Raw genomic sequence first — 230686 nt, 5'->3', positions numbered from 1 at the left:
CTGGCTGGGTTTTTTGTCCCGCAGTGGCTACAATAAACTGGCTCAACGGCGGTTGTGGGCGTGGGCTTAGGTAAACCGAACATCTGGGCGTTACTTTTGCCAGGGGCTACCATTGGATAACAGTTTTCGTCTCTGGTGACATGAACATTAACGATTACCGGGCCGTTGTGCGCCAGCATTTCTGCGATCTGATCGGATAATTGAGCGCGATCGCTAATCACCATCCCCTTGATCCCGTAAGCTTTGGCCAAAAATTCAATATCTGGCATTCCTACTTCCATATTTGAGCAGGAATAACGCTCACCATAAAAGGCTTGTTGCCACTGACGCACCATTCCCTGCCAGCCATTATTTAAAATCACAGTTTTGACATTTATGCCATATTGTGCAAGGGTTCCCAATTCCTGTAAACACATTTGGAAACTGGCATCACCACTGATACAAATCACTTCTTCGTCAGGGAATGCAACTTTTACACCCATAGCCGCAGGGACACCAAAACCCATTGTTCCTAAACCGGCGCTAGAAATCCAACGTCTGGGGCCATTTTTGAGGAATTGTGCTGCCCACATTTGATGTTGTCCCACATCTGTCGTGTAGAAAGCATGGGGGGCTTGACTACCAATTTCGACAATCACCTCTTGGGGGGAAATGCTGTCAGGATAATGAGGTACAACCAAAGGATAATCTTGTTTCCAACGGTTAATTACATTTAACCATTCCTGATTTTGATGAGGTGGAATTTTGTTAGTTGAGTTTTGACATCGGCGTAACAAATCCGTGAGAACGTGCTTAACATCACCAACAATAGGCACTTCAGGTACACGGTTTTTACCTACTTCAGCCGGGTCAATGTCGATGTGAATAACCTTCGCATGGGAGGCAAATTCATCTAACTTACCTGTTACCCGGTCATCAAATCTAGCACCGACACAAATCAGCAAATCGCAATCTGTCACCGCAAAGTTAGCGTAAGCGGTTCCGTGCATTCCCAACATTCCCAAGGAGAGAGGATGATGTTCATCAAATGCACCGATACCCATCAAAGTGGTAGTGACGGGGATATTAAATAATTCTGCCAGTTGTTTGACTTCTTCGTGGGCATTAGATGCGATCGCACCGCCACCAACATACAACAACGGACGGCGACTTTCTCTAATCAACTGAATCGCCCCGTTAATTTGGCGGGGATTGCCCTTCACCGTGGGACGATAGCCAGGTAACTTCACCGTACCTGGTTCTACCGGCACATAATCAAATTCTTCTAAAGCCACATCCTTGGGGACATCGATCAAAACAGGCCCCGGTCTACCAGTACTGGCAATGTGGAAAGCTTCTGCCACAATTCGCGCCATATCTTTGGGGTCACGCACCACATAAGAATGCTTGACAATAGGCAAAGTAATCCCGTAGATATCTGTTTCTTGGAAAGCATCTGTACCAATGGAAGCCCTGGGGACTTGTCCTGTCACCACAATCATGGGAATAGAATCCATGTAGGCTGTAGCAATACCTGTGACTAGGTTTGTTGCTCCTGGGCCAGAAGTACCAAAACATATCCCCACCTTACCAGTAGCACGGGCGTAACCATCAGCGGCATGGGAAGCGCCTTGTTCGTGTCTAACGAGGATATGTTTAACTCGGCCAGTTTCTTCTACTTTATACAGGTCATCATAAATCGGTAAAATTGCTCCACCGGGATAACCAAAAATATACTCAACACCATGACGGACAAGACTATCTAACAAAGCAAAACCGCCAGATGCCCGTTTTGGGGTGACAACTGACGAATTAGAGATAGGGGATTGCTTGTGATTTTCCGATTGTGGGAGACTGATTTGAGAAGGCGATCGCACGGTTAACCTCAAAATATAGCTAAAATTAACGCTTAAATTCTGTATTTAAAATTTCATTCTAATTTAAAAATTCCAGAAAATGCTGAGATAATCTCCATCTATGAGCATAAGACTGGATTATGATTCTACAATCTTTAAATCACATCTTGCAAGACTCGGCGAGTATTTTTCCAAGCCCAAACACCAATCAGCGCTACTACAAAACTCATGATCATTAGCACGACTCGCAGTCCTAAGATATCAGTTAATGGGCGAGCGATCGCTAAAGGTAGGGAAAGCGCAATATTCACAACATGGTTTTGAAAGCCAAAAACCTTACCGTGCATAGTCGGTGGCGTTTGCTGTTGAATCAAAGTTTGCATCGGTACGCCAATTAAAGAAGCACCTATACCCAACAATGCACAAAGTCCCAGTGCGAGGATGAGACTGTGGGTAAAAGTAACCACCCCTAAAACCAAAGCCATCATCAAAAATCCAATTAGGGGTAGAGGTTTGTGATGTAACTTATCACTCCAATGACCCAAAATACCTGCTCCTATGACCATCCCGACTCCAGCAGCAGCCAAGAAGAAACCAAACTGTTTTTCCTTTAAGCCAAAGTCTGCGGCTAATCTAATCGTTAGCACTGTTAACGCTGCAAACACGCAATACAAAGTCATTAATTGCAGCATCGCATTCAAAACTAGACGGTTTTTCTTGATGTAGCGCAAACTATCTGTAAATTCATTCCAAACATGAGTTCCCGTCGAATTCGCCTCAATTGGTTGATGTTCTTTAAAATTGATAGGCTGCATAATTGCCGCAGATAGTAAATATAATGCCCCAACGACAATTTCCTGACCAAAATCTTTTCCTAGATAGCTTTTAGCCAAACTCAATATTGGTTCACCTATCGCAAACCCAACAATTAAAGCACCCATCATAGTAGTGCTAAATAGGGCATTGGCAGCCATTAAATTCTCTCGTTCTACCAACTGAGGAATTGCAGCTTGCTCCGCTGGGGCAAAAAACTGTGTCACACAAGAAATGGCAAAAGTGAGAATTAACAAAATCAGAAATTCTCTGGGCAAAAAGGGAATCAATAATGTTAAAAACCCCCGCACCACATCCGAACCAACCATCACCAACTTTTTCGGTAAGCGGTCAACAAGGATACCACCAGCAGAACCAAATAAAATTGCTGGAATTGTAAATGCCACCATCAAAGTTGAGTACATCGAGTTTTCCGCTAACCCCGGTGGCGGTGGGTAGTTCTCCAGCAAGGCAATCATCAAGACAAAAAATACCTTATCTGCCAACTGGGAAACTAGTTGTCCAATCCACAGGAGCATAAAACCCCTGTTTTTTAACAGTGTGCCAAAGCCGTGATTAACAGCAGTAGGTTCAGTGGGAAACATTAACTATGTGTAGGAATATGAACTATGGTAGATGAAGCAAAGGGCAGCAGGATCAGCAAAAATATTGATTTATCTCTATTGTCCTGACTAATTCTCACTCCTGGTTGCTAACTTTGTTGTCCGGATTGTTTTTTTCATAACGTTTTAGCAACAAATGCAAAAATTCAGCAGCATTGAGGTAATTTTGGGGTAAAGACAAACCTATTGACTGGTCTACCCATTTGCCTTGTACTGTTTGAGGGGAGTGCCACATTGATAAATGGTTAACTGGTGGTTCAGCGTAGAAATTATCTTCCCCACCACCTAAAATAGCAGAACTCCAATGGGTGAAGTAATCATGACTCATCCGATGAATTGGGAAATTACCCCATAGTGGCATTCCCCATCCATCTATGGCAATAAAGGCTTTGACTATACCGCCCAACATTTGCCACTTTGTCGCAGCAATAATGGCACCAACGACTCCCGCACTATAGCTGATGAATATCACAGGGCAGTCTAACTGATCATGCCAGCACTGACTTGCACTCCGCGCTCCGTAGGCATCGCTCAAAAACTGTAAAATATGAAATGCTGATAAGGCTAAAATACCCTGCCCAGGATAAACCAGTATATCTAATTTATTTTCTTTGATTGCTATATCCGTTGTTGAATTTGATAGCCCTGTAATAAAGTTTGCGGTTAATTCTGGTTCATGAATCCCAGGGCAAATAATAATTATACTCATTTAATTTTCATTTTAATAGAACTTACTTCAGCTTCACACTATTTCTTGTAGGGTGCATCAGACCCGATAATTCGCTAACAATCAACCTACTAAACCTGAGTTCACCTGAGTTCGGTGTTAGGAGTTTCTGCTATGCCTACGGCACGGCTTCGCCGAACGGAGTTATGATTTTTAAGAGCGAGAGAATAAGGGTTTGAAACTCCTACTGGAGGCTAGTTTTCCACAAACTATCTTATGTCGAACTCAGGTTACATTGAATGAAGAATAGAGAGAAGTGAGATTTTATCAAAATCATCAAAGTTGACTAAAAAAGCCTTTATTCTCCTGACTTGGAGTATTCTCTATCCTGAATACTTACAAACTAACATTCTTTAAAAGCCAAAAATTGAGCATCATTTATTCTTCCTGCTTGGTGCAGAGTGGTGACAATTTCTGAAATAGTTAAAACAGAATGAGCGCAATAACCATTTTGGCTTAACCTATCTTTTACCCCTTGTTCATGGTCAATAAATACAACAATATCATTAATCTTTAATCCCGCAGATCTTAACTTTTCCGCACCTTCCATCACGCTTTTACCACTGATGAGAATATCATCAACTACCGCAACCGTTTCACCAGGATAGAAATTACCTTCAATCACCTTCCTTGTTCCATGTGCTTTTACCTCTTTTCGGGGAAAAATCATCGGACAATGAAGACGCAAAGATAAACCAGTTGCTGTCGGTAAAGAACCATAAGGAATCCCAGCCAATCTATCAAAAGTAAGATTTTTTAAAATTTCCTCATAAGCACTAAGCACTTGATTAAAAACTTGAGGATTAGAAATAATTTTCCGTAAATCAATATAATAAGGAAAAGTCGCTCCTGATGCCTGAACAAATTCCCCAAACATAATACAGCCAATATCATAAAGTTGTAAAATCAAATCTTGATGTGGCTGTTTATCTTTTACCGAAACATCAGGCAACCACACCTCACAAGTAGAAGCATCATGGATAATTTCACTTCTAAATTGATTAATTTCCGTGCGTAATAATTGAATTTGTTGAGATAAATCAGATTGACCCAACATATCCTGAGGAACCGGAATTAGTAAACCATCACCATTACCATTTAACCCTGCGGCTAAGATATTTTTTAAATTACCTTCCTCAGCCCAAATACTACGTGCCATAATAATTCTTTCGGGAGCGATTAACCGAATAGATTTGAGAATATCAGCATCTGTGGTTCCTACCTCCAAGCCTAATTGTTCTGGTGTTCCCCAGGTTTTTGATTCCTGAACTATCTGCAAATAAAAGGGTGATTTTTGATGAGGAAATTGCTGTAAAATTGCTGCACCTGGGTTAGAAGTACAACATAAAATAAACACCGCTTGATCAGGGTAAACTAAAAATGGTGCTACATGATCCTGTCCAGTATAGGGACTAAGAGTAATAGCATCTACCAACCATTCTGTAAATACAGTTCTGGCAAAAATACTACTAGTATTTAAATCACTGTGTTTAGCATCTAAAATAATAGGAATGTGCGTAGGGATAGATGCCAAAGTTTTGAATAAAAGTTCTAAACCGGGAACACCCAAAGCTTCATAAAATCCCAAAGTTGGTTTATAAGCACAGACAAAATCAGCCGTTTCGGCAATTATAAATTGCAACCAATTTGCCAAACCTGCAATAACATCTGATGATTGATAACGCGCAGGGATCATTTCTGGATTTGGATCAAGTCCTACAAATAGTAAGCTTTGATTTTGGGAAATATTCGTATTTAATTTATCAAAAAAGTTCATGTTTATTTAAATTTCCAAATAAAATGCTATGTAATTAAACTTTGTACCTCATGTATCTATAATCCTGCAAACCATTCATAACCTTGATCTTCCCAGTAACCTTTAAAAGCTGATAAATAGCGAGTCAGTGTAATTCGCGTTACCCATTTACTCTGTTTATAGCCTAGTTTAATTGGGGAAGCTAGACGTAAAGGTGCGCCATTTTCTACAGGCAACTTTTCACCATTTTTTTGATAAGCTAACAAAGTTTGAGGGTGTGTAGCTGAAGCTATATCCCAACTTTCATAATAACCATCTGCTGATTCAAAAAAAGCATACTTAACATTTGCCTGGGGTTTGGCTATGGCAATAATATCACGTAAGCGTATACCTCCCCATTGTACGATCGCAGCCCACCCTTCTACACAAACATGACGAATAATCATGGAGGTGAGAGGTAAAGCCTGAATTTCCGCCATACTCAGGCTGAGGGGATTATTGACATCACCGTCAATAATTAAACGAAATTTGTCTTGATCAATAATTGGTGTATTGCGGAAACTATTAATTATTAAAGCTTCTGGTTCAATAAGACTAGCAGAAAATTCTGGTACAAGTTTTTGGGGCTGAAAAATGAATTCTTCAACCTTCTGGTTCAGAGGTTCAGAAAGCTTACCAACTAAATCTTCAAATGCAGGTGTACCACAACCACCAAGAAACAAGCCCGTGCTAGAAATTCCAGAAATTTGTAAGAATTTTCGCCGTGTTAACTGAGGTTGAATTAGATGGATTAAGTCTTTATTTTTATCAACATTCATGGCTTTATTACCAATAAAATAATTTACCAAAACATAGATTCAGTCAGCTTTTCTCCTCCTGCCTTCCGTCCTAAATGCCAATGGATAATTACAAATATTATCACCAATGGCACAGATGCAAAATGAACAATTCTTAATGCTTGCCAATCGCCAAACATATCGACTATCCAAGGAAATTGAGCAGGTTTATACATCCCAATTCCTGTTAGTATTGCTAGTAATAATATGGGAATAATGGCTGTATAGGCGATACGATGCCAAGCATAAATGAGACGTTGAGGATTTTGAGTTTTTTGTAATGCTTTGATGTCATTAACTCCCACAAAGCGATGTCGCCAACGCCGAGTCATAAAAATGTAAATTCCATAACCTAAAAGATTGAGAGAAAATAGCCACATAGCAGCAAAATGCCAGTGTCTACCTCCTGCCAACCAAGCACCTAAAGTAAAAAGTGGTGGAATATGTAAACCTGCACGTCCACCAAAAACGGGGTTAGCATTATAAATTTGTAGTCCACTAGTCAGCATGAGAAAAAGACTAATGATATTCAGAGAGTGAAATATCTTAGCAGCTATAGCTTGGGTTGGTAACTGGCGAGGTTTGGTAGGATTATTCATATAATTCGTTTAATTTGTTTGTTGTTATAGCAATCGTATTTGACTTGAGAAATTATCAGTGATAGCATAGCGTGACGTAAGTGATGGAAAGGAACAGGTAACAGGAATAGAAGTTTTCATGAATCATTAAGGACTGCTATCGTTTACTTCTGTGAGAACTAATTAATACTGGTTCAATGACAACTAGGATAACTTAACCCCGAATTTTGAGAAGTGACATTAGGTGTTTCTGCTGTGAGAATTACCTTCCCATCACCATTAATTATCCATCCTTGTGCCTGCTGAATTACTAGATTTTTAAGATTTCTGTGTTCATTCTTCATAACAACTGGTGTTATTTCTTGTTGGCTGGTTTCCTGAACAGAAACGACATCTACCAAATCTACTAACGGTGTTGTCCCCGCCAATAAATCATTAGGATTAGATGGTAATCCACCCCGACCCACAATGGTAAATCTATTTTTTCGACGTGCTATTTTTGCATTACCTGTACACCCTTGAACTAACTGATTAGCCGTATCCACTAAAGTGCTAGGTAATGTCACTAAGCCTCTGGATGGATCAACGTCTAAACGATTAATTGTCACTTGACCACTTAATCCAAATTGTGAAGAAGCAGTAATATCACTTTTTAGGGTTAATTGAGGACGAAATTCTAGTCCAAATATGTCATTAGTCGTAATGTTGATTTTTCCTCCATTTCCTTGAAAAGCATTAGCAGTAATATCACTATTTTCATTAGGAAAAGCTACAATAAAGGGAGAATTGATATTGATATTTCCACCATTTCCTCCTGCACCATCTGTACCAGCAGTAGCAGTTAAGCGGCTGTTATTTCGTAGCAATAATAAATCTTGAATATTGAGATTTATTTCTCCACCTTGGTTACTGGCAGTTTCAGCAGTGATGAAAGCTTTATTATCTAAACTCAGAGTGCCTGCTTGCAGTGAAATATCTCCACCTTTCCCACTACCTTGACTATTTACTCCTATCCCTGCACCATTTTTGATGATGAAGGTTTTGGGGTCAATATCAATACTACCACTATCACCTGTTGAACCTGTTTCTGTGTTAGCAAATAGTCCGCTGTTTCTACCATCTAAGGTGATATCATCTTGAACTTTGAAGATGATATTTCCAGCTTTGGCACTACCTGATGTGGTGGTGAGGATTTGTCCCCCATTGGTAGTTGTAAAGGTATTAGTGTTAACGTTGATATTACCACCCTTGCCACTACCAGAAGTAGAAGCTGATATTTTTACACCATCAGTAATATTTAAATTTTGAGTGGTAATTTGAATATTGCCAGCATCACCTATACCTGAAGTTTCAACTGCTAATTTGCCTTTACCTGCAATATTAATATTTTCCGGTGCTGTGATAATTAAATCACCACCTTTACCACTGGCAGCAGTGGAAGCAGAAATAATTGAGTTAGGAAAAAGAGTAATGTCTAAATCTGGCTGATTTTGGTAAGGATTTAGTTTTAATGTACCTGCGGGTGCTTGTCCTTGAGTTTCGGCAAAAACGCCGACGATGCCCGCTAGGTCTATTTTAGAGGCATTTAAAGTGATGCTACCACCACCTTCGGAATTGGTGGCTGTTGCAGTGGCTGTGGCGGTGATGCGGGCGGTATCGGATACGGTGAGGCTGGGAGTATTAACGATGATGTTTCCGGCTTTACCTGCACCGCTGGCTTCAACGGAAAGAATGGGGGCAAAGTCTTGAACACCAATTCCTAAATTAACAGCTTTTTCTGCATTAATGGTGATTGTACCGCCATCACCTGTGCCTGTAGTGGTAGCAAAGATTTTCCCTCCATTGGCTACTGTTAAGGTAGGAGTATCGAGGGTGATGTCTCCGGCTTTTCCGTCTGCTGTGGTGGAAGCGGAGATCTCTGAGGCTTTTGTGAGGGTTAAATCCTCAGCATCAATTTGAATATTGCCGGCATTTCCTATGCTGCTGGTGTTGCTGACAATTTTACTATTGTTGAAGGTGACAATACCAGGACTGCTGATATTTACATTTCCTGCGGGATTGTTGCCTTTGGTGTCACTTTCAATGCGAGTATTATTGAAGGATAGATTGCCCGTGCTGGAAATATCCACATTTCCTGATTGACCTACTCCACCTACATCCAGGATTATTTCTTCTCGAAAAATCTTGATTGTCAACTGTTTGCTGGTGATGATGGCAGTTTTAGTTAATGATAAATCGCTAAAACCATTAATTTTAACATCTCCAGATTTGTCAGAAGAAGACAGCGTTAAAATTTCTAAATCTGTAATCTTATTTCTAGCTGCTAAGGTAACGTTACCACCCTGTCCTGAATTTCCGGTTTCGGAAACAGAAAAGGAAGAAAACACTGGGAATTCATTGTTATCATCTTTGATTCCCTTGATATCGCCACCAGCATTTAAAGTTATCCCCCCGCCATTTCCTCCTGTTCCTGAATCTGAATATGAGTAGGAGTCTAGGGATTGAGTGGAGATATCGCCACCAGCATTTAAAGTTATCCCCCCGGCATTTCCTCCTGTTCCTGAAACTGAAGATGAGGAGGAGTCTAGGGATTGAGTGGAGATATCCTCACCAGCTATAAGAGTCATCCCCCCGCCATTTCCTGCTGTTCCTGAAAATGAAGATGAGTAGGAGTCTATGTATTGAGTAGAGATATGCCCACCAGCATTTAAAGTTATCTCCCCGCCATTTCCTCCTGTTCCTGATTCTGAATATGAGGAGGAGTCTAGTTTTGCTGTAGTGATATTACCTTGTGTGGTAGTGAGAGAAATTGCTCCCCCTTCTCCTACGTTTCCTGAAAATGAAGATGAGTAGGAGTCTATGTATCCTGTAGTGATATTACCTTGTGTGGTAGTGAGGGAAATTGCTCCCCCTTCTCCTGCGTTTCCTGAAAGTGAAAATGAAGAGGAGTCTAGGTATCCTGTAGTGATATTACCTTGTGTGGTAGTGAGGGAAATTGCTTCCCCTTCTCCTGCGTTTCCTGAAAGTGAAAATGAAGAGGAGTCTAGGTATCCTGTAGTGATATTACCTTGTGTGGTAGTGAGGGAAATTGCTCCCCCTTCTCCTGCGTTTCCTGAAGATGAAAGTGAGGAGGAGTCCAGGTATCCTGTAGTGATATTACCTTGTGTGGTAGTGAGGGAAATTGCTCCTCCTTCTCCTGCGTTTCCTGAAGATGAAAGTGAGGAGGAGTCCAGGTATCCTGTAGTGATATTACCTTGTGTGCTGGTGAGGTAAATTCCTCCCCCATTTCCCAAAATAGAGGAAGAGTTAATATTACCCGTAGTAATGTTATGGTTAGCATTCAGGTTAATCAACCCAGCATTAACGCTACTAGATGAATTGATATGACCTATAGAAATTTTACCTCCAGCCTTGAGATTAACATTTCCTCCAGCACCAAGACTACGAGAGGTAGTGATGATTAACTGTGTACCAGTTGCTATTTCCCAAGGGGCAGTGTCTCCAGCTTTATATACATTCATTACAGTATTACCCGGATTGTTATCTTCATAACTATATATAGTTAAATTCCAAGTACCATTGGGGTTGCGCCGATTCAGAATAGCCAATGGCTCATCAGGTTGGAAAATGCCGTTAAAGGGAGTAGAACCTGATGAAATAGGAGTAGAAGCACTATCAGTAAGTAGAGTATCTTGAAAATTGGCTAGATTATTTCCTGTGGAATTAATCAAATTTACATATATTTCTGTGGGTGACGATAAATAAACATTTGAATTACTGAGAACATTACTAGCTGAAAGTCTGACTTTAACTTCTGTGATGGGGTCAGTAAGATTGCTAGTAAAGGTAAAGAAGCCTTGGTCTGTATCTGTAAATGTTCCACCTTCATCAATGTCTATGATGCTGGTTTGATAAGTATTATAAGTAGTATCAAGTATCCCTGTAATAATATCTCCATTCTCACTGGTGATATTAATATCTCCACCTTTGGTACTAATATCCTTGATGTTAATATTGTCTTTGGCTTGCAAATTTACTAATAATCCTGGTGCTGTAGTGGTAATATTTCCTATACCTGCAATCTGTTTTCCTGCCGTTAATGATAAGGTGGGATTTATTGAAGAATTGGCTGTATTATTATCAGCAATTGAAATATTGCCATAGTTAATATTTTGATTAGCTGTTAATGTAGCTGCTTGTGCAGTTAATTCATTAACTTTGATATCTCCTGTTGTAGATGTTAGTTCTATCTTGCCATGAGGTGCAGATAAAATCCCACTACTATTAATCTTGCTGCTAAAAAATGTTAAATCTTTACCTGTTATTAAATTTCCTTGATTTTCTATCTTTGCTTGTTGATTTTTAATAGCATTAACAAATAACGCACTTGGTTGTACAGTCAATAAATTACTTTTAGCTGGTGCTGTAGAACTAAATGAACCATTGTCACCTAACTTAATCTCATCCACAGTTGTGGCAGTAAAAGAACCACGAATATCTAAAACTGCATTTTTACCAAAAAATATTCCATTGGGATTGATTAAAAATAAATTTGCTGTTCCATCTACTCCTAATTTTCCTAAAATATTAGAAGAATTAACACCAGTTACACGAGTTAATATATTCTCAATTCCTACAGGGTTGGCAAAATAAACACTTTTACCTAGTTCAATATTGAATTTTTCAAAACTATGAAATAAATTTGACCCTCTAGTAGCACCACCATTGATCAGGTCTTTGATTTCGTCAACTTTGTTAACAATCGAGTTTTCTGAACCTAATGTGTGATCTGGTTTTAATTGGGCGAATACTCTTATGTTTGTAGATATTAATATTTCTCCTATTACCAATAAACTCGTGATTCCTAATTGATAAAATTGTTGTGTCCATTGAGGTTTCATTATATGAAAGCCTTATATAGAGATTTGATTTGCTTAGGTAAGAAACAGGGATTAGGGAAAGGGGAACAGTAAATAAGAGGAACAAAGCACAAATATTTATGCTGAGTTTTTAATCCCAGGCTATGCGAATAGATATTAGCTATTGGCTCTAATTGATTAAGAAACAGCTTTAAAAATTATACCAGCTTCTGCTGGAGATTTGAATATTGAATACCAATTGAAGATAAATTTACCAATAATGGCAGGTTGATTTAAAAGTCTGCCATAGATATCAATGCTATATACCACTGCCAACGTAGATAGTTAGTTATCGCATTGATTGTGAATATTTAAGAATTAACTTTGAATAGATTTTACAATTTAATAATTTGCTTTACAATTTTAGACATCACTAACTAATTTTCAGATTCAGATTTAGAGGAATAGGAAGAAAATTGACAACAAGAAATAACAGGCATTTGAACCAGCTTCTCTAACTGAACTGAATTTAAAATTTCTACCCATTCTGACTGTGCTTGGGAATTACGACCACGCAAATTATCCAAAATAATCAGAGTTTCATTCCAAATTCCATATTCCGTATATAATCGCGCCTGTTCTATAGAATCTTCTTTTACCTGCTGTATTTTAGCCTTTTGTTCCGAACTAAGAGGAATGACTTTAATCCAACCATTAATGTTTTTATCTAAGTCTCTATCGTCCGGATTACAAATTATCAGCATTTGCCAGCGATAACGATTATTTACTTCTAAATTGATAGTTTCAGGGATACTAACTTTAATAATTCCCGGAGTATTCACCAATGGAAAGGATGTCTGATAAACAACTTTTTCTTCTGGCTGACTTTGTGAATCAAAAAGTAAAAATATACCTTGTTTATTAATAGATTTAGGAACATAGATATAAACTATCGGATGAGAAGAGACTGTTGTCAATACATTATTACTAGGTGTCACAGCAGTCAGCCCAGTAGTATCTTTATTAAGATTTGGATCAGTACAAGCTCCCCGCGCACCTGCACCTGTAGTCCGTGAAGGCGCTCCCAAATCTTCTGCTGGTGGAAACTTGATGCTTACTTGTAACCCTTTCTGTAACTGGGCGCTACTTTTAGTGGGCAAGCTAGAAATCATCAAGACTGCTGTTAAAATAGCTAAAGTACAGGTTTTTACAGAAAAAAAGAGAATTTTTAGATTCATAAAAACTAGATTTGATTTTATTAATACAGATTTTAAAATGCTCAAAAACTTTTTTGATGCCAACAAGATAGACGTAGAATTTCTACTCCTTATCTCTTGATGTTTCTGTAATTTATTCTACAAAGGCTCAATAGGCTTTTCCAGAAACATGAAAATAATTAGTAATACCGCTACGCGCAAGCAAGCTACATAATGAAGTTTTGTAACTAAGATTTAACACAAAACTGGCAGCTTTTAAAAACTGCCAGGATTAGTTAAATATAAATTAAATTAATATTGTGTGAGGTAATTATACCAATCTTCCAAACCCACACCAGTAGTAGCGGAAAGCTGGAAAATCTGCATTTGCGGATTTACCTGTTTTGCATATTCAATGCAGCGTTGTACATCAAAATTTACATAAGGCAACAAATCAATTTTCGTGAGAATCATGACTTCACTAGCGCGGAACATATGGGGATATTTAATTGGTTTATCCTCACCTTCCGTCACCGATAAAATTACAACCTTAGCCTGTTCTCCTAAATCAAATAAAGCCGGACAAACCAAATTTCCGACATTTTCAATCATCACTACAGAGTCTAATGGTGGATTGAGTTGTTGCAAACCCCTGTCTATCATTGATGCATCTAAATGACAGCCTGTTCCTGTGTTGATTTGCACAACTTTACAGCCTGTTGATTTGATTTTTTCAGCATCATTTGTTGTTTCTTGGTCGCCTTCAATGACACTAATGGTTAATTTATCTTTTAAATCATTAATGGTGCGAGTTAATAAAGTAGTTTTTCCCGCACCTGGAGAACTCATTAAATTTAAAGCGAGAATATTTCTACCTTTAAACCAACCGCGATTTTGGGCAGCTAATAAGTTATTTTTACCTAAAATTTCTTGTTCTAAAGATATTGTTGTATTATGAACTTGGGCATGAATATTTGCAGGTTGTTCATGGTGATGTGTATGAGTTATTACAGTTCCATCTGCTAGGGTATGGGTATGATGTTCAGGTTCTAAATTAGTAATTTTTGCTTCTTGGTCATCAGAACAGCCACAAGTTACACACATAATTCTTCCACTTCAATTTCTTTAATTTTTAATTCTTCACCATTTATTATCTCTATTTGTAGACTACCACATTCACAGATTCCAAATGGTTTATCTACATAAAAAGTTTTACCGCATTGGCGACATTTAGCTGTACCCGGTATTTCTAATATTTCTAATATTGCACCTTCTACTATTGTATCTTTAGCACAAATATCAAAACAAAATTTAATCGCATCTGGCATGATTGCGGAGAGTTGACCAATTTCTAATAATACTCTTTGGACTTTTTTACCTTGGGCGTTTTCTCTAACTATGGCGATGATGTTTTGAGTTATTCCTAGTTCGTGCATAGGTTTATGATTTTATCTCTTGCAGAGACGCAGAGGGCGCAGAGAAAATAAAAATGAGCTATTTTTAACAGATTCTTGGGAGTTGGTCGCCTACTAGCATATCAACTATTCTTTCTGCACCAAAGGCGGTTTTTAATAGAACTATTCCGGGTGGTGTGGGGATAATTTCACCAATTATAGCTGCTTGTTTTCCGGCTGGGTGTGTTTTCATTGTTGATAAAATTGTGTCTGCTTTTTCTTGGGGTACTACTATTACTAGTTTTCCTTCGTTGGCTAAATATAAGGGATCTAAACCAAGTATTTCACACACTCCATTTACTTCTTCCCTAATGGGTATGGAGTTTTCATTCAGGCGAATTCCGACGTTTGCTGTGAGGGCAAATTCATTTAATACTGTGGCTAAACCTCCTCTGGTCGCATCTCTCATGGCGTGAATATTTGGGCAAATGTTGAGAATAGTGGCGACTAAATCATGTAATGGTTGACAGTCACTTTTTATATCACAATCTAATGCTAATTCTCCTCTAGCAATTAAAATTGCTGTGCCATGATTTCCTATTTCACCGTTAACAATAACGATATCTCCTGGTTGAATATTGCGGGCAGAAATATCAATACCTGTGGGAATGATACCAATTCCGGTGGTGTTAATAAATAGTTTATCGGCACAACCACGATTAACAACTTTTGTGTCACCTGTGACTATTTGTACTCCTGCTTTTTGCGCTGCTGTTTGCATACTAGTAGCTACACGACGCAATGTTTCTACTGGTAAACCTTCTTCTAATATGACGCTACAGGTAAGATATAAAGGTTTTGCCCCACTTACGGCTAAATCATTAATAGTGCCATTGATTGCTAATTCTCCTATGTCAGAACCAGGAAAAAATAAGGGATCTACAACATAAGAGTCTGTAGTAAATGCCAGTCTATCTCCATGTTGTAAAAGATTGGCTAAATTAAAGGTAGCTTGGTCTTCTAATTGGGAAAGAATGGGATTATTAAAGCTTTTAACAAAAATATCATCTATTAAATCACGCATGGCTTTACCACCACTACCATGTGCGAGATTAATATGAGTATCTCTGACTTTAGCTTGACGACGGCGAACTTGTTCAATTTTTTGAAAGAGTGGATTTTGAGATTCTTGATTATTGTAAATTTCCATATTTAACTTAATTTTTAATGGCGACTCAAAAATATTTTTGAGTACTTTAATTTTTTTTGTCTTTAGTTTTAGTTATTGATTGGTGCGTTACGCTACCGCTAACGCACCCTACAAATTATCTACAAATTATCTACCTGTTTCTTCGTGTCTACCAATGTGTTTATCTGAATGCAAAACTCCACCAACTGCCCAATTATCTCGTTCAAATTCATCAATATGAATAGTTATCCATTCAGGTTTAGTTCCTAAGGCAGAAACTAAAGCATCAGTCACAGCTTGGACTAATTTCCGCTTCTTTTCTATCGAGTGACCTTTACCAATTTGGACAGTAACAAATGGCATATAAACTTTCCTCGAATGTTACAAATTATCTAGCCCAGAGGAACACCACAAGTGGGGAGAGGTTCTTGAGTGAAGTTAACTTTTGTTTTTCTAGCAATGGTAGAAAGTCGCCCATATTTATAGTATGCTGCACAAGCACCTTCTGAAGAAACCATGCAGGTTCCAATTGGTGTTTCGGGTGTGCAAGCTGTTCCGAATACTTTACATTGCCAAGGTTTTAAAACTCCTTTGAGAATTTCTCCACATTGACAAGCTTTATGGTCTGCTATTTTTAAGTTGGGAATGGTAAATTTAATTTCAGCATCAAATTGGGAGTATTCATCTTTAATTTTAAAACCAGAATTGGGTATTTCACCTAAGCCTCTCCATTCAAAGGTTTCGCGGACGGCAAAAACTTGATTCATGGCTTGTAATGCGTTTTGGTTTCCGGCTGGTTCTACTAAGCGATTATATTGATTTTCAACTTGACAACGATTTTCTGAGATCTGTTTTAATAGCATCCAAATTGATTGGAATATATCTAATGGTTCAAAACCAGATATGACGATTGGTTTATGATATTTTTGGGAGATAAATTCATAAGGTTCAGTACCTATTACCATACTGACATGACCAGGTCCGACAAAACCATCAAGTTGTAAGTCGGGGTTATCTAATAATGCTTGCAGGGCTGGGATAACGAGAACATGATTGGAAAACATACTAAAATTAGTTATGTTTTCGGCTGCTGCTTGGAGAATGGTGAAAGCAGTACTTGGTGCGGTGGTTTCAAAGCCTAAGCCGAAGAAGACTATCTCTTTATTTGGGTTTTCTTGGGCGATTTTGAGGCTGTCTAGGGGGGAGTACACCATGCGGATGTCGGCACCCTGTGCTTTGGCTTGTAGCAGGCTGGTGGTTGAACCAGGAACGCGCATGGCATCGCCAAAGGTTGTGAAAATAATGTGAGGATTTTGGCTAAGTGCGATCGCATCATCTATTCTACCTTTAGGCATAACGCAGACTGGACACCCAGGCCCATGAATGAGTTCGATGTTATTGGGTAATATTTCTTCTATTCCGTATTTAAAAATAGAATGGGTATGTCCACCACATACTTCCATTATTTTGATGTGTTTATCTATTTTTTGACTGAGTTTGACTATTTCTTGTTGTAAGGCTTGGGCTTTTTCTGGGTTGCGAAATTCATCTACATATTTCATATTTTTATTTCTCCCGCAAAGTAAGAGAAGATTTTAAGTATAAGATTGAGCTATTTCTTGCAATAATTGTAATGTTTCTGCGGCTTCTTGTTCATTGATTCGGTTCATAGCAAAACCAACGTGAACTAATACCCAATCTCCTATACAAGCTTCTGGTGGGTGTTGTTCGTCTACGATACAAGCTATGTTTATTTGGCGTTTTACTCCTCCGATATTGACTATGGCTAGTTTATGTTCGGGGTTGCTTATTTCTGTTATTTGTCCGGGTATTCCTAAACACATTTTGATTTTCCTTGTTTGAAGATTTATCTCACGCAGAGGCGCAGAAACAACAGAGGTTTTTATGTTACTTGTTTTAAGTATTTAGCAGCAGCTATAACAGCTTGTCCTAGTGATAATCCGCCGTCATTTGCAGGTACTATGCTATGAGTGAGGACGTTTATTTCTAATTTTTCTAATTGCATTTTTACCTGTTTTAATAAAATTCGATTTTGAAATACTCCCCCTGTTAATGCTACTTGGTTAAATTCATGTTCTTGTCTAATTTTTTTAACTATTGTTACCACTGAAATAGCTAAACTTTGATGAAATTTAGCGGCTATTTCTGATGAGGAGATGTGCTGGTTTATATCATTGAGTATTTCTCGCCATGTTGAAGATGTATCTATATAATAGATATTATCTGATTTTTCAAATTTAAAGGTATAGTTTAGAGTTTCTTCATCATTGTTTAATATGTTAACATCAGCTATTGCTTCCATTTCTATGGCTGCTTGTCCTTCATAGCTAGATTCTGCTCGACAAATACCTACTGCGGCTGCAACTGCGTCGAATAGTCTCCCTACTGATGATGTCAAAGGTGAGTTAATACCTTTTTCTATAATTTGGTTAAGTAGTTTAGGGTTTTTATTTTCTAGAAATTTTATTATTTCTAAATTCCCATATTTTTGTTTTATTTCTTCCCAAGTAAGTGCTGATATCAATTGGCTATAAGTGTTACGCCAAGGTTGATAAATTGCTTGTTTTCCACCAATCATTGCTACTGATTTAAATGTGGCTAGGCGTTCAAATTGGCGATAATCTGCTAATAAAAATTCTCCTCCCCAAAGTGTAGCATCTTCACCATACCCTAAGCCATCAAATGCTATTCCTAAAACTGGTTTTGAATCTAAAGGAATATTATTTTCTGCCATACAAGCTGCTATATGGGCATGATGATGTTGAATTTGATCTAGTGGGATTTGGTTAGTTGTTGCTAGTTCTTGACCTAATTTTGCAGATAGGTATTCTGGATGTTTATCAATAGCAATTATTTCTGGTTTATGTGCAAATAAGTTTAAATATAAATTCAATGTTTCTTGATAAGCATTAAAAGCAGCAGCGTTTTCTAAATCACCTAAATGCTGTGAAAGTATGGCTTCATTTGATCGCAATAAGCAAAAGGTATTTTTCAACTCGCTACCCATTGCTAAAATTGGTGGTACTTTCTCAAATCCCGGTGGTAAAATAATTGCTGCTGGTGCATATCCCCTCGCACGTCTTAGGGTTTGGATTTTATTATCAATAACTCTCACAACAGAATCATCGACTCTGTTAACAATATCTCGATTATGTAAAATAAAATAATCAGCTATTTTAGATAATTTATCTTTTGCATCTTCATTATTTATACATTGCGGTTCATCAGAAATATTTCCACTAGTTAAGACTATTGGTACTTTCATTCTTCTGAGAATTAAATGATGCAAAGGAGTATAAGGCAGCATAAACCCAAGCTGATTTTGTCCTGGTGCTATAGAAAATGGTAACTTTTGATCATCTTTAATATTTAGTAAAACAATAGGTGCAGATGGACTTGTTAATAATTCTTGTTCTAAATCATTAATATAACAATATTCGGAAATAATATTAATATCTCTCGCCATTAAAGCAAAAGGTTTATGATAACGTTGCTTACGGTTTCTAAGTTTTATAACTGCATTTTCTAAAGTTGCATCACAAGCTACATGAAACCCACCTAAACCCTTAATAGCGACAATTTCACCCTTTTGTAATAAAGTGCAAACAGCATCTACATCATCTAACATAGAGAACATATCAGAAATGATAGGTTTCCCGTCAGCCCTTTCTAACCATGCACGAGGTCCACAAACATGACAGGCTATAGGTTGGGCATGAAAACGACGATTTTCCACATTTTGATATTCTTTTTCACACTCTCCACACATCGGAAACTTCACCATACTAGTGTTATTTCTATCGTAAGGAATAGCGCGAATAATACTCAACCGAGGACCACAATGGGTACAATTTGTAAAAGGATAACGGAAATAACGACTAAAAGGATCAAAAATCTCCTTTTGACATTGAAAACAAGTTGCAGCGTCAGGAGAAATTTCAGTTTTCACCAAACTATTAACACTACCAGAAATCACAAAGTCGTCAAAATGAAATTCACCTAAATAAGGACTTCTAATCACCTTCTTAATTCTTGCCAAAGGAGGACATTCTTGATATAGCTTTTCCAGAAATTCCGTTATTTCTTCCTCACTACCAGAAACACGAATTAAAACACCTTCACCATCATTACAAACATCACCCTTTAACCCACAAACCTTAGCCAAACGATAAACCGTAGGACGAAAACCCACACCTTGCACAGTACCACAAACTCTAATTTCCTCAATAGGCATCTTTCTTCCTTTGCGCCTTTGCGCCTTTGCGTGAGATAATCAAAACCTCCAAATCAAAACGCGATTATTCCCAGAATCAGAAATTACCGCCATTTCACCACAAACTTTAATTCCATAACACCAATTTAAACTTTGTCTTGTGGGTAGTCCAAAATTACGATTTTCGCTTTTACTAATAAAACTATCTTGTCCAATCACCAAATCAGCAACAGCACCCTGTAATAATAAAATAGATTCTAGTTTCTTCCATCCTAGCAAACGAGAATTAGCCGTATCTGCAACTATTAACCAATCTCCTGCTACATCTACCCCATAGGGCATACTTAAACTACTACCACTAGGGAAATATACCCCTTGATTCAACTCCACAGAATTGAAATTTTTTTGTCCTAAAACCACCGCACAAGGGGCATTATTTTCTGTTGGTATTCCTTCCCAAATCATCACCCGGTTATTACCTGCATCAGTGACAACTAAATTATCTTCCCAAAGGGTGATATCATGACACCAGCGCATACTAGAAGCAGTGGGAGAACCACCCCCATTTTCATTGCGAGATATCATGTCTGGTTGCCCCAAAACTATATCCGCAGGTTGACCATTTTCTGTAGGTAAATTATTCCAAATTAATAAACGTCGATTTCCGGTATCGGCTACAAATAGCTGACCTTGGTGATAGAAAACTCCGTAAGGCCAATGTAAAGTATTACCCCCAGGTTGTTGACTTCCTCGGTTGGGTTCGTTATCAATAAAATTAGCTTGTCCTAATACTAAATCTGCGGGAACATTACTATCTTCTGGGATATTATGCCAAATTAAAATACGATGGTTCCAAGCATCTGCAACGGCTAAACCATTACCACATTTACAAAGTATTGTCGGAACACTAAAAGTTGCTTTTCCTGGTATACCTTTGGCGTTTTGTCCTTCATGATAAAAGTCAGGTTGTCCTATTACCCAGTCAGCAGGTTGATGATCTTGCGTGGGTAAATTTTGCCAACCTAATAAACGATGATGTCCTGTATCTGAAACCCATAAGGGACCAGTTGGTGATAATAAACAAGCTGCACGGGGTCCAAACATTGTTGTTGGAGTAGGTGCAAGAGGAATTACTAATTGTTCTGCTGTGGTGATGTTTCCTAAAATTACTTCTGCATTTTGGAGTGAAATTGGGGATTTGAAGTCATTAATAATCATTTTAAAAAAGATAGGACTATTTAACACAATACGGTTTAGTATCAAGACATTGTTGGGTTGCGGTGTCACTTAACCCAACCTACAATTTTTCTATTCCCTGAACTGTATTGTTATTTAATACAGAAATAAAAATTTATTTTTGGTGTGAGTTTGGTACTTTGATATAAACTTTATCACCTTTAATTTTTACTGGATATGAATGGAGAGAGATGTCAGGTGTAGTTAAACATTTTCCTGTTTTTAAATCATATTGAAATTCATGTGCTGAACAGGTGATAATCCCTTTTTCTACCTTTCCTTTATCTAAGGGATAACCTAAGTGACTACAAGAGTTACGATAACAAGTAATATTTTCACCTTGACGATTTAAAATTACATCTTGATTAGCAATACGAACTGAGAAAACACTGGATTTATTAATTTGATCTATAGTTGCAACTCTCACCCAATAAGAATCTGTAGGTAAGGGAAATGGACTATTGAAATTACTTTCAGTTACATTAGGACTACTAGTAACAGCAATTACTTTTGTAATTTCTGGACAATGCTTTTTAATTGCTTGTTCTACTCCTTGGGTTAAGGTTAAGGTTGAAGATGGGCAACTACTACAATTACCAATTAACTTAACTTCAACGGTATCTGGTGGTTTTATTGCTACTAATTCTACATCCCCTTCATGGCTTTTTAAACCTGGACGTACTTCTGCAAGGGCTGTTTCAATTCGTTCTACAAGTGGAGGTTTTACTAATTCGTGATATAGCAAAACTGCATATACAATTTCATCAGATACGGCATCGCGTAAACCTGAGATATTATTTTGTTTTAGGCTTTTGATTAAATTTGTTAAAGCTGCTTTATGTAAGGCTTCAATTGCTCTTTGAAGTCCTACTGCTACGCATCTTTTACTTTCGTCCCATTCGGCAATAATAGCCTCAAAGCGGTTAATGTCTTCTACTAGTTCTTCAAGTTTATTCATTGGTTATTTTTATTTAGAGTTGAAGAGTAATAATATTCAATTTGCGTAATTAACGACTAAGAATGTAAAAAATTATGGAATAACCCCTCTCCAAACCTCTCCTCCACAGGGAGAGAGGCTTTGAAATGAAATATAATCTTTATATTATTCAATCCCACAGATAAATAAATCTGTAGGGATTGATAGTTTTGAAGTTGGCATTTTTAATTTCCTACAGGAAAGACTTATTTCATTTTGAAGTCTTTGAGAAGGAAGGGGGTAATTATACCTGTGATTAAGCTAGATACAGTTATAGGTATACATAGAGGAATTTCTGCTTGTGCTAATAGGACTAATATTAGTGTACCTATGGTACTAGCAATTGTAATTTGACCTAGGAAATTTACAGGGTCACGTAATAGTTTACCTTTGAAAAATAGTTTTATGGAAAACCAGCTAAGTTCTAACATAAATTCTCCTAATAATTAGCTAAGAAATTCAGGACTAATAATCCTAAAATGAGGACAGGAATCACGCCAGCAGGTGCAAATAAACTGCCAATAGTAGCAGCAAATTTATATCCTAAATCTTTGCCAGCTAAAATCATGCCGCCAATAGCACCACCAATCATGGAGATGATGACAGCAATGATTAACCAAGCGAATGCGGTAGTCAGATTGATATCTGTATTTAAACTATGTAAAAAGTCTCTGAGGGCTAAATTGTTGATCATGTCTGTCATGTTTGCTATCCTTTTAGTTTACAAGTGTGGCTTGTATTTCTGATGCTATTTCTTGTAGGGTTGTAGCAATTATTTCTGCTTGTTCTAGCTGTTGATGTTCTGTAAATATTTGCCAAGCTTGTTGATAATAGTTTTGTGCTTGTAAGAGGTTTTGCTGATTACCTAATTCTGGCTTTTCCGGGTTGTCGGGTAAGTTGAAGAGAGCATTAGCTTTGTTGGAAATTGTGTTAGCATATTCTACGGGTGTATCTTTGAAGTTACGCACTTTCAAGGCTTCGTTGTAAGCGGAAATAGCCCGCAAGTTGTTTTCTACAGGATGAGAACTCACTAAATATTGCAAAGCATTACCTAAGTTGTTTTGCAACATTGCATATTCCCTGGGGTGGTCAATGAGGTTAATATGCTTGAGGGCGACTTCAAAGGACTGGACAGCAAGACCTTGACGCAGATATTCCCGTTCTGATGCCATTGGCATAGAAAGATATGCGATCGCTATATTGTTATATAAAATCGCGTATTCTTGTGGGTATTCTTGCCACGTAAACACCCGCAAAGCCTCATGATAAGCTTGGATGCTGTCGGTTATCCGTGCTAAATTATAGGGAACTAGGGACTGTAAAACTAACCCCAAATTCATCTGCACTTCTGCCACTTCCACCGGCGCAGCTAACTGTTGTAAAATGGGCAAAGCCTCCTCATAGCCTATTTTCGCCTGTTGTAGCAGTTCAGTTCCCGTATCAGGAATCATCTGTAGAGTCCCCGACATTCCCACTTGGGCGCGGGCTTTAAGCAGCGGATAGTTGTCACCACACATATCATAGGCACGATAAAACAAACCCACTGCATTTCGCAAGTCTTGGGCAGTTTTCGGCTTTTTTTGGAAGCCTTGCGCCATTTCAATCAGCATTTGAATTTTTTCTTCTTCTGTAGCTGATTCCGAAGCAATGGCTATAATAGCCGCTTTGACGGCTGAATCTGTAATACTAGGGTTCATAATCGGCGTACTTTAGCCAGTTGGGGAATTGAGTCATCAACGCCCACACACATAGATGCGGGGCTATAAACTAAGCCGATTTACGCAGGTTTTGAGTCAACAGATTCCCCAATTTCAGACCATTTTCACGAATTAGAAAGGTGGAAAACAGAGAAGCTTAAATTTCAATTAACGAGTATTTTTACCCAAAAATATCAAAGTATGCTTCCTTATTTACCCGAATCAATCTTCATCACTATAAAGTACTCTATTGATAAAATTCTAGAGGGAAATTACCAAGATTAATATGAGTTTTAATTAATTTAAAGTTTCCCTAACTGTTTTTGGTATCACTAGTTTACCAATTAGGGATGAATTGGATATTTTGTAGACTTAATTATATATAATTTCCTTGATTATATCATCAAACGACAACTATTATCCCTATAAATTATTTAATTTATTGCATAAGTTCCTCAAAAAATCTGTTTTTTATATCCAATTACTTAAAAAAATAACAATCATTTTATTTTCTAGTAAAATAAATTTTTATTTAAGCATATTGAATTTAATCAAAAAATCTCTAAAATGAAAGTTATCAATACTTATAAGCAAGTCCAACTCTACAAATCTCTTCACAAAAGAAGTTGATGCAGATGAAAAAACTGTACATCCTGAACTTCTTTAATTTCTTGAACTGTTCATGGTAAACAATAGTAAAATACATAGCCAATGACTAACGTACTCTGGCTGCAAGGTGGTGCTTGTTCAGGTAACACCATGTCATTTCTCAATGCTGAAGAACCAACAGTTTGTGATTTAATTGCTGACTTTGGGATTAATATTCTTTGGCATCCTTCTTTGGGAGTGGAACTAGGCACAAACTTACAAACCCTGCTTTGGGAATGTGTTTTAGGTAAAACTCCTCTGGATATTTTGGTATTTGAAGGTAGCGTAGTTAATGCACCTAATGGAACAGGTGAATGGAATAGATTTGCAGACCGTCCCATGAAAGATTGGTTAACAGATTTAGCCCAAACTGCTAAATTTATTGTTGCCGTGGGAGACTGTGCAACTTGGGGTGGAATTCCAGCCATGTCACCCAACCCCAGCGACTCTAAAGGACTACAATTTCTCAAACGTGAAGAAGGGGGTTTTTTAGGTAAAGATTTCGTCAGCCAAGCCGGTTTACCTGTGATTAATATTCCTGGTTGTCCAGCACATCCTGATTGGATAACGCAGATATTAGTAGCGATCGCCACAGGTCGCATTTCTGATATAGTTCTCGATGAACTTCACCGTCCCCAAACCTTCTTCAACACCTTTACCCAAACAGGTTGTACCCGTAACATCCACTTTGCTTACAAAGCCACAACCGCCGAATTTGGACAACGTAAAGGCTGCTTATTCTACGACTTAGGTTGTCGTGGCCCCATGACTCACTCCTCCTGTAACCGCATTCTCTGGAACCGCGTCTCCTCCAAAACCCGCGCCGGAATGCCCTGTTTAGGTTGCACAGAACCCGAATTTCCATTTTTTGACCTCAAACCCGGAACTGTCTTCAAAACTCAAACCGTCATGGGAGTCCCCAAAGAAATACCCCCCGGAGTCAACCATAAAGATTACGCAGTCCTCACCGTGGTTGCAAAAAATGCAGCCCCAAAATGGGCAGACGAAGACTTTTTTACTGTTTAGGTAATGGGACTGGAAGATAAATTTCTTTACCTGTTCCCTATTCTCTATTCCCTATTCCCTATTCCCTATTATTATGCCAATTCAAACCTTAGATATTTCCCCCGTCGGTAGAGTCGAGGGGGATTTAGATGTCCGTGTCGAAATTGATAATGGATATGTCACAAACGCTTGGACTCACGCTGAACTTTTTCGCGGCTTTGAAATTATTTTACGCGGAAAAGATCCCCAAGCTGGATTAATTGTTACACCCCGAATTTGTGGGATTTGTGGTGGTTCTCACCTCAGTTCTGCATCTTGGGCATTAGATACAGCTTGGGGAACAGAAGTTCCTCGTAATGCAATTTTGGCGAGAAACTTAGGTCAAATTGTCGAAACAATTCAAAGCATTCCTCGCTATTTTTACGGTTTGTTTGCCATTGATTTAACTAATAAAAATTATCGCCGTAGTCATTTCTATGATGAAGCTTGTCGGCGCTTTGCTGCTTTCACAGGTAAATCCTATGAAATCGGGATTACAATTTCTGCTAAACCTGTCGAAATCTACGCTTTATTAGGAGGACAATGGCCGCACAGCAGTTATATGGAAATAAATTGGGGAATTGCTTATATAGTAGGGATTTGCAAGGATAGGTTGAATGATTCCCTGGCTTTTCCTTAAATTAGGCAGTAAATCCATTTATTTTTCTATGCTAACAGTTATTTGGTTTTCTCAAGCGTTACCTAATTTTTCCCTAAATCTAGATTAGCGATGCCTTCAGCGATTCCTAGGTCGCGCTTCTCTACGAGACGCTACGCGAACGCGATCGCATAACTATGGTAAATTTTTAGTACGCGAATAATCCAATCTACCCTATTATGAATTTCAAACGATGGCAGGAACTCAAGCAAATCCTCACTGAAGAAAAAGATTTGTCTAACATCTGGACATATTACATGGATCATTTTGCGGATCATCCCAAATTCATCAACTTGGGTGAACGTGTCCAGAATCAATATATCGACGCAGTTGTCAAAAAAACCTGTCAACAACTATTTGGTCAAAACGTCAAAATTACCAATTCTCTCCTCATCTATATTCCCCGACATCAATTTTTCCATGGCCCATTCCAAGCAAGCCGACGAATTGGTGGTGTGATTTTCTTTGAAGATATCAAAGTCGGTTTAATGGCTGTTTCCGCACAGTTTCCCCCAACTAGTGAGGTGAAATATTCCCGGTTTACCGAAGTCATGGATCTATCACCACCAACAGGTCATGATTTAAATTGAAGGGATAAAGTGTATTTTTATTTGCTATGTTTATAGATAAATATCCTTAGGTATCGAGTTAAAGCTATGGCGAGAGAAAAAGGGTGATCCACAAACTGAGGGTATTGAGCAATTAGAATCCTATTTAGGGCGTTTGGGATTAGATTTTTGTGGTTATTTGTGTTTGACAGGTTTTTGTTATGTGTTTCAGAAAAAACGAATATTCATCAACTTCAACTGTTCAAAAGTTATTGATGTCCTTTTTGAAGAAATAGAAATTGTAAGTGTTAAATCTTTAGGGATTGTAAGATTATCAGCATAAGCCGTACCGTATAATAAGATATCTTGGCTAATCTTACTACCAATGTAGAAAGACTCTGAACAAATATGTCTGCCAGGTTGCATATCTCCAAAATCAATTTTAATTATCTTCCTTTCAAAAGTATTTTCAATACTGACATCTCCAGGATTTTTATGAATGGATCGAATACCTTTTAAAAATGCAGCGTTTGCAAATCTTTTTTTGCTGGGTCGTGGTGGCAAATCAGATTCTTCAAAGGCTACGATTTCATCCTGGTTGGGAACTGTCAGCTCAACGCGCACATTTTTGGCAACAACCTTGCCAGCGTTTTTAACAGCTAATCGCACAGGTTGACAAAGCCGACGAATATACTCATGGTCAGCTAGTTCGCGATAAAAATTGGAATTAACCTGATCGAGTATGTGAGATTGCCAGACTTCATTCCTGGGACTAGGCAAATCAGGAATTGAATACTTCGATGGCATTTCGTAATACTCAGATTTCCAATCAAGTGAATAACCTATAGGCATTCCAGTTTCTATACCGCAGAACTGAACAGAGAGTAAAGCATCTTCATGAGATGATCCTATTCTCATTGTTGCGATCTCATCAGGCAATGCAGGCTTTGTAGGATCAGTAGAACTTCCCCTGCGAACATAAACCTCATTTTTTTAAGCTTTCCGTAATCACGCTTCAAATAGATAGGTCTTATTTGTTCTTCAATATTTATGATACCAATTTGCTTCCCTTCAAAACAGAATGCTTCATATTGAAAATTAACTGGATAATTAGTTAAGTTGTTGACAAACTGTTGAAGTGCATGATCTTGTAAATGGTCATTCGGAGAAATGCCTATTATTTTTCCACGACCACCTCGAATATCTTCTACTCCTATAAGGATGTATGCAGTAGTTCTACGCCAAGCGTTGGCAAAACCTAAAATGTCTTTAAGTAACTCTGACTTTTCTTCATCGGTTACTTTTGAAAACAAATACTGCTCTTTCTTAAAGTCAAGAGTGTTTCCTTCTTCTTCGTACAAAAGCTGTTCAAATTGATCTTGATTCATAGCTTACGACTAGTTAATGGCCATTGCTTCATATTTTCGCTTATCGAATAATTCTGTGATGGGTCGTTTTAGTCCGCCTAACTATTTATTGTATTTTATTAGACGAAACATTCCGTCTATCACACCAACAGAGCAAATAAAGCGTTACAGATACTTTAGTCATAATATTAAGAACTTTTCAGTATATCGTTAATATCCACCTATTATACGGAATTGTTCTGGATAACTACCCAAATATGTATGGATAGCAATAAATTTTCTGGACATCATCCTTTTCCGGGTATATAGACGGAATGATTCGGTATATCTACCCGATGTCTAAACAAACAAAAATCCCCAATTAGCCCTTCCTGCCATCCTCAACTGCAAAATCGTCTAAACTTAAAGTGTCCGCTAACTGCCAAAATCTCATGTCTCGCTGGTTTAATATCGCAGGTCCTTGTAAAGAAGATATCCACTATATGCTCTCTCCAACAATACGATTACCAGATTTGGAGGAGCTAATTCAACAACAAAGCTATTTTGTCCTTCATGCACCACGACAAACGGGGAAAACAACAGCAATGTTAGCCCTAGCGCAGCAACTTACCGCCACAGGAAATTATGCAGCAGTGATGGTATCAGCAGAAGTAGGAAGTGCATTTAATCATGATCCCAATGCAGCAGAATTAGCGATTTTGGGAACTTGGTATGATACAATAGATATTCGTTTACCTAAAGAATTACAACCACCTGTTAAACAATGGCAACAGGAAGAACCAGGAAACAGAATTAAGGCTTTTTTACAAAATTGGGCAAAAGTTTCACCCCGACCTTTAGTATTATTTATAGATGAAATTGATTCTTTACAAGACCAAACTCTAATTTCTGTACTCAGACAATTAAGAGATGGTTTTCCCAATCGTCCAGAAAATTTTCCTTCATCGTTAGGATTAATTGGTTTACGAGATGTGCGAGATTATAAAATAGCATCAGGTGGTAGTGATAGATTAAATACATCTAGTCCTTTTAATATTAAAGTTAGTTCTATTACTCTGCGAAATTTTAATATTGCAGAAGTAGGAGAATTATATCAACAACATACAGCAGCAACAGGACAAATTTTCACACTAGAAGCTATAGAAACAGCATTTGATTTAACTCAAGGACAACCTTGGTTAGTGAATGCTTTGGCTAAAGAAGTTGTCGAAAAAATGGTTAAAGATAGAAAACTTGCGATTACAAAAGAACATATTTTAAAAGCCAAAGAAATATTAATTACCCGTCAAGATACTCATTTAGATAGTTTAGCTGAAAGGTTACGAGAACCAAGAATTAAAGCTATTATTGAACCAATGTTGGCAGGTTTGGAATTAGGAAATATACCTAATGATGATATTCAATTTGTGATTGATTTAGGATTATGTAAAATGCACCCCTACGGAGGTTTAACCATTGCTAATCCCATTTATCGGGAAGTTTTACCCAGGGTGTTAACCGTGACACCAATGGCTTCTTTACCAATGATTGCACCGACTTGGTTAACTGCGGAAGGTGAATTAAATATAGATGCTTTATTAACTGCATTTCTCAAGTTTTGGAGACAGCATGGAGAACCGTTATTAGGTAGCACTGGCTATCATGAAATTGCACCGCATATCGTATTAATGGCTTTTTTACATCGTGTTGTTAACGGTGGGGGAATTTTAGAAAGGGAATATGCAATTGGTAGCGACAGAATGGATTTATGTCTGCGTTACAAAGGTGTCACGTTAGGTATTGAGTTAAAGGTGTGGAGAGATAAAAAGCGTGATCCGCAAACTGAGGGGATTGAACAGTTAGAATCTTATTTAGGGCGTTTGGGGTTAGATTTTGGTTGGTTGTTTGTGTTTGATAGGCGTAAAAATGCCCTACCAATGGAAGAACGGTTATCAACTGAGGTTGTGGTGACGGAAAATCAACGTCGGATTACTGTAATTCGGGCTTGAGTATTATATTTTTCTCACATAAAGGCACAGAGAGGAGAACGCAAAGAGGGAATTTTAGCGAACTGCTTGCAGCAGCGTCTGCGCTATCGCATTTCTCAAAGATGTTTAATAACCATTAGCTGGCTGTTGTGTTATTTTGCAACCATTCTACAAATTCCTCACGTTCTAGCTTACTTGATGCGATCGCCAACACTACACGCTCTTGTTCATCTACAGAGGCGTTAATTTCTACCCCATTCAGCACCAGAAAAGTCTCAGTTGCTGCATGGCCTGTACGTTTGTTTCCGTCTACAAATGGATGATTCATGATAATCGAAAACCCTAATGCGGCTGCTTTTTCCAGCAAGCTTGGGTACAGGTCTTCTTTGTCAAACGTCATTCGAGGCTGTGCGATCGCCGACTCCAGTAAGCCTATATCCCGGATACCCGATGTTCCACCAGATTGGTTAATAATTCTGCGATGCAGTTCCAACACCTCAATCAATGTCAAATAACGCATTAGGCTAAACGCTTGTATAATTCGGCATTTTTATTTAGTACATAATCGGCTGCATCAATAAACTCACTTGTTTGCGAATTTAGCCAATCCTCAAAGCTTGACTTTAACAGGATTTCAAGGGGAATTTCATGAGCTTTTGCTAATTCCTGTAGCTTTTGGAATTGGCTGTCTGAAAGGTCAATGGTGATAGAAGCCATAGCGATCATTTTCCTAAAATTTCTAGGTAAAGTTTAACATTCACATTAACTCAGGTAGTAATAACGTCACTTTTCTCAAAGAGATTAAACAGTAGGTTCATATTTATAACTTATTTCAAGAGCATTGCAAAAGCTATTTAGTTGATGAAGCAAAGCATTATAGTAAACGTAAGCATCCTCTCGTTTATCTTGGAGATCAGCATATAAAGTTAACTCTGGTTCTGGTGCTAAGTGATCTTTGGGGATATCTAAACCTGCTTCAGTTAAGCGTATTGCGGCAATTGCAATTAATAATGCTCCAATTGTATTAGATTCACCATTGTAAAGATCATTCAGTCCAGGTAATATTGTTTCTGCACCTGGTAACTCATTGAGATTCATGATTGATTTTCCTCCAGGTTATTTTCACAACGTTCAATAAATTTCTCGACTCTGCTTTTAAGGATATCAGGGTTTAGAGAGGGAAATCTGATTAGTTCAGGTGCTTCCATTAATGCACCCTACAGGATAGGCGATCGCACTGTTATATAAAGCATTATAACTAATTAGTCATAGTAAAATGCATTACCCATGAAAAAACGCTGATCTCTCTAGATTGTAATAACGGAAAATCAACGTAATACTGTGGTTATGGCATAATGTGAGAGCCTAGAAATGTATGCTAAAGAGGCTCGGAAAACTGAGTAATCTTCTGTTTATATATCCAGAAAAGAGTTCCCAAATACTGCCATCAAAACACCAGCTAAACCATAAGTACCTGACAGTTTTATAGCTTGGTTCAGAGGTTGAGTAACGATTGGCGACAAAAATTATCCTAGAATTTCCATTACCTTGCGATTGTTAGCCATTGCCTTGATGCTTGAGAAAAGGTACTAAGTGCATCATAAAATCTCGCTTACCTATTGGCGCTCCTGCCATCCGTAGAATATTGTACGCCGTTGTGATATGAAAATAAAAGTTAGGCATGAGAAAATCATCTACATAGGAAAGTCCAGATAATTCTATGTATAGCCCTTCTCCAAGATCCATCCGATGGAGTTCTGACAACTTAGAATCAGCAACATTGATACTTGCTAACAACTCCTTAGTTGATGAAATATGACCACGCGCTTCAGCTAAAGATGCAATATTTGGATTCAAGTTGTTTGCTGGTTGTCCTAAACACCACAAGGCAAAATTACGGGGTTGATTGCAAACAAAAGCTATTTGTGTGCTAAAAGGCAACATATCAGGTGCAATGCGACGTTGCAATATAGACTCTACATCATCAGCAAAATGAATCTCTGCTACTTCTAATAGATGACTCAAGGTATCCAGCCGAGAACTGAAGATATTTTGTAATTCTATGATTTTCTGATTTTGCATACAATTTTATTAAGACGAATTAATCATATACAGTATAACTAACTATTGCTGATCATCACCTTTTCCTTCCTGCTATTCCCAACCCGAAAATCATCTACAATCAAAATGTCCACTAAATAATAAAACTATGATATCTCGCTGGTTTAATATTGCAGGGCCTTGTAAAGAAGATATCCACTATATGCTCTCTCCAACAATACGATTACCAGATTTGGAGGAGCTAATTCAACAACAGAGTTATTTTGTCCTTTATGCACCGCGACAAACAACGAGTTAAAAATATTATTGAACCGATTTTAGCAGGGCAAACATTGCCCGATACTCTAGCAGATGATCGCCAATATTTAATTGATTTAGGATTATTGCGACGTGATCCGGCGGGAGGATTGGTTATTTCTAACCCGATTTATCGTGAAGTTATTCCCTGTGTTTTAGTACAAGGAACTCAGGATAGTTTACCTCTGATTAGTCCGAGTTGGTTGACTGCAAATGGTGAATTAAATATTGATGCTTTACTGGCAGCATTTCTCAAATTTTGGCGACAACATGGAGAACCATTATTAAGTAGTGCTGCTTACCATGAAATTGCCCCTCATATTGTATTAATGGCTTTTTTACATCGTGTGGTTAATGGTGGGGGAATTTTAGAAAGGGAATATGCAATTGGTAGCGATCGCATGGATTTATGTCTGCGTTACAAAGGTGTCACGTTAGGTATTGAGTTAAAGGTGTGGAGAGATAAAAAGCGTGACCCCCAAACTGAGGGGATTGAACAGTTAGAATCTTATTTAGGGCGTTTGGGGTTAGATTTTGGTTGGTTATTTGTGTTTGATAGGCGGAAAAATGCCTTACCAATGGAAGAACGGTTATCAACTGAGGTTGTGGTGACGGAAAATCAACGTCGGATTACTGTGATTCGGGCTTAAGTATTTTGAATGATTGATTTTTGTGGATATTGAGCGATCTGCTTGCAGCAGCGCTTCGCTATCGCCCTCAATACCAAAATATCTCAATATTGTCTGCTCCAATAGACATCTTCGGGAATGAATATAGACATGGAACGTCTCTACAAGGGTTTCAAGTCACGCACATTTAATTCTCACCAGATGTCTAATGAGGTAAAAATTTATCTGCGTACCCTGCGGGAAGCAAGCTATATCTGCGTCCATCTGCGGTTAATTCTGTTTTTATAGAAGTATTGATTTATTTGAAAATTGAGCAATTAGCGATCGCACTAGCATCTCGTAGAGAAGCGCGACCTAGGAATCGCATTTCTCAAAGATGTTTAACAACCCGATTCACCTACCCAAGTAACTTCTCGTGGCTAGTACAGTCGAATTTCCCTTTTCTGATGATGAAGCATTATCCACAATTCCTATCATTCTGAGTTATGGTTTTTTCAAACGCTCCGGCACTATATCAATCTCCGTTACCGAATAAGGTTTACCATTTAAGCACTTACGGAATTCATCCCTCACTTTTAGCCCACTATGCCACATGGTCTTAGCAACAGACTTACCATCTATTTTTACATCAAAGTTCTGGACATCTTCTATCCCCGCTAAAGCTGCATCAATTGTCGGTACAGCAAAAGCAATCACCCCAAATGGCATATCTGGCATTGTGTAATTGAATGCCTTGACAGTAGCAGGGGGGTCATTGTTTTGAATCAAAGTAACCGTGATTGTTTGTATCGTTTTAGGTCTAGGAATACTTTCGGTTGCAAATGTCAGGAGAGCAAACTTTTCGTTGCCACTTGGCCCTAACAAATTGATCATGACTGGGGCATCTTTAGCTTCTGGATCCATTGATGCCTTGAAAAAGGATGCAACACAAGAGCCACCTAGTTTTATCCCCTCTAACCTTGAAGTAGGAAAAAGCTTCCAACTCCCCGATAGATATTTCAGATACTTTGGATCTTGCAATAAATTAGCTTGTTGTTGCAAATTGATCATGGCAGAAGCGGCTTGAAACTGTAGAGCCGCAAACTTAGGGTCATAATAACTAGAACGAGAATTATCACTCCCTCTATCTTCTGGCTCCTCTTGATAATTCGGGTCTCTGTCACAAAGGAGAACAGATGCCACACCATACCCACCTTGGGTTTCCCCAACCACTATCTCTCCAGGACCAGCGCCACCGCAAGCATATTCAGCTTTTGCTTTCGGCGCAAGGAAAGTCATAATGAAAACAATAGAAAAACTAACTGGTAAACCTTTGCAGAACAAGTCTTTAGATAAATTCATCTTTGAAATTTCAAGCTGAGGTTAATGTGAATTTTTTAAGCCGTTGCCGTTACCAAGAATTCAATCTGCATAACGGTTAAATTGAGCGGCTAGGCTGTAGCCTAGCTTACCGCAAGTATCGCTCTCAACTTAAAACTAAAATATCATATTTGTCCGCTCCAATGTTTTTTTATAGCCCTTCTAAATGGGGCTGGAAGTCTAGTCTGGTGGTAAACTTATTTTGCCATTATTATAGTTATCCCACAATTCAAATCCCATTTTGAATCTTTGTTGAGATGTATCCATATATGCTTGAACTTCAGACTTCAACAACTTTTTCATCACAGGTTGCTTTGATAACTTTAACAGTTCCTTTAATTCATCTTCCGAAAAATCGGCTTCCAGTTTTGCTGCATAGGCATCTTGGAAGTGTCTCCACCCAATTTCTCGGACAAACATCTTCCTAAACCTTGTATAAAGCTTAAAATCGTCGCCGTTACCAATTAGCGTGCCTATCAAGTGGTCGAAGTGGGTATCGTATCTTTTTGCGATTCCTGTCTCTAGTAGTACCTGGGTTGCTAATTTATACTTGGAGGTTTCTCTGGCAAATGTTTTGGATTGGTATTCAACTAAAGGGGGTTGTTGAGAATACGCTACATATACCGTGAAGAAGGTCAAGCAGACAACCAGTAACAATCCGAGCAACCTTGAAAATTGTAACTTTACTTTTAACATGGGAATTTAAGTACCTAAAGTTCGATATACAATTACACGAACAATCTAATCCAAATTGCGGCTCAATTCTGCTGTTATATTAGTTCTATGTAAATGAAACCGACCACTTTTGGTTGCCTAATAGTCAAACCGATACGTATAAAAGTTAATTAAACACCTGAAACCTCTCAATATTTTCAGCATTATTACTTAGTGATACAATGAGCATGACTTTAATTTGCTGAAAATAATCTTCAATTAACAAAATCAATCTCCTCTATAGACTCTTTCATTTGTTGTAAATGTGTCAACATTCGAGATTCGCAAATCCATTCATCAAAATCAAAATTATGGGATAATTCATCATTATTAAAGCGGTTTATAAATTCCTTTAAGGAAGCACAAGAAGATGGAAATTGAGCGATCGCAACGCACTACCCAGAAATCGCACTTTTCAAACACCCTCTAACGATAAGGTTAGATGGCTAATATTTATAACTTAGTTCAAGTGCATTGCAAAAGCTATTTAGTTGATTAAGCAAAGCATTATAGTAAACGTAAGCATCGTCTCTTTGATCTTGGAGATTAGCATATAAAGTTAACTCTGGTTCTGGGGCTAAGTGATATTTGGGAATATCTAAATCTGCTTCAGTTAATCGTGTTGAGGCGATCGCAATTAATAATGCTCCAATTGTATTAGATTCACTATTGTGAAGATCATTCAGTCCAGGTAATATTATTTCTGCACCTGGTAACTCATTGAGATTCATGATTGATTTTCCTTCAGGTTATTTTCACAACGTTCAATAAATTTCTCGATTCTACTTCTAAGAATATCCAGGTTAAGAGATGGGAATTTAAACTAGAACTCCTGTCATTTCCCTACATATCGCTTATGATAAATCTATTATTGTATATCTCAAAGTTTAAAATATGTCACTCGCTTGATTCAGGATCACCAAGAGGCATCTACTGATGGCTAGTACAGTGGAATTTCCCTTTAATGATGATGAAGCATTACCCACAATTCCTATCATTCTGAGTTATGCAAACTCTTCTGTTTCTGCAAATGCCCTGCTGGATACTGGGTCTACTGTCAATGTCTTACCTTATGATATTGGGTTACAATTAGGCGCAATTTGGGATCAACAAACTGTCCGCTTGCCATTAGCTGGAAATCTTGCAAAGGTTGAAGCACGGGGGTTATTTGTGCAAGTTCAAATTGGGAATCTTGAACCCGTTCGTCTAGCATTTGCCTGGGTAGAAGCCTCTCATGTACCCTTGATACTTGGGCAAACGAACTTTTTTCGAGAATTTGATGTTTGTTTTGAGCGAACTGCTTGCAGCAGCGCTTGCGTGATCGCACTAAGCGACCAGAAGGCTAACGGCCTTGAATTGAGGGGTGGCTAGTAAAGTAAGCAAAACAGACCGCGTGTGCCGTCCATCTGCTCCAATGAGGTGTTAGACGCTTGTATAGCCTTTTTAGACAGGAACATACACTACTTCCACAAAGTCTTTTCATGTCTATCACATAAACTTGATGGATAATCTAAAGTCGTTACAAATTTACGAATTTCATTAAAATCGTCCCAACCAATCAATTCTATATAGGTGCGACCAGAAGCAATTAAGTTTCCCTCATTATCGTAAATTTCAATCCATCCATCATCACCATCAGTTAAAACACAGATAGCATAGCTAAAGTCATTTCCGAATGGAACTTTACACAGCCTTGTCCAGCCTTCAAGCTCATCAAAAAAGTACTCATAAGCTAATTTGACGGGCGATGGGGTTTCATTTAGGATTTCAGGATGTCGGTGAACATCAAGATCAAATTCCGCAAGAACCGTCCCTTCAGAATCCTCTCCATCTAAATAATTTTGATATCTGTTTTGATAATAGTTTAGATATAAATCTGAATATTGCTGTTTTATTGAAACTTCTTTCTGCATAAAAATCATTTGTAAATTCAAGTTATAGATGATCAAGTTTATTGGCTGGAGGTCTAACTATTTATTATACGGAAAGTTTCCGTCTATTACGCCAAACAATCCAGTGCGTTACACTCTACAGTATTGGCGATCGCATTTACAATTGAGTTGTTAAGTAATATTATGACTTCTTCATCAGCTTGATTATTATATCTTTTTTTATTTCAATTAATTTTTTAATGAAGTTTTCATAACTTTCTTCAGGGTAATCGGGATTAGGAGATGTTTTATACTCGGTTTCACCAAACATCCTTTTTCGATCCTGCCTTGAGAATATTAGTAACGCACCGAAGATCGGCGATCGCACTACAAGATGGGCGATCGCATTAATCGTAGTTAAAGAATCACAAGATAATGGATTTTAAGCGATGGCACTAACCCAATATTAGCGATAGCTTCGCTCGCCGTAGGCATCGAAGTTAATCGAGATTAAGGAAGCACAAGAAAATTTGCCCCGAAGATGGTGTTACACTGAGAAAGAGTGCAAAAAACATCGCATTTAAGGGTAGTTTATCCAAGACTAAAATAAAATCAACATTTTTTAGGAGGTGCTATTTCTGAATGATTTTTTACCAGATGATTTAGACATTGCCGAAATTCATCAAGCAATTGGTAATCTTGTCATTCGATTTCCATTACTTCATTGCCAAGAATGTGCCAAGACACTCAAACAGTGGCTAAAACAACGTAAAATTCCTGGTAAACTTTGGCGACTTTCGACCATATACGACAATGAAGACTTTATTTTGAGTAATCGCCTAGAAAAACAAGGTTGCTTTGAAACTATTACGGAAAATGGCGTTCATTACGGTGTTGAAGTTTTTGGCAAAATTTTCGACAATCTTTCCCCGCAAGGACTATACCCAGATGACTGGATTAAAGATTTTACTTCTCTATCTAATGAGTTTAAAATAGAAGTGATAGAAGAATTTTGAAAATTTTTAATGGAGTTAAACTCAATGAGTGCATTATTTAATTTACTCGAAAAAATTAAAACCAAACCAGGCTTATATTTGGGAACGGCATATATCAGTAATTTACGAATGTTTATTTTGGGATATCGCTTTTCTCGCTCTGAATTAGGTATTACTAATACAGAAGCTGAAAGTGATTTTTATAAAAACTTTCAACCTTGGCTGCAAAACCGCTTATCTATTCATACTGTTAACGCTTGGGATAAAATTATTTTACTCACCTGTATTGATGAAAAGTCTGCATTTGATTACTTTTTTCAATTACTAGATGAATTTATTCAAAGAGACAAAAGCCAGGATATTGAACCAATTCTGGCTGAACCATCCTCTCAAAATTCTCAAAAAGCTGCCTGAACAATAACACTGAATCTTAGAGTGCTGGTTGTTTCTGTCGCAATTATTTTTTCAAATGCGATAGCGAAGCGCAACCTAGTAATCGCTTTTCTCAAAGATGTTTAACGGTTCGGGTCAGCGGACACAAGTAAGTTTGGCAACTCAATCAACAGAACTGAACCGTTCCGCTGCAACCGAATTGTTAGCAGTCTTTTTCTCAAACTTTTTGACTGCCTCCTCATATGCCTCCTCAATTAAAGGGAAGATATCCTTAAACTTGTCTCGGCTAGGGGAAAGTATTTGTACCCAAGACATCCAAGCGTAAATTGGATGCGGCATAAGTTCATCTAACTTTGTAAAGTCGTGACCCGTTGTAACAATACCACCCCTGCTAGGGCGTGCTGGTTTCTGACCAAACAAGCGAACGTAGGTTTTGGGATGAAGACCAATAGCAACTCTAAATACACCTTCTCGATCAAGATTTGAGGCTTTGTCGTTTTCGCCATTATGTTGTTTGATCGTGCAAAAATAAACACCATTGGGCAATACGCGACCAGGATTGTAGAACAGTGAAGTTTCGCCCCAACTGGCTTTTGGGATTACACCTGGGAGATTACTGTATATGTACTGGATAATTTCTTCTGGTATCAGAATAGCAACCTCCATTCGGATTATATGGAAAACTTCTTTTTTATGTCCTTATTCGGCTATTATACCGAATTTTTCCGTATAAACACCATGAATTATACCCAAATTCTTAACCATGATGATAAACCTGTTCCCAGTCCTCTGAATTTTGAGTAACCGAGAATTTCAACTTTTCCACCTCCAACCTTAACCTTTCATTCTCCATCCTTAGTGCCAATATTTCATTCTTCTGCAACTCAATTAACGACTTTTGACTAATTACCTCACCGAAGGCTTTTTTACGATTTTCAATCCCAAACCATCTTTGATAAGTCTTTGTATGTTCATCAACAGTATGACCTAAATTATCTGCTGCGGCTTTAATTGGTATTCCCTGAAGATGCGCTCGAATTGCACAACCATGCCGTAAATCATAAGGTTGAAACTCAATTCCCACCTTTCTAAACCATCTGGATATATCTCTTCGCATCCAATTAATATTTTGTACAGATGCAATTTTTGCCACCTTTTGTTCTAAAATATTTAATGGTTTGGGATTTTTTAAATCAAATAAATCTATCCATTCCGGTACAAAAGGAATAACTTCTCTATATCCAGTCTTAGTATTTTTATTCACTTTCCAAGTATGATCTATATTTTGGGGAGACATCCACCAATTAATATCCGGTTCTACAAATAGTTCCCTTGGTCTTAACCCATAAGTCGCTAACATTCCATATACCCAACGCCACATTTCCCAGGTGTCTATTTCATCGCTAATGTTTGTATTTTTGCGGTTGAGGGCGAATTTTTCAAAGAGGTGAAAAGCAGATATTATTTTTTCATCTTCAGGAATTTCTCGATGGGCAGGGGTGACATGATCTCGTTTGACATCGATTTGAAATCCTAAATTAAAGGTTTTAATCAAAACAGAAGTTATCGCAATTAGTTCATTTTTTTTATTACCCTGAAATGAATTAATAATTTCTTCAAAATTTTCTTTTGTGGCTAAATGGGTGAGAGTCAAGTTTCTTTTAATTACAGATATATAGTTAGCAAAAGTATTTTGACTGGTTATAGTTTTCTGACGGGTTTGATAATATTTTTCCTCGAAGGTATCTAATAATTCCCCAATTGTTTTGATTTCTTGCTTCTCTCTCGATTTAATTCCTAAATACTTCTCATTCCACTGGAAGGTATGACGAGCAATTAATTTCCCCAACTCATAACTTTCTTCAATAGCTGTTTTTAATCCCTCTAAATTTGCAGGTATCCCTAGAGATAAATCATACTGCTTTTTTGTTTTACCTAAGCTGCAATCCCCTGGTTTTAACGGTAAAGTAGCTCGTAATTGCAGAGAATTTCCAGTTTGTTTAATGGTAACTCTTATTCTCTCTCTTTTTAAATTAGTATTAGCTTCGACTAACTTCTGTTCAAAAACTGCTTGATACTGTAATTCTGTTGCTTTTATTTTCGCCATTGTTCCTCTATAGCTGCCGTCTGTGGTGTTCTGCGGCTCGAAATCTGCAAACATATCTGCAAACCAGTCGCTTGAGTCTGCATTGTCATATTCCTGTGTAGATGTAGCATAAGTCTCTTCGCAATTACCCTGATTTTGCTGACTCATTCCCTAAATATTCCCTTATTTATCAAAGCTAAAATGGTGAAAATAAAATGTTCTTATTGAGCAAAATTACCTTAAAAATAAGTTACTCAGGAACATTTTCAGGATATCACCAGCTGCCATTGCAGTTATATGGTGCCTGGTGGTGTGATGTGCGCCCCTACTTTAACTGACATTACCCGCGCTTGGGCAATTCTGGAATATTTCCGCACTAATTGGTTAGAACCAGTGTGGTTAGGTTGTTCTTTGGAAAGATATGAAGAAATTCAATCTTATGAAGACTTCCAAAAATGGTTAAATGCTGATGTTAAACATCGAGAATCTGATTTAGGTTTATACTGGCGCATGGGTTTAGATATCGGTTTAGATCGATATGGTGCTGGTGTGGGTAAATATGTGACTTGGGGTTATATTCCCCATGAGGATAAATACAATAAACCCACGATTGAGGGACGTAACGCTGCTGTGATTATGAAAAGTGGTGTTTACGATAGCTTCACTGATACTCATACCTTGATGGATCAAGCTTTTGCCCGTGAGAATTTAACCCATTCTTGGTATGATGAAGGTACTGAAGATTGGCATCCGAGCGATCGCACTACAAACCCTATCGCTAACAATAATAAAGACTTTGGCGGTGCATATTCCTGGTCTAGCGCAGTCCTTCACCAAGATTTAGGACGTTTAGAAGCCGGCCCCCTAGCACGTCAATTAGTCGCAGGTGGTAGACACGGAGAATCTTGGCAACATTATGACCCCTTCATTCTCGACACCTTCAAAAAAATGGGTGGCGCAAATGTTCATGTTAGACAACTAGCACGAGTTCACGAATTAGTCAAGTTGTATCGCCAAGCTGAACGCTGTTTAAGAGAGTTCAAATTAAATGACCCCTGGTATATCAAACCTGAAGAAAAAGATGGTAAAGGCTGGGGTGCAACGGAAGCAGCTAGAGGTGCATTATGTCACTGGGTAGAGATTGAAAAAGGCAAAATTAAACAATATCAAGTTATTGCCCCCGGTACTTGGAATATTGGCCCCCGTGACGGTGCAGGACAACGGGGCCCCATTGAAGAAGCCTTAGTAGGAACACCTATTCAAGACCCAACAGACCCTGTAGAAGTAGGTCACGTAGCCCGTTCTTTTGATTCTTGTTTGGTGTGTACTGTTCACGCCCATGATGCGAAAACAGGTGAAGAATTGGCACGTTTTAGAACGGCTTAATTTATGGTTTCGCACCAACATTTGTAGAGTGGGCATTGCCCACTTTACCTCTCACGTCTCGTAACAATAGCGATCGCGCCCTTTGTTTTTAGCATTGTACAGTGCTTTATCGGCTGAAGCGATGAGTGTATTTGGTTTGATATCGCAAGTGGGGATGACAGAAGTAATGCCCAAACTAACCGTGACGATATTCTTGATATCAGACTTTGCATGGGGAATAGCCTGATTATGAATTGCTTTTTGAATACTTTCTGCTACTTTAATCGCTCCTGCTAAGTCAGTATTGCAGAGGAGTAACGAAAATTCTTCTCCTCCGTAACGCGCCAGAAGATCAGTAGGACGATGAACTATTATCTGGACTGTTTGCAGGGTAAGCTCATCTAATTTGGTATAGTATGAACTTGACAAAATGACTAAGATAAGCATAAGCAAAGGGATAAAAAATACACTTGACAGCAGAGCAAAAGACATGGGATGAAAGCAATGCAATCGCTCTGAAAACACCGGGAAAGAAACTTTATGTCGGCAGGATTTGAAACTAAATCAAGTGATTCCAAGAAGAGAAATTGCCGTCAGTCAAAGCCAGTACAGGTGGCATCCATAGAAGCAATTCAAAAGAGTTTAGTCGAGAATTTTGGAGACATCAAAGACCCAAGAGTAGAGCGAACAAAGAAACATCAACTTACAGATATCCTGGTGATTGCAATTCTGGCAGTGATAGGAGGAGCGCAAGGATGGGAAGACATAGAGAACTACGGCATCAGCAAGCAGGAGTGGTTGGAAGAGTTTTTAGAACTACCAAATGGCATCCCCTCAGATGACACATTCCGAAGGGTATTTGAGTTCATTAACCCTGAAGAATTAAATCGTTGTTTCAGCAGATGGATAGAAAGCCTAGTCACAAACATGGGAGGAGAGATAATTCCCATAGATGGGAAGACCATTAGGGGTTCTTACAACCGAAATCAAGGGAAATCAGCACTGCACGTTGTTAGTGCCTGGGCAAGTGAACAGAATTTGGTCTTGGCACAGATGAAAGTGGAAGATAAATCCAATGAGATTACAGCAATTCCGGCATTATTAGAATTATTGGATATGACAGGAGCTATTATCACTATTGATGCAATGGGGACTCAAACTGAGATTGCCAAAAAGATTATTGATAAAAAAGCAGATTATGTTTTAGCACTCAAGGCAAATCATCCAACTCTCTATAATCAGGTAAAACAATGGTTTGAAACATCATCTACACAGGATTTTCAAGGCATTGATGTCAGTTACGATCACCGCATTGAGAAAGGACATCACCGCACGGAAATCCGTCAAGTTTGGTCTGTTCCTATTTCGGCTGTTGGTGAACTTTACCAACCCAAAATCTGGGCTGGACTTCAAACTGTAGTCATGGTTGTTCGGGAGCGTCGTCTTTGGAATAAAACTACTCGTGAAGTTCAATTTTATCTCTCTTCTTTACCCAGTGATGCTCAACTTTTAGGTCGGGCTATCCGTAAACACTGGGGGATTGAAAACCAAGCTCATTGGACTCTTGATTGCACTTTTGCTGAGGATTCCTGCCGTATTCGCTCTTTCCATAGTCCCCGTAATTTTGCTCTTTTACGGCGCATTGCTCTCAATGCTCTCAATCGCGAACAAACTTACAAACGTAGTCTCCGCCAAAAAATGAAACGCACTGGTATGGACAACAATTACATGATTCAAGTTCTCAGTTGTTGTTTTCTTGACTCTACATTAGATTCCTCACATCCCTTATGTCAAGCCTAATTGAGATGCTCTTACCCTGGGACTGTTTGCGCTATCCTAATTAGACAATCATCGCCTCCAAGATGACCATAATAATCGTTGTAAAGTTTGAATTTATCAACATCGAATAAAATTAATGATAGAGGCTGTTGTTCTCGTGCAAGGCGATTCCATTCTGCTTGTAGTCGTCCATCGAAACAGCGACGGTTAGCCACCTGAGTCAAACCATCTAGATTTACAAGTTGTTCTAGTTTCTGATTTGCATCTTCTGCTTTTTCTTTAGCAATTAGTAACTCTGCTGTTCTCTCTTGTACACGTTGTTCCAAAGTTTTCAAAGATGTTTGTAATTGAAGCGCCATATTATTAAACGATTTTGCCAACTGACCTATTTCATCTTTGGAGTTTATTTTGGCACGGATATCTAAATTACCTGCGGTAAATTGGGAAACTATATTGGTAAGATAAATTATTGGCTTTGTTAGTAGTTGCCCAATAGCAAAAGCAATGATTGTCACTACTGAAGCGATAATTGCAAAGAGAAACATTGCATCATGTATTTGCTTTTCTACAGGTGCTAGGGCAACACTAAGGGGTTGTGCGAACAACACAGACCAAGGTTTATATTTTAAATGAGAGATGGCAATCAGATTTATCTGATTACCTGTTGATGACAAAGATGAAATTAAATACGACTGTTTATTATCTAATGCTTGCTTCAGTTTTGTCTCATTAGTCGCCAGTTCTTGAATAGGAGCATTAGGCAAACTACCTTCTTTTTGCAGTTTATTGACAACAGCCAAAGGCAGAGGCACAATTGATTTAAACAGTAGTTCTGGTGCTGTACTATGTGCTATATAAATATTATTTTCATCTAAAAGAATAGCAAAAGATTTTGCCCCAGCCCTTTCAGTTTCTCTAGTTACTAACTGCTGGACAACAGTAGCATTGTAGTCAACTCGCAACACTCCCAATATATCGCCCTTGGCATTCCGAACCGGACTACTAAAAAAGAGAGTAACAAGATTAGGAATTTTTGGTGATCGCTTCAAACCAGAAACATAGGATAACGTAGTTTCCAGTGGTTTTTTAAAATAATCTATGGCTGATTCATCTTTGACAATGCTCGATGTATCTGTATCCAATACATTTTTCCCGTTTAAATCGAGCAAAGAGTATGAGAGAATGTTGAGCATATCTTTGCGACTAAGACGGCTTAATGTTTCTGTTGCCAATTGCATTTCGGGGCTATCATTTCGCTGTTGTGGAGTGAGGCTGAGGTAGCGTGCCAAACCTGGTAAAATCGCCTCTACGCGCACAGCATTGAGATTTCCATCAATAAAGGCATCTATTCTATTAGCAGTTTCCATAGCTGCTACAGATAAAGCCTGTTTTGCATTTTCAGTAAGTGCATTTTCTGTTGTCTGTTTGTTGACAAATGCCAATAACAGCAACGGCATCAAAGCCACAATTAGAAACGAGGCGATCAACTTTCTACGAATTCCACCCAAAAAAGTCTGCTGCATAACTTTATACTAGGGTTTGCTGTAAAGCCCTGCGGGCATAGCTTCGCTTACCGCGTAGCGTGCCGTTAGGCATAAAAGTCTTTCCGTTAGGGCTAGAAGTCAGGAGTCAGGAGGAAGAATTAGAAGAAGAGAAGAATAGTCTTGAATCAGATCCAGTGATAGGTTTTTGGTAGTTTCAACGCTTATTCCTTGCACCTGATTCACTTTTTTATCCTTCAAATTCTTGATATATCTAAGTTTTAGGTTTATTAAACAAGCTTTATCCTAGAAGGGAGGTTTCAAGAAAGAAGAATTGAACAAACTTCTTAACTCAGGAAGGCGTGTTATGTTTCCAGCGCGAATAAAAAAGTCTGCATATATCTTGGCAGTTTTGTAGATGGAGTTAGAGTTGGTAGATTGAAATAACTTTTGATTTTCTGCTAAATTAGTGAAGTTTACTCCCTCCACAGAGAGTTTATTGCTAGGAATTTTTAACACTTTGCTGATGATAGCGTTTCCTTCCTGAATATTTGCTTGCCAGTAGTTTACTGCTTGCAACCATCCTCGCACAAATGCACGAACATCTTCGGGGCGATCGCGGATTATCTCTTTGCGAAAGACAATCAGATCTAAAATCAAGCCAGGGGTTTGTTTGCTGGTAAATAAAATCTTTCCCCCTGATTTCATAGCTTCAGAAAGATGGGGTTCCCAAGTGTGTCCGGCTTGAATAACATTATTTTTTAGACGTTGAGGAATTTCTGAAGCCTCTAATTTAACCAAGTTTACATCATCGCTGGTTAAGTTAGCTTGTTTCAACATCTCAGTCACGAAAACTTCGCTAAAACCGCCTAGATTTGCACCCAGCTTTTTACCTTTCAAGTCAGCAACGGTTTTAATTTCTGATTGGGCGACTACTACATCTGCTCCTGTTGATTCATTTACAACCATCACGCCTTGTATATCTGGATTTGTGGCACTCAAGATGATAAAACTTCCCAAGGAAGATATAACACCATCATACTTACCCGCACTGAAATTTGCTGCTTCTAATCGGATGTATCGTGTAGGAATTATTTCCACATCTACCCCTTGGGCTTTGAAGAATCCTTTTTGTTGAGCAATGATGGCTGGATACTCCCCAACAAAATATCCAGATGGTATTTTCAAGGGAGGGTGCTTTAATTTGGTTGGTGTCGAAGCATGACAAGCAAATAGCAAACAGATACTAATAAAACAAATACTAAGGTATTTGAGTAGTTTTAACATAGAATATTTGATATTTTTTAATTAGGGTGTGCTGATAGGGTAGCGTGGCGCAAGCCATAAAAGTCATGCCAAGGCAAGAGAAGGATGGAGTAAGACAACTCCACAAAAAACATGATCAATAGACATCTTCGAGAATTAAATGTGCGTAGTTTGAAATCTTTGTAGAGACGTTTCATGGAACGTCTCTAATTTTTCACCAGATGTCTAATCTGAATTTTCCCCATCTCTGCGTCCGAGTTCATAAATTCCTGCACCCATACAGGCAAGTATGCCGGTGCTAATTCCCCAGCTATCGCCTAAACTGATTTCTAGACCCCAGTTACATAAAGCACCAAAGATGAAAAAAGGCATAATGCTAAACAGTGAGGCGTAAAAAGCATTTTGCGATTCTCTGGCTTTACGTGTCTTTTCAAATTCTGTTTGACTAGTATAAAGGGAACGCTCGGCAAAGTTAAACCATCTGTTTAATTGCTCTGTTACCCATTCCCTAGTTGATGCCAAAGCCAGATATAGAGCCAAAGACCATAAACAAGCTCCTGCGATCGCAATTTTATCCAACTCAAACCGGAAAGGCAATATATCAAACATGGCACGGCTTATTTCTGCAATGTCTCATTTTAGCTTTTATTCGCTGCTAAATCGACCCTATTAAGAAAATGTTCATTTCCAGACAAGAATAATTTTGTCTGAATTGCCGATTTTGCATATTTACATAGTCTTATTTTATATTTATACTCAGACAATAAAACCAAATTTTCTCAAAGTGAGCAAATATATTTGTCCATCAACCCTAAAACAGATTTTTTTGGCATTCTAGCTAATTACGAGTATGTTATAGATCCAGAAAAATTAGAAATTGTCAAGATTCACATTAAAAAATTTGCTGAATATTTACCTAATATAATGATGCTCAATAGGCTTGAGCAAGCTTTAAACTCAGGACAAAAAATTTCTGGAGCAGATGCTAGTTTTTATTTTCATGAACTTAAAGAAGCTGAATTAATGAAAGAAGGTTATGATTATTATAAAGCACATCCTAGGGCTATAGATTATTATGGTGTATCACCATACAGTTTATATCATCCAGAAATAATAAAGGCTTGCCCAGACGATTTTAACAGAAATTGGCGAAAAGCTTGGGAGATGGACTAATGAGCAAAGTATTGGATTTAGGTTTTTCAGGAAAAGCTCGTATTTGGAGGAATGAAGGATTTTATTTTCCTGGTTATTCACAGAGTCCTGTTTTTTATCCTGTATTAGAAGACAGGATAGAAGTTATAGATGAAAATGCCAACATTAGTTCATTCTCTGCAACAGAAGTCATGATTGAGATAATAGTACCTTTAGGGGCTAGGTTTTTATATGGTTGTTTAGGTGCTATGTTTTCTCCTAATGATTCGGGTAAGTTAGTGTTAAAAGTTGCTGTTTCAACTGATGTTGAACGAGAAGTTAAATCTTCCCTTGCATCATCATTAGATACAGTGAGAGTTGGGATACCAGAAGAATATGCAAATAGTGTCTTGGAAGGATCAAAATCAAAACTCCAAGAACCTGGAATTAGCAAAATATTTGGTTCGGGCGAAATTGCTTTTAAATGGGGTACGTTTGGAGAAATCGGATCTTCCAGAGCATTTTTTCGTGATCTTGCCTATACAATTATTGAAGTTATGGTGCGAGATAAAGTTACAGCTAATTATAATATCAATCCACCATTTAAAAAGGTTCTGGAACAGTCTTTTTAAATTATCTACTAATCAGAAATATCAATGATCTATCAAAATAGATCATTGACTTCTTAACTATTTTCTAACGAGATACAGCTAACTTTTGATCTATCACCTGAACCTGTGTATTTTCTTCTACAATCTGGCGGAATAAATCCCCATCAATTGTTTCCTGTTCCGCTAATAAATCAACTAAACGCTCTAAAATTGAGCGATTTTCTTGTAACAATTCTTTCGCTTTGATATAGCCACTATTAACAATTTCCCGGACTTGAGCATCAATTTTAGCGGCAATTTCTTCAGAATATTCTGATTTATTCCCCCAGTCTCGTCCCAAAAATACTTCCTGATTTGGACTTTCCAAGGACAATGGACCCAAGTCAGACATTCCAAACCGTGTTACCATTTGTCGTGCCATACTTGTGACTTGTTGTAAGTCATTTCCTGCACCTGTTGTCACTTCAGCTTTACCAAAAACAATTTCCTCCGCAGCCCGACCGCCTAAAGCAGCTATAATCCTCGCTAGGATTTGGGAACGGGAAATTAAACCTTGTTCTTCATTGGGCGTAAACCAAGTTAAACCTAATGCTTGTCCTCTGGGGATGAGGGTAACTTTTTGTACTGGGTCATGGTCTTTAATTAAAGTACCTACTAAGGCGTGTCCAACTTCATGGTAAGCAATTAAACGCTTGTTTTTGCTATCTACTAAAGCTGCACCTTCCATTCCGGCGACAACTCTATCTACTGCATCATCTATTTCTGAGATAGTAATGGCTTCTTTGCGTCTTCTGGCTGTGAGAATTGCGGCTTCATTGAGGAGGTTAGCTAAATCTGCGCCGGTGAATCCAGGAGTGCGACGTGCGATCGCATCTAAGGATACGCTAGGATCTAATTTCTTGTTCTTAGCATGGACTTGCAATATCTCCAAACGTCCTTTAATGTCAGGAGCATCAACAGTTATTTGTCTATCAAAACGACCGGGACGTAATAACGCCGAATCCAATACATCAGGACGGTTGGTAGCAGCAATAATAATGATGCCTGTATTCCCCTCAAAACCATCCATTTCGGTTAATAGTTGGTTTAAAGTTTGTTCTCTCTCATCGTTACCACCACCAATACCTGCACCTCGTTGACGACCTACAGCGTCGATTTCATCAATAAAGATGATACAAGGAGCGTTATCTTTAGCTTTCTTGAACAAGTCGCGGACACGGGAAGCACCCACACCCACAAACATTTCTACAAACTCAGAACCGGAAATACTAAAGAATGGTACACCCGCTTCACCTGCGATCGCTTTTGCTAGTAAAGTTTTACCAGTACCAGGAGGGCCAATTAACAACACACCCTTGGGAATCCGAGCGCCAACAGCAGTAAATCTTTCTGGCTGTTTGAGGAAAGTCACAACCTCTTGCAGTTCTTCTTTCGCTTCTTCCACACCAGCCACTTCATCAAATTTTACCCCAGTTTTCGCTTCCATTTGGAAACGAGCGCGGGATTTACCGAAATTCATCGCTTGGTTAGAAGCATTAGAAGAACGACGCAGGAACAACAGCATTAAAGCTACCAGTGGTAAAATCCACATCAGATTGATCAACAACCCCACAGCAGCCCTACTATTAGCGGAGGAAACCTCACCAAAATCAACATTTTTTTCTTTGAGTTTATTAATTAACTCAGAGTTTTGATCTAAAAGTCGTACCGGTATCGGTGGTGCATCTGGTTTTTGATCTGCCAGATAAACTCTAGCTATTTGCTCAGTTTCATCCAATTCTACTTTTCTAACTTGCCCTTGCTCAGTTTTTTGCAGCAATTCTCCATAAGTTAAGGAATTACGCTCTACTTTTTGTGCCAAAACGGGATTCATCGCCAAAACTCCTGGCATCATAATCATAGTAGCTGCTAAAGCCCCAGTCCAAATACTGCGCTTTGTGGGTCGCTGTTTCCTCAATGTCTTTTTCCCAAAATTTGTCATAATATTTACCCTTTTATTTTTTGGCATAAGCTGATATCTAGTTTTATGCCTATTCTTCTAGCGGAAATTGCAATAACTGGAAATTACGGTTTTATTATCTAGTTTAACTTCCAGACAAAAACATTCCCAGGTTTTTACTACTGATGTTATGCCAATACTGCAAACTAGAGACTTCCAAATAAAAAAAATCCTCAATTTGTAGACTGGGTTACGCTGCGCTAACCCACCATTATCCCCTAAATTTATTTTTTGGTGTTCCCCTATGAACTTGATTTGGGTAAAGGTCAAAGGTTTTTTCCTTCCCTGCAAAACCCGACTATTGGATCTACCCCGTGTCCTGACATCAGTTCCAATTATAGATTTTTATCTGAAATATAGGGATATTAAGGATTTCCCTAGCCTGCGATAGGTATTAACATAAATTTTTCCCGGCAATTAAAATTTGACATATTACGCAATCAATCGCTACTATAATCATAGTCGTAATGAGTCCGACTTTTAAGAATTCTGGTTTTAGTGGGTGAACTATGGTAAAAATTGTTGGTATTGGTGGTAGTTTAAGACCCGGATCTTATACCCAATTAGGCTTACAAGTAGCAGCACAACGAGTAGCAGCTTTAGGTGCAGAAGTAGAAATTCTTGATTTAAAGCAAATGAACTTACCTTTTTGCACCGGTGCCAAAGAGTATCCAGATTACCCAGACGTGCAGAAACTACGCGATACCGTTTTTAATGCTGATGGTTTAATCTTGGCAACACCAGAATATCATGGCAGTGTGAGTGGCGTTATTAAAAATACTTTGGATTTAATGACTTTTGATCAGCTATCTGGTAAGGTAGCTGGTTTGATTAGTATCTTGGGTGGACAAGTAAACAGCAACGCTTTAAACGACCTCAGAATCATCCTCCGCTGGGTTCACTGTCAATCAATTCTTGAGCAGATAGCTATTGGTCAAGCTTGGGGTGCATTTAGTCCAGAGGGTAAAGTATTGGATGAAAAATTATCTCAACGTTTTGATCAATTTGCTCAAAGTTTAGTTGAAAATACTCGTAAATTGCGGGGAGTTAATTAAAAACGGCAGCGATTAGACATCAACCGAATTTAATAGAACTTATGCACGAAGTAATCAAAAACCTGATTCTTTCGTAGGGGTAATTCATGAATTACCCCTACTTTCGTGATGTTTTGCGTAAGTCCTGTTTAAATATGCATTTTCTATAATCCTCGTAGAGATGTTCTATGGAATATCTCTACGGTATTTATCTAGCGCAACTCTACACAGAATTGGTATAAATCAACCTAAAAAAACAAAATCCACCTACACATAAAAGTGTCAGGTGGAATTGTTCTTTTCTTTAAATGGAGCTTATGGGAGTCGAACCCATGTCCAAATTGGGTATTAACCCACCGCTCGTTCACAGGTTTAGCCTTTCTGACCCTCAAGGCGGGAATCGTTCATTATCCCGAACGTAGGATGCTCTGATTTAATCTTAGCCTTCAAGCCAACCAGAGAACGCTTGTTGGAGCATCCGTTGGGGGTTAGGTCTTTAATCCTTAACGGAGTCAAATTAAAGACGCTCGAACCTAAAAGAGGTTTCTTAGGCAGCTACTAGAGCTTCCCGACGAGCAAATTTTACGATATTGTTCGCATTTACTTTTTTTTCGAGTCATTGATTTCCGAGAGATAACTCGCTCTCGACCTGAATCACAGAGAAGCTTTCGCCAACCTGTCGAAACCGTTAAAGCCCCATGTGCTTCACACTCTTATTATAGTACGCAATTTTGCAAGTTGACAAATAAATTCAAGGTAGAGAGAAATATTTTATCGCTAAGTGCGATCGCTTTGCTGACCTTGGATATCGCCATGACTAGCCAAATTTTGATTCAATCAGAATAAATTGTCCATTTATCAGGTATTATTTGGCATACTTATGAGAGTTTGCTAAATAAAATTAGTTCGCGCTGATTATCAGATGATGAACTACAGAAATTAAATTCTATTCAAATTGAGTCCAAGCTTTAACGCCTTCAATTAAAATACCAGCAGGAGCAAATATTACCTTTACTGTTTCAATACCGACTGCTGTTGCAACTCTACGCAAACGTATTTTTAGATTTGGATAATTTTTTATCGCTTGTTCAATCACTTGTTTATCTTTAAGCACCGGATGATTATCAACGGCTTGATTGACAATTAACTCGGCTTGCATTGGTGTTGGTTTATTTTGTTCAATTTGCTCAAGTAATTTTTGAATTACTGTTTCTACTTCAGCGATATTTTGTGCTGATGAGTAATTGTTTTGAGTGCCAATACTATAGCCTTCAACATTTCCTGCAACACTGCTATCAGTAATAGGTGCATTAAAATTCATTTGTACTTTAGGAGTTTCTGACATAATTTTAAGAGTTTGATTGAGTGTGTTTATAGAATTAGTTAACAAATCGGTGTTATTTTCCTGTTCACGTGGGGGAGAAGTTGCGACTATATAATTATGGCTCTTCAGTAGTTGCTATGCTAAACTAATAATATAGATGCCAATTAAGTAAACATCTAACTCGGAAATTGTCAAAGTTTCTAAACCCATAACTAGAACGTTTGATCAGCTTAAGTTTGTTATTAATTCCTTCTACAGTACCACTAGTTGTTCGGTTATCAAAGTAAGCAATAATTTCATCAAACCAACGAATAATAGTATTGTTACTATTTGGGAAATATTTTTTAGCTTTTGATAGCCACATACCCAGTTTAAAGACTCCCGTATACCAATCACGAGTATTATTAAAAATCGTTCTAATTTTCTCTTTCAGTTCATGCATTACTTTCAATACAGGGGATACATTTTGAACTTGAATAAGTTTGTGTAATTGCTCCTCATTTAAATTCTCTTCATTCTTAAGTAAGGGATATTTACTATTTTTCAGACCTGATAATATTTGTTCATATTTAGATTTTTCTTCTGCTGAATTTGCTTTTTTAATTAACTCTTCTACGCTGCGTTTTTCTTTTTTTCTTTGTGTATCTAGTTCTTTATTTATCTGTGCCATTACATGAAATCTATCTGCTACTACCTGGGCATTTGGCATTAATTCTATGACTAAATTTTTATAGCCTTGCCACAAATCTATACTGACTTCTTCTATTTGTTCTAAAACCTCAAATCCCCATTCCATAAGAGTTTTCTTGATTATTTCTTGCGTACGTCCATTTAATATAGTAATTAGTTGAGATGTATCTAAATCTATTAAGACTGCACAGTAATTACCTTTGCCTTTAATCAGAGCTATTTCATCAAGTCCAAGTCTTTTTAAGTTCAGAGGTTTTAAATTGGGTAATGTTTCGGATGCATCTTTTAGCATCCGTTCTATTTCTTCCGTTGTCACTATACCTTTTGACGCTACACTATGAATATCATTCTCTAAAACTTCTTGTATTGTCTTATGTGCCAGTCGCTTTGTAAAAGTCCTTTTTTTCTGACAAAATCTAGGTCTTCGCTAAACGGTTTTTTACATACAGCACATTTGAACTGTCGTCTATTAATTTCTAAAAATACTGGCTTTTCTCCAAAAGGTAAGTCTTTAATAATGTGGTGATGGTTTTGATGTAATTTATGGCTTTTTGTGCCACAGTTGGGGCAAGTACCATATGACTTTTTTGATTCGGTTTGTAAAATCATTCCAATCCCACTATGAAGACGATGTGATATGACTTTTACATCATCTAAATCAAGAAGCTCTGTGAGAATTTTAATATCTCTTTTGCCAGTCATAACTCTAACTTTATCTAAAAATACGGTTAATTGTATTTATACTTAACAATATATATTGTTCATATGTCAATACCTGTAAGACTTTTAGTCAGTTTTTAATATGTTTTTTAATAGTATTTTATGCCTACTGCTAATAATTTGGCATAATAGGTAATGAAGAGCCATAACTATAATACTTACAACTTTCTTGAATAGAGGAAATTACATACAGTACATCATGAAGTATATAACTTTCGCAAGTGGATAATAAAGACTCATTTAGAAGAGGTAATGCAGCACCACCAACTTTTTCTAAAGCCTCAGAAGCCATCCACCGCATTTCTTCATCCCACTCATTCCTCAATGCTTCAATCAGAGAAGAAACTTTAGCATCACTGCCAAGTTTTCCTAATGCTAAAATAATCTCCCAACCAACAGAATTACCTTCGTCTGATAAAGCTTTTTGTAACGCAGGAATTGCTTCCTTACTACCAATATTACCTAATGCCTCAGCAGCAGAATCACGCATACAGGGTTCGTCATTTAATATTTGAATTAAAGCGGGAACTGCTGTCTTAGTGCCTATTTTTCCTAATGCCTGAGCAGCTATTTTACGAATATATGATAAAGATTTATCTTCTAAGACTCGCAATAAATCAGGAACTGCTTCCTCAGTACCAATTTTGCCTAATACCTCTGGAAAAATATGTACAAAGTCTACATCACAAGCTTGTAGTAATGTTAGTAAAGCAGGAATAGCTATAGCTGCTTTGCTACCTATTTCGCCCAAAGCTTTAGCAGCATAGTAACTAACCTCAGATTCTTCATGTTCTAATAGTTTGATTAGAGGATAAATAGCTGCCTCACTACCAAGTTTTCCTAAACTATCGCAAGCTAACATAATACTTACAATATCTTCGCTTTCTAAAGCTTTAAGCAGATGAAGAATTTCTGCTTCACTACAAGGTTCTTTTAATGCCTCAGCAGAAATTGCTGCATTATTGCCAATCTTATTTAATGCTTTTTCTGCTCTGTATTTAATAGAAAAGTTTTTATTATTATTCGATAAAATCTCAATGAGAACAGGAATAACAGCTTGAGTACCAATATTACCCAGTGCCTCAATTGCAATTGTACGAATATAGTTGTGTTCTTCTTCTTCAATTCTTAAATTGTATAGCTCAGAACTAGGATCTTCTTCGTACTCAATGTAATTATAAACTGACGTATCATATTTAGTTTTCGCAATTTTTATGAGATCAGGAAGTGCGGCATCGCTGTCTATCTTACTTAATGCAACAGCAGCAGTACCACGAATAGAAAATAAATTATTTTCTAATCTCGGAATTAAAGTCAAATATCTAGATGCACTATTAGATCGTGTTATTCCTAAAAGTTGTGTTTTAAGGATGATAGGAATTTCTAATTGAGCGACTAAATTAACCGTTTGTTCCTGGACATCGAGCTTAACTGATCCTGCAAACTTCGCACCCAAATGTAAATCAACATCTAAGGCTAAACTGACTATTTCGACTGCCTTTTTTTCTTTTACTTCAGGCAAGGCCAACATTAACGATAAAGGTTCTGTCCACTTAAAATAATTTAGATAATAATACTTCAACTTCTCAGGACTAATGTTATCAAGCTGTCTCAACAAACACTCTGCGGCGTAATATTCCTGAATTAATTGATGTCTAAATTCTATTTGGTCATTACTATCAACTTGGATTAAATGATGATTAAGTAAATCATTGAGCCAAGAAAAAGCACATTCTCGTGGTTGATCAAATTTCTTGGCTGATAGAAACTCAGTCAAAAGGTCTTCAGCGTCATTTTTAGAAATATTTCGCCTAATCTCAGTTGAGTTTTTTCCATCTATCATCTCAAATGCTAAATGCTGTAATAGCAAAGACCATCTACTACGAGACTCTTTACTAACAGGGACATCTTCTTTGATTTTGTTGTCATAGATTTTAGTAAATTTCTGAAATGTTTCTCCCAGATTAGAGGGTATGTTGTCAGTTTCATCAAAAACGCTACATAGCATCCACAGCAACAGGGGAGTTTGTGCAAAAGTTCGCAACTTTTCACCTAAACGCTGCAACATTGCATCACCTTTATCTTCCAAATAGGCACGGACAAACTGCTGCATTTGCCCTTCTGTCAAAGGTTGCATTTCTAGCTTTTTCTCAATCCCTAAATCACCCCCCATTCCTAAATCTCGTGTGGTGAAAATCATGGGTGTGTTGGCGTAATTCTGGCGAAAGGTATTTAAATCTTGTCTTGCTGTTGCATTGTGTAATTCGTTTACTCCATCAAATAAAAGTAAAAATTGTTTTTCATATAGCAGCGTGTTAATTTCTGCTATTTCTAGAAGTAAATTATGCCGTTGTAAAAATTGCTGAATTAAATTTAGTACAGAAGTTTTATATTGGCGTAACTCTACCAATATAGGAATCTGACCTAACCCACCGATTCCCTTCCCGACATGGGAATAGGGAGAATGAGCGGTTTGGGATAGAGGTTTGGCTTGTTGTGCTTCTTCCCATAAGAGTTTTTCTAGTGCTGTAGATTTACCGGAACCTGGTTTTCCAACGAGCAAAACATGGTTAGTTGCGTATTTTCTCAACCCTGTTAAAACATCCAACCGTTCAATTTTTACTCTGTCTGGTGTTTCCCTTTCCCGTTGTGGTGGTTGTATCGTTTCCACCATCAACCCTAAATTAAGATGTCTTCGGGATTTATTGGCTGTAATTTGTTGATGGTCTAAGGCTTCGACAGGTGTATAAAAGTCCTGCCAATCGCTATATGTGTCATTTTCATAAATAGATTCCAGGTATCTTTGAAAATCAATGCCCATACATCGACGATAGGAAGGTAGGTGCTGTTTCCTATCTTACTCGATAAAATATCTCTGGATTGTGATCACCTACATAACTGATCTCTTAGAACTTAAGCAAGATTGAACTAAAAACCTGATTCTTGGGTAGGGTTAATTCATGAATTACCCCTGCTTCCGTTCTGTTTTGCGTCAGTCCTGTCTCTATGCAATGCCGATAATTATCCAATTTATATGAATAAATTGATTTTCCTCGATCCTAATATTTTAGGAATGATAACATTAGAAATTGATCTGAACAATGGAGGAGACAATAAAAATTAATGCTGATGTCATTTATAATAGAATAATAGCCTAAGTAGTAGAGGTGGAACTATGACTATTGAACAAGCAGTTTTAGAAAACCTGCGAGAGTTACCAACCGATAAACAACAAGAAGTTTTAGATTTTATTCAATTTCTCAAACATAAATTATCAGCAAAAAAATCAAATGTTAAACCTAATAGTGAAAATTTCTGGGAAATGACCTTGCGATTTCGGGAACGTATGGAAAGAGAAGGTATAGAATTTACAGATGAGGATTTTGCAAATCTTAGAGATCGCAGTCCAGGACGGGAGGTAGAACTGTGAGTTTTCGTTTTCTTTTAGACACTAATATTATTTCGGAAATTAATAAAAAAATCCCAAATAAATTAGTCGTTGATAAAATGAATCAGTACCAAGGTAAAGTAGCTACTGCTTCGGTAGTTATTCATGAATTATTATTTGGCTGTTTACGTTTACCTCCTGACTCTGCAAGGAGACGTTTTTTAGAAGATTATATCGAGGAAATACCTACTAAAATGCCAGTGTTGGATTATGATCTCAATGCTGCAAAATGGCACGCACAGGAAATAGCTAGATTATCAAAAATTGGTAAAACGCCTGCTTTTATTGATGGACAAATTGCAAGTATTGCTTTCTGCAATGACTTGATTTTAGTAACAAATAATGTGGCAGATTTTCATTATTTTGAGGATCTGGTAATTGAGAATTGGTTTATTATAAGTTAATTGAGTTGAGGTAAATTATGATAAAATTAAATAATATTTACATTCATAAATTGTTCCATAATTATTAAATTTGTTGTTAAAAATAGAGCATAAATTTAAATTTAATAATTATTAATAACTGATAATAATTGATGATTGACTATGGTTCATTTAACAATTACCCATAACCAATCACCTATTACCAAATTAAGTTAGTGCCTCTGCACCACCCACAACTTCTAGGAGTTCTTGGGTAATTGCGGCTTGACGGGCTTTATTGTAAGACAATGACAAGCTTTTGATCAACTCACCGGCGTTTTCGCTGGCGTTACTCATAGCTGTCATCCGTGCTGCTAATTCACTAGCTGCTGATTCTTGGAGCGATCGCAATAACTGATTACTCAGATACAATGGCAACAAAGAATCAAGAATTTGTACAGGGTCTTGCTCGAAAATCATATCACGAGGCAAAACACGGGCTTGGCTGACCACTTTCTCCCGTTCTACTTGGAATTGACCACCACGGCTAGTTAAGCGGAAGATTTCGTCATCTGCTGCTTCTAAACCTTGGGTATCAAAAGGAAGTAAGGTTTGCACGACGGGACGAGAGCTAACCAAAGATACAAATTTGGTATAAACTAGCTCAATTCGGTCTACTTTTTCTGACAGAAACAAAGAAAGTAGTTCGTCAGCAATATTAGTAGCTTCTGCTGCGGTGGGAATTTGTTCCAAACCGCTGTAGGTAGCATCAATAGGCTGATTGCGACGTTGGAAGTATTGAGTGGCTTTGCGTCCAACAGTTACAAATCTGTAGTCTACACCTTCTGCCTTCAGTTCCTTGGCGCGATTTTCTGCTCTGCGGATAACATTACTATTGTAACCACCGCACAAACCACGGTCGCCAGTAATAACCAACAAACCTACTGATTTAACTTCGCGTTTTTTCAGTAGTGGTAGATCTACATCTTCAAACCGTAGACGGGTTTGTAAGCCAAATAAGACTTGTGCCAAGCGGTCAGCAAAGGGACGGGTAGCAATTACCTGTTCTTGGGCGCGACGTACTCTAGCCGCAGCCACCAGCCGCATGGCTTCTGTGATTTTTTTGGTGTTTTTGACCGACTGAATGCGATCGCGTATTGCTTTGAGATTAGCCATAATCCGATTTTAGATTTTAGATTTTAGATTTTAGATTTGGAATTTCGGATTTTAGATTAGACTCATCTGCAAATAAATACCAAAGCCGTTGATCATGAACGGCTGATATCTAAATCTTTGGACAAATCTATTTAATCCAAAATCCAAAATCCAAAATCCAAAATTGTTACGCTGCTTGGAAGGTCTTCTTGAACTCGGTTAACGCTGCCTTCAAGGCTGTTTCTTCTTCGTCACCTAGGGCTTTCTTGCTTTGTACTGCTTGGAAATATGCAGTGTTCACTGTCTTCAAGTAATCCCGTAAACCTTTAGCAAAAACGGTGACTTTGTTAGCATCAATGTCATCCAAATAACCGTTAATACCAGCATACAGAATTGCTACTTGTTCAGCTACTGACAGTGGGTCGTTTTGGGGTTGCTTGAGGAGTTCTCGTAAGCGGACACCGCGTGCTAATTGATCTTGGGTGGCTTTATCTAAGTCAGAAGCAAATTGTGCGAAAGCTTGCAAGTCATCAAACTGCGCTAATTCCAACTTAATCTTACCGGCAACTTTTTTCATTGCCTTGGTTTGTGCCGCAGAACCTACACGGGATACTGAAATACCGGGGTTTACAGCGGGACGGATACCAGAGTTGAACAAGTCAGAAGACAAGAAAATCTGACCGTCTGTGATAGAAATTACATTGGTAGGAATATATGCAGATACGTCACCTGCTTGGGTTTCGATAATTGGTAAAGCGGTCATGCTACCTTTACCCAATTCATCGCTCAATTTAGCGGCACGTTCTAACAAACGGGAGTGGATGTAGAATACGTCTCCGGGATATGCTTCCCGTCCTGGTGGACGACGTAGTAGCAAGGACATTTGGCGATAAGCCTGGGCTTGCTTAGAAAGGTCATCGTAAATTACTAAAGTCGCTTTGCCTTTGTACATAAAGTACTCAGCAATTGTCGCGCCGGTGTAGGGAGCAAGGTATTGTAAGGTGGCTGGGTCACTGGCGTTAGCGGCTACAACTACGGTGTAGTCCATTGCGCCTTTTTGTTGTAATGTTTGAACTACGTTAGCAACGGTGGAAGCTTTTTGACCGATGGCAACATAAACGCAAACTACATCTTCACCTTTTTGGTTGATGATGGTGTCAATAGCGATCGCAGTTTTACCAGTTTGACGGTCACCAATGATCAATTCCCGTTGACCACGGCCGACGGGAATCATCGAGTCAATCGCAGTGATACCAGTTTGCATCGGTTCGTGTACAGACCGACGGGCAATAATCCCAGGTGCTGGGGATTCAATCAAACGGGTTTCGGTAGTTTTTAAATCGCCTTTACCATCAATGGGGCGACCCAAAGCATCGACAACGCGACCAACTAAGGCTTCACCTACAGGTACTTGAGCAATTCTACCAGTAGCAGTTACAGAGCTACCTTCTTGAATTTCCCGGCCTTCACCCATTAATACCGCACCAACGTTATCTTCTTCTAAGTTTTGGGCGATACCAATTGTGCCATCTTCAAATTCTAATAATTCCCCAGCCATAGCTTTTTCCAAGCCATAGATGCGGGCAATACCGTCACCAACTTGGAGAACAGTACCAACGTTAGCAACTTTAACCTCTTGGTCGTATTGCTCGATTTGTTGTTGGATAATGTTACTGATTTCGTCAGGTCTAATGGAAATGCTCATTATGTCTGTGCTTTTAGTTTTCTTTCGAGACGGAAGAAGTTAATGGTGATTGGGTATTCGATTTTGGATTTTGGATTTCGGATTTTGGATTGTATTCAATCAACTCCAATCTAAAATCTAAAATCTAAAATTTTCCTTCCCATTACCCATTACCCATTGTTTAAGCTTAGGGAAAGGCGACGTAGTTGACCGCGCAAACTAGCGTCAATTACCTGAGAACCCACTTTGATAATCACACCACCAATCAACTCGTTGTCTATCTTGGTTTCCAGTTCTACCTGGCGAGCATTGGTGATAGCGATTACTTTTTCTGTAATTGCTTGCTGTTGAGCTTCTGTCAAAGCTACCGCAGAAGTAACTTCTGCTAATACAGTTTGATTTAGCTGGCGCAACAGTACCAAATACTGCTGCAAAATTGCTTCCAAGCAAGAAATACGTCGTCTGTCAACTAACAGCAACAAAAAATTACGTAGGTAAGGGCTAACGCCTTCCCCAAGTACTTGTTTGAGCAGATTCTTCTTGTTTTCAGCCTGAGTAAAGGGGTTGCTCAAATAGCTCTCTAGCTCTTTGCTGCTTGCCAATAAGCCGAGGAAAGTACGCGCATCTGTACCAAAATCTTCTGTTAAGTTTTTGGATTGCGCTAGCGACAACAGTGCCTGGGCGTAAGGCTGGGCTATTTCGGCTGTTGCGGCATTACTTTTCATAGATTTCCTCCCAATTGTGCGATGCTGCGTTCAATTAAAACTTGTTGAGCATCGTCAGCAATTCCGCTCTTTAGTTGGGCTTCGACTTTTTGCAGTGCTTGAGCAACTACTTTTTGACGTAATTGAGCGATCGCTCTATCTAGTTCTGCACTCAAGTCAGCTGCTCCTGCTTCCTGCATACGGTCAATATCTATAGCAGCTTGTGCCAAGATAGCTTCTTTAGCAGCTTGGGCATTTTCTTGGGCTGATTTTTTAATTCTTTCAGCTTCTGCGGTAGCTCGATCTAGGTTTTGCTGCGCCTCTTTAAGTTTTTCGGCTGCATCCTTAGCTCTTTGCTCTGCACTCTTAATGGCTGTTTCAATATTGTCTCGACGGGTTTTGAGGATATTACCTACAACTTTGCGCCCGAAGACAAACAGCACAGTAATAATAATGGCCAGGTTAATCAGGTTAGTGTCTAAAATATTTGTGTTTAGACTAAACCCTCCTTCTGCCAATTCACCTCCGACGGCACCAGATTCGGCCATCAACAGTAAAAAAGTCCCCATGATTTTCTATCCACAACTGCGCTGCCAAAAATTTTTGTCAGTTGTCAGTTGTCAGTTGTCTTACTTAACGACTAATGACTAATGACTAATGACCAATAACTATTTTGTGAGTTAGCGCTGGTTAACTAAATCGGCTCCTAAAAGCTTTTCTAGCATTTGGCGACTGAGAGCATCAACTTGTGTTTCCAAGGAAGCTAAAGCTTGTTGTTTTTGCTGCTCAATTTCTCCAGCGGCTTGTTCTCTTTGTGCCTGGGCTTCCTGTTGCGCTGCGGCCATTTTCTGACCAGCGATTTTTTGAGCTTCGGCTTGAGCTTCAGCAACTATTGTTTGTGCTTGCCGTCTAGCTCCTGCTAGATCCTGCTCATATTGCTGTGCCAATTTTTCTGTTTTCGACAAACGTTCTTGGGCTTCTAATTGATTGCTACGGATGTATTCATTCCGTCCATCAATGGCATTGCCCAAGGGCTTGTAAAGAGTTGCGTTCAATATTAGGGCTAAGATTAGAAACTGGATTGCCATCAAAGGCAGGGTAGCATCTAGATCAAACAAACCCCCTTCTTTGGCAACTTCTTCTACAGCCAATAAGGTGATCCAGTGTGTCATGTTTGCTTATTCCTATCTACTATTTTAGTGCTGAGTCCTGAGTACTGAGTACTGAGTCCTGAGTTACTAGTTTTGAGTTATCTTTGTTAAACTCCCAACTCTTAACTTGTTCTTACTCAGCACTCGTTACTCAGCACTCATGACTGATTATGCGAAGGGGTTAGCAAACAGTAGTACTAGAGCAACTACTAGACCATAGATGGTTAACGCTTCCATGAATGCCAAGCTCAACAGCAATGTGCCGCGAATTTTGCCTTCAGCTTCTGGCTGACGAGCAATACCTTCAACAGCTTGTCCTGCTGCGTTACCTTGACCAATACCAGGGCCGATTGCAGCCAAACCAACAGCAAGAGCAGCAGCTAAAACGGAAGCAGCAGAAACTAATGGATCCATGATATTTTTCCTTTCTTTACTGAGTCGAATGGGTCTTGTAGTTGTCGTTTGTCAGTTTCGGGTTGACTGTTGACCGATTACTGTTCACTGTTGACTATTTTCTGTCAACTGTCACTAGTTTTCTGTCAACTGCCACCTGAATATGACTATTTTCTGAAGGACTTCAATGATGTCCTTCATGCTCTTCACCACCATGATGATCTTCCATCGCTTCACCGATGTAAGCAGCAGCTAAGGTGGCAAAAATTAGTGCTTGAATGGCGCTGGTAAATAGTCCCAAGGCCATTACTGGTAAAGGTACGAACAAGGGTACTAGCAGCACTAGCACTCCTACCACCAGTTCATCAGCTAAAATGTTACCGAATAAACGGAAGCTTAGGGACAGGGGTTTGGTGAAATCTTCAATAATTTTGAATGGCAACATAAACGAAACTGGTTGCACGTAGTTGCCGAAATACCCTAAACCCTTTTTGCTGAACCCAGCATAAAAATACGCTAAGGATGTCAACAAAGCTAAGGCAACCGTTGTGTTGATGTCGCTTGTTGGTGCGGTTAGTTCACCTTCTGGCAGGTGAATTAGCTTAAAAGGAACTAGCGCCCCTGACCAATTTGACACAAAAATGAACAAAAACAAAGTGCCGACAAATGGCACCCAAGGGCGATATTCTTTTTCGCCAATCTGGTTTTTAGCCAAATCTCGAATGAATTCCAGGGCATACTCCATCAGGTTCTGTAGCCCACTGGGAATTCTTTTGATGTTACTGCTTGCCAAGACGGAAACCAGTACTAGCACACCAATAACAAACCATGAAGTGAGAAACACCTGTCCATGTAGCTTTAAGTTACCTATTTGCCAGTACAGATGTTTTCCCACTTCCAATTCGGCAAGTGGAACAGAGTAGAAATTCAGAAAATTCAGCATTTTCTTTCCAATTCAATCATTTCTCCAATATTACCTGGAGAGGAGGAGCCTTGTTAAGGTTGCCGCAGTTTTGGTAATTCAGCGCAGTCTTGGGGTTTCCCCCAGGAGCTACTGCCAACCCAGAGGGTAATTCAGCGCGGTCTTGGGGGGTTTTCCCCAGGATCTGCTGCCAACCCAGAGGGTGAGTCAGAGATAAACGCCACCCTAACTACGTAGATGATGAGCGTGGCTTTGTAGGTGAGAAATCCCAAAAATATGGGCAGTATTTGCAGTTGATCCAACCGCGAGGCTAGTAGAATCATTCCTACTAATAAAGCTAACCGAGTTTTACTCAGTGATTGTTTCTCTCTGCCCAAACGCTCAACATCTTTTGCCAACATCCTCAAGTAAAGCACACCTGCACACGCTCCTAATAAATAATTCAGGGCGATGTTTAGTGAATAGGCAATCCATACAGATATGAAAATAACCCCTGTCAGAACAAGTGTGATTACTAACAACTCTTGATAGAGTTGATAGAAGTCTTGCATGGAAGAGTCTACTGGTTCTGTGTTTTCAAAACCAGGTTGAGCATCTTGTTGGGTTGTCGGAGTCGGTGCAATTGATTCTTCTGACAAGCTCACAGGACTTGAAACCAGTAAAGCGGAATATGATGACTGCACATTCAGTCAGCTGAATCATATCACGATCCGGTAACAATACTTTAGGAAAAAACAATTAACTTCTTGGCATTGGTCATTGGCAACAGAATTACTTATTACTGATTTCTTTCATGAAGCGGGGGTTAGTAAGAGTAGTTGTTGTTTGATGAGATGTCTGACTCCGTTTAAGTCTAGCTCGATTTGGGCTAAAATGTCAGCCACTGTGGCATGACTATCACATTTTTGCATAAACTCAAACTCGGCTGGTGACAAGTTAACAATTTGGTAATCGTAATTAAATAAACATTGATTAGGAAAACCATCTATGCAAGGGTTAAGTTCGGGGATAGCTGCTAGTAGTATGTTATCTGCTGACCAGTCGATTTTGCTTAGGGGGGGACGACTGAGAAAAAATTCGTAATGGGTGACTTCTGGGTTTAGTAATTCTATCAGGCGATAACGTTCTCTTTGGCTCAATTTTTCTGCTCGTTCAATTAACTCTGGTGCTTTTTCTAGAAGCTTTTCTAATTGCCAAAATCCAGGATTAGAGAAACCAACAAACTCTAATCCGGAAGCATCAATTAATTCAAATAGTGTATCAATGTTGTAATCAGTTTCCTGGGGATGTACATACATATCCGCAAAACATTCATCCCGCTGATTTTCCATTGCCCAACGTTCTTTTTCGCGTTTGACAATTCTATTATTTTCTGGTAAGGAGGCAAATATTTGTCTTCCAACTTGAACCCCATCGCGGTAGTCGCCTTTTTTGTTACCTTGGAGGAGTGCGATCGCTTTTTGCATGAGTTGAATTTCCCAGCGTCCCAACTCCCCATACACAAAAATGTGCATCAAACCACCGGGTGCGAGTTTTTTCGCTAAAGCTTGGATACCACGAATCGGATCTGGTAGATGATGCAATACACCCACACTATTAATTAAATCAAACTCTCCTGGTAACTGTTCCACATCATACAAACTCAGGTGATGAAACTCTACACGGTCAGCACCAGAACTTTGACAGCGTTTTTTTGCAACTTCTAAAGTTCCCGCACTTAAATCAATTCCCACTACCTGCGCTTGGGGGTTGAGATGTACTAAATATTCCGTCCCCACACCAGAACCACAACCAGCATCTAAGATGCGGATATCTTGCTTTTGTGGTTTTCTTCCCGTGCAGAAGTTGTAAGCAGCTAACCAATTCCAACGCCAATTATAACCAGGGGGTGGTTCATCGAGTATCGGTTCTGGAGGGAATGGATAGGTATCGTAGAGTTTCGCAACAGCAGCACTTACGGTTTGGGAGTCGGACATGATCAGGAATAACGCAGCATTTCTGAGTTTAGCGGATGGCGGGTATTAGGGCAAAGATTGATTAGAGAAATTCTCTACATTCGTAAGGGTTTAGCAATGCTAGACCCTGTTTATAGATATAGCTATTGATTACGTAATAATACTACTGTTAAGCTATGTATTAACAAATAAAATCTAATTTATACATTTTGCATCTCAATGTGATTAACCAGGAGTATTTAAATACCAGTAGGTTTACCTGGATTCGTGGAAAACCCTGAAAATCGTTGTCCAGTAATACTCTTGCTTGATACGTCTGGCTCAATGTCAGGAAAATATCACAGAATAAAAAATTACTGGGAGTTAGCTTAACGCACTTTGTTTCAACCCATGACAGAATAATCCTAAGTGATTTTAATGAAATTATTCCAAAACAAAGGTATATTTTTATGAGTAAGCGCGTGTTTGATTGATTAGATAACTCGTTTAGTAGTATACTGTCAGAGGTGGGGTAAATAGTAAATATGTAAATAAAAGCAATAGGGTTGAAAGTATGATCGGAATCAGTTTAAATTTGCTTTAATTCCGTGTTTGTATAACAATACCTATGCAAATTTTCTAAATATAGGTCTGAAACCCAATAAATTTGTAGATTGTTTGTTGTGGTTTTCTGAATCAGGATTACCAGAATTTAAGGATGTACAGGATTAGAATTTGTAGATTTTCCGTGAATATTTAATGATTATAAATTATGATTTAGAGAAAAATATATTTTCTATTATTTACAAAAACCTATATTTTATAAAAAACATCCTGTTAATCCTCTAATCCTGGATATCCTGATATGGCTTGCGCCACGCTACGCTATCAGACAAATAATGAAATTTATTCCCTGGCTTCCTCAATTCATGGTATTTTTACCCTGATTATAGTCTTCTATATTTTTTATAATCTGGCTAAAAATATCCTACATCATGACTAATAATGATATTGTCCGTCAACTACATGATATAGCCGAACAATTTCATATTTTTGAATGTGTTCCTTGTGCTATAGCTTTGCGTCAATTCCTAATTAATCAGAAAATACCTGGTAGAGAAATTAATTTGTTTACAGGGAGTACAGAAGACCCCTTTTGTAATATCTACCATGAAATGGTACAACAAAACATCTCCATTAACGGTAGACATTATGCTATTGCAGTAGAAATTGATGGACAAGAACTAATTTTTGACAACATTCATCCCGAAGGAATTTCTAGGGTAAACTGGATAAATAACTTATATTGCGTTATACAAGATTTAGGTGGAGAATTTCAAATTACTGAAACAGAATTTTAACCAGAGGAATATTATGTTAGATTTATACGATTTAATCCGCAATATCCAAAAACGTCCAGCTATGTATTTAGGAAAATCAACCATCGCTAACCTTCGCACCTTTATCGCTGGTTACAGTTTTGCACGTCGTCAAATGGAAATACCTCAAACTTCTCAAGAACAAGAATTTTCAAATTTTCAAACTTGGATACAACAAAAATATAATGTTGCTTATAATCAAACGTGGGATCAGATAATTTTATTTTTTTCTAAAGATGAAAATACTGCTTTTGATGAATTTTTCAAATTATTTGATGAATTTACACAAACAAATTCTATTTCTAAAAAGCAAGAGAATATCAAAGTAAGTTCAGCCAGTATAGTGTAATCGTTATACTTTTGAAAAATAAGTATACAACAATGAATCCAAATAATTTATTGGCAACTTTGCAAGAAACTCGTTTAATGCAAACAGAAGAACAAGTTAAAAATTTTGAAAATGCTTTAACTGAAATAGCTGATAATCCCGATCATGATAATTTATCTGCCTATCATCTAATTTTAGATGATCAATGTCAACAGCCAGAAGTGATGTTTAGCTTAATTCATTTTCTGGAATCTTTTGATATAGAAAAACAAATTACAGCATTTATTCATGTTGTCCCTCAATTAATGATAACAGCACCAGAATGGACGAGAATTATTCATAACCGGATTTTAAAGGATGTATTAGCGTGTCAAGCTTATCAAAAACTGTTACATTCAGCTAATTTAAAAACTCCCCATTTTCTCTATCATCTTTTGGAAGAAAGTATTGTGAATAAACTCAAAATTAAAGAAAGTTCATTGACGATGATAAAATAAAGAATATTCCTACATATTTTTAACTATAAACCAAGTGATAAAATCACTTTTCTCTTAATAAAGCTACAAAACCAGCTTGAACAAAATGGATATCAGCCGTTACTGCATAAATCAACCTCTGTTCCTGCATCACAACAAATGAAATACAATCTGTTAAACCCCAATTTTTATCTTGACGACTGTGATAAAGTTCCAGCGCACGCATAAGAAGCGATGAATCTACACTGACAACCTTAATATTATCTGTTTGATAACACTTATTAATAAACTGAACTGATGCTGTGCGGTTTACTGCACTTAAAGCATTACCAACTTCTATTAAAATGGCTTCCGTTACCCATACTTCAGCAGCATTTTTCACTCTTGGTAATAATGCTTTAGCTTGTGTATGGTATTGATCATTTTTGTTTAGTAGAGCCTGAATAAATACCGTATCTAAAAATAGTCTTTCTTGATTCATTCTATGATCTCATTGTCATGTTTAGAAGTACCATATAAATAGTAATCATGTTGAATTGACCAATCACTTGGTGCTTCAATAGTTCCTGTTAATGCCTCTAGCACATCCCAAGCATTACCTTCAGCTTCTATATCTTCTAGTGCTTCACTAAAAAGAGAATTATTCTTGTGCATTCCCCCAAATTTCATCCACGGATGTTCTGTTTTTTGTGCTTCAATTTCTAAAGTTACTATTTCTGGTTTTCTGGCTTGAAAAAGTTGAATAAGATTATTTAATGCTTCTTCTTTATTTGCACCAAAACCTTGACATTCTGGTAAACTTAACAGTGTAGCTTTAACAGTTCCATCTTCTTGATTTTCAATCAACACATCATAAGTTAACTTGGGTGCAATTGTGGAAAGAGCATTTTTAACAGCTAAAATCATGATATTTTTACTTTTCTAACTCCAAGTTAATTATAACATTAATCACAAACTAGGTAATCAATTCTACTATTTTAAATACAACTATAAAAGCGATACCTTTCCTGCGGAACACTACGTGAACGGTCAGCTTTGCTATCGCACTTTCATACTTTGCATAAGTTTGTTTTTTCTACTTTTGATCGTATTTAATTATACAGTAAATAAGATTTAGATTCCTTCTAAAAAAGTTGGGAATTTGAGCATTAATTTGTATTTATACGAATTTTGCTATTGCAGCTACTATTGAGTCGCATACAAACTCATGTATACTCGCTGATCAAGTGAGCTAAGTATTAAAAAATATTAAAATTTAATACTTTCACTACAAAATATGCTGGGAATTATGTAGAGTCCTGATACAAAAAATCAACATTTTACAGATCGTCCAGAGTATGTACTTATTCCGACAGGCAGATTTAGATTACAGATTCGACATACTTCTTAATAAAGCAACAGCGTAAACGCAAAACGTTCTAATCTAAAAATTGACTGGGTTAATTTACTGGCAGTTTTGTAGGCAGTACTCTCAAAGCATAAATACGCAAGAGCGTCAAGCCTCAAAGCAACCCAGACTTAACACATAGACTTATTGATAGGAGTTTTAGAAATCCAATGAGTGTTAAGGCAAGTGGTGGAAGCTCCGTTGCGCGTCCGCAACTATATCAAACCTTACCAGTAGCTACCATTTCCCAAGCGGAACAACAAGACCGCTTTTTGGGAAAAGGGGAACTAAGTGAACTGGGAAGCTATTTTGCATCTGGTGCAAAGCGTTTAGAAATTGCCCAGATTCTCACAGAAAATTCTGAGATTATTGTATCTCGTGCTGCTAACCGGATTTTTGTCGGTGGCTCGCCAATGGCTTTTTTAGAAAAGCCCCAAGAGCGAGAAATGGCAATGGCTGGTGGTGGTAGTAATGTCCAAGAGGGCATGATGCTAGGAACTGTCACCTACGTTGAAAGTCGTGGTGGGTTTCTAGAAAACTTGCGCTCAATTTTTAACACATCTGCTGGGGGACCTGTACCAGCAGGCTTTAGACCAATTAACGTTGCTCGTTACGGCCCTGGCAACATGGGCAAGAGCTTACGGGATTTATCCTGGTTCTTGCGTTATGCTACCTATGCAATCGTCGCTGGCGACCCCAATATCATCTCTGTAAACACCAGAGGGTTGCGGGAAATTATTGAAAATGCCTGTTCTGGTGAAGCAACCATAGTCGCTTTGCAGGAAATTAAAGCAGGTTCCCTGTCTTACTTCCGCAAAGATCCTGTAGCGACAGAGATTGTGACTCAGTACATGGATGTGTTGCTGACAGAATTCCAAGCACCCACACCTTCAACAAAAGTCCGTCAACGTCCTTCGGTTGACCAACAAGGTTTACAACTGCCGCAAATTTATTTTAATGCAGCAGAACGTCGTCCTAAGTACGTCATGAAGCCTGGTTTGTCTTCTAGCGAAAAGGTAGAAGTCATCAAAGCAGCATACCGTCAAATTTTTGAGCGCGATATTACCCGTGCTTATAGTTTGTCGATATCTGATTTGGAATCTAAGGTCAAAAATGGCGATATCTCCATGAAGGAGTTTGTTCGTCGTTTAGCCAAATCTCCCCTTTACCAAAAACAGTTTTATCAGCCTTTTATTAACAGCCGGGTGATTGAATTAGCTTTCCGTCACATTTTAGGACGGGGGCCAAGTAGCCGGGAAGAAGTACAAAAATACTTTTCCATTGTTTCCAAAGGTGGTCTACCAGCTTTAGTAAATGCCTTGGTAGATTCTGAAGAATACAGCGATTACTTTGGTGAAGAAACAGTCCCCTACATTCGGGGTCTGGGTCAAGAAGCTCAAGAGTGTCGTAACTGGGGACCACAGCAAGACCTGTTTAACTACAGTGCGCCTTTCCGTAAAGTTCCTCAATTCATCACTACCTTTGCTGCTTACGAACAGCCTTTACCTGACCAACATCCCTATGGTTCTGGTAATGACCCCTTGGAAATTCAGTTTGGGGCAATTTTCCCGAAAGAAACTCGCAACCCCAGCAGCAGTCCTGCGCCTTTTGGTAAGGATACCCGCCGGATTTTGATTCACCAAGGCCCTGGTATTAATAACCAACTTAGCAATCCTAAAGCACGGGGTGTAGCTCCTAGTTCTTTGGGCGCTAAGGTGTTCAAATTAGACCAGCTTCCTGGAACTATTGGCAAAAAAGCTGCTAAGGGTGCAAGTGTTAAGTTCTCTGAAAGTTCTACCCAGGCGGTAATTAAAGCTACTTATCTACAAGTTTTTGGTCGTGATGTTTACGAAGGTCAACGCCTAAAAGTTGCAGAAATTAAGCTGGAAAATGGCGACATCACTGTCCGCGAGTTTGTGCGGATGTTGGCTAAGTCGGATTTATTCCGCAAGATGTACTGGACTTCGCTTTATGTTTGTAAAGCGGTTGAGTATATTCACCGCCGCTTGCTGGGTCGTCCTACCTACGGTCGTCAAGAAAACAACAAGTATTTTGACATCTGCGCCAAGAAGGGTTTCTATGCCTTGGTAGATGCCATTATTGATACCGTTGAATATAGTGAAGCTTTCGGTGAAGATACAGTTCCTTACGAACGTTATCTAACTCCTGCGGGTGTGTCTTTGCGTCAATTGCGCGTGGGTACAATTCGTGAAGATTTGGCGAATGTTGAGAAGGAAGTAACTCCTCGTTTTGTGGAATTGGGTGAAGTCACAGAAATGCGGACTGAGCCAGATATTGAGTTCCGCATGAACCAAGGTGTTAGCAAGCAACGTGAGCAAACGAAGGTCTTCAAGCTGACAGCGGTTAAGAATGACAAGGTTGCTGCTGAAACTCTGATTAGCGGTGCTTACCGTCAGATTTTTGAACGCGATATTGCTCCTTACATTTCTAAGAACGAATTTACGGTTTTAGAAAGTAAGTTGGTAAACGGTGAAATTAGCGTTAAGGAATTTATTCAAGGCTTGGGTTATTCTAACCTGTACCTGAAAGAGTTCTACACACCTTACCCCAACACGAAAGTAATTGAGTTGGGTACTAAGCATTTCTTGGGTCGCGCCCCTATTGATCAGGCAGAAATCCGTAAATATAACCAGATTTTAGCTACTCAAGGTATTCGTGCCTTTATTAGCGAGATGGTGGATAGTGCGGAGTATCGGCAGGTGTTTGGTGAGGATACTGTTCCTTATCGTCGTTTCCCAACGTTACCAGCGGCTAACTTCCCCAATACTGAGAAGCTTTACAACCAGTTAACCAAGCAAAATGATGATTTGGTTGTACCTAGCTTTGAAACTGTGAAGCCTCGGATTAAGACTGAGAATACGCCAATGTTAGCGAATGCGATCGCAGATTTGGCGGCTCAATCTAAACAAATAGACAAGAGTAAGCCCTTGTTTATTGAGTTGGGTCGTTCTTACAATGATGGTCGTGGTCAGTCTGTGGAAGTAGGTGTGGGTACAAGTCGCCGCAAACCAGCCCGCATTTACCGCGCTACCACTGGTACAAATTCCCCAGAAACCAATCAGGTCATTAATGCTATCTACTGCCAGGTCATGGACGTATTTAGCGGTCAAGTTCCTGATTATTTCCGTCGCAGTGAATTAGATAGCAAACTGCGTAACGGTGAAATTACCGTGCGTGAGTTTGTTCTCGAACTTGCTAGTTCAGAAATCTATCGCAAGCGGTTCTACACACCCTATCCCAACACCAAGGTGATTGAATTCCTATTCCGTCACCTATTGGGTCGCGCACCAGCTACACAAGGCGAAATCCGTCAGTACAATAAATTGCTGGCTGATAGCGGTTTAAGGGCTGCTGTAGAAGCAATGGTGAATAGCCCTGAGTATGCTCGGTACTTTGGTGAAGATGTTGTACCTTACAACCGTTACCCATCTTTACCAGCAGGTAACTACTTGGGTAGTGTACAGGCAGAAACTGACTTGGTGAAACAATCCTGGTCTAGTCTGTCTCCTGCTGTTTTAACAGGCCGTCCTAGTAATCGGTAGGTAATTGGTAATAGGTGATGGGTAATAGGTAATGGGAAAAATTAAATTTCCGCCTTTTGCCCTTTGCTTATTACCTTTTACCTATTTTCAGATCCTCTGAGAAAGAGCAAATCTGAAAATTAATATTACAAAGTGTTAAGAGCAGTAATAAATGCTCAACATAATGCCGGACAATGTTTTCCGGAAGGTAACTTAGTTTTCCGTCTTAATTTAATTGCATTCAGTCCATCTGACTAGCAATGTGTTTGAGATGGCAAGCTATTATCGACCAACTGAAGTCGTACCTGCTTTTAAGACACACGGTAAATACTCGCTAGAGGTGGAACCTACCTAAAAGGTCGGTCAAGTCATCGGACTCCCCATCAAGCAAGAATATCTGTTTCTTTAGAGCCTGGCGCTGTCAACAGTTTAATAAATTTTGGTTTCATTAGTTTTGGAGGAATCCATTAATGAGTATCGTCACGAAGTCCATCGTGAATGCTGATGCAGAAGCTCGCTACCTCAGCCCCGGTGAATTAGATCGCATCAAAAGCTTTGTTGCTGGTGGTGCAAGCCGTCTTCGCATCGCTCAAGTATTGACCGAAAACCGCGAACGCATCGTTAAGCAAGCTGGCGACCAACTGTTCCAAAAACGTCCTGATGTTGTTTCCCCCGGTGGTAACGCTTACGGTCAAGAAATGACAGCTACTTGCCTGCGTGACCTTGACTACTACTTGCGTCTTGTTACCTACGGAATCGTTTCTGGTGATGTTACCCCCATCGAAGAAATCGGTATCGTTGGTGTACGTGAAATGTACAAATCTTTGGGTACTCCCATTGATGCTGTTGCTGGTGGCGTTGCCGCTATGAAGAACGTTGCTGCTACCTTGTTGTCTGCTGAAGACGCTGGTGAAGCTGGTTCTTACTTCGACTACGTTGTTGGTGCAATGCAGTAGGTTGAAGCTGTTTACCTGCTGAAACTGAAATATTGCAATTTAGAAATAAGGAAATAACAACAATGCAAGACGCAATTACCTCTGTAATTAATTCTTCTGACGTTCAAGGTAAATACCTTGACACCGCTGCTCTAGAAAAGCTAAAAGGCTACTTCGCTACTGGTGAACTGCGCGTTCGTGCAGCTACAACCATCAGCGCTAATGCTGCTGCGATCGTAAAAGAAGCTGTAGCTAAGTCCTTGTTGTACTCTGATATCACCCGTCCCGGTGGTAATATGTACACCACCCGTCGTTACGCTGCTTGTATCCGTGACTTGGATTACTACTTGCGTTACTCTACCTACGCTATGTTGGCTGGAGATCCTTCCATCCTTGACGAGCGTGTATTGAATGGTTTAAAAGAAACCTACAATTCCTTGGGTGTACCCGTAGGCGCTACCGTTCAAGCTATCCAAGCAATGAAGGAAGTAACCGCTAGTTTGGTTGGTCCTGACGCTGGTAAAGAAATGGGCGTTTACTTCGACTATATCTCCTCTGGCTTGAGCTAGGAGTTAGGTTTGCACTTAATAATTTAGGTGCGGCTTTATTAAGGTCTGGAAATCAATTGTGAGTGCTAGAAAGTTCTATTGCTTATTAATTGTGAGTATTAACTGTCTGGTATTGACGTTTGATTTCCAGCCTTGGAAAGAATAATTAAGATTTGCACTCCAAATTTTGAGATAAAAAGTTTCTGCAAACGATACAGGAGATTTGAAAAATATGGCACGTTTATTTAAAATTACCGCTTGTGTTCCTAGCCTAACTCGTACTCGCACCCAACGCGAATTACAAAATACTTACTTCACTAAGCTAGTTCCTTATGAAAATTGGTTCCGTGAACAACAACGGATTCAAAAAATGGGTGGCAAAATTGTTAAGGTAGAATTGGCAACTGGTAAGCAAGGTACTAATGCTGGTTTATCTTAATTCCTATAAATCAGAGATTATTTTAGTAGATTTCTAAGGGGTCAGTTATGACCTTTTTTTTTGATTAATTTTTAGTTTTAAGACGTTGCATGATGGCGGTATGAATATGTTTCGCGCATTCGCAGCCATGCGTTCCCAAAGGGTAGGCGCAAAGTTTGAGAGTTTGAATTTTCTAATTTCATACTTCAATTCAGCAACACCTATTTTAATTATTATTATGTCACGCACTCAGTTTTTATCTGATAACATTTGGGCTATGCATATGTTCTATGTAAAACTTTAGTTGGTCTAAATTATTATGTTGATATAAGTAATTTAATACCGCAAGTAAAGCAGCATAATTACCTTCTTTTTCATATATAGATGCCTCATAGGTTGCTTTTTTAATAGTGTCTATCTGTTGCCAAGATGGAGGAAGTTCGGGAGATTTTAGTTGATTAAGAACGGGAATTTTTACTTTTGCACGGAAAGTCTCACTAAACCATCTGTGAACTGTAGAAATTGTGATTGCTTTTCTAGAATCAGCAGCATCAACTAATTCATAATTTGTTCTACCTTTCGGATACCATAGCGATACGTACATTCCATCCTGCACAAGAGCATCAATTAGAGGCTTAAAGTCCAAATCGCCTGTTAGTAAGGTTGCTTCATGCATATTTTGCCTAAAGGAATGCGTTAACATATCTACCGCGATCATAATATCAACTTGTTTTTGTTCCTGTCCTCTTTTTTTATCTCTAAATCGAGCAGTTCCTTCATAAACATGAAATCTATCCAATGACTTCAGGTGGTTAAATAGCTCAATTTTGGGTTGAACTCGATTGTTGTAATTCTCTTGATTCTCCTCTGGTTTTTGGGCAGGTAAACAATCGTAGTAGAAAATTTTATGAAAACCTTTTCCTAATTGGTGGTAGTCTATTTCGAGCTTAATTCCTCCAAAAAGCTGTTTTGATAGTGTTTCTAGAAGTGAGTCTAAGCAACCACCATCAATAAATAAGTATCTAATTTTTTCAAGACCGGAAGATGCTGAATATAGAGGCATAGGGACTTCCAAATAAAAAATATCCCATCGTTTTGATGGCAGGGGAGCAAGGAGCGGAAAACTTGTTTTGATTACAGAAATTGTATATTTTATTTTCTGGAGTTCCCATAATCAAATAAAGATTGTATCGGGTTCAATTTTTACGTACCAGAAATCTTCTGAAAAATATGGAATTGGTGAATTAATGCGCGGGGTTTTGCGACTGATTAACACCAAATCAGCAAAAGATATGCAGGAGGCGAGTAGAGTTTTTAAGCAACTGGGTTTATTAATTATGCCAGTTTTTACAGTCAGTTATACTTAAATAACAAGCTATTTAGCATTTAAACTTTGTAAATCAAAACTATTACTATAAACTCATACATTGTGAGCGATCGCTTACATATCTCAATATCCTTAGACAAAATACTCATATATAATAGTTACATCCAAAATATTAACATCGGTAAATTTATCTTGCTAAAGCCTTGACAACAATCACCTATTCCCAATAAATTTAACAACCTAACTTAACAACGACTATCTTTTTTCGTTAGTATTAATACTCCGCGCTGACTCATCTAACTGCTATGCTCAATCCCAATCTGGATGAAATCCAGTTGACTAAAGACGATTACGAACGCTACTCTCGCCACTTAATCTTGCCAGAAGTGGGGGTAGAGGGGCAAAAACGCCTCAAGGCGGCTAGTGTATTATGTATCGGTACGGGTGGACTAGGTTCACCGCTGCTGTTATATCTGGCCGCAGCAGGTATTGGCCGCATTGGTATTGTTGATTTCGATATTGTTGATACTTCTAACCTACAACGCCAAGTCATTCACGGTACATCCTGGGTAGGTAAACCCAAAATCGAATCAGCAAAAAACCGTATTCATGAAATCAACCCCCATTGTCAAGTTGATTTATATGAGACTCGCTTGAGTTCAGAAAATGCCCTTGATATCATTAAGCCTTACGATATCGTAGTGGATGGAACTGATAACTTCCCCACCCGGTATTTAGTTAATGACGCTTGCGTATTGTTGGATAAACCTAACGTTTACGGGTCAATTTTCCGCTTTGAAGGACAAGCAACCGTATTTAATTACCAAGGTGGCCCCAACTATCGTGACTTGTATCCAGAACCACCACCACCAGGAATGGTTCCCTCTTGTGCAGAAGGTGGTGTGTTGGGAATTTTGCCGGGAATGATTGGTATTATTCAAGCTACGGAAACCGTCAAAATTATTCTTGGTAATGGTAACACTCTCAGTGGTAGGTTGGTGCTTTATAATGCCTTGGATATGAAATTCCGGGAATTGAAACTGCGTCCTAACCCCATTCGTCCGGTAATTGAAAAGTTAATAGACTACGAACAATTCTGTGGTATTCCCCAAGCGCAAGCAGAAGAAGCGAAACAGCAGATGGAAATGCAAGAAATGACTGTTCAGGAATTGAAGGCGTTACTAGATAGCGGTGCGAAAGATTTTGTCCTGCTAGATGTCCGTAACCCTCATGAGTATGAAATTGCCAAAATTCCCGGTTCGGTTTTGATACCCTTACCAGATATTGAAAACGGTGAAGGTGTGGCTAAGGTGAAAGAAATTCTTAACGGACACCGCTTAATTGCTCATTGTAAAATGGGCGGACGTTCGGCTAAAGCCCTGGGTATTCTCAAAGAAGCAGGTATTGCGGGAACGAATGTTAAAGGTGGCATTAATGCTTGGAGTCAAGAAATAGATTCTTCGGTTCCTCAGTATTAAATAACAGAGAATAGGGAACAGGGAAATAAGACTTACGCACTATACAAATTTTACCTAATATTGTGTGAGGCAAATTGCCTAGTTCCAGGCTTTGGGAATCGCCTATTAGTGCGGTGCGTCAGATAGAGAATATCTGTTGTGTCTTAAATTATTAGGTCTGACGCACCCTACAAGAGATGAAATCCATAACCCATATTTGATAGATTTTGTCAATGCGTAAGTACTAGGAAAGATAAAATACTGTCACCTGTCACCTCTTCTCCCCTATATCAAAATTATGAATACGTCGAAATCTCCACCAAGTGTCTTATGGGTACAAGTTTGGGCTTTGGCAGGTTTGCAGGGAGCTATTACTTTAGCTTGGTTGGTATATAATGCCTATTTACCTAAACTTTTGATTCAGTTTGGGTTTCCCGCGTCTCTAGCAGTTGGGATATTAGTTGTAGAAAATGCCTTGGCTGTGGTGATGGAACCAATGATGGGGGGACTTTCAGATCAAGCTAAAGTCAAAATAGGAAGTCGTTTTCCTTTTATTGCTGTTGGTGTGATTTTAGCATCGGCTTTGTTGATTGCTATACCATGTATTGTGACTTTTGTACCACCAACTGAGGTGATACGCGGTATTTTACCTTTGGCTTTGATAGCTTGGGCTTTAGCAATGACGGTTTTTCGTTCTCCTGCTATTTCTTTGTTGGGAAGATATGCAGTTCCATCTGAGTTACCTTTAGCTGTCAGTTTTGTGACTCTAGTGGGGGGGATAGTTGGGGCTTTTAGGGGAATTGCGAATAACTTTATTCTCAGTCTCAGCCCGATTTTTGCTTTTACGATCGCATCTTTTGTTCTCCTAGCTGCGGCTTTCGCCTTACGCTTTTTCAACCCCCCAGAAATTCCAGTAAGTCAACAAAACGCTGAAATATCAATCATCCCGCTGCAAAAATTAGGCTTAATTCTAGGAACCGGTTTTAGTGTGGCGTGGGGTTCTCGCTTACTTATGGATGCTTTAGGCAAAGTTCTCAAATCCCAATTCAACACCAATGATATTAGTTTATTCATGTTGTGGATTGGATTAGCGATCGCATTTGTGGCTTTACCTGCGGGATTCTTGGCTACTAAAATTGGTAATATTCAAGCAATGCTCTCTGGTATTGTGGCGACTGTTGTAGCAATGCTAGGATTAATATATATGGGCGCACAGATTCCCATTATACTTTTTATAGTATCTGGATTTAGTTTAATTGTCAATGGCGCAATTCCTTTTATTTTAGAGCTAGTGCCGCAGCGTTGGGCTGGGTTAGGAATTGGTATATATTTTGGTGGGTTTTCTTTGGCGATGAGTATATTTGGGTTTATATTTGCCCCAGGGATTACGCCTGTAATAGCTGCAATTACTGGTGCATTGGCGTTCTTAGTAGCTGGTGCGTGTATCTTTTTAACGCAGAAAGAATAACGTTTTTTCACAATTGTAGAGTGCCAAGACCTAATCGGATCGCGATCGCGTTAGGATGTTCTCAGCCTTTTGGCATTAAAAGTACTATTCCCACATTTTTCGGTTAAGATAGTATATCTGTTCTACTTAAACTCCCACCGCAAGAATTCTTAAATTCTATATTTAGAGGCTCTAATGGCAACCAACACCAATACCAACACCGATACTTCTGGCAAGCAAAAAGCGCTGACGATGGTACTCAACCAAATTGAGCGCAGCTTTGGGAAAGGGGCAATCATGCGCCTGGGTGATGCTACCCGGATGCGTGTGGAGACTATTTCTACCGGGGCGCTGACTTTGGATTTAGCCTTAGGTGGTGGTTTACCCAAAGGACGGGTAATTGAGATTTATGGGCCGGAAAGTTCTGGTAAAACTACAGTAGCACTCCATGCGATCGCAGAAGTGCAAAAAGAAGGCGGTATCGCTGCCTTTGTTGATGCCGAACACGCCCTAGACCCCACCTACGCCGCCGCATTAGGCGTAGATATTAATAATTTACTCGTTTCCCAACCTGATACAGGTGAAGCCGGTTTAGAAATTGTTGATCAACTAGTGCGTTCAGCCGCAGTTGATATTGTCGTTGTTGACTCCGTAGCCGCATTAGTCCCCCGCGCTGAAATAGAAGGCGATATGGGCGATATCCACGTTGGTTTACAAGCTCGTTTGATGAGCCAAGCTTTACGGAAAATTACCGGAAATATTGGTAAATCAGGTTGCACAGTCATTTTTATCAACCAGTTACGGCAAAAAATTGGTGTTACTTACGGTAGCCCAGAAACCACAACTGGCGGTAACGCCCTGAAATTTTACGCCTCGGTCCGGTTAGATATTCGCCGTATTCAAACCTTGAAAAAAGGTACGGATGAATTTGGTAATCGCGTTAAAGTTAAAGTTGCTAAAAACAAAGTAGCACCACCTTTTAGAATCGCCGAATTTGACATTATTTTTGGCAAGGGAGTTTCTACATTAGGTTGCTTAGTTGACTTAGCAGAAGAAACTGGCATTTTATTACGTAAAGGTGCTTGGTACAGCTACAATGGCGACAATATTTCCCAAGGTCGAGACAACGCTATCAAGTATCTAGAAGAAAAGCAGGAATTTGCTGAGAAAATTAAAGAACTGGTGCTAGAAAAACTAGATAAAGGGGCTATAGTTTCCGCTAACTCTGCTGTTTCTAAATTACATGGAGATGAACAAGAAGACGAAGATGAAGAAATCGAATTAGAAGAATAAAAACCTGAAACTTAAAAGAAGTAGGGGTGTATTGCAATATGCCCCTACCCAGGATTACTTAGGGCTTGCTGTAAAGCCCTACTTACCTGGCAATAAAGCTGTGTGCATCTAGCTTTTAATAAATGTCCATTCCAGTACATTGATAGGAGCTTCCTGAAGTGCTTGAGTCAGTTCGGTGTTGCTTTCAAATTTTGCCTGGAATAATTCACAGGCTTCGATGTTGACTGTAAATTGTTCTTCCTCAAACGGCCAAGGTTTGACAGTAACCAATTGATCACGGCGTTGCATGATGTCATATCGCTGACCTGAAGGACCCTTACTGATTTCTAAAAATCGCTCATCGGCAGGTAGTTCCTGTTGACAGAGGATGAGAGAAAGGCGATCGCACCATTGCATAAAAGCATAAGCTGCATCAACTTCCGATTTTTCAATCCCCAGTTCCTCTCGCCAACGTTGCTGATTTTGAAGTTGCTCATCCAGAAATCTGTCTATTTTTGCAGACTGACCTCGCTGTGGCTCATGTAACCGGCTGATGTGCATGGAAATTAATAGAGCTACCCAGCGTCCCCGATAGAGGGCATTCTTGGCCAGATCAGCCAATTTCTGGAAACCAATCTTTGCATCATCATTTGAATGAAGGGTAAAGTCCCGTGGCGCACCTGCTTCAGTCAGATTTTCCTCTTCCCACTCTTTTTCTAGGTCATCGTGATGGGAAATTGCAGCTAGGGTTTCATAAAACCGGACTGGAGCATCTTGTCGTCGCCATTGTCCTGCTAATTGAGCCGCTAGTAAAGCATGAGCGCGGTGATAAATTATTTTCCAACCCTTTTGTGTAGCGTTGACAATCACAAATCAATCTCCTGACTCTAAGTTTTGATTGGGTTTCATTGATTGCAGGATCAATTTTTTTATGGAGCTAATTTATCAATTCAGAAATTTATTTTGAGTTAACCTGCTTTTTTTAGTGTGTATTGAAAGTCATGATTTCATATCTGGCTGGCGATACATTCTGTGTTCTACTATTGGTTATTTGTTCACTAGCAGGAGAAGGGTAAAAATCAGCTTATTTTTAGGTTTTTGCGACTTTTTCAGCAAACCCTAATGAATAGGGTTGGAGTTAGAACTATATTGAACTCAACAGTTAAGGAATCAGGGCTTACACAAGATGTGGCTGAAAACCTTATTATCACGTAGCGGTAATTCATGAATTACCGCTACTTTCGTTCTGTTTTGCGTCAGGGATTGTAGAGACATTCCGCCGGAACGTCTCTACAATGATTTTCGGAGATGTCTATTGCATTTTCGCTTTATGCCGAAATAGGCATTCGCAAATTGACGTTCACTGCTTGCAACTCTTTCGCTTTCTCCTCTGGTAAAGCGTCGTTAGCAAACATCCCGGCGGCAAGTTCTGTTCCTGCCAAATACTTCAAGCGATCGCTCGTGCGGTATGGTGGATAAAACTGGGCGTGTAAATGTGCTTCTGGATGAGGTAGACCATCCGTTGGTGCTTGAAACCACGACATTAAGTAAGGGAAAGGACGATTCCACAAACCATCATATTTGAGAGTGACGGTTTTTAAGGCTTTAGCAATTCCCCAACGTTGCTCTAAATTTAAATCAGAGAAAGTGGCCACTGGTTGTTTTGGTGCTACCCAAACTTCATAGGGGTAACGCGCACAGACAGGGACGAATGCGATCGCATCCTCATCTTCATAAATTATCCGTTGCTTGTCAGCAATTTCTTTCTTGATCAAATCCGCTAACAACCCACGTTGATGTTCCTGATAATACCGCTGCTGTTGTTCTAACATTCGGGCTGGCACAGGTGGAACAAACGGATAGGCGTAAATTTGCCCGTGGGGATGGTGCAAAGTCACACCAACTTCCACACCTTTATTCTCAAACGGTAGTACATATTGAATTTGGGGATTTTTACCTAAAACTTCTGTGCGATCGCTCCAAACTTGCAAAATTAAATCCAAATGTTCCAATGTCAAGGATGATAGCGAAGCACGGGTATCTTGAGTAAACACTACCACCTCACACGCGCCATTTGCAGGTACAGTTTCCACAATGCAATCAGGTGGATTTTTTGCCGTCGTTATCATCGAGGGAAACCGGTTCTCAAATACTGCCACATCATACTTACCGACTGGTATTTCAGTGGGGAAATTAGGGTTGCGGCTAGGGGCTAGGGGGTTATATTCTGGGGGTGGTAAAAAAGTCCGCCCTTGACGATGACTAGCATAAGCCACCCATTCACCCCGCAGGGGATGCCAACGCAAGTGAGGATTTGCCCGCACTGGCTCATCACTGGGGCTAGTGGGTATAATTTTATCAGAAATGGGCCAACGACTATACAAAGTCATCTGCCGTCCATCTGGCTTTAACAGGCTGTGGGAGTACATAATCCTTGTCCTGAAAGAGTAGCAGCACGGATCGCCGCAATGGGAAATTTGGGAGTGCGATCGCCGTACAATAAACCGTTAGCTTCTTGGAATGTATCTGTGAATTGGGTGTAACAAAAACCACTGAACATTTCGATATTATTCACAGTTTCGAGTAGGGCAGTGTACTTGATTTCCAGATCGGAGATATTCCAGCAACGCTCATATCCCCAAGCTTTATCTGCTTCAGGCTCAGTAGCAGGTGCATAAGCGATGCCACCAAACTCTGTCAGCATAATTGGTTGTCCTTGGTGCGGATAGTTGTCCAAGGTGAGGATACGTCCACCAGGACGCTTACGCTCAAACAAATCTGATAATTTCACTTCTGGGCCATAGCGATGAACCAATTGCTGGGGCTGAGTGTCGTAGTCATGAATAGCGAGAATATCTGTATCTGTACTTTCCCAGCCATCATTACCAATCACCGGACGAGAAGGATCAAGGGTTTTGGTCAAATAATACATTGCCAAAACATAGTTTCTATGGGCAGCAGTTTCAACTAAATTCGGGACTCCCCAGGATTCATTAAACGGAACCCAGGCGACAATACAGGGATGGTTAATATCACGGTTGATTACCTCAGTCCACTCATGGGTCATCCGTTCTACGGCTTTATGGCTAAAGCGATAGGCACTGGGCATCTCTTCCCATACTAGCAAGCCTAAGACATCTGCCCAATATAAAAATCGGGGATCTTCAATTTTTTGGTGTTTGCGAACTCCATTAAAACCCATTGCTTTGGCTAGTTCCACATCACGCCGCAAAGCATCATCATCCGGTGCGGTCATCAAGGACTCAGGCCAATAACCTTGGTCGAGAACTAGGCGTAAATAATAGGGACGACCATTAAGCATAAAGCGATCGCGCTGAATACTCACCGTCCGCAATGCAGTATAGGATTTTACCTCATCTAGGACGTGGTTGTTATATACCAACTGAATTTCTGCATCAATCAAAGTTGGTCTTTCTGGACTCCAGAGTAACTCATTGCGGTAGTCATCAATACCAGGATCAGCCAAGGTAATCCGCCGACGAACTTCCCCATCGAACACTTCGTAGGTATCATTTGCGAGTACCCTATTGCCAACGCTCAATTTCACCTTCATTTGAATACCGGAAACAGGTACATCTCCTGCCAGCGCCGCAAAACAGCCGATTTCCCACCGCTCAAAGTCAGGAGTCCAGCGAATGTGATCTATATATGTTGTCCCTACACGTCAACCCACACAGTCTGCCAAATACCAGTAGTGCGTGGATACCAAATACTGTGGGGTTCTAATTGCCAATCTTGCTTACCACGAGGTTTTGCTAAGTCGTGAGGATCATCTTGCGCCCATACTGTCACCTTGGTTGTGTCACTTTTATTCAAAACGTGAGTAATATCAATGCTGAAAGGGGTATGGCCGCCTTCATGTTCAGCCAGATATTGGTCGTTTACCCAAACCCGCGCCCGATAATCTACAGCCCCAAAATGCAGTAGTAATCTACCTTCTCCAGGAGGGGTGTCAAATTCTCGCTCATACCAACAATTGGGATGAAATCCTGTATCACCAATCCCACTTTTGATAGATTCAGGAGCGAATGGGACTTCTATATGATGAGTCCATTGACTAAGGTCGCTGGGTTGAGCGCATTTTCCTTCATCATCAAATGCGAACTTCCATTGCCCATCCAGACTTTGACAATGCGATCGCTGTAATAGCGGACGGGGGTGTATCACGTCTGTAAAACTGAAAATTTGCTTATTCTCAACCCCAGAGGTGAATTTAACTTCAGGATTGCCGATAGTTAGCGCTTTCATCTAAAACCTCTTCTCTAACTGCAAAAGAACAAAGTATTTTCGTATTTTTGGTTGAAAACAACCTAGTACCGCTGCGCGGAAGTCAAAAGTCAAAAATAATATTGACGGATTCAGCACTTACTCAATTGGCTTGCTTTGTAGGGTGCGTCAGATTCGATAATTCATCAATAATCAACAGAAATTTGACATCTGACTCACCTGACGAGTGAACCCGTCATTTTCCGGTTGACAGAGTACTAGTTTAAGAATTTAGAAAGCATAAGGCAGAAGTCAGAAGGCTTTAATATTCATCTAATCTACTGTTTGTAGGTTGCTAATCGTGTAGTTATTTCTGTGTTCTGTATTTAGTCTATTTACAGGAATTCTGGACTGAATTATCCTTTCTAGCCTCAATGCAGTATTGTTTACTCCCATGAGATTAACTCTAACTGGCAAGTTTAAATAGCCTCCATCACTCTTAGTGTTGGCAGTCTTAGAATATTTTATTTATTGACATCCTGGTTCGTGACATTATGGCACAAATAAACTAAATATTTATCCAGTCCCATGAAAATTTTAGTTGAAATTTTGGCTACTAATTATAGAGTATATTCAAAACCTAAGTATTATTAGATATGCTTTTATTTCAAAATTGTATTATATTAAACTCGTTCAAAAATTAATGTGATAGTTATTGCTAACTAGCAATTTTGAGTAAAGTAGCCAAAAATGATTTAATTCTCCTTTTTTAACCTAAAGCTATTAATTAGCTGTTCATAAATTCGGCTATTAAGGTTTTATTAATCAGGATGCAAGATAATAGCCTACCTAGCTTGTAGTCTGGGCTAACCCAACAGTTTGATTACCAAGTATATTGTGGTAGTAATAGATGAAATACAAACTTGAATGATGAAACTTTTGTAGTGCAGGCATCTTGCCCGCTAGGTTATGTACATCCTGACAACGAAATTCGCTGCAACAAATGTTAATGCGTAAAAACAATTATTTAGCACTGGATGGATGAATACCAGTATTATTATTTCAGTCATTTTTATTACCACCTAAGAGCGTGTTTTAAAAGTTTTTTGTTGTGACTTTAGGCACTTTAAAATTCCCCCTAAAAGAGGCGACTGTGTACACACAAGTGATCTGATTACCCAAAACAAGCCTTGGCGATTATAAATCACAGTGCGATCGCTTTTAGGACTGCATCGAGGTTCACCAAACAAGACAAGCCAATCAAGACCAATGGTAGTGATGGGACTAACTGGTGAGGAAAAAGTTGTCTTGCGATCGCATTGTGATTGGCAACGGTTTCTAAACAACCGATTGATGTATGGTGAATTCTATGATTGGCATACTTTAGAAGGCCCCTGTTGTGAAGGCCCGACTTGGAAACCACAGACGATGAAACTGTGAATTTACGAGATTTTACTAGGTTGCATTGTCCCGTAACCCAACCTACGTTAAAATTCTCTGAAAAATTACTGAAATCGCCATAAAACAAGTATTCTGGTCAGTAGGGATATTACGCAACTATCAGCATAATCATACTACTGACACCATGACTATAAATATAAAGGATTTTTATAAAGCCACTAACCCTGCTCGCACTCTGAAAGCGCAGAATGTAGAAGATCAAAAATGTTATATCGACTTTTCTGAAGTGCGTGGTGAGGATATTATTAGCACTCTTAAAGATAGTATTACAGTGTGGAATCCAGATGATCCCACCTGTAACTTATTTACTGGACATATAGGTTGCGGAAAATCCACAGAATTATTACGTTTACAGGTGGAATTAGAAGCCGCAGATTTTCATGTTATTTATTTTGAATCTAGCGAAGACTTAGAGATCACAGATGTAGATATTTCTGATGTGTTTCTGGCTATTGCTAGTCGCATTAGTAAAAGTCTGGAGAAAATTGTCTTAGAAGAACCGAAAAAATTTCAAGAATTACTCCAAGGTGCATGGAATATCTTAAACTCTGAAGTTACAGGTTTTAAAGGTAAAATTGCTGGTCAAGATATTGGTTATACTGTTGACGGACAAAAATTATCTTTGTCTTTGGGTATTGCAGAAATCACCACAAAAATGAAAAGTGATTCCACATTAAGAACCAAAATAAATCAGTATTTGGGACCACAGAAAAGCAACTTATTACAAGCAATTAATCAAGAACTTTTACAACCAGCCATTGCAAAACTCAAACAACAGGGTAAAAATGGTTTAGTTGTCATAGTTGATAACCTAGACCGCATAGATAACAGCGTGAAAGCGTGGGGTCGTACACAACAAGAATATCTATTTGTAGACCAAGGGGAATATCTCACCCAACTTAATTGTCATGTCATTTATACCATGCCTTTGGCTTTGAAATTTTCCAATGAATATGGAACATTAACCCAACGATTTCCAGAAGAACCGAAAATATTACCAATGGTTCCTGTGAGGTGTTCAGATGGTAGAGTTCATGAACAGGGATTAGAACTCATGCAACAAATGATTTTAGCTAGAGCTTTTCCTAATTTATCACCAGAAGACCGCTTAAATAAGATTACTGAAATTTTTGACAGCCCAGCAACTTTAAACCGCTTGTGTCAGGTTAGCGGTGGTCATGTGCGCGATATTTTGCGGTTATTAAATCCTTGGATTATGAAAGATAAAAAATTTCCTCTCCAGGGTAATACTTTAGAGCAGATTATTCGTGAACGACGCAATGAAATGTCTTTACCTATTTCTGCTGGAGAATGGGAATTATTACGTCATGTCAAAGAAAATAAGCACGTTAGTGATGATCAAGGATATCAGAAATTAATCCGCAGTAGATTTGTATTTGAATATCGAGATAAGGGTGAATTATGGTTTGATGTCAATCCGATTTTAGCAGAATCGGAGAAATTGTCTGAATCAGGATACCCAGGATTTAAGGATTAACAGGATGTTTTAAGGATTATTCTCGTTCCCATACTCTGTATGGGAATGGATTTTAGAAGGCTCTGCCTTCTCTATTAAAGCAGAGACAGAGCCTCTGTAATGGCATTCCCGGCCGGAGACTGGGAACGAGATAACGAGATAAAACCCAACATCATTATTGTCTGATAGTAAACCAATATGACAAACTCACAACAATTAGAAGATTTAGCATGGTCTTTAGAAGCTTCCCAGGGAGAATTTAAGCTGATTTTAGCTAAGTGTAATTATCTCAACTTACAAAATCAACTGATTCAAGAATTACAGAGAATCTGTGAATTTAAAATTAGCATTTTACGGCTACAAACATCAGAAAGGACATTATATAATGCGATTAAAGAAGAATTTAACGATGAAATTCAAGCCTTAATGATTGTTGGTTGGGAATCATTGCCGAATTTATCAAAAATGTTCAGTTCAGCTAATCAAATCCGGGAAGAATTTAGAAATAATTGTAAATATCCGGTAGTGTTATGGATTAATGATGCAATATATCAACAAGTCATGGAATCTGCACCTGATTTAGAAAGTTGGGGAATTACTATAAATTTTTCTCTTCCTTTTGATGAATTAATTAATTTACTTAAATCAATAATAGATAAAATATTAAATGCTGATTTGAATATAGATTTACCAGAAGTTGAATTAGCATGGCAAGATTTACAGAAATATGGGCAAGATTTAGAACCAGATTTTCAAGCCAACTGTTGTTTTCTGCGTGGCTTTATTGAATATAACAAGAATCAACTGGATACAGCTATTAATTACTATCAACGCAGTTTAGATTTTTGGCAAACAACCGATAATTTAGAAATTCAAGGTAAAATACTTTATAATTTGACAATTTGTAATTATGAAAATTCAAAAATTAACCCCGCATTCAGGGAAGGAGGAAAGATTAGAGATTATATTCAAAGAACATTAGAAATATTTAAAAATGCTCAAAGATTGGATTTAATTGCTAATTCTTTAACAAAATTTGGGTTGATTTTGGAAGATTTACAAGCATGGCAACTATTACAAAAGTTAGCTACACAAGCGTTAGAAGTACATAAAACAGAAAATAACTTATTAAAAATAGCTGAAGATTATATATTTTTAGCAACAGCTAATTCTGCACAATCTAATTTTTCAGAAACAGCAAAGATTGCTAATCAAGGATTAGATGTTTTAGTAGTGGTAAATCATGAATTACCCCTATACAATAATCAATTAGAATATGAACTAGATTTTTATCGTCAAAGTCTACTTTTAATTTTAGCACAAGCTCAAGAAAAATTACAACAATATGACGAAGCAATTAGAAATTTAAACTTGGCTAAAGATATCGGTGTTATTAATAATCAACCAAAATTGTATGTTAAGATTCTCAATCTTTTACAACAGCTATTATTTCAAAAAACAGAATATCTGGAAGCTTTTAATACCAAATTAGAATCTCGTTCTATTGAACAACAATTTGGTTTACGAGCATTTATTGGTGCAGGTTGGTTAAAACCAGCAAAAAATACATCTTTTGTGAATAAAGAAAATATTTCCCCAGAAATTGAAGCATCTGGACGGAAAATAGATGTAGATAAATTACTAGAAAGCATTGGTAGAACTGATAAAAAAATCATTGTTATTCATGGACAGTCGGGAGTTGGTAAAAGTTCTCTAGTGAATGCTGGGTTAATTCCCGCATTGCAAAATAAAGCTATAGGGTTTAAAGATAATTTACCTGTAACTATTAGAGTTTATAATAGTTGGTTTACAGAGTTACAAAAAGAACTTTTAAATGTATTACCAAAAAGATTTAAACCAGAAGATTTGAAATTAGATTCTCAGGACGAGTTTATTTCACAACTGGTAGAAATGGAAAAAAATAACCTGAGAATACTGTTAATCTTTGACCAGTTTGAAGAATTTTTCTTTGTTTATCCTGAAGATATAGCTAGAACAGAATTTTTTCGGTTTTTAGGGAAATGTTTAAATGATAAAAATAGTGGATCTTTGCGAGTAATTTTATCTTTGCGGGTAGATTATTTACATCTTTTATTAGAATGTGATGAAATTCCCGATATGAATATTATTGGTGATGGTATTCTCAGTAAGAATGTGCTGTATAAATTGGGGAATTTAACTCCAGAAAATGCTAAAACTACAATTGAGAGTTTAACTAAAAAAACAACTTTTCAGTTAGAACCGGATTTAATTAACCGACTGGTAGAAGATTTATCACAAGAACTTGGTTCAGTTCGTCCCATTGAATTACAAATTGTGGGGGCGCAATTAGCAACAGAAAAAATTACAACATTAGTAGCATATCAAGAATGTGGTAACAAACAACAATTAGTTAAACGTTATTTAGGAGAAATAGTTAAAGCTTGCGGTGATAAAAATCAAGAACTTGCCGAATTATTACTTTATTTTCTCACGGACGACCAAGGAACAAGACCGTTAAAAACTAAGGCAGAATTAGAAAGAGATTTAAACTCATTATTAGAACAAGATCAAACTGAAGCTGGGAATAATTTAGATTTAGTCTTAGAGATAGTTGTTAAATCTGGTTTGGTGGTGTTGTTACCAGAAAATCCTAAACGTTATCAATTAGTTCATGATTATTTGGCTTTGTTTATTCACCAGCAACAAAAACCAAAGCTAATGGCGGAACTGGAAAAAGAACGCAAGCAACGTCAGTTAAAAGAAGCAGAATTAAAACAATCAGAAGAAGCTAAGAATATTTTAGCGGTGGCAAATAAAAAAGCTAAACAAAGAATTAGTATTAGTTCAGGAGTAATGGCTATCTCCCTAGTATTAGGAGGAATTGCGGCTGTACTGGCTATGCAAGCATATCGCCTGAGTTACGAAGCCCAAGCAGGTTCAAGGTTAGAAAGGCAGGGAATTACAGCTTGGCAACAGTTTGAAACATACGAAATAGAATCATTATTATCAGCAATGGCAGCAGGACAAGAAGTTAAAGAATTAGTTAAAGATGGCCGCCCCCTAGAAGAATATCCTGCCGCTAGTCCCCAATTTGCATTACAAACAATTCTGGATAATATTCACGAAAAAAATCAACTCAAAGGGCATACCAGTGAAGTCAGAAACGCCAGTTTTAGCCCGGACGGGAAAACCATAGTCACCGCATCTTTAGACAACACCGCCAGGGTGTGGGATGTGTCTGGTAAACAATTGGCCGAACTCAAAGGGCATACCGGTTATGTCTACAACGCCAGTTTTAGCCCGGACGGGAAAACCATAATCACCGCATCTAATGACAACACCGCCAGGGTGTGGGATGTGTCTGGTAAACTATTGGCCGAACTCAAAGGAGTCAACAACGCCAGTTTTAGCCCGGACGGAAAAACCATAGTCACCACATCTGATGACAAGACCGCCAGGGTGTGGGATGTGTCTGGTAAACTATTGGCCGAACTCAAAGGGCATACCAGTAGAGTCATCAACGCCAGTTTTAGCCCGGACGGAAAAACCATAGTCACCGCATCTTTTGACAAGACCGCCAGGGTGTGGGATGTGTCTGGTAAACTATTGGCCGAACTCAAAGGGCATACCAGTAGAGTCAACAACGCCAGTTTTAGCCCGGACGGAAAAACCATAGTCACTGCATCTTTTGACAAGACTGCCAGGGTGTGGGATGTGTCTGGTAAACAATGGGTTGAACTCAAAGGGCATACCAGTAGAGTCATCAACGCCAGTTTTAGCCCGGACGGAAAAACCATAGTCACCGCATCTTTTGACAAGACCGCCAGAGTGTGGGATGTGTCTGGTAAACAATGGGTTGAACTCAAAGGGCATACCAGTTATCTCATCAACGCCAGTTTTAGCCCGGACGGAAAAACCATAGTCACCGCATCTTTTGACAAGACTGCCAGGGTGTGGGATGTGTCTGGTAAACTATTGGCCGAACTCAAAGGGCATACTGATACAGTCAACAACGCCAGTTTTAGCCCGGACGGAAAAACCATAGTCACCGCATCTTTTGACAAGACCGCCAGGGTGTGGGATGTGTCTGGTAAACAATGGGTTGAACTCAAAGGGCATACTGATACAGTCAACAACGCCAGTTTTAGCCCGGACGGAAAAACCATAGTCACTGCATCTTTTGACAAGACCGCCAGGGTGTGGGATGTGTCTGGTAAACTATTGGCCGAACTCAAAGGAGTCAACAACGCCAATTTTAGCCCGGACGGAAAAACCATAGTCACCGCATCTTGGGACAACACCGCCAGGGTGTGGGATGTGTCTGGTAAACTATTGGCCGAACTCAAAGGGCATACCAGTAGAGTCATCAACGCCAGTTTTAGCCCGGACGGAAAAACCATAGTCACCGCATCTTTTGACAAGACCGCCAGGGTGTGGGATGTGTCTGGTAAACTATTGGCCGAACTCAAAGGGCATACCAGGGAAGTCATCAACGCCAGTTTTAGCCCGGACGGAAAAACCATAGTCACCGCATCTTGGGACAACACCGCCAGGGTGTGGGATGTGTCTGGTAAACTATTGGCCGAACTTAAAGTGCATACCGATTATTTCATCGACGCCGTTTTTAGCCCGGACGGAAAAACCATAATCACCGCATCTGATGACAACCCCGCCAGGGTGTGGGATGTGTCTGGTAAACTATTGGCCGAACTTAAAAGAGTCAACAACGCCGGTTTTAGCCCGGACGGAAAAACTATAGTCACCGCATCTGATGACAAGACCGCCAGGGTGTGGGATGTGTCTGGTAAACAAATAGCCGAACTCAAAGGGCATACTGGTACAGTCTGGAACGCCAGTTTTAGCCCGGACGGTAAAACCATAGTCACCGCATCTTGGGACAACACCGCCAGGGTGTGGGATGTGTCTGGTAAACAAATAGCCGAACTCAAAGGGCATACTGGTACAGTCTGGAACGCCAGTTTTAGCCCGGACGGTAAAACCATAGTCACCGCATCTGATGACAACACCGCCAGGGTGTGGCGGGCTGATAGGCTGGATGAATTGTTATCTCGTGGCTGTCAGTGGTTGGATAATTATCTCGTTATTAATCCCAAGGAATTGGAAAAACTGCAAGTATGCCAAAACCAATCTAATCTGGTAGCAGCCGCACCTTTTTTAGTCCAGGTGGGAGAAGAGGAAGCCAGAAATGGGAATATTGATAATGCGGTAGCAACTTTCCAAACTGCTTGGAAATGGAATCCGAGTTTAACATTTGACCTCCAGACAAAAGCACAGGAGTTGGCAAATAAAGGTAAGGCTAAACGCTTAATTACCGAGGGAGAAAGTATTGTGCAGAAAGGGGAAGTTAAGAAGGCATTAGAAAATTATGCTGAAGCACAAAAAATATATCCTCCATTAGAAATTACTGCATCTTCTTGGAATACACTTTGTTGGCAAGGTAGCTTACATAAAAAAGCTGCTGATGTGATATTTGCCTGTGAAAAGGCTGTTAATTTATCACCCAATTATGGTGATTATCGTGATAGTCGTGGTTTAGCTAGGGCGTTGACTGGTGATTATAAAGGGGCTATTGAGGATTTTGAGGCATATATTAAATGGACTGGTAATAAAAATAATAAAGCGCAACGACAAGGCTGGGTGAAGGATTTGAAAGCTGGGAAAAATCCCTTTACTGATGAGGTGTTGGAGAAGTTAAGGAATTAGTCTGAATCAGGATTTACAGGATTTTAGGATTTACAGGATTTTTATTTTATTAATTTTATATTTGCCATTCTTCGCAATATCGAGAAATCGCACTTTCTAGACCAGGCATTATCTCACCTCGACTACTACCAAGAACGCTATAAGTTGGACGAGGAGCAGCTAAATTAAGTAGTCGTGTAGGTAAAGCAATTAAATTTTTCACACTCACACCCGCTTGTTTTGCTGCTAACCGTGCTAAGTTTGCCCAGGAAATTTCACATTTATTAGCTAAATGCCACAACCCAGTTTCATCATCTATTAACAAATCAAGACTGGCATGAACTAAATCAGGTACATAGGTAGGGGAAACTATAATATCTGCTGCTGCTAAAAACTCCTCTCCAGTACTGAGTTGACGTAGAGCAATAGTCACAAAGTTATACTCATCCCAAGGACTAAAAAACCCACATTCCGCAGATGTGACTTAGATTATTGATATTTTTGAAAAATTCCAGCCAGGAAAATTTTATCTGCCTAATTTTTCTGGTTGAGTTTAACTTTGTTTGCCAAAAAATAGAGCATATTAAGTAACTTCATTTTATGAGGTTTTAAAATATCTTCTCTCTCTATATTAAATTAGTAATTTCGGGTAAAATAAACATGACAATTACAGCCAAGAATATTTACATCTTCGCTAAAAATTTATATTTACTAATTTTACCCTTGAACTATCTGCATCTTTTTCGGTCAAATAAACCACATCAAGTAATTAGATAATATTTACTACAACTCTTTCCTAAGTATCTAACAATCTTTTCACGTTCCTCTGTTAAATTGCTCATTTGTTTCTGTCCATTTATAATTACCAAATGTACAGCCTGAAACATCTGAAATACCCACCTCATTGTCGGTTTATTTGTGATTTTATTAACTTGATTTCTAATCCCATCATCGAATTTAGCTAATTCTTGTCTTAACTTTCTTTGTGCGAGGTTATAGACCAACAAACACAATCCCATTATCATTGCTATTGCTTCTACTCTTTCCGGGGTTTTGACAAATACACTTGATGTAAAAAACAACGGGTCTTTTAAAAATCTAAATCCTCTCTCGTTGGATTGTTGGGCTTTATATTCCTCTAATACCTGCTCATCACTCAATTCATTGTTATCTAAGATATTCGTTGCTAATATAAATCTACCTGCCTTAATTTTTTCAGCTTCTATTACTTCTTCTCTTATTTCTATTTGACCTTTAACTTGATATTTTATTTGACTTGGTTCGGTCAATTTACTTGGTCTACCTGCTGTTTTATATTCTGGTTTCTCTATGTACTCAATTTCTTTTATTTGGTGATATTTCCAGGATTTTGATAACTTTTCTATTGCTATTTTAGCATCTGGCTGACAAGCAAACTCTTGCCTGGATAGTTTACTAAGTAAGGCTTTTGCTTTTGATTCCTGTTTTTTTACTTGTTTTTCTACTTGTTGGATACTTGATTTTTTTCTTATTTCACTTTCGACGATTACCCATCTTTGTTTTATCCCTCCATATTCTGATTCTTTAGCTGCTATTTTATACCCTGATATTTGACTATCTTTCCATTCCAATTCTTTTATGCCTACGATTTTATTTTTTGCTTCTTTGATACTTAATGGTACTCTTGTTATCCATTTTATTTCTCTCATTGCTGCTAAGTTTTCTGCTGTATATAAGGCACTATATGCTACACATATTCCCTCAAATGTCCATTGTTTTTTAAATTCTTTTAATCTTTCTACAAATACACTTTTATCATCTACATTTCCTGAATCTACTTTTAAATATAAGGAGATGTCTCCATCTCCTGTTACTATCATGTCTATGATAAATTGTTTGAGGTCTGGTCTTTTATCTCTTGAGTATCTATGCACTATTTCTATTGCTTTCATCTCTGCTTCTATCTCTAATTTATTTTCTCCTGTTTCTTGCTTTGTTTCGTCTATTTCTTCGATTTCTTTTTTGTACTCTCCTTCTACACTCATTGATGTTCCATCTAAATGAATACTCTTGCTTTCTACTTGGAATTTATGGGCTGATTTTATGGCTACTGCTGTAAATATTTTTGTTGTTCCTATTTGATGATATTTGTCTAGTTCTCTTCCTAGTTTATCGTCATTTAAATGCTCTGGCAATACTCCTTCTCCTATTAAATGTTCTGTTGCTTTTCCTACAAAAAATTCCCCAAATAGATATAATGGGGCGCTTAAAAAGCCTAATCCATTTAAGATCATTGCTTTTACTACTTGTCCTGGTGTGAGAATTTCTTTTGTTTTTATTCCCACCATTTTATTCACTTCTTCTACCAATTCCATCTCGTCTATTATTCCCGCTACTATTCCTAAATGGTCTATATCTAGGATTTTCATGACCTCTTTTGACTCTTTCATTGTTTTTTCCCTTCTCTATTTGACGCTTATTATTTTACCAAAAAAGCCTGAAATCTTTGCTAGGCAATCTTTTCAGGCTTTACTTTTTCTAAATTTTTAATTCCTAAATTTACTTTAATATCTGCGGAATGTGGGAAAAAAGGCACTGGTGCGAATGATCAGCGATGAAGGACAAGCTTGTAAAACCCGCTTTTCGGCTAAAGCTTTACTACATCCATAGACACTTAAAGGGGAGATGGCATCAGTTTCTACATAAGGTTGTGTGACAGCACCATTAAATAGTGACATACTCCACACACTCCCTTTCAGGTGAGTGTGGGCTTCTCAGTGACTCCTCTGTGAGGACATTACCTGAGCTTTAAGACCGTGTGCCCCACGGTTCTTTATGTTTATGGCTGCATTTAAGTCCCTGCAAATACTTGTATGGCAAACAGGACAGTTATGCATCCTTTGAGATAGTGGCTTTTTAACTTTATGACCACAGCTAGAACATTCTTGGCTAGTACCGTTAGGACTTACAGCTATTACTTTCAAGCCAGCATTTTCGGCTTTGTTTGAAAGTATGGTTATAAACTGTCCCCATCCAGCATCATTTACACTTTTAGCCAGTCTTGATTTAGCAAGTCCTTTGATATTCAATTTTTCAAGAGCTACCACGTCATATTTATCTAGAAGTGATTTAGCTGTTTTAAAGTGAAAATCTTTTCTGGTGTCTGCAACTTTTTTATGTTGCTTGCCTAGTTTTTTAATCGCTTTTTTACGACGATTAGAACCTTTCTTTCTTCTAGATACTTTACGCTGTGCTGATTTTAGTCTACGTTCAGCTTTGCGTAAAAACTTTGGTGCTGAAATTCTTTCGTTATCAGAAGTAACAAAAAAATCAATCAGCCCGACATCAATACCAACAATATTATCCACGTCAAAATCAGGTTTAACTGTTGGAACTGTTTTATCGTCGAGACTTAATGTGACATAATAACCATCTGATTTTTTAGTCACAGATACAGTTTTTATATCGAACCCGTCAGGTATTTGACGATGAACAATTACTTTTACATCACCAATCTTTGAAAGCGTAATTTTATCACCTGAGAAGTGATGGCGCTTGAATTGAGGATAGGTAAATGTTTTGTATTGACCAATCCGGCATAGGTGAGAAAATAACCAACTGTGAAGTGAATTAAACCCACCAACCAACCTTGAACGATAGACATAGCCACAGGTTTATCCTTCCAGTAAACTAAGTTGGCTAAAGGGGTGCGTTCGTGCGCCCAAACCAGAGTTTCAATCAACTCTTGCCAATAACCACGCCAACTAATTAGGAACATAAAACCAGTTGCCCAAACTAGGTGTCCAAATAGAGTTAAAACCGAAATCTTTTTTGTCAGGAAATTGCTTAGTTCCACGGGCATCTAATGCACCTTTAACACAAATGAGTGTGGTGGTGTGCAAACCAAGTGCGATCGCATGATGAACTAAAAAATCTCCGGGTCTAATGGTTAAAAACAGCGAGTTAGTACCTGAGTTAATCGCATCTAACCAACCTGGTAGCCAGACGTTAGCCTGGTTTGGCCAGGCTGTATAGGCAATACTATTTGGGTTAGATAACAAAGCATCCATACCATACAGTAATTTACCGTGAGCAGCTTGGATAAATTGAGCAAACACCGGCTCAATCAAAATTTGCTTTTCTGGCGTACCAAAGGCAACTACAACGTCATTGTGGACGTATAACCCCAGTGTATGGAATCCCAAAAACAGCGACACCCAACTTAAGTGAGAGATGATCGCCTCTTTGTGCTGAAGTACGACTTAATTTATAAATTATTACAACTATTACAACTAAAAGATTGACTACAAATAAATATTAATTCTATCAATTGGCAGAAGTTATAACTAACAGCAGCTATTACTGTGCAGGTTAGGAGTATTGTTAGCGGCAATTAGATTCTTCATGTTTAAATTTATTCAACAAGTTGGCGATTACGTTCAAAACAGTGTTCAAGCTGGTCGATATATTGGACAAGGGCTATCGGTGACGTTTGACCATATGCAACGTCGTCCTATAACTGTTCAATATCCTTACGAAAAACTCATCCCATCCGAACGCTTTCGAGGCAGAATTCACTTTGAATTTGATAAATGTATTTCTTGTGAGGTATGTGTTCGTGTTTGTCCTATCAACCTGCCGGTCGTAGATTGGGAATTTGACAAAGAAACTAAGAAGAAAAAACTCAATCATTACAGCATTGATTTTGGAGTTTGTATTTTCTGCGGTAACTGTGTGGAATTCTGTCCGACAAACTGTATATCATTTACTGAAGAATATGAACTTTCTGTTTATGATCGCCACGAATTGAACCTTGATAATGTAGCAATGGGAAGACTACCTTATAAAGTCACCGATGATCCAATGGTGACACCTTTACGAGAATTAGTGTACTTACCTCAAGGCATTTTAGACCCTCATGAAATTCCTGCTGATGCTCATTGTGCAGGTCTAGATCCTGCGGAAATTTTAGGTGAGAATTTAGGAGTCAGTAGTCAAAATGCTTGAAATGAACTGCGGTTAATCATAGCTCGGTGATTTTCTGAACTTTAGTAAAAATTCAGAGATTTTGCTGTATGTATAATCAATATTTTCGATTATTCTAGATTTAGAGGATTTTCGAGCAATTTAGGGCAACTACAAATAATGAAAGCTGTGCAAAGGATAGGGATTGCTGCTGTATCTGGGATGATGTTTTTAACAGTACCATCTGTAGCCAAAGCTAATGATCCTGGTGGTTGTTTTATGGTGACATCATCAGGCAAAACTGTTAGTTTGGGACAACTCTGCGGAATGACACCACCACCATCAACTCCCAAGGTTTTTCGAGTCCCAATTAAGCGTCGTAGCGGTCAGACTCCAATTATAGATGTTAATTTTAACGGTAATCAAGTCTTTGAAATGGTTGTTGATACTGGTGCGAGTGGTATTTTGATTACTCAAGGAATGGCTACAGCCCTGAAAATTCAACCTTCAGGAACGGTAAAAGCGAGTATTGCCGATGGTAGTATAGTTGAGTTCAAAACTGGTAATATCTCAACAATTGCTGTTAGTGGTGCTGTTGTTAAGAATGCCAGAGTGGCGATCGCACCCAAAGCGATGATTGGGCTGCTGGGACATGATTTTTTTGGGCAATATGATGTCAAAATCCTAGAAAAACAAGTTGAATTTCATCAGCGTTAGCACAATCATGGGTAGTAATTACCCCCTGGCTAAATTAACCAGGAGTATAAAAAAGATAACTTTAACCTTACAAACGTTGCAGCAAATTTAAACCATGCGTATCAGTACCACAGGTATTAAATAAACCGAATTCTGCCGCTAAAAGTTGTACTTCTTCTGATACAACAGTACTGGGTTTCCAAGGATTGGGATTGTTGTAAGCATAAAAAGCTTCAACACCGTCAATTCCATCTTCCACAGCAGCGGGAATTAAGTCGAAGTGCGATCGCTTGTAACGGGCTGGATGAGCGAGTACAGCTAGTCCACCAGCATCATGAATAGCCGATATCACATTAGCTGCTTGATATTGTTTACCTGTAGTTGCTTTTTTTTGCAAATAAGGATTAAGACTAGAGTTTTCAGGCTCAAAAGCATAAGCCAAAATGTGAACTTCTATATCCAACAAATTGGCATTGATTTCTACACCACTCCACAGATGAGGAGTATGTGAATCGGGATGACCCCACTTCCAATCTTCTAACCAAGCTTGCGCGGCTTGATAGCCAGCAATAGTATGATGGTCAGTAATCGCTAGTCCTTTTAGCCCAATTGCGATCGCTTGCTCCATCAATCCACTCGGCTGCAATCTGCCATCCGAGTTGACCGTGTGCATATGAAAATTAAATAAACTAGGACAACTTTGGGCATCAATATTCTGGAATACTTGTCTTAAAAGTTCTGTGGAAGCAGTAGTCTGGACACAATTTACAACCATAACCCCCTCTGAACAACAATATATAATTCTTAAGACACCAACACGCCGCACTGAATAAATGAAAAATCAATATACACTGGGTGTTGGCCGCTACTTTATCGGCTACAGCAATTAATTTTTGAGATTTGTTAAGACTACGTTAGCAAATCTCAACGCTCATGGTCATGAGTATTTTTGATTACTTCTATAAAGACAGTCTAAAATTTTGCGTAAGTTTGGATAAATACTGATATTCTGTTCATTTTAGATACCTGTTATATCTGTTTAGGCTAGTACCGCTTCGCGGAAGTCAAAAATCAAAAATCAAAAGTCAAAAATAATATGGGGTAAGCTTTTTAGCGATTGAGAATGGTTGGTTTATTTACGCCATGCTGTACTAGTAATAACCAATCACCCATTACCAATCACCAATCACCAATCACCCATTACCAATTCCCCTGTCCCAGTCACAACCTCACCAATTGCATAAGCGGGAATATCCTGTGATTGAAAATGGTTAATAGCTTGTTCCACTTGGTGCGGTGGTAGTATCACCACAAATCCAATCCCCATATTAAATGTATTATACATAGCTTCAGCGCTCACAGAGCCAGCCTCAGCTAACCACTGAAACATAGAGGGAATAGTCCAACTATTGGGATTAATTTTGATTGCTTGGCCTGTTCCCAGACATCTAGGTAAATTTTCCGGCAAACCCCCACCAGTAATGTGAGCCATAGCGTGAACTTCTAACCCAGCTTTCAACGCCGCTAAAACAGGTTTAACATAAATTCGAGTAGGAGTGAGGAAAGTCTCACCAATAGTTTCCCCATTTAATAATTCCGGGTTGTCATCCCAAGAAAAGCCACCATTGCTGACAATTTTTCTGACTAAACTCAAACCATTGCTATGAACCCCAGTGCTGGCTAAACCTATAGCCACATCCCCAACTTGCACTTGAGAACCATCTAGCATCCGGCTTTTTTCCACAATTCCCACACAGAAACCAGCCAAATCATATTCACCTACTTGGTAAAAACCAGGCATTTCTGCTGTTTCGCCTCCTAACAAAGCAGAACCAGCCAATTTACATCCAGTAGCTATACCTGCCACAACCTGAGTTAACTGCTCTTTGTCTAACTTACCAGTTGCCACATAATCTAGAAAGAATAGTGGTTCGGCTCCCGATGTCAGCACATCATTAACACACATCCCTACCAAATCAATCCCGACGGTATCATGGCGGTTGAGAATTTGGGCTATTTTTAGCTTTGTACCGACACCATCTGTCCCAGACACCAAAACGGGTTCTTTGTAACCTGTAGGGAGTTGAAAGCAGCCACCAAAGCCACCTAATCCGCCAATTACTTCCGGTCTAAAGGTGCTGTGAACCAAATTGCGAATTTGATCTACAAAGGCTCTACCCGCTTCAACATCAACGCCTGCATCCCGATAATCCATGCCTAATTACACCGTTCTCAATCTGCGACACTCATAGGCTATCATCATGACACAATTTAGGCACTAATTTAGTGATTGGTCATTGGGTTATTCACCTTACCATAGGCGCAAAATGATGATCCTTTGCACCCGCTCACCTTAGGGACTTCCAGATAAAAAAATGTACAAAAATTTCTTGTGGTGCAGGCCGAAAAGCCCGCAAATTATCAAGGACGGGTAGGATGCCCATGCCACAAGATTGAATAATTTATTTTCTGGTGTTCCCTTACTTTCTGATAATCTTTAAAGTTGCGCTCAAATCCTTAACAATTAAGTCAGGTTGATAAAGTTCTAGTTGTGTACGATCGCGGATTCCACTTTCTACACCTATGACCTTAATGCCATGTGTCTTCGCTGCGGTGATGTCTGCTTCTGTATCCCCCACCATCCAAGTATCAGCAGCGGGGGGAAGTTCTGCTAAAGCTCTAGCCATTAACAGGGGTTTATCTTCTATGTCGCGGGTTTTCACATAGTCGTTACTGAGGCAATAACGGCGATTTTCTGGGAAAAATTTGCTTAAATCGTATTTATTAATAGCATAGTCCAGTTCTCGCACCCGGCGCATGGTCATCACAACCAAATCAATTCCTGCTTGTTGAACTTTGGTGAGGGCTTCTATTGCACCAGGGACGAGGCTATCATACTGAAAATAAGGCTCTGTATGTACTGTTTGTTTGCGGATTTGGGTAAATTTTTGGGACTGTTGTTCATCTAAACCAGATTTTAAGGCAATATATTTTTCGGCAGTGTGCGATCGCTTGAGTTGCCAAAATTCTGCTTTAGAAAGTTCTGTCACCGCTTGATCAGGATATCGCGTTTCCTGTAAACATAATTGATAAACACGATAGTACCTCTCAGAAACATCCATAATCGGGCCGTCAAAATCAGTAATTAGTCTCAGCATTAGCAAATTATGTTAATTTTTTTCACATTATCTCAGTAATAGGTGATTGGTAACAGGTGATTGGTGATTGGGAAAAATTCTTCTCCTCTGCCTCCTACCTCCTTATCACCTAGCAAATCCGCGTTTAACTTGTTCGCTTTCAATAGCTTCAAATAAAGCCCGAAAATTACCTTCACCAAAACCAACCGCTTGAGAACGACGTTCAATAAACTCAAAGAAAAAAGTCGGTTTGCCAAAAATCGGCTGAGTGAAAATTTGCAGCAGCAACGCCCCTAGAGGAGCATCTTTTTGACAATCAACCAATATTTCTTGTTGAGCGATCGCTCGCAGTTCCTGGGCTGATAAAGGAAAATCTAGACGCTGCTGTAGTTGTGAGTAATAAGTTGTGGGAACAGAAAGGAAAGATAGACCAGTTTTACGAAATTGAGCGATCGCACTCACAAGATCAGAAGTACGTAAAGCAATATGTTGAATTCCTGCCCCCCGATTCACTTCCAGAAACTCCTGAATTTGCGAATTAGGCGAAGCCGGCTCATTAATCGGTAACTGTACCCTCCCATTAGGAGAAATCATCACCTGACTATGCAACGCAGAGCGATTAGTTTGAATTTTAAAACTTTGTTGGGGTCGAAAATCCAAAATATTTTGATACCAACTGACAGCAGCCTCTAAATCACCAACTGCCACATTCAAAACCACATGATCTATAGCCGTAAAAGTATGGGGTGATGTATCATTATCCCCCATTTCCCCATCTCCTTTTCTTTCAATCAGAGTATGGGTTAACCCACCCCAAGCCGCAATTTTGGCGTATTTGATCGATACATCATGCTGGACAGGTTGCAAAAGTTTAGCACCCTGAGCGATCGCTCTAGCCGTAACCGCTTCCACATCTGCCACAGCAAAAGCCACATCTGCCACACCAGCAGGATGATGACGAAAAAACTCAGCCACAGGACTAGTCGGTAACAAAGGTGAAGACAGCAAAAAGTAGACATTGCCATTTTTCACAACTTCCGTACAAGTGTGAAACAATTTTCCCTGACTAACAGGGGTAGGAAACATCGAACCCGCTACTGCTTTAAACCCCAGATAATTGACAAACCAATCTCGCCACCCTTGGGCATCTTCTACATAGAAGTGAACGTGATCAATTTGGAGCATAATTTCTGAAAATCCAGAGCAACAGCTTATATAAGTAAATTTTGCCTCATATGCTCAATTTACGCTTACGTCCTCAGCAATAATTCTGAATCTAGAAAAATAAATGACTATCAGGTTGAATATTAATTTCCATCGGTACAGCTTCCGGTTCAGCAGATAGCGCATAAAAAATAGCATTAGCCGCAGTTTGACAACTCAGCATTTTTTTCCTATCCACCTTCAAACTCACCTGATCCCAAAAAGGAGAATCTACCCCACCAAAATAGAATAAAGTGAACTTCACACCAAAACGCTTCAACTCCTCCGCCATACACTTACTAAAACCCACAACACCAAACTTAGAAGCAGAATAAGCCGCAGCCATAGCCATCGAATGCTTACCCAGAATTCCTACCACATTACAGATATGACCAGATTTACGTTTTTGCATCTCTTGGGCAGCAGCTTGACTCGTATAAAAACAGCCTTTTAAATTCAAATCCAGCATTTTGTCTAAATCAGCCGGTTCGATATTGTTGTAGGGCTTAAGAACACCCGCTCCAGCCGCATTCACTAAAACATCAATTTGACCAAATCTAGCTACAGCTTTTTGTATTAATGCGTCCACTTGTTCCGGTTGAGTAATATCAGTAGGAACTGACAACACTTCCCCTGGTAACTCATTTGCCAAAGTTGCTAAACTCACCCCATCTCTAGCAGCTAGTACCAACTTAGCCCCAGTAGGTGCAAGTTGACGACTTAAAGCAGAACCAATCCCACCAGTAGCACCAACAACGACAATAACTTTATCCAGCATCACAATATTTACATTTCTTTACACAACATATCTATTATACATAGCCCCCTCCTCGCTTGCGGTGAACCAGCGCTGTAGGCGGGTTTCCCACCGTAGGCGACTGGTGAATCCGAAGGAGGAGGGGGTTGGGGGTGGGGTTCTTCTTAAGACTATTTACTGATTCCAGAAAGCGACACCATACATTTATTACCTTTTTGCTGTATTTGGAAAGAACTGCAAGATTGCAAAAATTTAATAAAACTACCACTAATTTTTAATTCTTTCATTTGTTTAGTTATTGGTTTATTATATTTTTGATTAAATTTAACACCTAAAATACCAATATCCACAAAATTGCTTTTAGAATCTTGGGTGAACTCTGCCAGAATCATCTTAATTACCTGTTCTAAATCAAATGCAGAATTGATATGAGAAAAGGAAATAGATGAAAGGGTAGCAATATTAACTTTACCGATTTCCCATTTTTTATCTTTTTGTTGAAGATGAAAATTATTACAAGACTGTAAAAATTTGACAAAAGTACCACTTAGCTGTAACTCTTGAATTTGCTCCGTAATCGTTTTACCATATTTTTGTTTAAACTTACTCGCCAAAATACTAATATCAAAATAGTCATGAACAGATTTTTCTATTAATTCATCGAGAATAATATTCAACGCTTTTTCTAAATCTTGTTTAGAAGTGATGCCAGTTAAAGATTGTAGCTGTTTATTTTTATCTATTTCAGATATTTTACCATCTTCTGTTTGAACTTGATTGTGATCAAAAACAGTTACATATAACTCTGAAACATCATCAATTTGATGAATCACAAAATCAGCAGGATAATTAACAAATATATCTCTTGCTCTTTTACCAGGTAAATATTGAGAAACAATATGGCTAATATTCAACTGATATTTAATTTTATACAATTTAGAAATTTGAGAAAGTTTAATCCAATAACTTGCATTTAAATTCTGTTCATCTTGAATTAAATTTTTCAGTTGTCGAATAAATTGCTCAAGTGATGGAACTTCAGGCAGCGATTTAATTCTATAATTTGTAGTCTCACCTGTAGAGTTATTGAATAAATTAATATTTTCTCCATGTTGACTTACTTGATATACTATTAGCCCATGTTGCTGTAAATTATTACATAAATTAGTCATTACTTTATCAGAAGAGCAAACCAAAACTTCCTTAGCATTTGGGTATCGCTCATGAATTGAAGAACCAAAAGCAATCATTTTGCCATCTGCATTATCTCTGCCAGCAGGAACATGAATCAAATCATAGCCACGTTCATGTAATTCTATATCTAACTTTCCCCGATTAACCCAATTAGCAAAAGCAATTTTCACTTGAATCGGACTATTACAAACAGTAGCCAAAAACTTCTCTGTATTAGTATTAATTTGTAAATTCTCAGCATCTAAAAGTAAAACAGCAATTCCTACGGGTTGTAAAACCGGAGTGAATATAGTATTTAATGAGCCATTTAATTCAGAAATAATTGGATTAAATTGGCGAACATTAGCAATTAATTCTGATAATATTGGTGAGTTTAAAGCTTCAGCAACAAAAATTGCTCTGAGATATAATTGCAATTTTTGCAGTAATTCCTCCCAACTTTGAGTTTGGCTTAATAAATCCATGAATTTGGCACTCAAAGCCGATTGATTAGAATTATTTTGCCACTGAACTTTTCTATACTTTTCAAGTAATAATTCTGGCTGCTGTTTTTGAATAGTAATGATGACTTGGCAGACCTGAGAGACTATTTTATTTAACAAGGCAGAATCATAGGTAGTCAGCGATCGCTCATGATTTAGCATAGCTCACACAGTACAATAGGATATCCTGACTGAAAACACCATTCAAAATACTAATTTATACCAAATTGGGATTTTAGATTTGCCTATATCTCTCAACAAGCATAAAACTCCTAATCTACCTCCAGAGAAACTCCCGTACTTGATATTCATAAGTACAGAGCAGCGTAAATAAACCACCCACTGAAAAACCTGAACCCTTGACTGAATGGTAATTACGTATCCCTAGCGCGACTGTAAGCACTATTACGAATTATTCTAAACTTCCCATGAATCAAAAAATAACTACCGCAATTCAAGGTATCTATGAAGTCTGCATTGGTGTTCCCGATCCAATTCCAGCACTTCAATATTGGCAACAATTCGGTTATCGCATCGGGCAAATAGGAGAACTAACCGCAGAAGCAGCCTATCAACTATATTGGGTAAATTCCCCCTTAAAAGTCATCCGTCTTTACCATCAAGACGCAGATCATGGTTTAATTCGGCTCATGACTTGGCAAAATCCCACAAATCAAGGATTGGGCATCAGTTCCATGAAAGTTAAAGGTAATCGCTGGACTACCACCTTAACCGCCGACTTACTAGGTATCTTAAATCATGCCGAAAATGCCAAAATCACTGATAAAACCATCAAATACTCATACCCTTACTGGGAAGTCATTTACAACAAAGACCAAAAAAGCCATCCTTTTATAGATCCTGCCATTGGAGTCCGGGAAATGCTCCTACTGCAACCCCTAACTCGACAAGTGTTATTTCAACGCTTTGGCTATGTCATGCCCCATTATGGAAAAATTAATCATCATGCAGCCTTTAGCACCAGCCAAATTACCCATCTAGGCTTAGTTGTTCAAGATGACAGCAAAGAAACCCTACGCTTTTATGAAGACATTTTAGGTCTATTACGTGTACGCGATGACGTAGAAACCAGCTATGAATCTTCCCTAGCCGGTCGAGAATTATTTGACCTTAATCCGGGAGAAAAATTTATAGTTACAGCCTTTGATGACCCTCGTTCCTCCCAAACCAACCTCATGGAAGCACGTAGCGGCAGACTCTATATCATTCGCTTTCCAGAACATATCAACCTAGAATCAAACTTTGAAGCAGCCCAACCAGGAAGCTTAGGAATGTGCCTTTACACCTACCAAGTGCAAGGAATACACACTTATTTTGACAAGATTAGGGCAAGTAACGTACAAAAATTTACTAATATAGTCAGTAACGAATTTGGAGAACAGAGTTTTTCTTTTATTGCCCCAGATAGCTATTTCTGGACTTTGGTGGAAAAAAATTAATTAGTCGTGAAATCAGGAAACAGCAAATGGTAGCCTACAACCAAGAAATTGATGCTCAACAATGGGTCAAAACCCGTTCCTCCCTAGACTCAAACGAATCTACTTTCCTTGTTTGGACTGGTAAAATATATAGCTTTGTCCCTGGTGAAAAGCGGCAACTATTATTTAAAATCATCGGCATGAGCGTAAGTCGCTGTATTCTCACCGCTGAAGGACGCTGGGATTTTACCTCCAGAGAACTAACTTATTATCTCCACCCAGAAACAGATGAAATCTTACAAAAATGGGAAAACCCTTGGACAGGGGAAACAGTATCAGTGATGCACGTTGCCAACAGTCCCGTACAAGGCAAGTTTAAAGGCAAACTTCCCGTCCAAGTAGAAGCAGAAAACACCACCTTTATCTTTGATATCTTTCCCCATTATCCCAACCCCCTAGCAGAAGATCCTCAGTTTGCTGAATACTGTCCATCACCAATTTATCAAGCCGCAGAATTGTTTAAAATCACAGTTCCCAGCGCAGACTTAGTTAACTCAGAATTAACTTCCGTCACCGAATTAAAACTCAGTTGGGATAGAATCGGTCAATGGTTGCCTTGGATGAAAATGGGTACACGCCCTGGTTATCTCATCTACAGTGCTACTGGCAGCAAAGTAGGCGGTTTTACAGAATTACCACCACTACTACAAGAAGAAATCAATACTCGCGTTCCTTTATACAAGCAAGCACCCAAAGCCTTTCTAGATGGCGAAGATATGACTTCATGGTTATATTTTCAAAAGCATTTTCCCGCTTACTTAGCTGGAGAAATCTTTCCCAGACCAACACCAGAAGAAAATTTGTAATTCTTAATTCTTAATTAGAATTCCTTAAGAGTTTTAGAGTCTTCAAACGCGTGGATGGGTAGGTGTAAAATTTGAAATGATCCAAAAGATAATGTGAACAGATACAGGGTTTTTGGGCTGTAATTGTAGTGTTATTAATATTGTTGGGTTTCCTTGTGTCAACCCAACCTACGCCGTAATTTTTATGGTCATGAAACGAATTCATCAATTTTTGCTGTTTCGTGATTTTTCTGACTTTGATAGAATTCTTCAAACAAGGTAAAAAATCTATCTACTGCGCTTTTTTAATCGGCTGAATGGAAAAGCAGAATACTTGACCATAATTGACCTGTTTCTACTGAGGTGAATGTTTTCAGGTCTATATGTGATGGTTCTATTGTCTTTTCTTATTTAGATGATAGTTGGTGATGGTTGGGTGAGATGATGTGAATAGATACAGGGTTTTTAGGTTGTTGCGTTTAATTTACCCTGCAAAATGATTAAAAATCAAGTAAATGATTTAGTTGTAAATCTCTCTCCGATGTCCAACTCTATCAATAAAAATAATTCTTTCCTCTGCGTCAAATTCATAAATTACTCGATAATCTCCAACTCTCAGTTTAAAGAAACCTGATAAGTCAGCAGTCAGGGGTTGCGGTGTAATTTGGTCGAAATTTTCAGCTAACCAATTAATTTTATTAAATATTCTTTGACAAACCGATGTTGTCAATTTTTCTAGGTCTGCTAGTGCTTCTGGTTCATACTCAACTAGGTAATTCATCTGTTTTCTAAACCTAGTCTTTGCATAACTTCTGCTGTGGAAATACCTCTAACACCTGTTTCTCTGCGTTTCTTAATGGTTAATAGTTCTTGTTTGAAATTCTCTTTGATGCTTTGATTTGTATCTGGAGCTATTAGCATTTCTTCTATGGTTTCTCTAACTGTTTCTCGAATCAGGTCTTTTAGTTGATCAATGGTAAGATTATTAATTTGCATACTGGTGATTTTGTGAAAAGGCTTGTTTACTAATTTTAGCCTATCGGTAGGAGGTTTGATTTGGTTCAGGTGATAATTCTCAGGTGAGGTGAATATTTCCTTGTGTATCTGTGATGGTTCTATTGTCTTCTCTTATTTACATGATAGTTGGTGATGGTTGGGTAAGATGATGTGAACAGATACAGGTAATTACTTCAAAATAGCAAATTTTCAAAAGGATAAGTTTGCTTCCAACGATAGGTGTTAAAGTCACGCTGATCTACTGAAAAAATGCGCCCATGTCCTAAATTTTCTGCTAAAATTACTAGGGAAGCATCAGCTAAATCCATTGGCAGATTAGCATATTTTTCCATTAATTTAATAATTTGCGGAGTATGGTGAGGCTCTAAATTAAAGATTGTAAATAATTCTTGTTCCAGACTATTTAAAAAGGTGAATTGAGCTTGAACTCCTTTGCGAGTTAGTAAAAGATAACAGGTTTCTGTGACAACACACCATGTTGTAATTAAGGGTTCATTGTATTTTTTTAAAGCCTGTTTTGCTATTGCGTGGTAGGTGTCTTTTTGATCAATGAGAGCTAACCAAAATCCTGTATCAACTATGATCATATTTGTTTGGTAATGTATTAGCTAAAACTTCTTTATATGTGGTTGATAAATTTTCTTCCACAGCACAACAACCAATTAATCCAATTTCATCAAATTTTTCATAGATACTTTTTTCTTGATGATGATTTTCTGGTTGTGGATAACGTTTTTTAAGTAATTGAATAAAATCTAGTAGTAAGATTTGGGCTTCTTCTGGTAAGGTGTCAATATCTTTAGATATTTCGGCAATTTTTATTACCATTATTAACTCCTTAATTGAGTAAAATTTTCCGGTATGATTCTATTATACGCATTGTTGGGTTTCCTTGCGTCAACCCAACCTATTCAGTAATTTTTATGGTCATGAAACTAATTCATCAATTTTTGCTATTTCGTGATTTTTCTGATTTTGATAAAATTCTTCAAACAAGGTAAAAAATCTATCTACTGCGCTTTTTTCATCGGCTGAATGGAAAAGCAGAATACTTGACCATAATTGACCTGTTTCTACATTGAATTTCTGTCTTATCCATTGTAAAAAAGTTTGAAATTCTGTTTCTTCTGCTGTTAAGGGAATACCAATTTCTCGACGTGCAAAATAGTATCCATCTAAAAATGCTTGGAGGCTAAAAATAGAATTTTTACCTATATACATTGCAGGTCTTTTTTTGATCTTTTGCAGTAAGTTGTAGAGATTATCCATGTTTAACTCACTAAATTTATAGGTTAAAAGTAAGTTTCTGTGATTTGAAACTCTAATCCTGCATCTAAAATAGGTGAATAGAGATTCTGTATCCAGTTAGGTTAATTAATAGCAACAGAAGACTCAATAACTGATGACAAGAAACCCTTGATTTCTTGTATTAATGGATGTTGTTGCAATTTTTTAATTTCATCATCATTTAGATTTCTAAGTATTTTGTCATTGAGCGACATTTTGTTATCTAAGACGGTTTCTAAAAATTCTTTAGGTTTACTTTGAGCTAATTGCCATTCTAAATCATTAAATTGACGTTTTGCTATTTTTTCAATTAATGATTTATCTTGTAAAAATATGGATTCTATTTCTGGTACTGCTAGAGAAACTTGAAAAGGAATACCAGATGATGCTTGATTTAATACATAATTAATTAAATCTTTTTTTTCAAATATTTGCGATTCGTTATTTGTATCTGCATCTATGACAAGAGCAACTGGTGTTTTTCGAGTAGCAAGCAATGAAGTAGCTAAAGAACGCGCTCGGTAAGAACTTCCACCGGCTATAAATTGAATATCTTGAATTAGATTTTTTGGTAATAATTTCTGTAAAATTTCTATGTCCTTATCACCTTCTGTGAGAATGTATGCTAGTTCCATGAAAAACCTCCTTTACAATGCTGTAATTATTAAATTATAATGTCGTAATTGGGGATACCTTTATGAACACAAACGCGATATTTTTTGATGAGAAATTTACATATAGATTTATTTTTTAATGAATATTCAATTTCTTCTCCTCCCCACAATAGAATGGTTTGAGGTGCTACAAATCCAGTTAATGTTACTGTAGCTTCTGTAAATCCACTGCGACTAAACACACTACCAATAGCTGTTGCTGGTCTTCGCAATAATTGATTTCTGAGTTTGGCTATGGGTTCGATATTAACTTCCTCGCTGGTATCTTTACATTCTATCAGACAAGCTAGGCTATCTGCATAGACTACGCCATCAATTTGTTCTACTATTTTACCTTGAATTTTAACGGTTTCTGGCCAAGCTATGTCAGCACCATCAAGTTGAAATGCACGTAATATCAAATATTCTAATGCTTTACCTGCATCCCAAAAAGTTGAGGTCTTTTTTGTTTTAATTTCTGACCAGAATTTGATTAAATCATCCCAGTTATAAGTAGTAATTCTTGCTTGATATTCTGCATCTGTGGTCATGATTCTATTTCAAGTATATTAAGTTTTTGACGATTTAATATTATACTACTAGCACGTAAGCTATTTATTCTAGGATTTGATTTATTTCGGGTGAAGATGATGTGAACAGATACAGGGTTTTTATAGACTAATTCACTATCATTTGATATAATTTACGGTAATGACCCATCATGATAAAAGCAATGTCACAGACAGGATTAAATCTATTCATTCCGATGGAGTTACTGATTAATTCCTTAAATGCGCTAAGTTTATCAGAAAAACGTCAGATTTCGCAGCTTCTTAATGAAGCTATTGCTGGTGCTGAAGAGGAAAATTGGCGAAAAGATGAAGCTACTAAAACAGAAATTCAATTAGTGCGCGATGAATATGCAAATGGTAATTACAGTGAATTTAGTAATATCAAAGAACAGTTGAAGCAAGGAGCTATCAAAAGAGCAGAACGTGATTTAGGATTAGTTGAAGAGTGGTTTAATTTGGAAGAGGAAGCGTGTTAAGTAAAGGAAAAATAATCTATCCCCAGCGTGGTGAAACCTACTTGGTTAATTTTGATCCAACTATAGGTTCAGAAATCAAAAAAACACGCCCAGCTTTAATTTTACAAAATGACGTTTCTAATCAATATAGTCCTATAACTATTGTAGCTGCTCTTACTTCTCAGTTTACAGAACCTTTGTATCCTACTGAGGTGCTAATTAAAGTACCAGAAGGAGGTTTACAGATTGATTCTGTTGCACTTCTTAATCAAATTCGTTCTATTGATAAACAAAGATTAATTAAACGGTTGGGTGTTCTGGAATCAGTCACAATGGAACAGGTAGATAAAGCAATTCAGATTAGTTTGGGTTTAGTGAATTTAACATAGGTGAATGTTTCGGTGGTGTATCTGTCATGGTTCTATTGTCTTCTCTTATTTACATGATAGGTGGTGATGGTTGGGTGAGATGATGTGAACAGATGCAAGGTTTTTGGGTTGTAATTTAGTGTTATTAATAGTGGGTATTGTTGGGTTTCCTTGTGTCAACCCAACCTACTTAACTCATATTTCTAAATCCTCATCTAAGAGGGTGTTTGAAAAGTCTCCTTCCATGTCATGCTGAGGAACGTAGCATCTCAGTATGTGGGCTAAACTCCAGATTCTTCGTTGCGTAAGACTCAACATGGCTAACGCCACGCTATGCCTACGGCACACTACGTGAACGCGAACAGAATGACAAATTATACGTCCCTAAACTTTTCAAACATGCTCTAATATTGTTTCAATGTCTCTTGCACCATGAATAACTCGCAAAATATCAACTTCTGATTCAGTGATACGATAAAAAACCAAATATTTTCTAAATCCTTTAATTGATTGTTGTCGAATATCTGCTAAATTGGGATGAGAAAATTGACAGAGTTTTCCCATAGCTGGAGTTATAGCTAATTGTTTAAATGTTGTTTCTGCTGCTATGAGAAAGCTGTCGGAAACATCTAAATTATCTTCTGCTATGTAGGTAGCTAAATCTATCAAGTCGCGGATAACTTGAGGTCTTTTTTTAATTGTAAACATCATGGCTAAATTGCACTTTGACGTTTGTTAGTTTTTTCACGAACTGCTTGACGAATATCTTCCCAATCTTGAGCAGTCATTTCTGTTGCATTTCCTGAGTTTAATCCTTCTAAGAGCATAGTTTGTAGTCGTTCGTTTGCTTTCTGTTTTTGGTCTTGTCGCACTAATTCCCGAAAATATTCACTAACGCTGCTGTAACCACCTTGCGCTACCTGTTCTTCTATATAATCGCGCATCGTGTCAGGTAAGGAAATATTCATACTTTTCATAATGTGATTTCCTAAATCTACTTTTTTAAAGTATGGCAGATTTTGTCATTTTCTGCCATGATAACGGTGATGGTTATTTGTAAAGTGTTGTAAATACTAATCAATGAGTTTTCAAAATTACCAAATTTAGTTTCAACCTAACCTACTTGCTAATGATGAGTTAAAATAAAAATATTGTCTACTCAAATGGGAAGATTTATGGAGAACTTACTACCTCAAAACATTTTACAATTAACTATTGCGGAAAGAATCCAATTAGTCCAAGATATTTGGGATAGTATCACTGTAGATGCTGATAATGTAACTATTAGTGATGCTCAAAAAAAGGAATTGGAGAGACGTTTAGAACTTTATTATCAAAATCCTCATCAAGTTTCTAGCTGGGAGGAAGTGAAACAAAAATTTAATCGTTAGTTAATATATGACTTACAAAATTTTCATTACACCAGAAGCAGAACTTGATTTAGAGGATGCTTATAATTGGTATGAACAGCATACTGTTGGATTAGGTTCTGAATTTATTCGTGTTGTTGATGCTAGTTTTTCAACTATTCAACGTAATCCTTTTGCTTGTCCAATTGTTCATGAACAAGTTAGAAAGAAGTTAATTCGGAAGTTTCCCTATGGATTGCTTTACATTATTATAGATGAAACAATTTCTATTATTGGTTGTTTTCATGTTAAACGTGACCCGCAACAATGGGAAAGGCGTTTATAAGATTTAATTCAGGTGATAATTCTGATGGTGAGGTGAATGTTTCGCTAGTGTATCTGTGATGGTTCTATTGTCTTCTCTTATTTACATGATAGTTGGTGATGGTTGGGTGAGATGATGTGAACAGATACAGGGTTTTTGGGTTGTAATAAGTCCGTTATTAATGGTGGGTATTGTTGGGCTTTCTTGCGTCAACCCAACCTACAAACTACTACTTTTTAATACCTTTAATAAATGCTGTTCTTGCATCAATAATGTAAGGCATTAAAACACAACTCGCCAACAAATCTATATCGACATCTGGCAATAATTCACTTTGATTAATTTGCTCATAATTATCATTTCTGAGATGATATAGAGACAATTGATTATTTTCCCAAAACCAAACTTCGGTAATATTAAATCTTTTGTATTTTTCAAGTTTATCAATACTGCCACTGGTAATATTAATTTCAATTGCTAAATCTGGATTTGCTTTTTTCTCTCCGATGTAATAAGATTCATCAGGTTCAAAGGAAGCACTTTTTTCTTTTGCGCGACGAGTAGCACTACCTACTGGAATAAAGTTTATCCCTTTTTCAAAAAGATATGCTTCTATCAAAATAGCGATAATTTTTTTGATATTTTCGTGTTGTTCACCAAGTGTCATAAATTCGATGCACCCATCAAGATAAGTTATCCGCAAATTTCCTGCGTCTGCGGTTAAGGTTTCTATTATTTCAAATTCTTTCCAGGTGTAATAACCAGGTAGAAGAAATCGCTGTTCGGAAATTGTGGTAGTTTTGTCTAGGATTTGGAGAGTCATAGTAATTTTATGGTTATGACTTTAATGTTGATTATAACTCATGGTTGGGTGATAATTCTCAATATGAACAGATACAGGGTTTTTCAACTGCGGATCGCCCCATTAATCCCTAGTAATGCTTGACTGAGATAATGTAAACATATACAGGGTAAGCTTTTCAGGTGCGATCGCTCTACTAATCCCTAGTAATGCTTGAGTGAGATAATGTAAACAGATACAGAGTAAGCTTTTCAGACTGCGATCGCCCCACTAATCCCTAGTAATGCTTGAGTGAGATAATGTAAACAGATACAGGGTTTTTGATTCTTTGGAAGATATTTATTAGTTTCAAGTGAAGGCTATTTTAAACTCCCATTTACTACAACACTATGTAATTGGGAGTTTTTACTTTGTCATTAATCTCAATCTAAAAAACAAATATGTTTTTATGTGCGCTACGCGCAAATTTGTTTCTTGGATATTCTTTGTTTTTCCATTAATCTACACAGGCTAACGCCTGATTTGTGGTGAAGGAAAGTATTCTAGTTTCAAAATCATCTATTTCATTTGAGGTGTTTCAATGATTTCTTTTTCTATTTCTATCTCTCATCGGAATTTTAGAGGTATTCCAATTGGACGGATTTATATTCATCATTCTTTGGTTTCCCATTCTTCTGTTATTTCTTTACTTCCCTTACTTCATATACTTGATGAATACATTTATATGGATGGTTCTAAACGTATTTGGTTTCTTGCACCTGTTTCTCTGTATTATCGTCTTGCTTGTCAATATCCTAATCCCAAGTTTTCTGCTTATACTTTGTATCTTCTGAGAAAAGCAGCTACATTTTTTAAAGGGCTGAAATCTCCGCATTTACCTGATAGTGACTATTTTGACTAATCTTAGTTATCCCTCTATTATGTACTTATGTAATCTTCTATTCCATCCGAAATATAAACTATTATCCTTAACCTCATCTATCTCTTCACTGTCACCAATGAGGTCTTGATTTTTCTCCTCTAATTCTCGCATATAATGTCTGAGAACTCCCCCAACTGCGATCGCTCTAGTTTTGTGTAGTTGACGGGTTAACTCCAGAAACCATTCTCTATCAGCCACTAAATCAGCCTCTTTTACCTGATATTTCAGAATTTCAGGAATTAGCACCTTTGGATCATGGTGTTTTTTAATCACTCTTATATCAACTACTGGCTGATAATTCACCCTGAAACACTGCTGCCATAATGATACCCATTTAACTTGAGAAATATAACCATGACTGAAATATGAAGGCTGTACCATCGCTAAAAGGTGTATATGTGGGTGTGCTGATATTCCATCTTTACCTTTGGTGACTTCTACAGACTTTACCCAACCTTTAGCTGGCCATGCTTTCAACTCTGATAAACGTTTAAAACCTTTGTTTATTCCATCCAAAGTTTCCCTGAGTTCTTTAATGTTGCAATTTCTGACTGTGAAAGTGATAAACAACCAACGGTATTTAGGATAATCTGTAACAACTTGGGGGAGAATTTGATAAGCTTTTGCTTTCCACATCATAGAACGTCGCCACTGACACACCGGACAGTGACGCACTCGACAAAATCGCGCATTAGTTAATTTTAACTTGAGATTATCTGCTGATTCTTCTGGTACTAAGCGAAACTCTAGCCACTCAGAACAGCTTTTCAACCGCCAAGCATAATCATTAAAAGTCTCATCATCAGCTTTGGCGTAATATTCAGCAACTTTATCAGCATTAATTCGGTGTTTTTCCCAAGTTTTACCTGTAGGATCAAGTCCAGAAAAGCAATCTAACTTGGTCATTCTAGTGCGTCTAATCAACAACTTGACATTCCCGTATATTACATACGATTACAGCATTATTTTTCCCATTTTTTATGAAAAAATATACTATAGTATACATAATGTGCGAAAATAGCACAAAATGAAAGATATCTGAAAGAATCTTAAGGATAATTTATGACAGATGTTTATTTGCCTTTGCCATATACACCTATAGCTCAAAGTGACGAATCTACCGCTATATCTAAAATTGGTACTACCTTTGCAAAGACTCTTAAACTAGGAGACCATATTGAATTAAGAGAAACTATCATCCCTAATAAAATGAGTAGCGTGATAGTAATAGGTTTTGATAAAGGGCGTTGTTTAGTACAATTCTTAAAAAAACCGAAAAATGTTTCATTTTCAGATAATGATCTTGCGCTGCAAGCAGAGATAAATTTCTTTGAATCACATCCCAAACACAATTACAGACTAATTTCTCAAGAAGAATACGACTTACTCTATCCAGATGAAGCTAAATTACTATCTAAATTTAGGGGTTAACCTGGATATTTAAGCATCTTGTTTCACTTATGGAGAAAAATTAGATAAAACATATCTAGAACTATAATAGTTTAGCATTAATTCCTAAAAAATGAGTAACTACACTGATAAGCTTGAATTTTTGCTTATCCAAAAAGATTGGAAAGGTGCGGATATTGAAACAGAAAGATTAGTTTTTTCATTCTGTAATTATCAGCAGCAGGAGTGGTTAAAAGTGGAAGATATTGATTTGATTCCTCTCGATGTTCTTGCTAATATAGAAAAGTTATGGACAACTCATAGTCAAGGTCGTTTTGGGTTTAGAGTTCAAGAACAAGTTCATAAAAGGATTAGAGAAAACATTACTACTAACCCACGAGATATGTTAAAAAAAATGGTATCCGATATATTACGTGGCAGTAGTGACTCGATGAGTGATAAAGAAGTTTTAATGGTCCCATATTTTTATAGTGTAGAAATAGGCTGGATAGAAGGACATCCTATGGATTTTTTGGGAGCTTACGGAAAACAAAAAAGTTATGAAGAGTTAACATTTGATTTAACTGCTCCAATAGGACATTTTCCTTGCAAAATATGGTGGACATTAAATTATCAAGCCAAAAAAGTTCCCGTCAATATTTTATTTAAAAAATATGGGATTCTTGGAATGGCAGGAAGTATTTGTAAGTATATTTGTTCACTTGAATTACTTTTCTTTAAACGTATTCAAATAGCTTGTCAGCAAGATATAAAAATCTCTTTCAATAGAGCGAATACCCATTATCAATTGGGAAGATTTCAGGATGCAATTGAAAACTACAGTCAAATCTTACAAATTGATTCCAGTAATGCCAAGGCTTATTTCTGCCGGGGGGCTGCACGCTCTAATTTAGGAGACTATCAGGGTGCAATTGAAGATTATACTCAAGTCATCAAGAGACATTCCAATGATGACTATACTTATTTCTGGCGGGGGGTTGCACGCTCTAATTTAGGAGACTATCAGGGTGCAATTGAAGATTATACTCAAGCTATTAAAATTAACCCAAGTGATACCTATGTTTATTACCTTATTTTAATAGACAATGAATGTATCTTCTAGTAAGGTGCGTTACGCGATCGCTAACACACCCTACAGAAATATGATATTAATGCACCAACTCAATAGCCCGCTTAGTCAACGCTTCCGCAGTCAACCCATTAAAAGCCATCAACTCACCCGCACTGGCGGTAGTTTCCCCACGCTTCCAGGCAAAAGAATCACGTTTAGAATTACTGCGTAACATGATTGGTTCTAACATCGCCGCAGCCCCACCTGTCACACCAATTAAGGCATCTCCACCAAACAATTGCTCAAAATCGGCATCACTTAAAAAACCGCCATCTGCTTCAGAACAAGTATCCCAAGCTGTATCATGAGGACGATATAAACGGCGGGGATTGATAATAGAAACAATCTTCACTCCAATACCTTCAGTCTCTAAAAAAGCCGCCGCTTCAAACACAGGAATTAATGTCAAATCGCCAATGACAGCAAATACAACAGTCTTCCCACCAGCCACTTCATGTAATAACACCGCACCATCATTTAAGCCTTTTTCAGTTTGGGCAAAGGTGCTACGAATTGGCAAAGGAGACTTACTAGCAGTAATGACAATGCCCTTATTTTTTGTTTGCAAAGCCCAGTTATAACAGACTTGAATACTGTTAGCATCTGGGGGAAATAATGGGAAGACATTTCCTGTTCTCATCAAAGATGCAAAATAAGCTTCAATTTCTGGTCTTTGGTGAGTCCAACCGTTGCGTCCTTGTTCTAAAGCCCCGGCTGTAAATAATGTAATGGTCGAGGGAGTTTGACGGCGTAATTCTGCCATTGCTTGGGTGACAGTTTGCCAAATTGGTAAACCATTGATAGCAAAAGATTCGTAAGAACACCACAAAGTTCTCGCACCCATTAAGGATAAACCAGCGGCTAAACCTGCACAAGCATCTTCGCTCAAAGGTTCGTAAACTTGACCTCCTGGGGCTTGATTATATAAATCATCGGTGGTGGGGTGATTGATTTTTAAAGCTTGGTTAATGTTAGCAATTCCTGAAGCTTCGTTACCGTCAGCGTTAGTGACGAGGAAATTTTTATCTTTATTTCCAACTATGCCTACTAACCTTCCCATTGCCGTTGTCGCCACTTGGGGAACTGCGCCAACCTTATATTCTTCTAATGGTAATTCCCCTAAATCTGCTAAGGGTAATTCAAATTCTGTCACCACTGTTTTCGCAGCCGGACCACCTCCCGCACGTTCAGCATTTGTCCGCACAATTTCCCATGCTGCTGCTGATAATGCCCGTTTTTGTAATGCGGTAACGATATGGGGCGCGTCTAATGTATCTTTAGGATAGAGGTTGTGTGATTTTGCACCCAAGGCGTGTACCCCTGCACCTTTGAGTTGTTTGATAATAAATACCGTCAATTTACCGCTAAGTGCTGAACGGGCGGCTTTATCCATACCTACTAATACCGCTTTGGTAAATTCTAGGCGATTGGCAAAGGAAAATGCGGTACTATCAACGTATTCACCGGCTTGATTTTGGTCGTCAAAATCTTTAGCATTGACTAATACGACTTCGGCAAAACCGTTACCTTGCCAGTAGGCGATCATCTCTGCGTTGGTTTTCAAAGATACCATGCTGTGGTGTTCTTGGCTGTAACCGTTCCACACCAATACGGGTAAGAAGTTGGTGACGGAGGGGTAAGCGGTGTTGAAATGCGCCATTGAACTCATGATATAGGGTTCACCTAGTCCCCCGTCTCCCAGGGTGAAGGGGAAGAGTTTATCACGGTGCAACAGTGCTGCGGCCATGGCAAAATGTTGTCCTTGTCCCAAGGGTCCAGCCGGTGCAAGAATACCGGGAATGTAGCCGGATAGGTGTCCTAATAATCCATGCTTTTCTCGAAAGCGATCGCGCAATTGTTGTACTGTAGAAATGCCCATGTCTTCTAAGGAACGATCCAAGAACATGGCACTATAAAAACCAGGGGCGTGGTGTCCGACTTCGGTGATAATGTTTTTGTGTCCCAGCATGACCAAAGCTGCATAAGCTTCCGCTTGGCTGGCAAAACCGCCGGGGTGTCCAGAAGCCTTACTACCAGTGACTTGTAGGGTTAGGTAGCGCAGGGCATCAGCCGCGAGTAAGGTTTGATATACTGCATTTGTATCAGTAGGATTTGATATAGCTACTTTACCAGATGCGATCGCTGGAGTAGCACCATAAGTTTCAAAATTTGGCAATGCTTCCCCAAAATATTGTATCCCTTCACAAAAATTAGGAAGCGCAGAAGATGCTTTAGATGTAGCGACTGTCATGCTGAGTACCTTAAATAAAAAGCCAATAAACTGAATATGCTCGTTTAATGTAACCAAAATTTTACATCTTTGCGGTTGTCACAGTGAATTGCTTTTTCGCAACATCAGCATAAGCAACTCCAATATAGCAATCCTGCTGTTTGCTGCCAAACACAGGCAATAAAGGACTTGCAAATAAAAAAACATCCCATCATTGTTATAGCTGGGAAGTAGGGAGGCAAATTATTTTGACAGAAATGATGATGCCCACCAAGACTGTAACTTATCTGAATTAAACTACCAAATAGATATCTATGTTAGAAAAATCAATTGTCAGAATCTTGTTGTTGTAGAGACCTAATGAACTCAAGTATGTACTTAGTAAGCTATTTAAATCATCACCAAGAATTGCATCATTACTATTCCATAAAGGTATAACAGTATTACCTCCTGATATTGATTCCATTTCTAGTGAAGTTAGTTTATGAAACAGTTTATTCAATTCGACAGAACTTAATTCAATATTCATGATTGCAGCCATTGTCTTAATTGATCAATCCAGAAATGAGCAGGTATGAAAATTTACGAGGGGTAAAATATGTAAAAACAAATGCCCTAAAAAAATGTTTTACCCTCAACTAACTAATTTTTTTTTAATGTTTGTATCAGCATACAAATAATTAATTACCAAGAATTTATGACAACGTATATTGACCTGGAATAGTCTATAGTGGCGACCTTATTATCGCGGATGCCACTATCTACACCTTTAGCATCACCAGTCCCTGTAGTCTCCACATTTCCAGTATTACCCGATATAAAATAATTATTGATGCTTCCACCACTACCACCAGATACAGTCTCTGTTTCAACTACAGATAACTCACGAAAAAGGCTGGCTACATTATTAAATTTCAAGTTTGCGATTACTATTCTCTTCATTGTCTTATCCTCTAAATTAGGAGTTAATTTCATTCAGATGTTTGTGCATAACTAGATTTAAACTAATACAAAGTTCCGATAGATATAAAGCTTTATGCACATGAACATAGGACAAAAAACCGAGAATTTTGTCTAAAAAATTAATTCGTATGTTTTTATATTTCTAAATCTCCATTATAGAAAAATCCAATATTAAAAATATTTTTAGATATTATGTTAAGACATAAACCATATAACTTTGTTGGAAATTGTTACCTTTATATATTGAGATTACCAGATTAAATTAATACAAAATTTCGATATGATATGGTTTGAAGCATATTCTTTGCAGACATAAATCCCAGGATTTTGTCTAGAAATTTAATGCTTTGATAGTAATTCTGAGGATAGATGCCCATGTTGACATCTTATTTACAGCAGAATTCAGGAGTCAGAAGAGTTGTGAGTACCAAGTACCGTTAGCGGTAGCGTGGCGTTTAGCCTGTACCGAGTGCTTGACTCTCCTTCTTACTCATTACTTGTTACTCATCGCTCTGTACTGGTTTTTTGTATAGGTTTGAATTTAGATGTTGTACCTCCTAACTACGCAAAACTGCTGTAATAATTCAGAGGGAACAGAAAAAACTCATGTTTAAAAACATGAGCTTGAAATAATGACACTGTTTTTTTGACTGAGCTTGAAACTCAGAACTAAAGTTTCTTATCTATTCCCTGTTCCCTGTTCCCTTTTTTGTAACAGGAGTTAGAAGAAGAGATTTCCCTCCTACACCCCACACCCAAAAATTTATTCCTTGCTTATCATCCCATCACACGGTTGTCAATGAGTATATTTGTCATATACTACTATATAATCAACATAAAGTTTTGTGAAGCGAGGGCTAGGAATGTACATAGTACAAATTGCCTCAGAATGCGCTCCTGTGATTAAAGCTGGAGGGTTAGGGGATGTTGTTTATGGACTCAGCAGAGAATTAGAGAATCGAGGAAATACAGTCGAGCTAATTTTGCCGATGTACGATTGTATGCGCTATGACCATATTTGGGGGTTACATGATGCATACCTCAACTTGTCAGTTCCCTGGTATGGAGCAGCAATCCATTGTTCAGTATACTGCGGTTGGGTACATGGAAGAGTATGCTTCTTCATTGAACCTCACAGTGAAGACAACTTCTTTCATCGGGGTTGTTACTATGGTTGCGATGATGATAATATGCGTTTTGCATTTTTCAGCAAAGCAGCTTTAGAATTTTTACTCAGAAGCAATAAAAGACCTGATATCATTCATTGTCACGACTGGCAAACAGGCTTAATTCCCGTCATGCTTTATGAAATTTACAAATATCATGGCATGGAATATCAACGAGTTTGTTACACCATTCACAACTTTAAACATCAAGGTATGGGTGGTGTAGAAACTCTTAAAGGAACAGGTTTAAACCAACCATCTTATTACTTCCAATACGATAAGCTCCGTGATAACTTTAACCCTTTTGCTTTAAACTTTATGAAAGGGGGCATTGTTTATTCCAATGCATTCACCACAGTTTCACCCAACCATGCTATAGAAGCACAAACCAGTGATGTAGGCTGTGGTTTAGGTCATACATTGCATTTACAAAAAGAGAAATTCACCGGAGTTCTCAACGGCATTGATTATGATTTTTGGAACCCTGAAATTGACCGTTACATCCCCCATAATTACAACCGGGATGATTTTGAACAAAAAACATATAACAAAAAAGCGTTGCGAGAACGGCTAATGTTAGCCCATGATGATCAAAAACCCATTGTGGCTTACATCGGTCGATTAGATAATCAAAAAGGTGTGCATCTTGTTCATCATGCCATTTATTATGCCCTCAGTAAAGGAGCGCAATTTGTATTACTCGGTTCAGCCACAGAACCAGCAATCAACGCTCATTTTCAACATGAAAAACAATTTTTAAACAGTAATCCAGATGTGCATTTAGAACTGGGTTTTAATGAAGAATTATCCCACCTCATTTATGCTGGTGCAGACATGATTGTTGTCCCTAGCAATTATGAACCTTGTGGGTTAACTCAGATGATTGGTTTAAAATACGGTACTGTTCCCATTGTGCGCGGTGTTGGGGGATTGGTAAATACAGTCTTTGACCGAGATTACGACCAAAATCTACCTCCAGAAAAACGCAATGGTTATGTATTTTATGAAATGGATAACCAAGCCTTAGAGTCAGCAATGGGAAGAGCAATTGATTTGTGGTATCAGCAGCCTGAACAGTTCCAGCAACTAGCTATTCAGGGTATGGACTATGACTACTCATGGAATGCGCCTGGAGCCGAATATTTAGAGATTTATAACTGGGTAAAACACAAATGGTAACTCAGTAGACATCTCCAAAAAAAGTAGAGATGTTTCATGTAACGTCTCTACAAAAGTAGATTTAATTTTTGGAGATATCCAGTATTATTAAAGTCTCATTGTTATACTACAAACGGTTAATAGCTTAACTAAATATGGAACCCCTCTCCAAACCTCTCCCCGTTCACGGGGAGAGGCTTTGAACTTGTTCTTTAGTATTATCAAAAAGTTAAATTTCTAGCCGTTTTGAGTATAAGTGTGCGTTACTTGTTGTCTGTGAATGAACACACTCTGAGTTTTTCAGTTAATTTATTAGAAGATAGATTTACGCTAGTCGAAATTTTATGCCTCTACCAATCAGCCCTAAAACCCCAGCCACTTTGCAAATGCTCCGCTGGGTATTCACCCCCATGCCCTACATGGAAGAATGTGCCAAAACCTACGGAGACATTTTCGCTCTCAAGCTGCAAAAAAACTTACCTCCTCTAGTTTTTATCCATAGCCCGGAAGCAATACAGCAGGTTTTAAGCAATGATACCAAAGAATTAGAAGCACCAGGAGAGTTAAATAGCATTTTTGAATATTTACTGGGGAAACGTTCTGTTATTTCACTCAGTGGCGCAGAACACCAAAAACAACGCCAGTTAATGATGCCTCCTCTACATGGAGAAAGAATGCGGAATTATGCTGACTTAATGTGTGATATAACTGAGAGAACTATCAATAAACAGCAATTAAATCAACCCTTCAATGTCCGTACAGTTACTCAAGAGATTACCCTTAGTGTGATGATGCAAGCTGTCTTTGGACTCTATGAAAGGGAGCGTGCTGAAAAGTTACAAAATTTACTGTGTGAAATTTTAGAAGTAGGTAGTGCGGTTTGGAGAGTGGCCGTACTTTATTTTCCTGCTTTAAAAGATGTGATTGGTATCTCCCAGCTTTGGGAAAAACAGCAGCGGCAGCAAGATAAAGCCGACCAACTCATTTATGAAGAAATTCAGGAACGGCGAGAAAATCCTGACCCGTCGCGCACAGATATCCTCAGTTTACTCATGGCGGCTAGAGATGAAGCTGGTCAACCTATGAGTGATGTAGAATTACGGGATGAATTAATGACTCTGTTAGTAGCAGGTCATGAAACCACAGCTACTGCGATCGCTTGGGCTTTATACTGGATTCATAAACTACCGGAAGTTCGGCAAAAATTATTGCAAGAAATAGATGGTTTAGGCGGCAATCTAGACTCCAATGCCATCTTTAAATTGCCCTATCTCACCGCTGTTTGTAACGAAACCTTACGGATTTACCCAATCGGAATGTTGACTTTCCCCAGGCGAGTAAAAACGCCTATTTCTGTGTGTGGTCATGAACTCGAACCAGGTACAGTCATCATGGGTTCAATCTATCTAACCCACAATCGAGAAGATATTTATTCCAACCCCAAACAATTTAACCCAGAACGCTTTTTAGAAAAACAATTTTCACCCTATGAATTTCTACCTTTTGGTGCTGGTGCAAGACGTTGTATCGGTCTAGCATTTGCCCAATTTGAAATGAAGTTAGTATTAGCTAAAATTCTGAGTGGTTGGCAATTAGAACTAGCTGATACTCGCGATATCAAACCAAAACGCCGTGGTTTGGTCACAGGGCCAGACCGTCCTATTCAAATGGTCGTCAAGAGTCAGCGTCAGGTAAAATATCGCACCTTAGAAACCAGTATTATGTAATTAATTCTGGCAATTTTAAGTTAATAGAACTTACGCATTAACAAAATCTATCAAATATAGCAATCCTATTTGATTTATGAACGAAATTTTTAAAACGAACCGCAGAGACGCAGAGAGCGCAGAGGTAGAGAAAAGGAGTTGTTCATATCTTATTTAGGATTGCTATATTATGGATTTCATCTCTTGTAGGGTGCGTCAGACCTGATAATTTAAGACACAACAGATTTTCTCTATCTGACGCACCGCACTAATAGGCGATTCCCAAAATCTGGAACTAGGCAATTTGCCTCACACATATTAGGTGAAATTTGTATAGTGCGTAAGTCCTTGACAAGTTTTGTGGCGGAATCTCTCTTGCAAAATCTCCGTCGCAAAACTTAATTACCAATTACCAGCCCAAGCAAATATAATCAGTAGTCAAATGAACATGATACAATCTACCAATTGAATTATGTCTCACTATAGATACTCTTCTTAGGAAACAGCGTATACATTGGCCAGTAGTAGAAACTGATAAAAAAATATTTTTATGTCAGACCAACCAACTTTTGAGGGAAAATTATTATCTCAGGAAGCTAAAAGAAGAATATCTGAAGAATTAGATGAAGTAGAACAAATAGATATAGATATAAAAACTGATATTGGTAAATTATTTCAGGGACAAGTAGATAAGGTTGAACTTGCCGGACAAGGGTTGGTAATTCAAGACAAAATCCGTGTCCAAGATATAAAAATGCAAACAGATAGAATTTCTATTAATCCCTTAAGTGCGATTTTTGGCCAACTGAAACTTAATGAGCCAGTCAATTCCAATTTTCGCATTGTTCTCACGGAAGCAGATATTAACGATGCCTTAACTTCAGAGGTGATTTACAGGTGGGTGAGACAATTTAAGCTAAATGTAGATAGGGAAATTGTCAGCTTTGAACCGCAAGAAATGCAGGTATTTTTACCCGGTGATGGCAAACTAGAATTTAAAGGTAAGGTATGGATCAAAGACAAAAATAATACTCATATCTTAGGTTATCATGCGATAGCTCATCCCCGAACTCAGACAAAACCTGCCATGTTGCAGAGTTTTCATTGTACTGAAGGAGAAGGGATAAGAGTGGAATTAATAGCAGCCGCTATGCAGAAAATTAAAGAAATAATCAATTTACCTGACTTAGAGTGGGAAAATATGGTATTTTCTATCATAGATATGGAAGTAAGAAAGGGTAGTTTAATCCTGATCATCAAAGCCCATATAAAACAAATTCCGTCAATGGAAACTATCCTTTCTCCTGATTAGGATCGACCTTGGTAAATATTAATTTTTATAAATAACAAATTTTGTAAATTTATAAAAATCTTACTCACCTTAAAAAGTTTGTTTATTTGAACATAAAATTCATGCAAGAATATGATGTTGTAATGATCGGTGCAGGACACAATGGTTTAGTGTGTGCTGCTTATTTGCTCAAAGCAGGCTATAGCGTCCTGCTACTAGAAAAACGTCCTGTTCCCGGTGGTGCAGCCACAACAGAAGAATGTATCCCAGATCAAGCACCAGGCTTTAAGTTTAACTTGTGTGCCATTGACCATGAATTTATTCATTTAGGTCCAGTTGTTGAAGAATTAGAACTGACAAAATATGGCTTGGAATATCTAGAATGTGATCCAGTAGTTTTTTGTCCACACCCAGATGGTAAGTATTTTTTAGCTCATAAATCATTAGAAAAAACCTGTGCAGAAATTGCTCGTTATAATGAACGTGATGCTAAAAAATATGCAGAATTTACAGATTACTGGCAACGGGCTATTAATGCCATGATTCCCATGTTTAATGCCCCACCAAAATCAATTATAGATATTTTTGGAAACTACAACATTCAGAAGTTTAAAGATTTATTTTCAGTTGTTGGTTCTCCGTCCAAAAGCTTTGATTTTGTGCGTACCATGTTGAATAGTGCTGAAGATATTCTCAATGAATGGTTTGATGAAGAATTTCTCAAAGCACCACTTGCTAGATTAGCTTCAGAACTGGGTGCGCCCCCTTCACAAAAAAACCTGGCAATTGGTGTCATGATGATGGCAATGCGTCATAATCCCGGTATGGCTAGACCTCGCGGAGGTACAGGTGCATTAGTGCAAGCATTGGTGAATTTAGTCACAAGTAAAGGCGGGGTAATTCTCACAGACCAGCACGTTGAAAAAGTTTTAATTGATGATGCTAAAGCCGTAGGTGTGAGGGTTGCAGGTGGTCAAGAATACCGGGCTAAATATGGAGTAATTTCTAATATTGATGCCCAACGTTTGTTTCTACAAATGACTGATAAGAGCGATATTGATGCAGTTGATTCTGATTTATGGGAAAGATTAGAACGCCGTATTATTAACAACAATGAAACTATACTCAAGATAGATTTAGCTTTAGACCAACCTCTACATTTTCCCTATCACGCCCACAGAGATGAATATCTCATTGGTTCTATCTTAATTGCCGATTCCATGAATCATGTAGAACAGGCTCATAGCAAATGTACATTAGGAGAAATTCCTGACTCTGACCCATCAATGTATGTGGTCATGCCCAGTTTCCTTGATCCTAGTTTAGCACCTTCAGGTAAACACACGGTATGGATTGAATTTTTTGCTCCTTATCAAATTGCAGGTGCAGAAGGTACAGGTTTAAAAGGTACGGGTTGGACTGATGAATTGAAAAATAAAGTTGCAGATAGGGTAGTTGATAAATTAGCAACTTATTCGCCAAACTTGAAAACCTCAATTATTGCTAGACGTGTGGAAAGTCCAGCAGAATTAGGGGAAAGATTAGGTGCTTACAAGGGGAATTATTATCATATTGATATGACAATGGATCAAATGATATTTTTCCGACCTTTGCCAGAATTAGCCAATTATAAAACCCCCATTGATAATCTATTTTTGACTGGTGCGGGGACACATCCAGGTGGTTCAATTTCGGGTATGCCAGGACGCAATTGTGCAAGGGTATTTTTGCAAACCAAGCATCCAATTAGTCAGACTTTAAAGGATGCAGGAAATTCGCTTAAGTCTACTGTGGGTTCGGTATTTGGGATTGGTTAGGAGTATGTTATGGCAATGCTATCATAAAGGCTCTGCTTATATCTGTTACAAAAGGAAGGCAGAGCCTTCTAGAATTCATTCCCATACAGAGTATGGGAACGAGAAATCAGAAGGATCAAACCCTGGTTTTATAAGGGTTCGATCCTTAATTTGAAATCAATGAAAGCTCCTTAGGCGTTTTTAGGTAAGCATTCAGCTATCAGCAGTCAACGGTCAGCTTTTTTTAACGGTTACAGAAAAGATAACTATTCGATCATCTACCGATTTATCAAACATTCTGACTCCTGAATTCTTACGTTTTTAGTTAATCTTGGAATAAACTAATAAGTTCTTGTATTCCTCGATTTTTTTGATTTTTCCTTGGGCTGTAAATAATTCAATCACTTCTTCAGCTTTCCCCCAACCAACAGACTTGGTGTAAAAGAGAATTTTGCCATGAGGATTCAACTTACTCAAGAATAAATCTACTAAAGAAGCATCATCATGATGCACAAAAGGAGCTTCTTCTGGCATATAAAATTCACCAATATGAAAGAGTGAAACCACATCTAACATAGGTAAAGAACGAGCCGTTAGAGTGTATATATCCGTACAAATCACTTTATAAAACTTGGCAAGTTGGCGATTTTTTCGGCAGATACGAATATATTCTTCATGTTCAGGAATGGAAGCGGTAATGCCCAATATTTCATTGGGATTGTCAAGTTTTTGATTTTCTAAACCCAAAATATGATGAGCGCCTGTACCGAAATGAAATATACTTTTATCCTGAATATTGTATTTTTGCAAATACTCGTTCAGTTCAATATCACAGGGACAAAGATGAGGTTGTAATCCCCATGATGATTTTGTTCGGTAGTAATCAGCGCCAACCCAATGTGGTAAAACGGGTTGACTAAAACTAAAAGAGTAGTATAATTTTGCGAGTTGGCGATTACTGAACACTAGCTCACGAATTGTTTTCCTAAAAGTAACTACCATTAGTGAATAACCCTCAATAGTTTTAAAAAAGTGAAGTGAATTTGATTTTGATATTTTAGCTACAACATCGGTTCAGTTATTGAGCTAAAAATGTTGATTATTAGCTTCATGTGTGATGAGCAGTAGATATTTTGCTATCCTTGCTCATAAGTTGATAGGATTCCCCTGAGTACCAAAAAAGTTGCGTAGATGCTAATTAAGATGTTTATTCGGCAGAGAAAATTATCTTGTCTTGAAAGCTATCTGCCGATTTCTCATATTAATTTTATACCTTGAAGATATTAACTCCAGGAGCTTTGGTACGGTATTTTTACTAATGTGGGTAAGCCTAACACATAAAAAATCAAGATATTATTAAGTTCCGATGAAAACTTGCTGAAGTTTTGGGAATATGTGTCTGCTTTTGCTTTTAAAGGATAAGACAACACCTTTATCCCTGAAGCCATCTACATAATGAACTAAAAATCACAAAATAATCAGTATTAATTCCTGTTTAGTACCAATTTTAAAAAATAATTTTGAGAGGATATTTTTGTAGGACTCAGACACAGAAGGGTATTTCCAATCTCAGATCCAAAATCAAAACTCCAAAATTGTATGACTTGTTACCGATGACAAAAGGGACATCTATCTGATGAAATAAAGATAATGTTGTCCAAACTGTAATCATGACAGACCGTGTTTTAATTCTTGGAGGACGGGGACGCATTGGTAGCGCAGTTGCTAATGATATCCTCAAGCATACACAGACATATATTACTATCACTGGACGTTCCCCAGAGGGAAGTTTATATTTAGGTGAGAGAGTGCAGTTTTTGCAGTTGGATTTGGGGGAAGTTGACAAATTAAGGGATGCGATCGCACAATCAAATCTTGTCATCCACTGTGCCGGGCCATTTCACTACAGAGATACTCAAGTTCTCAAAATTTGCATTGAGCAAGGTATAAACTACTTAGATGTCAGTGATCATCGTTCCTATACTCAAAAGGCATTAAATTTACACGATCAAGCTGCTACTGCTGGAGTAACGGCAATTATTAATACAGGTATTTTTCCTGGTATTTCTAATAGCTTAGTCCGCCAAGGAATCGAGCAATTTGATGTAGCTGAAAAAATTCATTTAAGTTATTTAGTCTCTGGTTCTGGTGGTGCTGGTGTTACCGTCATGCGAACAACTTTTCTAGGTTTACAACATCCTTTTGAAGCTTGGATAAACCGCGAATGGCGTTTAGTTGAACCTTATTCTGACCAAGAAAATATTAACTTTCCGTCACCCTATGGAATCAGTGGAGTTTACTGGTTTGATATGCCAGAAACTATCACACTACCTCATTCTTTTCCCACAGTGAAAACTGTAATTACTAAATTTGGGTCAATTCCTGATTTTTACAACCACCTGACTTGGATAGCTGCCCATATTTTTCCAAAATGGTTAATGCAGCGTCGTTATATGATTGAATTTTTGTCTCATGTTAGTCATAGCATGACCGATTTGACAAATATTTTTACTGGAATTGGAGTAGTAGTACGAGCAGAAGTAACAGGAGAAAAAGATGGTCAAACAGTTGTTTATGCTGCTACTTTAGTCCATGAAAATACTGCTATTGCTTCTGGTGTCGGCACTGGTAGTATCGCCAAATTAATGCTAGAAGGTAAACTCAAACATCCTGGAGTTTCACCTATAGAAGCAGCATTACCTACCAGTTTATTTACAGAGATTATGCAAGAACGGGAAATACAAATTAATTCCCATTGGTTAACAATATAATATAAGTAGGCGTGCAATTTATTTTGCACATTTCGGTAAGGGAATGGTGAACATAACAAGATGACAGGGATGTCAATTTTTCGAGAAAATGTATAATTGATTTGGCTGAAGTACTGACAATATAATTTTAGGTAAATCAAAGTTATTCAAATTCATCAATTGTCGCAGAAATATGAGATTTTGTGCCATTGGCAATATTCCGCTCATACCAATTCATTAACGGAGTGGCGCTAATTCCATGTACAATCACAGAAACGACAATAGTCGTATAAGTTATCCAGGCAATTTGTTCAGCAGCCTCACCTTTTAAACCATTGCTTAAGCTATAGGCAAGATAATATAAAGAACCTATACCCCGAATACCAAACCAACCAAATAGCCAGCGAGTTTCCGGATTGAAAGTTCGACGGTGAGAATTGAGGGGACGTTTACCAATGGTGCTAACCCATACTCCCACAGGTCGAATCACTAAAAATAGCAAACTTATTACTAAAAAAGATTGGGTAGCATAATTAAACATTGGTTCCCATAATAAAATTGTTCCTAAAAGCAAAATTAGACCAACTTCTAATAGCTTTTCTAATCGTTCAATAAATTCTAATTGTGCAAGTGGCTTTTGAGGATTTGTATAACTTCTTTGGACAGCTAACCCTGCCACAAATACTGCTAAAAAGCCATAGCCATTAACAACTTCTGTTAAAGAATAAGTTAGCAAAATCGTGCTAATAGCTACAAAATCTTCCATTACGTCATTAACAGGACGAGATTTTTGGATTTTTTTATCAATCCATACTATGACTAAGGGAACAATCAGTCCCATAACGATACCAGATGCGATCGCCCAAATTACATCTACTAGAACCCATTGTCCAAACCAGTGATACCAATTACTATCTTTGAGGGCATAAATACCAAAATAAACAAACGGAAACGCTAAAGCATCATTTAAGCCTCCCTCAGAAGTTAAACCAAAGCGTAACTCATCATCGTCATTTATATCAGTTAATTGCACCTCTGAGGCTAATACAGGGTCAGTTGGAGCGAGAATTGCACCTAATAAAATCGCCTCCCCCCAATTCATCCCTAACCATAATTTCCCCACAGCAGCTAGGGAAAAAATGGAAATTGGCATTAATAATCCAATCAGTCTGGCTGTAATATTCCAAAACTTCCACTTTAGCAGTGTAACTATTTTTAAGCCACAACTAAATACCGAAACAATCACCACAAATTCAGTTAGTCTTTCTAGTAATTCGGCGTTGAATAATTCATCACGACGTAATTGAATCAGTCCTAATCCATAAGGCCCCAAAAAAATACCTACCATTAGGTAAATCATGGCAAAAGAAAGAGGTAGACGCGAAATCCAACCTGACGCTAAAGTAACAATCAGTAAGAGCAGACCAATTACCAATAAATCAAGAATATAAATATCTACCATGAACTTTTGTATAAAAAATTATTGATCCTTCGTTAGTCTAATCGAGTCTACTTTTCGGTATAAGTAACCCAAAGGTAGATTTTGTGGAAATATTTGGCATTTATGGGTATATTTGTTAGCGTATTGGGAAAAGAATTTATAGTAATTTTTGTCATGCAAATCCCACCTAGCCCACAAATTCCCAAATTCATACAGTTGATGCAGTGGATTTTTAATCCTTTAAAACTGATGGAAAATTCTGCTAAGGAGTATGGTGATTGTTTTGCAATTTGGCTAACTAGCAAGCAGCCAATAGTCTTTATTAGCGACCCTCAAGCAATTCAGAAAATTTTTACTTCTTCACTAGATCAGTTGGATGCTAGAGGTTCGAGCCAAATTTTACAACCCTTGGTAGGAAAAAACTCTTTACTATTACTAAGTGGCACAACTCACCAACGTCAGCGACGGTTGTTGACTCCACCTTTTCATGGAGATCGGATGAAAGCTTACGGCCAAATTATTGCTAATATCACCAACCAAGTAATTAGCAATTGGAAAATTGGCGAACCTTTTTCTGTTCGCGACTTCATGCAAGAAATCTCTCTCAAGGTGATATTACAAGCTGTGTTTGGTTTGTGTGAAGGAGAAAGGTTTACACAATTACAAGAACTTTTGCGTTCTGTTCTCGATTTATCTGGTTCTCCCTTGCGTGCTACCGTTACATTTTTGCCCGCATTGCAAGTAGATTTAGGCGCGTGGAGTCCTTGGGGAAAATTCTTGCGTCAAATGCAGCAAATTCAACAACTACTCAACGCTGAGATTCAAGACCGCAGAGATCATCCTGATGCTTCTCGCAGCGATATCCTTTCATTAATGATGTCAGCGCGGGATGAAAATGGTGAACCAATGACAGATGATGAGTTGCGCGACGAATTAATGACTTTGTTAGTTGCTGGCCATGAAACTACTGCTTCAGCTTTAACATGGGCCTTATATTGGATTCACCGCTTGCCAGAAGTGAGAGAAAAGCTACTAACTGAGTTAAATAGTGTAGATGAAAATCCAGATTTCAATTTAGTTTCTCGCTTGCCTTACCTTACGGCTGTTTGCCAAGAGACATTACGTATTTACCCTATTGTTATGGTGGCTATACCTCGTATTGTGAAATCACCATTAGAAATTAGTGGCTATGAATTTGCACCAAATACATTACTGTCACCTTGTATATATTTAACTCATCGCCGCCCAGATTTATATCCTGAACCGGAGAAATTTAAGCCAGAACGCTTTTTAGAAAGGCAGTTTTCACAATATGAATATATTCCCTTTGGTGGTGGCAATCGTACCTGTATTGGTATGGCGTTTGCGATGTTTGAAATGAAGTTAGTTTTAGCTACTGTGTTATCACAAATAGATTTAGCTTTGGTTGATAATATACCTGTTAAACCTATGCGTAGGGGGGTAACTTTAGCGCCTTCTGGTGGTAAATGGTTGATTCCAAGTGGAAAAAAAGAAAGGGTGAAAAGTGTTGTTGAAGTTTAGAGGTTGTTTGAAAAGTCTAAATTCATACATCTCTGGGCGGTTAGAAACCGCTGGGTGTGAGGAACAACAAGCAAATAAAAACGGCTTACCGTTCCCATCCCCAGCCTATTTAGCGATATTTGGAACAAATTTCAGATAGGTTCCACCTAGTCCTTCTACAATACTGCGCGTATTGGCATCCATCATTTTTTGATAAGTTTCTCCATCACTACCAGGTTTACCAAGTCCATCAATATAAAGTTGTCTGGAGAAAAGTTTTACATTTGCTTCTTTGGTAATTGGCTTAATTAACATGGGGTTAGTTGTTGTATCTGCAAAAACTGTTGGTACTTTAGCCTGTTGAATATATTGAGCCAAATTTCTTACTGTTGTATTTGTTAAATTATCTTGGTTGCTAATACTTGATAAACCTTCTTTATAGGGAAGATTGTAAGCTTTGACATAATAAATCATTGCTTCATGAGTTGTTAGCAATTTTCGATTTTTAGCAGGAATACTAGTAAGTGTATTTTTAATCCAGCTATGTAGTTGGTTTAATTCATTTGTTATTTTTTTGGTATTATTGCTATATTCTTTCTCATTTTTTGGTGATATTTTACCCAAATTACTATTAATTACTTCTACTAATTTGATAGTATTTTTAACATTGTGCCAAATATGTGGTTCAGTGTAATTTCTGCCATTTTTTTGAATTTTTTGAGGTTCAGATACGGCACGTTGACCGACGGCTATTTTAAGGGAACGGTTTTTAGTTGATGTAATAATTTTAATTAAACCTGGTTCAAAATTATAGCCATGATAGAAAATAAGATTCGCTTGTTCAATGGCTTGGATATCTTCTGGTGTCGGTTGATAAATACGCGGATCTATACCAGGGGGAATCAAGCAAGTAAGGTTGATTGTTGTGCCGGCAACCTGTTTAGTGAGGTCACATAATATACTGTTAGTTGCGACAACTTGAGGTAGATTTTTATTAATTCTGTTGGATTGATTAGATTGTGTGTATGTTGTATTTGTAAATTGATTTCCGCACCCAAAAAATCCAATTGTTAAAATCAACCCTGCATTATTTAATAAGTTTTTATATTTCACTGGATGATGATTTTTTCTATGCTGTACTAGTTTTATAAATTAATAAAGGCACAGCATTAATAGTGTGCCTTAAAAATTTTCATAACGCCTAACTTTATTGAAAGCCAGCAGCAGGTAACTTACCTTGCAACATTTGAAAATTAGCTTGTACACAAGTCCCACAATTGCAACCAATGTGATCAACAATTGAATTGTTTGCTGGAGTTGAATTTGGTGCTATCAATTCGGGGTTTGGCTGTGCAGATGCAATAACAATTATCTGCGAAACAGGTGCAGATTTCATTTTTGTAGATGCGTGGGCTGGGCTAACTACCAGCAGTAGAGATACGAAAAATACATGACAAGCAAGCAAAATCAATTTAGCTATGTTCATAGTTCACTCTCAGAGGCTAGGCTGGCTGCTGCTGATACAGCATAGCCAATTATTATTCATTAGTCAGTAGTTGTTGACCAGATTAGTAGTTCTCCTTGTTCCCCACCTGCGGCTAATAAGGGTGGGGAGACTCCACTTCTACTGGGATGCCAAGCTAGGGTGGAAAAACCGGCGCTGACACCTGTGAGAATCTGTGATACTTCTGTGGCTTGGTTCCACAAACACAACCAACCATCAGCACCGGCAGAAGCGAGAAGAAAACTTTGGGGTGCAAATGCGATCGCATTAATGATATCCACATGATTGGTTAATATCCGCGCTTCCCAACCCAAGGATTCATTTTCTGATTTTTCCCAAACTACCACACCCTCAACACTGGAAGAAGCCAAAAGCGGCGCACCTACGGCTGTTGTAACTTCTGACCAAGCTAATTGGCGAATTTTTCCCGGAAAGCCACGCATTACCCAAGGTTCATCAGGCTGGTTCCATTCCAATACGGTAACGCTGCGATCCATATTACCCGAACCCAAGTATTTGCCATCAGGCGACCAAGCCATTGCGACACTAACGGTAGTCATGGAAAGAAAATAAGGTTCCTCATCCCAATCTTGAGTATTCCAAATCTTCACTCCCTGATAACCGCTAATGGCTAAATATTGCCCATCTTTACGCCAATCAATAGCCAAAACTGACGAGTTTTCAAAATTCAGCGTCACAACAATTTCTTCTGTGTCTGCATCCCATACTTGAACATAACGCCCTAAACTAAAAGCGAGTTGGTTATTAGTATGACTCCAAGCTAATTTATCAACCCAAGCGGGAGCATTTTCTAAAGTAGCAATTAATTTATTTTCTCGCCAAATTTTAACTTGCCCATTTTGTCCACCAACGGCTAAATATTTACCATCGCTGGAAAATGCAACACAATCTACTGATTGATTCGTAGCGGTTTGTAAAGTTTTTAATTCGCCATTTTCCCACAAAACAACTTCTCCCGCAGCCGAAGTTGCTGCTAGTATCTCTCCTTGAGATGACCAAGCTAGGGATGTGACATAATCTGCAAGTTTCCCTGAATAATGGGCTGCAAATTGTTGAGGTTTGCTAGTTGTGAAGTTCATGTCTAGATATTATTTTACTACCTATAGAAGCACAGAGAAAATGGCGTTACTGAATCAAGAAAAAAAATCAAAAATTCCATCTCTCAAACTTTTACTCTCTGAGCCTCTGCGTCTCTGCGTGAACTAAAATTATACTTCGATTCAGCAACGCCTTAAATTTTATTTATTTTCTCCACTTTCAATTCATACCAAACAGGCGAGAAAATCTTGTTTTAGTTGGGATTCATCTAGATTTCGACCGATGAATACAAGTTCGTTTTTCCGGGTTTCGCTGGCTTTCCAAGGTCTATCTGGCCTACCATCAAATATCATGTGTACTCCTTGGAAGACGAAACGATTATCTTCTCCGGCTATGTTTAAAATGCCTTTCATGCGGAAGATATCTGTTCCTTGGGTACGCAATAATTCACCCAACCAATCGTTTAATTTTTGTCCATCTATTGCACCTTTTTCGACTAAAGCTACAGAATAGACGCTTTCATCATGTACATGGGCATCTTCACCTAAGAAATTGGGGTCAATTTCTAAAGCGCGGTCTAGGTTAAAGGCTTGTACTCCCAAAAGTGCATCCATTCCTAGTTCTGAGTTACGGGTGCGGTGGATTTTAGCGATCGCATTCATCGACCGAATCCGCTTTTCTAGTTCTTCTAAATTTTCTGGGGTGACTAAATCTGTTTTATTCAATAAAATCACATCAGCAAATGCAATTTGTTCTTGGGCTTCGTCTGCTTCCCAATGTTGCCAAATATGTTTAGCATCCACAACTGTAACTACTGCATCTAATGACAGTTGACTCTGCATATCTTCATCAACGAAGAATGTTTGAATTACAGGTGCAGGATCAGCTAATCCAGTAGTTTCAATTACTAAATGGTCAAATTTATCCCGCCGCTTCATCAAATTGTTGATAATGCGAATTAAGTCGCCACGCACTGTACAACAAATACAGCCGTTATTCATTTCAAAGATTTCTTCATCTGCATCAATAACTAGTTGATTATCAATGCCGACTTCCCCAAATTCATTGACGATAACAGCAACTTTTTTGCCATGTTCGTAAGTAAGAATGTGATTAAGTAGAGTAGTTTTACCTGCACCCAAGTAGCCAGTTAAAACAGTTACAGGTACGGTCGTCGATGTTTCTGAAGCAATCATATTCTTAAAGCAATTTTGATGATTTATTGATAATCATTCTCTATTTAACACACCTTGGTTAAAAATGGTAGTTTTGTGTCAAAGATTGTTTTAATATTTTCAGGACTTACACAAAACATCATGAAAGCAGGGGTAATTCATGAATTACCCCTACTAAAGAATCAGGTTTTTGATTACTTCGGGCATAAGTCCTAATTTTCACTAATGAGTGCGGAAGGTGGGAATCCTCACAGGGGTAGGTTTTTAATATTAACTGTAAAGGCAGGACTAGGAAGACAAGGAGGGAAGGTAGACAAGGAAGATTTGATACGCACAATGGTATTTTGACGGACTGTTCTTGTTACCAAGAGAATCTGATTTTGCACGGTTTTCCTCCCTTGTCCACTGTCCTTCCTTGTCATCCTTGTCTTGCCCTCACGACAATGTAAAATACCTACCCTTGTGAGGGGTGGGAATCACCCACCCGATATTTACTCATCACCGAACACACTTGCAAAAAATTCCAGTGTTTCCTTCAAAGCCTTGATGAAAATATCAATTTCTTCACGGGTGTTGTAAAAATATAAACTTGCCCGTGCAGTTCCCGGTAAATCTAAATAACGGTGTAATGGTTGAGTACAATGGTGTCCAGAACGAATGGCGACCCCTTCTTGATCTAATAATGTAGATAAATCATTTGGGTGGACACCTTCTGCTGTAAAAGCTGCTAATGCGGCTCTACCTTCTCCTTGAGCATTAGGTTTTGGCCCGTAGATTCTGATTTGGGGTATTTGTGCTAATTGCTCGAACAAATAAGCGGTTAATTCTGCTTCATAAGCATGGATTTTATCCATACCAATATTAGTCAGATAATCTATCGCTGCACCGAGAGCAATTGCTTCTCCAATTGCAGGTGTACCCGCTTCAAATTTATGGGGTAATTCTGCATAGGTAGAATGGTCTAAATATACCTCGGCAATCATCTCACCACCACCAAAAAATGGCGGCATTGCTTCTAGTAAATCCAACTTACCATACAAAAAACCAATGCCAGTGGGAGCGCACATTTTATGTCCAGAAGCTACCAACCAATCACAGTCAATTTCTTGGACATCAATATGCATATGGGGGACACTTTGGCAAGCATCCATTAAAAATTTTGCCCCGTAGCTATGAGCAATTGCGGCGATTTCCTTGACTGGATTTATACAGCCCAAAGTATTGGAAACATGAACTAACGACACCAGTTTTGTTTTTTGAGAAATCAGTTGTTTAAACTGTTCCAAATCAAAAGTTTCTTCTGGTGTTAATTCGACAAACTTCAATACTGCACCAGTTTTTTGAGCAACAAATTGCCAAGGAACTATATTGCTATGATGTTCCATTACGGAGAGAATAATTTCATCTCCTGGCTGTAAATTGTTCATTCCCCAACTGTAAGCTACCAGGTTAATAGCTTCGCTGGCGTTGCGGGTGTAAACAATTTCTTGACGTGATTTGGCATTAATAAATTTAGCAATTTTGTCTCTTGTGGCTTCATAAGCATCCGTTGCTTTTGCACTTAGAGAATGAGCGCCACGATGAACATTAGAATTATATTGTTCGTAATAATCACGCCAAGCATTTAATACAGCTAAAGGCTTTTGAGAAGTAGCTGCATTATCCAGATAAACTAATGGTTTACCGTGAATTTCCTGGTGTAAAATCGGGAAATCTTCACGAACTTGATCAGCTAGAGTTTTGGTAGAAGTGATGATCATTTTTTAGAAGTAGTTCAGAATAATATCTAGAATTTAGATCTTGAAGAATTAAATAGAAAGTAGAAAGTTCGTAGTTAGGACTTTAGTCCTAAAAATTCTTGGTTTGAGCGATAAAACGCTCACTACGAACTGACAAAGAGGCCAACTTATTTATTTGTGAGACTTGTGACAGTTCTCAACAAATTGTCTCGCAACGAAGGAACAGGTAGGAAATTAATAATTTCCGCAGCGAAAGCATTAACTAACAACTTGCGTGCATTAACTTCATCAATACCACGACTTTGCAGGTAGAATATTTGATCATCTTCCAATTGGCTGACAGTCGCACCGTGAGCGCATTTGACATTATCAGCAGTGATTTCTAATTGGGGTTTGGTATCAACTCTGGCTTTGGGTGATAACAGCAAATTCCGGTTTAGCTGTGCTGCGTCAGTTAACTGCGCGGGTTTAGGGACAAAAACCTTACCATTAAATACACCATGAGCGCGATCGCCTACAATGCACTTATGTAGCTGCTTACTTATACCATGAGGATGATTGAGAGCGATCGCACTGTGAGTATCACCCAATTGATTATCAGCAACAACTGTTAAACCATTCAGCGTCGTTTCCGTTTGCTCACCAGTCTGCAAAACCTCCAAATTGTGACGCGATATCTTTCCACCAACAGTCACAGCATTACAAGTATAACGACTAGATCGCGCCTGAGTCACCGCAGTTTTCCCCACATGAAAAGCCGCTTCACCTTCCCGCACAACCCTAGAGTGACTCACCTGAGCATTTTCATTTACCCAAATTTCTGTCACACTATTAGTAAAATAAACTGCCTTCTCTGCATTCTCTGCGCCTCTGCGGTTCGTATATTCCTCAATTAAACTCACCTGAGAATTAGTTTCCGCAATCACCAAAACACGAGGTTGAGAAATAGTAGCAGATTCACCCGACACAGAAACAAATAGCAGATGAATAGGAGACTCAACCACCACATTTTTAGCAACCCATACCACAGCTACATCATTTACAGCCGCAGTATTTAAAGCAGTAAAAACCTCATTTGCTCCCTCAGATTGGGCTAAATATTTCCGTAAAACCTCACCAGATAAAACATCTAAATTACCAACCATTAACCCAGAAGGCAAATTTTCAGTATTTGATAAATTCGGTGCATAAACACCATTTACAAATACCAACCGCTGAGAAACTTCAGGTAAAATATGATCTTCTAAAGATGTTTCCTCAAACATCCCTAAATTAAATTTAACCTGCTTCAGAGGTGATAAATCAGTAAAACGCCATTCTTCCTCACGGGTATTAGGAATAACAGAATGACGCACCCAATTAGCAGCAACATCCCGTAAACCTTGTAACCAACCATCTTCTTTTTTGGTAGTTACACCACTTAACAAATCAGTCAAAAAAGCATCTCTATCTAATAGATTTTTTTGTAGAGACGTTTCATGAAACGTCTCTAAATTAATTGGAATACTCATTATACACCCACTCCCAAAGCTTCTTCTAGAACCCAATCATAACCACGAGATTCCAACTCTAACGCCAACTCCTTACCACCGCTTCTAATAATGCGTCCTTGTGCCATAACATGAACAAAATCAGGAACAATATAATCTAGAAGACGCTGATAGTGAGTAATCATAATTGTGGCATTTTCAGGACTGGCTAATTGATTAACCCCATTCGCCACAATTTTTAGAGCATCAATATCCAAACCCGAATCAGTCTCATCTAAAATGGCCAACTTTGGTTCTAGCAAAGCCATTTGCAGAATTTCATTCCGCTTCTTTTCACCACCAGAAAAACCTTCATTCACACTGCGATTCAGAAAAGAGGAATTCATCTTCACCACATCCAACCTTTCCTCAATCAAATCATCGAAATCAAAAGCATCAACCTCTTCCAAACCCTGAGCTTTGCGACGGGAATTATAAGCCACCCGTAAAAAATCCAAATTACTCACACCGGGAATTTCCAAAGGATATTGAAAAGCCAAAAACACACCACTTCTGGCTCTTTCCTCAGCTTCCATTTCCAAAAGATTTTTTCCTTGGAAAATCACCTCACCACCAGTAACAGTATAAGCCGGATGTCCTGCTAAAGCCTTAGAAAAAGTACTCTTACCAGAACCATTAGGCCCCATAATCGCATGAACTTCACCAGCGCGAACTTCCAAATTCACACCCTTCAAAATTGAAGTACCATCAACATCAGCCGTCAAATCCTTAACCGACAAAATCAAATCACTATTTTCAATAATCATCTTCTCTCTCTCTTCTCTTTTCTGTCTTTCTTTGCGCCTTTGCGTGAGACTATTTAACCCACACTACCTTCCAACTTCAGACTCAACAACTTATCAGCCTCAACAGCAAACTCCATAGGTAGCTGATTAAAAACATCCTTACAGAAACCACTAATCATCATCGAAATAGCATCTTCCGAAGAAATTCCCCGTTGAGCAAAAAAGAACAATTGATCTTCACCAATCTTAGAAGTAGAAGCCTCATGCTCAACCTTCCCCGTATTATTCTGAACTTGAATATAAGGAAAAGTATTAGCGTGAGCATTATCTCCAATTAACATCGAGTCACATTGAGAATAATTTCTTGCGCCCTTCGCAGTCGGATTAATCTTCACCAAACCCCGGTAACTATTGCTAGACTTACCAGCAGAAATTCCCTTAGAAATAATGGTGCTGCGGGTGTTTTTGCCAACGTGAATCATCTTCGTTCCGGTATCAGCTTGCTGCATATGATTTGTCAGCGCCACCGAATAAAATTCACCCACCGAGTTATCACCAACCAACACACAGCTAGGATACTTCCAAGTAATAGCTGAACCAGTTTCAACCTGAGTCCAAGAAATCTTAGAATTTACACCCTGACACAAACCGCGCTTGGTGACAAAGTTGTAAATTCCACCTTTACCATTTTCATCCCCAGCGTACCAGTTCTGCACAGTAGAATATTTAATTTCCGCATTATCTAAAGCTACCAATTCCACTACCGCAGCGTGTAATTGATTACTGTCGTACATTGGGGCTGTACAACCTTCTAAATAGGAAACATAACTACCTTCTTCAGCGACAATTAAAGTTCTTTCAAACTGTCCTGTATCACCGGAATTAATGCGGAAATATGTAGATAATTCCATTGGACATTTCACACCTTTAGGAATGTACACAAAGGAACCATCACTGAACACAGCCGCATTTAAGGCTGCAAAATAGTTATCAGCAATAGGAACAACACTACCCAAATATTTTTTAATCAATTCTGGGTGTTCTTGTAATGCTTCCGAGAATGAGCAGAATATCACACCATCTTCGGCGAGTTTTTCTTTAAATGTAGTGGCGACAGAAACACTATCAAAAATTGCATCAACAGCTACATTGCTTAGTCGCTTTTGTTCAGAAAGAGAAATACCTAACTTCTCAAAGGTTTCTAAGAGAGTAGGATCAACTTCATCCAAACTGTTGAGCTTTGCTTTCTTTTGTTTCGGCGCGGAATAATAAATAATATCCTGATAATTAATAGGCGGATAGTTGACACTTGGCCAAGTTGGTTCCGTCATTTTTAGCCACTGGCGATAAGCCCGGAGGCGAAACTCCAGCATAAATTCCGGTTCGTTCTTTTTAGCGGAAATCAGGCGGATAACGTCTTCGTTTAGCCCACGCGGAATAGTATCAGCTTCAATATCGGTAACGAAGCCGTACTTGTAGGGTTGGTTGACTAAGGTTTTGACAGTGGCACTCATCGTTATTAGTCTCTCGCGTTCGGAAGTGGTTCTCTAAAAAAGGATGGGAGACGGGCTGCTTGAGCCAATTCCCGTTTCGTGTTACCAAGCGTTCACACGGCTGTTAAGATAAATTGAGAGGATAAAACAACAGGGGTGTTGTTTAATCTATTTTTATCTTACGATAGATTAACAACAACAATGTTGTTAAAGTCAAATTTTTCAGAAAAATTTTTGGGACGAACGCAAACAGCGTCTCGTAGACAAGATGACGACTACCCACCAATCCTCCACAAAGCAGGATATTCTAGAGTACCTTTTGCAACACTCACAGGCAACTGCTGTTGAGTTGGCAAATTTCTTCGATGTTAGCCCGCAAGCGATTCGCCGCCATTTAAAGGATTTGGATACTGAGGAATTAGTTTTGTATTCAGTATCAGAACAGCCAGGAATGGGCAGGCCACAGCACGTTTATCAATTAAGTCAACGGGGAAGAGAACACCTTAGACGCACTAGAGGGGAAGGCTTTGGTGATGGTTATGGTGAATTTGCAGTTTCCTTACTGGACACCTTGGCCGCAACTGTCGGATATGAACAGGTAAAGACCATTTTACAAAAACAATGGGAACGCAAAGCCCAGGAATACCGCGAACGAGTGGGAAATGGGTCTTTGCAGGAACGGGTGGCAAATTTGGTACAATTGCGAAAGGCGGAAGGCTTTATGGCTGAGTATCACTCTGTTGATTCATGTTCCTCAGCCAAGGATAGTTTTATTTTTATAGAACACACCTGCGCTATTTCTAACGTTGCGGAATCTTTCCCCAGTGTCTGTGGTCATGAATTAGAAATGTTTGCAGCAATATTACCAGATTGTACTGTAGAGCGTACTCACTGGTTAAATAACGGTGAACATCGCTGTGGTTATTTAATTAAAAGGAATTAGGCATGGGCTATTTGTCTGCTTATATACCGACCTGGAAATCAATCTTTTTAAAATTATCTGAGAATAAAGTTGTTTAGATTGTTGTATACTCAACAACTTCTAAATCATTTCCTATTTCTATTTGTCTAATATTATCCCAATCAATAATTGCAACCCAAATATTCTCTTCTTGAGAATGTTTAACCATTCCCTATAAAAAAAGTCCTGGGACAAGGTGGTTTCGGGATTACTTATAAGGTATTTCATACAGGTTTGCAGGATTATGTAGTTATCAAAACACTGAATGATGATAAAATATTAGTTAAAGAATTTTTACAAATAAGTGAATCATCATTAAATAAAGTTTGGCTTGAACCAGAGGAAGACGATGCATGGAAGGATCTATAGAACATTGAGACAACCCTTTACTATCAATTCCCATTTTCTTGAATTAAAATTGATGATACTGATATAATAATTAAAACTGCGAGGTGAATTTATATGGTAACTTTAGCACCTACTCACAGCAACACTCATACCAATAGCGTTATCCTCAATCATATTTCCTGGAATACTTTTGAAAGAATTTTATTAGAAACCGGTAGCGATCGCCATCACAAATTTACTTATAATCAGGGAATATTAGAAATCATGACTCCATTAATGCCCCATGAACATAATAACCGTTTGTTACAAAATCTAATTATTGTTTTAGTTGAAGAGTTAAATTTCAATGTCAAAAGCACTGGTTCATTAACTTGTAAAAGAGAAGATTTAGCTAGAGGTGTAGAACCTGATTCTAGTTTCTATATTCAAAATGAACCAATCATGAGAAATAAAACCAGTTTAGATTTAACTCAAGATCCCCCACCTGATTTAGTCATAGAAGTCGATTATGCTAGTTCTTCTATTGATAAATTACCTATTTATTTAGCTTTAGGTGTTCCTGAAGTATGGCGTTATGATCAACCTGTAATGCAAATTTATAGTTTAGTTGATGATCAATATCTTCCTTGTAATGGTTCACCAACTTTTGCTAATTTACCTTTAAATACGGAAATTCCTCAGTTTTTAGCTTCTAGTTTACAAGTGGGTGAAGTGGCAATGATTAAGAATTTTCGCAGGTGGTTAAAAACACAGATTTCCTGATTAAATTAAGAAGTCGGGGATATTTAATTACTTACGATTAAACCAACTTTTCCCACCTGGTAACTGTATTAAAACTTCCGCTATAGCTTTCGGTAAAGTTTTCGCTGAATGATATAATAAAATAATTAAAACTGCGAGGTGAATTTATATGGTAACTTTAGCACTTACTCACAGCAACACTCACACCAATAGCGTTATCCTCAATCATATTTCCTGGAATACTTTTGAAAGAATTTTATTAGAAACAGGTGGCGATCGCCATCACAGATTTACTTATAATCAGGGAATTTTAGAAATTATGACTCCATTAATGCCCCATGAACATAATAAAAGATTAATAGAAAAAATAATTGATACTTTAGTTGAAGAGTTAAATTTCAATGTCAAAAGCACTGGTTCATTAACTTGTAAAAGAGAAGATTTAGCTAGAGGTGTAGAACCTGATTCTAGTTTCTATATTCAAAATGAACCAATCATGAGAAATAAAACCAGTTTAGATTTAACTCAAGATCCCCCACCTGATTTAGTCATAGAAGTTGATTATGCTAGTTCTTCGATTGATAAATTACCCATTTATTTAGCTTTGGGTGTTCCTGAAGTGTGGCGTTATGATCAACCTATAATGCAAATTTATAGTTTAGTTGATGATCAATATCTTCCTTGTAATGGTTCACCAACTTTTGCAAATTTACCTTTAAATACAGAAATTCCTCAGTTTTTAGCCTCTAGTTTACAAGTGGGAGAGGTGGCAATGATTAAGAATTTTCGGAGTTGGTTAAAAACACAAATTTCCTGATTAACTTAAGAAGTTGGAGATATTTAACTACTTACGATTAAACCAACTTTTTTCACTTGGTAAACAACCTGAAACTATAAATCTCTCTCTGCTTTCACCTAGCTTCTGCCTAATTAAAAACAATTTTTATTACTCAAGAATTACAATAATATGATTTGATGGTACAATAATATTGTCAATATTCCTGAATAGGTCTGAAACCCAATAAAATCGTGAAGATATCAATAGGGTTTCAGGGTTTTGGCAATAGTATTGATGGTATAAAAGCATTTTCGTAATTAAACGAATTTTGAATTTAAGTTTGAATTGTATGGATATCGCACCTAATCAATCATCTACCCAATTTTTAACTCTGGAAGAGTCAGCCAAGGTAGATGCCGCTTTGTTATCTTCTCCAGAAAAGTTTTTAACCAGATTGACGATCTCTTCTTTGAGAATTTTACAGCATATTGCTAAAGATTATGAAGTTGCGATTGAAGATTTAACAACACCACAAGTAATTGCTTGGTTTGAAAAAGATGCCAAAATTAGGAGAGAAGAAGGCATTGAATCTGCATATCTAAAGTGGTAAATATAATCATTAACGAAGGCGAGGTTTTAAACTCGATCGTTTCGATTATTTATATTTTTAGGGTGAGCAAGTTGCCCACCCTGTAAGAGTTTGATTTTATTCAAGTACGCAAAGTTAGATTGTCAATGATTGTAATTATTAGTTCGAGGAGTGCGAGAGCCGGCAACTGCTCCCATTAGTGCCGCAGCTAAACCTAACAAAGATCCCAAAACAAACCACCATAAACTTCGTGAGGTTGCAGCTGCAACTTCACGGGTTTGTTCGGCGTTTAATTGAGGTATATTTGGCGGTATGGTAGTACCTTGTTGTTGTAGTTGAGTTATCACTTCTGCTGCATTGTAAGCAGCAACGCCAAAAGCACCCCAGACTCCACTTGCTAATAGAAAAGAGCTAACTGCTAAGGTTGTAGCCCAGAGAATTGCGCCGTTGAGTAAGGCTGTATCTCGGTGCATGGGGCCACAAGCACGGGTTGTTACCCAACCACCCAAAAATAGAGAAAGTAACAACCCAACTGTTGACCAAATACCGACATTGCTAATAATACCTGAAGCAATTGTTCTTGGTGCTAAGGAGTCGGCTATTCTGCCTGCACCAAGAGCGCCAAAAAAGGAACTCAAAATTAATTGGGTGGCTAAAGCAACTAAAACACCGGAGATAATGGGACCCCAACGCACGCGATCGCGATATTCAGTTACTCTAGCTCCTACCGCAGACTCAGGAGTAATGATTTCATCACCTACCCGATTTACGTATGACATAGTTTATTTTCTCCCTTGCTATTTCAGCAAAGATTTTCAGGTATATTTATGCTTATATTTAAAATTAAATACTTATTTGTAGTTTTTAATCTCTATCACCAGAAGGAGTTAACCACTACGCCTGAAGTTAGAATAAAATTCCTGAGTATACGGATTTGGGAATTTTGGATTATTCCTCATTAGACAAGAGCGTGGAAATTAAATGTGCGTGGTTTGAAACCCTTATAAAAAAAACCCTTATAAAAAAGTTCCATGCAACATCATCTACATTTTTTATGGAGATGTCTATTATCCACGAATTTTTACAGCTGTTCCTGTGGCAGTAATTAGTAATAAAACTCCAGATTGATCTACATTGATTGTGCCTGTATCAATTTCAATGCCGATAACAGCATTTGCTCCTAAACGTTGCGCTCTTTGTTCTAGTTCTTCTAGTGCTTTACGTTGCCCTTGTTCAAATAAACGTTCGTAGCTACCAGTGCGTCCACCGACGATATCACGAATACCAGCTAAAAAATCTCGGAGGAAATTGCTACCATAAACGATTTCTGCTGTCACAATACCTAAATAGGAATCAATTACAGCGCCTTGAATTACATCAGTAGTACTTAAAAGCATAAGTTTCCCTCATAAATAGCAAGTAACTTGATATATACTAATTGTGCATTTTTATGATGCAAATTGCAAGAAATGCCGGAACTTTTTGGATGTTGTTGTCATCCTATTTTGTGATGCTTCTGCAATTCTAAATGAAAAGTAGGTGTGTGTGAACATTGATTGTCAGGATCAGGTAGGAGACAACTATGCTGGAGGCAGAAGAGAAGAGGATTTGAAACGCGTTATTTTTTTTGCATGGTTATGTTTCATTGTGCCGATTTATTTATCAATGATTGAGTATTTTGTAAATGTGAATAAATACAGTTTTCAAATTTAAATATTTTTGTTTTAATGTACAAACAAAAACTTAACTAAATTTTCAGGAAATTTACTGTGTACAAACAAACATCATTTTTAGTTACTGTTCTATTATTAGGAAGCTTCGTTACTAGCACCCCTTTGGTAGCTGAGGGTGCAGAAGTATTAGTAGCACAAGCTAGTAATCCCAGGTTAAAGGAACTGCTGGAGGAAGGCCGGAGACTAGTAGATGCAGGGGATTATAATCGAGCGATCACAGTTTACCAAGAAGCTGCAACTATAGATAACAGAAATGCCAGAATTCATTCTGGGATTGGCTACTTGTATGCTCAACAAGGGAATTTCCAGTTAGCATTAGCTGCTTACCGTCGTGCGATCGCAATCGACTCCAATAATAGTGATTTTTATTACGCTGTAGGTTATATCAAAGGCAACTTAGGAGACACCCCTGGAGCTAAGGAGGCTTATCGTCGTGCTATCCAGCTAAACCGGGGTAATCTTAATGCCTATCTAGGTTTAGGTGTCACCCAAACTGCTCTCAAAGACTATGAATCAGCTACATGGGCTTTTGAACAAGCCATTGAACTGAATAAAAACAATGCTCGCACCTATGAGTTAATGGGTTCAATGTTTAAACAACGACGACAAACCCAACAAGCCAGTAATGTATTGAGAAAAGCTCTGAGTTTATATCGCAGTAGCAATGACCCAGAAGGCATGAATAGGGTAGAATCCATATTACGAGAAATTGGAGGATAACCCAATTTTGGCTTTGAGATTGGGAATGGAAAACATCAATATCAAAAGTAATGCTTCAGAAGGAACTCTTAACAGGGAACAGGGAATAAGAAAAACTCATGTTTAAAAACATGAGATTGAAATAATGACACTGTTTTTTGACTGAGCTTTAAACTCAGAACTAAAGTTTCTTATCTGTTCCCTATTCCCTTTTTTTGTAATGAATTCTACTCATTACCCACTAGTTTAAACTTGCCCTTTATCCAGGAAACTGTTTGAGTAAATCATCCCCTGGAATAATAGTTGTGTAGAAGACATAATTATTATTTGCTACATAACGGCGGTCTTTTTTTATAATCGCCATAAACTCCTTATGTCCGTCTATTCTTCGTCCCACTAAACAACCTGCACTGGCATTCTTGATATCATTGACAGGTGCATCATAGCCCCAGTGTTGATTGACATAAAAATCATCGCCTGTATCAAGTTTATCACCTGTCCGTTTAAAGTCTTTGTTGAAATCTCTACAAACAGTAATATTTCCAACTTGTCTTAATGCTTCATGAGGCTGTGCTGTACCGTGCATTCCCACAGCCCAAGCTTTGTATTGTCCAAACTGAATCCTAGCTGCACCTTTGGGATTCATTGGATTATAAGTGTAATACTTTCCTGGTTCAGTAGTTGCTTGCCAATTGTTGACTATTTTGGGAACACCATCTACGACTTCGATCACAATCCGTTGGTCATTAAATTCATTGGGGGCATCATTATTAAGAGTCCAATCCCCATTGATTCCTTCTATATAAACTATGTTGTATTCTTTAGGGTTTGTGAATACTTCATATTCTTTTGCCTGCATATATTTAATAATTCTGCTGGCGATATCGTTCCCAAGTTTTAGGGCTGGTTGGGGTATTTCTTCTTTTTTTGTTTCAATCAGTTCTTTAGCCGTGATTGCTCCTAAAAAGTCAGCTTCTCCAATTTTCATTAACTCTTGAAATTTTTTGAGGGCTGCTGTAGAAACAGGGCCAAATTTTCCATCTGCTGGGGGTTCAAGTAACCCCAAATCAATTAACCGTAGTTGAATCTGACGTGGCAATTCTGCGTCAAGTGCGATCGCTTCGTAGCCCCATTTTTCATCTGTACCTAGAAAATCTTGTAGCTTCATTCTGCACCTTATCGTTATTTACCTAATTTTTCTGCTCATGTCCGAATATATACGCTGAACTAGAAAATAGCTGCAAATTTTTACTTATTTTAAAGATTAAAAAAATCCCCATAAATAATGCTGATTCCTCATATTGGTGAGAAACAGCAAAATTTGAAAATTGGCTTATTGTATAATTAAAGACTTATTTTTTTGACTACTACTGTCATTGTTGAGTTGAATTCTTATGAGAATTATTCACAGCTATCCAGTTCATTTTATTAGCAATAGGCATTCTCCACCCAGTACCAAAGGCGCGGTCAGTAATTTTCAGTCCAGGAGGTGCTTGTCGCCGCTTAAATTCAGAACGTGCTACCATTTGCAACACTCGGTTGACAATTTCTGGATCATGACCTGCTGCAACTATTTCTACCGCTGATTGGTGGTCGTTAATTAAACGCTGCAAAATATCATCTAAGATATCGTATGCGGGTAAAGAATCTTGGTCAACTTGACCCGGTTTAAGTTCTGCACTGGGTGCTTTAGTGAGGATATTTTCCGGAATAATTTCTTGCTGGGTATGAAAATTTAACCACTTACACAGGGTATAGACGCGGGTTTTGGGGACATCTGCAATCACCGCTAAACCGCCATTCATATCACCGTAGAGAGTGCAGTAACCAACAGCCATTTCCGACTTATTCCCAGTTGATAGCAGGAGATGACCGAATTTATTAGCGATCGCCATCAACAAGTTACCACGAATCCGCGATTGAATATTCTCCTCAGCAATCCCAAACTCAGTCCCAGTAAATAAATCAGCCAAAGTGTGGTCAAACCCTTGCATTAATTCCCCAATCGGTAAAATATGAGTTTTAATTCCCAAATTCTCACCTAAAGCCAAAGCATCACTAATAGAGTGTTGGGAACTATAAGGAGAAGGCATCAAAACACCAAAAACATTTTCCTTACCGAGTGCAGCAGTAGCAATTGCAGCTACCAATGCCGAATCAATCCCACCACTTAAACCCAAAACTACTTTAGAAAAATGGCATTTCTGGATATAGTCTTTCACACCCAAAATCAAAGCGTGCCAAATTTCCTCATCTTCTGATTCATAAACAGATGAAACCGCACCTAACTGTAAATCGCGTTGGATTTCATCAAATTCAACAACTAATAAATCAGATTCAAAACCCTTAGCGCGACAGATAACTTCACCTTGACGATTTAAAGCAAAACTGCGTCCGTCAAAAATCAAATCATCATTGCCACCAACTTGATTAGTATAAATTACTGGGTGTTGAAAATTGACTGCACTATGTTGCAGCATTGCTTCTCGCAACTTTTGCTTACCAACAGTATAGGGTGATGCCGATAAATTCACAATTAAATCTACACCTAAAGATGATAAATCAGCAATAGGATTAACCGCATAACTACGCTTACCCCAAAATTCTGCATCATTCCATAAATCTTCGCAAATAGTTACACCAATCTTGATATCATCTAAATTGAAATAACTAGGTTTCAACCCTGGCTCAAAATAACGGTTTTCATCAAAAACATCATAAGTCGGTAAAAGTCGCTTATGAAAAAATTGCTTAACTGTACCTGCTGCCAATAAAGCAATACTATTAAATAGATTTTTTCCACCTGTAACGTGTGCTTGAGAATTTTTAACCACAGTTCCTACCAACACAGCTAAATTAGCAGGTAAATCTTGAGCTAATTGTTGTAAAGTCATATCCATAGCTTCCACAAAACTAGGATTTAGTAATAAATCTCGTGGTGGATAGCCACATAAAGAAAGTTCTGGAGTTAACAACAAACGCACACCTGAAGATGCAGCATTTTCAGCAGCCTCAAGAATTTTTTGAGCATTTCCCGACAAATCACCAATGATCGGATTAAATTGAGCGATAGCTATTTTCATATAACAAGGGAATAGGGAATAGGTAAGTAGTCGTGCAAAATAAATTTTATAACAAGGGAATAGGGAATAGGTAACAGGTAAGGAATACAGATATTTTTGTCTTCAATCAATATGTGCAATTAATTTTGCTTGGGTACTTAATAGGTAATAGGTTGTTAGGGTTATAATTTTTTTATTAAAGCAATAATCATTCTAGTTTCTTCCCTCCATTAAAATACTATTCCCTGTTCCCTATTCCCCATTTCCTTAAATAAACACCAAAGGCTTATCCTTAAAAGGCGCAAAAGCCGCAGCATCAAACTTATACAAACTAGCCGGACGACCAGCACCCCTGGAAACCTTAATTCCCGTATCGCATAAAAAACCCAACTTAAGTAAACGCGCTCGAAAATTAGAATAATCTGAGAAATTTTCCCCCAGAACAGTAGTATACAACTGATATAAATCATTCAAAGTAAAAGTTTCTGGCAAAACATCAAAAGCAACCGGACTATATTCCAACTTATTTTTTAATCGCCTGTGTCCATAGGTAATAATTTCATTATGATCAAATGCTAACTGGGGTATTTGTTTAACTGGATACCAAGCAATTCCTGCAACCTTATCGGCAATTAATTCGGCTTCTTCAAATCGAACTAAAGCAAAATAACTAACTGATAAATAACGTACACCATAGCTATCCATTTTTTCCCTTGGATCACGATTTGGCCCCCCAAAAGTATAAAGTTGTTCAAGATAGAGATTATTGACTTTAATTTTTTCTGCCATAATGCGATAAGCTGCATCTTCCAAAGATTCCCCTTGACGTACCAAAGTACCGGGAAGACTCCAATAATTTAAAAATGGTTCTTGCTGTCGCATTATTAACAGCACTAATAACCGATTTTGGGCAGTATCTACCGAAAAAATTACATTATCTACACCGACTTTGAAATCAGCCAAAGGTTGTTGATTGATCTGATTTGAATTCTTCTTATGGTTGCGTTCTGGCATCTAAACGTACAAATGCTGTTGATGAATATAAGCAACGACATGGGGTGTGAGGGTGTCGGGATCTTTTTGTTCACGAAAAGCCGTGGAAGAGACATCTAAACCGGTTAAACTAGCGATCGCAATTTTCCCTCCTAACTGCCTAACTCCCTCCAAGCTAAAATCATCTATTACATAACCAGGCCGGGGAATTACCAGCAGTTGCACTTGTTGTAACAAATCCTCAATATGATACCACCGTGGTAACTGATGCAATAAATCTGAACCAATTACCAAAGTATAATCAGGGTCATCACCCCAACGCAGTTTTGCTTTTTCTACTGTTTCTAGTGTTCTCCAGCTACTCAATTCTTGTTCTAAAGTTATATTCTGCCTGGGTGTATTGATATCTGTTATTAGCAATTGTAACATAGCTGCCCGATGAGATAAAGGCGTTTGCTGTGACTTAAACGGATTATCAGCAGCCCAAACCGCAACCCAATCATAACTTTCAGATAACCACTTGAGAATTTTCTGATGTCCAGCAGTTGGAGGATCTGCACTAGTACCAAATAAAGCAATTTTCATAATTTTACTTTGTGGTATTTGCATTTTCTGTAGTTCTTTTTTTTGTCTCCTCAGTCAACTTCTGCAAACTTGGAGAAATCTCAACTTTGACAGAAACCGGATTTTCTAAACGTCTGGTTTCCTCCGGTAAACTAGCAACTGATGCGGAGGTACGTTGGCGAATTGTTGCTAAACTTTCAGATGGTTGCAATTGTTTACCCTCTTTCATTACCAACTGCAATAAAGGTTTTGCTGAAACCGGATTTTCAGCTAATAATCCCAGTTTATCTACCTGTAATTTATCTCCAACAAGTGAACGAAAAATCTGCTTACGTCCTGGATAAGTAAATTTACCACTAGACATTTTCATAACGGGAATGCCATCAATATCGACGAGTTTATAAACTCCATTCACGGGTGAACCTGTGACTAATTTAGTTCCTAGTCCATAACCATCAATTTCTGCACCTGCTTTTTGAAGTCGCTGAATCTCCCCTTCATCCAAATCACCACTAGCGAAGATGGATATATCTGGTAAGAGCGATCGCACTGCTTTTGATAAGCTAACTAAATCCCCAGAATCTAACCTCACCCCAGTTAATATCATTTCCCCGGAATTTACCTTTTCAGCCAATCTTTGTGCCGCAGCAACTGTATCATAAGTATCAATTAATAATGGCGCACCAGGAAAATATTGATGAAATGCCGTAAACGCCTGTTCTTCACTTCCTTCTAAAGCAGACAAAGCCATAACTAAAGCGTGTGCCATTGTCCCACTTGGTTTTTGACCTAGTTGTAGTGCTGCTAACACATTAGAAGTGGCATCTAAACCTCCTGCTAAAGCTGCCCGTGCTGCCCACAAAGAAGCTTGAGGACTAAAAGCTCTTCTCGTTCCAAATTCTAAAAGTGTTGCCTTCTCCCCCGCAATATCACGCAATCTAGCAGATCTGGTAGCAATTAAAGTTTGGTAATTAAGGGTATTTAAAAGATAAGTTTCTACTAACTGCGCTTGCCATAAAGGTGCTTCTATCCTTAATAATGGCTCATTGGCAAATACTGCTGTTCCTTCAGGTACTGCCCAGACATCACCAGTAAAAGCGCCCGCTGTTAATAATGACCAAAAACGCTCAGGTGCATGGGTAAAAATTCTCGTTGCCTGCAAAGCGGTAATTTGCGCGGAATTAAAGCGGAATTGAGTCAAATATTCTAAAGCTTGCGCCAAACCCATTGCGATTAAATAGCCAAAACCTTCGGGTAAGCGTCTCACAAATAATTCAAAACTGGCTCGTTTTTGTTCTATACCTTCACCTGTATAACAAGCTGCCATTGTTAACTGGTAAAGGTCAGTCAGCAAGCTATAATCCTCTATACTGAGATTCAATTCTGGGTTTTGGTAGCTTTTTTGTTCATAATCCACATCTGGAAAGGTTGTCATTTGAGAGCTTCCCCAAGTGCTGCTTTTATTATGGTAGAACTTACCATAATTAATGTCAAGGGTAGAACGGATTAAAAGTAAAAGATGCCCAAAATCCCTACTTTTACAGGTAGAGTAATATATAACTAGCTATTAATTCATATTTTTTAATGGTGATTAATAATAATCTGAATCCTGACTGCTGACTCCTGACTCCGAACTCCGTTCGCGTAGCGTCTCCGTTCGGCGAAGCCGTGCCGTAGGCATAGGAGAAACTCCAAACTCCTGTATTCTGTTTGATAAAGTATTGCAAATATATCTAAAAAATCATTGCACAACTTGTCAATATATTGCGAATATGAGCAATCAGATCATAACAGAACTAAAGTATAGATATCGCAGTTTATAGCGAATAAAAAAGGAGTTTTCAATATTATGGCTATCTCCAGAATACTTGCTAGTATGGCTCAGTTTATCTCTGAAGCAGCAATGCGGATTTTTTCTCCTAATGATGATGCCTATCCTGTGATTGGTTTCCAACCTTTTACAGGTGATCCTTATAAAAAAGGGAGAGCAGAATCTTGGTAGGTCAAGACTTAGTAATAATTAAGATTTTTAGAAGCAATAAAAATAAAGGCGTGAGATTTTTCTTACGCCTTTTTATTGTTAAAGAGAATTGGTGTATTCCCATTACCCATTACCAATTAACCATTACCTACTAAGATTCTCAAAAATAGCTTTATTTTGTAACCAGTCTTTACCTAGCTGGATACTAATATCTGAGCCGATATTACCAGTACTTTCTACCCGGACTTCACCAAATCCTAAGGCATTACGAATTGATTCGGCACTGTCACTATCTCCTTGTTGAGCGACAATGTGAGTAATTTCTAGAGGTTCACCCCAAGATTTAGAGATGAAGACATTACGATAACCAGATTTTTCCAATCCTTTAATTAAGGGGCTGATTTGAGAATAATCGCCACCTGTACTATCTTGAATTGCGATGCGTAAACGAGCAGGATCAGTTATTTGTGATTCAAGGGATGTAGATTCTAAACCAAAGTTTTGCACCATAACTTTGGTAATAGCAGCTTTATTTGGCAACCAATAACTAGCTTCATACTCATTTCTTTCACTAAAACGACCAGGCAACATTAACATTTGCATATTAGAACGATTAGTCCGTGAGCCAAAACCAACTAATGCTACTAATTCTTCAATTGTTAAATTAGTGTCGATATTATCTTTAACTACATTCAGAATTTGGGGTAATTGGGTGAGTGTAGTGGGGTTGATAGTTTGTTCAATTAAGGCACGTAATACCATCTGCTGACGCTGAATCCGGCCAATATCTCCGAGTTCATCATGACGAAAACGGAGTAATTGTAATGCTTGATTACCATTAAGATGCTGTTTACCTGCTTTTAAATTAATATATAAATGCTGGGAATCATCCTGATATTTCATATCCTTGGGAACATAAACTGTTACCCCACCCAAGGCATCAATCAGTTTACCAACGCCTAAAACGTTAATGCGGACATAACGATCAATTCCCACTCCACCCAAGAGATTGCTAACGGTTTTAGCAGTTAAAGCTGGCCCACCATCGACATTAGCGGCGTTAATTTTTTTCACGCCATACCCTTCAACTTCTGTGCGGGTATCTCTGGGAACGGAAAGCATGACTATTTTTTTGCTCTCTGGATCAAATTTGAGCAAAAGCATAACATCAGCAAGACCATCAAAAGAATTTATCTGGGGTAGATACCTGAGTTCTTTGCTTTCACTAGGTGGGTTTTGGACATCTGGGGGCAGTACACTCATGCCCATAACGAGGATATTGACAGGGCGAGTTAATTGAGAAAATTGGAATCCATCACCGGAAATGCTATCGCTATCAAACACCGCAGCTTCCTTGGCGCTCAACTGGGCTTGCTGCAATGGTGTACTCTCCCAAGAAACTGCCAACAATGCTCCTGCCATACCTGACACCAAGGCAATTCCACCCATACCCACAGCAAACCATAGCCACCGCCCAGATTTAGATTTACGATAGTTTTTGCCTCTGGATTTGGCTTTTGCTGATTTTTTATCTTCTGCTGATGTTCTTTGACTGGTCACAGATTCCCTCACACTGACTGATAAAATACCGTAAATTTGCTGACTCAATATATGTAAATAAATCAGACTATGACAGATAAATCTTAATTAATAGTGCTGACTTTTTTCCTCAAGTAGATACTACAAGACCTATACCCGGATTTCTATTTATTTGTTGCTAATCCGGAGATGTTTCTGGAAGTATGGCAATAATAAACCACATTTGACCATATGCCTTGTTAGATTAACTGTCAAGAGGAGTAATTGCCGTAAAAACCATGACTAGCTCATCACTTAAAAAAATTCAAAATCTAGTAGATTAACTTGAGTTCGACATCAGATAATTTGTGGAAAATTCGCCTCCAGTAAGAGTCTCAAACCCTTATTCTCTCGCTCTTAAAAATCATAACTCCGTTCGCGTAGCGTCTCCAAAGGAGAAACTCCGTTCGGCGAAGCCGTGCCGTAGGCATAGGAGAAACTCCGAACTCAGGTTGTACTAGAACTTACGCAGTATTCGCTGGGACAAACTACTCAATCCTGGTAATCGGTAAGATTTTCCTTGGATGATACGTAAAATTAACCAAATACTCAGCAAAAAATAACCGGATGTGAAAAAACTATTAAGTATCAAAAAACGTAGTGTCAAAAAATCAGAAGTTGCTGCCCCAGTTGTGAAAAATAAGTACCCTAACATCCATGTAAAACCCAAGGTAATGGACAGACGACTGACAGCTAGTTGTTCCCGGTTGCCCTGACGGTGATAGAGAGTCCAGAGTGAGGGGAAAAATCCTAGCACTGGAATCAAATATAAAAGCAGTAATCTTTTCGAGGCCACCTTGTCATCAGCCGTGGGGTAATTATCAATTGGTGGTAGATTGTCCATTGTGGTTGGTCTAATCATAAACTAGAGGAATAAATAAGACTCAATTAGTTAGAGATAATAGTCTGTAAAGAAGAATTTAACTTAGTTCTATCCCCAATCATCTGAAAATGCAGACACGCAAGCTACTTGACTGGTGGCAAAAATTTACACCAATAGCTCGAATCGGAGCGATCGCACTATTCGCTCCCCTATTAGTTCTCAATGGTTGGGCTATATTGGCAATTTTCAATTATTTCCACTCTTTGATAGCTATTTTAGTTGGAGCCTCGGTTTTGGCATTTCTGCTCAACTACCCAGTGAGTTGGATGGAACGCCACGGCGCGAGACGAGAACAAGTTGCTATCTTAGTATTTTTATTAGCTTTATCCATTTTATTGGCGCTGGGTGTCACCCTCTTTCCTTTAGCCCTTACCCAAGCCCAGCAGCTGGTAGCCCGCTTACCAGAGTTGATTGACTCAGGGCGATCGCAGTTAATGATTTTAAACGAAAAAGCCGAAATCATGGGCTTACCAATTAATCTTGATGCGATCGTCGTGCAAATTAACGATCGCGTCAAGGGACAATTGCAAGCGATCGCCGGGCAAGTGTTAAATTTAGCCGTAGTCACCTTTACCAGCCTGCTAGACATCCTGCTGACAATAGTTTTGACCTTTTATCTATTACAGCATGGCGGTGAACTCTGGCAAAGCTTAGTAGAATGGCTACCTGCTAAATTTCGTGACCCTTTTTCCAGAACAGTACGTCTGAGCTTTCAAAACTTCTTTATCACCCAATTAATTTTATCCACCTGTATGGCTTCAGCCCTCATTCCCACCTTTTTGTGGTTGAAAGTACCCTATGGGTTATTATTTGGTTTAACTATTGGCATTATGGCTCTGATTCCCTTTGGTGGTTCTGTGGGCATCGCCATCACAACTTTATTGGTGTCCCTGCAAGATTTTTGGATGGGGACAAGAGTCTTATTAGCCGCAGTCATAGTACAGCAAATTCTCGAAAATATCATTGCACCACGGATTTTAGGCAGTTTTACAGGTTTAAATCCGGTTTGGATTCTCATTTCTGTCTTGACTGGAGCGAGAATTGGCGGACTTTTGGGCGTAATTGTAGCGGTTCCCTGTGCTGTCGTCATCAAAACAGTGATTAGTGCCGTCCGTCCTCCGATCATTATTCATCATGATACCGAAAACTCCTCTCCTGGGGAAATAGTTGCACCCATGACATCAGAAGAATCTACAAAAGCTGACGCTAAAAATTCCCTCAGTATTTCTGATAGCGTAGCTTAAGGCATCACAAATCTACATAATTCAAGAACATAGAAGACAGGAGGCAGAAACAAAAAAATCAAATCGGTTTATTATCTTTAGTAAGTTGAGACTCTGTATCAGGTAGACGAGACTTACTCGCGAAATTGTAACTACTATCGACTTGAGAATAGCCTAATACACTCAATAGTACAACACTGGCTGCCGCTAAAACGTAGCGTCTGCCCAAACTCACGCCATAACGTCTCTGTAAAAAATTTTTTTGCACAGCACTAAACTTCTGTCCGTTCATCTGCTACCTCATTTATTTTTTAGCTGCCCATCAATTTAGACGCTAATGATGTGTCAGACGTTAACTATCGCATTTACTGGCAGATAAACAGATGATGGTTACAGTTTTAGTAACGGATATCAAGGAAGTATAAGATCGTCCCGGTTTGATTGATTAATTACAGCAGATTTATTATAAAAAATCATGGTACTTGAAATCCTGAATTTTCCTGGCTATTTCTTATTCTTAGGACTTACGCAAAGCAGAAGCAAAGTAGCGGTAATTCATGAATTAACGCTACACAGGCATAAAGTTTTCAGTCACATTTTGCGTAAGTCCTAACTCTGTTACCTATTTCCTAATACTGCCCGGAAGATATGGTAAATTTGCAAACTGCTTTCAATGAGGTGTTTCATGTCCACAGTTAGCCTGAAGAAAATTCTGAGTAAAAAAGAGTTACCGTCTCTGCTTCAAGACTTAGTGAACCAGTTGAATATTGCCATTGATGTTGAACTGATAGATGGCACTAAACTGATGAGCATAGGCGAGAAAATTGCAGACAACAGATATCCAATTGAGGTTTCAGAAAAAATAATCGGTTGGGTTGTTGGGGAAAAACAGGCAACCCTAGTGGCAGCTTTACTCTCAATTCTGGCAAAACAAGAAGCAGAGAAAAAAGAACTCGCTAAAGAATTGTTGGAAAGATACCAGGAAATTGATTTATTTGAAGATATTTCGACTCAACTCACCACAAGTTTAGACACACAACAAATCGCCCAACTTGTACTTGAAGAAATGAGTCAATTAATTGAATCATCTGCGGGGATGATTTTGCTTCTTAGTTCAGATGCAAGTGTATTTAAAATTATTGCCGAATTTGGAGTATTTTTTGTTAACAGTCAGCCGCAACCGGGTCAGGGAATTATTGGTCATGTTGTGCAATCTGGTCGGGCAGAACTCATCAATAATGTGCAAGCTGATCCACGATTAGGAGAGCAGAACAACAGCATGAACTCTTTGATTTGTGTGCCATTAAGAGCCAAGGCCAGGGTACTGGGAGCGATCGCTATAGGAACCATCAAACCCGACGCATACAAAGCAGAACACCTCAAACTAGTGAGTATCTTTGCCTCCCAAAGTGCGATCGCTATTGAAAAAGCTTTACTCTACCAGCAAAGTTGTCAAGCGGCTGTTGCAGCCAAAGCCCAAACAGAAAAGCTTCAGCAAGCTCTACATGAGTTGCAAATGGCACAGACCCAGTTGATCCAAAGCGAAAAAATGTCAAGTTTAGGACAACTCGTGGCTGGAGTTGCCCACGAAATCAATAATCCCCTCAACTTCATTTGCGGTAATTTAAGATATGTTGCTGAATACGCCAAAAACCTATTACATTTGCTACAAGACTATCAGCAATTCCTACCAGTTGCTCCTCTAGATTTACAATCAGATTTAGAAACTATAGATTTAGAATTTATTATCCAGGATCTACCAAAACTGCTGGATTCAATGAAGTTGGGTACTGATCGCATTGTGGAAATTGTCCAATCTCTGAAGAATTTCTCCCGCCATGACGAAGCCCAAATGAAAACCGTCAACATCCATGATGGGATTGATGGCACACTGATGATTCTTCGCCATCGTCTCAAAGCAGCTAGTTACAATTCTGAAATTGAAATCGTTAAAAACTATGCAAAACTTCCTCTGATTGAATGCTACCCCGGACAGTTAAATCAGGTGTTTATGAACATCCTGTCCAATGCAATTGATGCCCTGGAGACAGGAATGGACAATGGAGAAATAACCACTATTCCTCAAATCACGATTGTGACAGAAGTTCTCGATCAGGAGTGGGTGGTAATTCGCATTGCTGACAATGGCATGGGTATGAAAGAGGAGGTATTGCATCGAATTTATGACCCCTTCTTCACCACAAAAGATGTCGGCAAAGGCACAGGGTTAGGTATGGCAATCAGCCACCAAATTGTTGTGGATAGACACCGAGGAATTCTCAAGTGTCGTTCTCAACCGGGTGAGGGGACAGAATTCTGGATACAGATTCCGGTGAATTGTGCCATGAATACCAGTATTCAAGAGCATAATGGCACTATTTTAGCCCCAGACCCGAAAATAGAAACTTCACCACCTATCCCCAATGAATTATCCCCCACTCCTGATGCAGATGGATTCGTTGCTTCCACAACTCCCATACTCAGACCAACGGATTTACTTATACGTCATGCTCAATTAATCCGGCGACTTTTACAGCAAAATACAGATATTAGCAGTTCATCCCCTGATCAAATTTACCAAATGTTCCAACAGTACCCAATTTCATTAAAGCTTTATGCCACCTTGTTGGCCTATTTGCCTACTCCTAACCCTACTCATATTGATCAATAAGTAGGTGGGCATAAATATTTATCGTTGAGACAAGGCAGGAGGCAGAGGGCAGGAGGCAGAAGGGAAGAGGTTTTTAGGCAAATTTACATTTCGTTGCATACTTTGGTTTTTTAGTGTCTACCTACTTAAATAAATTTCAATATCGAATCGAGTTCACGTTTTTACAACAACATCTATAGAAATCTCTAATGTTAAGAAACTCTCAATTTTCCAAAATCGGTCATCCAGAAATTATCAAGCGATTTCTGATCACTTTTTTGCCACTGTCTGTCCTGCTTGGGGGTGTGCTGCGAATCATTCACCAAGCAGAAAGTAAGGCTGAAGAGGTTGCAATCTCCATCAACGAAACCCGTAACGTTGACTTGCAAGCGAAAACGGCTGCCAGTAACTTCAATTTAATCCAGTCAGATTTGATGTTTTTGGCTAATCAGAACGAGTTACAGTCAATGCTCAATGCATCTGTAAGTCCAACTGAAATACTGAAATTGAAACAAGCGATCGCTCAAGAGTATCTTTCCTTTTCTCAACACAAGCAACTCTACGACCAAATTCGTTTTCTGGACTTAACTGGTAAAGAAGTTGTCAGAGTCAACTTTAACAAAGGTCAGCCCAGTGTTGTCCCTGAAGAAAAACTGCAAGTCCAGGCAAAACGCTACTGGTTTAAGGACACTATTCCCCTCAAATCAGGAGAGGTATTTGTTTCACCGCTGGATCTAAATATTGACGAGGCCAGATCGAACAACCACTCAAGCCGATGATTCGCTTTGGCACACCTGTATTTGATGCCCAGGGGCAGAAACGAGGAGTTGTTGTGCTGAACTATCTGGGTGAAAAGTTCATCTACAATTTGAAAAAAGAAAACTCAACAACTATGGGTGAAACTTTGCTACTCAATACTGATGGTTATTGGCTCAAGGGTTCAAAACCAGAAGATGAGTGGGGCTTCATGTACGAAGACCGTAAAGACCAGACTTTTGCCAAAGCTTACCCTCATATCTGGCAGCGAATCAGCACCCAGGAGTCAGGACAGTTACAAACAACTGATGGGTTATTCACCTTTAAAACCCTGTATCCGCTACTGGCAGTGCAAGGGGCTAAATCGAGTACAGGAGCGACCCGTGCTTTTGATTCCAGTCAAGGCCAGGTTGATGCCAAATCTTACCGCTGGAAAATATTGACTCATGTTCCTGCTGTTGTGTTGAATGCGCGATCGCACAATTCCTTTCAAAAACTCCTACTTTTATACATTGTTTTGAGTGGGTCAATCGGGATAGGAGTATGGTTATTAACCCTATCCCACTGGCGACGGCAACAAACAGACACAGAACTGCAATCAACATTTGCTGACCTGACCGCTATCATTGACAATCTAGCAGATGGCCTACTTGTAACCAACACTGCTGGAAATATTACACGCTTCAACCCTGCTTTGCTAAAAATGTTTCAACTGGGAGACATTGACCTCAAAGGAAAAGACTGTCGAGAAATTTCTCAAGCTGAAATCGCTAATTTAGTACAACAGACCTGCCAGCAGCATCAAGAAATCTTCACCGCTGAGGTCAATCTAGCAGCAGGAAAAATTGGTCAAGCTTTAGCTACTACGATCTTCAAACAAGCTTCTGGGAATGAGGCAGCGGTGTGGCTAGGTTCAGTCATCCTCATTCGGGATGTAACAGCAGAAAAAGAAATCGACAAGATGAAAACCGACTTCATCTCCACGGTTTCCCATGAGTTACGAACACCACTAACTTCCGTCCTCGGTTTTGCCTCCATTATTAAAGAAAAGCTGGAAATAAATGTCTTCCCCTTGCTGGCTACCGAAGACCGCAAACTTCAGAAAACTATCAAACGAATCAGTGACAATCTCAATATCATTGTCTCCGAAGCAGAACGACTCACATCATTGATAAACGATGTCTTAGATATCGCCAAAATGGAAGCAGGGAAAGTGGAATGGCAAATGCAGCCCCTAGATCCCAGCGAATTACTAGATTGGGCCACCAAGTCCACAGCGGGATTATTAGAAAGCAATGGATTGAAGTTAATCAGCGAAATTGAACCAGGACTACCTCAGATCATAGGCGATCGCAACCGACTACTCCAAGTCCTCATCAACCTGATCTCCAATGCCATTAAATTCACCGCATCTGGTTCTATCACCTGCCGCATCAAACAAGCAAAAGATGGTGTTTGCATCAGCATCATTGACACAGGCGTTGGTATTACACCAGAAGACCAATCGAAAGTCTTCGAGAAATTCCGCCAAGTTGGTGACACCCTCACCGATAAACCCAAAGGAACAGGACTAGGACTACCAATCTGCAAACAAATTATTGACCATCACGGCGGTAGAATCTGGGTAGAAAGTGAACCCAACAAAGGCAGCACATTCTCATTTATTGTTCCCACCCAAACCAGCCAACAATACTCTAGTTCCAATCTGAATTTAGATACCCTCGTCAAACAGCTTAAAGATCACGTCATCACCTCCAATGCCGTGCAGAACGAAAACCGTAAAACCATTTTGGTAGTTGATGACGACCTCAACATTCGAGAACTACTCCGTCAACAACTAGAAAATGAAGGTTACAATGTCCGGGAAGCCAAAGACGGAGTAGATGCAATTCATCAGATCAAAACATCCCGTCCCGATCTGATTCTCCTAGATGTCATGATGCCTCAAATCAATGGCTTTGACGTGGCAGCCGTCCTCAAAAATGATCCTCAGACCGCAGATATTCCCATCATCATGTTGTCCATTATTGAAGATAAAGAACGAGGATATCATATTGGCATTGATCGCTATCTCACTAAACCTATCCATACAGAAAAACTTCTGGGCGAAATCGGCTCGTTACTTTCCCAAGGTGCTTCCACTAAAAAAGTATTAGTTGTTGATAAAAATGCCTCAACATTAAAGACCATATCAGATGTACTACAAACTCAAGGATACAGCGTGATTGTAGCCTCTGATCCTCAAGAATGTATTCATAAGGCTCGGTCAGCTAAACCTGACATGATTATCATTGATTCTATTTTTTCTCAAGAAGCCGACTTGCTTAAAGCTTTACGCTTTGAAAAAGAGCTAGAAAATGTAGTTTTCATTATGCTATCTGATCGGTAATCTCAGCAGGACAGATCATCAAGAGCCTGAAATATTAAATTTCATATTACACACTTCACATTTTTCTCCTATCCATCTAAAATCAATCTAGTAACCCACTAGCTTCCTAAAATTGTACATATTCACAAAATGAATAACAATTTATCAGAACTCAAAAAATCAAGCATCTTTCCAGACAAACTTAATTCAAAAATTTTCAACAAAAAAAGCTTATTAGCCAGTTTAATCGTATTTCTTGGTTTACTTGGAATTACAGCTTTCTGGTTTAAATCCAGATATGATTTCAATGACAAAATGCCAATTAAACTCCAAGAATTATCTAATGCCGAATATCCAGCCAATCCTGCTCCATTAGGCAAAAATTTTCAAAGATATTCTCAAAGAAAACTAACAATTGTCAAAAAAACTGAAAATACTTTTGATTTTGTTTTAGAGCCGACCAACGAAAAAACAGCCAAAATAGTTATCAAAAATGTTGATTTAAATTTATTAGTTCCTAAAGCACCAGAATGGGTGAAAAAAGATCCAGGTTTAGAAATAATTGCCTTTACAGACCGGGAGTGGAACAGACAGCAAATTAGCTTTCCTGCAAATTCTCAACATATAGAAATTACCGGAGGAGATGGTTTTGAAAAGCAAAATATTGTCGAAATTGCATTGGCTAACAATTGCTTAAATGCAGGATTTTGGGAAGTTTTGGTTTTTAATAAAGAAGATGATAATAAAACGCTTTATTATCAAGGTTGGTTTACTTTCCCAATGGGACATTATAAAAATATCTTTGAAAAGAATAATAATATGTCCTATTGGAAGCATTGGTGGAAATTAGAACATTGGCAAGATCCGACTGGTACAGTCATTAATGCTAGTTTATTGAGAAATGTGGTCGATGAAAAAGAAATAGTTGCCCAATTCCCAATGGATGAAAAGATATTTTCATCTGGAGAGCAAAGTCGGAAAATAAGAACTACACTAGCAACTAACTTAAGGACTTGGAGAGATATTTATAGCGGAGATAATAAAGTTGAATTTGCAAGTTTTATACCACCAGGCTTTTATGATTCAAATAAGCCTTGGAAAAATGAATATTGGAGAATAGGTAAATTTGAAAAAGCTGTTTTAAGAAATATTAAACCTGTTGGTGTTCAAGAAAATTTACAGGAACTAGAATTGATACTAGGAGATACAAAAACCGGGGAAAAAAATAAATTACTCATCAGTGGTATCAACCTCCAAAATCTGCCTAAACTAGCTGTTAAAGACTATCCAAAAGGCTTGTATATGCCACTGGGAATTGGCATACCTCCTTTTTATCAAAGCTACGAAGATTTAACCAAGTCTCATCCAGATAAAAGCCCTTATTTCAGCGTTCTACTAGATTCAAAAGACAGATGGATAGATCATCATCGTCTAGCACTTGACGGTGTAGTAATGCATAAAGATCAAGAAAATCCCAATCTTTTACATCTTTATTTCCTCTCCTATGAAAGGAATACTTTAATTGCCCATTTTTTGGTTAATCTTAAATAGATATAAATAGACACATCACATTTCCAGTTAGAGGATGTTGGAAAAGTTTTCAATGTATAAATAAACCCCTCTCCAAACCTCTCCCCGCGTCGGGGAGAGGCTTTGAAACCCCAATTCCCTGGTAGGGAAGGAGGGAAGGGGGGTTGGGGTTCTTTATTGGTGTCAACTTAAGCTCAAATCCTGATGATATCTCGTTCCCAGTCGGAGACTGGGAATGCTATTACAGAGGCTCTGCCTCTGTTTTCATAGAAGGCAGAGCCTTCTCGAATTCATTCCCATACAGAGTATGGGAACGAGAAAGAGTGAAACTGATATTTTACGAGGCTTTCACGTTAAGTTGGCACCAATGGGGGTTCTTGTACCTCACTCAACTGATAACCGCTATATTATGTACTGAAGAACAAAAATTATCCTCATCTAAATTACAAAATCTCAAATTGTATGATCCAAAAGATTCTAATTGTTGACGATGAACCTAATATCGTGATTTTGTTGGAACAAGCCCTAGAAGAATTAGAAGACGAGGGGGTTGAACTCCTAACTGCTAGAAATGGAGAAGAAGCTCTCGAAACTATTAAAACCGAAAAACCAAATCTAGTTTTTCTCGATGTGATGATGCCTAAAATGAGTGGACTGGAAGTCTGTCAAATTATTAAACACGAATTACAAATGGCTGATATCTACATCGTGATGTTGACAGCTAAGGGGCAGGAATTTGATAAACAAAAAGGAATTGATGTTGGTGCTGACCTATATCTAACTAAACCATTTCGTCCCAAAGAAGTACTTGAAAAATCAAAACAGGTGCTAGGCTTTTGCAATTGAAAGTGAAAAGTCTGTTGGTGTTTAAGTTCTATCAACACCTACTACTTTTTTAAGGAATACATCTACCCTCTGATTTCTACTCTTGACCAGAAAACTTTTTTAGCCAAAGCTATTTGATAGGGACAGTCCACCAAGCTAAACCATAAGCTTGCTTTGCTTCATTCACTTGTTGTTTAAACTGCACACGAATTTTATATTGACCAGTAGCAGGAACTGGACAAAAAATATGTTCTACATTATCAATTTCACTAATTGATGAACAAACAACACCAGAATCTGAATCTTTAGCATCTGTTTTGACTAAATAGAGATTGAGGTTATTGAGTCCTCTATCTATAAAATTTTCATCTACATCATATTGTTGATTATTATTTTTATCTGCTAATTCAACTAATCTATCCCAAGTTAAAGTAAGAGCTACAAAACTATTTTGTTTTAAAGGTTTTGCTAAAGCATATTCTACAGATGAGGCAGCATTAATTGTGTGATAATCCCAACCAATAAAGGGAACAGATTCTGAGGGTTGCCATTGACCAGGAAGAAATTGTTGATAAGCACGAAAAGCATTTAAATGACCTGTTCCCATTTGAGCATCTAAGGGAATTGTAGGATTTTGATAAGCATCAGAAGCTAGCCAATTTTGATTTTGTTTATCAATTAACGTCTTTGTCATTCCCAACCGTAAACCATCACCGCTATCTTGGATTTTTTCGGCTGAATTTAATAATACAGCTTTCATCACTTGATGATGTCGAGCATCAATGCTCCAGTTGGGCAGATTTGTGCGGATTTGTCGGTCAGCAAATTCTTGTAATAAAGCCACAGTCGCTGTAACGTGGGGTGCTGCAAAACTTGAACCTGTGGACTTATTTAACTTACCATCAGGATTGAGTAAAGGAATATTACTACCAGGAGCAACTAAACCTATAGATCGCCTACCACCAATATTAAACTCTTTCCCCACTAAGCGAACTGACCAGTCAGCGCTGGCGCTATCGCTCACACCTTGATAATTACTCGCTAGATTAGAAACATCAACTTTATTAAAAATCCCCTCTCTTCGGGATGAAAAAGCGACGTTAACTCCGTTAAAATTGTCTGTAGGAATGGGAATCCCGCCTTTGCCTTGATTACCTGCGATCGCATACAGAACATTATGAACTCTAGTAGACCAGTCAATACACAACGTTAGTAAAGCTTTGCCATCTAAAACAGCTTCTGCCCTGGGATCACGGTTCAACGGTTCACCAAAACTAAAGTTAATAGCACGAACATCACCACCGTTTTGTAGCGCTATATGTTGTGTCGATAAACACTCCTCTGGTTGACCCATATTCTTTGTAGAACCGACAGCAGAAGAATATAACCTCGCATCTGGAGCAACTCCTTTCCAGGCTTTATCTCTACTCACCATCACAGCCGCAACATTATAAGCATGGGGATCAACACCACTATTTGATTTAGCTGGTACATTGCGTAAAAACACCGCAACTGGAGATAAAGCACGATTTTTAGACACGGCTTTATCCAAGCCAAACATCCCCGGACGACCAATTTCTACCTGACCAATGGCAATCTTGCGACCAGTTAAATTGTAAGGAGGTTTGTGTAGTTTGAGCGCATCAATTCCACTACTTTCTAGAGAACTACCAAACTTGACAGCAGCCAATACCGGCAAACTCAAGCAGGAAATTCCCAAACCGCAAATTATCCAAGTTAGTTTTTTGTTCATTGTCAGTAGTTAGTAGTCAGTTCCAATTTCCAATTTCCAAAAAATCCATATTTTGTTACAATGCCTACAGACGAATATGCTTAAAAACCCACCAGCCATGACCCAAAACCCATCTAAAAAGCCTATAGTTATCTCTCCATCTATCCTATCAGCCGATTTTAGTCGGTTAGGTGATGACATTCGCGCCGTAGACAAAGCCGGAGCAGATTGGATTCACGTTGATGTCATGGATGGACGTTTTGTACCTAATATTACAATAGGTCCTCTGGTTGTGGAGGCGATTCGTCCCATTACAACCAAACCCCTGGATGTCCACTTGATGATTGTGGAACCAGAAAAGTATGTGGAAGGTTTTGCTAAGGCTGGTGCTGATATTATTTCTGTACACGCTGAACATAACGCTTCACCTCACCTACACCGGACTTTGGGACAAATCAAAGAACTCGGTAAAAAAGCTGGAGTTGTACTTAACCCCGGTACACCTTTAGAACTAATTGAATATGTACTGGAACTGTGCGATTTAGTGCTAATTATGAGCGTTAACCCCGGTTTCGGTGGACAAAGCTTTATTCCTGGTGTGGTTCCTAAAATTCGCCAACTTCGTCAAATGTGCGATGAACGCGGTTTAGATCCTTGGATCGAAGTTGATGGAGGACTGAAAGCTAATAACACTTGGCAAGTTTTGGAAGCCGGCGCTAATGCTATTGTAGCTGGTTCTGCTGTGTTTAATGCTCCTGATTATGCTGAGGCTATTAGCAGTATCCGCAACAGCAAGCGTCCAACTCCAGAATTAGCAGCAGTTTAATTTCATCCTGGTAATTAAGTAAAACCTAGATCCTCGATTTCTTTGAAAAATCGGGGATTTATTTTATTAACTATCACAATACCTTGTCCATTTTCGGTAGGTTGAGTTAAGCGACAGCGCAACCCAACGCTTTTCTTTTATGACAGATTTAGGCAGAGCCTTTGTGATAGCATTCCTATTCGGAGACTGGGAACGAGATACATTAAGGATTACCTCGTGTTTCTTGTCTCAAGTTTGGATGTTAATCTGGAACTAACTACAAGACAAGTACCAGTTTTAGGAGGGAATGATGACACAAGCTAATGTATCTCCAGCTATGGCTGTGAATATCCCTACTACAATAACGTTGAAAATCTCCCATGAGCAGTTTGTTGATTTAGCACTTGCTAATCGAGATTTACAATTAGAACGAACTGCTACGGGAGAGTTAATTATTATGCCACCAACGGGAAGCGATACTGGAAACAAAAACCTGGATATGGAAGGCCAGCTTTGGCTGTGGAATCGTCAAACTAAACTGGGTAAAGCATTTAACTCTTCAACTGGTTTTCATCTTCCTAATGGTGCTGACCGCTCTCCTGATGCTTCTTGGGTACGTCAAGAAAGATGGGATGCTCTCAGTTTAGAACAGCAGGAAACTTTTGCACCTATTTGTCCTGATTTTGTGCTGGAATTACGTTCTAAAACTGATTCTCTGGAAAAGTTGCAAGCCAAAATGAGAGAATATATAGAAAATGGCGCTTGTTTAGGTTGGTTAATTGACCGCAAAAGTCAACGAGTAGAAATTTATCGTCCAGGTAAAGATGTGGAAGTTTTAGCTCATCCTGTAACTTTGTCTGGGGAGGATATTTTACCTGGGTTTGTGTTGGATTTAACCGAGGTTTGGAGTTGAGAATATAATGATACAGCCAGTTATTTTAGAAAAATTAGAAGAACTCCCTGAGTCTCTTCAGACAGAGGTACTTCATTACATTGAATTTTTGATAGATAAGCACGCTAAAGACTCTACCCAAGAAGAACCGACAAAGAAGCGTCGTGTTGCTGGAACAATGAAGGGAATATTTATTTTACCACTGCCGGAAGATTTTGATGAGCCACTTGAATTGTAAGGTGTTTTGATAGGATTAAGAACAGGAGGAAATGATGACCATAGTTAGGCTACAAGTTACTTTTGAATCGTTACTTGAAGGAATTACATCTTTAAGTTTAGAAGAAAAATATAAGCTTTTAGGAATCATAGAGGAGCAGGTTTTAGAAGCAGAAGAAGATTTATTAGAGGAAGATCCACAGATTCTTGCTGAGGTTTCAGAGGCTCGAAAGGCTTATAAAAATGGTGATTATACAACTATTCAAGAATACATTGCTAATCGGGCTTAGGAGATTATTTCTAGAGTTTTGCGCTAAAATAATCATTATATCCGTGTAAATGCGGTGGGTATCAGGGTATTTACAGATTATTATATTCTTTGTAATCTTAGATACACAATTTTAACTTTTATGACAACGTTTTTTGAAAATGAATCAGCAAAAGTGAAAGTAGCTGAATTAAATGAAATTTGCGGAACTATTATGCATTACGGTTTTGGCGGTATTTCATCTTGTGGGGCTAAAATTGACATTGACCCTGATTCTAAGTCCTATGGATATATTAGGGGATATACCATACAACAAAATGGAGAAACAAAGACTTTCACACTTGAAGATGCTGAAATGTTTCTGAAAGATATATGGAAGAACGCAACAGATAAAGATTGGGATAGCTGAGATAGCTTGATTTATCATTCATGAACAGGGAATATCGAAAAGCAGGAATACAGACAATGACTGATATTGCTGATGGTATAGTAATATCGCTTCTCCTGTAGGTTGGGTTGACGCAAGGAAACCCAACATCTAGTTGATAAAATAAATAAATTAGTAATGAAAGATGTAACGTTGGTGAAACTGCCACCGTAAGCGATCGCTTCTCTCATACCCAAATAGCTAGGATGGGTATAGCGTAACGCACCAAACCCTTGATAACGTTGCGTTACGGATTTCATCCTAACGCACCATACAATACTTAATCCTGTAAGCGCAAGCGCAGGCTACGCCAACAAAAATCAAATAGTAATCCTATAGGGGAAATTAAGACTGAAAACGTTGAAGGATTCTTTCCTTAGCGTTCTCTTTTTGATGAATTATTTGTCAAGAAATGCAAGTATATGTATGATAGATTTGGGATTTTAAATTATGCCAAGAAAAATAAATATTTAAGTCGTATTACATTTGACATATTTAGGAATTAGTATATTTTTCTAGTTAAAAAATATGCTGAAAAAGAGCATTTATTGATACAAGTTAAAATAATTGAAATCTATTCTTGATTACAGCTTTAAAAAGAATTTAGAAAGAGAATAGTGAAGAGAAAAGAATATTATTTGGACTCGGAGACGAATCATGGTAGCGATCTCAGAGAAAGTTCAGCCCCGATTAACTATACAAACTGTAGAAATTGCCCCTAACACAACGGCGATTCGCTCTCTTGATTGGGATCGAGATCGTTTTGATATTGAATTTGGCTTGCAAAATGGCACAACCTATAATTCATATTTAATTAGGGGTGAACAAACAGTTTTGATTGATACTTCTCACCAGAAGTTTCGTCACTTGTATTTAGAAACCCTTAAAAGTATTGTTAACCCGAAGACAATTGATTATATAATTGTCAGTCACACAGAACCAGATCATAGTGGTTTGGTAGAAGATGTATTACAGTTAGCACCAAGAGCGACTGTTTTGGCTTCTAAAGTAGCGTTGCAATTTTTGGAAGGTTTGGTACATGATCCTTTTTCTAAGCGAATTGTTAAAAGTGGCGATCGCATAGATATTGGTAAAGGACATGAGATAGAATTCGTCAGTGCGCCTAATTTACACTGGCCTGACACCATTTTCAGCTTTGACCGCAAAACCAAAGTCATCTACACTTGCGATGCTTTTGGAATGCATTTTTGTGATGATCGCACCTTTGATGAAGATTTAGAAGCAATTGAAGCTGATTTCCGGTTTTACTATGATTGCCTAATGGGCCCTAACGCTCGTTCTCTGTTGAATGCAATGAAGAGAATGGGTGATTTAGGCAAAATTAACATTATTGCGAACGGACACGGGCCACTGCTGCACCATCACCTAGATATCCTGACTGAGTGCTACCACAGTTGGAGTCAAAGACAAGCTACAGCAGAGACAGTTGTCGGTTTGTTCTATGTTTCAGAATACGGTTATAGCGATCGCTTGGCGATGGCAATTTCTGAAGGTATCCAAAAAGCTGGTGTGGGTGTAGAAGTAATTGATCTCAACACCACAGAACCCCAAGCAATTCAAGAACTAGCTGGTAGAGCAGCTGGTATTGTTATCGGAATGCCTCCAACTACCTCAGCTGCTGCTCAAGCTGGAATCAGTTCATTATTATCAGTTGCCAAAAATAAGCAAGTAGTGGGACTATTTGAATGTTACGGTGGCGATGATGAACCCATTGATACCTTCCGTCGTAAGTTTATTGACTTGGGAATTAAAGAAGCCTTCCCAGCAATTCGGATTAAAGAAGTTCCCAGTGCATCTACCTACCAACTTTGTGGAGAAGCGGGTACAGATTTGGGACAAATGGTGATGCGAGAACGCAACATCAAACAAATCAAATCTCTCGACGTGAACATGGAAAAAGCGTTGGGTAGGATTAGCAGTGGTTTATATATTGTCACCGCCAAAAAAGGTGATATGAGTGGAGCAATGATTGCTTCCTGGGTAACACAAGCGAGTTTACAGCCTTTAGGCTTCACAATGGCTGTAGCTAAGGACAGGGCTATTGATAATTTACTCCAAGAGAGCGATCGCTTTGTTCTCAATGTCTTGGAAGAAGGAAACTATCAAGACCTGAAAAAGCACTTCCTCAAACGCTTACATCCCGGTGCTGATAGATTTGCCGGCGTAAAAACCCAAACCGCTAAAAACGGTTCTCCAATTCTTACAGATGCACTTGCATATATGGAATGTCAAGTAGTCACCAGCATGGAATGTAGTGACCACTGGATTTTATACTGCACAGTCGAAGAAGGACGCGTTTCCAAACCTGATGCAGTCACAGCAGTACGTCATCGCAAAGTAGGAAATTACTACTAATTCGTAATTGGTGATTGGTGATTGGTGATTGGTGATTGGTGATAGGAAAAAAATTCGTAAGGATTCAGCATAGAGAATGTTTGATATAGCGGGGAACTCTTAACAGAAGAGAAAAATATTCTTCTTCCTTCTTCCTCCTGACTCCTGACTCCTGACTCCTGAATTCTTACGAAAATTCTATCTATTACCCATTACCCATTACCCATTACCTATTTTTAATTTTGAATTGCAATGCACAGATATTTTACAGCGATTCTTTCATAATTGCTATGGAACTTACAGATTCATTTTCCAACGCTTTTGCATCGGCTAAAAATTGGTTTTCTCAAGTTTTTTCTCCACAACAAATATCCATGAGCAATTCCAAACCACGGGACGTACAAATTCTACCTATTGCTACAAATACAAAAGTTCTCAGAGCGCGTAGTTGGTCACGTCTAAGGTTTGAAATTGAATATGCACTTGAAAGAGGTACTACTTCCAATTGCTATTTAATCGAAGCTGATCAAACTGCACTAATTGACCCTCCTGCGGAAACTTTTACAGAGATTTATATCCAAGCATTGCAGAATACGGTCAATTTCCGTAAGTTGGATTATGTGATTTTGGGTCATTTTAGTCCCAACCGCATACCCACATTTAAAGCTCTTTTAGAACTTGCGCCACAAATTACTTTTGTTTCTTCTCTATTGGGTGCTGCTAATTTAAAAGCTGCTTTCCCAGATGAACACATCAAAGTGTTGGTAATGCGCGGTAAAGAAACTTTAGATTTGGGTAAGGGTCATGTCTTAAAATTCTTCCCTACTCCTAGTCCTCGTTGGCCAGAAGCGCTTTGTACCTACGACCAACAAACCCAAATTCTCTACACAGATAAATTATTTGGAGCGCATATCTGTGGGGATGAAGCATTTGATGAAAATGCAGAAAGCTTTAAAGAAGACCAGCGTTATTACTTTAATTGCTTAATGGCGCCCAATGCGACTCACGTAGAAGCAGCGTTGGAAAAAATTTCCGATTTGCAAGTGAGAATGTATGGCGTTGGTCACGGGCCTTTGGTACGGTCTAGCTTAATTGAATTGACCAAAGCTTATGGTGAATGGAGTCATTCCCAAAAGAATCGAGAAATATCTGTGGCGTTACTTTACGCTTCAGCTTATGGAAATACAGCGATTTTAGCACAGGCGATCGCATTGGGACTGACTAAAGGTGGGGTTGCAGTGCAATCAATTAACTGTGAATTTGCACCACCTGAAGAAATTCGCACCACTGTAGAAAAAGCTGATGCGTTGATTATTGGGACTCCTACCATTGGTGGTCATGCACCCACACCTATTCACACCGCTTTGGGTATTGTCCTCTCTACCGGTGATAACAGCAAATTAGCTGGGGTGTTTGGTTCCTATGGTTGGAGTGGTGAAGCTTTAGATTTAGTTGAAGGTAAATTGCGAGATGCTGGCTATCGGTTTGGCTTTGATACCTTAAAGGTGAAGTTTAAACCTGATGAAGTTACCTTGAAATTATGTGAAGAAATCGGTACAGATTTTGCTCAAGGCTTGAAAAAAGCCAAGAAAATCCGTGTACCCCAACAAGCTTCTACCCCCACAGAACAAGCTGTAGGCAGGATTATTGGCTCTGTGTGCGTGATTACGGCCAAGCAAGGAGAAGTTTCTACAGGAATGCTTGGGGCTTGGGTTTCTCAAGCTACTTTTAACCCACCTGGGATTACTGTTGCGATCGCAAAAGATCGTGCAGTTGAATCACTTATGTATCCTGGTGGTAAATTTGCCCTGAATATCCTCCCAGAAGGGCTGCACATAGACTACATGAAGCATTTCCGCAAAAATTTCGCCCCTGGAGAAGACAGATTTGCTAACTTCCAGACAGTAGAAGCCGACAACGGTTGTACAGTCCTCACCGAAGCTTCAGCCTATTTGGAATGCTCAGTTGCCCAACGTCTAGAATGCGGCGATCATTGGGTAGTATATGCAACCGTAGATAACGGCAAATTACTCAAACCTGATGCTGTGACAGCAATCAACCACCGCAAAACAGGTACACATTATTAATAGGACTTACGCAACTTGCTTTGTAGGGTGCGTCAGACCCGATAATTGAGCATCTAACAGATTTTCTCTATCTGACGCACCAGCAAAGGATATTAAATGTGACACTTGCGTAAGTCATAATTAATCATCAACTAGTATAAATTATAGAACCGCCTGGAGTAATAACCAAGGCGGTTTTATCATCTACGATTTCTATGAACCCGTGTAAAAACCTGATCTCGTATCTCGTTCCCAGTCTCCGGCTGGGAATGCCCTCATAGAGGCTCCGCCTAAAATTATCATTAAAGGACTTCCAGAACATAAATGAATCTCATATCTCGTTCCCAGTCTCCGGCTGGGAATGCCCTCACAGAGGCTCCGCCTAAAATTATCATTAAAGGACTTCCAGAACATAATTTTAAGTATAATTGAATACATACTAATACAAAGTATATAGTTATACTATTGTTTTAATAAAATCTGGGATATTACCTGAGTGTAACCCTTACATAATCAAATCAAGACGTATAATATAAACAGTATAATTGAATGTATCATACATAGTATGTCTAGATATCCGAATAACGCACGTATTATTATAAATAAAATCTTTAAAATTGACTGTTGGCACTTAGTGAACAAATTTATCATCCATGATTTTTTCTAGTTAATTTACAGCTTTAAAAAACTGATGAATAAAAAAATTATTCTTTTAGTAGTAGCTTTTGCATTAAGTTTCACAATATATTTTTTCACTCATACCCAAATTCAACTTTCTCAAAAACCTATTAAAGTTGGTATTCTTCATTCTCTGACTGGCACAATGGCAATTAGTGAGAAATCAGTTGTAGATGCTACCTTACTCGCCATTGAAGAAATAAATGCACAAGGAGGTATTTTAGGCAGAAAAATTCAACCAATAATTGTTGATGGTAAATCTGATTGGAACACATTTGCTAAACAAGCTAAAAACCTGATTACTAAAGAAAAAGTAGTTACAGTTTTTGGCTGTTGGACTTCCGCCAGTCGTAAAACAGTAAAACCTATATTTGAGATATACAATCATCTATTGATTTATCCTGTTCAGTATGAAGGACTAGAAGAATCGCCAAATATTGTTTACACAGGTGCAGCCCCAAACCAACAAATTATTCCAGCCGTAAAATGGTCTTTTGATAACTTAGGCAAACGATTTTTTTTGGTTGGTTCTGATTATATTTTTCCTCGGACAGCCAACGCCATCATCAAAGATCAAGTCACCGCTTTAAAGGGAGAAATCTTAGGAGAAGAATATATACTTTTGGGTAGTAATCAAGTAGATAACGTCATCGCTAAAATTGTAAAAACTCAACCAAACGTCATTTTAAATACAATTAATGGTGATAGTAATATTGCTTTTTTTAAAGCCTTAAGACAAGCGGGAATTAGCTCTGATATAATACCTACTATTTCCTTTAGTATTGCTGAAGCAGAATTAAAATCTTTACCAAACAAAGATGTTGTAGGTGATTATGCAGTTTGGAATTATTTTCAAAATATTAATAATCCTAAAAATAGTGAATTTATTCACAACTTTCAAAAAAAATATGGGAAAAATAGAGTTACATCTGACCCCATTGAAGCTGGATATTTTGGAGTTTATTTGTGGGCGCAAGCAGTTAAAGCTGCTGGTACAGATGAAGTCAATATAATTCGGGAATATATCAAAGACCAAAGTTTTAAAGCACCGGAAGGAGTTGTATACATAGATGCTAGTAACCAACATACTTGGAAAACAGTTAGGGTTGGAAAAATTCAGTCAGACGGGCAATTTAAAATTGTTTGGAATTCAGGTAAACCAATTCGTCCCATACCTTATCCTATCTCTCGTTCTAAAGCTGAATGGGAAATATTTATAACTAATCTTTATCAAGGCTGGAATCGAAACTGGGCTAACCCTAATACTAATTAGATAAATACCTAAATTTGGAAGTGAAGGATTTGAAAAATAAAAAACTTGTTAATAAACTGCTGTTTTGGTTTTTATTAATTGCCTTAGTACCTCTGAATATAGTTACCTCTATACAATATTACATGGTCAAGAAGTCTTTAACAAAAGAGGTTGATAATAATTTGGTATCTATTGCAGATAGTAAAGCAAAATTTTTGGATTTTTATATTAATGAAAAACAAAAAAATGCTGCAATTATTGCACAAATGCCAAATATAATTGACGCAACAGAAAAATATCAACAAGCTTTTACTGAAAATGGAATTAAGACAAGAGAATATCAGCAGATAGACAAAAAGTTTCGCCAGTCTATTACTAATTATTTAGATATATTTGCTTATTCTGATATCTTGTTAATCTCTCAATCTGGAAGTACTATATTTTCTGTAAATAACAGTAAAGAAATAATAGGAAAAAACTACTATCAAGAAACTTATAAAAATTCTGAACTTGCCAAAGTATTTGACCGTGCCAAAACATTAATGCAAGTAGAAATATCTAATTTCACCTATTATGCATCTAATAATGAACCCACTGCTTTTATCGCTGCCCCTATTTTTAAGAATAATCTGATTATTGGGGTCGTAGTACTGCAACTGAATAATCAAGAATTTAATAAAGTAGTCAATGACTATACCGGATTAGGCAAAACTGGTGAGACAATTGTCGGTTCATTAGTTGATGAACGCATAATTTTTACTGCTCCAACTAGACATGACCCAAAAGCAGCTTTTAAAAGATATATCAATATTAGCAACGATAAATCACACCCACTCAACCAAGCAAATCAGGGAATTAAAGGCAATAGCATCACAATTGATTACCGGGGTCAAGAAACAATTGCTGCCTGGAGATATTTACCTTCTTTGAATGCAGGACTTTTGGTAAAAATGGATGTAGCCGAAGTCTTTACACCCTTAAAAACCCTCCAAAATATTGTTATTATTTTAGGAATTATTACACTTTTATTAGTTATATTGGCAGCTATTACAGTAGCCAAATCTATTTCTCAGCCAGTTATTGAACTTACCCAAATAGTTCAAGAATTTGCTCAAGGAAATCTCAAAAAACAAGCATCTGTTCTTAGCGATGATGAAATTGGTCAATTAGAACTGTCATTTAATCGCATGGCAGCACAACTTGAAGAATCCTTTGAAACAATTCAAGAACGGGAACAGGAACTGACTACTGCTAAAGAACAACTAGAAAAAGTTTTAGCAGAGGTGCAGCAGGAAGCACATCAACTAGCTGCTCAATTGATTCAAAGTGAAAAAATGTCGAGTTTGGGACAGTTAGTAGCGGGTGTGGCACATGAAATTAACAATCCAATTAACTTTATTTATGGTAATCTCACCCCTGCCAATGAATACATTCAAGATTTACTCAGACTGTTAAAACTTTATCAGATGCACTATCCTCACCCAGTTAAAGAAATTAAAGATGAAGCAGAAGCAATAGATATTAACTTCTTAATTAAAGATCTTCCTAAGCTGCTGACTTCAATGGGAATTGGTGCTAAAAGAATTACAGAAATTGTGAAGTCACTGCGAAACTTTTCTCGTTTAGATGAGGCAGAAATGAAAGCAGTAAATATCCATGAGGGTATTGATAGTACACTAATGATTTTAGAAAATCGTCTCAAAGCCGCATCTAATCGTCCAGCGATTGAGGTGATTAAAAACTACGCTGATTTACCACTAGTAGAGTGTTACACAGGGCAACTTAATCAAGTGTTTATGAATATTCTTGCCAATGCAATTGATGCTTTGGAAGAGAGCAAAATCAAGAACTTTGTAGGTTTAGAGAAACTCCAGATTCAAATTTACACGGAATTAATTAATGACGAGCAAGTAAGTATTCGCATTATAGATAACGGTGTTGGTATCCCAGAGAAATTGAAAAAATTATTGTATGATCCTTTTTTTACTACTAAACCTATAGGTAAAGGAACGGGTTTAGGTTTATCTATTAGTTATAAAATTATTACTGAACAACATCAGGGAAAATTGCAGTGTATTTCTTCCCCTGGAAAGGGTACAGAATTTATAATCACCATTCCCTTATATCAAAATCTTAAAAAAGTTAACTAAGAAACTTCTAATCTAGGACTAGCCCTTTGAAGGTGACTAACGAATATACGTCATTTCCGTGAGATCATCTTAAGATCATGTTTGAAAAGTTTAGGGACGTATAATTTGTCATTCTGTTCGCGTTCACGTAGTGTGCCGTAGGCATAGCGTGGCGTTAGCCATGTGGAGTCTTACGCAACGAAGAATCTGGAGTTTAGCCCACATACTGAGATGCTACGTTCCTCAGCATGACATGGAAGGAGACTTTTCAAACAACCTCTAAATCCTCCGCCCATATTTTGGGTTTTTTGAAGGTTGAAACAACCAATTTGCGTTCCAAATTTCACCACCTTGAAAGGGCTAGTCCTGTCAACCTATAACCGCCATAATTTATTTTCTGGTGTTCCCTAAAAGGAACTGGGAAGCAGATGATTTTCCTATATCCCCAGTCCTCAGTTTCTAATCCCCAGTTTCTGGATTTGGCGGTAATTTTTCCGGTGGTGCTTCTGCTGGAGGTGCAAGTACCGCATCTGGTGCAACTTCCTCAACAGGAATTGGTTGTTGTTCCCCAGTTTCTGGTTGCGCTTCTGCGACTAATTCAGGAGTGGGGGGATTTGGGGGTGTTGCTTCTGGTACATTTTCAGTTTTAGCTTCCGTGTCAATCGTGGGGATAGACTCCACAGGTTGCTCTGGTGCGGGAACAGTTACAGCTTTAGCAGGAGGCGTTTCTGTTGCACTTGCTTGTTCTGGAATAGGAGTTCTTTTATCAATAATTTCCACTGTAGGTTTATCTATGGGTGCAGGTGGCTTTTTGCTCACAGCTTGCTTTAGCTTACCTTTGACACCACTGAAAACACCGCCAATTAATGCTGGTAATTGTCCCAGCTTTTCCCGCACAGAAAAATTAGATACCTGTTCTTGTATACTCATTTTCACGAGTTCAGGACTGGGTATTGGCGTTTGTTGTACTTCTGGTGTCAGTTGTCGCCGTAATGAGAGAGTTTGCCAGCCAAACCAAACCAATAGAGCTACACTGGCTACATGACCGAGCAAAAGACCGCCAGTAATACGTGGTGTAAAAATCCATAATACCAAAGCGTAAAATAGCCCCACACCACTCCAGATAAAATCATTCTTGCGGTGGATTTCAGGGAAGAAGAAAGCTGCCAAGTAGATGGCTAAACTTCCAAGTCCGACGACTAACGCTAGGACATATGCCAGCATTTTTGGATACTCCTTACTGTTTCATTTGACTCGATATTTTAATTTTGCAAATTTTGTGACTAAATTGTTGACTTAGATACAAATTAAAATTAATTATTGATGTTAGTTGTGATTCTTTTTCGTTTACATCAACTCTTAATATCTTCTTTAGGAGTGAAGCGAAAATCTCGGATTACCCTTAAAGAGAAAGGATCTGCAAGAGTTAGCCAAACAAATTTATGACCCTACAAAGCTTTGGTGTGATTGGATTAGCCGTTATGGGCGAGAACATCGCTCTCAACGTTGAGCGTAATGGCTTCCCAATTGCAGTTTACAACCGCTCTCGTGAAAAAACCGATGCTTTCATGGCGCAGCGTGCAGGAGGACGGAACGTTGTTGCAGCCTTTACCTTGGAAGAATTTGTTGCTGCACTAGAACGTCCCCGTAAAATTTTGGTGATGGTACAAGCTGGTAAGCCTGTTGATGCGGTAATTCAACAGCTTAAACCCTTGTTACAAGAAGGCGATATCATTATCGACGGTGGTAACTCTTGGTTTGAAGATACTGAAAGACGTACTCAGGAATTAGAACCTACTGGATTACGCTATCTTGGTATGGGTGTCAGTGGTGGTGAAGAAGGTGCGCTGAATGGCCCTTCGCTGATGCCTGGTGGTACAAAAAGTTCCTATGAGTACCTGTCCCCCATTTTCAACAAGATTGCTGCTCAAGTCGATGACGGCCCTTGCGTTACCTATATTGGCCCTGGTGGATCTGGTCACTATGTAAAAATGGTACACAACGGCATTGAGTATGGTGATATGCAGTTAATTGCAGAAGCCTACGATTTGCTGAAAAATGTGGCTGGACTTAATCCTAGTCAGTTACATGAGGTGTTTGCCCAATGGAATACAACTGACGAACTCAATTCATTTTTGATTGAGATTACAGCTAATATTTTCCCTTACGTTGATCCAGAAACCAAGAAACCCCTAGTTGATTTGATTGTTGACGCAGCCGGTCAAAAGGGAACTGGACGTTGGACTGTACAAACTGCTTTGGAATTGGGTGTTGCGATTCCGACAATTACCGCTGCTGTAAATGCTCGGATTCTCTCTTCAATCAGAGATGAGCGGATTGCTGCTTCTAAGCAACTGACTGGCCCTTCTGCTAAGTATACTGGGGACATCAAGGCTTTTGTGAACATGGTGCGTGATGCGCTCTATTGTTCCAAAATCTGTTCTTATGCTCAAGGGATGGCGCTGTTATCTACAGCTTCCAAAACTTACAATTGGGATTTGAATCTGGGTGAAATGGCTCGGATTTGGAAGGGTGGTTGTATTATTCGCGCTGGCTTTTTGAATAAGATTAAGAAGGCTTTTGACGAAAATCCAGCTTTGCCAAACTTGCTATTAGCACCTGAATTTAAGCAAACAATTCTGGATAGACAAGCTGCTTGGCGTGAGGTAATTATTACTGCTGCTAAGTTGGGTATTCCTGTTCCAGCTTTTAGTGCTTCTCTAGATTACTTTGATAGTTACCGCCGCGATCGCTTGCCTCAAAACTTGACTCAAGCACAACGCGACTATTTCGGCGCTCATACTTATCTCCGCACTGATAAGTCTGGCAGTTTCCACACTGAATGGGTTCCCATTGCTGAAGCTAAGAAGTAAGATACTTCTGGTTAAGCTTTAAAGTGAGTCCTTGCTGTTGATTTGAGCAAGGTTGCCTGTAGGGGCGGGGTTTTCCCGCCCTTAATTGTAAGATAAAGATGCTATTGAATTTAGTTCAAAAGTTATGCTATAGTCACTGAACAAATATCGTGCCAGTAGCAATAGTAATAATATTGATTGTCATTAAAAATAAAAAATAATCTCATAAACATAAAAAAGCTATGTATATACGAAAAATTGAAATTAAAAATTTGTGGGGAAATGATTTCTTATGGACACTCAATGAAGACGTAAATGTTTTAATTGGTAAAAATGGTTCAGGGAAATCAACGATACTACGAATGCTTTACGAAGCAGTATTGCCTGTTGAAGATAGCAAATTGGATTTTAGGTTATTTGATCCCATTGATGAAATAATTATCGAGTTAGAAGATGATATTGTCGTCAGAGTTAATAGTGAAAGTAGAAGTATAACAGCAAACAAAGAAATTACTAATTATCAACCGAATATAAGCTTTATTAATACTTTTGATGTTGTTGAAAAGAAGTTAAAACAAAATACTACATTGCTTGACTACCAACTGGATAAGTTAAAACAAGAATTCGTTACTTATCAAAGAGATTTATCTAATCAAGTAGAAGAAATATTTAAAATAGATGATAAAGCAACAAGAAGAAATCAATTAGATAAAATTGAATCTATCTATGAAACTAAAAATACATTTATTAAGATATTAACTCAACTATTTAGTGATACAGAAAAAAAATTTAATGAAAAGAAATTTCACTTTTTAAAAGAAGGTATTCAAACACCAATATTACCAAAGAATCTGTCATCTGGGGAAAAACAGATGTTGATTATCTTATTAACAACCTTACTTCAAGACGGGAAAGGTTATATATTATTAATGGACGAGCCGGAAATATCGCTGCATATTGATTGGCAAAGGAGTTTAATCTCAAATATAAGGCAGATAAATCCAAATTGCCAAATTATCATCACAACTCATTCACCAACTGTTTGGTATCAAGGCTGGATTGAAGAAGTCACACAAATAGAAGATATTCAGTCAACTTCAGATTTAGTAACAGAAAGTACCATTTTAAAAGAAAAAACTGATCAATTAGGAGAGCGTGTACAAGAAATAAAAAATATTTTTGGCAGCTTTTCAGGGGACACGTCACGTAAACTTTATCAATTTAATCGCAAAATTAATGAATATACTTTATTTACAAAAGATGAATGCCTTCAATTGTTGGATTTCCTGAAAGAAAATACGATTGATCCTGATGTCATAACATTTACTACTCTTATTTCCAAGCTCAATAATTATAAAGATGCAAAAGATATTTTTGATTTAATGACAGCAGAAACCTGTAGTGAATCATCTCATGTCAAGCCTAATAATATAACTCTTAATACTTTGATTAAAAAAGTCAGTGGGGTTGAAGAAGGCATTGAATTTATTCACAATATAAATCACAACATCAATGAAAACCTGGAATTGCTTCCTGACATTATAACTTTCAGCACTTTGCTTGGTAAAGCAAGAAATATGGATGAAATTAGATCACTTGAAGAAGCACGAACCTATTATGGAATTAAAGCAAATGATATATATTTAAATAAATTGGCTTTTAAGGGGTTTCAGGGAGGACGGTAATTAATGAATTTGTATGAAGTTGCTGCTGAAAGAATCGAAGGAGAGGCTCGTCAGAAGAGGTGTGATATTTCTGTATTGGTTGAAGATTTTTATGATGAAGAATTTTGGAGACTTATTATTGAAAATGTTAAACCGAATTTAAGAAATAGAATTTATTTTCCATATCCCAATAAAAAAGGAACACGTGGAAAATCTATTTTGAAGAACTTTAAAGAGTTCATTAATAGAAAATTTATTATTTGCATTGATAGTGATTGCGAATACTTGTACGATAAAGATGTTTGGTATATCGCTGACTATATTTACCATACAGTTGTTTATAGTAAAGAGAACTTTCAGTGTAATTATCTGTCATTAAATGAAATATGCAAAAGTTTAACCACCGAAAGCTATGATTTTCAGAGTTTACTTGAAAATATTTCCCAAAGAGTTTCCCCTATATTTTACGTTTGGTTCTACTTCAAAGAAGCCAAAAGCAATAATTTTAATCATCTTATAAATAACGAAGCATTTGGAACAATTTTGAACTTTCAAAATAGTCAATTCGACAATATTGGAGATGAGAAGACATTATTTCAAAGTATTGAAGATAGAGTGCAAGATACATTACAAAAACTAAAAGAAGTAATGGATGATGATGCTTGGTATGACTCAATTCTTATAGATGGTATTCCTGATATACAAAATCGGTTAATAGAACAATACTCAATACGTCCAGAAGATATTTTGTCATTTTGCTGTGGACATGGTGTATTAGATCAATTTGTTGAGCCTTTTATGAGAAAGCTCATTACAATATTAAAGAACTTAAAAATAGAAGAAGTAAAAAAGGCTCTAAGTGAAGACAAAGATATTAATAACACAATTAGTCGTATCGAAAATCTTGCAAGACGAGACGTTAAGACTATGTTAAATACCAGTTTAATATATCTCCTTCTTTATAATGCTGTCGAAAATCAACAGATGCAAGAAATCAAAGACAAACTAGCTAGAGAACTGAATTAGTGCGATCGCTACATCGCACTAAGAATTTATTTCTACAAGGGTTCTAGGATACGCATATTTAAATTCGGTCGATGTCTATTTGTTATACCAAGCTTGCCGCCACTGTTGCATTTGCTTAATCTCTGCATCTTGGGATTTGATAATATTTTCAGCCAATTTTTTAATTTCAGGACGCTGAGATTTTTGCAAGGCATCTTTTGCCATCACTACAGCTGCTTCATGGTGAGGAATCATGGCATTGATAAAGCGCAGGTCAAATTTTGCATCAGCTGCACCTAAATCCATATTCATCATCATGGCTTGCTTTTGCTCAGGTGACATCTCCATGTCATGTCCCATTTTGGCATCATAAGCCATTGGTTTATCTCCCGCTTTGGGATACCAAGCTGTACGCCACTGTTTCATCTGGGTGATTTCTTGGTTTTGTGCTTTGGTAATTTCGTCTCCTAGCTTTTTGATCTCAGGGCGTTTCGATTTCTGTTCGATTTCTTTGGCCATTACTATTGCACCCTGATGGTGGGGAATCATGGCATCAATAAAGCGCAAATCATAGTTGGCATCGGCTGGGCCTAAATCCATTGTCATGCTGTGATTCATCATGCCACTACCATGATCCATTGGTTGGTTGTCATTTGTAGTAGTCGCAGTGGTGGCAGGGTTTGATGCTTGGTTTTGGGAATCGGTTGTAGAACAAGCTGTTAATAGTCCACTGGGTACAGAAGCGATCGCTACTAAGGTCAATGACAAGAAGCTGTTTTTTAGCGTAGAAAGTTGCATAGGGAGCATCTAAATATTTCCTGATTTCATTCTAAAGTCTCTAGTTAGCTGGAGAATCAAGCCTTTATCCAATTTATTTTGAGTAAGAATTCAGGAGTCAGGAGTCAGGAGTCAGGAGTCAGGAGTCAGGATAAAGAAGGAAGAAGAAGAATATTTTTCTCTTCTGTTCCCTGTTCCCTGCTATATCAAATATTCTGTATCCTGAATCCTTCCCAATTACCAATTACCAATTACCCATTCCCAATTACCCATTCCCTAAAAACTTAGCTTTCATCTCCTCTAATTCTTTGTCTATGGCATCATTAATAGTAGGCACAGATGTAGGATTAGATGGTTGTTTAGGAACATTTTGCGGTTGTATGTTACCACCTGTAAATTGTGTTTTTAGTTCTTGTAATTCTTTCTCAATTTCAGGGGAAGTTGGATTAACAACAGTGGGTGGAGAAGTAAGGGATACTGGGGTGACTGGTTTAGTGATTATCGCGGGTGGGATATTTGCTGGGGATTGATGATGATTTAAATGATTAAGAACTTCATCGGCAGTTTGGTAGCGACGGCTGGGGATGCTTTCTACCATTTTGTCAATAATCTGACTCAATTCTTTACTGACGGGAGTTTTGAGATATTGTCGCCAAATCCAAGCAGCATTGTGGGTATCATAGCTGTCAAAGGGCGATCGCTCTGTTAAAAGATTAATACAAGTTACACCTAAACTATAAATATCACTGGCAAAAATCGCCCTCCCCCGCATTTGTTCCGGTGCGACATATTCGGGACTACCTATACTTGTACCTGTGTGATTCAAAGCTGTGCCTGTGGCAGATTTAGCAGCGCCAAAATCTACTACAACCAGTTTATTATCACTACTCCGACGAATAATATTTTCTGGCTTAATATCTCGATGGATGACTTGTCTAGCATGACAAAATTGCAGCACTGGCAATAAATCATTCAATAATTGCCGAATCTGCGTTTCATTAAAAGCACCTTTATGCGCTAATTCCTGAGCTAAATTGAGTCCATCAATAAATTCTTGTACCAAATATTGCCTATCATCTTGGCTACAATATGCCAAAAGTGCAGGAATTTGGGAATGTTGACCCAATTCGTCTAACTGTATTGCTTCTTGGTTAAATAATTCTACTGCTTTTTGTACCGTATTTGTACCTTGAGCTTGGGGGTAAAACTGCTTAATGACACAGGGTGGTTTTGAGGGTTTATCCTCATCTACTGCTAAAAAAGTCCTACCAAAACCACCTTGTCCGATGGGTTTAATAGCGCGATAGCGTTCTTTAAGAAGTAATTTTGTGCCACAAGTTAGACAAAACTTGACATCATTAGAATTTTCAGGTTTGGAACAATGGGGGTTCAGACAGTAACTCATAAAAAAATCACTCGTACTTGTCTTTAATTGTGCCTTGTGGGTTGCCAAAGGGTGGTGATTAACTGTTATTTCGCTTTTGAAGTAGTCGGACAAAATTAAATTCACTTGTTGAGAGAGGGAACTCTTAACAGAAAAATCAGTTGTGTAATTAATTCTGTTTCATTACTTAGCTAATTTTCTGGGATAGCATTTTAGAGTTTTTAGTGTAACAATTTAAATCAGTAAAGATTAAAATTTCTGACTACTTAAGAAATTTAAGTATGAATTCGTGCAGGTTGATTTGGTTAGGAAAAGAATTTTTATGTAAAATTCCTTAGTTTTCGGTAATAAAGTTAAATATTTTACACGATTGAGATGTTCTCATTCTGCCTGTATTGGATTAATGATAATGCCTATTAATGACAACAAGGTGAAACTATGCAAACAAGATTATGGGAATTATTTCCGCATTTTTTGGTGAATAATTCATATATGCCTCATGGACATTGCTATCTATGGCAAACGCCTCTTGTAGCTTTGCATTTAGTTAGTGATGCACTAATTGCGATCGCTTATTTCTCTATTCCCGTCATGCTGATCTACTTTGTTAGCAAGCGGAGTGATATTCCCTTCTCCAAAGTATTTGTCCTCTTTGGGGCATTTATTGTCCTCTGTGGTATCGGACACCTGCTTGATATTTGGACACTATGGCATCCAGACTACTGGATTTCTGGCATTGAACGCGCTATGACTGCCTTAGTATCTTGTTATACGGCTTTACAACTAATAGAACTGCTGCCGCAATTTTTGGCATTAAGAACACCAGAACACTTAGAAAGCATCAACAAAGAATTAGAAAAGCAGATAGCAGAACGGCAACGCACTGAAGAAACCCTGGAAATGATTGTAGCTGGAACTGCTTCAGTAACTGGAAACGATTTTTTTCCGGCTCTGGTACAGAACCTAGCCACAGCCTTAAATGTGTCCTACGCGCTGGTGTCTAAAACAGTTAATAGTTCTACCCCCAGTCTGCGGACTTTGGCGCTTTGGGCTGTCTCTAATTTAGCAGAGAATATTGAATATGAATTAACGGATACTCCTTGCCAAGTAGTAGTAGAGAATCGGGTATTGTGTTCTTATCCAAATCAGTTGCAAGAGCTTTTTCCTCATCCTACATTGCTCAAAAACATGGACGCACAGAGTTATGTAGGCTTGCCCTTACTAGATATCAATCAAAATGTGATTGGTAATCTCTGCATTATTGATGTTAAACCCTTTATAGTCGATGAACGCACCACAACACTATTGAGCGTTTTTGCCGCACGAGCTGCTGCTGAACTGCAACGAGAATGGGCAGAAGAAGAAAAACATCATGCCTATGAGGAATTAGAATTCCGGGTTGAAGAGCGTACTGCGGCATTTGTCAAAGCTAATAACGCCCTGGAAAGTGAAATTAGCGAACGGATTGCCGCTGAAGTTGCTATGAGGGCAATGGCAGAGCGGGAACAGGCGATTAACAGGGTAATTTTGCGAATGCGTCAAACCCTGAATTTGGAATCAATTTTTAATGTCACCACCACAGAATTACGACAAACTATAGAGTGCGATCGCGTTTTGATTTATCGCTTCCAACCAGATTGGAGTGGGGAATTAGTTTCCGAGTCAGTAAATCAAAAATGGAATACCTTACTTCCGGGACGAGCAAAAGATCCCAAACTTACCCAAACCGCTGTAGATCAACCCGATTGTGTCACCACTAAACTCAGTACTACAGATGTTTTGAGCCATGATACCTATTTGCAAGACAACAAAGGTGGTATGTTACGCCAAAAAAATACCTATTGCTGCGTTAATGATATCTACACAGCCGGATTTGATTCCTGCTATCTCAATCTTTTAGAAGAATTGCAAGCACGAGCTTATATTATTACTCCTATTTTTTGTGGCAAAAAACTCTGGGGTTTGTTGGCAGTTTATCAAAATAGTAATTCCCGCAACTGGCAACAAGCAGAAATTGGCATTGTTACCCAAATTGGTAATCAATTGGGAGTAGCAGTGCAACAAGCAGAACTACTTGCCCAAACCCAGCAACAGGCAGAGGAACTAAAACGGGCTAAAGAAGCTGCTGATGCTGCTAATCGGGCTAAAAGTGAATTTTTGGCGAATATGAGTCATGAACTGCGTACTCCTCTTAACGCCATTCTGGGCTTTACTCAGTTGATGCAGCAGGATAAATCCTTAACTATTGACTATCAACGGTATATAGAAATTATTAACCAAAGTGGTGAACATTTGTTGGCGCTGATTAATGATGTGCTAGAGATGTCGAAAATTGAAGCTGGCAGGATTTCACTCTATAAAACAGAGTTTGATTTGCACAAGTTGCTTTACAGTTTGGAAGCCATGTTCCTGATGAAATCACAATCCAAAGGCATACAACTAAGGTTTAATTGTGATATTAGTGTTCCTCAGCATATAAAAACTGATGAAAACAAACTGCGTCAGATACTCATTAATCTGTTAGGCAATGCCATTAAGTTTACTGAAAAAGGCAGTGTATCCTTGCGAGTTAGTAGTCAGGAGTCATTTACAGGAGACAAAGGAAGAGAGAATATGCTCTTATTTGCAGTTGAGGATACAGGCCCTGGTATTGCCTTAGAAGAACTAAGTGATTTATTTCAGGCATTTCAGCAAACACGAGCAGGTCAAAAATCCAAAGAAGGAACAGGTTTAGGGTTGGGGATAAGTCAGAGGTTTGTGCAGTTGATGGGTGGAGAAATTACTGTTACTAGCAAACTAGGCCAAGGTAGTTGTTTCAGTTTTAGTATTCCAGTTAGTTTAACAAAAGCAATCCCTAATTCCAGTTCATTTCCCGTTGATCATGCAATTAGTATTGCTCCTGGGCAGCACTATCGGATTATGATTGCTGAAGATAATGCTACTAACAGATTGCTACTGAGTAAAATCTTGATCAGATTAGGCTTTGAAGTGAAGGAAGCTGAAAATGGACAAATTGCGATCGCACTCTGGCAGCAATGGCAACCTCACCTCACCTTCATGGATATGCATATGCCTATTATTGATGGCTATCAAGCAACTCAGCGCATCCGTCAACTAGAACAAGAATTAGCAACCGAGCAAAGTTTCACCCCAACCAAAATCATTGCTCTCACTGCTAGTGCTTTTACCGAACAGCGACAGGAAAGCTTAGACGCAGGTTGTGACGATTTTGTCAGCAAACCATTCCGCTGGGAAGAAATTCTAGAAATCCTATCCAAGCATCTTCAAATAGAATACTTGTATGAATCGACTCCTGACAGTGATATTACCTCGAACACAATTTCATTTTCATCCGAATATGTTCTTGATCAAAAGGCTTTAGCTATCATGCCAGCAGCATGGATTCAGGAATTACACTTTGCAGCAGTCCAAGGTAATGATATGAGTAGTCTTCACCTCATTGCTCAAATCCCCCCTGAGCAAACTTCTTTGATTGCAGCTTTAACCGGACTGATTGAAAGTTATCAGTTTGACAAATTAATGTTATTAACGCAACCAAAAGAATGAGGATATTTAAGGTGAATTTATGACCATTGACAGCCAGGAAAATCAACTTTTACCACAAAAACCGACTCATATCAACATCTTAATTGTTGATGATGTTCTGGAAAATATTCGTCTCCTCTCCAGTATTTTGGAGCGCAATGGATACCAAACTCGTAAAGCACTCAGTGGCACAATGGCACTGACAGCAACTGTAGCGGCTCCACCTAGTCTAATTTTATTAGATATCAGAATGCCGGATATGAATGGTTATCAGGTTTGTCAAGAACTGAAATCAAATCCTAAGACTGCTCATATTCCCATCATTTTTTTAAGTGCAGCAGATGATGTTGCTGATAAAGTCCAGGCTTTTCAAGTAGGTGGTGCAGACTATATTACCAAACCATTCCATATAGAAGAAGTTTTAGCACGGGTTCAACATCAACTGACAATTATTAAAGCTCAACAAACGATTTGCGATCTCAATGCACAGTTAGAGGAACGAGTCAGAGAACGCACCCAACAGCTAGAAATCGCTAATTCCCAACTTGCAGAAATGGCTTTTCAAGATCCATTGACTAAGCTACCTAACCGCGCATTGTTAATGGAGCGACTTTGGCAAGCTATCAAAAAACAAGAGTCAAATCCTGATTATCAATTTTCTGTATTTTATTTGGATTGCGATCGCTTTAAAATTATTAATGACTCTTTAGGACACCCAGTAGGAGATGAGTTACTAATTGCCGTTTCTCAACGTCTCAAATCCTTTTTACATCCAGAAGATGTCTTGGCACGTCTAGGAGGTGATGAATTTGTTCTCTTGCTCACCAGACTCTCTGATCCTGTTACAGTTATTGACATAGCCGAAGGAATTTCTAGCCATTTTGCTCACCCCTTTTATCTCCAAGAGCGAGAAATTTTTCTCTCATTTAGCATTGGCATTGTTGCCAACTGCTCAACTTACTCTGACCCTGATGCTTTGCTGCGAGATGCCGACATAGCCATGTATCAAGCCAAATTCGCAGGTAAAGACCAATACCAAATCTTCGCTGAAACAATGCATCAAACTGCTTGTGAGCGATTACAAATGGAAACAGATTTGCGGAAAGCCATTCAACAACAAGAGTTTGTCCTCAATTATCAGCCCATTATTAACCTGTCAACAGGCAAAATTATGGGTGCTGAAGCCCTGATTCGCTGGAATCATCCTACTCAAGGATGTATTGCTCCAGTAGAATTTATCCCCATTGCAGAAGAAACAGGTTTGATTTTAAAACTAGGTCACTGGGTACTTAAAGAAGCCTGTGAGCAACTTCGTCTCTGGCAGCAAAAACAGATTGTAGATTTATCATTTACCATCAGCGTTAATATATCAGCTTACCAGTTTTCTCAATCTAACCTTGTCGAGCAAATTGATAATATCTTGATAGAAAGTCAACTTGCCCCAGAATGCTTAAAGCTAGAAATCACCGAAACAGCCATCATGGAAAATTTTGCCTCCGCTGCTAATATTATTGCTAATTTGCGAAAACGACATATTCAATTAAGTATAGATGATTTTGGGACAGGATATTCCTCACTCAGCTATTTGCATTATTTCCCCGTTGATAACCTCAAAATTGATCGCTCATTTATTCGGCATTTAACTGAAAAATCTGACAGTTTAGGATTGGTAACTGCAATTATCCAAATTGCCAAAACAATGGGCATGACTCTCATCGCTGAAGGAATTGAAACTGCTGAACAACTGAGACAACTGCAACTATTAGATTGTCATTTTGGTCAAGGCTACTTTTTTTCTGAACCTCTAAACTCTGACAATCTGGCTAGATTAATATCGACAACTTTTTAATAATCTCATCAATAAGCACTGATTTATTAATTGTACAAGCCCCAGATTTGTCCGTGGGGTCAATCCAAAATCCAAAATTGTCTAATTTTTGTTTTTACCTAAAAAAATACCATGAATATGCGTCCACAAAACAACGCATTTATAGCGGATATTCTCATTGTTGACGACAAGCTTGAAAATATTCGTTTTTTATCTGATTTTCTCTCTAAAGAAAATTATCAAATTCGGAAAGCAATCAACGGACAAGCAGCATTAATGGCTGTTAATTCACTCCTTCCCGATTTGATTCTTTTAGATATCAATATGCCAGGAATGGGAGGTTATGAAGTATGTAAATATTTAAAAAATGACCCCAAAACTAGTTCAACTCCTGTAATTTTCTTAAGTGCTGGTAATGAAGTTAATGATAAGGTTCGTGCCTTTGAAGTTGGAGGTATTGACTACATTACTAAACCATTTCATTTAGAGGAAGTACTAGCCAGAGTAAGAACTCAATTAAAAATCCAAAATTTACAAAAGGATTTAATATCTAGCAATGAAAAACTACAGACTATGTTTCTGTCATTAGAAAATGCTCAATCTCAACTTATTCAAAAAGAAAATCTAATTAATGCCAGCCGAATCGCAGCCGGAATTTCTCATGAAATTAATAACCCGCTCAGTTTTATTCTTTGCAACATTAATCCTGCCTCTGAATATAGTGACCAATTAATTAATCTGATTCGACTTTATCAAAAAGCATTTCCAGATGCAACTCCACAAATCAAAGATTTTATGGCAGAAATTGAATTAGATTTTCTGCTTCCAGATTTTACAAGAGTTCTTCATTCTATTCGCACCGGAGCCGAACGAATTCGCTCAGTTATTCAAGCTTTACATATCTTTTATCGTCTTGATAAATCAGGTATAAAAATGTTTGATATTCCCGAAAATATTGATGGCAATATTATCACATTAGATTATTATTTTACAATAAAAGATGGTTCCCCTAATATTTTTCTTATAAAAGACTATGCAGATATTCCATCATTTACTGGTTATGTAAGTCTATTCAATCAAGCAATAATAAATCTTTTGCAAAATGCTATTGATGCACTGGAAGCCAAAATTGATTTAAATAGTGACGGTTCATTTCAACCTACAATTTGGATTCATACACACACTACAGATAATAAAATAATCATCAGTATTAAAGACAATGGTATAGGAGTTGCCGCAGAAAATAGATCTCTTCTATTTCAGCCATTTTTTACAACAAAATTAGTTGGTAAAAAATATGGGTTAGGTTTATTTACTACTTACCAAATTATTAATGATCTTCATAAAGGTAATTTAATTTACCGTAACTGTCCTGAAGGAGGATCAGAATTTGTGATTGAACTTCCAATATCAAAATTGTAAAATCATGCTATGGACATACAGCAGAATTCAGGAGTCAGAATTCAGGAGTCAGAATTAGAAGAATAGTCTTGAATTTGGTCAAGTGATAGGTTTTTGGTAGTTTCAACGCTTATTGCTTGCACTTGATTCACCTTTTTATTCAAACTCTTGATACAGCAGTTTACGTAGTTAAGAGGTACAAAATATAAATTGAAACCTATACACAAAGCCAGTTTTACTTCTGACTCCGAACTCCGAACTCCGTTCGCGTAGCGTCTCCGTTCGGCGAAGCCGTGCCGTAGGCATAGGAGAAACTCCGAACTCCTATCCCTACTTATTACTCAATGATGCTTTCAATAAATCCCGATGTAAGAAAGCTCCATTTATTAAAGATTGTATTTTATCAGATGATAATGCTTCGCTATTGTAATAATATTGAATCCAAGTTTTACTAATTAAATCTACATCAGTTGGTAAATCTTTTAAATCCCATCCAGGTATTTCTAAATCTTCCATCAAACGGTTTACCTTGGGGTCATAACTCAAAGCAAAACAACGACAACCTTCACTAGCTGCCATAATTAAACTGTGTAAACGCATCCCTATTGCCATTTCTACACCACGAAATATACCTTTTAAAAGTTGTGGATCTTCTGCACAGATAATTTTACTAACATCTTTTAATTGCGATTGAATTTTTTCTGCAATACCTAAATCTTCACTTTTTTGAAAAGGCAATAATAAAATAAATGTTTGGGTAGCTTGTTGTAAATTCACTAAAGCATGAATTAAATTGGCTAACCGAGTTTCTGTAAGTTGGGGATGATTTCTTAAAATAACGGCAATTCTGGGTTTTGGTAAATCTGCTAATTCTGTTACTGGTTTAGACTCTAAAGCCCAAACTGGGTCAGGTGCAAGGATATGAGGTATGCCCCAATTTGATAATAAAGCGGCACTAGAGCGATCGCGTACACTGATTTTAGTACAAAGAGCAAAATTTCGCTTTGCTAACCAACGAGTAGGCGATCGCAATAAAGGCCCTATTCCCTGTCCCCAAGCTATAGTTTTCAAACCCATAGCTTGAGCTAAAGCCATTAATCCCCCATAATAAAAAGGGCTAATGCTGCTAGTCGCATCCTGCATTAAACTTCCACCACCCCAAATGAAAGCATCACAGGAATGCAAAGCTTTGATAATCTGCAAAAACGCCATACGGTTGTAACTTTCCACACCATAACGCTTTTTAGTTTCCTCAGGATTCCCAGAAAGCACCACAGGCGTTACATCAGGTGGTAGCATTTGCAGAAGTGTTGCCAACAAAGCTTCATCACCACCATTACCTTTACCGTAATACCCAGACAATAACGCCCGTATCTTCACCATTTTAAATTTTAGATTTTGAATTTTGAATTAATTATGCACGCTCTTTCGATTCCCACCTGGATAATTCATGTTTCTAGCGTCATTGAGTGGATAGTCGCTATTTGGTTAATCTGGACTTATGGTGAACTCACAAAAAACCGTAGTTGGTGGGGATTGTCCTTTGCCATGTTACCAGCTTTAATCAGCGCCATGTGTGCTTGCACTTGGCATTATTTCGACAACGCCGAATCGCTAGAATGGATAGTAACACTGCAAGCTGCCATGACATTAGTTGGTAATTTTACCCTTTGGGCAGCAGCTGTGTGGATTTGGCGTTCTACCAAGTCTGCAAACCCAGTTGAGCCAAAAACTATCAAATCAGAGCAATGATATCAAAAGAAACCCTGTTTGCCCTTTCTCTGTTTCCCTATTTGGGTTTCTTGTGGTTTATCAGCCGCAGTCCACAAATGCCACGTTTAGCCCTATATGGATTTTACGGCACTTTGGTATTCGTCGGCGTGACTATCCCCGCAGGTATTTATGCCAAAGTCGCTTATGGAGAACAATTAGCCAATATAGATTGGTTACATGGTGGTGCAGAGGTCTTTTTAACCCTTGCCAATATTGTACTAGTGTTAGGTTTTCGCCAAGCGGTGCAAAATTTAAAGAACAGGGAACAGGGAACAGGTGACAGTTGACAAGTGACAGGTGACAGGTGACAGGTGACAGGTGACAGGTGACAGGTGACAGGTGACAGGTGACAGGGAATAATTATTCACCAATTACCAATTACCAATTACCAATTACCAATTACCAATTACCCATTACCAATTACCCATTACCAATTACCCATTACCAATTACCAATTATGGAAGTAATACCAGCAATTGATTTACTAGAAGGTCGTTGTGTGCGACTTTATAAAGGAGACTATGAGCGATCGCAAGTATTTAGCGAAAACCCCGTCGAAGTTGCTAAACTCTGGGCAGAACAAGGTGCGACAAGATTGCATTTAGTTGATTTAGATGGGGCAAAAGCTGGGAAAATCGTTAACCTAGCCGCAATTGAAGCTATCACTAATGCAGTTTCTATCCCTATTGAAGTAGGTGGGGGATTGCGCGATCGCTCCAGTGTGCAACAATTATTTAATCTCGGCGTAAATTGGGCCATTCTCGGAACCGTTGCTGTCGAACAACCCCAGCTAGTTCAACAACTCTGTGAAGAATTTCCCCAACAAATTATAGTTGGCATAGATGCCCGTAATGGTTTAGTTGCAACTCGCGGTTGGTTAGAAACCTCTGAAGTTTTAGCCACCCAACTCGCTACCCAAATGCAAGAACTAGGTGCAGCAGCCATTATTTACACCGATATTAACCGTGATGGTACGCTAGAAGGGCCAAATCTAGACGCATTAAGAGAACTCGCAGGTGCAATTTCCATCCCTATTATCGCTTCTGGTGGTGTAAGTTCAATTACTGACTTGTTAAGTTTATTAGCCTTAGAACCCCAAGGTGTAACAGGGGTAATAGTTGGCAAAGCTTTGTATACTGAAGATATTATCCTCAAAGAAGCATTACGTGCGATCGGACCAGGACGAATTCAAGATATTCCACCCAACTTAGATTTTTCTAGCTTCGCTTGAACATTCCAGATTTCGGGAATCATTTATCTTACTTTTGTAGATAAAATTATCATCGAAGGTCAAGGTGAATTCTGATGTCTAACCAAAAAGTAACTTCCAAGCCAAAGCTTAAAGTACAGCAGATATACACAAAAGCTAAAAAACCTCAGCCCCCTAAAGGACTAGGAAAACCAAAAACAGAATAATTAACTCAAAATTCAAACCAAATGTAGAAATATAATTCTATTTATGTCTCTACATTTTTTATTTGACGAGTTTGAACACCGCAAGTCAAAATTAAATTGTTGAAAATAGGATCTGTCGCCGGAGTTGCACCTGCTTCTTCGGATTCACAAACAATAGAAATCGCTTTTCGTGCTTGGCCATGACAAAGCTATTAAGATAGCTACTAATCTAGAAATTGTCACAATATTAATAGCATCTGGTGAAGATGTCAGCGATATAGCGTTTCCTAGTCTAATGAAATACACGCCAATTTATTCACTGTTCCCTATTAAGAGTTCCCTAAAACGAAAAAATTTGTACCTCACGAGCATGGAAACGGCTATATTAATAACGATATGCGACGCTCACTCACTGGAATTGAAAATAGCAAATTCTCACTATCACAATTATCGCCAGAGCAATATTTTACTGGTAAACATCCGCGCTTTGGTAAAACCAATCCAGAATTGATGAAAATTCCTTTTTGGGAAGCGATGATTTGTGAGGGTTGTTCTGCTTATACAGCAAAAAATACTTTTCAGGATCTAGAAAATCGGCAAGATAAAGTATGGTGTTATGATAGATTTGGTAGAACTATTACAGAATTACCAGATGGCAGAATTATCGAAATTGCTGGCGAACATGAAGACTACTATGATCCTGATTTTTGTATATATAACGATGTCGTAGTCTATCAAGGTAATGGTAATTTTCAGATTTTTGGTTATCCTCAAAATGTTTTTCCACCAACTGATTTTCATTCAGCTACGTTAGTGGGAGAATATATATATATCATTGGCAATTTAGGATATTTCGGTACAAGAATCTATAATTCTACTCCAGTTTATAGATTACATATCCACACATTTAAAATAGAAAAATTAAAAACAACTGGAGAGAAACCAGGATGGATTAGTGAACACAAAGCTTACTATAAAGAACCAGATAAAATTTATATTACTGGCGGTAAATTATGTGTAATGGGTAATGAAAAATCGGAAAATTATATAGATAATTCGGTTGATTACGTCTTTGATTTAATCAAATTAACTTGGAGTCGTGCTACTGTTTAAATTGATTCTACTGCTTCTTTTATGTAATCGGATTTTCCAATCCATATCCATGTTAATTTTAACGTGAGTTCGACATAAGATAATTTTTGGAAACCTCGCCACAAGTAGGAGTCTAAAACCCTTATTCTCTCGCCCTTAAAAATCATAACTCCGTTCGGCGAAGCCGTGCCGTAGGCATAGGAGAAACTCCGTTCGCGTAGCGTCTCCGGAGGAGAAACTCCGAACTCACATTAATTTTATTGTGGTCTTACAAAAGAAGCAGTAGAGCCGGAATTATTTATTTTTTACCTGACTTTTAGCCTGTTCTAAGGCTATTTCTTTGATAGCCTGATATGAATTTACATTTGCAGTCCCTTCAATTGCTTTAACAGCTAAATCCTGAACTTGTTTGAGAGCAGATTCTAATTGTTTAGACAAGTTCTGTAATCGAGTTTCTTGATTAGTAATCGTCAATTCTAAAGATTGTAACCTTTGTTCATAAAAACGCTTTTGTCCTTCCACTTCTTTAGCATTTAAATCTGCTTTTACTTTCGCTTGATAACTAGCAATACCTTTACCCTCCTCAGTCGCTTTTTTAATTGCAGCTTCTTTATCTTTCGGGAAAGCCTCTACCTTAGTTTTCAATTCTTCAAATTGCTTTTCTCGTTCAGAAATAGTTTTTTCTCGTTCAGTCCATTGTTTTTCTGTGACTTGTTGCAATTCTTCCAGTTCTTTATATAAAATCTTCTGCTGCTGTTCATATTCATCACTGGCTAATTTACGCTGGAGTTCTAAATCATATTTATACTCTGCTGCGTCCCGTTGTCGAGTTCTGTTGAGATTATCATTCCGTTCTTTAATTGTCCGTTGATGTTCCTCCTGTTCTTTTGTCCAAGTATTCCTCAGTTCTAATATTTCTTGTGATAAAACCTCATAGCGTTCACTATATTCTTCATGATAAGCTTTTTCATTTTCATCATAAGACTCTATCAAAGTATCTAAAATATTTTCAGATACTTCTAGATTATGCAGTTGGGATAATTGTTGAATTTCAGTGGTTACAGATTCCCCAATTTCTGCCAATTTAGAAGCTTTTGTACTAAGCTGTTCCGATAATTCGTTTGCAGCACCACCAAAACCTAGCTGAATTTTCATCAAGCTTTCAATAGTGTTATTCATTTTTTGCTGAATGCTAGTAGACTGATTCATAACTGGTTTTGATTCTGCTTTTGGTTTTTCTTGAGGTACAGATTTAGTTTCTTTTTGTGCTTGTGATAGTTCAGTTTTGAGCGTAGATTGTTCTTTAACTAACTCTTCATATGCCTGAAGAATTTCCGCTTTTGTGTTTTTATCAGTTGGTTTTTTTGCTACCATGGTTAACCTCTACAAATTTGAAAACATCTAACTTGAAAATTAGCTATTTGCATAACTAATTGTTCTAAATTTCTTATGAAATGGGCATCTTAACAGCCCTAAACTCTGCCAATTTACTTATTTAGCATTATTTAGCTTGTAGGTTGGGTTGACGCTAGGAAACCCAACATCATCAAGACTCAGCCCTATTTAGAATTGGAACTATCAAAAGCTCTCATTGCCAAATCTTGCGCTTGTGTAAGTGCAGTTTGAAGTTGAGCAGAAATACCGTCAATTTGCTGAATCTGTTTCTGAATTGTTTCTTCCAGAGATTGAATTTTAGCTTCATAACTCTGTTTTGTAGATTCCCATTCTTTTTCAGATAAATCAGCTTCAACTTTTGCTTTTTGGCTAGTGTCTTTAATTGCATCTTCTCTAGATTTTTTAATTGCTTCTTCCAATTCAGTAGGAAATGCAGCAACTTTCTTTTGATATTCATTCACTAGAGGTTGACGTTCAGTGAGGATTTTTTCTCTTTCTGCCCAATCTTTATCTTTCTGTTGGGTATTTTCTTGGATTTCCAGTTCTAATTTACGTTTTATGGCTTGATAAGTATCTGTATTTAGTTTGTGAGTATTTTCTAATTTATATTGATATTCCTCTTGTTCTTGCTGACGTTCTTTAGCTAATAATTCAGTATATGCTTGCAGTTTTTCTGCAAATTCAGCCTGCTCTTTTTGCCATTCTTTCCGCTTGAGAGTAACTTCTTTTTCTAATGCTTCTCGTTTATTAGCCGTATCTTGTTCTAAAATTTTTAACTTTTCTTGATGTTCTTGCGTAAAAATATCTAATGTATCTGCTACAACTCTAATTTGCTGTAGTTCTTGTAGACGTTGAGTTTCAATTTCTATAGCTTGATTGAGTTCATCTAATTTAGAGTTTTCTTGAGCTAATTTTTCAGAAAGTGCATTAACAATGCTACCAAATTCTAATTGTAAATCAGCTAAACCTTTAACAATACTATCTACGGTGTAGGTAGAAGCTGCTGTCAGAATTTCTTGGTTTTTGGCTTTTTCTGCTTCCTCTTGTTTAGTGGCTATTTTGGCTTCTAGTTTTTTTCTTTCTGCACGAATTTGTTGAAATGCCTGTACTAGTTGTTGTTTGCTGTCTTTGATTACACCTGCGGTCATATTTTAACTCCCTGAAATAAGTAATGATTAAGTGATGATTAAATGGGTAGAATAATAGATATCTCCGGTAATTAAATGTGGGTGGATTGCAACCCTTGTAGAGACGTTCCGGCGGAACGTCTTTACAATCATTTTCACCAGATGTCTAATATACATTAAGGTATACCCTATGCAGACATAAGATTAGCCCTTTCAACAGCGTTTTTAATGCAGTATAAATACCGAAAAAAGCAACGAAAGCACACCTTGTCGTCAAGAGTTATTGCGGTCAAGCTCGCTCTGTAAAGCACATCTGTAGTAATTTTGTACTAAAATCATATCTCAACTAATTTGTGATTGTCAAGACAGAATTTAACTCGTTGAGGATAAATGTGCAAAGTCACTAAAAATACTTTGTCGCTAGTAGGCAATGTGATTTATAGTATAGTTATTTTGTGATATACAGCACAATCTAACAAAATATAGATCCACTGAAATAAATGTGGATTGTCGGCAGTTAAAAGATTATCGATACAAGTATAGTTTCAAAACCCTGTGTTATCAATGTATACCAGCGAATTAACTAAGTATTCTGCCAAAACGGATCTTGGACAAACCAGCCGCATTCTCGTAGTGGAAGATGAAGAACTCATTCGGGAAATGCTTGTTGTGGCGTTAGAAGAAGAAGGCTATGGGGTAATCACTGCTACTGATGGACGAGCAGCTATAGAATATCTCAAAAGCTGCGAACCCAATTCCGGAGAATTACCCTTTGACTTGGTGCTTTTAGATTTGATGCTGCCGCAAATCAATGGGCTGGATATCTGTCGTCTGTTGCGTCATCAAGGTAACTCAGTCCCAATTTTGATGTTAAGTGCCAAAGGTGGCGAAACTGACCGGGTGCTGGGTTTAGAAGTGGGTGCAGATGACTACTTGACTAAACCATTTAGTATGAGGGAATTGGTGGCTCGCTGTCGCGCTTTACTGCGCCGTCAACAACGTTTAAGTATTGTGCCGCAAATTCCAGTACTAAAGTATAAGGAAATTAGCTTAAATCCTCAAGAGTGCCGAGTGTTGGTTCGTGGACAGGAGGTAAATCTATCACCTAAAGAGTTCCGCTTGTTGGAACTGTTTATGAGTTATGCTCGCCGGGTATGGTCACGGGAACAATTGCTAGATCAGGTTTGGGGGCCAGATTTTGTTGGTGATAGCAAAACTGTGGATGTTCATATCCGCTGGTTGCGGGAAAAGTTAGAGGAAGATCCCAGTCATCCAGAATATATTGTGACTGTGAGAGGTTTTGGCTATAGGTTTGGCTAATTGTTGAGGATAGTTGTTAGTTTTTAGTAGTTACATAGCAAATAACTACTCAAATGCTTTTATTAGGATTTTTTCTGGGTTTAGTGGTCGGTATTGGGTTCTTGTTTTGGCAACAGGTGCAAATGAATGGCTATTTGGAGCAAGTACTCCAGCCTTTAAGTTCCCATTCTGGTAGGATAGGGTTGCCTTTGCTGCCACGCTTACGGCAAGAAATGTCAATGGTGAAGCGCCAAAGGCAAGATTTGCAGTTGTCGTTGGCAACTTACAAGGAATTACTAGATTTTGCACCTTTAGGATATTTGCAAGTAGACGAAGAAAATCAATTGCTATGGTGTAATCAACAGGCGAGGGAGATATTGCATCTGCAAAGGTGGCAACCAGGACAGATCCGTTTGTTGTTAGAGTTGGTAAGGTCTTATGAACTTGATCAGTTAATTGAGCAGACTCGTGATTGGCAAAAGCCTCAGGTGAGAGAATGGGTTTTTCACCCGTCTCGTGAAAATGCTACAGCTATGTTAGAGTTAAAGCCTTTGACTTTACAGGCTTCTAGTTTACCTTTGGTGGCAGGACAGGTAGGGGTATTTTTAGAAAATCGCCAACCGTTGCTAGATATGAATCAGCAGCGCGATCGCTCTTTTTCCGATTTAGCTCATGAATTGAGAACTCCCCTGACTTCTATTCGTCTGGTAGCAGAAACTCTCCAATCCCGCTTAGAACCACCTTTGGATCGTTGGGTTAACCGTTTGATGCAAGAAGTTGATCGGCTAATTAATTTGGTGCAAAGTTGGTTAGAACTGACGCAAATGGAAACAAACGCCACCATGCAATTGCATCTAGAAACGGTGGAAGTGCGATCGCTCATCGCTTCGGTGTGGGAAACTCTAGAACCACTTGCAAAACATCAAAATCTGAATATTTCCTATTCTGGCCTCGAAAACATCTACATTCAAGGCGATAAATCTCGGATTTACCAAGTATTTGTCAATTTATTGGATAACAGTATCAAATACAGCCCCCCAGGGACAACTATTTACATTGAACTTAATATTATCTCTGTTAATGAGTTGCTCAATAGCAATACCAAATCTCAACTCGTAGAAATTAATATCATTGATTCTGGTATTGGTTTTGCTGCAACTGACTTACCTCATGTATTTGAGCGATTTTATCGAGGAGATAAAGCCAGACATCATGAATCACTTCCTCAAGGCCAAACGACAACAGCAATTACTGGTAGTGGCTTGGGATTAGCGATCGTCCAGCAGATGATCATCGCCCACGGTGGAGAAATTAAAGCCATGAACCATCCAGAAACAGGTGGCGCTTGGATGCAAATTCACCTACCAAGCATCATGGCAAACTCACCAAAGCAAGATTATAGTTAAAAAAATACAATTTTGAGATTAAAAGTGTGAAAGCTGTTATTCATAATTCCAATTCTGAAAAATCACAGCCAGTACGCGCCGTTAGGCGGTTAGAACGCGATGTATTGCGTATGGGAGCTTTGGTCGAACAATCATTTCGCCTCAGTCACCAAGCATTATTTGCCCGCGATTTAACAGCAGCTGAAGAACTCCCCCGATTAGATAAAAAAATTGATCGCTTTTATAGACAAATAGAATCTGACTGTACATCAATCATGACAGTACAAGCACCTACGGCTCAAGATTTACGCTGCCTTAGTGCTTATATGCAATTAGTCAGAGATTTAGAGCGCATTGGCGATTATGCCAAGGATTTAGCCAAAATAGCCATTAAAATATTTCCTTATCCAACCCATGACACTCTACCAGAGATTGCATTGATGTCTCACCATGCCCAAGCAATGTTAGCAACCAGCTTAGTAGCTTTAGCCGATTTAGATGAAGTCAGTGGACGGCGTATTAAATATTTAGATGATGCTGTTGATAATGCTTATGATAATCTGTATCAAATTTTAGCATATCAACGAGATGTTCCAGGAATAATTGAGCCAATTCTGCTCTTAACATTAGCAATTCGTTGTCTAGAAAGAATGGCAGACCATGCTACTAATATTGGTCAACGAGTAGCATACATTGTCACAGGTCAACGTTCTTAAGCAGTCAGACAAAATTAAATTCATTGCTGGAGAAAGGCAACAGGAAAATAATCTGTGTAATTCATTCTATCTGGGTACTTAAGGACTTCCAAAAAAATACGGCTTTCAAGGTAGATAGGGTTTAGCGTCAGAGTTTTTATCGTTTTTAGCTAAAAGCTAACCTATTCTTAAACTTTCACTATTACAGTAAATGGAAGATAACTCAAAAATATCTTCTATCTAATACCTATTGACCATTCATCTGTTTATTTGTCAGGATACCTCATTTAAATTCCCTACCCATTTAACCCAAAAATGACGTATTCTACCAATCAAACTCTAAAATCTCCTGAAAATAAACAATTTTCCCAACATCTATTCACTCGTCGGTCAGTAATTCCCATCAGCAATGATGTTTTATGGCGTATTGATCGAGGTATAGTTCGTACCTCAACCTGGAATGAAGATGGAGCAGCTATCACCTTGGGGTACTGGGGCTTAGGAGATATAGTTGGCTATCCTTTATCCAAAGTTAAACCCTACCAAATTGAATGTTTAACAAGTGTCGAGGCAAGCATTGTTCCTCCTCATATCTGGCATGAAGATATCAAGTCTTTGTTATGCCACATTCAACAAGCGGAAGAACTAATAAGCATACTACATCGAAAACCAACTTCCCTCAAATTGTGGCAATTTTTAGTGTGGTTAAGTGAAAAATTTGGTCGTGACTTAGAACAGGGTAAACTAATTGATTTAAATATAACTCATCAGGATCTATCAGAAGTACTCAACACAACTAGAGTCACAGTTACACGGCTATTGCAAAAATTTGAAGAAGAAGGAAAAATATTACGTTACAAACGGAGTATTGTTCTGAACTTGCCACCCAAATTAACAAAAGGCCAATCATACTAAAAACGTGTTAAAAGTGTCATTCTGATAGCGTTCACGTAGTGTGCCTTAGGCATAGCGTGGCGTTAGCCATACGAAGTGTTTGCGTAGCGTGCCGTAGACTCTAGAATCTCCGAGATACTTCGCTGCACTACGTTGCCTATGGCTAACCCTCCCGTCAGAGATACAGAATTACATAAAGCTTTCAATATTCAGATAATTTCATTTCATGGCGAATTGGAGTCATATTTGTGTTTCAAATGCTTAGGTTTCTAAACCATCCAGCTTAACTACAACAGCCACCTCATAAAGACGATTCCTCCATCCAATTACTTCCCCAGATTTGCACAAAAAAACTATAAGCAGTCAGCTAAAACTTTCTGAAATTCGGACTCCAGAAGTATTAATCTTTGTCGAAGATGTCTAATGCCTTCTTGTATCCTTGCACATCTTTATAACTTTATTAGAATTTCGTTTTTTTCCATACCCCATATTCCTTACCCTCTGTGGGTTTTATCACCAAACTTAGTTTGATAGGTAAAAAAATAACAAGGGGGGTTGTGCTAACTATGATAAATAATGTATAGTCATTACTGAAACTTTGTGAGTGAATTCCCTTAAGTTTAAAGGGGCTTTATCATCACTTTGATTTTTTTTAAGTGTGTGTGTGAGAGTAAGAACATGACAAAACTATTTTGGAATATCCTCAAGGTAAGTCCAGTTATTGCAGCGACATTTTTGTCTGCGAACAGCGCTTTAGCTGCTGAAGTTAACGAACAAGCAACCAGCGTTGCTCAGTTGTCCCAAGAATCGAACAGCATTGGTCAAGTAACTTCCGTTTCTCAATTTTCCGACGTACAACCCACAGACTGGGCGTTCCAAGCTTTGCAGTCTTTGGTTGAACGTTACGGCTGTATTGCAGGTTATCCCAACGGTACATACCGTGGTAATCGTGCATTGACCCGGTATGAATTTGCAGCTGGTTTGAATGCCTGCTTAGACCGGGTTAACGAACTGATTGCTACAGCTACCGCTGACATGGTAAACAAAGAAGATTTGGCTACCTTACAGCGTTTGCAAGAAGAATTTTCTGCTGAATTAGCAACTCTGCGCGGTCGCGTTGATGCTTTAGAAGCTCGTACTGCTGAATTAGAAGCAAATCAGTTTTCTACTACCACCAAGCTCAAGGGTGAAGCGATTTTTGCTTTGTCTGGTGCTTTTGGTGACAACAAAGCTAATAGCGGTGCTGACTTAGAAGACAACATAGTTTTCTCTAACCGGGTACGGTTGAGCTTAGAAAGCAGCTTCATGGGTACAGATAGGTTGCAAGTTCGTTTACAAGCTCGCAATACTACTCAATTTGATGGTGGTAGCACCACTCCTGGCAGTGAGAGAACTAATGTCACTGGCACAAACATGACCCGTCTCGGCTTTGACGGTGACAATGGTAACAACGTTGAAATTGATAAAATCAATTATGCTTTCAACTTTGGTGACAGAATTCGTGTCAAGGTTGATGCCAATAATGCTGAATTATGGGATAACGTCAACGTCTTCAACCCTGACTTTAGAAGCGGTGGTTCAGGTTCTATCTCCCGGTACGGACGTTTCAGCCCCATTTATCGCCAAGGTTCTGGTGGTAGTGCTTTGACCGTAGAATTAAATCCCAAAGGCGCTTTTACCCTCAGTGCAGCATATTTAGCACCCAGGGGAGAATTATCCAATGGGAATGATTTTGGCCCTAATATACCTACAGATAAGAACGGTATTTTTGACGGGAATAGTTCCATTTTTGGTCAGTTAGCCTTCAAACCCAACAAAGCTTTTAATGTGGGTCTAACCTACGCTCGAACTTATCAACGGGGTGGTTCAGTAAACCTTTTTGGTAGCACAGGCAGTCTTGCTGCTCGCAGACCATTTGGTAATGTTGCTACTACATCTGACAACTACGGTTTACAAGCTACGTTTAGCCCTAGTGCTAGATTTAGTCTTGGCGGTTGGGTTGGTTACACCACAGCTCAAAGTGAAGTAAGTAATGCAGATGCAGACCTGTTTTACTGGGCTGCTAACGTGGCTGTGAAAGACATAGGTAGAAAAGGTAACACATTGGGTCTTATCTTCGGTCAACCACCCAAAGTTACTGGTGGTAGTGCTGGTGTTACCACAGACCCTGATAATTCTTATCATATAGAAGGTCTTTATAAGATGAGAATTTCCGACAACATAATGATTACCCCCGGTTTGTTGGTGATCTTAAATCCTGAACACAATGATAACAACAACACCATCTATGTAGGTACTTTACGTACTACATTCAGCTTCTAATTTGAGTATAGACATCTGGTAAAAATTAAATGTGCGTTTACTAGAATACTTGTATAGAGGTTCCATTGAACTTCTATACATTTTTTCCTCAGATGTCTAATGAATTAATTATGGCTCTTGTGTTATTTTTATGATAATTTGGGGATCGACTATAACAAAACCCTTCGGGCGTAAGGGTTATAAAAAATTAGTCTTTGATTTTCAATGAAATGCCTATTTAATAAAGCTTTCAACGATTTTGAACTTAGTTTTCCATAAAAAAACTGAAGAACCTTAGTTATTAGCATCAATAACCTTTTCCAAATTCAAAAAAGCCTTTTTTTAAGTGTGTGTGAGTGAGAGTAAGAACATGACAAAACTATTTTGGAATATCCTCAAGGTAAGTCCAGTTATTGCAGCGACATTTTTGTCTGCGAACAGCGCTTTAGCTGCTGAAGTTAACGAACAAGCAACCAGCGTTGCTCAGTTGTCCCAAGAATCAAACAGCATCGGTCAAGTAACTTCCGTTTCTCAATTTTCCGACGTACAACCCACAGACTGGGCGTTCCAAGCTTTGCAGTCTTTGGTTGAGCGTTACGGCTGTATTGCAGGTTATCCCAACGGTACATACCGTGGTAATCGTGCATTGACCCGGTATGAATTTGCGGCTGGTTTGAATGCCTGCTTAGACCGGGTTAACGAACTGATTGCTACAGCTACTGCTGACATGGTAAACAAAGAAGATTTGGCTACCTTACAGCGTTTACAAGAAGAATTTTCTGCTGAATTAGCAACTCTGCGCGGTCGCGTTGATGCGTTAGAAGCTCGTACTGCTGAATTAGAAGCAAATCAGTTTTCTACTACCACCAAGCTCAAGGGTGAAGCGATTTTCAGCGTGTCTCAGGCATTTGGTGATAAGCAAGCTGATATCACAGACGGTAACGGTGATAACGATGACTTAAATAGCAACGCAACTTTCTCCAATCGGGTGCGTTTGAGCTTAGAAAGTAGCTTCATGGGTACAGATGTGTTGCAAACTCGTTTGGAAGCGAAGAATATCATCGAAAACAATAATGTTACAGGCACTAATATGACCCGTTTGGGTTATGACGGTAATACTAATAATAGTGTCAGAGTTGACAAACTAAATTACGCTTTCAACTTTGGTGAAAGAATTCGTGTCAAGATTGATGCTGTTGGTGGTGAGTTGAATGAAAACGTCAACGTCTTCAACCCTGACTTTAGAAGCAGTGGTACAGGTGCGCTTTCCCGTTATGGACGTTTCAGCCCCATCTATCGCCAAGCTGGTGATGGTGCTGGTATTACTGTTAACGTCAGTCCTAGTGACAAATTTACCTTGAGTGCGGCTTATTTTGCCACAGGTAGAAATGATGTGGCTAATCCATCTGATGGTGAAGGTTTATTCGATGGTAGTAACACTATTTTCGGTCAGTTAGAATTTAAACCTAGCAAAGCTTTCAATGTTGGTTTAGCTTACGCTCGGACTTATCAGACTGCTAATGACTTAGACTTATTTGGCAGCACAGGAAGTTCCTTGTCTAATGGTGTTTTGAATGGTGTAGGTGCTGGTGTTCCAGTTGTATCTGACAACTATGGTCTACAAGCTTCTTTCCAACCTAGTGCTAAACTAGCTCTTGGCGGTTGGGTTGGTTACTCCAACGTTAAGAACCAAGAAGGACCCGAAGATGCAAGCGTTTTTTATTGGGCTACGACCCTCGCGGTAAGAGACTTCGGTAGACAAGGTAACACTTTAGGTTTAATCTTTGGTCAACCACCTAAAGTTACCGACATATCCAATTTTCCTGTTGGGACTCCTAATCCAGACGACAACGGCACTTCTTATCATATAGAAGGTCTGTATAAGATGAAGCTTTCTGACAACATTATGATTACCCCCGGTTTGTTGGTGATCTTAAATCCTGAACACAACGATAGCAACGACACTATCTATGTAGGTACTTTACGTACTACATTCAGCTTCTAATTTGAGTGATGAATTATTAGCAAAGTAGGCGTTTCTTCTGTCCTACAATTTTAAACCCGCCATTGGGCGGGTTTTTATTTGCACATTATTAGCTGTTTATTTGCTAAATTTAACTATTTCGCGGTAAGTCCCTACTGATTCGGAGTACAAAATTCAAGTGGGGGGAATTACTGCTGGTGATTATCTCGTTCCCAGTCAGAGACTGGGAACGCTATCACAGAGGCTCTGCCTCTATCGTTACAGAAGGCAGAGCCTTCTAGAATTCATTCCCATACAGAGTATGGGAACGAGAAATAGGGAGAAAGTAACAACTGATAACTGAAGAAACTATTGCATTACATCCACGTCTTCACAGATATCACAAGTTATTGGAACCTACCTTATGAGTCGTCTTATGCGTTGGAAATCTAGCACTGCTGCACTTATGGCAATGGCAATTACTACGGGTGCAGTTACCCCCTTGTTTGCCTTTGCTCCTGCTCAAGCACAATTCAATCTTAATCAATCTCGAAATACTACTATTCCGGCAAATGTCACCTTACCTGTTACCTATGAAAAAGAGAAGGTTATTGTTAAGCCTGGTGAGACATTACCTCTAACTCTGACAATAGCTAACGATATTATTGACAGCAACCGAAATGTTTTGATTCCCGCTAGAACTGAAGTGATTGGAGAATTACAACCAGTCAATTTAAATAGTAGTTATTCGAGAAATAGAGATGATGTAAATAACCAAGGGGTACGCTTTGTAGCGAGAGAATTAGTATTTGCTTCAGGGCAGCGGCAGCAGATTTATGCTAATTCTAGAACTATTACTGAGACTGAAAGAATCTCCGAGGGAAGTAATACCGGACAGATATTAACTGATGCTGCTATTGGTGCAGGTGCTGCTAGTGTGATTGCATTGATTACAGGTAACAAGAGAATTGAGATTTTGGAAACTCTTGGTGGTGGTGCAGCAGGAGCTTTAGCAAGTGTGCTGATTAGGAAAAAACAAGCTGATGTCTTTGTTCTGCGACCAGAATATGATTTAGATATCACACTTGTGTCCAATTTAGTGCTTTCTCGTTACTAGACTTAATGTACTTGAAGTCGTGACTTTCATTCATCTAGAATAGCGATCGCACCTGTAAATAATGTGTGCGATCGCTTGCTTTTATATCCTCAGTAATATTTACTATATTACTAAAGTCCTATGCACCTCTATTCCTAAAGTCCTATTTATCACACTTACCAAAGCTACAAGTCAAACTATTGACAAAATATAAGAAACATAGGGAACTGTTTAATGTCAAAATTGTCTAGGTAGTTAACAGAACAGTTAACAAAAAGAACACAATAATTTTTACAGGGTAAAACCAATGTTAAATTTAAATCGCTTGCAATCACAAACCGCCCTATTGATGGCCTTGAGTGTCACAGTTGGTACTGTAGCCCCCTTCATGACAGCTACACCCTCCTTGGCTCAAACTAGTTTTTCAGATGTCTCATCTAACTACTGGGCATCACAATTTATTCAACAATTATCACAACGGGGTGTAATTGCAGGATTTCCTGATGGTACATTCCGTCCAGAAGAACCGGTGACACGCGCTCAATTTGCCGCGATGATTAACAAGGCTTTTAATAAGTCAGCACAACGGCAAGCAATCAATTTTAACGACGTACCCAGTAATTATTGGGCATACAGCGCCATTCGGCAAGCCTACACCATCGGGTTCTTATCTGGATATCCAGGCAATGTCTTCAGACCAAATCAAGCTATTCCCCGCGAACAAGTTTTAGTTTCCCTGGCTAATGGTTTGGAATATGCTGCTACTAGTAATGTTGACAGCACTTTGGGATACTTCAACGATTCCGCTAGTATTTCTGGCTATGCCCGCACTCCCATTGCTGCGGCAACAGAAAGGTCTATTGTAGTCAACTATCCTAATGTTAACTTTCTCAATCCTGGTGTTACTGCTTCTAGAGCGCAGGTAGCAGCTTTTATTTACCAGGCATTGGTGAGTTCTAATCAAGCTACAGCAATTAACTCACCTTATATTGTTGCTCTGCAAACCACTCCGCCACCACTGACATCTATCACCATTCCCCAAGGAACTACTATTCCTGTGAAGTATGAGAAGGCAGAAAAAATTCTTGTCACCAAAGATGAAACTGCACCTTTAACTTTGACAACATCACAAAATGTGATTACCCAAGATGGTGCGGTAGTGATTCCTGCTGGTAGCCAGGTTATAGGTGAACTCAGACCGGCACAGGGTGGTTCTCAATTTGTGGCTCAGAAATTAGTTTTGCCATCCGGTCAACAATACAACATTAGTGCAACTTCTGATGTGATCACCAAAACTGAAACTGTCAGAAAGGGAACTAGCACTAGTTCAATTATCAAAAATACCGTATTGGGTGCAGGAGCAGCAGCAGCGGTATCTGCGGTGACAGGCGATCGCGCTATTGCCACAGAAGAAGTGCTAGGAGGTGCTGGTATTGGGGCGCTAATTGGTCTTTTCTTCGGTAAAAATAGCGTTGATTTAATTACCATTGAACCCAACACCGATTTACAAATGACAATTAATCAAAACCTGTTAATCTCCTTCCAATAACAAATAATGTAGAGACGTTTCATGTAACCTCTCTACAAAGATAGGACTTACGCACTCAGCCAAGTTGATAACGACGCTAGAATATGCGTTTCAACTTCTGGAGAGATTCTTCGCTGCGCTCAGAATGACAGTTTTCCGTTTCAGTGCGTGAGTCCTGAAATAAACATCTCTACTAGCGTTTAACTTCAGGTAGCCAGATAATAAACTTCGTTCCTTGGTTTTGAAGTGAATTCATGTCTGAGTTAAATGCAGGGCTGAAAACCTCTATTTCACCTTGCATTTGTTCTATTAATTGTTTTGCGATCGCAATTCCTAAACCTGTACCGGGAATTTCTGTTTGTGCTTGTACACCCCGGTAATGTCTTTCCCCCAGATGTTCTAAATCTTCCGGTGGAATACCAGGCCCATTATCACTAATCGCTATTCCTTGAAAATTAGTTCTTTTTTGCCCTGCTTGAATCCAAATTTTACCGCCAGCGGGAGTATATTTTAAAGCATTATCAATAATATTACTCAAAACTTCTTGTAATGCTTTGATATTAGCTCTTACCAACGGTAAATTTTCTGGAATATCTGCAATCAAATCGAGATTGCGTTCTTGGGCAATAGCTTGAGTTGATATTAATAATGGTACTAATAAATCCGTTAGTGAGCAATCAATTACCTTGTCCCCCGTTCCCGGCAATAATAGCAGTGGCTTGGCATCTTTTTGTACAGATGCTTCCACAACTTGAGATTCTCTGAGAGAAATTGGTCTTAAATCTGCTTCAGTGAGGTCAATTACCTGATCAAACTGTTGCAGCAATTCTTGCAAGCGATCGCTCTCTCGGATGACACTAGTTGCTACATCTCGGTTAGTATCTCCTGGTCGCAGTCGCTTCAATAGCAGTTTACCAAAAGTGCGGATAGCGGTTAAAGGATTGCGAAACTGGTGCAAAAGATTATCTAATAAATCCCGTTGTGTTTCCTGGAGAATTTGTTGCTGATGTAACTGCTGCTCCAACCAAGCCCGACGTTGATCTAAAATACAAGCGATCGCTATAGTTTGGGCTATCCGTTGAATTTCTCTTTCCTCCCCCTCATCCCAGGCTCTGTCTTCCCTCCCCGTCACCAATAATCCCATCATCACACCCTCATAGATCAGCGGTAAAACAATTTGATTACCACAGAACATCTCTTCATCTTCTAAATTGGGTTGGGCTGCATCTTTATTTGCAGATTCCTGTAATGGAGTAGGAGATATTGATCTTGCTGTCAGTAACTTCCCACGTTGATTTGGTAATCTCAAAACCCGATCAAAATGTATTTGCTTACCTAATGCCACCTCTCCTAATTGCTCCCTTTGCCTTAATACTGACGTTTCCGGGTAAGCAACCACCGGAATTAGTTGTGCCTCACCCGTAGAAGTTTCTACCAATTCCTGCGTTAAATATACAACACTCAAAGACGCTCCCAGTCCTTGGGTTAGCAGCGATATTTGCTCTCGACACAGAGCAATAAAATCAGAACTGGCAGACATTAACATTTTTTAGTTTTTACTCAGAATTAAGGACTAGTACAAGAAGGCAGGAAGGAAGAAAGCTACAGCAGATTACAGATCAATGACGTACAGAATCTAAATTCAAAGCCAGACACCAAGCCAGTACAGACCGATGAGTAACGAGTAATGAGTAAGAAGGAGAGTCAAGCACTCGGTACAGGCTAAACGCCACGCTACCGCTAACGGTACTTGGTACTCACAACTCTTCCGACTCCTGACTCCTGAATTCTGCTGTATATCAGATTTTTCAGCTTTTTTAGTAGATAGTTATTTTTTCCTATGCTCCACTAGCAGAGAAAATTAGAAAAGACACCAAGTTGTTTACTATCTCATCTTATCAAGCTTACCTAAATCTTCTCATTAATGCTTTATTTCCGGGAATGATATTTTTAGTCAAGCATAGCAAAAAGAAAGATCCGGTTAAAAAGGTTCACTCATCTGCTCAAACAACCTTTCTTCCCCTATAACTCCTATTTTCTGCCTCCTGCCTTCCCACACAACCTAGTAATATTTTTTCTAAAGTTCAAACCGATAAATTTTGTTGTATCAAAACATTAAAAACTATTGATTTTTTAAACTATAACTCATATAATTACGACGGGTTTTGTAGCTATGACTACAATCTTTTAGCTTGAAAGAGGAGGACAATAGGTTGGCAAGGAGACGTAAACGGAAAAGTCGTCGTCGCCAAGAAGGACGACGGATTTTAGAACACGTGCCTCAATATAGCATCGAGAGTGGCGAAGATAAACCTGTGACAGCAGCAAGAAAATTCATTCAAGCTGAGGGTATCCTGCCTCCTGCCTTGCTACTTGTAAAAAGAAACGAACACACCACAGACCGTTATTTCTGGGCTGAAAAAGGTCTGTTTGGCGCTCAATACGTAGAAGAAAATCATTTCTTGTTTCCCAGCCTGCGAGTTTTGGAACCTCCTGCTGGTCAAGAATTAGTGACTGTGGGCAGTCGTTAACATCTAAATGATCCTCTTCCGCATTGAATCTGACTTCTGACTCTGACATTAATTAACTGGCAAAATTGCTCAGTTTATGCAAAAATTCAATTTTTTTTAAGTTTGTAGCTGAACTGCCAGTAGAGCTTCTCCAAATTGGAACATCCACTCCTTTGCAGCCGACTCAGTTGCCGGAGTTGATATCTAGTATGCTGATGCAGCAGGGAGTAGCAACAGAGAAAAACGCATTTAAAAGCATTTTAATCGTGTTAACATGATTTGGATTGCCAAGACTCTCTGTCAACCAATCTAAAATTTTCCCTACGACAGAAGTCGTAAGAAAAACTGCCAACACTAGATTTGTTTTGCCTCCTCCCTACTGTTCCGTTTTTTCAACAGTCAGTCAGAAGTCCGCACTTGATCATTAGGTGATTGTCTTAGCAACCAAGATTCAATCAACCATCTCTAACTGTAAAGCCCTCTGTAACTCAGCAAGTTCATCTCGATGGCCAATCACAGTTATTTTACTTGAGGAGTGTTGTTCCCTTTGGATTGATTCCATTTTGAGTGACACTTTCTCAAGTCTTCCAGATTTTTGCCAATAAAATATACCACTTAAAGGTGACAGCAGCACTAAAGAAAATAAAAATGGACTTTGACTAGAAAAAAGTTGAGCTAAAACTAGTGATAGACAAGCAAAGCCAACAGCAGCTAAAAAAGTCAAAAATATAGCTAAAAACCAGCTAGGTCTGACAAACCCTTCAAAAGTCACTTGATTCTTTTCTTTATCTACAGATGTCACCCGATAGGATCGGGATAAAAAATATTCCTTCAATTGGCTCATTAAAGCGGCTTCGTCTTGCTCAGATATTAATTGCGCTCTTTCTATGCGGTCTTTAGTAGAAGCGCGAATAAAAAAGAATAACCCCACTGATAACAACAAAGTTAGCAGGAAAGTAGATGGCACAATAGCAGTATCCATAATTAATTGTTACTTTTTGACTGGATCAGACTTACTTATTATCAATTATTATTGATGAGGATTGTCGGGATTTTAAGCGTATACAATAATTGTTTTTTAGCAATCCCCAATCCCCAGTCCCCAATCCCCAGTTTTTTATGTCACAAAACTCCGAAACCCCATCAACTAATCTCCTAGCGATCGCTAAACATTTTCGCTTGGCAGGTTGGATTAGTCTATGGATTCAACTAGTACTGGGTGTCATTTCTGGGATTATTGTCTTATTATTTGCCATCTTTAGTCAAAGATCAGGAAGTCCAAATAACAATCCTGGAACTGGATTTGGTGTATTTCTCGCTATTTGTGGACTGGTTGTTTTAGGTGTGGGAATTTACTTAGCCTATCGTTACACCACAATTGGCAAAAAATTACAATCACCCAATCCTAGCAATCGCCCACGTAAACTCGAAACAGTGCAAGTTTTAAGATTGGGGCTATGGGTGAATTTAGGAGGAATACTGGTGACTCTATTAGGAGCGCAAGCGATCGTCGGTACACTGGTAGCTAGGTCAATATCTCCCCAAGCCGTAACTACCCAACTATTCGACCCTACGCGGATTATTAGCGGTTTAGATATGCTAGTAGTCCAAGCAAATACAAACACCATTTCAGCCCACTTTGCAGGGCTGGTTGTGTCCCTATTTTTGCTAAATCGCATTACCAAGTGAGAATTTCAGAAAGAAATGATATAACAACTTAGAATCGACCAAAAACAAGCAATAAATGCTAGATATTAAACAAATTTCTCTTTCTCGTTCTCATACTCTGTATAGGAATGAATTCTAAAAAATTTCTCGTTTTCTCGTTCCCATACTCTGTATGGGAATGAATTCTAGAAGGCTCTGCCTTCCTTTTGTGACATATCTAGATAGAGCCTTGTGATAGCATTCCCAATCAAAGGCTGGGAGCGAGATATGGTAAGGATTTGGGTTTAAGTTGACAATCATGAGCATTGCGCTAAACCCCTACTATTAACAATTGACAACTAACAACTGATAACCAAAAAATGCTGGATATTAAACAAATTAGAGAAAATCCCCAACTCGTACAAGACAAGTTGAACAGTCGTAGTGGTAAATATGACATTCAGCCCATATTAGATTTGAGCCAAAAACAGCGGGAATTAGAAACAAAACGCAATGAACTCCAAGCCCGTAGCAATGAAATTGGTAAACTAGTCGGACAAAAGGTAAAATCTGGTGTTAATCCTCAAGATCCAGAAATTCAAGCTTTAAAGGATGAAGGAAACACTCTCAAAACCACATTAAGCGAATTAGAACCCCAGGAAAAAGAATTAAAAGCGCAAATTCAAGAATTACTCTTAGCACTTCCTAACCTTCCTAGTGATTCTACACCCATTGGTGCAAGTGAAAACGATAACGCAGAAGTGAGAAAATGGGGAGATGAATATATACCCCAAAACCCGAATATCGTACCACATTGGGAAATTGGGGAAAAATTGGGAATTCTCAATTTTGAAAGAGCGGTAAAAATTGCCCAAAGTCGGTTTGTGAGTTTAATAGGTGCGGGTGCTGCTTTAGAAAGAGCATTAATTCAATTTATGCTTTCTAAGCATATTGAAAATGGGTATATAGAAATTAGTCCACCATTGTTAGTAAATACAGATTCTTTAACGGGAACAGGACAGTTACCTAAGTTTGCAGAAGAAAGTTTTAAATGTGCAGATGATGAATTATGGTTAATACCCACCGCAGAAGTACCAGTTACTAACTTTTATCGGGGAGAAATTATCAACGCGGAAGAATTACCAATTTATCACTGTGCATATACTCCATGCTTTCGTCGAGAAGCAGGAAGTTATGGAAGAGATATGAGGGGTTTAATTCGGTTGCATCAATTCAATAAAGTTGAGTTAGTGAAATTAGTAAAACCGGAAGATTCTTTTGATGAATTAGAAAAATTAGTCGGAAGTGCAGAGAGTATTTTACAGGCTTTAAAATTGCCTTATCGTGTGATTAATTTATGTACTGCTGATTTAGGTTTTGGGGCAACCAAGACTTATGATTTAGAGGTTTGGTTGCCATCTTCTGGGAAATATCGAGAGATTTCTAGTTGTTCTAATTGTGTTGATTTTCAAGCACGACGGGCGGATATTCGGTTTAAGGAAGGGGGTAAAAAAGGGACGCAGTTTGTGCATACTTTAAATGGTTCTGGTTTGGCTGTAGGAAGGACTATGGCAGCGATTTTGGAGAATTATCAGCAACCAGATGGGACGATTAAAGTACCGGAGGTTTTGCAGGTTTATTTGGGTAGGGAGGTTTTGTAATTTAGGGTTTTGTAGAGGCGTTTGGGGTGCGTCTCTACGAGAATTATTTACATTTTTATTCCCAGATATTTCATTAATATTTCAATTCCTAAATTTCACATTTCATCCTCTAAATATTAAATATACAACTCAACTTCAATGAATAGAAAATGTGCCTACTGTGGGAATCCAGAATCTTTAACTCGTGAACATCTATGGCCTGCTGGCTTAATTAAAAGATTTGAAGAAGAACTCATAACATATAACGGTCGAATTGATAAGTTTTATAAACATGAAGGTAAAATTGCTGATGTTTGTCAAAAGTGTAATAATAAAAAGTTAAGTGTTCTTGACAACTATCTTTGTTCATTGTACGAAGAAAACTTCAAAAATATTATAATTCCTGGACAGCCAGCACGTCTATACTATAACTATGACCTTTTGTTACGATCACTACTCAAGATTTCATATAACGTTACAAGGTCATTCAAGAAGAGAGAAGATATTATTGATATACATAGAAGATTCTCCCAGTACATTTTAGGAGATGAATCTTTGAGACCAAAGGGTATTAGATTAAATCTTCAAATCATTACTCCATCAAAAATTATCAATACAGATTCCAATGAAGTAACAACTTTAGAGCTTGATGGTTTCAGATGTGGACAAATAAATTATGATGGCATACTTTCAGAAAAAATATTTATTAGAATGGTAGCAATTCAGTCCTACTACTTTTATATAATTATCTCAAAATGCCCAATTTCAAATTCAAAATATCGTAGCTTGATAAAGGAACTTAATAGCTGGAAAACTCCACTAGGCGTTTATGTTAATCCTTCTTCATCCAGTCTGTATATTCCAGTTTAAAAAACTACTGGGATGCATCTCAAACTCTTAGAATGTATGCTACCAGCAGCTATTAACTACTCTCTGGAGAAACATTGACACGACATTTTTAAATGTGATCCCTCATCTTGTAGGGTGCGTTAATGAAATGTAACGCACCGATTTATATTAATATTTAATTGTCAGAATCAGGATATCCAGGATTAAAGGATTAACAGGATTGTATTTGATATTAATATTCTGGAATATTTGAATTAGTGCAATTTCAGAAAATATAGATTAATTGTAATAAAACATCCTGTACATCCTCAAATCCTGAGCATCCTGATTCTGACAAAATGCAATTTATGAGGATGTAGATTAATTTTAATAAAACATCCTGTACATCCTCAAATCCTGAGCATCCTAATTCAGACAAATTTGGTATAATTAAAATGATTATTTACTCATTAAGTAAATCATGAAAACACTAGACATAAAAGTAACTATAACAAATGATGGTAAATTATTAATCAATTCTCTTGTAGATATACCAATGGGAGAATATAACGCTGTTCTTGTATTAGAAGATCGCCCAATTGAACATCATCTGCAAACTTCTGTGCAGAATGCTCAGGCTATTTTTAGAAAATATATTCCTGCTAGTAGAAAACTTTCTGAAGAATTAATTCAGGAACGAAGAGAGGAAAGTTTGAATGAGTGAAGTTGTTGTAGATGCTTCTGCTATTTTAGCTTTGCTTAATCAAGAAACTGGTAGCGAAGAAGTTTTAAATTTTATTGGTAAAGCTGCAATTAGTACAGTGAATCTATCCGAAATTATAGCAAAATTAGCAGATGCAGGAATACCGGAAGAAGATATTAGACAGATTCTTTCTAATCTCAATCTTGAAGTTATTGATTTTAATGAAAAACAAGCATTAAAAGCAGGAATACTGCGCCCAATTACTAAATCAATTGGGCTTTCATTTGGTGATAGAGCTTGTTTAGCATTAGGTATTATTCTTAATCAGCCTGTTCTAACAACTGATAGGTTGTGGGGTAGTATTAATGTGGGGTTTGAAATTAGATTATCACGTTAGACATTAATGAAATGTAATGCACCGTTTTTTATTAAAATTTAATTGTCAGAATCAGGATAACCAGGATTAAAGGATTAACAGGATGATATTTGAGTTTGATATTCTGGAATATTTGAATTAGTACAACTTCTGAAAAGATAGGTTGATATTCAAAAATCATCCTGGACATCCTGATTCAGACAAAATGCAACTTCAGATTTACCTTCTGCATTCGTTAAGCAAAAAGTTGCGTTTAGCTGAAATTCTCTGATTTTGATAAAAGTTGCTGAATAGTAATTGCAAGTTGTTTAAGTCTGACAGGTTTAGACAAATATTCATTTGCTCCTGCTGCTAAACAACTTTCCATATCCCCTGGCATAGCTAGGGCGGTTAAGGCAATAATTGGCACATCAATCAATTGTAGATCCTTGCGGATGCGTTGAATTGCCTCAAGTCCATCCATTTCTGGCATCTGAATATCCATTAAAATTAAGTCGGGGTGTTGAGTTGCAGCAATATCCAGTGCTTGCTTACCATTGTTGGCTGTAATCAGACGATATCCGCGACTTTCCAGATAGTCAAAAATCGTATCAATATTTACCTTATTATCTTCCACTATCAAAATTAAGGGAGATTCTAAAGATGGTGGTGATAATTCCATTTCAATAGGTGAGGGAATATTTACCTTTGTTGTTAAATTTTCATTGCTGCTACGGTAAGGAAGACGCACAGTAAAACAACTGCCTTTTCCTACTTCACTGCTAACTGAAACCCTTCCCCCATGTAGTTCCACAATTTGCTTCACCAATGCTAGTCCTAAACCAGTGCCTTCGTATTCGCGGCTCAGGCTGCTATTAACTTGTATGAAAGCTTGAAACAACTTACTAATATCCTCTTTACTAATACCGATACCAGTATCCGTAATAGAGAAACAAAGGAAAGGAGAAGACAAAGCAAAATTTACCGTAGCTACAGATTCTACTTCCCCTGCTTCTTCTAAGCAGACTGTTAGGGAGACAGAACCGTTTTCTTTTGTGAATTTGACGGCGTTATTTAGTAGGTTGATCAGTACCTGACGCATCCGGCGTTCATCTACCTGAACGCTGCCAAGGTTGTTGGCAATATGGGATGTGAGGGCAATATTTTTTTTCAATGCCATCTGTCTGATGAAGACTAGACTAGAATTACAGAGGTTGTTAACTGAAACATCACTCAGGACTAGTTCTAGTTTGCCAGATTCGATTTTTGATAAATCGAGAATATCGTTGATTAGTTCTAACAAATGTCTACCGCTACGCTCGATGGTAGAAATGGCTTTTAGTTGTCGTTCATTGATAGCACCAAAAACATTGTCCTGTAAGCCTTCCGACATCCCCAAAATCGCATTGAGCGGTGTTCGTAATTCGTGGCTCATATTCGCCAGAAATTCATCTTTGAGACGAGTAGCGTATGCTAGTTCAGCATTGACTTTGTTGAGTTTTTCATTGGTTTCCCAAACTTTTGTTTCTACTTGTTTTCGTTCGGTGATATCAGTCAATGTACCAATGTAGCCGATAATGCTACCATCGGCATCTGTTTCTGCTATGACATAGCTGTAGTACCAAGTAATGCTGCCATCTGGTAGCAGATGTCTACCTTCGTGAGAAAAGAGTTCTCCTGGCTGGGCAGTTTGAGACCATTGAAACCATTTTTGCAACAAGCGATCGCGGTCTTCTGGGTGCAAAGCTTCTATCCATCCCTGACCCAAAGCTGCTTGTGTCGGTCTACCTGTCATCTCACTCCAGGATTCATTAACATAGAGACAATTACCAAGGGTATCAAACCGGAAAATACCAACCGGAGCCGCTTGTGTTAAAGCTGCATAACGGCGTTCACTTTCGCGCAGGGCTAATTCTATTATTTTGCGCTCTGTAATATCAGAGTTAATACCTACCATTCGTATTGGTTCACCCAGGTGATTGCGCTGAACTATGGCAGCGGCTTTGATAAAGTGAATGCTGCCGTCTGGATGTATAGCGCGAAATTCTATGTTATATTCTTTTTCACCTCTGATAGCCGCTTGAAGGGCAGCTTCAAGTTCAGGAAAATCGTCAGGAGCAATTGCATTCATCCAATCTTCATAAGTGACTGGTATCTCTGACTTTTGCAGACCATACAGTTGATACATTCGGTCATCGCATACTGGGTCGTGAACCATATCCCAGTCCCAAGTGCCAATTGCTCCAGCTTGGAGTGCTAGTGTCAATCGGTCAGAAAGATTCCGTAACTGTTCCTTCTTTTGTTTGCTTTCAGTAATATCAGTTTCTGAACCACTCATACGAATGACATTACCTGCGTCATCCCATAAGGCTTGACCCCGGTCTAATATCCATATATAGGAGCCATCTTTACGCTTGATTCGGTATTGTTCTTGGAAAAAAGCTGTCTTTTGGACAAAATGATCAGCCACGGCTTGCATCACCCCTTCATAATCGTCGGGATGGATGCAACTAGACCATTCTTCTGGGTTGTTACCAATTTCTTCCTCGCTAAAGCCCCGCATTTGCTTCCAACGAGTGGAGAAGAAAACTTGATTGGTTCTAATATCCCAATCCCAGATTCCATCATTAGTACCATGCAATATTAGTTGCCAACGCTCTTCACTTGCCCGTAAAGCTGCTGTACGTTCTTCTACTATATTTTCTAATTCCTGATTCAGGACTTGTAATGCTATTTCTGCTTGTTTGCGTTCAGTAATATCTTGGGCTGAGGCAATAGTACGATAAACTTTACCAGAATCATCCAAAACTGGAAAAGCCTGGACGAAAATCCAGCGTAATTCTCCACTGGGTCTAAAAATGCGGTACTCGGTTTGGCATTTCTGACCAGACATCACTTGCTGCATTTCTGTTTGTAACCGACTTATGTCTTCTGGATAAACAGATTCCAGCCACACCATCGGATTTTTGTACACTTCTGCACAAGGCCGCTGCCAGATGCGTTCATATCCGGGACTAAGATAAAGTGTTTGACTAAAGTCAGCATTTTGAATCAGAAAAACTTCCTCCACTGCTGCTGCTAGTTGGCGAAAATTTTCTTCGTTCTCTTGGAGATTCTTTTCTATCCGTTGGCGTTCTGCTAGTTCTGCCTGTGCCTGTTGATATGCACTTGCTTGTTGAATAGCGATAGCAATTTGCACCGAAAGTTGATCTAATAATTCTAGTTCCTGCGCTTCCCAGTGACGTGGTGCAGAACATTGATGAGCAATTAATAATCCCCATAATTGCCCTGTGACAATAATCGGCACTACCAAGTTGGCTTTGACTTGAAATTGTTCTAGTAACTGAATATGGCAGTCTGTTAACCCTGCTTGATAAATATCATCAATTGCCCGCTTTTTTCCCTGCTGATAATCTTTACCTGCACCCTCTTGGAAACAAGTGTCCTGAATCTGCACCCCTAAAGCGGCTTTCCAATTTGGCAGCACTGACTCGGTAACAATAGTACCACTCATATCTGGATTAAATTGATACACCAATACTCTATCTGCCTTCAGCAACTGGCGTACTTCTGTTGTTGTGGTCTGTAAAACTTCTTCTAATTTAAGAGACTGATGAATCCGTAAAGCTGCTGCCACAATTATTTGTTGTTTTTCTTGGCTTTGTTCTAGCTGTCTGGTCAGGTTCATCCGTTCAACTGCTTGATGAATCGCCCGGTGCAGAATCTTAGGGGTCAGTTGGTCTTTGACGAGATAATCCTGACAACCACTTTTCATCGCACGGACAGCAATCATTTCGTTTCCCTGTCCTGTTAGCAGTATCACTGAAGTTTGATTTTTGGTGAGGTATTGCCTTAATTCTTCTAGTACCTTTAGTCCATCTTCGTCTGGCAATTTATAATCCAGCAAAATGATATCTGGTATCTCTTGCTGACACCATTTTAATGCCTTGGTTGCTGTTTTACACTCTACAATCCGATAGGTATACAAGCTGTCCTGCTGCAAAAAGCGACGATACAAGTACCTGTCTTCGGGGGAATCATCAATCAGTAGGATACTTAGGGGGGAAGGGTCACTCATAAAATCATGAATTGAAGAAGGCAGAGGTACTAATTGCAGCTTTACCTATAAATTTTATAACTTCTTCGCTACCAGTTTCTTGATTAACAGGAATTACGCAACTGGCACATTGGTAAGGTGCGTCAGATATCAACAATCTGTTTATTTGCAAGATTTATGCAGTCTGACGCACCCTACAACAGATTTTTAGTGTGACACTTGCGTAAGTCCTAATTAAGGGGAGCATCCCAATTTTGAAAAAATAACCGCAGCAATACCAAAAACTCTCTTCCTCTTTCTTCCCTTTGTGTCCTTCGCGTCTTCGTGGTTCGTTCATTTCAGGTATTAACCTCAGACAAAAAATAAACTTACACATTTGGGATGCTCCCTAATTAAGCAAAGCTAAAATAGCAGAAGCATCAACAACAACTTCACTCATTTATAAACTAATTTCCAATTTATCACTCTAATTCCCCATCACATTCTTCTATTGGCTAATCCTTCTTTAATTGATTCTCTGATTCCTGGAATAGAACGTAAACATAGGGTTTATTGGATAGATCTCCAGTCACTTTTAGATCATAAAACTGCGTTGCTATTTTCTCCTACAATAATAGATGGCTTACGCCACGCTACGCTATCAGACAGTTAAATTTTAATAAACAATGGTGCATTACATTTCATTAACGTACCCGACAAGATTAGCGAACTGACAAGTCAGCGCTTGCGCTATCGTACTGTAAATCCTCGAATCCTGAGTATCTTGATTCTGACAAGACAATTAACTGTTTTAACTACTGTTCAGTTGTGGGGTAGTATTAGCATGGGCGTTGAAGCTAGAGTAGTGCGTTAAGTTTTAATAAGGTGTAACGCACTGCTTTCTATATTGATATGAATAAAAAAATGCAAATGAATTTACCTAACTGGATTACTTTTTCTCGACTTTTGGGAATACCATTTTTACTTTATGGTTTATACAATCCCAGCAATGAAGCTAAATGGATATGTTTAACTATATTTTTAATTGCAGCTTTGACTGATTGGTTAGATGGTTATTTAGCCAGAAAACTTAACCAAATTACTGATTTAGGTAAGTTTCTTGATCCTTTAGTAGATAAATTATTGGTACTTGCACCGTTATTGGTTTTGGTGGAATTAGGAACAATACCAGCTTGGGGAGTGTTTGTGATTTTAGCACGGGAATTAGCGATCGCAGGTTGGCGAGTTAATCAAACCACTATCACAGGTGCAAATATTTGGGGTAAACTCAAAACAGTCAGTCAAATCATAGCCATATCACTACTAATTGCACCCCTCTCACCAGCTTGGCAACTTCCCTCATTAATTGCCTTTTGGGTGTCTGTCACTTTGACTGTGGTATCTGGTATAATTTATTTCATACCACCCAAAAAATTCACTAATACCCAATAATCAGCCCAAAAAGCCTGCCTAACTTACCTTTGTTGTGTTGATTTATTAAATCTGAGACAAAAATTCGACACAAACCGGAAATTCATGAGAATATAAAGAAAATATTAAATAATTCAAAACTCATGATAACTGCCAAATTGATCCAACAGCTTTGGGCTATAATCGAGTCCACACAAGTCACCACCCTACTCCAGTTTGACGATACAGCTTTAGTACAGTTGCTCATCCAGCAACTAACAGCCAAGCAGAGTCTTGACGCTCAAGAAACTCCTACCATTGATACTTACATCAAATCTAAACTGCCCCTAATTCGTGATACAGCTGAAAGCAGAATGTCTTTTGGGCAAGGCAATAATTAGCATAATAAACACAATAGTTACTCATTGCCAAACATATCTCTAAAGTTTAAACAGTATAATATGATCAATCACTGGCTAAGTATTGCCCTAGTAGCTTATCTAATCGGAGCGGCGATTGAAGGGGTTAGTGCAGCCGGTCATCTATCTCATTCAACAACAGATCTAAATAAAAGTACACAAGAAAATACTCAAGAGTCTGAAAATTCTCATGTTTATAGTTGGCGAATTATCGCTGCTATCGCCTCAGTAAGTTTCTGTGGTGCTTTCTGTTGGCCTTGTCGTTTGCTGCACCGTTCACTTAAAGACGGTAATGATAGTTTTTAAAATAATTCGTAATTCATAATACCGCTATAACTAAAGCAAGTTAGGTAATTTTGGCTTGCTTAATAAAGCTAAAACTTAGATATATCAAGAGTTTGAAGGTTAAAAAGGTGAATCAGGTGCAAGGAATAAGCGTTGAAACTAGCAAAAACCTATCACTTGACGAGATTCAAGACGATTCTTCTCTTCTTCTAATTCTTCCTCCTGACTCCTGAATTCTGACTCCTAGCCCATGACTTACGTCACGCTACGCGGTAAGCGAAGCCATGCCCGCAGGGCTTTACAGCAAACCCTAATTTTGAATTAAGTTTGGTAACGAAAACTTTAACCACCCCCAGAATTTATTCAGATTAAATATCTGATGAGCGTCCCCAACCTTAGAGGAATGGGGAATTATAGCGTTAGGTTAAACAGCCTTTAAAATTTCGTCATCTACAGAAAAATCTTTTTCTATTTTATCTCTACCACTAGCTAAATAATCGCTTTCTAAAGAATCTTTCAAACCAGAAATTAAATCATATTCAGGTTGCCAATTTAATTCTGTCATCGCTTTATTTACCGAGGCGAAAAAGTGTTGTACCCGCATGGGGAAGGCTTTACGCTTACCGAAATCAAATTTTTTCGGGTCATAATGGACAATTTTAACATCATCTGGTGATTTGCCAGCAGCCACAGCACAGGCACGAGCTAAACCATCAAAAGTGACAAAGCGATCGCCTGATATGTTATAAATCTGCTGGATAGCCTTTTGATTGCCGATCACCTGAGTCATTGCCTGAGCTAAATCCTTGACATGACCTAGCTGGGTGAAGTGCATTCCATTCCCAGGAATGGGAATCGGGCGATCGCGCACAATTCTATCAAAAAACCAGCCTTCCAACTCGTTATAGTTTTTCGGCCCGTAAATATAAGTTGGACGAATAGAAGTAAAAGGAATCCCTGATTGTTGCAAATAAGCTTCCGTTTCATGCTTACCTTTGTGACGACTCTTAGGATCAACAGCATCACCTTCTATATGTGGCATTTGGTCAGATTTGAGATATACTCCGGCTGAACTCATGTAGATAAAATGTTGGACACGTCCTGCAAAAATTTCTGCTAGTGGTTGTGTATCAGTGAGTTCCCTGCCATTATTGTCAAAAATGACATCAAAGTTTTCTTGTGATAACTTGGCTTTTAACTGGCTAGGGTCAGTGCGATCGCCTATAATTTGTCCTACTCCCTCTGGTGCTGGAAAATTACCGCGATTTAACAACACCACCTCATGCCCAGCCTCTACTAATAGCTGAGTCAAGAAGACACCGATAAACCTAGTTCCACCAATAATCAAAATACGCATCAATTTACAATTCCTATGTCACTTATTTTTACAATCACCCTTATCTTTGAGGTTATCAGGTTACAGCATCATCCTGGAACATCTTTTGGTAGGATTACATCTTACCGAGTACCGAGTACAGAGTATTGAGTACAAGAGAAACAATTAAATTTCCCTCTGCCCCTTACATTAAACTGTGTCCTTGAAATATGCTTTGGTTCATGAGTGGCTCACACCTAAAGCCACAGGTGGTTCAGAACTTGTTGTCCAAGAAATTTTGAATCATATTGATGCTGATTTATATGCTCTGATTGATTTTGAATCTAGGAATCCTGAAAGTTATCTCTACAAGCGTCAGATTGGGAAAACGTTTCTTCAGCACTTGCCATTAGCCCGCACAGGTGTACAAAAATATCTACCGTTGCTGCCATTAGCGATCGAACAATTAGATTTGCGCCAATATGACGTAATACTATCTTCCTCCCACGCTGTAGCCAAAGGAATCCTCACAACCCCTGATCAGATGCATATCTGTTATTGCCACAGTCCAATGCGCTATGCTTGGGACTTGACATTTGATTATTTAGACCAAAGCAAACTGGGTAGAGGTGCAATCGGGTGGATCACTAGATATTTATTGCATAGTTTGCGTCAATGGGATGTATTGAGTGCAAACCGGGTTGATTACTTTATTGCCAACTCTGAGCATACAGCAAGGCGGATTTGGCGTTGTTATCGAAGAGAAGCAAAAGTCATTTACCCACCAGTGGATACTGATAACTGTCCCTTTTCATCTGAAAAAGAGGATTTTTATCTGATCGTTTCCCGATTAGTCAGCTATAAACAAGTATCCTTGATTGTTCAGGCTTTTAATCAACTAAAACGACCATTGGTGGTGATTGGTACAGGACCAGAAATGAAAAATCTGCAAGCGATCGCAAATCCTAATATTCAAATACTAGGATGGCAACCTGATAATGTAGTAAAAAAATATATGGCTCGTGCTAAAGCCTTTATCTATGCAGCTTGCGAAGATTTCGGCATAGCCTTAGTAGAAGCCCAAGCTTGTGGCACTCCAGTCATTGCTTATGGAGCAGGAGGCGCTCTAGAAACTGTTCGAGATATTCGCGCTTGTTTCGATACTGGAACAGGTATATTCTTTAAAGAACAAACAGTAATAGCTTTAGTAGATGCAGTAGAAAAATTTGAAGCCTATCAGGATTTTTTAAAATATGAGTATATAAGATTACACGCAACCCAGTTTTCTCAACAGGTTTTTGCCGATAACTATCTAGGTTTTCTCAACCATTGTCAAGAAAAAAGACCGTTCCCCAAATAATGGTCAGGGTGATTGTATTTTTTTTGTAGGTTTTTGGGAATATCACCCCAGAATCACTGCCTTTTAGCTTTAAGATCGGGACTATGTGTGGTGTGGATTATTAAGGAGTATGATGACTGCCCAGAGCTCACTCCTCTCCGGCAAGCGTTACCCACGTAAAGATGCTAGTGCCTCGACGCATACTTTAGCAAAACGTGGTCAAAAAGCTAAACCCCCCAAGGTAAAACCTAGAGGTTTCGCTTTTCAGGGTTTAAACGGAGAGTTTGCCAAACGACTGTTCGATATTGCATTTTCGCTGTCGATTTTGATTTTGTTTTTCCCCATATACATAATTTTGGCTTTACTGATAGCTGTCAGTTCAAAAGGCCCAATTTTTTATGTCCAAGAACGGGTTGGTAAAAACTATCGTCGCTTCAAATGTATTAAATTCCGTACTATGGTGAGGAATGCCGACGAAATCCTCGTCCAAATCATGGAAACATCCCCAGAATTGCGCCAGGAATTTGACAGCACTTTTAAGCTCAAACAAGACCCCCGAATTACCAAAATTGGTCACTTCCTGCGAATTACCAGCTTGGATGAATTTCCCCAGTTTTGGAACGTTTTAACAGGAGATATGAGTGTAGTTGGCCCACGCCCCCTAGTAGCGGAAGAATTACCAAAATATGGCTGTCACATCGAGCATATTTTAACCATCCGTCCGGGAATTACTGGATTGTGGCAAGTATCTGGACGTAATGATATTCCTTATCCACGGCGAGTCCAAATAGATCTGCATTATGTCAAATTCAGGAATTTTTGGCTAGATTTATGGATCATCTTGAAAACTATTGATGTAGTCATAATGCCCAAAAATAACGGGGCATACTAAAAAAATACCCCAATTCGAGTTTATGGGGCAATTCATGAATTGCCCCATAATTTTGGACTTTTGTATAAATTGTTGAAGTACCACTTCGGACAGAAATGCTTTAAAAACATAAATTTTATTCAGTCTTTATAAAAATCAATAATCCATGAAATTTTGGCAAAGATATGAAAAATAACCAAATTATACTCAGAACTTAACCCCAGATCATGAGAGAATCAGTTGTTAAAGTACTTTTTATTAAGTATATTGGTCTACATTTAAGTTTTGATAGCAACTAAGACTTGTAGGTTTATAATCAGACAGTTTTAGGGATGATTTGCCAACGTATTTGTTATATCCGGTAACTTTTACAACATCAATAACAAGGAATAATTAGACATGACACAACAAAAACGAGCCTTGATTACTGGTATCACTGGTCAGGATGGTTCATATCTGAGTGAGTTTTTGCTAGAGCAAGGTTATGAAGTTCACGGTATTATTCG

At 38.4% G+C, this 230686-nt stretch carries 202 protein-coding genes, 1 other RNA gene and 9 pseudogenes (2 of these 212 running past the window's edge); 97 read left to right on the top strand and 115 right to left on the bottom strand.

Annotated features, from left to right (window positions below; genetic code table 11):
• From ilvB to AC012T_RS11125, 21 genes are all read right to left on the bottom strand, one after another.
• A protein-coding gene (gene ilvB, locus AC012T_RS11225) for a biosynthetic-type acetolactate synthase large subunit (RefSeq protein WP_487065721.1) crosses the window boundary here: on the bottom strand, nucleotides 1-1856 show its 5' portion. 37 nt of this gene lie to the left of the window's left edge; 1856 of the gene's 1893 nt are visible here — the first part of the coding sequence; its start codon is at nucleotides 1854-1856; the stop codon falls past the left edge of the window.
• A 134-nt stretch (nucleotides 1857-1990) separates the two neighbouring features.
• Nucleotides 1991-3253, bottom strand: coding sequence for an MFS transporter (locus AC012T_RS11220; RefSeq protein WP_487065719.1), 1263 nt, complete (start codon nucleotides 3251-3253; stop codon nucleotides 1991-1993).
• A gap of 94 nt (nucleotides 3254-3347) precedes the next feature.
• Nucleotides 3348-3980 (bottom strand): hypothetical protein, encoded by a 633-nt coding sequence (locus AC012T_RS11215; protein WP_487065717.1) that lies wholly within the window; start codon nucleotides 3978-3980, stop codon nucleotides 3348-3350.
• Nucleotides 3981-4341: 361 nt separating this feature from the next.
• Entirely contained in the window at nucleotides 4342-5775 is a 1434-nt protein-coding gene (locus AC012T_RS11210; RefSeq protein WP_487065715.1) for a bifunctional orotidine-5'-phosphate decarboxylase/orotate phosphoribosyltransferase, read from the bottom strand.
• Between the two features lie 56 nt (nucleotides 5776-5831).
• Entirely contained in the window at nucleotides 5832-6572 is a 741-nt protein-coding gene (locus AC012T_RS11205) for a molybdopterin-dependent oxidoreductase (protein WP_487065713.1), read from the bottom strand.
• Nucleotides 6573-6595: 23 nt separating this feature from the next.
• On the bottom strand, nucleotides 6596-7189 hold the full coding sequence (locus AC012T_RS11200; protein ID WP_487065711.1) for a cytochrome b/b6 domain-containing protein: 594 nt from the start codon (nucleotides 7187-7189) through the stop codon (nucleotides 6596-6598).
• A 173-nt stretch (nucleotides 7190-7362) separates the two neighbouring features.
• Complete coding sequence (locus tag AC012T_RS11195) at nucleotides 7363-12069, bottom strand: two-partner secretion domain-containing protein (protein WP_487065709.1); 4707 nt, start codon at nucleotides 12067-12069, stop codon at nucleotides 7363-7365.
• 156 nt (nucleotides 12070-12225) lie between these two features.
• The gene (locus AC012T_RS11190) at nucleotides 12226-12357 is read right to left on the bottom strand and encodes a hypothetical protein (protein WP_487065707.1); all 132 of its coding nucleotides are present in this window, start codon (nucleotides 12355-12357) and stop codon (nucleotides 12226-12228) included.
• Nucleotides 12358-12464: 107 nt separating this feature from the next.
• Nucleotides 12465-13265: a DUF928 domain-containing protein gene (locus AC012T_RS11185; protein WP_487065705.1), complete on the bottom strand. Its 801-nt coding sequence runs from the start codon at nucleotides 13263-13265 to the stop codon at nucleotides 12465-12467.
• Between the two features lie 270 nt (nucleotides 13266-13535).
• The gene (hypB, locus tag AC012T_RS11180; protein ID WP_487065703.1) at nucleotides 13536-14327 is read right to left on the bottom strand and encodes a hydrogenase nickel incorporation protein HypB; all 792 of its coding nucleotides are present in this window, start codon (nucleotides 14325-14327) and stop codon (nucleotides 13536-13538) included.
• Nucleotides 14318-14659, bottom strand: coding sequence for a hydrogenase maturation nickel metallochaperone HypA (hypA, locus tag AC012T_RS11175; RefSeq protein ID WP_487065701.1), 342 nt, complete (start codon nucleotides 14657-14659; stop codon nucleotides 14318-14320). Before hypA ends, hypB begins: the two co-directional genes overlap by 10 nt.
• 64 nt (nucleotides 14660-14723) lie before the next feature.
• The gene (hypE, locus tag AC012T_RS11170; RefSeq protein WP_487065699.1) at nucleotides 14724-15827 is read right to left on the bottom strand and encodes a hydrogenase expression/formation protein HypE; all 1104 of its coding nucleotides are present in this window, start codon (nucleotides 15825-15827) and stop codon (nucleotides 14724-14726) included.
• 126 nt (nucleotides 15828-15953) lie between these two features.
• Nucleotides 15954-16169 (bottom strand): tautomerase family protein, encoded by a 216-nt coding sequence (locus AC012T_RS11165; protein WP_487065697.1) that lies wholly within the window; start codon nucleotides 16167-16169, stop codon nucleotides 15954-15956.
• Between the two features lie 29 nt (nucleotides 16170-16198).
• Complete coding sequence (hypD, locus tag AC012T_RS11160) at nucleotides 16199-17368, bottom strand: hydrogenase formation protein HypD (protein WP_487065695.1); 1170 nt, start codon at nucleotides 17366-17368, stop codon at nucleotides 16199-16201.
• A 33-nt stretch (nucleotides 17369-17401) separates the two neighbouring features.
• Nucleotides 17402-17650 carry a HypC/HybG/HupF family hydrogenase formation chaperone gene (locus AC012T_RS11155; protein ID WP_487065693.1) on the bottom strand — a complete coding sequence of 83 codons (249 nt, stop codon included), beginning with the start codon at nucleotides 17648-17650 and terminating at the stop codon, nucleotides 17402-17404.
• Between the two features lie 59 nt (nucleotides 17651-17709).
• Complete coding sequence (gene hypF, locus AC012T_RS11150; RefSeq protein ID WP_487065691.1) at nucleotides 17710-20061, bottom strand: carbamoyltransferase HypF; 2352 nt, start codon at nucleotides 20059-20061, stop codon at nucleotides 17710-17712.
• Nucleotides 20062-20100: 39 nt separating this feature from the next.
• Nucleotides 20101-21258 carry an NHL repeat-containing protein gene (locus AC012T_RS11145; protein ID WP_487065689.1) on the bottom strand — a complete coding sequence of 386 codons (1158 nt, stop codon included), beginning with the start codon at nucleotides 21256-21258 and terminating at the stop codon, nucleotides 20101-20103.
• Between the two features lie 133 nt (nucleotides 21259-21391).
• Entirely contained in the window at nucleotides 21392-22234 is an 843-nt protein-coding gene (locus AC012T_RS11140; RefSeq protein ID WP_487065687.1) for a NifU family protein, read from the bottom strand.
• Nucleotides 22235-22458: 224 nt separating this feature from the next.
• Nucleotides 22459-22683: a hypothetical protein gene (locus tag AC012T_RS11135; RefSeq protein ID WP_487065685.1), complete on the bottom strand. Its 225-nt coding sequence runs from the start codon at nucleotides 22681-22683 to the stop codon at nucleotides 22459-22461.
• A gap of 8 nt (nucleotides 22684-22691) precedes the next feature.
• On the bottom strand, nucleotides 22692-22955 hold the full coding sequence (locus tag AC012T_RS11130) for an asr0689 family protein (RefSeq protein ID WP_487065683.1): 264 nt from the start codon (nucleotides 22953-22955) through the stop codon (nucleotides 22692-22694).
• A gap of 13 nt (nucleotides 22956-22968) precedes the next feature.
• A complete protein-coding gene (locus AC012T_RS11125) occupies nucleotides 22969-23949 on the bottom strand; it encodes a hypothetical protein (protein ID WP_487065681.1) in 981 nt (326 codons plus the stop codon).
• A 711-nt stretch (nucleotides 23950-24660) separates the two neighbouring features.
• Between AC012T_RS11125 and AC012T_RS11120 the strand changes: the two genes are divergently transcribed.
• The 3 genes and pseudogenes from AC012T_RS11120 to AC012T_RS11110 all read left to right on the top strand — a co-directional run bounded on the left by AC012T_RS11120 (nucleotide 24661) and on the right by AC012T_RS11110 (nucleotide 26889).
• Nucleotides 24661-25623 carry an NADH-quinone oxidoreductase subunit B family protein gene (locus AC012T_RS11120; protein WP_487065679.1) on the top strand — a complete coding sequence of 321 codons (963 nt, stop codon included), beginning with the start codon at nucleotides 24661-24663 and terminating at the stop codon, nucleotides 25621-25623.
• A 73-nt stretch (nucleotides 25624-25696) separates the two neighbouring features.
• Nucleotides 25697-26206 (top strand): annotated as a pseudogene (locus AC012T_RS11115) (nickel-dependent hydrogenase large subunit); the annotation flags it as partial.
• Nucleotides 26207-26478: 272 nt separating this feature from the next.
• Entirely contained in the window at nucleotides 26479-26889 is a 411-nt protein-coding gene (locus AC012T_RS11110; protein ID WP_487065677.1) for a hypothetical protein, read from the top strand.
• A 186-nt stretch (nucleotides 26890-27075) separates the two neighbouring features.
• Here AC012T_RS11110 and AC012T_RS11105 read toward each other — a convergent pair whose 3' ends face one another.
• The gene (locus AC012T_RS11105) at nucleotides 27076-27765 is read right to left on the bottom strand and encodes a hypothetical protein (RefSeq protein ID WP_487065675.1); all 690 of its coding nucleotides are present in this window, start codon (nucleotides 27763-27765) and stop codon (nucleotides 27076-27078) included.
• Nucleotides 27762-28235, bottom strand: coding sequence for an AlbA family DNA-binding domain-containing protein (locus tag AC012T_RS11100; RefSeq protein WP_487065673.1), 474 nt, complete (start codon nucleotides 28233-28235; stop codon nucleotides 27762-27764). The genes AC012T_RS11105 and AC012T_RS11100 overlap by 4 nt, the downstream gene beginning before the upstream one ends.
• A 410-nt stretch (nucleotides 28236-28645) precedes the next feature.
• On the opposite strand from AC012T_RS11100, the gene AC012T_RS11095 reads away from it, so the two are divergent.
• Complete coding sequence (locus AC012T_RS11095) at nucleotides 28646-30202, top strand: AAA-like domain-containing protein (protein WP_487065671.1); 1557 nt, start codon at nucleotides 28646-28648, stop codon at nucleotides 30200-30202.
• Nucleotides 30203-30317: 115 nt separating this feature from the next.
• Here AC012T_RS11095 and AC012T_RS11090 read toward each other — a convergent pair whose 3' ends face one another.
• From AC012T_RS11090 to AC012T_RS11075, 4 genes are all read right to left on the bottom strand, one after another.
• Nucleotides 30318-30701: a type II toxin-antitoxin system death-on-curing family toxin gene (locus AC012T_RS11090; protein WP_487065669.1), complete on the bottom strand. Its 384-nt coding sequence runs from the start codon at nucleotides 30699-30701 to the stop codon at nucleotides 30318-30320.
• A complete protein-coding gene (locus AC012T_RS11085) occupies nucleotides 30701-30898 on the bottom strand; it encodes a DNA-binding protein (protein WP_487065667.1) in 198 nt (65 codons plus the stop codon). The genes AC012T_RS11090 and AC012T_RS11085 overlap by 1 nt, the downstream gene beginning before the upstream one ends.
• Before the next feature lie 84 nt (nucleotides 30899-30982).
• Nucleotides 30983-31279, bottom strand: a complete 297-nt coding sequence (locus AC012T_RS11080; RefSeq protein ID WP_487065665.1) for a hypothetical protein — start codon at nucleotides 31277-31279, stop codon at nucleotides 30983-30985.
• A gap of 459 nt (nucleotides 31280-31738) precedes the next feature.
• Nucleotides 31739-32263, bottom strand: a complete 525-nt coding sequence (locus AC012T_RS11075) for a DUF1993 domain-containing protein (RefSeq protein ID WP_487065663.1) — start codon at nucleotides 32261-32263, stop codon at nucleotides 31739-31741.
• A gap of 269 nt (nucleotides 32264-32532) precedes the next feature.
• On the opposite strand from AC012T_RS11075, the pseudogene AC012T_RS11070 reads away from it, so the two are divergent.
• Nucleotides 32533-33189: pseudogene (locus AC012T_RS11070) on the top strand (ATP-binding protein); the annotation flags it as partial.
• Nucleotides 33190-33651: 462 nt separating this feature from the next.
• On the opposite strand, the gene AC012T_RS11065 reads toward AC012T_RS11070, so the two are convergent.
• From AC012T_RS11065 to AC012T_RS11055, 3 genes are all read right to left on the bottom strand, one after another.
• The gene (locus tag AC012T_RS11065) at nucleotides 33652-34509 is read right to left on the bottom strand and encodes a hypothetical protein (protein ID WP_487065661.1); all 858 of its coding nucleotides are present in this window, start codon (nucleotides 34507-34509) and stop codon (nucleotides 33652-33654) included.
• Nucleotides 34510-34707: 198 nt separating this feature from the next.
• The gene (locus AC012T_RS11060) at nucleotides 34708-35223 is read right to left on the bottom strand and encodes a DUF2059 domain-containing protein (protein ID WP_487065659.1); all 516 of its coding nucleotides are present in this window, start codon (nucleotides 35221-35223) and stop codon (nucleotides 34708-34710) included.
• Between the two features lie 464 nt (nucleotides 35224-35687).
• Nucleotides 35688-35972: a hypothetical protein gene (locus AC012T_RS11055; RefSeq protein ID WP_487065657.1), complete on the bottom strand. Its 285-nt coding sequence runs from the start codon at nucleotides 35970-35972 to the stop codon at nucleotides 35688-35690.
• Between the two features lie 205 nt (nucleotides 35973-36177).
• Between AC012T_RS11055 and AC012T_RS11050 the strand changes: the two genes are divergently transcribed.
• A complete protein-coding gene (locus tag AC012T_RS11050; RefSeq protein ID WP_487065655.1) occupies nucleotides 36178-36612 on the top strand; it encodes a retropepsin-like aspartic protease in 435 nt (144 codons plus the stop codon).
• An 89-nt stretch (nucleotides 36613-36701) separates the two neighbouring features.
• Here AC012T_RS11050 and AC012T_RS11045 read toward each other — a convergent pair whose 3' ends face one another.
• Nucleotides 36702-37154, bottom strand: a complete 453-nt coding sequence (locus AC012T_RS11045) for a hypothetical protein (RefSeq protein ID WP_487065653.1) — start codon at nucleotides 37152-37154, stop codon at nucleotides 36702-36704.
• A 587-nt stretch (nucleotides 37155-37741) separates the two neighbouring features.
• Here AC012T_RS11045 and AC012T_RS11040 point away from each other — a divergent pair.
• Both AC012T_RS11040 and AC012T_RS11035 read left to right on the top strand, forming a co-directional pair.
• Entirely contained in the window at nucleotides 37742-38128 is a 387-nt protein-coding gene (locus AC012T_RS11040; protein WP_487065651.1) for a papain fold toxin domain-containing protein, read from the top strand.
• A 24-nt stretch (nucleotides 38129-38152) separates the two neighbouring features.
• Nucleotides 38153-38521, top strand: a complete 369-nt coding sequence (locus AC012T_RS11035) for a hypothetical protein (protein WP_487065649.1) — start codon at nucleotides 38153-38155, stop codon at nucleotides 38519-38521.
• A 141-nt stretch (nucleotides 38522-38662) separates the two neighbouring features.
• On the opposite strand, the gene AC012T_RS11030 is transcribed toward AC012T_RS11035, so the two are convergent.
• Together AC012T_RS11030 and AC012T_RS11025 are read right to left on the bottom strand one after the other, a co-directional pair.
• Entirely contained in the window at nucleotides 38663-39166 is a 504-nt protein-coding gene (locus AC012T_RS11030; RefSeq protein WP_487065647.1) for a DUF6194 family protein, read from the bottom strand.
• A gap of 91 nt (nucleotides 39167-39257) precedes the next feature.
• Entirely contained in the window at nucleotides 39258-40754 is a 1497-nt protein-coding gene (locus AC012T_RS11025) for a site-specific integrase (protein WP_487065645.1), read from the bottom strand.
• Nucleotides 40755-40871: 117 nt separating this feature from the next.
• Here AC012T_RS11025 and AC012T_RS11020 point away from each other — a divergent pair.
• Nucleotides 40872-41972 (top strand): annotated as a pseudogene (locus AC012T_RS11020) (nickel-dependent hydrogenase large subunit); the annotation flags it as partial.
• Between the two features lie 51 nt (nucleotides 41973-42023).
• Here the strand turns inward: AC012T_RS11020 and AC012T_RS11015 are convergent.
• Entirely contained in the window at nucleotides 42024-42398 is a 375-nt protein-coding gene (locus tag AC012T_RS11015) for a GGDEF domain-containing protein (protein WP_487065643.1), read from the bottom strand.
• A gap of 93 nt (nucleotides 42399-42491) precedes the next feature.
• On the opposite strand from AC012T_RS11015, the gene AC012T_RS11010 reads away from it, so the two are divergent.
• Nucleotides 42492-43751, top strand: a complete 1260-nt coding sequence (locus AC012T_RS11010) for an ISAs1 family transposase (RefSeq protein ID WP_487059489.1) — start codon at nucleotides 42492-42494, stop codon at nucleotides 43749-43751.
• Nucleotides 43752-43771: 20 nt separating this feature from the next.
• On the opposite strand, the pseudogene AC012T_RS11005 reads toward AC012T_RS11010, so the two are convergent.
• The 3 genes and pseudogenes from AC012T_RS11005 to AC012T_RS10995 all read right to left on the bottom strand — a co-directional run.
• A pseudogene (locus tag AC012T_RS11005) lies at nucleotides 43772-45253 on the bottom strand (diguanylate cyclase domain-containing protein); the annotation flags it as partial.
• Between the two features lie 264 nt (nucleotides 45254-45517).
• Nucleotides 45518-46498: an ABC transporter substrate-binding protein gene (locus tag AC012T_RS11000; RefSeq protein WP_487065641.1), complete on the bottom strand. Its 981-nt coding sequence runs from the start codon at nucleotides 46496-46498 to the stop codon at nucleotides 45518-45520.
• A gap of 204 nt (nucleotides 46499-46702) precedes the next feature.
• A complete protein-coding gene (locus tag AC012T_RS10995; RefSeq protein WP_487065639.1) occupies nucleotides 46703-47086 on the bottom strand; it encodes a hypothetical protein in 384 nt (127 codons plus the stop codon).
• A 189-nt stretch (nucleotides 47087-47275) separates the two neighbouring features.
• Here AC012T_RS10995 and AC012T_RS10990 point away from each other — a divergent pair, with 189 nt between their 5' ends.
• Nucleotides 47276-47650, top strand: a complete 375-nt coding sequence (locus AC012T_RS10990; protein WP_487065637.1) for a hypothetical protein — start codon at nucleotides 47276-47278, stop codon at nucleotides 47648-47650.
• Entirely contained in the window at nucleotides 47650-48240 is a 591-nt protein-coding gene (locus AC012T_RS10985) for a hypothetical protein (RefSeq protein WP_487065635.1), read from the top strand. Before AC012T_RS10990 ends, AC012T_RS10985 begins: the two co-directional genes overlap by 1 nt.
• A 64-nt stretch (nucleotides 48241-48304) precedes the next feature.
• On the opposite strand, the gene ftsH is transcribed toward AC012T_RS10985, so the two are convergent.
• Nucleotides 48305-50200 carry an ATP-dependent zinc metalloprotease FtsH gene (gene ftsH / locus AC012T_RS10980; RefSeq protein WP_487065633.1) on the bottom strand — a complete coding sequence of 632 codons (1896 nt, stop codon included), beginning with the start codon at nucleotides 50198-50200 and terminating at the stop codon, nucleotides 48305-48307.
• 527 nt (nucleotides 50201-50727) lie between these two features.
• On the opposite strand from ftsH, the gene AC012T_RS10975 reads away from it, so the two are divergent.
• On the top strand, nucleotides 50728-51273 hold the full coding sequence (locus AC012T_RS10975) for an NADPH-dependent FMN reductase (protein ID WP_487065631.1): 546 nt from the start codon (nucleotides 50728-50730) through the stop codon (nucleotides 51271-51273).
• A gap of 285 nt (nucleotides 51274-51558) precedes the next feature.
• On the opposite strand, the gene ssrA is transcribed toward AC012T_RS10975, so the two are convergent.
• The 4 genes and pseudogenes from ssrA to AC012T_RS10955 all read right to left on the bottom strand — a co-directional run bounded on the left by ssrA (nucleotide 51559) and on the right by AC012T_RS10955 (nucleotide 56807).
• Nucleotides 51559-51950, bottom strand: a transfer-messenger RNA (tmRNA) gene (gene ssrA / locus AC012T_RS10970).
• Between the two features lie 248 nt (nucleotides 51951-52198).
• A complete protein-coding gene (locus tag AC012T_RS10965; protein WP_487065629.1) occupies nucleotides 52199-52597 on the bottom strand; it encodes a hypothetical protein in 399 nt (132 codons plus the stop codon).
• A gap of 124 nt (nucleotides 52598-52721) precedes the next feature.
• Nucleotides 52722-53968: pseudogene (locus tag AC012T_RS10960) on the bottom strand (ISL3 family transposase).
• 130 nt (nucleotides 53969-54098) lie between these two features.
• On the bottom strand, nucleotides 54099-56807 hold the full coding sequence (locus AC012T_RS10955) for a HEAT repeat domain-containing protein (protein WP_487065627.1): 2709 nt from the start codon (nucleotides 56805-56807) through the stop codon (nucleotides 54099-54101).
• 354 nt (nucleotides 56808-57161) lie between these two features.
• Between AC012T_RS10955 and AC012T_RS10950 the strand changes: the two genes are divergently transcribed.
• Nucleotides 57162-57416, top strand: coding sequence for a DUF2281 domain-containing protein (locus tag AC012T_RS10950; RefSeq protein ID WP_487065625.1), 255 nt, complete (start codon nucleotides 57162-57164; stop codon nucleotides 57414-57416).
• On the top strand, nucleotides 57413-57838 hold the full coding sequence (locus AC012T_RS10945; RefSeq protein ID WP_487065623.1) for a PIN domain-containing protein: 426 nt from the start codon (nucleotides 57413-57415) through the stop codon (nucleotides 57836-57838). Before AC012T_RS10950 ends, AC012T_RS10945 begins: the two co-directional genes overlap by 4 nt.
• A 186-nt stretch (nucleotides 57839-58024) precedes the next feature.
• Here the strand turns inward: AC012T_RS10945 and AC012T_RS10940 are convergent, their stop codons facing one another.
• The 9 genes from AC012T_RS10940 to AC012T_RS10900 form a co-directional block, all read right to left on the bottom strand.
• On the bottom strand, nucleotides 58025-58972 hold the full coding sequence (locus AC012T_RS10940) for a F0F1 ATP synthase subunit gamma (protein WP_487065621.1): 948 nt from the start codon (nucleotides 58970-58972) through the stop codon (nucleotides 58025-58027).
• A gap of 166 nt (nucleotides 58973-59138) precedes the next feature.
• The gene (atpA, locus tag AC012T_RS10935; RefSeq protein WP_487065619.1) at nucleotides 59139-60656 is read right to left on the bottom strand and encodes a F0F1 ATP synthase subunit alpha; all 1518 of its coding nucleotides are present in this window, start codon (nucleotides 60654-60656) and stop codon (nucleotides 59139-59141) included.
• Between the two features lie 149 nt (nucleotides 60657-60805).
• Complete coding sequence (atpH, locus tag AC012T_RS10930; RefSeq protein ID WP_487065617.1) at nucleotides 60806-61360, bottom strand: ATP synthase F1 subunit delta; 555 nt, start codon at nucleotides 61358-61360, stop codon at nucleotides 60806-60808.
• Complete coding sequence (locus AC012T_RS10925) at nucleotides 61357-61908, bottom strand: F0F1 ATP synthase subunit B (RefSeq protein WP_487065615.1); 552 nt, start codon at nucleotides 61906-61908, stop codon at nucleotides 61357-61359. Before AC012T_RS10925 ends, atpH begins: the two co-directional genes overlap by 4 nt.
• 111 nt (nucleotides 61909-62019) lie before the next feature.
• A complete protein-coding gene (locus tag AC012T_RS10920) occupies nucleotides 62020-62511 on the bottom strand; it encodes a F0F1 ATP synthase subunit B' (RefSeq protein WP_015213884.1) in 492 nt (163 codons plus the stop codon).
• Nucleotides 62512-62658: 147 nt separating this feature from the next.
• Complete coding sequence (gene atpE, locus AC012T_RS10915) at nucleotides 62659-62904, bottom strand: ATP synthase F0 subunit C (protein WP_010994186.1); 246 nt, start codon at nucleotides 62902-62904, stop codon at nucleotides 62659-62661.
• Nucleotides 62905-63067: 163 nt separating this feature from the next.
• The gene (atpB, locus tag AC012T_RS10910) at nucleotides 63068-63826 is read right to left on the bottom strand and encodes a F0F1 ATP synthase subunit A (RefSeq protein ID WP_015213883.1); all 759 of its coding nucleotides are present in this window, start codon (nucleotides 63824-63826) and stop codon (nucleotides 63068-63070) included.
• Nucleotides 63827-63957: 131 nt separating this feature from the next.
• Nucleotides 63958-64449, bottom strand: coding sequence for an ATP synthase subunit I (locus AC012T_RS10905; protein ID WP_323310825.1), 492 nt, complete (start codon nucleotides 64447-64449; stop codon nucleotides 63958-63960).
• A gap of 147 nt (nucleotides 64450-64596) precedes the next feature.
• A complete protein-coding gene (locus AC012T_RS10900) occupies nucleotides 64597-65781 on the bottom strand; it encodes a class I SAM-dependent methyltransferase (RefSeq protein ID WP_487065611.1) in 1185 nt (394 codons plus the stop codon).
• A gap of 953 nt (nucleotides 65782-66734) precedes the next feature.
• Here AC012T_RS10900 and AC012T_RS10895 point away from each other — a divergent pair.
• The 3 genes from AC012T_RS10895 to AC012T_RS10885 are packed head-to-tail and all read left to right on the top strand — an operon-like array spanning nucleotide 66735 to nucleotide 67943.
• Nucleotides 66735-67100, top strand: coding sequence for a papain fold toxin domain-containing protein (locus tag AC012T_RS10895; RefSeq protein WP_487065609.1), 366 nt, complete (start codon nucleotides 66735-66737; stop codon nucleotides 67098-67100).
• A 13-nt stretch (nucleotides 67101-67113) separates the two neighbouring features.
• On the top strand, nucleotides 67114-67467 hold the full coding sequence (locus AC012T_RS10890) for a hypothetical protein (RefSeq protein WP_487065607.1): 354 nt from the start codon (nucleotides 67114-67116) through the stop codon (nucleotides 67465-67467).
• Between the two features lie 32 nt (nucleotides 67468-67499).
• Nucleotides 67500-67943, top strand: coding sequence for an Imm30 family immunity protein (locus AC012T_RS10885; RefSeq protein WP_487065605.1), 444 nt, complete (start codon nucleotides 67500-67502; stop codon nucleotides 67941-67943).
• 43 nt (nucleotides 67944-67986) lie between these two features.
• Here the strand turns inward: AC012T_RS10885 and AC012T_RS10880 are convergent, their stop codons facing one another.
• Both AC012T_RS10880 and AC012T_RS10875 read right to left on the bottom strand, forming a co-directional pair.
• Entirely contained in the window at nucleotides 67987-68403 is a 417-nt protein-coding gene (locus AC012T_RS10880; protein ID WP_487065603.1) for a type II toxin-antitoxin system VapC family toxin, read from the bottom strand.
• Nucleotides 68400-68828, bottom strand: a complete 429-nt coding sequence (locus tag AC012T_RS10875; protein ID WP_487065601.1) for a type II toxin-antitoxin system HicB family antitoxin — start codon at nucleotides 68826-68828, stop codon at nucleotides 68400-68402. The genes AC012T_RS10880 and AC012T_RS10875 overlap by 4 nt, the downstream gene beginning before the upstream one ends.
• Nucleotides 68829-69479: 651 nt before the next feature.
• Here AC012T_RS10875 and AC012T_RS10870 point away from each other — a divergent pair.
• From AC012T_RS10870 to AC012T_RS10855, 4 genes are all read left to right on the top strand, one after another.
• A complete protein-coding gene (locus AC012T_RS10870) occupies nucleotides 69480-72872 on the top strand; it encodes a phycobilisome rod-core linker polypeptide (RefSeq protein ID WP_487065599.1) in 3393 nt (1130 codons plus the stop codon).
• 449 nt (nucleotides 72873-73321) lie between these two features.
• Entirely contained in the window at nucleotides 73322-73807 is a 486-nt protein-coding gene (gene apcA / locus AC012T_RS10865) for an allophycocyanin subunit alpha (protein ID WP_487065597.1), read from the top strand.
• Between the two features lie 62 nt (nucleotides 73808-73869).
• On the top strand, nucleotides 73870-74355 hold the full coding sequence (apcB, locus tag AC012T_RS10860) for an allophycocyanin subunit beta (protein WP_015213876.1): 486 nt from the start codon (nucleotides 73870-73872) through the stop codon (nucleotides 74353-74355).
• 211 nt (nucleotides 74356-74566) lie between these two features.
• Complete coding sequence (locus AC012T_RS10855; protein ID WP_487065595.1) at nucleotides 74567-74773, top strand: rod-capping linker protein CpcD domain-containing protein; 207 nt, start codon at nucleotides 74567-74569, stop codon at nucleotides 74771-74773.
• A gap of 235 nt (nucleotides 74774-75008) precedes the next feature.
• On the opposite strand, the gene AC012T_RS10850 is transcribed toward AC012T_RS10855, so the two are convergent.
• Nucleotides 75009-75815 carry an NYN domain-containing protein gene (locus tag AC012T_RS10850; protein WP_487065593.1) on the bottom strand — a complete coding sequence of 269 codons (807 nt, stop codon included), beginning with the start codon at nucleotides 75813-75815 and terminating at the stop codon, nucleotides 75009-75011.
• Between the two features lie 569 nt (nucleotides 75816-76384).
• Here AC012T_RS10850 and moeB point away from each other — a divergent pair.
• The 3 genes from moeB (at nucleotide 76385) to recA (ending at nucleotide 80276) form a co-directional block, all read left to right on the top strand.
• Nucleotides 76385-77557 carry a molybdopterin-synthase adenylyltransferase MoeB gene (gene moeB, locus AC012T_RS10845; RefSeq protein ID WP_487065591.1) on the top strand — a complete coding sequence of 391 codons (1173 nt, stop codon included), beginning with the start codon at nucleotides 76385-76387 and terminating at the stop codon, nucleotides 77555-77557.
• Between the two features lie 277 nt (nucleotides 77558-77834).
• The gene (locus AC012T_RS10840; protein WP_487065589.1) at nucleotides 77835-79004 is read left to right on the top strand and encodes an MFS transporter; all 1170 of its coding nucleotides are present in this window, start codon (nucleotides 77835-77837) and stop codon (nucleotides 79002-79004) included.
• Nucleotides 79005-79178: 174 nt separating this feature from the next.
• On the top strand, nucleotides 79179-80276 hold the full coding sequence (gene recA, locus AC012T_RS10835) for a recombinase RecA (RefSeq protein ID WP_487065587.1): 1098 nt from the start codon (nucleotides 79179-79181) through the stop codon (nucleotides 80274-80276).
• A gap of 108 nt (nucleotides 80277-80384) precedes the next feature.
• Here the strand turns inward: recA and AC012T_RS10830 are convergent, their stop codons facing one another.
• From AC012T_RS10830 to AC012T_RS10815, 4 genes are all read right to left on the bottom strand, one after another.
• The gene (locus tag AC012T_RS10830) at nucleotides 80385-81125 is read right to left on the bottom strand and encodes a DUF3891 family protein (RefSeq protein WP_487065585.1); all 741 of its coding nucleotides are present in this window, start codon (nucleotides 81123-81125) and stop codon (nucleotides 80385-80387) included.
• Nucleotides 81126-81583: 458 nt separating this feature from the next.
• Complete coding sequence (galT, locus tag AC012T_RS10825) at nucleotides 81584-82684, bottom strand: galactose-1-phosphate uridylyltransferase (protein WP_487065583.1); 1101 nt, start codon at nucleotides 82682-82684, stop codon at nucleotides 81584-81586.
• The gene (locus AC012T_RS10820; RefSeq protein ID WP_487065581.1) at nucleotides 82663-83829 is read right to left on the bottom strand and encodes a glycoside hydrolase family 2 TIM barrel-domain containing protein; all 1167 of its coding nucleotides are present in this window, start codon (nucleotides 83827-83829) and stop codon (nucleotides 82663-82665) included. Before AC012T_RS10820 ends, galT begins: the two co-directional genes overlap by 22 nt.
• A 104-nt stretch (nucleotides 83830-83933) precedes the next feature.
• A complete protein-coding gene (locus AC012T_RS10815; protein ID WP_487065579.1) occupies nucleotides 83934-84524 on the bottom strand; it encodes a sugar-binding domain-containing protein in 591 nt (196 codons plus the stop codon).
• A 1167-nt stretch (nucleotides 84525-85691) separates the two neighbouring features.
• Between AC012T_RS10815 and AC012T_RS10810 the strand changes: the two genes are divergently transcribed.
• The 3 genes from AC012T_RS10810 (at nucleotide 85692) to AC012T_RS10800 (ending at nucleotide 93126) form a co-directional block, all read left to right on the top strand.
• Nucleotides 85692-85922 (top strand): hypothetical protein, encoded by a 231-nt coding sequence (locus AC012T_RS10810; protein ID WP_487065577.1) that lies wholly within the window; start codon nucleotides 85692-85694, stop codon nucleotides 85920-85922.
• Nucleotides 85923-86067: 145 nt separating this feature from the next.
• Complete coding sequence (locus tag AC012T_RS10805) at nucleotides 86068-87441, top strand: ATP-binding protein (protein ID WP_487065575.1); 1374 nt, start codon at nucleotides 86068-86070, stop codon at nucleotides 87439-87441.
• A gap of 177 nt (nucleotides 87442-87618) precedes the next feature.
• The gene (locus tag AC012T_RS10800) at nucleotides 87619-93126 is read left to right on the top strand and encodes an nSTAND1 domain-containing NTPase (RefSeq protein WP_487065573.1); all 5508 of its coding nucleotides are present in this window, start codon (nucleotides 87619-87621) and stop codon (nucleotides 93124-93126) included.
• A gap of 55 nt (nucleotides 93127-93181) precedes the next feature.
• Here AC012T_RS10800 and AC012T_RS10795 read toward each other — a convergent pair whose 3' ends face one another.
• The 5 genes and pseudogenes from AC012T_RS10795 to AC012T_RS10775 all read right to left on the bottom strand — a co-directional run.
• Nucleotides 93182-93538: a sugar nucleotide-binding protein gene (locus AC012T_RS10795; RefSeq protein WP_487065571.1), complete on the bottom strand. Its 357-nt coding sequence runs from the start codon at nucleotides 93536-93538 to the stop codon at nucleotides 93182-93184.
• Between the two features lie 328 nt (nucleotides 93539-93866).
• The gene (locus AC012T_RS10790; RefSeq protein ID WP_487065569.1) at nucleotides 93867-95534 is read right to left on the bottom strand and encodes an IS1634 family transposase; all 1668 of its coding nucleotides are present in this window, start codon (nucleotides 95532-95534) and stop codon (nucleotides 93867-93869) included.
• 114 nt (nucleotides 95535-95648) lie between these two features.
• Entirely contained in the window at nucleotides 95649-95822 is a 174-nt protein-coding gene (locus AC012T_RS10785) for a sugar nucleotide-binding protein (RefSeq protein ID WP_487065567.1), read from the bottom strand.
• A gap of 36 nt (nucleotides 95823-95858) precedes the next feature.
• Complete coding sequence (locus tag AC012T_RS10780; RefSeq protein WP_487066551.1) at nucleotides 95859-96599, bottom strand: RNA-guided endonuclease InsQ/TnpB family protein; 741 nt, start codon at nucleotides 96597-96599, stop codon at nucleotides 95859-95861.
• A pseudogene (locus tag AC012T_RS10775) lies at nucleotides 96587-97343 on the bottom strand (hypothetical protein); the annotation flags it as partial. The gene AC012T_RS10780 and the pseudogene AC012T_RS10775, both read right to left, overlap by 13 nt.
• A gap of 145 nt (nucleotides 97344-97488) precedes the next feature.
• Here AC012T_RS10775 and ndhI point away from each other — a divergent pair.
• On the top strand, nucleotides 97489-98091 hold the full coding sequence (ndhI, locus tag AC012T_RS10770) for an NAD(P)H-quinone oxidoreductase subunit I (protein ID WP_487065565.1): 603 nt from the start codon (nucleotides 97489-97491) through the stop codon (nucleotides 98089-98091).
• 138 nt (nucleotides 98092-98229) lie between these two features.
• Entirely contained in the window at nucleotides 98230-98766 is a 537-nt protein-coding gene (locus AC012T_RS10765) for a retropepsin-like aspartic protease family protein (protein ID WP_487065563.1), read from the top strand.
• Between the two features lie 67 nt (nucleotides 98767-98833).
• Here the strand turns inward: AC012T_RS10765 and AC012T_RS10760 are convergent, their stop codons facing one another.
• The 6 genes from AC012T_RS10760 to AC012T_RS10735 all read right to left on the bottom strand — a co-directional run bounded on the left by AC012T_RS10760 (nucleotide 98834) and on the right by AC012T_RS10735 (nucleotide 105680).
• Complete coding sequence (locus AC012T_RS10760) at nucleotides 98834-99520, bottom strand: PHP domain-containing protein (protein ID WP_487065561.1); 687 nt, start codon at nucleotides 99518-99520, stop codon at nucleotides 98834-98836.
• Between the two features lie 411 nt (nucleotides 99521-99931).
• A complete protein-coding gene (gene purM / locus AC012T_RS10755) occupies nucleotides 99932-100960 on the bottom strand; it encodes a phosphoribosylformylglycinamidine cyclo-ligase (protein WP_487065559.1) in 1029 nt (342 codons plus the stop codon).
• 265 nt (nucleotides 100961-101225) lie between these two features.
• The gene (locus AC012T_RS10750) at nucleotides 101226-101903 is read right to left on the bottom strand and encodes an HAD family hydrolase (protein ID WP_487065557.1); all 678 of its coding nucleotides are present in this window, start codon (nucleotides 101901-101903) and stop codon (nucleotides 101226-101228) included.
• Nucleotides 101904-102008: 105 nt separating this feature from the next.
• Nucleotides 102009-103067 carry a 4-hydroxyphenylpyruvate dioxygenase gene (gene hppD / locus AC012T_RS10745; RefSeq protein ID WP_487065555.1) on the bottom strand — a complete coding sequence of 353 codons (1059 nt, stop codon included), beginning with the start codon at nucleotides 103065-103067 and terminating at the stop codon, nucleotides 102009-102011.
• A gap of 91 nt (nucleotides 103068-103158) precedes the next feature.
• Nucleotides 103159-103863 carry an SDR family oxidoreductase gene (locus tag AC012T_RS10740; protein ID WP_487065553.1) on the bottom strand — a complete coding sequence of 235 codons (705 nt, stop codon included), beginning with the start codon at nucleotides 103861-103863 and terminating at the stop codon, nucleotides 103159-103161.
• 149 nt (nucleotides 103864-104012) lie between these two features.
• Nucleotides 104013-105680, bottom strand: coding sequence for an NYN domain-containing protein (locus AC012T_RS10735; RefSeq protein WP_487065551.1), 1668 nt, complete (start codon nucleotides 105678-105680; stop codon nucleotides 104013-104015).
• Between the two features lie 266 nt (nucleotides 105681-105946).
• Between AC012T_RS10735 and AC012T_RS10730 the strand changes: the two genes are divergently transcribed.
• Both AC012T_RS10730 and AC012T_RS10725 read left to right on the top strand, forming a co-directional pair.
• Nucleotides 105947-106978 (top strand): VOC family protein, encoded by a 1032-nt coding sequence (locus tag AC012T_RS10730; protein WP_487065549.1) that lies wholly within the window; start codon nucleotides 105947-105949, stop codon nucleotides 106976-106978.
• A gap of 26 nt (nucleotides 106979-107004) precedes the next feature.
• Entirely contained in the window at nucleotides 107005-107823 is an 819-nt protein-coding gene (locus AC012T_RS10725) for a DUF1838 domain-containing protein (protein ID WP_487065547.1), read from the top strand.
• 499 nt (nucleotides 107824-108322) lie between these two features.
• Here AC012T_RS10725 and AC012T_RS10720 read toward each other — a convergent pair whose 3' ends face one another.
• From AC012T_RS10720 to AC012T_RS10690, 7 genes are all read right to left on the bottom strand, one after another.
• On the bottom strand, nucleotides 108323-108583 hold the full coding sequence (locus AC012T_RS10720) for a type II toxin-antitoxin system RelE family toxin (RefSeq protein WP_487065545.1): 261 nt from the start codon (nucleotides 108581-108583) through the stop codon (nucleotides 108323-108325).
• Nucleotides 108580-108798 (bottom strand): hypothetical protein, encoded by a 219-nt coding sequence (locus AC012T_RS10715; protein ID WP_487065543.1) that lies wholly within the window; start codon nucleotides 108796-108798, stop codon nucleotides 108580-108582. Before AC012T_RS10715 ends, AC012T_RS10720 begins: the two co-directional genes overlap by 4 nt.
• Nucleotides 108799-108992: 194 nt before the next feature.
• Entirely contained in the window at nucleotides 108993-109406 is a 414-nt protein-coding gene (locus tag AC012T_RS10710; RefSeq protein ID WP_487065541.1) for a type II toxin-antitoxin system VapC family toxin, read from the bottom strand.
• The gene (locus tag AC012T_RS10705) at nucleotides 109393-109647 is read right to left on the bottom strand and encodes a DUF2281 domain-containing protein (protein WP_487065539.1); all 255 of its coding nucleotides are present in this window, start codon (nucleotides 109645-109647) and stop codon (nucleotides 109393-109395) included. Before AC012T_RS10705 ends, AC012T_RS10710 begins: the two co-directional genes overlap by 14 nt.
• A 99-nt stretch (nucleotides 109648-109746) precedes the next feature.
• On the bottom strand, nucleotides 109747-110088 hold the full coding sequence (locus tag AC012T_RS10700; RefSeq protein WP_168491968.1) for a hypothetical protein: 342 nt from the start codon (nucleotides 110086-110088) through the stop codon (nucleotides 109747-109749).
• 101 nt (nucleotides 110089-110189) lie between these two features.
• Nucleotides 110190-110741 (bottom strand): hypothetical protein, encoded by a 552-nt coding sequence (locus AC012T_RS10695; RefSeq protein ID WP_487065537.1) that lies wholly within the window; start codon nucleotides 110739-110741, stop codon nucleotides 110190-110192.
• 29 nt (nucleotides 110742-110770) lie between these two features.
• Entirely contained in the window at nucleotides 110771-111310 is a 540-nt protein-coding gene (locus AC012T_RS10690; protein ID WP_487065535.1) for a restriction endonuclease, read from the bottom strand.
• Nucleotides 111311-111480: 170 nt separating this feature from the next.
• Between AC012T_RS10690 and AC012T_RS10685 the strand changes: the two genes are divergently transcribed.
• The gene (locus tag AC012T_RS10685; protein ID WP_487065533.1) at nucleotides 111481-111807 is read left to right on the top strand and encodes a hypothetical protein; all 327 of its coding nucleotides are present in this window, start codon (nucleotides 111481-111483) and stop codon (nucleotides 111805-111807) included.
• On the top strand, nucleotides 111801-112175 hold the full coding sequence (locus tag AC012T_RS10680) for a type II toxin-antitoxin system PemK/MazF family toxin (protein WP_487065531.1): 375 nt from the start codon (nucleotides 111801-111803) through the stop codon (nucleotides 112173-112175). The genes AC012T_RS10685 and AC012T_RS10680 overlap by 7 nt, the downstream gene beginning before the upstream one ends.
• Before the next feature lie 372 nt (nucleotides 112176-112547).
• Here AC012T_RS10680 and AC012T_RS10675 read toward each other — a convergent pair whose 3' ends face one another.
• Entirely contained in the window at nucleotides 112548-112865 is a 318-nt protein-coding gene (locus tag AC012T_RS10675) for a type II toxin-antitoxin system RelE/ParE family toxin (protein WP_487065529.1), read from the bottom strand.
• 2 nt (nucleotides 112866-112867) lie between these two features.
• The gene (locus tag AC012T_RS10670) at nucleotides 112868-113131 is read right to left on the bottom strand and encodes a type II toxin-antitoxin system ParD family antitoxin (protein ID WP_487065527.1); all 264 of its coding nucleotides are present in this window, start codon (nucleotides 113129-113131) and stop codon (nucleotides 112868-112870) included.
• Nucleotides 113132-113329: 198 nt separating this feature from the next.
• On the opposite strand from AC012T_RS10670, the gene AC012T_RS10665 reads away from it, so the two are divergent.
• The gene (locus tag AC012T_RS10665; RefSeq protein WP_027401153.1) at nucleotides 113330-113545 is read left to right on the top strand and encodes an addiction module protein; all 216 of its coding nucleotides are present in this window, start codon (nucleotides 113330-113332) and stop codon (nucleotides 113543-113545) included.
• Nucleotides 113546-113552: 7 nt separating this feature from the next.
• Nucleotides 113553-113849, top strand: a complete 297-nt coding sequence (locus AC012T_RS10660) for a type II toxin-antitoxin system RelE/ParE family toxin (protein ID WP_168491952.1) — start codon at nucleotides 113553-113555, stop codon at nucleotides 113847-113849.
• Between the two features lie 208 nt (nucleotides 113850-114057).
• On the opposite strand, the gene AC012T_RS10655 is transcribed toward AC012T_RS10660, so the two are convergent.
• Entirely contained in the window at nucleotides 114058-114651 is a 594-nt protein-coding gene (locus AC012T_RS10655; RefSeq protein ID WP_487065524.1) for a Uma2 family endonuclease, read from the bottom strand.
• A gap of 559 nt (nucleotides 114652-115210) precedes the next feature.
• Here AC012T_RS10655 and AC012T_RS10650 point away from each other — a divergent pair.
• The gene (locus AC012T_RS10650; RefSeq protein WP_271837015.1) at nucleotides 115211-115531 is read left to right on the top strand and encodes a hypothetical protein; all 321 of its coding nucleotides are present in this window, start codon (nucleotides 115211-115213) and stop codon (nucleotides 115529-115531) included.
• A gap of 6 nt (nucleotides 115532-115537) precedes the next feature.
• Here AC012T_RS10650 and AC012T_RS10645 read toward each other — a convergent pair whose 3' ends face one another.
• On the bottom strand, nucleotides 115538-116458 hold the full coding sequence (locus tag AC012T_RS10645) for a protein rep (protein WP_487065522.1): 921 nt from the start codon (nucleotides 116456-116458) through the stop codon (nucleotides 115538-115540).
• Nucleotides 116459-116614: 156 nt separating this feature from the next.
• Here AC012T_RS10645 and AC012T_RS10640 point away from each other — a divergent pair, with 156 nt between their 5' ends.
• Nucleotides 116615-116983 (top strand): hypothetical protein, encoded by a 369-nt coding sequence (locus AC012T_RS10640; RefSeq protein ID WP_487065520.1) that lies wholly within the window; start codon nucleotides 116615-116617, stop codon nucleotides 116981-116983.
• A 91-nt stretch (nucleotides 116984-117074) separates the two neighbouring features.
• Entirely contained in the window at nucleotides 117075-118064 is a 990-nt protein-coding gene (locus tag AC012T_RS10635; protein ID WP_487065518.1) for a GUN4 domain-containing protein, read from the top strand.
• A 46-nt stretch (nucleotides 118065-118110) separates the two neighbouring features.
• Here AC012T_RS10635 and AC012T_RS10630 read toward each other — a convergent pair whose 3' ends face one another.
• The 3 genes from AC012T_RS10630 to AC012T_RS10620 form a co-directional block, all read right to left on the bottom strand.
• Entirely contained in the window at nucleotides 118111-120324 is a 2214-nt protein-coding gene (locus tag AC012T_RS10630; protein ID WP_487066549.1) for a phosphoketolase family protein, read from the bottom strand.
• Between the two features lie 271 nt (nucleotides 120325-120595).
• On the bottom strand, nucleotides 120596-120844 hold the full coding sequence (locus AC012T_RS10625) for a hypothetical protein (protein WP_487065516.1): 249 nt from the start codon (nucleotides 120842-120844) through the stop codon (nucleotides 120596-120598).
• A 143-nt stretch (nucleotides 120845-120987) separates the two neighbouring features.
• Nucleotides 120988-121245 (bottom strand): hypothetical protein, encoded by a 258-nt coding sequence (locus AC012T_RS10620; RefSeq protein WP_487065514.1) that lies wholly within the window; start codon nucleotides 121243-121245, stop codon nucleotides 120988-120990.
• 884 nt (nucleotides 121246-122129) lie between these two features.
• Between AC012T_RS10620 and glgA the strand changes: the two genes are divergently transcribed.
• The 4 genes from glgA (at nucleotide 122130) to crtO (ending at nucleotide 128404) form a co-directional block, all read left to right on the top strand.
• Nucleotides 122130-123611, top strand: coding sequence for a glycogen synthase GlgA (gene glgA, locus AC012T_RS10615; RefSeq protein WP_487065512.1), 1482 nt, complete (start codon nucleotides 122130-122132; stop codon nucleotides 123609-123611).
• A gap of 323 nt (nucleotides 123612-123934) precedes the next feature.
• On the top strand, nucleotides 123935-125317 hold the full coding sequence (locus AC012T_RS10610; RefSeq protein WP_487065510.1) for a cytochrome P450: 1383 nt from the start codon (nucleotides 123935-123937) through the stop codon (nucleotides 125315-125317).
• Between the two features lie 529 nt (nucleotides 125318-125846).
• Entirely contained in the window at nucleotides 125847-126608 is a 762-nt protein-coding gene (locus AC012T_RS10605) for an LmeA family phospholipid-binding protein (RefSeq protein WP_487065508.1), read from the top strand.
• Nucleotides 126609-126709: 101 nt separating this feature from the next.
• On the top strand, nucleotides 126710-128404 hold the full coding sequence (crtO, locus tag AC012T_RS10600) for a beta-carotene ketolase CrtO (RefSeq protein ID WP_487065506.1): 1695 nt from the start codon (nucleotides 126710-126712) through the stop codon (nucleotides 128402-128404).
• Between the two features lie 300 nt (nucleotides 128405-128704).
• Here crtO and AC012T_RS10595 read toward each other — a convergent pair whose 3' ends face one another.
• Nucleotides 128705-129385, bottom strand: coding sequence for a hypothetical protein (locus AC012T_RS10595; protein WP_487065504.1), 681 nt, complete (start codon nucleotides 129383-129385; stop codon nucleotides 128705-128707).
• A 668-nt stretch (nucleotides 129386-130053) separates the two neighbouring features.
• On the opposite strand from AC012T_RS10595, the gene AC012T_RS10590 reads away from it, so the two are divergent.
• On the top strand, nucleotides 130054-131154 hold the full coding sequence (locus AC012T_RS10590) for a saccharopine dehydrogenase family protein (protein WP_487065502.1): 1101 nt from the start codon (nucleotides 130054-130056) through the stop codon (nucleotides 131152-131154).
• A 142-nt stretch (nucleotides 131155-131296) separates the two neighbouring features.
• On the opposite strand, the gene AC012T_RS10585 is transcribed toward AC012T_RS10590, so the two are convergent.
• Nucleotides 131297-132595: a cation:proton antiporter gene (locus AC012T_RS10585; RefSeq protein WP_487065500.1), complete on the bottom strand. Its 1299-nt coding sequence runs from the start codon at nucleotides 132593-132595 to the stop codon at nucleotides 131297-131299.
• Between the two features lie 153 nt (nucleotides 132596-132748).
• Between AC012T_RS10585 and AC012T_RS10580 the strand changes: the two genes are divergently transcribed.
• A complete protein-coding gene (locus tag AC012T_RS10580; RefSeq protein WP_487066547.1) occupies nucleotides 132749-134116 on the top strand; it encodes a cytochrome P450 in 1368 nt (455 codons plus the stop codon).
• 105 nt (nucleotides 134117-134221) lie between these two features.
• On the opposite strand, the gene AC012T_RS10575 is transcribed toward AC012T_RS10580, so the two are convergent.
• The 8 genes from AC012T_RS10575 to sufB all read right to left on the bottom strand — a co-directional run bounded on the left by AC012T_RS10575 (nucleotide 134222) and on the right by sufB (nucleotide 143361).
• Entirely contained in the window at nucleotides 134222-135208 is a 987-nt protein-coding gene (locus AC012T_RS10575; RefSeq protein ID WP_487065498.1) for a metal ABC transporter solute-binding protein, Zn/Mn family, read from the bottom strand.
• Nucleotides 135209-135302: 94 nt separating this feature from the next.
• Nucleotides 135303-135581: a hypothetical protein gene (locus AC012T_RS10570; protein ID WP_487065496.1), complete on the bottom strand. Its 279-nt coding sequence runs from the start codon at nucleotides 135579-135581 to the stop codon at nucleotides 135303-135305.
• Nucleotides 135582-135640: 59 nt separating this feature from the next.
• Nucleotides 135641-136699 carry a WD40 repeat domain-containing protein gene (locus AC012T_RS10565; RefSeq protein ID WP_487065494.1) on the bottom strand — a complete coding sequence of 353 codons (1059 nt, stop codon included), beginning with the start codon at nucleotides 136697-136699 and terminating at the stop codon, nucleotides 135641-135643.
• Between the two features lie 183 nt (nucleotides 136700-136882).
• Nucleotides 136883-137854 (bottom strand): CobW family GTP-binding protein, encoded by a 972-nt coding sequence (locus tag AC012T_RS10560; RefSeq protein ID WP_487065492.1) that lies wholly within the window; start codon nucleotides 137852-137854, stop codon nucleotides 136883-136885.
• A 470-nt stretch (nucleotides 137855-138324) separates the two neighbouring features.
• On the bottom strand, nucleotides 138325-139593 hold the full coding sequence (locus AC012T_RS10555; protein ID WP_487065490.1) for a cysteine desulfurase: 1269 nt from the start codon (nucleotides 139591-139593) through the stop codon (nucleotides 138325-138327).
• A gap of 146 nt (nucleotides 139594-139739) precedes the next feature.
• On the bottom strand, nucleotides 139740-141083 hold the full coding sequence (gene sufD, locus AC012T_RS10550; RefSeq protein ID WP_487065488.1) for a Fe-S cluster assembly protein SufD: 1344 nt from the start codon (nucleotides 141081-141083) through the stop codon (nucleotides 139740-139742).
• The gene (gene sufC / locus AC012T_RS10545; RefSeq protein WP_487065486.1) at nucleotides 141083-141868 is read right to left on the bottom strand and encodes a Fe-S cluster assembly ATPase SufC; all 786 of its coding nucleotides are present in this window, start codon (nucleotides 141866-141868) and stop codon (nucleotides 141083-141085) included. The genes sufD and sufC overlap by 1 nt, the downstream gene beginning before the upstream one ends.
• 53 nt (nucleotides 141869-141921) lie before the next feature.
• The gene (gene sufB / locus AC012T_RS10540; RefSeq protein WP_438892165.1) at nucleotides 141922-143361 is read right to left on the bottom strand and encodes a Fe-S cluster assembly protein SufB; all 1440 of its coding nucleotides are present in this window, start codon (nucleotides 143359-143361) and stop codon (nucleotides 141922-141924) included.
• Between the two features lie 247 nt (nucleotides 143362-143608).
• On the opposite strand from sufB, the gene sufR reads away from it, so the two are divergent.
• The 4 genes from sufR to AC012T_RS10520 all read left to right on the top strand — a co-directional run bounded on the left by sufR (nucleotide 143609) and on the right by AC012T_RS10520 (nucleotide 146778).
• Nucleotides 143609-144283: an iron-sulfur cluster biosynthesis transcriptional regulator SufR gene (sufR, locus tag AC012T_RS10535; protein ID WP_487065484.1), complete on the top strand. Its 675-nt coding sequence runs from the start codon at nucleotides 143609-143611 to the stop codon at nucleotides 144281-144283.
• A gap of 480 nt (nucleotides 144284-144763) precedes the next feature.
• Nucleotides 144764-145411 (top strand): Uma2 family endonuclease, encoded by a 648-nt coding sequence (locus AC012T_RS10530; RefSeq protein ID WP_487065482.1) that lies wholly within the window; start codon nucleotides 144764-144766, stop codon nucleotides 145409-145411.
• 148 nt (nucleotides 145412-145559) lie between these two features.
• Entirely contained in the window at nucleotides 145560-146207 is a 648-nt protein-coding gene (locus tag AC012T_RS10525) for a Uma2 family endonuclease (protein ID WP_487065480.1), read from the top strand.
• A gap of 310 nt (nucleotides 146208-146517) precedes the next feature.
• The gene (locus tag AC012T_RS10520; protein ID WP_487065478.1) at nucleotides 146518-146778 is read left to right on the top strand and encodes a hypothetical protein; all 261 of its coding nucleotides are present in this window, start codon (nucleotides 146518-146520) and stop codon (nucleotides 146776-146778) included.
• Nucleotides 146779-146900: 122 nt separating this feature from the next.
• On the opposite strand, the gene AC012T_RS10515 is transcribed toward AC012T_RS10520, so the two are convergent.
• Nucleotides 146901-147536 carry a hypothetical protein gene (locus AC012T_RS10515; RefSeq protein WP_487065476.1) on the bottom strand — a complete coding sequence of 212 codons (636 nt, stop codon included), beginning with the start codon at nucleotides 147534-147536 and terminating at the stop codon, nucleotides 146901-146903.
• Between the two features lie 288 nt (nucleotides 147537-147824).
• Entirely contained in the window at nucleotides 147825-148154 is a 330-nt protein-coding gene (locus AC012T_RS10510; protein ID WP_487065474.1) for a YbjQ family protein, read from the bottom strand.
• Nucleotides 148155-148526: 372 nt separating this feature from the next.
• On the opposite strand from AC012T_RS10510, the gene AC012T_RS10505 reads away from it, so the two are divergent.
• Complete coding sequence (locus AC012T_RS10505) at nucleotides 148527-149210, top strand: tetratricopeptide repeat protein (RefSeq protein WP_487065472.1); 684 nt, start codon at nucleotides 148527-148529, stop codon at nucleotides 149208-149210.
• Nucleotides 149211-149448: 238 nt separating this feature from the next.
• Here the strand turns inward: AC012T_RS10505 and AC012T_RS10500 are convergent, their stop codons facing one another.
• The 5 genes and pseudogenes from AC012T_RS10500 to AC012T_RS10480 form a co-directional block, all read right to left on the bottom strand.
• Nucleotides 149449-150357 (bottom strand): peptidoglycan-binding domain-containing protein, encoded by a 909-nt coding sequence (locus tag AC012T_RS10500; protein WP_487065470.1) that lies wholly within the window; start codon nucleotides 150355-150357, stop codon nucleotides 149449-149451.
• Nucleotides 150358-150562: 205 nt separating this feature from the next.
• Nucleotides 150563-152272 (bottom strand): NAD+ synthase, encoded by a 1710-nt coding sequence (locus AC012T_RS10495; RefSeq protein WP_487065468.1) that lies wholly within the window; start codon nucleotides 152270-152272, stop codon nucleotides 150563-150565.
• Between the two features lie 246 nt (nucleotides 152273-152518).
• Nucleotides 152519-153265 carry an NUDIX hydrolase gene (locus AC012T_RS10490; RefSeq protein ID WP_487065466.1) on the bottom strand — a complete coding sequence of 249 codons (747 nt, stop codon included), beginning with the start codon at nucleotides 153263-153265 and terminating at the stop codon, nucleotides 152519-152521.
• A pseudogene (locus AC012T_RS10485) lies at nucleotides 153190-153829 on the bottom strand (nicotinate-nucleotide adenylyltransferase). Before AC012T_RS10485 ends, AC012T_RS10490 begins: the two are co-directional and overlap by 76 nt.
• 4 nt (nucleotides 153830-153833) lie before the next feature.
• Complete coding sequence (locus AC012T_RS10480) at nucleotides 153834-155243, bottom strand: nicotinate phosphoribosyltransferase (protein WP_487065464.1); 1410 nt, start codon at nucleotides 155241-155243, stop codon at nucleotides 153834-153836.
• 414 nt (nucleotides 155244-155657) lie between these two features.
• Between AC012T_RS10480 and AC012T_RS10475 the strand changes: the two genes are divergently transcribed.
• Entirely contained in the window at nucleotides 155658-155810 is a 153-nt protein-coding gene (locus tag AC012T_RS10475) for a nicotinate phosphoribosyltransferase (protein ID WP_438892150.1), read from the top strand.
• Between the two features lie 123 nt (nucleotides 155811-155933).
• Here the strand turns inward: AC012T_RS10475 and AC012T_RS10470 are convergent, their stop codons facing one another.
• Entirely contained in the window at nucleotides 155934-157349 is a 1416-nt protein-coding gene (locus AC012T_RS10470) for an LCP family protein (protein WP_487065462.1), read from the bottom strand.
• 475 nt (nucleotides 157350-157824) lie between these two features.
• A complete protein-coding gene (locus AC012T_RS10465; protein WP_487066545.1) occupies nucleotides 157825-158211 on the bottom strand; it encodes a hypothetical protein in 387 nt (128 codons plus the stop codon).
• Between the two features lie 107 nt (nucleotides 158212-158318).
• Between AC012T_RS10465 and AC012T_RS10460 the strand changes: the two genes are divergently transcribed.
• A complete protein-coding gene (locus AC012T_RS10460) occupies nucleotides 158319-159494 on the top strand; it encodes an AI-2E family transporter (protein ID WP_487065460.1) in 1176 nt (391 codons plus the stop codon).
• A 58-nt stretch (nucleotides 159495-159552) separates the two neighbouring features.
• Here AC012T_RS10460 and AC012T_RS10455 read toward each other — a convergent pair whose 3' ends face one another.
• Nucleotides 159553-159765, bottom strand: a complete 213-nt coding sequence (locus AC012T_RS10455; RefSeq protein ID WP_487065458.1) for a proteinase inhibitor I4 serpin — start codon at nucleotides 159763-159765, stop codon at nucleotides 159553-159555.
• Nucleotides 159766-160158: 393 nt separating this feature from the next.
• Between AC012T_RS10455 and AC012T_RS10450 the strand changes: the two genes are divergently transcribed.
• From AC012T_RS10450 to AC012T_RS10430, 5 genes and pseudogenes are all read left to right on the top strand, one after another.
• Complete coding sequence (locus AC012T_RS10450; RefSeq protein WP_487065456.1) at nucleotides 160159-162144, top strand: ATP-binding protein; 1986 nt, start codon at nucleotides 160159-160161, stop codon at nucleotides 162142-162144.
• Nucleotides 162145-162332: 188 nt separating this feature from the next.
• A pseudogene (locus AC012T_RS10445) lies at nucleotides 162333-163153 on the top strand (cache domain-containing protein); the annotation flags it as partial.
• 339 nt (nucleotides 163154-163492) lie between these two features.
• A pseudogene (locus AC012T_RS10440) lies at nucleotides 163493-165268 on the top strand (ATP-binding response regulator); the annotation flags it as partial.
• A 129-nt stretch (nucleotides 165269-165397) separates the two neighbouring features.
• Nucleotides 165398-166798 carry a hypothetical protein gene (locus AC012T_RS10435; protein WP_487065454.1) on the top strand — a complete coding sequence of 467 codons (1401 nt, stop codon included), beginning with the start codon at nucleotides 165398-165400 and terminating at the stop codon, nucleotides 166796-166798.
• Between the two features lie 441 nt (nucleotides 166799-167239).
• Nucleotides 167240-167623 (top strand): response regulator transcription factor, encoded by a 384-nt coding sequence (locus AC012T_RS10430; protein ID WP_487065452.1) that lies wholly within the window; start codon nucleotides 167240-167242, stop codon nucleotides 167621-167623.
• 109 nt (nucleotides 167624-167732) lie between these two features.
• Here AC012T_RS10430 and AC012T_RS10425 read toward each other — a convergent pair whose 3' ends face one another.
• On the bottom strand, nucleotides 167733-169355 hold the full coding sequence (locus AC012T_RS10425) for a S8 family serine peptidase (protein ID WP_487065450.1): 1623 nt from the start codon (nucleotides 169353-169355) through the stop codon (nucleotides 167733-167735).
• Between the two features lie 97 nt (nucleotides 169356-169452).
• Here AC012T_RS10425 and rpe point away from each other — a divergent pair, with 97 nt between their 5' ends.
• From rpe to AC012T_RS10400, 5 genes are all read left to right on the top strand, one after another.
• Nucleotides 169453-170160: a ribulose-phosphate 3-epimerase gene (rpe, locus tag AC012T_RS10420; protein ID WP_042465865.1), complete on the top strand. Its 708-nt coding sequence runs from the start codon at nucleotides 169453-169455 to the stop codon at nucleotides 170158-170160.
• 289 nt (nucleotides 170161-170449) lie between these two features.
• Complete coding sequence (locus AC012T_RS10415; RefSeq protein ID WP_487066543.1) at nucleotides 170450-171052, top strand: Uma2 family endonuclease; 603 nt, start codon at nucleotides 170450-170452, stop codon at nucleotides 171050-171052.
• 7 nt (nucleotides 171053-171059) lie between these two features.
• On the top strand, nucleotides 171060-171269 hold the full coding sequence (gene vapB, locus AC012T_RS10410; RefSeq protein WP_487065448.1) for a type II toxin-antitoxin system VapB family antitoxin: 210 nt from the start codon (nucleotides 171060-171062) through the stop codon (nucleotides 171267-171269).
• 31 nt (nucleotides 171270-171300) lie between these two features.
• Complete coding sequence (locus AC012T_RS10405; protein ID WP_487065446.1) at nucleotides 171301-171537, top strand: hypothetical protein; 237 nt, start codon at nucleotides 171301-171303, stop codon at nucleotides 171535-171537.
• A gap of 120 nt (nucleotides 171538-171657) precedes the next feature.
• Nucleotides 171658-171924 (top strand): hypothetical protein, encoded by a 267-nt coding sequence (locus tag AC012T_RS10400; RefSeq protein ID WP_487065444.1) that lies wholly within the window; start codon nucleotides 171658-171660, stop codon nucleotides 171922-171924.
• Between the two features lie 14 nt (nucleotides 171925-171938).
• Here AC012T_RS10400 and AC012T_RS10395 read toward each other — a convergent pair whose 3' ends face one another.
• On the bottom strand, nucleotides 171939-172202 hold the full coding sequence (locus AC012T_RS10395) for a hypothetical protein (protein WP_487065442.1): 264 nt from the start codon (nucleotides 172200-172202) through the stop codon (nucleotides 171939-171941).
• Nucleotides 172203-172599: 397 nt separating this feature from the next.
• Between AC012T_RS10395 and AC012T_RS10390 the strand changes: the two genes are divergently transcribed.
• From AC012T_RS10390 to AC012T_RS10375, 4 genes are all read left to right on the top strand, one after another.
• The gene (locus tag AC012T_RS10390; RefSeq protein WP_487065440.1) at nucleotides 172600-174318 is read left to right on the top strand and encodes a diflavin flavoprotein; all 1719 of its coding nucleotides are present in this window, start codon (nucleotides 172600-172602) and stop codon (nucleotides 174316-174318) included.
• Nucleotides 174319-174671: 353 nt separating this feature from the next.
• On the top strand, nucleotides 174672-176384 hold the full coding sequence (locus AC012T_RS10385; protein WP_487066541.1) for a diflavin flavoprotein: 1713 nt from the start codon (nucleotides 174672-174674) through the stop codon (nucleotides 176382-176384).
• 670 nt (nucleotides 176385-177054) lie between these two features.
• Entirely contained in the window at nucleotides 177055-178314 is a 1260-nt protein-coding gene (urtA, locus tag AC012T_RS10380; protein ID WP_487065438.1) for an urea ABC transporter substrate-binding protein, read from the top strand.
• 20 nt (nucleotides 178315-178334) lie between these two features.
• Nucleotides 178335-180443, top strand: coding sequence for a sensor histidine kinase (locus AC012T_RS10375; protein ID WP_487065436.1), 2109 nt, complete (start codon nucleotides 178335-178337; stop codon nucleotides 180441-180443).
• A gap of 438 nt (nucleotides 180444-180881) precedes the next feature.
• Here AC012T_RS10375 and AC012T_RS10370 read toward each other — a convergent pair whose 3' ends face one another.
• Nucleotides 180882-181646 carry a Ycf66 family protein gene (locus AC012T_RS10370; protein ID WP_487065434.1) on the bottom strand — a complete coding sequence of 255 codons (765 nt, stop codon included), beginning with the start codon at nucleotides 181644-181646 and terminating at the stop codon, nucleotides 180882-180884.
• Nucleotides 181647-181864: 218 nt separating this feature from the next.
• On the opposite strand from AC012T_RS10370, the gene gndA reads away from it, so the two are divergent.
• From gndA to AC012T_RS10355, 3 genes are all read left to right on the top strand, one after another.
• A complete protein-coding gene (gndA, locus tag AC012T_RS10365; RefSeq protein ID WP_487065432.1) occupies nucleotides 181865-183295 on the top strand; it encodes an NADP-dependent phosphogluconate dehydrogenase in 1431 nt (476 codons plus the stop codon).
• 221 nt (nucleotides 183296-183516) lie between these two features.
• Nucleotides 183517-184959, top strand: a complete 1443-nt coding sequence (locus tag AC012T_RS10360; protein ID WP_487065430.1) for an AAA family ATPase — start codon at nucleotides 183517-183519, stop codon at nucleotides 184957-184959.
• A 3-nt stretch (nucleotides 184960-184962) separates the two neighbouring features.
• Nucleotides 184963-185964, top strand: a complete 1002-nt coding sequence (locus tag AC012T_RS10355; protein WP_487065428.1) for a DUF4435 domain-containing protein — start codon at nucleotides 184963-184965, stop codon at nucleotides 185962-185964.
• A 75-nt stretch (nucleotides 185965-186039) separates the two neighbouring features.
• Here AC012T_RS10355 and AC012T_RS10350 read toward each other — a convergent pair whose 3' ends face one another.
• Entirely contained in the window at nucleotides 186040-186750 is a 711-nt protein-coding gene (locus AC012T_RS10350) for a DUF305 domain-containing protein (protein WP_487065426.1), read from the bottom strand.
• A gap of 69 nt (nucleotides 186751-186819) precedes the next feature.
• On the opposite strand from AC012T_RS10350, the gene AC012T_RS10345 reads away from it, so the two are divergent.
• Nucleotides 186820-187008, top strand: a complete 189-nt coding sequence (locus tag AC012T_RS10345) for a hypothetical protein (RefSeq protein WP_487065424.1) — start codon at nucleotides 186820-186822, stop codon at nucleotides 187006-187008.
• On the opposite strand, the gene AC012T_RS10340 is transcribed toward AC012T_RS10345, so the two are convergent.
• Nucleotides 186986-188125: a protein kinase domain-containing protein gene (locus AC012T_RS10340; RefSeq protein WP_487065422.1), complete on the bottom strand. Its 1140-nt coding sequence runs from the start codon at nucleotides 188123-188125 to the stop codon at nucleotides 186986-186988. The genes AC012T_RS10345 and AC012T_RS10340 overlap by 23 nt on opposite strands.
• Nucleotides 188126-188542: 417 nt before the next feature.
• Between AC012T_RS10340 and AC012T_RS10335 the strand changes: the two genes are divergently transcribed.
• The 3 genes from AC012T_RS10335 to AC012T_RS10325 all read left to right on the top strand — a co-directional run bounded on the left by AC012T_RS10335 (nucleotide 188543) and on the right by AC012T_RS10325 (nucleotide 194900).
• The gene (locus tag AC012T_RS10335) at nucleotides 188543-191671 is read left to right on the top strand and encodes a GAF domain-containing protein (RefSeq protein WP_487065420.1); all 3129 of its coding nucleotides are present in this window, start codon (nucleotides 188543-188545) and stop codon (nucleotides 191669-191671) included.
• Nucleotides 191672-191690: 19 nt separating this feature from the next.
• Nucleotides 191691-193499 (top strand): putative bifunctional diguanylate cyclase/phosphodiesterase, encoded by a 1809-nt coding sequence (locus AC012T_RS10330; RefSeq protein WP_487065418.1) that lies wholly within the window; start codon nucleotides 191691-191693, stop codon nucleotides 193497-193499.
• Nucleotides 193500-193610: 111 nt separating this feature from the next.
• On the top strand, nucleotides 193611-194900 hold the full coding sequence (locus AC012T_RS10325) for a hybrid sensor histidine kinase/response regulator (protein ID WP_487065416.1): 1290 nt from the start codon (nucleotides 193611-193613) through the stop codon (nucleotides 194898-194900).
• Between the two features lie 309 nt (nucleotides 194901-195209).
• On the opposite strand, the gene csaB is transcribed toward AC012T_RS10325, so the two are convergent.
• Complete coding sequence (gene csaB / locus AC012T_RS10320) at nucleotides 195210-196262, bottom strand: polysaccharide pyruvyl transferase CsaB (RefSeq protein ID WP_487065414.1); 1053 nt, start codon at nucleotides 196260-196262, stop codon at nucleotides 195210-195212.
• 33 nt (nucleotides 196263-196295) lie between these two features.
• On the opposite strand from csaB, the gene AC012T_RS10315 reads away from it, so the two are divergent.
• From AC012T_RS10315 to AC012T_RS10300, 4 genes are all read left to right on the top strand, one after another.
• On the top strand, nucleotides 196296-196631 hold the full coding sequence (locus AC012T_RS10315) for a DUF2499 domain-containing protein (protein WP_323309977.1): 336 nt from the start codon (nucleotides 196296-196298) through the stop codon (nucleotides 196629-196631).
• Nucleotides 196628-196939 carry a DUF3593 domain-containing protein gene (locus tag AC012T_RS10310; protein ID WP_487065412.1) on the top strand — a complete coding sequence of 104 codons (312 nt, stop codon included), beginning with the start codon at nucleotides 196628-196630 and terminating at the stop codon, nucleotides 196937-196939. Before AC012T_RS10315 ends, AC012T_RS10310 begins: the two co-directional genes overlap by 4 nt.
• Nucleotides 196940-197109: 170 nt before the next feature.
• A complete protein-coding gene (gene hisA, locus AC012T_RS10305) occupies nucleotides 197110-197883 on the top strand; it encodes a 1-(5-phosphoribosyl)-5-[(5-phosphoribosylamino)methylideneamino]imidazole-4-carboxamide isomerase (protein WP_487066539.1) in 774 nt (257 codons plus the stop codon).
• A 560-nt stretch (nucleotides 197884-198443) separates the two neighbouring features.
• Complete coding sequence (locus tag AC012T_RS10300; RefSeq protein WP_487065410.1) at nucleotides 198444-199160, top strand: hypothetical protein; 717 nt, start codon at nucleotides 198444-198446, stop codon at nucleotides 199158-199160.
• Between the two features lie 273 nt (nucleotides 199161-199433).
• Here AC012T_RS10300 and AC012T_RS10295 read toward each other — a convergent pair whose 3' ends face one another.
• Together AC012T_RS10295 and AC012T_RS10290 are read right to left on the bottom strand one after the other, a co-directional pair.
• Nucleotides 199434-200513, bottom strand: coding sequence for a hypothetical protein (locus tag AC012T_RS10295; protein ID WP_487065408.1), 1080 nt, complete (start codon nucleotides 200511-200513; stop codon nucleotides 199434-199436).
• Nucleotides 200514-200698: 185 nt separating this feature from the next.
• Complete coding sequence (locus tag AC012T_RS10290; protein ID WP_487065406.1) at nucleotides 200699-201682, bottom strand: hypothetical protein; 984 nt, start codon at nucleotides 201680-201682, stop codon at nucleotides 200699-200701.
• A gap of 543 nt (nucleotides 201683-202225) precedes the next feature.
• Between AC012T_RS10290 and AC012T_RS10285 the strand changes: the two genes are divergently transcribed.
• The 8 genes from AC012T_RS10285 (at nucleotide 202226) to AC012T_RS10250 (ending at nucleotide 212843) form a co-directional block, all read left to right on the top strand.
• The gene (locus AC012T_RS10285) at nucleotides 202226-202981 is read left to right on the top strand and encodes a winged helix-turn-helix domain-containing protein (RefSeq protein WP_015213781.1); all 756 of its coding nucleotides are present in this window, start codon (nucleotides 202226-202228) and stop codon (nucleotides 202979-202981) included.
• 53 nt (nucleotides 202982-203034) lie between these two features.
• A complete protein-coding gene (locus tag AC012T_RS10280; RefSeq protein ID WP_487065404.1) occupies nucleotides 203035-204366 on the top strand; it encodes a sensor histidine kinase in 1332 nt (443 codons plus the stop codon).
• Between the two features lie 26 nt (nucleotides 204367-204392).
• Complete coding sequence (gene phoU, locus AC012T_RS10275; protein WP_487065402.1) at nucleotides 204393-205061, top strand: phosphate signaling complex protein PhoU; 669 nt, start codon at nucleotides 204393-204395, stop codon at nucleotides 205059-205061.
• 294 nt (nucleotides 205062-205355) lie between these two features.
• Nucleotides 205356-205955, top strand: a complete 600-nt coding sequence (locus AC012T_RS10270) for a Crp/Fnr family transcriptional regulator (RefSeq protein WP_487065400.1) — start codon at nucleotides 205356-205358, stop codon at nucleotides 205953-205955.
• Between the two features lie 657 nt (nucleotides 205956-206612).
• Entirely contained in the window at nucleotides 206613-208256 is a 1644-nt protein-coding gene (locus tag AC012T_RS10265; protein WP_487065398.1) for an iron uptake porin, read from the top strand.
• Between the two features lie 349 nt (nucleotides 208257-208605).
• Nucleotides 208606-210240, top strand: a complete 1635-nt coding sequence (locus AC012T_RS10260) for an iron uptake porin (RefSeq protein ID WP_487065396.1) — start codon at nucleotides 208606-208608, stop codon at nucleotides 210238-210240.
• Between the two features lie 382 nt (nucleotides 210241-210622).
• Nucleotides 210623-211315, top strand: coding sequence for a conjugal transfer protein TrbI (locus AC012T_RS10255; RefSeq protein ID WP_487065394.1), 693 nt, complete (start codon nucleotides 210623-210625; stop codon nucleotides 211313-211315).
• A gap of 286 nt (nucleotides 211316-211601) precedes the next feature.
• Nucleotides 211602-212843, top strand: coding sequence for an S-layer homology domain-containing protein (locus AC012T_RS10250; RefSeq protein WP_487065392.1), 1242 nt, complete (start codon nucleotides 211602-211604; stop codon nucleotides 212841-212843).
• 172 nt (nucleotides 212844-213015) lie between these two features.
• On the opposite strand, the gene AC012T_RS10245 is transcribed toward AC012T_RS10250, so the two are convergent.
• A complete protein-coding gene (locus AC012T_RS10245; RefSeq protein WP_487065390.1) occupies nucleotides 213016-214368 on the bottom strand; it encodes a GAF domain-containing sensor histidine kinase in 1353 nt (450 codons plus the stop codon).
• 667 nt (nucleotides 214369-215035) lie between these two features.
• Here AC012T_RS10245 and AC012T_RS10240 point away from each other — a divergent pair.
• Nucleotides 215036-215353, top strand: a complete 318-nt coding sequence (locus AC012T_RS10240; protein ID WP_487065388.1) for a DUF3155 domain-containing protein — start codon at nucleotides 215036-215038, stop codon at nucleotides 215351-215353.
• A 430-nt stretch (nucleotides 215354-215783) separates the two neighbouring features.
• Here AC012T_RS10240 and AC012T_RS10235 read toward each other — a convergent pair whose 3' ends face one another.
• Nucleotides 215784-216314, bottom strand: coding sequence for a cofactor assembly of complex C subunit B (locus tag AC012T_RS10235; protein ID WP_015213791.1), 531 nt, complete (start codon nucleotides 216312-216314; stop codon nucleotides 215784-215786).
• 137 nt (nucleotides 216315-216451) lie between these two features.
• On the opposite strand from AC012T_RS10235, the gene AC012T_RS10230 reads away from it, so the two are divergent.
• The 5 genes from AC012T_RS10230 (at nucleotide 216452) to AC012T_RS10210 (ending at nucleotide 220547) form a co-directional block, all read left to right on the top strand.
• Nucleotides 216452-217021 carry a DUF3611 family protein gene (locus AC012T_RS10230; RefSeq protein ID WP_015213792.1) on the top strand — a complete coding sequence of 190 codons (570 nt, stop codon included), beginning with the start codon at nucleotides 216452-216454 and terminating at the stop codon, nucleotides 217019-217021.
• A gap of 338 nt (nucleotides 217022-217359) precedes the next feature.
• Nucleotides 217360-218640, top strand: coding sequence for a serine--tRNA ligase (gene serS / locus AC012T_RS10225; RefSeq protein ID WP_487065386.1), 1281 nt, complete (start codon nucleotides 217360-217362; stop codon nucleotides 218638-218640).
• Between the two features lie 138 nt (nucleotides 218641-218778).
• Nucleotides 218779-219489 (top strand): hypothetical protein, encoded by a 711-nt coding sequence (locus AC012T_RS10220; RefSeq protein WP_487065384.1) that lies wholly within the window; start codon nucleotides 218779-218781, stop codon nucleotides 219487-219489.
• Nucleotides 219490-219928: 439 nt separating this feature from the next.
• On the top strand, nucleotides 219929-220171 hold the full coding sequence (locus tag AC012T_RS10215) for a hypothetical protein (RefSeq protein WP_487065382.1): 243 nt from the start codon (nucleotides 219929-219931) through the stop codon (nucleotides 220169-220171).
• Nucleotides 220164-220547: a type II toxin-antitoxin system VapC family toxin gene (locus AC012T_RS10210; RefSeq protein ID WP_487065381.1), complete on the top strand. Its 384-nt coding sequence runs from the start codon at nucleotides 220164-220166 to the stop codon at nucleotides 220545-220547. The genes AC012T_RS10215 and AC012T_RS10210 overlap by 8 nt, the downstream gene beginning before the upstream one ends.
• 232 nt (nucleotides 220548-220779) lie before the next feature.
• On the opposite strand, the gene AC012T_RS10205 is transcribed toward AC012T_RS10210, so the two are convergent.
• Nucleotides 220780-224583, bottom strand: a complete 3804-nt coding sequence (locus AC012T_RS10205) for a PAS domain-containing protein (RefSeq protein WP_487065379.1) — start codon at nucleotides 224581-224583, stop codon at nucleotides 220780-220782.
• Nucleotides 224584-225471: 888 nt separating this feature from the next.
• Here AC012T_RS10205 and pgsA point away from each other — a divergent pair.
• From pgsA to AC012T_RS10190, 3 genes are all read left to right on the top strand, one after another.
• Nucleotides 225472-225993, top strand: a complete 522-nt coding sequence (gene pgsA, locus AC012T_RS10200) for a CDP-diacylglycerol--glycerol-3-phosphate 3-phosphatidyltransferase (protein ID WP_487066537.1) — start codon at nucleotides 225472-225474, stop codon at nucleotides 225991-225993.
• Nucleotides 225994-226115: 122 nt separating this feature from the next.
• Entirely contained in the window at nucleotides 226116-226352 is a 237-nt protein-coding gene (locus tag AC012T_RS10195; protein ID WP_487065377.1) for a hypothetical protein, read from the top strand.
• A gap of 60 nt (nucleotides 226353-226412) precedes the next feature.
• Entirely contained in the window at nucleotides 226413-226676 is a 264-nt protein-coding gene (locus AC012T_RS10190) for a hypothetical protein (RefSeq protein ID WP_487065375.1), read from the top strand.
• Nucleotides 226677-227079: 403 nt separating this feature from the next.
• Here AC012T_RS10190 and AC012T_RS10185 read toward each other — a convergent pair whose 3' ends face one another.
• Complete coding sequence (locus AC012T_RS10185) at nucleotides 227080-228012, bottom strand: NAD-dependent epimerase/dehydratase family protein (RefSeq protein ID WP_487065373.1); 933 nt, start codon at nucleotides 228010-228012, stop codon at nucleotides 227080-227082.
• A gap of 175 nt (nucleotides 228013-228187) precedes the next feature.
• Here AC012T_RS10185 and AC012T_RS10180 point away from each other — a divergent pair, with 175 nt between their 5' ends.
• From AC012T_RS10180 to gmd, 3 genes are all read left to right on the top strand, one after another.
• Nucleotides 228188-229330, top strand: coding sequence for a glycosyltransferase (locus tag AC012T_RS10180; protein ID WP_487065371.1), 1143 nt, complete (start codon nucleotides 228188-228190; stop codon nucleotides 229328-229330).
• A gap of 112 nt (nucleotides 229331-229442) precedes the next feature.
• A complete protein-coding gene (locus AC012T_RS10175; protein WP_487066535.1) occupies nucleotides 229443-230201 on the top strand; it encodes an undecaprenyl-phosphate galactose phosphotransferase family protein in 759 nt (252 codons plus the stop codon).
• A 378-nt stretch (nucleotides 230202-230579) separates the two neighbouring features.
• A protein-coding gene (gene gmd / locus AC012T_RS10170; RefSeq protein ID WP_487065369.1) for a GDP-mannose 4,6-dehydratase crosses the window boundary here: on the top strand, nucleotides 230580-230686 show its 5' portion. 973 nt of this gene lie beyond the right edge of the window; the window shows 107 of its 1080 coding nt (coding positions 1-107); the start codon lies at nucleotides 230580-230582; its stop codon lies beyond the right edge, outside the window.

This window comes from Anabaena sp. EIM26 (assembly GCF_057568715.1).
The sequence above is the reverse complement of the archived record's forward strand: the minus strand, read 5'-3'. Positions and strand labels throughout refer to the sequence as shown.

Bases quoted from the DNA above. Each gene is read 5' to 3' on its own strand.
- AC012T_RS11220 (WP_487065719.1), bottom strand. From the start codon at position 3,253: ATGTTTCCCACTGAACCTACTGCTGTTAATCACGGCTTTGGCACACTG.
- AC012T_RS11215 (WP_487065717.1), bottom strand. From the start codon at position 3,980: ATGAGTATAATTATTATTTGCCCTGGGATTCATGAACCAGAATTAACC.
- AC012T_RS11210 (WP_487065715.1), bottom strand. From the start codon at position 5,775: ATGAACTTTTTTGATAAATTAAATACGAATATTTCCCAAAATCAAAGC.
- AC012T_RS11205 (WP_487065713.1), bottom strand. From the start codon at position 6,572: ATGAATGTTGATAAAAATAAAGACTTAATCCATCTAATTCAACCTCAG.
- AC012T_RS11200 (WP_487065711.1), bottom strand. From the start codon at position 7,189: ATGAATAATCCTACCAAACCTCGCCAGTTACCAACCCAAGCTATAGCT.
- AC012T_RS11195 (WP_487065709.1), bottom strand. From the start codon at position 12,069: ATGAAACCTCAATGGACACAACAATTTTATCAATTAGGAATCACGAGT.
- AC012T_RS11185 (WP_487065705.1), bottom strand. From the start codon at position 13,265: ATGAATCTAAAAATTCTCTTTTTTTCTGTAAAAACCTGTACTTTAGCT.
- hypB (WP_487065703.1), bottom strand. From the start codon at position 14,327: ATGTGTGTAACTTGTGGCTGTTCTGATGACCAAGAAGCAAAAATTACT.
- hypA (WP_487065701.1), bottom strand. From the start codon at position 14,659: ATGCACGAACTAGGAATAACTCAAAACATCATCGCCATAGTTAGAGAA.
- hypE (WP_487065699.1), bottom strand. From the start codon at position 15,827: ATGGAAATTTACAATAATCAAGAATCTCAAAATCCACTCTTTCAAAAA.
- AC012T_RS11165 (WP_487065697.1), bottom strand. From the start codon at position 16,169: ATGCCATTTGTTACTGTCCAAATTGGTAAAGGTCACTCGATAGAAAAG.
- hypD (WP_487065695.1), bottom strand. From the start codon at position 17,368: ATGAAATATGTAGATGAATTTCGCAACCCAGAAAAAGCCCAAGCCTTA.
- AC012T_RS11155 (WP_487065693.1), bottom strand. From the start codon at position 17,650: ATGTGTTTAGGAATACCCGGACAAATAACAGAAATAAGCAACCCCGAA.
- hypF (WP_487065691.1), bottom strand. From the start codon at position 20,061: ATGCCTATTGAGGAAATTAGAGTTTGTGGTACTGTGCAAGGTGTGGGT.
- AC012T_RS11145 (WP_487065689.1), bottom strand. From the start codon at position 21,258: ATGATTATTAATGACTTCAAATCCCCAATTTCACTCCAAAATGCAGAA.
- AC012T_RS11140 (WP_487065687.1), bottom strand. From the start codon at position 22,234: ATGAATAAACTTGAAGAACTAGTAGAAGACATTAACCGCTTTGAGGCT.
- AC012T_RS11135 (WP_487065685.1), bottom strand. From the start codon at position 22,683: ATGTTAGAACTTAGCTGGTTTTCCATAAAACTATTTTTCAAAGGTAAA.
- AC012T_RS11130 (WP_487065683.1), bottom strand. From the start codon at position 22,955: ATGACAGACATGATCAACAATTTAGCCCTCAGAGACTTTTTACATAGT.
- AC012T_RS11125 (WP_487065681.1), bottom strand. From the start codon at position 23,949: ATGAACCCTAGTATTACAGATTCAGCCGTCAAAGCGGCTATTATAGCC.
- AC012T_RS11120 (WP_487065679.1), top strand. From the start codon at position 24,661: ATGACTAACGTACTCTGGCTGCAAGGTGGTGCTTGTTCAGGTAACACC.
- AC012T_RS11110 (WP_487065677.1), top strand. From the start codon at position 26,479: ATGAATTTCAAACGATGGCAGGAACTCAAGCAAATCCTCACTGAAGAA.
- AC012T_RS11105 (WP_487065675.1), bottom strand. From the start codon at position 27,765: ATGAGAATAGGATCATCTCATGAAGATGCTTTACTCTCTGTTCAGTTC.
- AC012T_RS11100 (WP_487065673.1), bottom strand. From the start codon at position 28,235: ATGAATCAAGATCAATTTGAACAGCTTTTGTACGAAGAAGAAGGAAAC.
- AC012T_RS11095 (WP_487065671.1), top strand. From the start codon at position 28,646: ATGTCTCGCTGGTTTAATATCGCAGGTCCTTGTAAAGAAGATATCCAC.
- AC012T_RS11090 (WP_487065669.1), bottom strand. From the start codon at position 30,701: ATGCGTTATTTGACATTGATTGAGGTGTTGGAACTGCATCGCAGAATT.
- AC012T_RS11085 (WP_487065667.1), bottom strand. From the start codon at position 30,898: ATGGCTTCTATCACCATTGACCTTTCAGACAGCCAATTCCAAAAGCTA.
- AC012T_RS11080 (WP_487065665.1), bottom strand. From the start codon at position 31,279: ATGAATCTCAATGAGTTACCAGGTGCAGAAACAATATTACCTGGACTG.
- AC012T_RS11075 (WP_487065663.1), bottom strand. From the start codon at position 32,263: ATGCAAAATCAGAAAATCATAGAATTACAAAATATCTTCAGTTCTCGG.
- AC012T_RS11065 (WP_487065661.1), bottom strand. From the start codon at position 34,509: ATGAATTTATCTAAAGACTTGTTCTGCAAAGGTTTACCAGTTAGTTTT.
- AC012T_RS11060 (WP_487065659.1), bottom strand. From the start codon at position 35,223: ATGTTAAAAGTAAAGTTACAATTTTCAAGGTTGCTCGGATTGTTACTG.
- AC012T_RS11055 (WP_487065657.1), bottom strand. From the start codon at position 35,972: ATGAATCTCAATGAGTTACCAGGTGCAGAAATAATATTACCTGGACTG.
- AC012T_RS11050 (WP_487065655.1), top strand. From the start codon at position 36,178: ATGGCTAGTACAGTGGAATTTCCCTTTAATGATGATGAAGCATTACCC.
- AC012T_RS11045 (WP_487065653.1), bottom strand. From the start codon at position 37,154: ATGCAGAAAGAAGTTTCAATAAAACAGCAATATTCAGATTTATATCTA.
- AC012T_RS11035 (WP_487065649.1), top strand. From the start codon at position 38,153: ATGAGTGCATTATTTAATTTACTCGAAAAAATTAAAACCAAACCAGGC.
- AC012T_RS11030 (WP_487065647.1), bottom strand. From the start codon at position 39,166: ATGGAGGTTGCTATTCTGATACCAGAAGAAATTATCCAGTACATATAC.
- AC012T_RS11025 (WP_487065645.1), bottom strand. From the start codon at position 40,754: ATGAGTCAGCAAAATCAGGGTAATTGCGAAGAGACTTATGCTACATCT.
- AC012T_RS11015 (WP_487065643.1), bottom strand. From the start codon at position 42,398: ATGCTTATCTTAGTCATTTTGTCAAGTTCATACTATACCAAATTAGAT.
- AC012T_RS11010 (WP_487059489.1), top strand. From the start codon at position 42,492: ATGTCGGCAGGATTTGAAACTAAATCAAGTGATTCCAAGAAGAGAAAT.
- AC012T_RS11000 (WP_487065641.1), bottom strand. From the start codon at position 46,498: ATGTTAAAACTACTCAAATACCTTAGTATTTGTTTTATTAGTATCTGT.
- AC012T_RS10995 (WP_487065639.1), bottom strand. From the start codon at position 47,086: ATGTTTGATATATTGCCTTTCCGGTTTGAGTTGGATAAAATTGCGATC.
- AC012T_RS10985 (WP_487065635.1), top strand. From the start codon at position 47,650: ATGAGCAAAGTATTGGATTTAGGTTTTTCAGGAAAAGCTCGTATTTGG.
- ftsH (WP_487065633.1), bottom strand. From the start codon at position 50,200: ATGACAAATTTTGGGAAAAAGACATTGAGGAAACAGCGACCCACAAAG.
- AC012T_RS10975 (WP_487065631.1), top strand. From the start codon at position 50,728: ATGGTAAAAATTGTTGGTATTGGTGGTAGTTTAAGACCCGGATCTTAT.
- AC012T_RS10965 (WP_487065629.1), bottom strand. From the start codon at position 52,597: ATGTCAGAAACTCCTAAAGTACAAATGAATTTTAATGCACCTATTACT.
- AC012T_RS10955 (WP_487065627.1), bottom strand. From the start codon at position 56,807: ATGGGCATTGATTTTCAAAGATACCTGGAATCTATTTATGAAAATGAC.
- AC012T_RS10950 (WP_487065625.1), top strand. From the start codon at position 57,162: ATGACTATTGAACAAGCAGTTTTAGAAAACCTGCGAGAGTTACCAACC.
- AC012T_RS10940 (WP_487065621.1), bottom strand. From the start codon at position 58,972: ATGGCTAATCTCAAAGCAATACGCGATCGCATTCAGTCGGTCAAAAAC.
- atpA (WP_487065619.1), bottom strand. From the start codon at position 60,656: ATGAGCATTTCCATTAGACCTGACGAAATCAGTAACATTATCCAACAA.
- atpH (WP_487065617.1), bottom strand. From the start codon at position 61,360: ATGAAAAGTAATGCCGCAACAGCCGAAATAGCCCAGCCTTACGCCCAG.
- AC012T_RS10925 (WP_487065615.1), bottom strand. From the start codon at position 61,908: ATGGGGACTTTTTTACTGTTGATGGCCGAATCTGGTGCCGTCGGAGGT.
- AC012T_RS10920 (WP_015213884.1), bottom strand. From the start codon at position 62,511: ATGACACACTGGATCACCTTATTGGCTGTAGAAGAAGTTGCCAAAGAA.
- atpE (WP_010994186.1), bottom strand. From the start codon at position 62,904: ATGGATCCATTAGTTTCTGCTGCTTCCGTTTTAGCTGCTGCTCTTGCT.
- atpB (WP_015213883.1), bottom strand. From the start codon at position 63,826: ATGCTGAATTTTCTGAATTTCTACTCTGTTCCACTTGCCGAATTGGAA.
- AC012T_RS10900 (WP_487065611.1), bottom strand. From the start codon at position 65,781: ATGTCCGACTCCCAAACCGTAAGTGCTGCTGTTGCGAAACTCTACGAT.
- AC012T_RS10895 (WP_487065609.1), top strand. From the start codon at position 66,735: ATGACTAATAATGATATTGTCCGTCAACTACATGATATAGCCGAACAA.
- AC012T_RS10890 (WP_487065607.1), top strand. From the start codon at position 67,114: ATGTTAGATTTATACGATTTAATCCGCAATATCCAAAAACGTCCAGCT.
- AC012T_RS10885 (WP_487065605.1), top strand. From the start codon at position 67,500: ATGAATCCAAATAATTTATTGGCAACTTTGCAAGAAACTCGTTTAATG.
- AC012T_RS10880 (WP_487065603.1), bottom strand. From the start codon at position 68,403: ATGAATCAAGAAAGACTATTTTTAGATACGGTATTTATTCAGGCTCTA.
- AC012T_RS10875 (WP_487065601.1), bottom strand. From the start codon at position 68,828: ATGATTTTAGCTGTTAAAAATGCTCTTTCCACAATTGCACCCAAGTTA.
- AC012T_RS10870 (WP_487065599.1), top strand. From the start codon at position 69,480: ATGAGTGTTAAGGCAAGTGGTGGAAGCTCCGTTGCGCGTCCGCAACTA.
- apcA (WP_487065597.1), top strand. From the start codon at position 73,322: ATGAGTATCGTCACGAAGTCCATCGTGAATGCTGATGCAGAAGCTCGC.
- apcB (WP_015213876.1), top strand. From the start codon at position 73,870: ATGCAAGACGCAATTACCTCTGTAATTAATTCTTCTGACGTTCAAGGT.
- AC012T_RS10855 (WP_487065595.1), top strand. From the start codon at position 74,567: ATGGCACGTTTATTTAAAATTACCGCTTGTGTTCCTAGCCTAACTCGT.
- AC012T_RS10850 (WP_487065593.1), bottom strand. From the start codon at position 75,815: ATGCCTCTATATTCAGCATCTTCCGGTCTTGAAAAAATTAGATACTTA.
- moeB (WP_487065591.1), top strand. From the start codon at position 76,385: ATGCTCAATCCCAATCTGGATGAAATCCAGTTGACTAAAGACGATTAC.
- AC012T_RS10840 (WP_487065589.1), top strand. From the start codon at position 77,835: ATGAATACGTCGAAATCTCCACCAAGTGTCTTATGGGTACAAGTTTGG.
- recA (WP_487065587.1), top strand. From the start codon at position 79,179: ATGGCAACCAACACCAATACCAACACCGATACTTCTGGCAAGCAAAAA.
- galT (WP_487065583.1), bottom strand. From the start codon at position 82,684: ATGTACTCCCACAGCCTGTTAAAGCCAGATGGACGGCAGATGACTTTG.
- AC012T_RS10820 (WP_487065581.1), bottom strand. From the start codon at position 83,829: ATGAAGGTGAAATTGAGCGTTGGCAATAGGGTACTCGCAAATGATACC.
- AC012T_RS10815 (WP_487065579.1), bottom strand. From the start codon at position 84,524: ATGAAAGCGCTAACTATCGGCAATCCTGAAGTTAAATTCACCTCTGGG.
- AC012T_RS10805 (WP_487065575.1), top strand. From the start codon at position 86,068: ATGACTATAAATATAAAGGATTTTTATAAAGCCACTAACCCTGCTCGC.
- AC012T_RS10800 (WP_487065573.1), top strand. From the start codon at position 87,619: ATGACAAACTCACAACAATTAGAAGATTTAGCATGGTCTTTAGAAGCT.
- AC012T_RS10790 (WP_487065569.1), bottom strand. From the start codon at position 95,534: ATGAAAGAGTCAAAAGAGGTCATGAAAATCCTAGATATAGACCATTTA.
- AC012T_RS10785 (WP_487065567.1), bottom strand. From the start codon at position 95,822: ATGTCACTATTTAATGGTGCTGTCACACAACCTTATGTAGAAACTGAT.
- ndhI (WP_487065565.1), top strand. From the start codon at position 97,489: ATGTTTAAATTTATTCAACAAGTTGGCGATTACGTTCAAAACAGTGTT.
- AC012T_RS10765 (WP_487065563.1), top strand. From the start codon at position 98,230: ATGAAAGCTGTGCAAAGGATAGGGATTGCTGCTGTATCTGGGATGATG.
- AC012T_RS10760 (WP_487065561.1), bottom strand. From the start codon at position 99,520: ATGGTTGTAAATTGTGTCCAGACTACTGCTTCCACAGAACTTTTAAGA.
- purM (WP_487065559.1), bottom strand. From the start codon at position 100,960: ATGGATTATCGGGATGCAGGCGTTGATGTTGAAGCGGGTAGAGCCTTT.
- AC012T_RS10750 (WP_487065557.1), bottom strand. From the start codon at position 101,903: ATGCTGAGACTAATTACTGATTTTGACGGCCCGATTATGGATGTTTCT.
- hppD (WP_487065555.1), bottom strand. From the start codon at position 103,067: ATGCTCCAAATTGATCACGTTCACTTCTATGTAGAAGATGCCCAAGGG.
- AC012T_RS10740 (WP_487065553.1), bottom strand. From the start codon at position 103,863: ATGCTGGATAAAGTTATTGTCGTTGTTGGTGCTACTGGTGGGATTGGT.
- AC012T_RS10735 (WP_487065551.1), bottom strand. From the start codon at position 105,680: ATGCTAAATCATGAGCGATCGCTGACTACCTATGATTCTGCCTTGTTA.
- AC012T_RS10730 (WP_487065549.1), top strand. From the start codon at position 105,947: ATGAATCAAAAAATAACTACCGCAATTCAAGGTATCTATGAAGTCTGC.
- AC012T_RS10725 (WP_487065547.1), top strand. From the start codon at position 107,005: ATGGTAGCCTACAACCAAGAAATTGATGCTCAACAATGGGTCAAAACC.
- AC012T_RS10720 (WP_487065545.1), bottom strand. From the start codon at position 108,583: ATGAATTACCTAGTTGAGTATGAACCAGAAGCACTAGCAGACCTAGAA.
- AC012T_RS10715 (WP_487065543.1), bottom strand. From the start codon at position 108,798: ATGCAAATTAATAATCTTACCATTGATCAACTAAAAGACCTGATTCGA.
- AC012T_RS10710 (WP_487065541.1), bottom strand. From the start codon at position 109,406: ATGATCATAGTTGATACAGGATTTTGGTTAGCTCTCATTGATCAAAAA.
- AC012T_RS10705 (WP_487065539.1), bottom strand. From the start codon at position 109,647: ATGGTAATAAAAATTGCCGAAATATCTAAAGATATTGACACCTTACCA.
- AC012T_RS10700 (WP_168491968.1), bottom strand. From the start codon at position 110,088: ATGGATAATCTCTACAACTTACTGCAAAAGATCAAAAAAAGACCTGCA.
- AC012T_RS10695 (WP_487065537.1), bottom strand. From the start codon at position 110,741: ATGGAACTAGCATACATTCTCACAGAAGGTGATAAGGACATAGAAATT.
- AC012T_RS10690 (WP_487065535.1), bottom strand. From the start codon at position 111,310: ATGACCACAGATGCAGAATATCAAGCAAGAATTACTACTTATAACTGG.
- AC012T_RS10685 (WP_487065533.1), top strand. From the start codon at position 111,481: ATGATAAAAGCAATGTCACAGACAGGATTAAATCTATTCATTCCGATG.
- AC012T_RS10675 (WP_487065529.1), bottom strand. From the start codon at position 112,865: ATGATGTTTACAATTAAAAAAAGACCTCAAGTTATCCGCGACTTGATA.
- AC012T_RS10670 (WP_487065527.1), bottom strand. From the start codon at position 113,131: ATGAAAAGTATGAATATTTCCTTACCTGACACGATGCGCGATTATATA.
- AC012T_RS10665 (WP_027401153.1), top strand. From the start codon at position 113,330: ATGGAGAACTTACTACCTCAAAACATTTTACAATTAACTATTGCGGAA.
- AC012T_RS10660 (WP_168491952.1), top strand. From the start codon at position 113,553: ATGACTTACAAAATTTTCATTACACCAGAAGCAGAACTTGATTTAGAG.
- AC012T_RS10655 (WP_487065524.1), bottom strand. From the start codon at position 114,651: ATGACTCTCCAAATCCTAGACAAAACTACCACAATTTCCGAACAGCGA.
- AC012T_RS10650 (WP_271837015.1), top strand. From the start codon at position 115,211: ATGATTTCTTTTTCTATTTCTATCTCTCATCGGAATTTTAGAGGTATT.
- AC012T_RS10645 (WP_487065522.1), bottom strand. From the start codon at position 116,458: ATGACCAAGTTAGATTGCTTTTCTGGACTTGATCCTACAGGTAAAACT.
- AC012T_RS10640 (WP_487065520.1), top strand. From the start codon at position 116,615: ATGACAGATGTTTATTTGCCTTTGCCATATACACCTATAGCTCAAAGT.
- AC012T_RS10635 (WP_487065518.1), top strand. From the start codon at position 117,075: ATGAGTAACTACACTGATAAGCTTGAATTTTTGCTTATCCAAAAAGAT.
- AC012T_RS10630 (WP_487066549.1), bottom strand. From the start codon at position 120,324: ATGACAGTCGCTACATCTAAAGCATCTTCTGCGCTTCCTAATTTTTGT.
- AC012T_RS10625 (WP_487065516.1), bottom strand. From the start codon at position 120,844: ATGGCTGCAATCATGAATATTGAATTAAGTTCTGTCGAATTGAATAAA.
- AC012T_RS10620 (WP_487065514.1), bottom strand. From the start codon at position 121,245: ATGAAGAGAATAGTAATCGCAAACTTGAAATTTAATAATGTAGCCAGC.
- glgA (WP_487065512.1), top strand. From the start codon at position 122,130: ATGTACATAGTACAAATTGCCTCAGAATGCGCTCCTGTGATTAAAGCT.
- AC012T_RS10610 (WP_487065510.1), top strand. From the start codon at position 123,935: ATGCCTCTACCAATCAGCCCTAAAACCCCAGCCACTTTGCAAATGCTC.
- AC012T_RS10605 (WP_487065508.1), top strand. From the start codon at position 125,847: ATGTCAGACCAACCAACTTTTGAGGGAAAATTATTATCTCAGGAAGCT.
- crtO (WP_487065506.1), top strand. From the start codon at position 126,710: ATGCAAGAATATGATGTTGTAATGATCGGTGCAGGACACAATGGTTTA.
- AC012T_RS10595 (WP_487065504.1), bottom strand. From the start codon at position 129,385: ATGGTAGTTACTTTTAGGAAAACAATTCGTGAGCTAGTGTTCAGTAAT.
- AC012T_RS10590 (WP_487065502.1), top strand. From the start codon at position 130,054: ATGACAGACCGTGTTTTAATTCTTGGAGGACGGGGACGCATTGGTAGC.
- AC012T_RS10585 (WP_487065500.1), bottom strand. From the start codon at position 132,595: ATGGTAGATATTTATATTCTTGATTTATTGGTAATTGGTCTGCTCTTA.
- AC012T_RS10580 (WP_487066547.1), top strand. From the start codon at position 132,749: ATGCAAATCCCACCTAGCCCACAAATTCCCAAATTCATACAGTTGATG.
- AC012T_RS10570 (WP_487065496.1), bottom strand. From the start codon at position 135,581: ATGAACATAGCTAAATTGATTTTGCTTGCTTGTCATGTATTTTTCGTA.
- AC012T_RS10565 (WP_487065494.1), bottom strand. From the start codon at position 136,699: ATGAACTTCACAACTAGCAAACCTCAACAATTTGCAGCCCATTATTCA.
- AC012T_RS10560 (WP_487065492.1), bottom strand. From the start codon at position 137,854: ATGATTGCTTCAGAAACATCGACGACCGTACCTGTAACTGTTTTAACT.
- AC012T_RS10555 (WP_487065490.1), bottom strand. From the start codon at position 139,593: ATGATCATCACTTCTACCAAAACTCTAGCTGATCAAGTTCGTGAAGAT.
- sufD (WP_487065488.1), bottom strand. From the start codon at position 141,083: ATGAGTATTCCAATTAATTTAGAGACGTTTCATGAAACGTCTCTACAA.
- sufC (WP_487065486.1), bottom strand. From the start codon at position 141,868: ATGATTATTGAAAATAGTGATTTGATTTTGTCGGTTAAGGATTTGACG.
- sufB (WP_438892165.1), bottom strand. From the start codon at position 143,361: ATGAGTGCCACTGTCAAAACCTTAGTCAACCAACCCTACAAGTACGGC.
- sufR (WP_487065484.1), top strand. From the start codon at position 143,609: ATGACGACTACCCACCAATCCTCCACAAAGCAGGATATTCTAGAGTAC.
- AC012T_RS10530 (WP_487065482.1), top strand. From the start codon at position 144,764: ATGGTAACTTTAGCACCTACTCACAGCAACACTCATACCAATAGCGTT.
- AC012T_RS10525 (WP_487065480.1), top strand. From the start codon at position 145,560: ATGGTAACTTTAGCACTTACTCACAGCAACACTCACACCAATAGCGTT.
- AC012T_RS10520 (WP_487065478.1), top strand. From the start codon at position 146,518: ATGGATATCGCACCTAATCAATCATCTACCCAATTTTTAACTCTGGAA.
- AC012T_RS10515 (WP_487065476.1), bottom strand. From the start codon at position 147,536: ATGTCATACGTAAATCGGGTAGGTGATGAAATCATTACTCCTGAGTCT.
- AC012T_RS10510 (WP_487065474.1), bottom strand. From the start codon at position 148,154: ATGCTTTTAAGTACTACTGATGTAATTCAAGGCGCTGTAATTGATTCC.
- AC012T_RS10500 (WP_487065470.1), bottom strand. From the start codon at position 150,357: ATGAAGCTACAAGATTTTCTAGGTACAGATGAAAAATGGGGCTACGAA.
- AC012T_RS10495 (WP_487065468.1), bottom strand. From the start codon at position 152,272: ATGAAAATAGCTATCGCTCAATTTAATCCGATCATTGGTGATTTGTCG.
- AC012T_RS10490 (WP_487065466.1), bottom strand. From the start codon at position 153,265: ATGCCAGAACGCAACCATAAGAAGAATTCAAATCAGATCAATCAACAA.
- AC012T_RS10480 (WP_487065464.1), bottom strand. From the start codon at position 155,243: ATGACAACCTTTCCAGATGTGGATTATGAACAAAAAAGCTACCAAAAC.
- AC012T_RS10475 (WP_438892150.1), top strand. From the start codon at position 155,658: ATGGCTATCTCCAGAATACTTGCTAGTATGGCTCAGTTTATCTCTGAA.
- AC012T_RS10465 (WP_487066545.1), bottom strand. From the start codon at position 158,211: ATGGACAATCTACCACCAATTGATAATTACCCCACGGCTGATGACAAG.
- AC012T_RS10460 (WP_487065460.1), top strand. From the start codon at position 158,319: ATGCAGACACGCAAGCTACTTGACTGGTGGCAAAAATTTACACCAATA.
- AC012T_RS10455 (WP_487065458.1), bottom strand. From the start codon at position 159,765: ATGAACGGACAGAAGTTTAGTGCTGTGCAAAAAAATTTTTTACAGAGA.
- AC012T_RS10450 (WP_487065456.1), top strand. From the start codon at position 160,159: ATGTCCACAGTTAGCCTGAAGAAAATTCTGAGTAAAAAAGAGTTACCG.
- AC012T_RS10435 (WP_487065454.1), top strand. From the start codon at position 165,398: ATGAATAACAATTTATCAGAACTCAAAAAATCAAGCATCTTTCCAGAC.
- AC012T_RS10430 (WP_487065452.1), top strand. From the start codon at position 167,240: ATGATCCAAAAGATTCTAATTGTTGACGATGAACCTAATATCGTGATT.
- AC012T_RS10425 (WP_487065450.1), bottom strand. From the start codon at position 169,355: ATGAACAAAAAACTAACTTGGATAATTTGCGGTTTGGGAATTTCCTGC.
- rpe (WP_042465865.1), top strand. From the start codon at position 169,453: ATGACCCAAAACCCATCTAAAAAGCCTATAGTTATCTCTCCATCTATC.
- AC012T_RS10415 (WP_487066543.1), top strand. From the start codon at position 170,450: ATGACACAAGCTAATGTATCTCCAGCTATGGCTGTGAATATCCCTACT.
- vapB (WP_487065448.1), top strand. From the start codon at position 171,060: ATGATACAGCCAGTTATTTTAGAAAAATTAGAAGAACTCCCTGAGTCT.
- AC012T_RS10405 (WP_487065446.1), top strand. From the start codon at position 171,301: ATGATGACCATAGTTAGGCTACAAGTTACTTTTGAATCGTTACTTGAA.
- AC012T_RS10400 (WP_487065444.1), top strand. From the start codon at position 171,658: ATGACAACGTTTTTTGAAAATGAATCAGCAAAAGTGAAAGTAGCTGAA.
- AC012T_RS10395 (WP_487065442.1), bottom strand. From the start codon at position 172,202: ATGAAATCCGTAACGCAACGTTATCAAGGGTTTGGTGCGTTACGCTAT.
- AC012T_RS10390 (WP_487065440.1), top strand. From the start codon at position 172,600: ATGGTAGCGATCTCAGAGAAAGTTCAGCCCCGATTAACTATACAAACT.
- AC012T_RS10385 (WP_487066541.1), top strand. From the start codon at position 174,672: ATGAGCAATTCCAAACCACGGGACGTACAAATTCTACCTATTGCTACA.
- urtA (WP_487065438.1), top strand. From the start codon at position 177,055: ATGAATAAAAAAATTATTCTTTTAGTAGTAGCTTTTGCATTAAGTTTC.
- AC012T_RS10370 (WP_487065434.1), bottom strand. From the start codon at position 181,646: ATGCTGGCATATGTCCTAGCGTTAGTCGTCGGACTTGGAAGTTTAGCC.
- gndA (WP_487065432.1), top strand. From the start codon at position 181,865: ATGACCCTACAAAGCTTTGGTGTGATTGGATTAGCCGTTATGGGCGAG.
- AC012T_RS10360 (WP_487065430.1), top strand. From the start codon at position 183,517: ATGTATATACGAAAAATTGAAATTAAAAATTTGTGGGGAAATGATTTC.
- AC012T_RS10355 (WP_487065428.1), top strand. From the start codon at position 184,963: ATGAATTTGTATGAAGTTGCTGCTGAAAGAATCGAAGGAGAGGCTCGT.
- AC012T_RS10350 (WP_487065426.1), bottom strand. From the start codon at position 186,750: ATGCTCCCTATGCAACTTTCTACGCTAAAAAACAGCTTCTTGTCATTG.
- AC012T_RS10340 (WP_487065422.1), bottom strand. From the start codon at position 188,125: ATGAGTTACTGTCTGAACCCCCATTGTTCCAAACCTGAAAATTCTAAT.
- AC012T_RS10335 (WP_487065420.1), top strand. From the start codon at position 188,543: ATGCAAACAAGATTATGGGAATTATTTCCGCATTTTTTGGTGAATAAT.
- AC012T_RS10330 (WP_487065418.1), top strand. From the start codon at position 191,691: ATGACCATTGACAGCCAGGAAAATCAACTTTTACCACAAAAACCGACT.
- AC012T_RS10325 (WP_487065416.1), top strand. From the start codon at position 193,611: ATGAATATGCGTCCACAAAACAACGCATTTATAGCGGATATTCTCATT.
- csaB (WP_487065414.1), bottom strand. From the start codon at position 196,262: ATGGTGAAGATACGGGCGTTATTGTCTGGGTATTACGGTAAAGGTAAT.
- AC012T_RS10315 (WP_323309977.1), top strand. From the start codon at position 196,296: ATGCACGCTCTTTCGATTCCCACCTGGATAATTCATGTTTCTAGCGTC.
- AC012T_RS10310 (WP_487065412.1), top strand. From the start codon at position 196,628: ATGATATCAAAAGAAACCCTGTTTGCCCTTTCTCTGTTTCCCTATTTG.
- hisA (WP_487066539.1), top strand. From the start codon at position 197,110: ATGGAAGTAATACCAGCAATTGATTTACTAGAAGGTCGTTGTGTGCGA.
- AC012T_RS10300 (WP_487065410.1), top strand. From the start codon at position 198,444: ATGCGACGCTCACTCACTGGAATTGAAAATAGCAAATTCTCACTATCA.
- AC012T_RS10295 (WP_487065408.1), bottom strand. From the start codon at position 200,513: ATGGTAGCAAAAAAACCAACTGATAAAAACACAAAAGCGGAAATTCTT.
- AC012T_RS10290 (WP_487065406.1), bottom strand. From the start codon at position 201,682: ATGACCGCAGGTGTAATCAAAGACAGCAAACAACAACTAGTACAGGCA.
- AC012T_RS10285 (WP_015213781.1), top strand. From the start codon at position 202,226: ATGTATACCAGCGAATTAACTAAGTATTCTGCCAAAACGGATCTTGGA.
- AC012T_RS10280 (WP_487065404.1), top strand. From the start codon at position 203,035: ATGCTTTTATTAGGATTTTTTCTGGGTTTAGTGGTCGGTATTGGGTTC.
- AC012T_RS10270 (WP_487065400.1), top strand. From the start codon at position 205,356: ATGACGTATTCTACCAATCAAACTCTAAAATCTCCTGAAAATAAACAA.
- AC012T_RS10265 (WP_487065398.1), top strand. From the start codon at position 206,613: ATGACAAAACTATTTTGGAATATCCTCAAGGTAAGTCCAGTTATTGCA.
- AC012T_RS10260 (WP_487065396.1), top strand. From the start codon at position 208,606: ATGACAAAACTATTTTGGAATATCCTCAAGGTAAGTCCAGTTATTGCA.
- AC012T_RS10255 (WP_487065394.1), top strand. From the start codon at position 210,623: ATGAGTCGTCTTATGCGTTGGAAATCTAGCACTGCTGCACTTATGGCA.
- AC012T_RS10250 (WP_487065392.1), top strand. From the start codon at position 211,602: ATGTTAAATTTAAATCGCTTGCAATCACAAACCGCCCTATTGATGGCC.
- AC012T_RS10245 (WP_487065390.1), bottom strand. From the start codon at position 214,368: ATGTTAATGTCTGCCAGTTCTGATTTTATTGCTCTGTGTCGAGAGCAA.
- AC012T_RS10235 (WP_015213791.1), bottom strand. From the start codon at position 216,314: ATGGATACTGCTATTGTGCCATCTACTTTCCTGCTAACTTTGTTGTTA.
- AC012T_RS10230 (WP_015213792.1), top strand. From the start codon at position 216,452: ATGTCACAAAACTCCGAAACCCCATCAACTAATCTCCTAGCGATCGCT.
- serS (WP_487065386.1), top strand. From the start codon at position 217,360: ATGCTGGATATTAAACAAATTAGAGAAAATCCCCAACTCGTACAAGAC.
- AC012T_RS10220 (WP_487065384.1), top strand. From the start codon at position 218,779: ATGAATAGAAAATGTGCCTACTGTGGGAATCCAGAATCTTTAACTCGT.
- AC012T_RS10215 (WP_487065382.1), top strand. From the start codon at position 219,929: ATGAAAACACTAGACATAAAAGTAACTATAACAAATGATGGTAAATTA.
- AC012T_RS10210 (WP_487065381.1), top strand. From the start codon at position 220,164: ATGAGTGAAGTTGTTGTAGATGCTTCTGCTATTTTAGCTTTGCTTAAT.
- AC012T_RS10205 (WP_487065379.1), bottom strand. From the start codon at position 224,583: ATGAGTGACCCTTCCCCCCTAAGTATCCTACTGATTGATGATTCCCCC.
- pgsA (WP_487066537.1), top strand. From the start codon at position 225,472: ATGAATTTACCTAACTGGATTACTTTTTCTCGACTTTTGGGAATACCA.
- AC012T_RS10195 (WP_487065377.1), top strand. From the start codon at position 226,116: ATGATAACTGCCAAATTGATCCAACAGCTTTGGGCTATAATCGAGTCC.
- AC012T_RS10190 (WP_487065375.1), top strand. From the start codon at position 226,413: ATGATCAATCACTGGCTAAGTATTGCCCTAGTAGCTTATCTAATCGGA.
- AC012T_RS10185 (WP_487065373.1), bottom strand. From the start codon at position 228,012: ATGCGTATTTTGATTATTGGTGGAACTAGGTTTATCGGTGTCTTCTTG.
- AC012T_RS10175 (WP_487066535.1), top strand. From the start codon at position 229,443: ATGACTGCCCAGAGCTCACTCCTCTCCGGCAAGCGTTACCCACGTAAA.